The 218,640-nt window shown below is 66.4% G+C and carries 213 protein-coding genes, 1 tRNA gene, 2 rRNA genes, 29 pseudogenes and 1 riboswitch (1 of these 246 cut by a window edge); of the genes and pseudogenes, 78 read left to right on the top strand and 167 right to left on the bottom strand.

Annotated elements, in window-relative coordinates; translation table 11 throughout:
• From F1643_RS04560 to F1643_RS04540, 5 genes are all read right to left on the bottom strand, one after another.
• Positions 1 to 567 (bottom strand): SDR family NAD(P)-dependent oxidoreductase (locus F1643_RS04560; RefSeq protein WP_194911151.1); only part of this gene is annotated, 567 nt, incomplete at its 3' end.
• Between the two features lie 14 nt (positions 568 to 581).
• Entirely contained in the window at positions 582 to 1,562 is a 981-nt protein-coding gene (locus tag F1643_RS04555) for an ABC transporter substrate-binding protein (protein ID WP_194911148.1), read from the bottom strand.
• Positions 1,559 to 2,581, bottom strand: coding sequence for an amidohydrolase family protein (locus F1643_RS04550; protein ID WP_194911146.1), 1,023 nt, complete (start codon positions 2,579 to 2,581; stop codon positions 1,559 to 1,561). Before F1643_RS04550 ends, F1643_RS04555 begins: the two co-directional genes overlap by 4 nt.
• An 85-nt stretch (positions 2,582 to 2,666) precedes the next feature.
• Entirely contained in the window at positions 2,667 to 4,184 is a 1,518-nt protein-coding gene (locus tag F1643_RS22260) for an ABC transporter permease (RefSeq protein WP_255542396.1), read from the bottom strand.
• Positions 4,181 to 4,954, bottom strand: coding sequence for an ABC transporter ATP-binding protein (locus tag F1643_RS04540; RefSeq protein ID WP_194911143.1), 774 nt, complete (start codon positions 4,952 to 4,954; stop codon positions 4,181 to 4,183). Before F1643_RS04540 ends, F1643_RS22260 begins: the two co-directional genes overlap by 4 nt.
• Before the next feature lie 367 nt (positions 4,955 to 5,321).
• Between F1643_RS04540 and F1643_RS04535 the strand changes: the two genes are divergently transcribed.
• Positions 5,322 to 6,254, top strand: coding sequence for a LysR family transcriptional regulator (locus F1643_RS04535; protein ID WP_194911141.1), 933 nt, complete (start codon positions 5,322 to 5,324; stop codon positions 6,252 to 6,254).
• Positions 6,255 to 6,296: 42 nt separating this feature from the next.
• Here F1643_RS04535 and F1643_RS22255 read toward each other — a convergent pair whose 3' ends face one another.
• From F1643_RS22255 to F1643_RS24415, 3 genes are all read right to left on the bottom strand, one after another.
• A complete protein-coding gene (locus tag F1643_RS22255) occupies positions 6,297 to 6,431 on the bottom strand; it encodes a hypothetical protein (protein WP_255542395.1) in 135 nt (44 codons plus the stop codon).
• A gap of 3 nt (positions 6,432 to 6,434) precedes the next feature.
• Positions 6,435 to 7,955 (bottom strand): AMP-binding protein, encoded by a 1,521-nt coding sequence (locus F1643_RS22250; protein WP_194911139.1) that lies wholly within the window; start codon positions 7,953 to 7,955, stop codon positions 6,435 to 6,437.
• A 100-nt stretch (positions 7,956 to 8,055) separates the two neighbouring features.
• The gene (locus F1643_RS24415) at positions 8,056 to 8,364 is read right to left on the bottom strand and encodes a cupin domain-containing protein (RefSeq protein ID WP_206692329.1); all 309 of its coding nucleotides are present in this window, start codon (positions 8,362 to 8,364) and stop codon (positions 8,056 to 8,058) included.
• Positions 8,365 to 8,377: 13 nt separating this feature from the next.
• Here F1643_RS24415 and F1643_RS24410 point away from each other — a divergent pair, with 13 nt between their 5' ends.
• The gene (locus F1643_RS24410) at positions 8,378 to 8,695 is read left to right on the top strand and encodes a hypothetical protein (RefSeq protein WP_370540465.1); all 318 of its coding nucleotides are present in this window, start codon (positions 8,378 to 8,380) and stop codon (positions 8,693 to 8,695) included.
• 5 nt (positions 8,696 to 8,700) lie between these two features.
• On the opposite strand, the gene F1643_RS04515 is transcribed toward F1643_RS24410, so the two are convergent.
• The 7 genes from F1643_RS04515 to F1643_RS04490 form a co-directional block, all read right to left on the bottom strand.
• A complete protein-coding gene (locus F1643_RS04515; protein WP_255542414.1) occupies positions 8,701 to 9,537 on the bottom strand; it encodes an ATP-binding cassette domain-containing protein in 837 nt (278 codons plus the stop codon).
• Between the two features lie 11 nt (positions 9,538 to 9,548).
• On the bottom strand, positions 9,549 to 11,555 hold the full coding sequence (locus F1643_RS22240) for a hypothetical protein (RefSeq protein WP_255542393.1): 2,007 nt from the start codon (positions 11,553 to 11,555) through the stop codon (positions 9,549 to 9,551).
• 15 nt (positions 11,556 to 11,570) lie between these two features.
• A complete protein-coding gene (locus tag F1643_RS04510) occupies positions 11,571 to 13,712 on the bottom strand; it encodes a cysteine peptidase family C39 domain-containing protein (RefSeq protein WP_194911125.1) in 2,142 nt (713 codons plus the stop codon).
• A gap of 1 nt (position 13,713) precedes the next feature.
• Positions 13,714 to 15,048 (bottom strand): NHLP bacteriocin system secretion protein, encoded by a 1,335-nt coding sequence (locus F1643_RS04505; protein WP_194911115.1) that lies wholly within the window; start codon positions 15,046 to 15,048, stop codon positions 13,714 to 13,716.
• A gap of 103 nt (positions 15,049 to 15,151) precedes the next feature.
• Complete coding sequence (locus F1643_RS04500) at positions 15,152 to 16,249, bottom strand: hypothetical protein (protein WP_194911113.1); 1,098 nt, start codon at positions 16,247 to 16,249, stop codon at positions 15,152 to 15,154.
• Between the two features lie 191 nt (positions 16,250 to 16,440).
• Positions 16,441 to 18,471 carry an ATP-binding protein gene (locus F1643_RS24405; RefSeq protein ID WP_194911112.1) on the bottom strand — a complete coding sequence of 677 codons (2,031 nt, stop codon included), beginning with the start codon at positions 18,469 to 18,471 and terminating at the stop codon, positions 16,441 to 16,443.
• Positions 18,472 to 18,476: 5 nt separating this feature from the next.
• Positions 18,477 to 19,163, bottom strand: coding sequence for a LuxR C-terminal-related transcriptional regulator (locus F1643_RS04490; RefSeq protein WP_370540464.1), 687 nt, complete (start codon positions 19,161 to 19,163; stop codon positions 18,477 to 18,479).
• Between the two features lie 189 nt (positions 19,164 to 19,352).
• On the opposite strand from F1643_RS04490, the pseudogene F1643_RS22230 reads away from it, so the two are divergent.
• Positions 19,353 to 19,916 (top strand): annotated as a pseudogene (locus F1643_RS22230) (FAD-binding oxidoreductase); the annotation flags it as partial.
• A 1,391-nt stretch (positions 19,917 to 21,307) separates the two neighbouring features.
• Here F1643_RS22230 and F1643_RS22225 read toward each other — a convergent pair.
• Positions 21,308 to 21,673, bottom strand: coding sequence for an SDR family NAD(P)-dependent oxidoreductase (locus F1643_RS22225; RefSeq protein WP_194911110.1), 366 nt, complete (start codon positions 21,671 to 21,673; stop codon positions 21,308 to 21,310).
• 287 nt (positions 21,674 to 21,960) lie between these two features.
• Between F1643_RS22225 and F1643_RS04480 the strand changes: the two genes are divergently transcribed.
• Both F1643_RS04480 and F1643_RS04475 read left to right on the top strand, forming a co-directional pair.
• Positions 21,961 to 22,335 carry a hypothetical protein gene (locus tag F1643_RS04480; RefSeq protein ID WP_194911108.1) on the top strand — a complete coding sequence of 125 codons (375 nt, stop codon included), beginning with the start codon at positions 21,961 to 21,963 and terminating at the stop codon, positions 22,333 to 22,335.
• 21 nt (positions 22,336 to 22,356) lie between these two features.
• Positions 22,357 to 23,175 carry a Crp/Fnr family transcriptional regulator gene (locus tag F1643_RS04475; RefSeq protein ID WP_194911106.1) on the top strand — a complete coding sequence of 273 codons (819 nt, stop codon included), beginning with the start codon at positions 22,357 to 22,359 and terminating at the stop codon, positions 23,173 to 23,175.
• Between the two features lie 208 nt (positions 23,176 to 23,383).
• Here F1643_RS04475 and F1643_RS04470 read toward each other — a convergent pair whose 3' ends face one another.
• Entirely contained in the window at positions 23,384 to 23,995 is a 612-nt protein-coding gene (locus F1643_RS04470; RefSeq protein ID WP_206692327.1) for a BCAM0308 family protein, read from the bottom strand.
• A 55-nt stretch (positions 23,996 to 24,050) separates the two neighbouring features.
• Between F1643_RS04470 and F1643_RS04465 the strand changes: the two genes are divergently transcribed.
• Positions 24,051 to 24,971: a universal stress protein gene (locus tag F1643_RS04465; RefSeq protein WP_370540463.1), complete on the top strand. Its 921-nt coding sequence runs from the start codon at positions 24,051 to 24,053 to the stop codon at positions 24,969 to 24,971.
• A gap of 218 nt (positions 24,972 to 25,189) precedes the next feature.
• On the opposite strand, the gene F1643_RS04460 is transcribed toward F1643_RS04465, so the two are convergent.
• The gene (locus F1643_RS04460; RefSeq protein WP_194911102.1) at positions 25,190 to 26,062 is read right to left on the bottom strand and encodes a universal stress protein; all 873 of its coding nucleotides are present in this window, start codon (positions 26,060 to 26,062) and stop codon (positions 25,190 to 25,192) included.
• A 141-nt stretch (positions 26,063 to 26,203) separates the two neighbouring features.
• On the opposite strand from F1643_RS04460, the gene F1643_RS04455 reads away from it, so the two are divergent.
• Positions 26,204 to 26,551 (top strand): c-type cytochrome, encoded by a 348-nt coding sequence (locus F1643_RS04455; protein WP_194911100.1) that lies wholly within the window; start codon positions 26,204 to 26,206, stop codon positions 26,549 to 26,551.
• A 156-nt stretch (positions 26,552 to 26,707) separates the two neighbouring features.
• Here the strand turns inward: F1643_RS04455 and F1643_RS04450 are convergent, their stop codons facing one another.
• Positions 26,708 to 27,031, bottom strand: a complete 324-nt coding sequence (locus F1643_RS04450) for a GYD domain-containing protein (RefSeq protein WP_194911098.1) — start codon at positions 27,029 to 27,031, stop codon at positions 26,708 to 26,710.
• 396 nt (positions 27,032 to 27,427) lie between these two features.
• Positions 27,428 to 27,829, bottom strand: coding sequence for a hypothetical protein (locus F1643_RS04445; RefSeq protein ID WP_194911096.1), 402 nt, complete (start codon positions 27,827 to 27,829; stop codon positions 27,428 to 27,430).
• Between the two features lie 174 nt (positions 27,830 to 28,003).
• On the opposite strand from F1643_RS04445, the gene F1643_RS04440 reads away from it, so the two are divergent.
• Both F1643_RS04440 and F1643_RS04435 read left to right on the top strand, forming a co-directional pair.
• Positions 28,004 to 28,861, top strand: a complete 858-nt coding sequence (locus F1643_RS04440; protein ID WP_194911094.1) for a trypsin-like peptidase domain-containing protein — start codon at positions 28,004 to 28,006, stop codon at positions 28,859 to 28,861.
• A 173-nt stretch (positions 28,862 to 29,034) separates the two neighbouring features.
• Complete coding sequence (locus F1643_RS04435; protein WP_194911092.1) at positions 29,035 to 29,595, top strand: Hsp20/alpha crystallin family protein; 561 nt, start codon at positions 29,035 to 29,037, stop codon at positions 29,593 to 29,595.
• Positions 29,596 to 29,658: 63 nt separating this feature from the next.
• Here the strand turns inward: F1643_RS04435 and F1643_RS04430 are convergent, their stop codons facing one another.
• Positions 29,659 to 29,802, bottom strand: a complete 144-nt coding sequence (locus F1643_RS04430; protein WP_194911091.1) for a hypothetical protein — start codon at positions 29,800 to 29,802, stop codon at positions 29,659 to 29,661.
• A 95-nt stretch (positions 29,803 to 29,897) separates the two neighbouring features.
• On the opposite strand from F1643_RS04430, the gene F1643_RS04425 reads away from it, so the two are divergent.
• Positions 29,898 to 30,149, top strand: a complete 252-nt coding sequence (locus F1643_RS04425) for a hypothetical protein (protein WP_194911090.1) — start codon at positions 29,898 to 29,900, stop codon at positions 30,147 to 30,149.
• A gap of 413 nt (positions 30,150 to 30,562) precedes the next feature.
• Here the strand turns inward: F1643_RS04425 and F1643_RS04420 are convergent, their stop codons facing one another.
• Together F1643_RS04420 and F1643_RS04415 are read right to left on the bottom strand one after the other, a co-directional pair.
• Positions 30,563 to 30,841: a hypothetical protein gene (locus F1643_RS04420; protein ID WP_255542391.1), complete on the bottom strand. Its 279-nt coding sequence runs from the start codon at positions 30,839 to 30,841 to the stop codon at positions 30,563 to 30,565.
• 48 nt (positions 30,842 to 30,889) lie between these two features.
• On the bottom strand, positions 30,890 to 31,360 hold the full coding sequence (locus F1643_RS04415; protein ID WP_194911089.1) for a DUF3775 domain-containing protein: 471 nt from the start codon (positions 31,358 to 31,360) through the stop codon (positions 30,890 to 30,892).
• A 334-nt stretch (positions 31,361 to 31,694) separates the two neighbouring features.
• On the opposite strand from F1643_RS04415, the gene F1643_RS04410 reads away from it, so the two are divergent.
• Complete coding sequence (locus tag F1643_RS04410) at positions 31,695 to 32,201, top strand: hypothetical protein (protein ID WP_206692326.1); 507 nt, start codon at positions 31,695 to 31,697, stop codon at positions 32,199 to 32,201.
• 280 nt (positions 32,202 to 32,481) lie between these two features.
• Here the strand turns inward: F1643_RS04410 and istB are convergent, their stop codons facing one another.
• The 4 genes and pseudogenes from istB to F1643_RS04390 form a co-directional block, all read right to left on the bottom strand.
• Positions 32,482 to 33,210, bottom strand: coding sequence for an IS21-like element helper ATPase IstB (gene istB / locus F1643_RS04405; RefSeq protein WP_194911088.1), 729 nt, complete (start codon positions 33,208 to 33,210; stop codon positions 32,482 to 32,484).
• A gap of 8 nt (positions 33,211 to 33,218) precedes the next feature.
• Positions 33,219 to 34,709: pseudogene (gene istA / locus F1643_RS04400) on the bottom strand (IS21 family transposase); the annotation flags it as partial.
• Positions 34,710 to 34,943: 234 nt separating this feature from the next.
• Positions 34,944 to 35,330: a transposase gene (locus F1643_RS04395; RefSeq protein WP_194911085.1), complete on the bottom strand. Its 387-nt coding sequence runs from the start codon at positions 35,328 to 35,330 to the stop codon at positions 34,944 to 34,946.
• A gap of 11 nt (positions 35,331 to 35,341) precedes the next feature.
• On the bottom strand, positions 35,342 to 35,695 hold the full coding sequence (locus tag F1643_RS04390; RefSeq protein WP_194911083.1) for a helix-turn-helix domain-containing protein: 354 nt from the start codon (positions 35,693 to 35,695) through the stop codon (positions 35,342 to 35,344).
• A 123-nt stretch (positions 35,696 to 35,818) separates the two neighbouring features.
• Here F1643_RS04390 and F1643_RS04385 point away from each other — a divergent pair.
• A pseudogene (locus tag F1643_RS04385) lies at positions 35,819 to 36,897 on the top strand (IS5 family transposase).
• A gap of 422 nt (positions 36,898 to 37,319) precedes the next feature.
• Positions 37,320 to 37,658: a hypothetical protein gene (locus F1643_RS04380; RefSeq protein ID WP_194911082.1), complete on the top strand. Its 339-nt coding sequence runs from the start codon at positions 37,320 to 37,322 to the stop codon at positions 37,656 to 37,658.
• On the opposite strand, the gene F1643_RS24400 is transcribed toward F1643_RS04380, so the two are convergent.
• From F1643_RS24400 to F1643_RS24390, 9 genes and pseudogenes are all read right to left on the bottom strand, one after another.
• Positions 37,653 to 37,895 carry an NAD(P)-dependent oxidoreductase gene (locus tag F1643_RS24400; protein ID WP_194911080.1) on the bottom strand — a complete coding sequence of 81 codons (243 nt, stop codon included), beginning with the start codon at positions 37,893 to 37,895 and terminating at the stop codon, positions 37,653 to 37,655. The two genes, F1643_RS04380 and F1643_RS24400, sit on opposite strands and share 6 nt — an antisense overlap.
• On the bottom strand, positions 37,856 to 38,107 hold the full coding sequence (locus F1643_RS04370) for an NAD(P)-dependent oxidoreductase (RefSeq protein ID WP_255542390.1): 252 nt from the start codon (positions 38,105 to 38,107) through the stop codon (positions 37,856 to 37,858). Before F1643_RS04370 ends, F1643_RS24400 begins: the two co-directional genes overlap by 40 nt.
• Entirely contained in the window at positions 38,073 to 38,666 is a 594-nt protein-coding gene (locus F1643_RS04365; protein WP_194911075.1) for an NAD(P)-dependent oxidoreductase, read from the bottom strand. The genes F1643_RS04370 and F1643_RS04365 overlap by 35 nt, the downstream gene beginning before the upstream one ends.
• Positions 38,667 to 39,311: 645 nt before the next feature.
• Complete coding sequence (locus F1643_RS21615; RefSeq protein WP_206692325.1) at positions 39,312 to 39,848, bottom strand: tyrosine-type recombinase/integrase; 537 nt, start codon at positions 39,846 to 39,848, stop codon at positions 39,312 to 39,314.
• 23 nt (positions 39,849 to 39,871) lie between these two features.
• Complete coding sequence (locus tag F1643_RS21610; protein WP_206692324.1) at positions 39,872 to 40,198, bottom strand: hypothetical protein; 327 nt, start codon at positions 40,196 to 40,198, stop codon at positions 39,872 to 39,874.
• Positions 40,195 to 41,025 carry a site-specific integrase gene (locus tag F1643_RS04355; RefSeq protein ID WP_206692323.1) on the bottom strand — a complete coding sequence of 277 codons (831 nt, stop codon included), beginning with the start codon at positions 41,023 to 41,025 and terminating at the stop codon, positions 40,195 to 40,197. The genes F1643_RS21610 and F1643_RS04355 overlap by 4 nt, the downstream gene beginning before the upstream one ends.
• Before the next feature lie 467 nt (positions 41,026 to 41,492).
• The gene (gene tnpB, locus F1643_RS24395) at positions 41,493 to 41,690 is read right to left on the bottom strand and encodes an IS66 family insertion sequence element accessory protein TnpB (protein WP_194911073.1); all 198 of its coding nucleotides are present in this window, start codon (positions 41,688 to 41,690) and stop codon (positions 41,493 to 41,495) included.
• Positions 41,687 to 41,875 carry a hypothetical protein gene (locus F1643_RS22210; protein ID WP_255542389.1) on the bottom strand — a complete coding sequence of 63 codons (189 nt, stop codon included), beginning with the start codon at positions 41,873 to 41,875 and terminating at the stop codon, positions 41,687 to 41,689. Before F1643_RS22210 ends, tnpB (F1643_RS24395) begins: the two co-directional genes overlap by 4 nt.
• 71 nt (positions 41,876 to 41,946) lie before the next feature.
• Positions 41,947 to 42,078: pseudogene (locus F1643_RS24390) on the bottom strand (transposase); the annotation flags it as partial.
• A gap of 98 nt (positions 42,079 to 42,176) precedes the next feature.
• On the opposite strand from F1643_RS24390, the pseudogene F1643_RS22205 reads away from it, so the two are divergent.
• A pseudogene (locus F1643_RS22205) lies at positions 42,177 to 42,586 on the top strand (IS6 family transposase); the annotation flags it as partial.
• 265 nt (positions 42,587 to 42,851) lie between these two features.
• On the opposite strand, the gene F1643_RS24385 reads toward F1643_RS22205, so the two are convergent.
• Complete coding sequence (locus F1643_RS24385) at positions 42,852 to 43,235, bottom strand: hypothetical protein (RefSeq protein ID WP_194911061.1); 384 nt, start codon at positions 43,233 to 43,235, stop codon at positions 42,852 to 42,854.
• A gap of 138 nt (positions 43,236 to 43,373) precedes the next feature.
• On the opposite strand from F1643_RS24385, the gene F1643_RS24380 reads away from it, so the two are divergent.
• From F1643_RS24380 to F1643_RS22185, 7 genes and pseudogenes are all read left to right on the top strand, one after another.
• Positions 43,374 to 43,643, top strand: coding sequence for a transposase (locus tag F1643_RS24380; RefSeq protein ID WP_370540462.1), 270 nt, complete (start codon positions 43,374 to 43,376; stop codon positions 43,641 to 43,643).
• Entirely contained in the window at positions 43,618 to 43,806 is a 189-nt protein-coding gene (locus tag F1643_RS04325; protein ID WP_194911057.1) for a hypothetical protein, read from the top strand. Before F1643_RS24380 ends, F1643_RS04325 begins: the two co-directional genes overlap by 26 nt.
• A gap of 63 nt (positions 43,807 to 43,869) precedes the next feature.
• Entirely contained in the window at positions 43,870 to 44,361 is a 492-nt protein-coding gene (gene tnpB / locus F1643_RS24375; RefSeq protein WP_370540461.1) for an IS66 family insertion sequence element accessory protein TnpB, read from the top strand.
• A pseudogene (locus F1643_RS04315) lies at positions 44,337 to 45,865 on the top strand (IS66 family transposase). The gene tnpB (F1643_RS24375) and the pseudogene F1643_RS04315 overlap by 25 nt, the downstream one beginning before the upstream one ends.
• Positions 45,866 to 46,310: 445 nt before the next feature.
• The gene (locus F1643_RS22195; RefSeq protein WP_255542387.1) at positions 46,311 to 46,928 is read left to right on the top strand and encodes an integrase arm-type DNA-binding domain-containing protein; all 618 of its coding nucleotides are present in this window, start codon (positions 46,311 to 46,313) and stop codon (positions 46,926 to 46,928) included.
• A gap of 19 nt (positions 46,929 to 46,947) precedes the next feature.
• On the top strand, positions 46,948 to 47,112 hold the full coding sequence (locus tag F1643_RS22190; protein WP_370540460.1) for a tyrosine-type recombinase/integrase: 165 nt from the start codon (positions 46,948 to 46,950) through the stop codon (positions 47,110 to 47,112).
• Entirely contained in the window at positions 47,109 to 47,333 is a 225-nt protein-coding gene (locus tag F1643_RS22185; protein ID WP_255542386.1) for a hypothetical protein, read from the top strand. The genes F1643_RS22190 and F1643_RS22185 overlap by 4 nt, the downstream gene beginning before the upstream one ends.
• A gap of 201 nt (positions 47,334 to 47,534) precedes the next feature.
• On the opposite strand, the gene F1643_RS04305 is transcribed toward F1643_RS22185, so the two are convergent.
• The 7 genes and pseudogenes from F1643_RS04305 to F1643_RS04275 all read right to left on the bottom strand — a co-directional run bounded on the left by F1643_RS04305 (position 47,535) and on the right by F1643_RS04275 (position 51,703).
• Positions 47,535 to 48,380 (bottom strand): LysR substrate-binding domain-containing protein, encoded by an 846-nt coding sequence (locus F1643_RS04305; RefSeq protein ID WP_370540470.1) that lies wholly within the window; start codon positions 48,378 to 48,380, stop codon positions 47,535 to 47,537.
• 1 nt (position 48,381) lies between these two features.
• A pseudogene (locus F1643_RS24370) lies at positions 48,382 to 48,447 on the bottom strand (hypothetical protein); the annotation flags it as partial.
• A 131-nt stretch (positions 48,448 to 48,578) separates the two neighbouring features.
• Entirely contained in the window at positions 48,579 to 49,289 is a 711-nt protein-coding gene (locus F1643_RS04295; protein ID WP_255542409.1) for an EAL domain-containing protein, read from the bottom strand.
• Positions 49,190 to 49,855, bottom strand: a complete 666-nt coding sequence (locus F1643_RS04290; RefSeq protein WP_194911048.1) for an EAL domain-containing protein — start codon at positions 49,853 to 49,855, stop codon at positions 49,190 to 49,192. The genes F1643_RS04295 and F1643_RS04290 overlap by 100 nt, the downstream gene beginning before the upstream one ends.
• On the bottom strand, positions 49,848 to 50,630 hold the full coding sequence (locus F1643_RS04285) for a PAS domain-containing protein (protein WP_194911046.1): 783 nt from the start codon (positions 50,628 to 50,630) through the stop codon (positions 49,848 to 49,850). The genes F1643_RS04290 and F1643_RS04285 overlap by 8 nt, the downstream gene beginning before the upstream one ends.
• Positions 50,631 to 50,706: 76 nt before the next feature.
• Positions 50,707 to 51,246 carry a methyl-accepting chemotaxis protein gene (locus F1643_RS04280; protein WP_194911043.1) on the bottom strand — a complete coding sequence of 180 codons (540 nt, stop codon included), beginning with the start codon at positions 51,244 to 51,246 and terminating at the stop codon, positions 50,707 to 50,709.
• Between the two features lie 4 nt (positions 51,247 to 51,250).
• Positions 51,251 to 51,703, bottom strand: coding sequence for a hypothetical protein (locus F1643_RS04275; RefSeq protein WP_194911041.1), 453 nt, complete (start codon positions 51,701 to 51,703; stop codon positions 51,251 to 51,253).
• Positions 51,704 to 51,721: 18 nt separating this feature from the next.
• Here F1643_RS04275 and F1643_RS04270 point away from each other — a divergent pair, with 18 nt between their 5' ends.
• Entirely contained in the window at positions 51,722 to 51,994 is a 273-nt protein-coding gene (locus F1643_RS04270; protein ID WP_194911039.1) for a hypothetical protein, read from the top strand.
• Here F1643_RS04270 and F1643_RS04265 read toward each other — a convergent pair.
• The 4 genes from F1643_RS04265 to F1643_RS04250 form a co-directional block, all read right to left on the bottom strand.
• Positions 51,989 to 52,513: a PAS domain-containing protein gene (locus F1643_RS04265; RefSeq protein ID WP_194911037.1), complete on the bottom strand. Its 525-nt coding sequence runs from the start codon at positions 52,511 to 52,513 to the stop codon at positions 51,989 to 51,991. The genes F1643_RS04270 and F1643_RS04265 overlap by 6 nt on opposite strands.
• Positions 52,489 to 54,246 carry a methyl-accepting chemotaxis protein gene (locus F1643_RS04260; RefSeq protein ID WP_255542384.1) on the bottom strand — a complete coding sequence of 586 codons (1,758 nt, stop codon included), beginning with the start codon at positions 54,244 to 54,246 and terminating at the stop codon, positions 52,489 to 52,491. Before F1643_RS04260 ends, F1643_RS04265 begins: the two co-directional genes overlap by 25 nt.
• A gap of 30 nt (positions 54,247 to 54,276) precedes the next feature.
• Positions 54,277 to 55,668, bottom strand: coding sequence for a methyl-accepting chemotaxis protein (locus F1643_RS04255; RefSeq protein WP_194911029.1), 1,392 nt, complete (start codon positions 55,666 to 55,668; stop codon positions 54,277 to 54,279).
• Between the two features lie 1,059 nt (positions 55,669 to 56,727).
• The gene (locus tag F1643_RS04250; RefSeq protein WP_194911020.1) at positions 56,728 to 57,006 is read right to left on the bottom strand and encodes a hypothetical protein; all 279 of its coding nucleotides are present in this window, start codon (positions 57,004 to 57,006) and stop codon (positions 56,728 to 56,730) included.
• A gap of 312 nt (positions 57,007 to 57,318) precedes the next feature.
• On the opposite strand from F1643_RS04250, the gene F1643_RS04245 reads away from it, so the two are divergent.
• Positions 57,319 to 57,702 (top strand): response regulator, encoded by a 384-nt coding sequence (locus F1643_RS04245; protein ID WP_194911018.1) that lies wholly within the window; start codon positions 57,319 to 57,321, stop codon positions 57,700 to 57,702.
• Between the two features lie 147 nt (positions 57,703 to 57,849).
• Complete coding sequence (locus tag F1643_RS04240; protein WP_194911016.1) at positions 57,850 to 58,254, top strand: MucR family transcriptional regulator; 405 nt, start codon at positions 57,850 to 57,852, stop codon at positions 58,252 to 58,254.
• Positions 58,255 to 58,372: 118 nt separating this feature from the next.
• Here F1643_RS04240 and F1643_RS04235 read toward each other — a convergent pair whose 3' ends face one another.
• Both F1643_RS04235 and F1643_RS04230 read right to left on the bottom strand, forming a co-directional pair.
• Entirely contained in the window at positions 58,373 to 59,527 is a 1,155-nt protein-coding gene (locus tag F1643_RS04235; RefSeq protein WP_194911014.1) for a hypothetical protein, read from the bottom strand.
• Between the two features lie 561 nt (positions 59,528 to 60,088).
• The gene (locus tag F1643_RS04230) at positions 60,089 to 60,619 is read right to left on the bottom strand and encodes a hypothetical protein (RefSeq protein ID WP_247896609.1); all 531 of its coding nucleotides are present in this window, start codon (positions 60,617 to 60,619) and stop codon (positions 60,089 to 60,091) included.
• A 157-nt stretch (positions 60,620 to 60,776) separates the two neighbouring features.
• Between F1643_RS04230 and F1643_RS04225 the strand changes: the two genes are divergently transcribed.
• Positions 60,777 to 61,055, top strand: coding sequence for a transcriptional regulator (locus tag F1643_RS04225; protein ID WP_137106385.1), 279 nt, complete (start codon positions 60,777 to 60,779; stop codon positions 61,053 to 61,055).
• Here the strand turns inward: F1643_RS04225 and F1643_RS04220 are convergent.
• Positions 61,048 to 61,497: a helix-turn-helix domain-containing protein gene (locus F1643_RS04220; RefSeq protein WP_247896610.1), complete on the bottom strand. Its 450-nt coding sequence runs from the start codon at positions 61,495 to 61,497 to the stop codon at positions 61,048 to 61,050. The genes F1643_RS04225 and F1643_RS04220 overlap by 8 nt on opposite strands.
• A gap of 155 nt (positions 61,498 to 61,652) precedes the next feature.
• Between F1643_RS04220 and F1643_RS04215 the strand changes: the two genes are divergently transcribed.
• A complete protein-coding gene (locus tag F1643_RS04215) occupies positions 61,653 to 61,880 on the top strand; it encodes a helix-turn-helix domain-containing protein (RefSeq protein WP_137106387.1) in 228 nt (75 codons plus the stop codon).
• Positions 61,881 to 61,993: 113 nt separating this feature from the next.
• Here F1643_RS04215 and F1643_RS22180 read toward each other — a convergent pair whose 3' ends face one another.
• Both F1643_RS22180 and F1643_RS04205 read right to left on the bottom strand, forming a co-directional pair.
• Positions 61,994 to 64,339, bottom strand: a complete 2,346-nt coding sequence (locus tag F1643_RS22180) for a methyl-accepting chemotaxis protein (RefSeq protein ID WP_255542383.1) — start codon at positions 64,337 to 64,339, stop codon at positions 61,994 to 61,996.
• Between the two features lie 634 nt (positions 64,340 to 64,973).
• Positions 64,974 to 65,351, bottom strand: a complete 378-nt coding sequence (locus F1643_RS04205) for a hypothetical protein (RefSeq protein ID WP_137106388.1) — start codon at positions 65,349 to 65,351, stop codon at positions 64,974 to 64,976.
• A gap of 154 nt (positions 65,352 to 65,505) precedes the next feature.
• Here F1643_RS04205 and F1643_RS04200 point away from each other — a divergent pair, with 154 nt between their 5' ends.
• A complete protein-coding gene (locus tag F1643_RS04200; protein ID WP_194911012.1) occupies positions 65,506 to 65,733 on the top strand; it encodes a helix-turn-helix domain-containing protein in 228 nt (75 codons plus the stop codon).
• Between the two features lie 545 nt (positions 65,734 to 66,278).
• Here F1643_RS04200 and F1643_RS04190 read toward each other — a convergent pair.
• A complete protein-coding gene (locus tag F1643_RS04190) occupies positions 66,279 to 66,524 on the bottom strand; it encodes a transcriptional regulator (RefSeq protein WP_370540459.1) in 246 nt (81 codons plus the stop codon).
• 253 nt (positions 66,525 to 66,777) lie between these two features.
• Between F1643_RS04190 and F1643_RS04185 the strand changes: the two genes are divergently transcribed.
• A complete protein-coding gene (locus F1643_RS04185) occupies positions 66,778 to 67,530 on the top strand; it encodes an SDR family oxidoreductase (protein ID WP_137106389.1) in 753 nt (250 codons plus the stop codon).
• 82 nt (positions 67,531 to 67,612) lie between these two features.
• Positions 67,613 to 68,059 (top strand): carboxymuconolactone decarboxylase family protein, encoded by a 447-nt coding sequence (locus tag F1643_RS04180; protein ID WP_137106390.1) that lies wholly within the window; start codon positions 67,613 to 67,615, stop codon positions 68,057 to 68,059.
• Between the two features lie 194 nt (positions 68,060 to 68,253).
• Here the strand turns inward: F1643_RS04180 and metB are convergent, their stop codons facing one another.
• Positions 68,254 to 69,435, bottom strand: coding sequence for a cystathionine gamma-synthase (metB, locus tag F1643_RS04175; protein ID WP_194911010.1), 1,182 nt, complete (start codon positions 69,433 to 69,435; stop codon positions 68,254 to 68,256).
• Between the two features lie 71 nt (positions 69,436 to 69,506).
• A complete protein-coding gene (gene ccoN, locus F1643_RS04170; protein ID WP_247896693.1) occupies positions 69,507 to 70,916 on the bottom strand; it encodes a cytochrome-c oxidase, cbb3-type subunit I in 1,410 nt (469 codons plus the stop codon).
• Positions 70,917 to 71,281: 365 nt separating this feature from the next.
• Between ccoN and F1643_RS04165 the strand changes: the two genes are divergently transcribed.
• Positions 71,282 to 72,163 carry a LysR family transcriptional regulator gene (locus tag F1643_RS04165; RefSeq protein ID WP_194911008.1) on the top strand — a complete coding sequence of 294 codons (882 nt, stop codon included), beginning with the start codon at positions 71,282 to 71,284 and terminating at the stop codon, positions 72,161 to 72,163.
• A 355-nt stretch (positions 72,164 to 72,518) separates the two neighbouring features.
• On the opposite strand, the gene F1643_RS04160 is transcribed toward F1643_RS04165, so the two are convergent.
• The 3 genes from F1643_RS04160 to nirK form a co-directional block, all read right to left on the bottom strand.
• Entirely contained in the window at positions 72,519 to 73,064 is a 546-nt protein-coding gene (locus tag F1643_RS04160) for a hemerythrin domain-containing protein (RefSeq protein WP_137106393.1), read from the bottom strand.
• 23 nt (positions 73,065 to 73,087) lie between these two features.
• Positions 73,088 to 73,714, bottom strand: a complete 627-nt coding sequence (locus F1643_RS04155; protein ID WP_194911006.1) for a hypothetical protein — start codon at positions 73,712 to 73,714, stop codon at positions 73,088 to 73,090.
• Between the two features lie 146 nt (positions 73,715 to 73,860).
• Positions 73,861 to 74,925, bottom strand: coding sequence for a copper-containing nitrite reductase (gene nirK / locus F1643_RS04150; protein WP_109069057.1), 1,065 nt, complete (start codon positions 74,923 to 74,925; stop codon positions 73,861 to 73,863).
• Between the two features lie 496 nt (positions 74,926 to 75,421).
• Here nirK and F1643_RS04145 point away from each other — a divergent pair, with 496 nt between their 5' ends.
• The 7 genes from F1643_RS04145 (at position 75,422) to F1643_RS22175 (ending at position 81,227) form a co-directional block, all read left to right on the top strand.
• On the top strand, positions 75,422 to 75,874 hold the full coding sequence (locus F1643_RS04145) for a c-type cytochrome (protein ID WP_109069058.1): 453 nt from the start codon (positions 75,422 to 75,424) through the stop codon (positions 75,872 to 75,874).
• Positions 75,875 to 75,889: 15 nt separating this feature from the next.
• Positions 75,890 to 77,239: a cbb3-type cytochrome c oxidase subunit I gene (locus tag F1643_RS04140; protein ID WP_109069059.1), complete on the top strand. Its 1,350-nt coding sequence runs from the start codon at positions 75,890 to 75,892 to the stop codon at positions 77,237 to 77,239.
• A gap of 5 nt (positions 77,240 to 77,244) precedes the next feature.
• Positions 77,245 to 78,054, top strand: a complete 810-nt coding sequence (locus F1643_RS04135; RefSeq protein ID WP_109069060.1) for a CbbQ/NirQ/NorQ/GpvN family protein — start codon at positions 77,245 to 77,247, stop codon at positions 78,052 to 78,054.
• Between the two features lie 4 nt (positions 78,055 to 78,058).
• Complete coding sequence (locus tag F1643_RS04130) at positions 78,059 to 79,972, top strand: nitric oxide reductase activation protein NorD (RefSeq protein WP_194911003.1); 1,914 nt, start codon at positions 78,059 to 78,061, stop codon at positions 79,970 to 79,972.
• A 23-nt stretch (positions 79,973 to 79,995) separates the two neighbouring features.
• On the top strand, positions 79,996 to 80,670 hold the full coding sequence (locus F1643_RS04125) for a DUF4142 domain-containing protein (RefSeq protein WP_194910994.1): 675 nt from the start codon (positions 79,996 to 79,998) through the stop codon (positions 80,668 to 80,670).
• A 138-nt stretch (positions 80,671 to 80,808) separates the two neighbouring features.
• A complete protein-coding gene (locus F1643_RS04120; protein ID WP_194910992.1) occupies positions 80,809 to 81,087 on the top strand; it encodes a DUF6522 family protein in 279 nt (92 codons plus the stop codon).
• A gap of 11 nt (positions 81,088 to 81,098) precedes the next feature.
• Positions 81,099 to 81,227, top strand: a complete 129-nt coding sequence (locus tag F1643_RS22175) for a hypothetical protein (protein ID WP_255542382.1) — start codon at positions 81,099 to 81,101, stop codon at positions 81,225 to 81,227.
• Between the two features lie 16 nt (positions 81,228 to 81,243).
• On the opposite strand, the gene F1643_RS04115 is transcribed toward F1643_RS22175, so the two are convergent.
• Both F1643_RS04115 and hmpA read right to left on the bottom strand, forming a co-directional pair.
• Entirely contained in the window at positions 81,244 to 81,498 is a 255-nt protein-coding gene (locus F1643_RS04115) for a hypothetical protein (protein WP_035683801.1), read from the bottom strand.
• Positions 81,499 to 81,634: 136 nt separating this feature from the next.
• Positions 81,635 to 82,861 carry an NO-inducible flavohemoprotein gene (gene hmpA / locus F1643_RS04110; protein WP_194910989.1) on the bottom strand — a complete coding sequence of 409 codons (1,227 nt, stop codon included), beginning with the start codon at positions 82,859 to 82,861 and terminating at the stop codon, positions 81,635 to 81,637.
• 240 nt (positions 82,862 to 83,101) lie between these two features.
• On the opposite strand from hmpA, the gene F1643_RS04105 reads away from it, so the two are divergent.
• The 3 genes and pseudogenes from F1643_RS04105 (at position 83,102) to F1643_RS04100 (ending at position 84,779) form a co-directional block, all read left to right on the top strand.
• A complete protein-coding gene (locus F1643_RS04105) occupies positions 83,102 to 83,332 on the top strand; it encodes a hypothetical protein (protein WP_194910982.1) in 231 nt (76 codons plus the stop codon).
• Positions 83,308 to 83,538 (top strand): annotated as a pseudogene (locus tag F1643_RS22170) (transposase); the annotation flags it as partial. The gene F1643_RS04105 and the pseudogene F1643_RS22170, both read left to right, overlap by 25 nt.
• Entirely contained in the window at positions 83,493 to 84,779 is a 1,287-nt protein-coding gene (locus F1643_RS04100; protein WP_370540469.1) for an IS4 family transposase, read from the top strand. The pseudogene F1643_RS22170 and the gene F1643_RS04100, both read left to right, overlap by 46 nt.
• Before the next feature lie 190 nt (positions 84,780 to 84,969).
• Here F1643_RS04100 and F1643_RS04095 read toward each other — a convergent pair whose 3' ends face one another.
• Both F1643_RS04095 and F1643_RS22165 read right to left on the bottom strand, forming a co-directional pair.
• Positions 84,970 to 86,616, bottom strand: a complete 1,647-nt coding sequence (locus F1643_RS04095) for a hybrid sensor histidine kinase/response regulator (protein WP_194910980.1) — start codon at positions 86,614 to 86,616, stop codon at positions 84,970 to 84,972.
• A gap of 271 nt (positions 86,617 to 86,887) precedes the next feature.
• Positions 86,888 to 87,343 (bottom strand): annotated as a pseudogene (locus F1643_RS22165) (PAS domain-containing protein); the annotation flags it as partial.
• Between the two features lie 611 nt (positions 87,344 to 87,954).
• On the opposite strand from F1643_RS22165, the gene F1643_RS04090 reads away from it, so the two are divergent.
• The 3 genes from F1643_RS04090 to F1643_RS04080 all read left to right on the top strand — a co-directional run bounded on the left by F1643_RS04090 (position 87,955) and on the right by F1643_RS04080 (position 89,336).
• Positions 87,955 to 88,152: a hypothetical protein gene (locus F1643_RS04090; RefSeq protein ID WP_194910970.1), complete on the top strand. Its 198-nt coding sequence runs from the start codon at positions 87,955 to 87,957 to the stop codon at positions 88,150 to 88,152.
• Between the two features lie 698 nt (positions 88,153 to 88,850).
• Complete coding sequence (locus F1643_RS04085; protein ID WP_194910968.1) at positions 88,851 to 89,018, top strand: hypothetical protein; 168 nt, start codon at positions 88,851 to 88,853, stop codon at positions 89,016 to 89,018.
• Between the two features lie 162 nt (positions 89,019 to 89,180).
• Positions 89,181 to 89,336, top strand: coding sequence for a hypothetical protein (locus F1643_RS04080; protein WP_194910966.1), 156 nt, complete (start codon positions 89,181 to 89,183; stop codon positions 89,334 to 89,336).
• Between the two features lie 52 nt (positions 89,337 to 89,388).
• On the opposite strand, the gene F1643_RS04075 is transcribed toward F1643_RS04080, so the two are convergent.
• Positions 89,389 to 90,042 (bottom strand): SGNH/GDSL hydrolase family protein, encoded by a 654-nt coding sequence (locus F1643_RS04075; protein ID WP_206692318.1) that lies wholly within the window; start codon positions 90,040 to 90,042, stop codon positions 89,389 to 89,391.
• Between the two features lie 750 nt (positions 90,043 to 90,792).
• On the opposite strand from F1643_RS04075, the gene frc reads away from it, so the two are divergent.
• Together frc and F1643_RS04065 are read left to right on the top strand one after the other, a co-directional pair.
• A complete protein-coding gene (gene frc, locus F1643_RS04070) occupies positions 90,793 to 92,070 on the top strand; it encodes a formyl-CoA transferase (RefSeq protein WP_194910964.1) in 1,278 nt (425 codons plus the stop codon).
• Between the two features lie 123 nt (positions 92,071 to 92,193).
• Entirely contained in the window at positions 92,194 to 94,350 is a 2,157-nt protein-coding gene (locus tag F1643_RS04065; protein WP_194910956.1) for an acetate--CoA ligase family protein, read from the top strand.
• A 7-nt stretch (positions 94,351 to 94,357) separates the two neighbouring features.
• Here F1643_RS04065 and F1643_RS04060 read toward each other — a convergent pair.
• Positions 94,358 to 95,150, bottom strand: a pseudogene (locus F1643_RS04060) (IS5 family transposase).
• Between the two features lie 550 nt (positions 95,151 to 95,700).
• Between F1643_RS04060 and F1643_RS04055 the strand changes: the two are divergent.
• Positions 95,701 to 96,576, top strand: a complete 876-nt coding sequence (locus F1643_RS04055; protein ID WP_194910954.1) for an SDR family oxidoreductase — start codon at positions 95,701 to 95,703, stop codon at positions 96,574 to 96,576.
• Positions 96,577 to 96,705: 129 nt separating this feature from the next.
• Here the strand turns inward: F1643_RS04055 and F1643_RS22160 are convergent, their stop codons facing one another.
• Complete coding sequence (locus F1643_RS22160; RefSeq protein WP_255542381.1) at positions 96,706 to 97,029, bottom strand: helix-turn-helix transcriptional regulator; 324 nt, start codon at positions 97,027 to 97,029, stop codon at positions 96,706 to 96,708.
• 85 nt (positions 97,030 to 97,114) lie between these two features.
• Between F1643_RS22160 and F1643_RS22155 the strand changes: the two genes are divergently transcribed.
• Positions 97,115 to 97,462, top strand: a complete 348-nt coding sequence (locus tag F1643_RS22155; RefSeq protein WP_194911192.1) for a hypothetical protein — start codon at positions 97,115 to 97,117, stop codon at positions 97,460 to 97,462.
• 211 nt (positions 97,463 to 97,673) lie between these two features.
• Here F1643_RS22155 and F1643_RS04040 read toward each other — a convergent pair whose 3' ends face one another.
• The 9 genes and pseudogenes from F1643_RS04040 to F1643_RS24365 form a co-directional block, all read right to left on the bottom strand.
• Positions 97,674 to 99,218 carry an ABC transporter ATP-binding protein gene (locus F1643_RS04040; protein ID WP_194910950.1) on the bottom strand — a complete coding sequence of 515 codons (1,545 nt, stop codon included), beginning with the start codon at positions 99,216 to 99,218 and terminating at the stop codon, positions 97,674 to 97,676.
• An 84-nt stretch (positions 99,219 to 99,302) separates the two neighbouring features.
• Positions 99,303 to 99,967: pseudogene (locus F1643_RS04035) on the bottom strand (IS3 family transposase); the annotation flags it as partial.
• A gap of 32 nt (positions 99,968 to 99,999) precedes the next feature.
• Positions 100,000 to 101,478 carry a pyruvate kinase gene (gene pyk / locus F1643_RS04030; protein ID WP_194910948.1) on the bottom strand — a complete coding sequence of 493 codons (1,479 nt, stop codon included), beginning with the start codon at positions 101,476 to 101,478 and terminating at the stop codon, positions 100,000 to 100,002.
• A 3-nt stretch (positions 101,479 to 101,481) separates the two neighbouring features.
• A complete protein-coding gene (locus F1643_RS04025; protein WP_206692315.1) occupies positions 101,482 to 102,762 on the bottom strand; it encodes a glycerate kinase in 1,281 nt (426 codons plus the stop codon).
• 126 nt (positions 102,763 to 102,888) lie between these two features.
• Positions 102,889 to 103,788, bottom strand: a complete 900-nt coding sequence (glxR, locus tag F1643_RS04020) for a 2-hydroxy-3-oxopropionate reductase (RefSeq protein ID WP_211106789.1) — start codon at positions 103,786 to 103,788, stop codon at positions 102,889 to 102,891.
• A gap of 31 nt (positions 103,789 to 103,819) precedes the next feature.
• Positions 103,820 to 104,608 (bottom strand): hydroxypyruvate isomerase, encoded by a 789-nt coding sequence (hyi, locus tag F1643_RS04015; RefSeq protein ID WP_194910944.1) that lies wholly within the window; start codon positions 104,606 to 104,608, stop codon positions 103,820 to 103,822.
• A 47-nt stretch (positions 104,609 to 104,655) separates the two neighbouring features.
• Complete coding sequence (gene gcl / locus F1643_RS04010) at positions 104,656 to 106,425, bottom strand: glyoxylate carboligase (protein ID WP_137106414.1); 1,770 nt, start codon at positions 106,423 to 106,425, stop codon at positions 104,656 to 104,658.
• A 236-nt stretch (positions 106,426 to 106,661) separates the two neighbouring features.
• A pseudogene (locus F1643_RS22150) lies at positions 106,662 to 107,572 on the bottom strand (MFS transporter).
• Positions 107,573 to 107,681: 109 nt separating this feature from the next.
• Positions 107,682 to 107,954 (bottom strand): annotated as a pseudogene (locus F1643_RS24365) (MFS transporter); the annotation flags it as partial.
• Positions 107,955 to 108,327: 373 nt separating this feature from the next.
• Between F1643_RS24365 and F1643_RS21570 the strand changes: the two are divergent.
• From F1643_RS21570 to F1643_RS03990, 4 genes and pseudogenes are all read left to right on the top strand, one after another.
• On the top strand, positions 108,328 to 108,549 hold the full coding sequence (locus F1643_RS21570) for a RidA family protein (protein WP_206692313.1): 222 nt from the start codon (positions 108,328 to 108,330) through the stop codon (positions 108,547 to 108,549).
• On the top strand, positions 108,546 to 108,779 hold the full coding sequence (locus F1643_RS21565; protein WP_206692312.1) for a RidA family protein: 234 nt from the start codon (positions 108,546 to 108,548) through the stop codon (positions 108,777 to 108,779). Before F1643_RS21570 ends, F1643_RS21565 begins: the two co-directional genes overlap by 4 nt.
• A 15-nt stretch (positions 108,780 to 108,794) precedes the next feature.
• The gene (locus F1643_RS03995; RefSeq protein WP_206692311.1) at positions 108,795 to 109,424 is read left to right on the top strand and encodes a pyridoxamine 5'-phosphate oxidase family protein; all 630 of its coding nucleotides are present in this window, start codon (positions 108,795 to 108,797) and stop codon (positions 109,422 to 109,424) included.
• Positions 109,425 to 109,535: 111 nt separating this feature from the next.
• Positions 109,536 to 110,829, top strand: a pseudogene (locus F1643_RS03990) (adenylosuccinate synthase).
• An 83-nt stretch (positions 110,830 to 110,912) separates the two neighbouring features.
• Here F1643_RS03990 and F1643_RS03985 read toward each other — a convergent pair.
• A complete protein-coding gene (locus tag F1643_RS03985; RefSeq protein ID WP_137106417.1) occupies positions 110,913 to 111,779 on the bottom strand; it encodes an alpha/beta hydrolase in 867 nt (288 codons plus the stop codon).
• 124 nt (positions 111,780 to 111,903) lie between these two features.
• Between F1643_RS03985 and F1643_RS03980 the strand changes: the two genes are divergently transcribed.
• Positions 111,904 to 112,704 (top strand): helix-turn-helix domain-containing protein, encoded by an 801-nt coding sequence (locus F1643_RS03980; protein WP_137106418.1) that lies wholly within the window; start codon positions 111,904 to 111,906, stop codon positions 112,702 to 112,704.
• A gap of 148 nt (positions 112,705 to 112,852) precedes the next feature.
• On the opposite strand, the pseudogene F1643_RS03975 reads toward F1643_RS03980, so the two are convergent.
• From F1643_RS03975 to F1643_RS22140, 8 genes and pseudogenes are all read right to left on the bottom strand, one after another.
• Positions 112,853 to 113,047, bottom strand: a pseudogene (locus F1643_RS03975) (IS5/IS1182 family transposase); the annotation flags it as partial.
• A gap of 487 nt (positions 113,048 to 113,534) precedes the next feature.
• A protein-coding gene (locus F1643_RS03965) for an IS66 family transposase (RefSeq protein WP_194913870.1) occupies positions 113,535 to 115,182 on the bottom strand; the annotation gives its coding sequence in 2 pieces (ribosomal slippage) (positions 113,535 to 114,371 and positions 114,373 to 115,182; 1,647 coding nt in all).
• A gap of 84 nt (positions 115,183 to 115,266) precedes the next feature.
• Complete coding sequence (tnpB, locus tag F1643_RS03960) at positions 115,267 to 115,614, bottom strand: IS66 family insertion sequence element accessory protein TnpB (protein ID WP_012976048.1); 348 nt, start codon at positions 115,612 to 115,614, stop codon at positions 115,267 to 115,269.
• The gene (locus tag F1643_RS03955; RefSeq protein ID WP_194910917.1) at positions 115,611 to 116,009 is read right to left on the bottom strand and encodes a transposase; all 399 of its coding nucleotides are present in this window, start codon (positions 116,007 to 116,009) and stop codon (positions 115,611 to 115,613) included. Before F1643_RS03955 ends, tnpB (F1643_RS03960) begins: the two co-directional genes overlap by 4 nt.
• Positions 116,010 to 116,179: 170 nt before the next feature.
• Positions 116,180 to 116,758, bottom strand: a complete 579-nt coding sequence (locus F1643_RS03950; protein WP_137106419.1) for a peroxidase-related enzyme — start codon at positions 116,756 to 116,758, stop codon at positions 116,180 to 116,182.
• A 198-nt stretch (positions 116,759 to 116,956) separates the two neighbouring features.
• Positions 116,957 to 117,950 (bottom strand): annotated as a pseudogene (locus F1643_RS03945) (MDR family oxidoreductase).
• Between the two features lie 33 nt (positions 117,951 to 117,983).
• On the bottom strand, positions 117,984 to 118,349 hold the full coding sequence (locus tag F1643_RS22145; protein ID WP_255542380.1) for a TetR family transcriptional regulator C-terminal domain-containing protein: 366 nt from the start codon (positions 118,347 to 118,349) through the stop codon (positions 117,984 to 117,986).
• Positions 118,350 to 118,459: 110 nt separating this feature from the next.
• Positions 118,460 to 118,567: pseudogene (locus F1643_RS22140) on the bottom strand (hypothetical protein); the annotation flags it as partial.
• A 498-nt stretch (positions 118,568 to 119,065) separates the two neighbouring features.
• On the opposite strand from F1643_RS22140, the gene F1643_RS03935 reads away from it, so the two are divergent.
• The gene (locus F1643_RS03935; RefSeq protein WP_137106423.1) at positions 119,066 to 119,275 is read left to right on the top strand and encodes a hypothetical protein; all 210 of its coding nucleotides are present in this window, start codon (positions 119,066 to 119,068) and stop codon (positions 119,273 to 119,275) included.
• 69 nt (positions 119,276 to 119,344) lie between these two features.
• Here the strand turns inward: F1643_RS03935 and F1643_RS03930 are convergent, their stop codons facing one another.
• Together F1643_RS03930 and F1643_RS24360 are read right to left on the bottom strand one after the other, a co-directional pair.
• Entirely contained in the window at positions 119,345 to 119,716 is a 372-nt protein-coding gene (locus tag F1643_RS03930) for an Lrp/AsnC family transcriptional regulator (protein ID WP_370540458.1), read from the bottom strand.
• Entirely contained in the window at positions 119,613 to 119,885 is a 273-nt protein-coding gene (locus tag F1643_RS24360) for an Lrp/AsnC family transcriptional regulator (RefSeq protein ID WP_370540457.1), read from the bottom strand. Before F1643_RS24360 ends, F1643_RS03930 begins: the two co-directional genes overlap by 104 nt.
• Before the next feature lie 108 nt (positions 119,886 to 119,993).
• On the opposite strand from F1643_RS24360, the gene F1643_RS24355 reads away from it, so the two are divergent.
• Together F1643_RS24355 and F1643_RS22135 are read left to right on the top strand one after the other, a co-directional pair.
• Positions 119,994 to 120,590, top strand: a complete 597-nt coding sequence (locus F1643_RS24355) for a hypothetical protein (RefSeq protein WP_370540456.1) — start codon at positions 119,994 to 119,996, stop codon at positions 120,588 to 120,590.
• Positions 120,517 to 121,218 (top strand): pyridoxal-phosphate dependent enzyme, encoded by a 702-nt coding sequence (locus tag F1643_RS22135; RefSeq protein ID WP_370540455.1) that lies wholly within the window; start codon positions 120,517 to 120,519, stop codon positions 121,216 to 121,218. Before F1643_RS24355 ends, F1643_RS22135 begins: the two co-directional genes overlap by 74 nt.
• 55 nt (positions 121,219 to 121,273) lie before the next feature.
• Here the strand turns inward: F1643_RS22135 and F1643_RS22130 are convergent, their stop codons facing one another.
• The gene (locus F1643_RS22130; RefSeq protein WP_255542378.1) at positions 121,274 to 121,501 is read right to left on the bottom strand and encodes a hypothetical protein; all 228 of its coding nucleotides are present in this window, start codon (positions 121,499 to 121,501) and stop codon (positions 121,274 to 121,276) included.
• A 2-nt stretch (positions 121,502 to 121,503) separates the two neighbouring features.
• Here F1643_RS22130 and F1643_RS22125 point away from each other — a divergent pair.
• From F1643_RS22125 to F1643_RS03915, 3 pseudogenes are all read left to right on the top strand, one after another.
• Positions 121,504 to 122,265 (top strand): annotated as a pseudogene (locus tag F1643_RS22125) (M20/M25/M40 family metallo-hydrolase); the annotation flags it as partial.
• Between the two features lie 197 nt (positions 122,266 to 122,462).
• Positions 122,463 to 122,967 (top strand): annotated as a pseudogene (locus F1643_RS24350) (ISL3 family transposase); the annotation flags it as partial.
• A pseudogene (locus F1643_RS03915) lies at positions 122,928 to 123,120 on the top strand (transposase domain-containing protein); the annotation flags it as partial. The pseudogenes F1643_RS24350 and F1643_RS03915, both read left to right, overlap by 40 nt.
• Positions 123,121 to 123,146: 26 nt before the next feature.
• Here F1643_RS03915 and F1643_RS24345 read toward each other — a convergent pair.
• From F1643_RS24345 to F1643_RS22090, 11 genes and pseudogenes are all read right to left on the bottom strand, one after another.
• Positions 123,147 to 123,491: a hypothetical protein gene (locus F1643_RS24345; protein ID WP_370540454.1), complete on the bottom strand. Its 345-nt coding sequence runs from the start codon at positions 123,489 to 123,491 to the stop codon at positions 123,147 to 123,149.
• 71 nt (positions 123,492 to 123,562) lie between these two features.
• Positions 123,563 to 123,862 carry a hypothetical protein gene (locus F1643_RS22115; RefSeq protein ID WP_255542377.1) on the bottom strand — a complete coding sequence of 100 codons (300 nt, stop codon included), beginning with the start codon at positions 123,860 to 123,862 and terminating at the stop codon, positions 123,563 to 123,565.
• Entirely contained in the window at positions 123,832 to 124,674 is an 843-nt protein-coding gene (locus F1643_RS03905; RefSeq protein ID WP_370540453.1) for an MFS transporter, read from the bottom strand. The genes F1643_RS22115 and F1643_RS03905 overlap by 31 nt, the downstream gene beginning before the upstream one ends.
• A gap of 265 nt (positions 124,675 to 124,939) precedes the next feature.
• Positions 124,940 to 125,239, bottom strand: a complete 300-nt coding sequence (locus tag F1643_RS21560; RefSeq protein WP_206692310.1) for a hypothetical protein — start codon at positions 125,237 to 125,239, stop codon at positions 124,940 to 124,942.
• Positions 125,240 to 125,263: 24 nt separating this feature from the next.
• Positions 125,264 to 125,593 (bottom strand): annotated as a pseudogene (locus F1643_RS24340) (VOC family protein); the annotation flags it as partial.
• Positions 125,594 to 125,696: 103 nt separating this feature from the next.
• Positions 125,697 to 126,863, bottom strand: a pseudogene (locus F1643_RS21555) (flavin monoamine oxidase family protein); the annotation flags it as partial.
• A gap of 51 nt (positions 126,864 to 126,914) precedes the next feature.
• On the bottom strand, positions 126,915 to 127,040 hold the full coding sequence (locus F1643_RS22110) for a hypothetical protein (protein ID WP_255542376.1): 126 nt from the start codon (positions 127,038 to 127,040) through the stop codon (positions 126,915 to 126,917).
• Positions 127,041 to 127,333: 293 nt separating this feature from the next.
• Positions 127,334 to 127,506 (bottom strand): annotated as a pseudogene (locus tag F1643_RS24220) (cupin domain-containing protein); the annotation flags it as partial.
• A 79-nt stretch (positions 127,507 to 127,585) separates the two neighbouring features.
• Positions 127,586 to 127,849: a hypothetical protein gene (locus F1643_RS22100; RefSeq protein WP_255542374.1), complete on the bottom strand. Its 264-nt coding sequence runs from the start codon at positions 127,847 to 127,849 to the stop codon at positions 127,586 to 127,588.
• Positions 127,850 to 127,907: 58 nt separating this feature from the next.
• A pseudogene (locus tag F1643_RS22095) lies at positions 127,908 to 128,303 on the bottom strand (zinc-binding dehydrogenase); the annotation flags it as partial.
• A complete protein-coding gene (locus tag F1643_RS22090) occupies positions 128,243 to 128,623 on the bottom strand; it encodes an alcohol dehydrogenase catalytic domain-containing protein (protein WP_255542373.1) in 381 nt (126 codons plus the stop codon). The gene F1643_RS22090 and the pseudogene F1643_RS22095, both read right to left, overlap by 61 nt.
• Before the next feature lie 176 nt (positions 128,624 to 128,799).
• Between F1643_RS22090 and F1643_RS03880 the strand changes: the two genes are divergently transcribed.
• Entirely contained in the window at positions 128,800 to 129,690 is an 891-nt protein-coding gene (locus F1643_RS03880; protein WP_206692307.1) for a LysR family transcriptional regulator, read from the top strand.
• A 262-nt stretch (positions 129,691 to 129,952) separates the two neighbouring features.
• Here the strand turns inward: F1643_RS03880 and F1643_RS03875 are convergent.
• The 17 genes and pseudogenes from F1643_RS03875 to F1643_RS03800 all read right to left on the bottom strand — a co-directional run bounded on the left by F1643_RS03875 (position 129,953) and on the right by F1643_RS03800 (position 150,091).
• Positions 129,953 to 130,771 (bottom strand): annotated as a pseudogene (locus F1643_RS03875) (IS6 family transposase).
• A 119-nt stretch (positions 130,772 to 130,890) separates the two neighbouring features.
• Positions 130,891 to 132,996 carry a TonB-dependent siderophore receptor gene (locus F1643_RS03870; RefSeq protein WP_255542372.1) on the bottom strand — a complete coding sequence of 702 codons (2,106 nt, stop codon included), beginning with the start codon at positions 132,994 to 132,996 and terminating at the stop codon, positions 130,891 to 130,893.
• Between the two features lie 205 nt (positions 132,997 to 133,201).
• Positions 133,202 to 133,987, bottom strand: a complete 786-nt coding sequence (locus tag F1643_RS03865) for a ferredoxin (RefSeq protein ID WP_194910913.1) — start codon at positions 133,985 to 133,987, stop codon at positions 133,202 to 133,204.
• A 14-nt stretch (positions 133,988 to 134,001) separates the two neighbouring features.
• Positions 134,002 to 134,760, bottom strand: coding sequence for a FecCD family ABC transporter permease (locus F1643_RS03860; RefSeq protein WP_370540452.1), 759 nt, complete (start codon positions 134,758 to 134,760; stop codon positions 134,002 to 134,004).
• Entirely contained in the window at positions 134,757 to 135,029 is a 273-nt protein-coding gene (locus F1643_RS22085; protein ID WP_255542371.1) for an iron ABC transporter permease, read from the bottom strand. The genes F1643_RS03860 and F1643_RS22085 overlap by 4 nt, the downstream gene beginning before the upstream one ends.
• Positions 135,026 to 136,000, bottom strand: a complete 975-nt coding sequence (locus F1643_RS03855) for an ABC transporter substrate-binding protein (RefSeq protein WP_194910910.1) — start codon at positions 135,998 to 136,000, stop codon at positions 135,026 to 135,028. Before F1643_RS03855 ends, F1643_RS22085 begins: the two co-directional genes overlap by 4 nt.
• Positions 135,997 to 136,872, bottom strand: a complete 876-nt coding sequence (locus F1643_RS03850) for an ABC transporter ATP-binding protein (RefSeq protein ID WP_194910908.1) — start codon at positions 136,870 to 136,872, stop codon at positions 135,997 to 135,999. Before F1643_RS03850 ends, F1643_RS03855 begins: the two co-directional genes overlap by 4 nt.
• A 122-nt stretch (positions 136,873 to 136,994) precedes the next feature.
• Positions 136,995 to 137,213, bottom strand: a riboswitch (cobalamin riboswitch).
• 107 nt (positions 137,214 to 137,320) lie between these two features.
• Positions 137,321 to 137,647: a DUF2149 domain-containing protein gene (locus F1643_RS03845; protein ID WP_137106439.1), complete on the bottom strand. Its 327-nt coding sequence runs from the start codon at positions 137,645 to 137,647 to the stop codon at positions 137,321 to 137,323.
• Complete coding sequence (locus tag F1643_RS03840) at positions 137,647 to 138,135, bottom strand: MotA/TolQ/ExbB proton channel family protein (protein ID WP_137106440.1); 489 nt, start codon at positions 138,133 to 138,135, stop codon at positions 137,647 to 137,649. The genes F1643_RS03845 and F1643_RS03840 overlap by 1 nt, the downstream gene beginning before the upstream one ends.
• The gene (gene cobN / locus F1643_RS03835) at positions 138,132 to 141,956 is read right to left on the bottom strand and encodes a cobaltochelatase subunit CobN (RefSeq protein WP_206692304.1); all 3,825 of its coding nucleotides are present in this window, start codon (positions 141,954 to 141,956) and stop codon (positions 138,132 to 138,134) included. The genes F1643_RS03840 and cobN overlap by 4 nt, the downstream gene beginning before the upstream one ends.
• A 96-nt stretch (positions 141,957 to 142,052) precedes the next feature.
• Positions 142,053 to 144,023 (bottom strand): TonB-dependent receptor domain-containing protein, encoded by a 1,971-nt coding sequence (locus tag F1643_RS03830; RefSeq protein ID WP_194910906.1) that lies wholly within the window; start codon positions 144,021 to 144,023, stop codon positions 142,053 to 142,055.
• Positions 144,024 to 144,140: 117 nt separating this feature from the next.
• Positions 144,141 to 146,069: a threonine--tRNA ligase gene (gene thrS, locus F1643_RS03825; RefSeq protein WP_194910901.1), complete on the bottom strand. Its 1,929-nt coding sequence runs from the start codon at positions 146,067 to 146,069 to the stop codon at positions 144,141 to 144,143.
• Entirely contained in the window at positions 146,069 to 146,584 is a 516-nt protein-coding gene (locus F1643_RS03820; RefSeq protein ID WP_194910900.1) for an iron-sulfur cluster assembly scaffold protein, read from the bottom strand. The genes thrS and F1643_RS03820 overlap by 1 nt, the downstream gene beginning before the upstream one ends.
• Positions 146,581 to 147,024 (bottom strand): SufE family protein, encoded by a 444-nt coding sequence (locus tag F1643_RS03815; protein WP_137106444.1) that lies wholly within the window; start codon positions 147,022 to 147,024, stop codon positions 146,581 to 146,583. The genes F1643_RS03820 and F1643_RS03815 overlap by 4 nt, the downstream gene beginning before the upstream one ends.
• Positions 147,021 to 148,409 carry a cysteine--tRNA ligase gene (gene cysS, locus F1643_RS03810; protein ID WP_194910899.1) on the bottom strand — a complete coding sequence of 463 codons (1,389 nt, stop codon included), beginning with the start codon at positions 148,407 to 148,409 and terminating at the stop codon, positions 147,021 to 147,023. The genes F1643_RS03815 and cysS overlap by 4 nt, the downstream gene beginning before the upstream one ends.
• Positions 148,406 to 149,560, bottom strand: a complete 1,155-nt coding sequence (locus F1643_RS03805) for a GTP-binding protein (protein WP_370540451.1) — start codon at positions 149,558 to 149,560, stop codon at positions 148,406 to 148,408. The genes cysS and F1643_RS03805 overlap by 4 nt, the downstream gene beginning before the upstream one ends.
• A 36-nt stretch (positions 149,561 to 149,596) precedes the next feature.
• Positions 149,597 to 150,091, bottom strand: coding sequence for a Fur family transcriptional regulator (locus tag F1643_RS03800; protein ID WP_194910897.1), 495 nt, complete (start codon positions 150,089 to 150,091; stop codon positions 149,597 to 149,599).
• 107 nt (positions 150,092 to 150,198) lie between these two features.
• Between F1643_RS03800 and folE the strand changes: the two genes are divergently transcribed.
• The 8 genes from folE to F1643_RS03760 all read left to right on the top strand — a co-directional run bounded on the left by folE (position 150,199) and on the right by F1643_RS03760 (position 156,745).
• A complete protein-coding gene (gene folE / locus F1643_RS03795; RefSeq protein WP_194910896.1) occupies positions 150,199 to 150,837 on the top strand; it encodes a GTP cyclohydrolase I FolE in 639 nt (212 codons plus the stop codon).
• Positions 150,834 to 151,352, top strand: coding sequence for a phosphoribosyl-AMP cyclohydrolase (hisI, locus tag F1643_RS03790; RefSeq protein WP_194910895.1), 519 nt, complete (start codon positions 150,834 to 150,836; stop codon positions 151,350 to 151,352). Before folE ends, hisI begins: the two co-directional genes overlap by 4 nt.
• Positions 151,353 to 151,370: 18 nt before the next feature.
• On the top strand, positions 151,371 to 152,609 hold the full coding sequence (gene zigA / locus F1643_RS03785) for a zinc metallochaperone GTPase ZigA (protein WP_194910894.1): 1,239 nt from the start codon (positions 151,371 to 151,373) through the stop codon (positions 152,607 to 152,609).
• Complete coding sequence (locus F1643_RS03780; RefSeq protein ID WP_137106451.1) at positions 152,606 to 153,166, top strand: DapH/DapD/GlmU-related protein; 561 nt, start codon at positions 152,606 to 152,608, stop codon at positions 153,164 to 153,166. The genes zigA and F1643_RS03780 overlap by 4 nt, the downstream gene beginning before the upstream one ends.
• A 141-nt stretch (positions 153,167 to 153,307) precedes the next feature.
• Positions 153,308 to 154,003 (top strand): DUF1826 domain-containing protein, encoded by a 696-nt coding sequence (locus F1643_RS03775; RefSeq protein WP_255542370.1) that lies wholly within the window; start codon positions 153,308 to 153,310, stop codon positions 154,001 to 154,003.
• Positions 154,004 to 154,156: 153 nt separating this feature from the next.
• Positions 154,157 to 154,912 (top strand): ABC transporter ATP-binding protein, encoded by a 756-nt coding sequence (locus tag F1643_RS03770; protein ID WP_194911161.1) that lies wholly within the window; start codon positions 154,157 to 154,159, stop codon positions 154,910 to 154,912.
• Positions 154,909 to 155,793: a metal ABC transporter permease gene (locus F1643_RS03765; protein WP_194910893.1), complete on the top strand. Its 885-nt coding sequence runs from the start codon at positions 154,909 to 154,911 to the stop codon at positions 155,791 to 155,793. Before F1643_RS03770 ends, F1643_RS03765 begins: the two co-directional genes overlap by 4 nt.
• Before the next feature lie 31 nt (positions 155,794 to 155,824).
• Positions 155,825 to 156,745, top strand: a complete 921-nt coding sequence (locus tag F1643_RS03760) for a metal ABC transporter solute-binding protein, Zn/Mn family (protein WP_194910892.1) — start codon at positions 155,825 to 155,827, stop codon at positions 156,743 to 156,745.
• Positions 156,746 to 156,793: 48 nt separating this feature from the next.
• Here F1643_RS03760 and F1643_RS03755 read toward each other — a convergent pair whose 3' ends face one another.
• Positions 156,794 to 157,096 carry a hypothetical protein gene (locus F1643_RS03755; RefSeq protein WP_194910890.1) on the bottom strand — a complete coding sequence of 101 codons (303 nt, stop codon included), beginning with the start codon at positions 157,094 to 157,096 and terminating at the stop codon, positions 156,794 to 156,796.
• On the bottom strand, positions 157,093 to 157,317 hold the full coding sequence (locus F1643_RS03750) for a hypothetical protein (protein ID WP_194910888.1): 225 nt from the start codon (positions 157,315 to 157,317) through the stop codon (positions 157,093 to 157,095). Before F1643_RS03750 ends, F1643_RS03755 begins: the two co-directional genes overlap by 4 nt.
• Before the next feature lie 150 nt (positions 157,318 to 157,467).
• Here F1643_RS03750 and F1643_RS03745 point away from each other — a divergent pair, with 150 nt between their 5' ends.
• The 4 genes from F1643_RS03745 (at position 157,468) to F1643_RS21540 (ending at position 160,253) form a co-directional block, all read left to right on the top strand.
• Complete coding sequence (locus tag F1643_RS03745; RefSeq protein WP_194910879.1) at positions 157,468 to 157,764, top strand: hypothetical protein; 297 nt, start codon at positions 157,468 to 157,470, stop codon at positions 157,762 to 157,764.
• Positions 157,761 to 158,348 (top strand): DUF1007 family protein, encoded by a 588-nt coding sequence (locus F1643_RS03740; protein ID WP_194910877.1) that lies wholly within the window; start codon positions 157,761 to 157,763, stop codon positions 158,346 to 158,348. Before F1643_RS03745 ends, F1643_RS03740 begins: the two co-directional genes overlap by 4 nt.
• A gap of 197 nt (positions 158,349 to 158,545) precedes the next feature.
• Positions 158,546 to 159,307, top strand: a complete 762-nt coding sequence (locus F1643_RS03735; protein WP_194910875.1) for a nickel/cobalt transporter — start codon at positions 158,546 to 158,548, stop codon at positions 159,305 to 159,307.
• A 460-nt stretch (positions 159,308 to 159,767) separates the two neighbouring features.
• Positions 159,768 to 160,253, top strand: a complete 486-nt coding sequence (locus F1643_RS21540; protein WP_200474832.1) for a hypothetical protein — start codon at positions 159,768 to 159,770, stop codon at positions 160,251 to 160,253.
• Positions 160,254 to 160,318: 65 nt separating this feature from the next.
• Here the strand turns inward: F1643_RS21540 and F1643_RS03725 are convergent, their stop codons facing one another.
• The 22 genes and pseudogenes from F1643_RS03725 to F1643_RS03625 form a co-directional block, all read right to left on the bottom strand.
• The gene (locus tag F1643_RS03725) at positions 160,319 to 161,323 is read right to left on the bottom strand and encodes a TrbI/VirB10 family protein (protein WP_137106459.1); all 1,005 of its coding nucleotides are present in this window, start codon (positions 161,321 to 161,323) and stop codon (positions 160,319 to 160,321) included.
• Positions 161,320 to 162,279 (bottom strand): TrbG/VirB9 family P-type conjugative transfer protein, encoded by a 960-nt coding sequence (locus tag F1643_RS03720; RefSeq protein WP_194910872.1) that lies wholly within the window; start codon positions 162,277 to 162,279, stop codon positions 161,320 to 161,322. Before F1643_RS03720 ends, F1643_RS03725 begins: the two co-directional genes overlap by 4 nt.
• Complete coding sequence (locus F1643_RS03715) at positions 162,276 to 163,046, bottom strand: hypothetical protein (RefSeq protein WP_194910870.1); 771 nt, start codon at positions 163,044 to 163,046, stop codon at positions 162,276 to 162,278. The genes F1643_RS03720 and F1643_RS03715 overlap by 4 nt, the downstream gene beginning before the upstream one ends.
• A gap of 6 nt (positions 163,047 to 163,052) precedes the next feature.
• A complete protein-coding gene (locus tag F1643_RS03710) occupies positions 163,053 to 164,366 on the bottom strand; it encodes a type IV secretion system protein (RefSeq protein WP_255542369.1) in 1,314 nt (437 codons plus the stop codon).
• Between the two features lie 6 nt (positions 164,367 to 164,372).
• On the bottom strand, positions 164,373 to 164,561 hold the full coding sequence (locus tag F1643_RS03705; protein WP_255542368.1) for a hypothetical protein: 189 nt from the start codon (positions 164,559 to 164,561) through the stop codon (positions 164,373 to 164,375).
• Between the two features lie 9 nt (positions 164,562 to 164,570).
• Entirely contained in the window at positions 164,571 to 165,476 is a 906-nt protein-coding gene (locus tag F1643_RS03700; RefSeq protein WP_194910866.1) for a hypothetical protein, read from the bottom strand.
• Entirely contained in the window at positions 165,473 to 167,944 is a 2,472-nt protein-coding gene (locus tag F1643_RS03695) for a conjugal transfer protein TrbE (RefSeq protein ID WP_194910864.1), read from the bottom strand. Before F1643_RS03695 ends, F1643_RS03700 begins: the two co-directional genes overlap by 4 nt.
• 3 nt (positions 167,945 to 167,947) lie before the next feature.
• On the bottom strand, positions 167,948 to 168,280 hold the full coding sequence (locus F1643_RS03690) for a VirB3 family type IV secretion system protein (protein WP_194910862.1): 333 nt from the start codon (positions 168,278 to 168,280) through the stop codon (positions 167,948 to 167,950).
• 3 nt (positions 168,281 to 168,283) lie between these two features.
• Complete coding sequence (locus F1643_RS03680; protein WP_255542367.1) at positions 168,284 to 169,594, bottom strand: CpaF/VirB11 family protein; 1,311 nt, start codon at positions 169,592 to 169,594, stop codon at positions 168,284 to 168,286.
• Positions 169,591 to 169,935: a hypothetical protein gene (locus F1643_RS03675; protein ID WP_137106467.1), complete on the bottom strand. Its 345-nt coding sequence runs from the start codon at positions 169,933 to 169,935 to the stop codon at positions 169,591 to 169,593. Before F1643_RS03675 ends, F1643_RS03680 begins: the two co-directional genes overlap by 4 nt.
• Before the next feature lie 16 nt (positions 169,936 to 169,951).
• Positions 169,952 to 171,430, bottom strand: a complete 1,479-nt coding sequence (locus F1643_RS03670; protein WP_194910859.1) for a type IV secretory system conjugative DNA transfer family protein — start codon at positions 171,428 to 171,430, stop codon at positions 169,952 to 169,954.
• 11 nt (positions 171,431 to 171,441) lie between these two features.
• Complete coding sequence (locus tag F1643_RS03665) at positions 171,442 to 171,789, bottom strand: hypothetical protein (RefSeq protein WP_194910857.1); 348 nt, start codon at positions 171,787 to 171,789, stop codon at positions 171,442 to 171,444.
• Positions 171,786 to 172,526 carry a hypothetical protein gene (locus F1643_RS03660; protein WP_194910855.1) on the bottom strand — a complete coding sequence of 247 codons (741 nt, stop codon included), beginning with the start codon at positions 172,524 to 172,526 and terminating at the stop codon, positions 171,786 to 171,788. The genes F1643_RS03665 and F1643_RS03660 overlap by 4 nt, the downstream gene beginning before the upstream one ends.
• 357 nt (positions 172,527 to 172,883) lie before the next feature.
• Complete coding sequence (locus F1643_RS03655; protein WP_255542366.1) at positions 172,884 to 173,393, bottom strand: chromosome partitioning protein; 510 nt, start codon at positions 173,391 to 173,393, stop codon at positions 172,884 to 172,886.
• 61 nt (positions 173,394 to 173,454) lie between these two features.
• Positions 173,455 to 173,538, bottom strand: a pseudogene (locus F1643_RS22080) (chromosome partitioning protein); the annotation flags it as partial.
• Positions 173,535 to 173,768 (bottom strand): chromosome partitioning protein ParB, encoded by a 234-nt coding sequence (locus F1643_RS03650; protein ID WP_194911190.1) that lies wholly within the window; start codon positions 173,766 to 173,768, stop codon positions 173,535 to 173,537. The gene F1643_RS03650 and the pseudogene F1643_RS22080, both read right to left, overlap by 4 nt.
• Positions 173,765 to 174,403: a ParA family partition ATPase gene (gene parA, locus F1643_RS03645; RefSeq protein WP_194910853.1), complete on the bottom strand. Its 639-nt coding sequence runs from the start codon at positions 174,401 to 174,403 to the stop codon at positions 173,765 to 173,767. The genes F1643_RS03650 and parA overlap by 4 nt, the downstream gene beginning before the upstream one ends.
• A 364-nt stretch (positions 174,404 to 174,767) precedes the next feature.
• Positions 174,768 to 175,352, bottom strand: a pseudogene (locus F1643_RS03640) (replication initiator protein A); the annotation flags it as partial.
• A gap of 75 nt (positions 175,353 to 175,427) precedes the next feature.
• Positions 175,428 to 175,670 carry an AlpA family transcriptional regulator gene (locus F1643_RS03635; RefSeq protein WP_194910852.1) on the bottom strand — a complete coding sequence of 81 codons (243 nt, stop codon included), beginning with the start codon at positions 175,668 to 175,670 and terminating at the stop codon, positions 175,428 to 175,430.
• A gap of 136 nt (positions 175,671 to 175,806) precedes the next feature.
• Positions 175,807 to 176,292 (bottom strand): DUF2285 domain-containing protein, encoded by a 486-nt coding sequence (locus F1643_RS03630; protein WP_370540450.1) that lies wholly within the window; start codon positions 176,290 to 176,292, stop codon positions 175,807 to 175,809.
• Positions 176,276 to 176,578: a transcriptional regulator domain-containing protein gene (locus F1643_RS21850; protein WP_219729646.1), complete on the bottom strand. Its 303-nt coding sequence runs from the start codon at positions 176,576 to 176,578 to the stop codon at positions 176,276 to 176,278. The genes F1643_RS03630 and F1643_RS21850 overlap by 17 nt, the downstream gene beginning before the upstream one ends.
• A gap of 213 nt (positions 176,579 to 176,791) precedes the next feature.
• Entirely contained in the window at positions 176,792 to 177,061 is a 270-nt protein-coding gene (locus tag F1643_RS03625; protein WP_194910850.1) for a DNA -binding domain-containing protein, read from the bottom strand.
• A gap of 113 nt (positions 177,062 to 177,174) precedes the next feature.
• Between F1643_RS03625 and F1643_RS03620 the strand changes: the two genes are divergently transcribed.
• The gene (locus F1643_RS03620) at positions 177,175 to 177,447 is read left to right on the top strand and encodes a helix-turn-helix domain-containing protein (protein ID WP_194910848.1); all 273 of its coding nucleotides are present in this window, start codon (positions 177,175 to 177,177) and stop codon (positions 177,445 to 177,447) included.
• 351 nt (positions 177,448 to 177,798) lie between these two features.
• Here the strand turns inward: F1643_RS03620 and F1643_RS03615 are convergent, their stop codons facing one another.
• Both F1643_RS03615 and F1643_RS03610 read right to left on the bottom strand, forming a co-directional pair.
• Entirely contained in the window at positions 177,799 to 177,975 is a 177-nt protein-coding gene (locus F1643_RS03615; RefSeq protein WP_194910846.1) for a hypothetical protein, read from the bottom strand.
• 352 nt (positions 177,976 to 178,327) lie between these two features.
• Positions 178,328 to 178,624, bottom strand: a complete 297-nt coding sequence (locus F1643_RS03610) for a DUF736 domain-containing protein (protein WP_194910843.1) — start codon at positions 178,622 to 178,624, stop codon at positions 178,328 to 178,330.
• 455 nt (positions 178,625 to 179,079) lie between these two features.
• Here F1643_RS03610 and F1643_RS03605 point away from each other — a divergent pair, with 455 nt between their 5' ends.
• Positions 179,080 to 179,298, top strand: a complete 219-nt coding sequence (locus tag F1643_RS03605; RefSeq protein ID WP_194910841.1) for a helix-turn-helix domain-containing protein — start codon at positions 179,080 to 179,082, stop codon at positions 179,296 to 179,298.
• A 454-nt stretch (positions 179,299 to 179,752) separates the two neighbouring features.
• Here the strand turns inward: F1643_RS03605 and F1643_RS03600 are convergent, their stop codons facing one another.
• Positions 179,753 to 180,295, bottom strand: coding sequence for a flavin reductase family protein (locus F1643_RS03600; RefSeq protein WP_194910839.1), 543 nt, complete (start codon positions 180,293 to 180,295; stop codon positions 179,753 to 179,755).
• 380 nt (positions 180,296 to 180,675) lie between these two features.
• Between F1643_RS03600 and F1643_RS03595 the strand changes: the two genes are divergently transcribed.
• Positions 180,676 to 181,500, top strand: a complete 825-nt coding sequence (locus F1643_RS03595) for a hypothetical protein (protein WP_194910837.1) — start codon at positions 180,676 to 180,678, stop codon at positions 181,498 to 181,500.
• 152 nt (positions 181,501 to 181,652) lie between these two features.
• On the opposite strand, the gene F1643_RS03590 is transcribed toward F1643_RS03595, so the two are convergent.
• From F1643_RS03590 to F1643_RS03535, 11 genes and pseudogenes are all read right to left on the bottom strand, one after another.
• Positions 181,653 to 184,217, bottom strand: coding sequence for a DEAD/DEAH box helicase (locus tag F1643_RS03590; protein ID WP_194910836.1), 2,565 nt, complete (start codon positions 184,215 to 184,217; stop codon positions 181,653 to 181,655).
• A gap of 1 nt (position 184,218) precedes the next feature.
• Positions 184,219 to 185,193 (bottom strand): DUF1837 domain-containing protein, encoded by a 975-nt coding sequence (locus tag F1643_RS03585; RefSeq protein ID WP_194910833.1) that lies wholly within the window; start codon positions 185,191 to 185,193, stop codon positions 184,219 to 184,221.
• A gap of 688 nt (positions 185,194 to 185,881) precedes the next feature.
• Positions 185,882 to 187,471, bottom strand: coding sequence for a hypothetical protein (locus tag F1643_RS03575; protein WP_194910829.1), 1,590 nt, complete (start codon positions 187,469 to 187,471; stop codon positions 185,882 to 185,884).
• 111 nt (positions 187,472 to 187,582) lie between these two features.
• A complete protein-coding gene (locus F1643_RS03570) occupies positions 187,583 to 188,758 on the bottom strand; it encodes a HEPN domain-containing protein (protein ID WP_194910827.1) in 1,176 nt (391 codons plus the stop codon).
• A 250-nt stretch (positions 188,759 to 189,008) separates the two neighbouring features.
• Entirely contained in the window at positions 189,009 to 189,941 is a 933-nt protein-coding gene (locus F1643_RS03565) for a DUF2493 domain-containing protein (RefSeq protein ID WP_194910825.1), read from the bottom strand.
• Positions 189,942 to 190,240: 299 nt separating this feature from the next.
• Positions 190,241 to 191,266 (bottom strand): toprim domain-containing protein, encoded by a 1,026-nt coding sequence (locus F1643_RS03560; RefSeq protein ID WP_194910823.1) that lies wholly within the window; start codon positions 191,264 to 191,266, stop codon positions 190,241 to 190,243.
• A 12-nt stretch (positions 191,267 to 191,278) separates the two neighbouring features.
• Positions 191,279 to 195,645: pseudogene (locus F1643_RS03555) on the bottom strand (strawberry notch-like NTP hydrolase domain-containing protein).
• Between the two features lie 92 nt (positions 195,646 to 195,737).
• Positions 195,738 to 195,968, bottom strand: coding sequence for a DUF6117 family protein (locus F1643_RS03550; protein WP_194910821.1), 231 nt, complete (start codon positions 195,966 to 195,968; stop codon positions 195,738 to 195,740).
• 72 nt (positions 195,969 to 196,040) lie between these two features.
• Entirely contained in the window at positions 196,041 to 196,406 is a 366-nt protein-coding gene (locus tag F1643_RS03545; RefSeq protein WP_194910820.1) for a hypothetical protein, read from the bottom strand.
• 61 nt (positions 196,407 to 196,467) lie between these two features.
• Positions 196,468 to 198,591, bottom strand: a complete 2,124-nt coding sequence (locus tag F1643_RS03540; protein WP_194910818.1) for a ParB/RepB/Spo0J family partition protein — start codon at positions 198,589 to 198,591, stop codon at positions 196,468 to 196,470.
• 318 nt (positions 198,592 to 198,909) lie between these two features.
• The gene (locus F1643_RS03535; protein WP_194910816.1) at positions 198,910 to 199,860 is read right to left on the bottom strand and encodes a DUF6602 domain-containing protein; all 951 of its coding nucleotides are present in this window, start codon (positions 199,858 to 199,860) and stop codon (positions 198,910 to 198,912) included.
• 104 nt (positions 199,861 to 199,964) lie between these two features.
• Between F1643_RS03535 and F1643_RS03530 the strand changes: the two genes are divergently transcribed.
• Positions 199,965 to 201,041 (top strand): IS5 family transposase, encoded by a 1,077-nt coding sequence (locus tag F1643_RS03530; RefSeq protein ID WP_194910814.1) that lies wholly within the window; start codon positions 199,965 to 199,967, stop codon positions 201,039 to 201,041.
• A gap of 258 nt (positions 201,042 to 201,299) precedes the next feature.
• On the opposite strand, the gene F1643_RS21535 is transcribed toward F1643_RS03530, so the two are convergent.
• The 5 genes and pseudogenes from F1643_RS21535 to F1643_RS03510 form a co-directional block, all read right to left on the bottom strand.
• Complete coding sequence (locus F1643_RS21535; protein ID WP_206692302.1) at positions 201,300 to 201,698, bottom strand: hypothetical protein; 399 nt, start codon at positions 201,696 to 201,698, stop codon at positions 201,300 to 201,302.
• On the bottom strand, positions 201,638 to 202,243 hold the full coding sequence (locus F1643_RS21530; RefSeq protein ID WP_206692301.1) for a hypothetical protein: 606 nt from the start codon (positions 202,241 to 202,243) through the stop codon (positions 201,638 to 201,640). Before F1643_RS21530 ends, F1643_RS21535 begins: the two co-directional genes overlap by 61 nt.
• Positions 202,243 to 203,190 carry an ArdC family protein gene (locus F1643_RS03520; protein WP_194910812.1) on the bottom strand — a complete coding sequence of 316 codons (948 nt, stop codon included), beginning with the start codon at positions 203,188 to 203,190 and terminating at the stop codon, positions 202,243 to 202,245. The genes F1643_RS21530 and F1643_RS03520 overlap by 1 nt, the downstream gene beginning before the upstream one ends.
• Positions 203,191 to 203,369: 179 nt before the next feature.
• Positions 203,370 to 203,701: pseudogene (locus tag F1643_RS03515) on the bottom strand (hypothetical protein).
• 73 nt (positions 203,702 to 203,774) lie between these two features.
• A complete protein-coding gene (locus F1643_RS03510) occupies positions 203,775 to 204,698 on the bottom strand; it encodes a GIY-YIG nuclease family protein (RefSeq protein WP_194910810.1) in 924 nt (307 codons plus the stop codon).
• Positions 204,699 to 204,960: 262 nt separating this feature from the next.
• Between F1643_RS03510 and F1643_RS22075 the strand changes: the two genes are divergently transcribed.
• Together F1643_RS22075 and F1643_RS03500 are read left to right on the top strand one after the other, a co-directional pair.
• Positions 204,961 to 207,132 carry a hypothetical protein gene (locus F1643_RS22075; RefSeq protein ID WP_255542365.1) on the top strand — a complete coding sequence of 724 codons (2,172 nt, stop codon included), beginning with the start codon at positions 204,961 to 204,963 and terminating at the stop codon, positions 207,130 to 207,132.
• Between the two features lie 653 nt (positions 207,133 to 207,785).
• On the top strand, positions 207,786 to 208,649 hold the full coding sequence (locus tag F1643_RS03500) for a DUF123 domain-containing protein (RefSeq protein WP_255542364.1): 864 nt from the start codon (positions 207,786 to 207,788) through the stop codon (positions 208,647 to 208,649).
• A 240-nt stretch (positions 208,650 to 208,889) separates the two neighbouring features.
• Here the strand turns inward: F1643_RS03500 and F1643_RS03495 are convergent, their stop codons facing one another.
• From F1643_RS03495 to F1643_RS03470, 6 genes are all read right to left on the bottom strand, one after another.
• Positions 208,890 to 210,512 carry an IS66 family transposase gene (locus F1643_RS03495; protein WP_194910808.1) on the bottom strand — a complete coding sequence of 541 codons (1,623 nt, stop codon included), beginning with the start codon at positions 210,510 to 210,512 and terminating at the stop codon, positions 208,890 to 208,892.
• Positions 210,513 to 210,591: 79 nt separating this feature from the next.
• Positions 210,592 to 210,939, bottom strand: a complete 348-nt coding sequence (gene tnpB / locus F1643_RS03490) for an IS66 family insertion sequence element accessory protein TnpB (RefSeq protein ID WP_145690542.1) — start codon at positions 210,937 to 210,939, stop codon at positions 210,592 to 210,594.
• Positions 210,936 to 211,346 (bottom strand): transposase, encoded by a 411-nt coding sequence (locus tag F1643_RS03485; protein ID WP_194910806.1) that lies wholly within the window; start codon positions 211,344 to 211,346, stop codon positions 210,936 to 210,938. Before F1643_RS03485 ends, tnpB (F1643_RS03490) begins: the two co-directional genes overlap by 4 nt.
• 445 nt (positions 211,347 to 211,791) lie before the next feature.
• Positions 211,792 to 212,880 (bottom strand): hypothetical protein, encoded by a 1,089-nt coding sequence (locus tag F1643_RS03480; RefSeq protein ID WP_194910805.1) that lies wholly within the window; start codon positions 212,878 to 212,880, stop codon positions 211,792 to 211,794.
• Entirely contained in the window at positions 212,769 to 213,365 is a 597-nt protein-coding gene (locus tag F1643_RS03475; protein WP_194910804.1) for a hypothetical protein, read from the bottom strand. Before F1643_RS03475 ends, F1643_RS03480 begins: the two co-directional genes overlap by 112 nt.
• Entirely contained in the window at positions 213,313 to 215,718 is a 2,406-nt protein-coding gene (locus tag F1643_RS03470) for a hypothetical protein (protein WP_194910803.1), read from the bottom strand. Before F1643_RS03470 ends, F1643_RS03475 begins: the two co-directional genes overlap by 53 nt.
• A 73-nt stretch (positions 215,719 to 215,791) precedes the next feature.
• On the opposite strand from F1643_RS03470, the gene F1643_RS03465 reads away from it, so the two are divergent.
• Positions 215,792 to 216,286 (top strand): hypothetical protein, encoded by a 495-nt coding sequence (locus F1643_RS03465; protein ID WP_194910802.1) that lies wholly within the window; start codon positions 215,792 to 215,794, stop codon positions 216,284 to 216,286.
• A 130-nt stretch (positions 216,287 to 216,416) separates the two neighbouring features.
• Here F1643_RS03465 and F1643_RS03460 read toward each other — a convergent pair.
• From F1643_RS03460 to F1643_RS03450, 3 genes are all read right to left on the bottom strand, one after another.
• Positions 216,417 to 216,492 (bottom strand) — tRNA-Met (locus F1643_RS03460).
• Positions 216,493 to 216,574: 82 nt separating this feature from the next.
• Positions 216,575 to 216,690, bottom strand: a 5S ribosomal RNA gene (gene rrf, locus F1643_RS03455).
• A 144-nt stretch (positions 216,691 to 216,834) separates the two neighbouring features.
• A 23S ribosomal RNA gene (locus F1643_RS03450) occupies positions 216,835 to 218,640 on the bottom strand (it continues 1,386 nt past the right edge of the window).

Here is a 218,640-nt window from a genome sequence, read left to right as displayed (position 1 = left end):
GCACCAGCGTCGAGCCGGCGAGACGCAATTGACCCGGACCCCGGCGCGCCCCCACTCCCCGGCAAGGTTCAGCGTCAGGCTGACCACCCCCGCCTTGCTCGACGCATAGGCATGGACCGGCACCGAACCGATGGCGGCGATCGACGCGATGTTGACGATGCTGCCCCGCCCCTGCCGCGCCATGCGGGTGCCGAAGGCGCGGTTGGCGTAATAGGTGCCGGTCAGGTTGACGTGGACCGTGCGCTCCCACACCTCCAGCGGCAGCTCGGCCGGCGGCAGCACCGGCTGGAAGACCGCGGCGGCGACCACCAGGGCGCCGACCGGACCATGCGCCGCCTCGATGGCGGCGGCCGCCCGCTCGACCGCGTCGGCGTCGGCGATGTCGAGCGCCAGCGTGGCGCCGCCGATCTCGCCGGCCACCCGCTCCGCCGCCTCCGGGTCGAGGTCGGCGACCGCCAGCCGCCAGCCGCGCGACGCCATCAGGCGGGCGGTCTCCTCCCCGATGCCGTTGCCGCCGCCGATGACGACGGCCAGCGCGCCGCCCGCGGCCGGGATTTGCTGGGTCATGGCGGAATACCCCGTCACTTGCGCAGGTCGGCGGCGAGGAAGGAGTCGTCCAGCACCTTCGACCAGTCCACCGGGCCGGACCACTCGCCCATGCGCTCCATGCCCTTGACCCAGATGTTCAGGCCGTCCATGTCGAAATCGCCCTGGCTCCAGTACTTGATCGCCGCCATGCGCTTCATCGAGGTTGTGGCGACATCGACCGGCAGCGTGTCGCCGTAGCGCTTGGCGACCATCCTCGCTGCCTCCTCCGGGTTCTCGTAGATGAAGTTCACCGCCGAGCGCCAGGCGGCGAGCAGCCCGCGCAGCTGGTCCGGGCTCTTGCGCATGAAGTCGCCGGTGGCGACGCCGACGGTCGGCGTCATCGACGGCAGGTTCTCCAGAGAGAAGGCGACCTTGTAGCGGTCCTTGCGGGCGCTGTAGAGCGGCTCCAGGATCAGCGCCGCGTCCACCCCGCCCTGTTCCAGCGCCGACAGGCCGGAGCCGACGGAGCCCAGCGCCACAATGTCGGCCTTGCCGGGGAAGCCGGCCGCCTCGAAGGCCATGACGACCATCAGTTCGCTCGACGATTTCGGCGCGGTGATGCCGACCTTGCGGCCGACCAGATCCTTGACCGAGGAGACGCCGCTGTCCGGCCGCGTCACCCACAGCAGGTCGTCCACCCGGCGGATCGCGGTGTGGACGATGCGGATGTCCATGCCCTGCCTGATGCCGGCCAGCGCGGTGGAGGTGCTGACGATGCCGTAGCCCAGCCCGCCGCCCACCATGTTGCGGATGCCGGTGCCGCCGCCGACCGAGCTCATCACGTCGGTGACGTCGACGCCGTTCTTCTTGTAGTCGCCCCGCTCCAGCGCCACGGCGATCGGGGCGGTGTTCAGCAGGGCGCCGTAATGGGACGCCATGATCTCCAGCGCATGGGCCTGCGGCGCCGAGGCCAGCAGGCCGCCGATCAGCGGCACCGCGGCCAGCGCGCGGGTCAGGAATCGGGTGATGGTCATGGCGTCCCTCCGTTGAAGATCTTGTCTTTTCTGAGCAGGCGGCGGGCGTTGCCGGCCAGCGCCGGCGACACGGCGCCGTGGTGTCCGTCCTCCGGCTGGTCCCAGCCGGCGAAGTTGGTGCCGAAGACCAGCCGGTCCGGTCCAACCACCTGGGTCAGCAGTGCCAGCGCCCGGTCGTCGTTCAGGTGCGTGTCGAACCACAGCCGCGACAGCATCTCCTCGAAGGCGCCATCCTTCTTCATCGACTGGCTGGCCCACGGGCGCTTCATGCCGGCCTGCGCCAGCCGTCCGGCGGTGAAGGCGGCGGCACCGCCGCCATGGCTGATCCAGACGTCCAGCCTGGGGTGGCGTTCCAGCACGCCGCCGAAGATCAGGGTGGCGACGGCGATGGTCTCCTGCGCGGCGAAGCCGATGATGACGTCGAGGTCGAATCGCTTCAGCGAAGGATCGCCGGGCGGTCCGTCGATGCCGGCCGGGGCCGGATGCAGGAACAGCGGCACGTCCAGCCGGACGAATGCCTCGTAGAGCCTGTCGAACTCCGGGCTGTGCAGCGGCTCGCCCGCGAATTCGGTGCCGGTCGCCGCCCCCCACAGGCCCAGTTCGGTGACGGAGCGCTCCAGTTCGTCCGTCGCGGCGCGCGGATCCTGCATCGGCAGGGCGGCCAGTCCGCCCAGCCTGTCGGGATAGCGCGCGACCAGCTCCGCCAGCGCGTCGTTGTGCCGGCGGCAGAAGGAGACGGCCGAAGGGACGTCGATGTGGTGGAAGTAGTTCAGCGGGCTGGCCGACAGCACCTGGAAATCGATGCCGGCCTGGTCCATGCGGCGCAGCCGCAGCTCCGGGTCGGTGAAGGGGCTGTTCAGGTGGCGGACGCCGCTCAGCCGGTAATTGCCGACGCGGTACCAGGGCTGGCCATTCTCGTCGACGCCGTGCTCCGGCCCGTGGATTCCGGCGGCGCCGTTGGTGGCCTCCAGACGGACATGGGCATGGACGTCGATCAGCGTCGCGGTTTCGATGGGCATGACAGGGTCCTTTCCGCCGGACTGGCCGGCGGCCGGGAAGAAGGTGACGGGCGAAAGCGGGACGTGGGGCGGAGGCGGGCGCCGCTCAGGCGACCCGGTGCATCCGGTTGTCGAGCGCGAGCAGCGCGCTGTTGACCGCCAGGGCGAACAGGCCGATCAGCACGGTGACGCTCATCATCGTCGCGGTGTCGTTGACACTGATGCCGTTCATGATCATGAAGCCCAGCCCGCGCTTGGAGGCGAACATCTCGCCGACCATCACGCCCAGCAGGGTGATGGAGAAGCTGATGCGCAGGCCGGTCACGATCTCCGGGACCGTCGCCGGCACCAGGATCGCGGTCAGCGTCTGCATCCGCGTCAGCCGCATGGCGCGGGCCGAGCGCCGCAGCACCGGGTTCATGGCGCGGATGGCCCCCATCGTCACCAGCATCATCGGGATGAAGCCGTGCAGCGTGCCGAAGGCGACCTTTGCCGGCATGCCCAGCCCGAACAGCAGCAGGATCACCGGATAGAGCGTGACCTTGGGAATGGCGTAGAGGGTGACGAACAGCGGTTCCAGCACGTCCGACAGCGACCGGTTCGCGCCGATCAGCACGCCCGCCAGCCCGCCGCCGATGCAGGAGATCAGCAGCGACAGCCCCAGCGCCTTGGCTGTCTCCGCCACGTTTTCCCAGAAGGACGGGTTGCCGAACAGGACCATCAGCCGGTTCAGGGTGACGGCGGGCGAGGCCAGAGCCTCGTCCCCCGCTAGCCCGTGGAACAGCTGCCAGCCGCCCAGGATCAGCAGGGCGATGACGGCGGCGGCCACCAGCTTTTCCCCGCCCCCGGCGGTGTCGCGGGCGGCGCCGACGCGGCCGGCACCGGAGCGGTGGCGCACCCGCTGTTCCGCCCAGTGCAACAGGACGGTCAGACTCGATACGAACACCACCACGAACAGCAGCAGCGCGTACATCGTCCGGTCCTGGAGATTGTTGTACGCGAAGGCGATGGAGTAGCCGAGCCCGCTGCCGGCCAGGATGAACTCCGCCCCGATGACGCCTGTCACCGAATAGCTCAACGCCAGCTTCACCCCGGTGAAGATGTGCGGCCCGGCCGCCGGAAGCTGGATCAGCAGCGCGTCCTGGAAACGGTCGAGGCGATAGGTGCGGCCGACTTTGCGCAGCACCGGCGGGATGCGGTCCAGTCCCGACAGCGTCGCCGTCACCATCGCCATCACCGCGTAGAGGAAGCCCATGGCGATGATCGGCAGAGCGTTCATGCCGAGCAGAACGATGAACAGCGGATACAGCACGAAGAACGGCAGGGCGTAATAGCTGGCGATCAACGGCTCCACGGCCCGGCGCACCCGCGGCAGGGCGTGAAGCGCGACGCCGCCGGCGAATCCCGCCACCATCGCGGCGACGGCGGCGGCGAGGATGTTGCGCAGGGTGAAGCCGATCTGCGTCCAGAATCCGTCGGTTCCCATCAGCCGGACCAGCTCGGTCAGCATCTCCGACGGCGGGATCATGGTGCCGCGCCCGACATAGCCCAGGCGGCAGGACGCCTCCAGCGTCAGGACGGCCGAGGCGGTGATCAGCAGGCGCTGGATGCCGGCGCGCGTCATCCCGCGACCCTCCGCTGGCTTGCCATCGCCTTCAGCGATTCCTCGCGCAGCGTGTTCCACAGGCGGGTGGTGACGTCGCCGAAGGCCGGTTCGGCGGCGATGGCGCTGGTCCGGTCGCGCGGCCAGCCGGTCTCGACGATCTCGATGAAGCGGCCGGGACGCGACGACATCACGCCGATGCGGTCGGACAGCATCGCCGCCTCGTCCAGCGCGTGGGTGATGAGCAGGACGGTTGCCCCGCTGGCCCGCCACAGCCGCAGCAGCTCGTCGCCCATCAGCAGGCGCGTCTGCTGGTCGAGCGCGCCGAACGGTTCGTCGAGCAGCACCAGGCGCGGACGCATCACCAGCGTGCGGGCGATGCAGACGCGCTGGCGCATGCCGCCGGACAGCTGGTTGGGATAGGCGTCGGCGAAGTCGTTGAGACCCATGAAATCGATGGCATGGCGCACGCGGTCCTCCGCCTCCGGGCCGCGGAAGCCGGCGCGGCGCAGGCCGAAGGCGATGTTGTCGCGCACGCTCAGCCAGGGGAAGGACGCATCCTCCTGGAACACCACGCCGACCCCGTCGGGAACCGTGCCGCGCACGCGCTTGCCCTCGAAGGTGATGGTGCCGTCGGTGGGGCTGCTCAGCCCGGCCAGCACGTCGAGCAGGGTGGATTTGCCGCAGCCGGACGGCCCGACGATGGAGAAGAACTCTCCCCGGCGCAGCTCCAGATCGACCGGCCCCAACGCGTGGACGGCGGTTCCGAAGATGCGGGTGACGCCCGTCATCACCGCATGGCTTCCGGCCGCCGAGCCGCTGGCCCCCTGGGAGCGGCCGAAGGGTATGGGGTGCGACGGATAGGGCCCCCCTGCCGCTTCCTGGGGAACCGGCGCTCTTTCTGACGATAGGCCACGCATGGATTGCATCTCCCTCCCAGTGTCGGGCGTTCGACGTTTCGCCTGAATTCTGTTTGTTTTGTAAGCATACAAATGCAGCCCGCCGGCTCTGTCCAGGACAGCTTTGGACCACCCCCATACAAAAATTGTTTGCCCTCCCCCGCCTCCGGTGCGAGGCTTCGGGCCGTGTCCGTGGCGCACCGTTCTGCCATTGCTTCGAGGCAAGTGACGCGAACCGCCGCAACGATGGGTCCGACAGATGCGCAGCCGCCAGCTTGAAAGCTTCATCCTGGTCTGCGAATTGGGCAGCATCAGCAAGGCCGCGCTGGCGCTGAACATCGCGCAGCCGGCATTGGGGGTCCAGATCAAGGCGCTGGAAAGGGAGTTCGGCGTGCCGCTGTTGGTGCGCACCGTCACCGGGACCCACCCCACCCCGGCCGGCCTCCTCTTCCTGGAAGAGGCACGGCTGATGGTGCGGCGCCTGCAGGACTTGAAACGCTCGCTGCGCGAGGTTGCCGGGCAGGTTCCAAGAACACTGGCCGTGGGACTGACCCCCAGCCTGTCGGGGCTTCTGGCCGGCAGGCTGATGGAACGGCTACGCGGCGCCCTGCCTGGGGTCGAACTGAAGCTGTTCGAGGAACTGAGCCACGCCCTGATCGGTCATGTCTCCTCAGGCAAGCTGGATCTTGCGCTGGCCTATACGGTGCCGCGCAGCCGCATGCTGCATCGGGAACCGCGGCTGAACGAGGCGCTGTGCCTGATCACCCATCCGGGCTCGCGCTTCGACCGGACCGGTTCCCTGTCGCTGGCGGCCATCGCCGACGCCGAACTGGCGATGCCCAACGAGGGCGATCTGGTCCGGCGCCTGGTCACCGACGCGATGACCGCGCGCGGGCTGGTGCCGAACGTCGCCTTCTCGCTCGAATCGATGCAGGCGATCAAGGACATGGTCCGGCGTGGACTGGCCTGCGCGATCCTGCCGCACAGCGCCGTGGCGGAGGACATCCAGGCGGGCGCCCTGGTGATCCGGCCGATCAGCGACCCGGCGCTGATGCGAACGCTGTTCCTCATTCATCCCGCCGGAAGCGAAATGAATGCCGCCACCGTACAGGCGCTGCGCATCATCGACGGGCTGCTCGACGAATTGAGGAGCGAGGATCGGAACTTCACCGTCGCGACGGAACAGGATTGATGTCCTCCGCCGGAAGTGACGTCCCGACGGAGGAGGCCGCTGTCAGCGAATGCGTTCCAGAACACCGGCGCAATTGGCGACCGAGGTCCCGCCCATGTTGAAGACGCCACCCAGCGCGGCGTCCTTCACCCGGATCGGCTCCGGCATCTTGCCGCACAGTTGCATGGCCGGCAGCACATCTTATGCACCGGCAACCAGACGCTCGCGCAGTTCGCGCTTCAGCACCTTGCCGTAATTGTTCTTCGGCAGGCCGTCGACGAACAGGTAGCGCTTGGGCCGCTTGAAGCGGGCGATGCTGGCGTTGCAGTGGGCGTCGAGGCTGTCGGGAGAAATCTCGCGACCGGGTTCGGCGACGATGAAGGCGACGACGATCTCGCCCCATTCCGGATCGGGCTGGCCGGTGACGCAGACCTCGGCGACGTCCGCATGGCGCAGCAGCACCTCCTCCACCTCGCGCGGATAGATGTTGGTGCCGCCGCTGATGATGACGTCCTTCGACCGGTCGCGCAGCGTCAGGTACCCGCGCCGGTCGAAGGATCCCATGTCGCCGGTGTAGAGCCAGCCGTCGCGTAGCGCCTCGGCCGTCGCCCTGTCGTTGTTCCAGTAGCCGGCCATCACCACGTCGCCGCGGCAGACGATCTCGCCCACCTCGCCGGGGTGCAGCGGCCGGCCTTCGGCATCCACCACGGCCACCTCGACGCCGCTGCGGGCGAAGCCGACGGAGCCCAGCACCGCGTCGTCATCGGTGGCATGGTCGCGGCGGCGCAAGGACGTGATGGTCATCGGCGCCTCGCCCTGGCCGTAGATCTGGGCAAAGACCGGACCGAAGGTCGCGAGCGACCGCCGCAGTTCCTCCACATACATCGGCCCGCCGCCATAGACGATAGAGCGCAGATTCGCCGGCCGCCGCCCGCTGCGCTCCGCCTCCAGCCGCAGCCGCTGCACCATGGTCGGGGCCAGGAAGGCGCCGCAGCCGGGATGATGGTCGCAAAGGTCGAGGAATTCCGCCGGTTCGAAGGCCGAGGAGGCCGGAACCACCTGCCGGGCACCGCGGGCGACATAGGCCGCCATGTACAGGCCGGAGCCGTGCGACATCGGTGCGGCATGCAGCAGGCTGCACTCCTCGTCCACCGCCTCGACATCGGCAAGATGGGCGACGGTCATGGCCAGCAGGTTGCGGTGGGACAGCATCGCCCCCTTCGACCGGCCGGTGGTGCCGCTGGTGTAGAACAGCCAGCCCAGCGCCTCCGGGTCTGGGTTCACCGGTCCGGCCCATTCCTCCCCTGCCGCCAGCGCCGCATGGTCCGCCCCGCCGATGACGATGCGGCGGCAGGACGCCGCCGGCGACCCGGTCAGCGCCTGTTCCAGCCCGCCGGCCAGCTTGGGCGAAACCAAGACGGTGGACGCCGCGGAATCCTCCAGGATCTGCACCAGCTCGCGCGGGTGCAGCTTGGCGTTGACCGGCGTCGCCGCCATCCCGGCCGCCCAGATGGCGAAGAGCAGCTCGACATAGTCCGGCACATTCTCGCTGGCGATGGCGATCCGGTCGCCCGGTTGTCCCGATGCGCGCAGCCCGCCGGCGATCCGCAACGCGCGCGAGCGCAGCTCGGCAAAGCTGTGGACCGGCTCGGTCCCGCGGAACACCGCCCCGCGGTCGGGATGGCGGGCCGCCGCCTGATCGAGGAGGGAGAAGAGATTCACCGGCGCTGTTCCCTTGTTGGACTGGTCCACTGCGTCGAACGGCGGATCGTCCGTTCGTGTTACAAATATTCTGGCCTCTTCGGCGTGAAGATGTCCAGGTTCAGAACCGGCTCGACGCCGACGACCTCCCCGAATGCTCGACATTGGACGGAATGGCGAGCAGGCCGTTCGGGCCGACCGGATGCTGCTCGCCATTGACGTGGAAGCGGATGGTGCCGGCCAGGATGAGGACGATCTGCTGATGCACATGGCTGTGCGGACGCGGCTCGTGGCCGGGCATCAGGCGATGCTGCGCCAGAATGGCGACTGCCTGTATCACGCCCGGCATCAGCCCGCCGAGGAACGCGCCGAAAGGCCGGCCGAAGCCGCCGATGATGGCGGCGACGGCGCCCAGCGGGGAATGGAACATCGACCACGACCCCATGCCGTCCATGGGCGCCGAGGATTTCGCCTTCATGCTGAAGGAGCGGCCGGGCTGCTACAGCTGGCTCGGCAACGGTCCGGCCGAGGGCGGCTGCCTGCTGCACAATCCGGCCTACGACTTCAACGATGCCAATCTCGCCATCGTCGGCGCGGGCGTGACCGGCCTCTCCACCGCGATCGACCAACGCCTACACCGACGACCTATGGCGGGGCCTGCGGCGCTCCATCGTGCCGGTGCTGAATTTCCAGATGGTGACGGAACCGTTGCCGGCCTGGCTGGGCGACAGCGTGCTTCCCTCGGACATGGCCTGCGCTGAGGGCACTACGCCCCCAGCAATCCACGGGCCTGCAGGTCGGCGAACCGGCCGGCATGGGCGACGCGGCCGCCGTCCAGGATCAGGATCCGGTCGGCGCCGCGGATGGTCTCCAGCCGGTGGGCGATGACGATCCGGGTGCAGTCCAGCGAAGTCAGGGTGCGGATGGTCGCCGCCTGGGTGGCGTTGTCGAGCGCGCTGGTCGCTTCGTCGAGGATCAGGACGTCGGGCTTGGTCACCAGCGCGCGGGCAAGCAGCAGCCGCTGCACCTGTCCGCCCGACAGCGTGCGCGACGCATCGGCGATGGGCGTGCGCACGCCGAGCGGCATCGCCCGGATTTCGTCGGCGATGGCCGACGCCGCCAGCGCGTCCCAGATTTCCGCCGCGGTCGCGCCGCTCAGGCCGCGCACCACGTCGATCAGCGCGCCCGGCGGAAGCTGCGCCCCCTGGAGCACGGTGCCGACCCGCCGCCGCAACAGCCCCAGATCGAGCGAGGACAGGTCGTTGCCGTCATAGGTGATGCTGCCCACCCGCGGCCGTTCCAGCCCCAGCAACAGCCGCACGAGCGTGGATTTGCCGCAACCGGACCGGCCGAGGATCGCCACATACTCGCCGGCGGCGATGGTGAGATTGAGATTGGCGAAGACCGGGGTCTCCGCCTGGGCGTAGTTGAAATACAGCCCGCTGACCACGATCTGGCCGGACAACCGGCCGGGATCGATGCGCCCCAGCGCCGGTTCCGGCGCGCAATTCAACACCGGATCGGCGTAGCCACGGGCGGCATAGACCTGATAGAAGGCGCCGAACCCGTCACCCAGCGCCGCCGCCGCCCCGTTGGCGATCATGTAGGCGGTCATCATCGCGACGATGCTGGCGCTGTCGGTCCCGGCGGCATGGAAGACCAGGAACAGCGCCGCCATCGCCAGCACCGGCAAGGCCGCGTTGACCGACGCCATGCAGCCCTCGATCTTCTGCACCTCCATGCGCTTTTCGCGCATGCCGATGAAGCGCTCCGCCCAATGGGAGAGCGCCCAATGCTCGCGGCGGCCAGACGCAGCTTGGCGATGCCGGTCAGGAACTGCATCGCCAGGGAATCGGCCTGCCCGTTCAGCGCCTCCCCCACTTTGTAGACACGTGCCCGCAGCACCGCCGACAAGGCCGCCAGCCCGAGCTGGACCGCCAACGCCAGCATGGCCACCACCGCGCCGCCGCCATGGAAGGACGCCATGGCGAAGATGCTGGCCACCAGCACGGCGCCGGTCCCGATGCCGGCGACCATGAATCCCAGGGCGGCCAGCGGCAACGCCATCGCCATGCCCACCCGCGCCGCCATGTCGCCGGCCGAATGCTGGCGCAGCACCGGCATGGGCAGCCGCAGCACCCGGTCCCACAGGCCGGCATGCAGCCCGGCCTCGCGCATGGTCTGCATGCTCTGGCGCGTCACCTCGCCGACCAGCTGGATCACCAGCGTGACCGCGGCGACGCAGCCCAGCAGGATGCCCAGCTCCAGCAGGCCGGCATGGTCGCGCGCCGGCACCAGCGACGAGAAGGCGAACTTCATCCCGAACGGCATGGCGAGGCCGAGCAGCGCGCCCAGCGCCGCCACCGCCAGAGTCAGCAGCCAGAAGGCCGGCGGCGTTCGGACGAAGCGCATCAGCGAGCCGACCGTCTGCGGCCGGTCCGGCAGCGGCTCCACCATGGTCCAGGCCGAGGGGGACAGGCCGGCGGCGACCGCTGCCGTGACCGGGACCGGCTTGGCGCCTTCGCCGGCCAGCATTTCGTAACCGCGCCGGTTCGGCAGCAGCGCCACCGGCATACCGTCCAGCCTCGTCCCGACCAGCGGACCGAGCGGGCGACGCCACCAGCCCTCCGTCAGCGTCACCGGCCGGATGTGCAGCCCGGAGGCACGGGCGATCTCCTCCATCGTCGGCTGGACGTCGAGGTCGCGTTCGCGCAGCAGCGTCGGCCGGCGCAGCCGCAGGCGCGGGTTGGTGCGGGCGGCGACCGCGCTCATTGCCGCGAACAGCGGATCGTGATGACCGCCGTCCGCCCGCGCCGGCGGCTTGCGGGCATGGTCCAGCAGGCGGCCGGCCAGATGGACGAAGCGTTCGCCCTCCTCCGCCTCGCGCACGCCGCGCAGCGACAGCCGCCCGGCCTCGTCCGCCTCGGCCAGACCGCGGGCGCCCATCAGCATCTCACCGCAGGCGGCGGTCAGCGCATGGATGCCGGTCAGCGCCGCGGGCAGGTCGCGGTGCAGGGGACGGCGGCCGAAGACGATGCGCATCGGCCCCGCGGCCTTCAGCCACGCGCGCGGCGGCAGCGGCATGATGCCCTGGACCATCTCCTGTTCCAGCAGCAGGGCGCCGGGCGCGGGGACGGCGCACCACAATCCGGCTTCCTGGACCATCACCAGCTGGGATTCGGCCAGATCGACCGCCGTGCCGCACCGTCCCTGCCGGTCGATGCGCTCGGGGTGCCAGAGGATGGCGGCGATGCCGGAAATCAGCGTGGACGACCAGGATTCCATCCCGGCCAGCAGGGCGTCCGGTTCGATCTCCTCCAGCGGATCGGCGACGGGCTCCAGCCGCGACCCGGCGGCCGGCACCGCGATCAGCCCCTGCATGAAGGCGTCGATGCCGACGAGAAGGCTGCCGGCCGGCAACCGCCCGAGGAACAGGCGGGAACCGGCGTTGGCCCCCATGGCGGCGACGGCGAAGATGTCGGCTTCGCCCTCCTCCAGGAACCACACCGATCCGGCGGGTTCCAGCGCCACGGCCGGCTGCTGGAAGTCGATGACGGGAAGGCCGGCCGCCCCCGAGGTGTCGGCTGCTGCGATTGCGGTCGCGTCTGCTGCGGTCGTCATCGGCGGTTCATCCGGTCAGGCCATGCTCAGCATCAGCGTGGAAAAGGCACCCGCGCGGCGCGCCAGTTCGGCCGGCGGACCGGACTCGACGATCTCGCCGCTCTGCATCACCAGAACGCGGTCGCAATCGCGGATCGCCGTCAGCCGGTGCGCGATCACCAGCATGGTGGCCCCCCGGCGGCGCAGGTTGGACAGCAGCTGCGCCTGGGTGTGATCGTCCAGGGCGGCGGTCGCCTCGTCCATCACCAGGATGCGCGGGTTCTGCACCAGGGCGCGCGCCATCTCGATGCGGGCGCGCTGGCCGCCGGACAGGTTGGCGCCGCCTTCGCTGACCATGGAGGCGTAGCCGTCGCGGCGGTCGATGATGATGTCGTGGATCACCGCGTCGCGGGCGGCGGCGAACAGCCGCTCGTCCGACACCGTCGGGTCCCACAGCGCGATGTTCTCGCGCACGCTGCCTTCGAACAGCGTCACGTTCTGGTCGACGACCTGCACGCTCTGCCGCAGCACCCGGCGCGGGATCTCGCGCAGCGGCTTGCCGTCGAGCAGCACTTCGCCCGACCAGGGCTCGTAGAGGCCGGCGGTCAGCAGAGCCAGCGTCGATTTGCCGGAGCCGGAGCCGCCGACCACCCCGACCCGCTCGCCCGGTTCGATGGTCAGCGACAGACCGCGGATCAGCGGTGGTGCCCGGCGCGAATGGCCGAAGGTCACGTCGCGCAGCTCGATCCGGCCGGTCAGCCGCCGCAGCACGGCGGGCGCCTGTTGCGGTTCGAGCTGCCGGAACTCCTCGGCGATGGGATGCTGCATGGTGTCGTCGAGCAGGCGCAGATAGGAGCGCGCCTCCTGCATGCGGACGCCGAGCTGGACGAGGCGCGACACCGGCGCCAGGAAGGCCGACAGCAGGACCAGGAAGCCCATCATGGCGCCGATGGTCATGCCGCCCTCGGCGACGATGCCGCCGCCGATGGTGACCACCGCGGCCGACGCCGCCCCGCCGACGAATGCCGGCAGCAGCCGCAGCACGGCGCGGCGCAGCATCAGCGACTGTCGGATGTTCAGCACGCGGGCATGGCGGGCGACCAGCCGCTCGAACAGCAGCCGCTCCGCCCCTGCGGCGCGGTAGGTCTCGATCATGCGCAGCCCCTGCTTGGCATCGGCGCCTTCCTGCGCCGACTCGTTCAGCAGACGCTGCTGCCCCTCCTCCAGCTGGCGCGACAACAGGGCCAGCGCCAGGGCCAAGCCGGCGGCGGCGACGACGGCGACGAGCGCCAGCGCCGGCTGGTAGAAGGCCATCGCCGCCAGATAGGTCAGCGCGGTCAGGATGGCGAACAGGCAGCCGCCGATCTCGCCCGCCAGCAGTTCGGCCAGCCGGTCGCTCTGCATGATGCGGTCGGCGACCGCCGCGGGCCCGCGCTGGCCGAAGAATCCCATCGGCAGCCGCAGCACCCGTTCCATGAAGCCGATGCCGCCCAGCAGGGCCAGACGGGTTTCCAGCCGGTGCAGCACGCTTTTCTGCAGCCATGTGAAGGTGAGGGTGACGACGCTGACCACCAGCATCGCGCCGATCAGCGGCGACATCCAGTCGGCCAGCCCGCCGACCAGGACGCTGTCCATGAAGATCTGGCGGAAGGCGGGGAACAGCATGCCGGGGATCGCCAGCAGCAGGCTGAGCGCCGCGGCGAACCACACCGCTCCCCAGGATTTGCGCAGCCGCCGGGCGAGGCCGCGCAGCGCGCTGGGCGCGGAACCGCCCTTGCGGAACTCCGGTCCCGGCGACATCAGCAGGGCAATACCGGTGAACTGGCGGCGGAACTCCGCATCGTCTACGCGGCGGCGGCCACGCGCCGGGTCGTTCAGATACCACCAGCGCCCGCGCCGTCCCTCCAGCACCAGGAAATGGTCCATTCCCCAATGCAGGATCATCGGCCCCGACTGCCCGTGCAGCCCCTCCGGCTCGGTGCGCACGCCGCGGGCCTGCAGGCCCAGCTCACGCGCGGCCTGAACCAGATTGGCGGCGCGGCTGCCGTCGCGGGAGATGCCGCAGCGCTCGCGCAGATCCTCCAGCGTCAGCCAGCGGCCGTAATGGGCGGCGACGATGCCGAGCGCCGCGGCGCCGCATTCCGCCGCCTCGATCTGCAGGATCGACGGGGTGCGCATCTCAGGCCCCGGAGGGGGCCGGCTGAGGGGCCGGCTCCGTCGCCACGTTGCTCAGATCCAGCCGAAGCCATTGCTGAAGGATCGGCAGGGCCAGCGCGATCAGCCGCACCTTCTGCACGGTGATCTCCACCGACACCAGCGTGCCGCCGTCCATCGAGAATTTCGGCGGATTGCCGGTCGACCAGCGCAGCGCCCCGGCCGCGTCGCGGTCCAGCCGGATCATGATCTCGAAGGGGGTGCGCAGCGTCTTCTGGAACTCGTTGACCAGCGCGTCGTTCTGCAGGGTGCGGAGCATGCCGACGCTGCTGGCGGGGGTGTCGGCCACCCGGTCGACACGTCCGACCAGATGGCCGTGCTCCTCCTTGCGGACCGATGCCGGCGACACGTCGGCCTCCATGCCGTGGCGCAGCTTCTTGCCGTCCTGCGCCCCGACATAGACCAGCGCCACCAGATCGCTGCCCTGCCCCGGCAAGGCGCCGTCGCGCTCGACGCTGACGATGGGTGCGCCGCTCGACACCACCTGCCCGATATTCGCCTTGGCCTCGACAACACGCCCGCCATAGGGAGACAGAACAGCGGCATAGCGCGTCAGCCGGTCGCGGGCGGATTCGACCGCGCGCGAGGCGGTCGCCACCCGCTGCTCGGCGGCCAGCATGTCCTTTTCGCGCTGGGTCTGGCGGCGGGCGGCGTCGAGCGTCATGGTCTGAAGCTCGTTGCGCTGCGCCTCCAGGTCGGAGCGGATGGTGAACAGCTCGATCTTGGCGGAGATGGCGCGGTCGCGGGTGGTCAGTCCGCGGTCGGCGAGCTGGCGGACCAGTTCCTCGCGCTCGGTCATCATCCGCTGGCGTTCCTGCAGCGAGGCGATGTTGCCGTTGACCGCCTGCTCGCGCGCCTGCCGCCAGACCTCGTCGGCATGCAGGTCGCGCTCCTGGAAACGCCGCATGTCGTCGCGGGCGGCAAGCGCATCCTGCAACTCGCCTTCCGCCTCGGCCAGCCGCAGCTTCTGCTCGCTCTGGTCGACCAGCGCCACGACGTCGCCCTGGCGGATCATGTCGCCCGGCTTGAAGCGGATGTCGTTGATCCGGCCGCTCGACTCCGACACCACGTCGATGACGCCGGCAGGGCTGACCAGGATGCCCTGACCGGTGACCTTGATCGAAACGTCGGTGAGGGACGCCCAGACGACGACGCCGACGACCAGCAACGCCAGCGTGACGCAGAAGGCCAGCACCGGCGGCCGCACCACCTCCAGGGCATCGTCCACCTGGGAAACGGAGGTGGCGGCCGCGGCAGCTTCGGCACGGAAGCTCGCCTTGCCGCCTTTGTCCCCCGACACCGTTGGATTTCCGCCACCAGCCGGTGACGACGCCGTCGCTGGCCTTTCCGTCGTCGCGCTCTCGCTCATGCCGCTCTGCCGTCCGCCGCCGAGCCGCCCGGCATCACCACTTCTTCATCTTCTTCTTGATGGTGTTCGTGACGCTCTTCGCCGTGTTGGAGACACTGTTGACCGCACTCTGCGCCGTGTTCGACACGTCGTGCGTCACCGACTGCGCGGTGTTGCTGACCGTGTTCGCGGTGCTCTGGGCAGTGTTGGACACCGTATGCGCCGCGTCGGTCACCGCCGGAGCCGCCGTGGTGGCCACGGACTGCGCGGTGTTGGCAACGGTGTGGGCGGCATCGGTGACGGCGGGAGTGGCCGCGGTGACGGCCTGGGCGCCGGCATGTTCGAGCGGGGCGGTGTTGACGGTGACTTCGCTGCTCAGCGTGACGCCGCCGATGCCGACCGCGACGCTGACGCCGGTTCCGATGGTGACATGGCCGTCGGAATAGCCGGCCGTGACCTCGGTGCCGCCACCGACCGACCCGCCGCTGATGTAGCCGACCTGCCCGGTGCCGCTGACATTGTTGTCGCCCACGGTGACGGAGGCCGAGACCTCCTGATAGATGCCGGCATAGCCGCTGGCCCCGGCATCGACGCCGCCCGCGCCGATGGAGGCGGTGACCTCGCCGCCGGCGCCGATCGCGATGGTTTGGCTGGCCGTCCCCTCGACCGTGACGCCGTTGCCGACATTTCCGCCGGCCGAAACCTCGGTGGTCATCGACACGCCGACAGAACCGGACGCGGATGCCTCCACCCCCGTGACCGAAACCGAAACGCTGGCGCTGCCGCCGACGCCGGCTTCGTAGCTGACGGTACTCGTGACCGGCCCGCTGGAGATCGAAACGCTGCCCTGGCTGCCGGCAAAGCCCTCGGCCGTGGCGGTCACGCCGCCGGACCCGATGGTCACGCCGGCCGAACCGCTCGCGCCGGCTCCCACTTCGGCCGTCACGGTGGCGCCGCCGAGATTGTGGCTGGTGGAAGTGGAAACGCCGACACTGCCCGAAGCGCTGGCGACCTCGACACCGACGCTGACGCTGACCCCGTTCTCATCCTCTTGCGCATGACCCGACTGGGCATTGGTCGTGCCGGTCCCCCCGACCACCACCAGAAGCTCGTCATCGGGAAGTTCGACCATCGCCGCCTGCATCTTGCTCATGCTTGCAATCCCTGGTTATTGGATGATCGGAAGTCTTTCGACCCGACATTCGTCGCGGCCGGGAAACGCGCAAAGTTCGCGTCAAATCATTTGTATGGGCGCTAACCGCTCGAGGTAATCCCATGTTTATGGGAGACCTTGAGAATCCAAATGTCCCGCAAGCCCCGGTGGTGATGCAGCCTCGGGTTTCTCTATTGGATGTCTTGCAAACCAGGGAGGCGGAACGGCAGATCGATGATGACCCGCGTTCCGTCGGGTCCGCTGAGCAGGGTCAGTTCGGCACCCAGCGACGCCGCGCGCGTGCGCATGTTGTTCAGCCCCTTGCCGGGGCGTGCGGCAGCGATCCCGCCCCTAATCCGATCTGGAATCCCACCTGGAATTCCCCTGCCTTCATCCCGCACGACGATGCGAACCGCGAACCGCCCCTCCCTGTCGGGACCGCCCTCCAGATGGCCGGCCGGTGCCGGCGCCATGACGATGGCGACCCGGTGGCAGCCGGAATGGCGCACCGCATTGGTGACGGCCTCCTGCAGGATGCGGAACAGGGTCAGGGCATGTTCCGACCTGAGCCCCTCGATGTCGGGCAGCGGCGCCATCTGCCAGTCGAGTTCAATCCCCTGGGCCTGGAGTTGCGGACCGATGCGGTCATAGAACTGGGCCAGCATCATGCCAAGGTCGTTGCCGACATCGTCGAGCGACGCCACCACCAGCCGCAGATCGTCCAGAGCCTGCCGGGCCGCCGCACCGATGCGGCGGTAGTCGTGCTGCGGCAGCTCGCATTGGGCGACGATCGACACCAGCTGCCCCGCCAAGCCGTCATGCAGATCGCGGGTCAGGCGCAGCCGCTCGCTTTCGAGGGCGGCGGTACGGGTCTGCGCCTGTTCGCGGGCGAAGCTGGCCCGCAATTCGGCCTCCGCCGTCGCCACCTCGCGCCGCAGAACGTCGTTGAAGCGGCTGACCTCGCCCAGCGCCTTGGCGAATCGCCACATCAGCGTCGCGCTGATCACCGTCATCAGCAGCGGCGCCATGTAGCGGGTCATCGACGGCACGCGCAGGTCCAGAACGCCGGTCATCGACAGGATGTCATGGGCGGCCATCAGGATGATGACGATCAAGCCGCCAAGCACGATCTGGGCGGGAGCATGATTCCGCCGGACCGCCGCCGAAATCAGGATCCCGGCCGACCAGCCCAGCATCGCGATCGCCCAGGGGATGACGGCGACCAGCCAAAGCAGGGCGAACCATGGCTGCAGCCGCGGCGGGTCGAGGGCGGTGATCAGGAACGCAATGGCGATCACCGCCGGAACCACCAGCAGCAGCCGGATCGGAACGGCCAGTTCACGCCCGACCAGACGGCACATCACGAAGGGCAGCAGCGCTCCCTGCCACTGGCCGGCGAAATTCACGACGCGGAACAGCCATTCCAGCCCGCTCGGTCCGGTGCTGAACATCGGCAGGCCCTGAAGCACGCCCAGCCCGAGAATCAGGCTCATCACCAAATGGATCGGCTCGTCCCGGTGACCTATCCACACGATCAGCAGGGACAGGCACAAGGCCGCCTGCCACGCGACCAGCAGGCGCGGCAGCGTGACCATCATCCACTCACGCTCACTGTAAGCCGCACGCAGCAGACGGTCCGGGCCGACCAGCACCGTTTCGAGAAATCCGCCGGACTGGCTCCAGGCGTCCATGCGGATGTCGATCCGGTTCTCTCCATTTATCAGCAACTGGGTGGGGACCCGCTGGATCAGCGGCATCGCCTGATTGACGACCATGTCCGACTGGGTGGTCTGGCTGTCGGCCAGCAGCGCTCCGTTCACCCACAGCGTAATGCGCCCGGACAGGATCGGCACATAGACGGACCAGTGCCCGTCCTCATTCGGAGCGTAGCGGAAGGTCAGTCGGAACAGGCCGGAGCAGCCGACCGGATCGGGAACCGCCTTGCAACGGTAAGGAAGCGGGACGGTGGCGACGCCGGGCGGCATCGCTTCGGGCGGCGGACTGTCCACGGAGTGGTCGCCGGCCACCGCGGTGAAGCGCGCCTCCACGATTGGCAGAGCGCCATCGGGTGTGGGCGGCGTCGCCATCACCAATCCGAGGCCGAGAAGGACAGCCAGTCCGTAATAGAGAAGCAGCAGCGGACCGCGGCCTTTCAGCCATGCCCGCAGGCGCATCGGCAAATGCGGACCGGAGGCCGGCAATCCGGCGATGTGTTGGCTCACTGGAGTCAGTCCGACAGCTTGATGATTCTCCGCTCCACTGCAGTGTAGACCGCTTCGCTTCGGGAGTTAACCTCAAGCTTACGGTAGATGTTCTTGATATGGCTGGGAACCGTCTGCCGGCTGATTCCCAGGCGCGCTGCGATGTCGTTGTAGGTGAAGCCTTTGGCGATGCCCCACAGGATGTCCATTTCACGCGGGGTCAGAGGGGGCGGCGCTTCCTCCGTCTTGGCGGGCGGGCCTGCTTGGGTCTGGCGGATGATGTGGCGGGCGATGGACGCGGAGATCGGAGACCGGCCGTTGGTCAGGTCATGCACCGCCGCGATCAGGTCGATCGGCCGCGCATCCTTCAGGATGTAGCCGGAGGCGCCGGCCCGCACCGCCTGCATCACCGACAGCTCGTCCCCCAGGACGGAGATGACCATGATCTCCGTCTCGGGCAGGCTTTGCCGCACCTCCCGGATCAGGTCGCTGCCGTGACCGTCGGGCAGCTTCAGATCGGTCACCAGCACGCTCGGGCGGCAGCGCTCCAATGCGGTGCGCGCCTCCATCAGCGTTCCGACGGACGCCTGCAGGGCAATCCCGTCGCCCGCGGCCAGCGATGCGGCCAGGAAGTCCCGGGTCGGGGCATCGTCCTCCACCAGGATCACCGAGATGACGTGGTCGGCTCTGGCGGCTGACCCTGCCTGATCCACTGTGACGCCCCCTGCAGACTGCCGGTTCGATGGTTCGAATCAAACGTCATCATACCGGGCAACGGCGGGAAGTCACATACCATGAATGCGGGATGCCGCCGCCGGTACACGATCTGCGACGATGCACCGGCTGACATGCACCAGCCGCCATGAACCCGCCGCCATGAACCCGACAACGGGACTGCCGCAATGCCCTTGCCGACCACCTCCCCTGCCGCCTCCCCTTCCGGCATCGATCTGCCCGCCGGCGCGCTGGAGGAGTGGCGCCGCATCGTCGGGCCGGAGCATGTCCGGACCGGGGAAGCCGACCGGCTGGACTGGGGCCGCCGCACCTTCGCACCGGATGTGCGGGTATCGGCCGTCGTCAGTCCGGGCGATGCCGACCAGACCGCCGCCTGCCTGTCGACCGCCACCCGTTACCGCCTGCCGGTCCATCCGGTCAGCCGCGGCGCCAACTGGGGAATGGGATCGCGGGCGCCGACGCGGGACGGGGCCGTTGTCCTCGATCTCCGCCGGCTGGACCGCATCTCCGGCTTCGACGGGCGGCGCGGGCTGGTGCGGGTCGAGGCCGGGGTCACCTTTCAGGCCCTGGCGGACTTCCTGGCGGAAAGGACCGACCGCTTCTTCGTGCCGGTCATCGGCGGCCCGGCACAGGCCAGCGCGCTCGCCAACGCTCTCGACCGCGGCGACGGCAGCATGGGCGAGCGCTGGACTTCGCTCTGCGAATTGGACGTCGCCCTTCCGGACGGACGGCGGCTGCGGACCGGCTGCGGGCCGCTCGGAGCGGACAGGACGGTCGGGCTCGACCCGGCGCCGGCCGGCCCGCTGATCGACGGGCTGTTCAGCCAGTCGAACCTGGGGGTGGTGACCGGCGCCGTCATCCGGCTGGAAGCCATGCCCGGCGATCTCGCCATCCTGTCGGTGGACATCGGAGGCCTCGATGCCCTGCCCGCCTTCATGGAGGTTTGGCGCGACTGCCAGTGTGAGCAATCCCTGCCCGACCGATCGCTGACCCTGTGGAACGGCATCAAGTGGCTGGCGCTGGACGAGGTGCGCGCGGCGATACCGGCCGACCGGCTCGCATCGGCGGCATTGGACGAGTGGCATGCCTCCGCCGTGATCCGGGCGGAGGCGCCGGAGATACTGGAGGCCCGCGCCGCCCGTCTGTCCCGACGTTTCGCTGCGGTGTCCCGGACGGTGGAAGTTGACATCGCGAGGCGCGAAGGCACCTGGATCGAGGGATTCGAGGATTGGCTGGGGGTGCCGGATGGGCGCAACCTGCGCACGGTCTACTGGCGCAAAGAGCGGCATCCCGATCTCACGACCGCCGATCCCGACCGCGACGGCTGCGGGTTGATCTGGCTCTGCCTCGCCTTTCCCTTCGAATGCCAAGCCTTGATCAGTTATCTGACCTGGGCGCGCGGTCGGCTGGAAGAGGCCGGGATCGACCTGAATGTCGGGATCGAGTCCAACGGCTTCCGCTGCCTGCTGTGCTATTTCACGCTGGGGTTCGACCGTTCTGCGCCGGGGGCGGACGAGGCGGCTCTCGCCGCCTATCGGGATCTGATCGGAACGGCATTGGAACGGGGCTTCGTCCTTATCGGCTGGCAAACGGCCTGCCGGTGCCTGAGACGATGCGCCAGACACCCGCGGCCGCATTGCTGGCGGAACTGCGTGCGGTGGGCGATCCGGCCGGCGTCCTGTCGCCCGGTCGCAACGGTATCGGTCGGTTGCCGTGATGGGCGTTGTTGCAGCGAACCGGGTGATGTGAGGTTGCCGGGGGCGGATCGCCCACGACAAGTTCGTCGGCATGAGCACGACGCCCGACGCCGTCACATCCCGAAGATGAAGCTCCAGGTGACGAACTGGGCGGGCTATGAGGCCGGTCTGCGGCATCGTGGCAGCCTGACATCCCTCCACGCGCCACAGCGGTGCCCGGCCCGACCGCCGCGACCGAGCCGTCGCAGCGGGACCGCCACATCCAGAGCATCGGGAATGGGGCCAGACGTATCGCCACATCGGCGAGGATCAATTCCGGGAGGAGCACGGCGACCAGCACGAAGCCATCGCGGACACCGTCGTGCGCCGAGATGCGGAGCAAGCGCGCGAGGCGACGAGCGGTCATCTGCCGACCATGCAAGCCGTCAGGTGATCGTCAGCCCGCCATCGATCGCGAAGATCGCCCCGGTGGTCCAGGCGGCCTCCGACGAAGCGAGAAGGACGGCGATGCCGCCGAGGTCGCTGGCTTGGCCGATCCGGCCCAAGGGGTAAAGCCGCTTGACCAACTCTTCCATGGCGCACTGGGTGTCCTTCGGCATCGCGGCGATGGTGCGGCGGCGCAGATCCGTGTCCACCGTACCCGGCGCGATGGCGTTGACGCGGATGCCGCGCGGCGCCAGTTCGTAAGCCATGGCCTTGGACAGGGAATAGAGGCTGGACGGTCGCCCCGGCAGCATCTTTCCTGCGAAGCACGAGAAGATGTTGATGACCGAGCCCCTCGCGGCGGGCATCAGCGGCGTAATTCGCCGATCTCTGCTTCGTCATGATGACTCCATCTTCTCAGGAATTGGAGCCTCCGGGAATCCCGGCGCGGTTCAATGTCCTTCCGGCAACATCTCCGGACCCGGAGTTTCATCCCCATTTATTTGGAGTGGCCTATTGGTCCATTGGTATATGTGCACATGAAATTGATCCAGATCAGATCGCTATCCACTATGATGGGACAAATCTAAGCGCTGAACGAGCCTCCCGAAATCGAAATTGCCGCTAGGCTCACCTCAGCTCCGCGGAGATGACCATGTCGTCATCGCATGGCTTTTCAAGAAATGAAGCGCTGTACGCAGAACTCCTCAGTTCAACTATTGACGCACTCGCCAGTGGGACGCACAGCGACCATACTCTGCTGCTGCTGCACAAGCGCTATCGGGAAGCAGAAAGCGGCGAAGCGGTTCAAAGGAAATGGTTGTTGCGATCGCTCATCAGCACTCCTGCACGAACCCCTCTCGGTGTCGCTGTAAAGCTCTCGGTCGCCTGTCGTCTCGGCGGATATCTTGATGCAGCCCAGGAGGCGTCCGATGGACCGGTCGGCAGCCACATCATCGTTTCAGCCCTGATCGACTCCCTCGCACAGGCTCAACTGCTCCCCACGAATCGGAGTGATCCAAGGCATTGAGATTTGTGAGAAAGGCTCCCCATGCGGCCAGAATGCCAATCCTGCCCGGTTCGACGCGACGGCTTGTGCGCCAGCGCTTCCGATGCGCAACTCATTGCGCTGGGCAACATCAAACACCCGCTTTGGCATGTGCAGGCGGGAGGCTGCGTCTTCGCCGAAGGGGATGCGAGCGACATGGTGTTCATCATCCGCCGCGGTTGGGCGGTCGCTTCCGCCTTTCATGAGAATGGGCGTCGCCAAGTGCTCCGCTTTGCCATGCCGGGGAGCATGGTCGGATTCGAGACGACCGCCGATGACTGCATGCCCTGCACGATGGAAGCGGTGACGGACCTCACAGTTTGTCCAATCCCGCGCCCGTCGCTGATGCGCTTCTGCCAGTTCGCACCAGAACTGGCTTTGCGGATGGCATCGCTTCTTGCGGCTGAAACCATCGTGGACTGGCGCCTGTTGGGGGGGCTTGGCACCTGCAACGCAACCGAGCGGATCGCCCGACTTCTCCTTGCGCTGTGTCAGCGCCAAAGTCATGCCTTCGACACCTGTGAGGAAGAATTCGCACTTCCCATCACCCAGACATTGATCGCCGATGCCACCGGCCTCACACCGGTGCATGTGTGCCGGACCTTGAAGGAGATGCGCGCGGCCGGGTTGCTGAGTTTCCTGAAGGGGCGTCTGCGCGTTATGGATTGGTCGCGGTTGGCAAAACTCGCGGAGTTGACCGAAACTTGGGCTCCCGATCCACCTTTTCTGCTTCCGCGCCCTCCTCCGGCACATGAGGCATGTAGCGAAGGGACTTGGCGCAAAATGACAGACTGGGGTACAAGGTCAGCCCACAACAGGTAGACGTAACCCTGTTGGACTGTCATCTGCCCGGCCCCTGCTCCGTTTATCGCCGATGGAGCCGGCCACCCGTCATCGCCATGCCGACGACCCGATACACCTCTTCGTCGACCAGTCGAACCGATAAGGATCGGCAGCGATGACTGGCGTTTGCAGTGCCCGATCAGGACGTTCAGTCGGCCTGCCAATTTGCCCTCAAAAAGCACTCGCCCTAATCGTAATGCCATGTGACCACACCCTGGTGATGATTCCGAAGAGCTTCGGCGATGCGCCGCGGCAAATGCAGATCGGTGGTGGTTACCGTCATCCCATCAGCGGTGTTGCTGATGTCCATGATCCTGTTCAGCGGATGCTCGGCCTTCTCAAGCGTCTCCTGACGACGGACCTGCGCCAGGATTTCCGTCCGATGAGCCTGCACGAAGTCGCCGCTCATCGTCAGGATGCCGGCCGGGATGCCATCGTGAATGCGCTGACAGGCTTGGCATACCATTTCGGACGCCTCTGCCGGCCTTGCGCCCCACCGCCAGCGCCCATCCTCGTAGATCGCGTGGCAACGCGGACAGACGCTCGGATCGGCGGGCTTGAGTGCCGACTTGTAGGGATCATGTTCATGCTCCTGCATCAGCCGGTCGCGGCGCTCGGGTTGCGGGCGGTGATCGCGGACGGGACCATTGTCCTGATGCCGTTGTTTCATGACGCGTTCCTCCACGATGGGCGAATAGCCGGTATACTCACCCACTATGCTCGCATGTCGATCGCCCACCGCCTTAACCTGGATAAACCCGGCTGCGATCGGCCGAGTTGCGCTGACGATCAGCCGCATGAGTCAGCGAGGTTAATCTGGATCAAGGTCGGATGCCGGCCTTCGCGCAACTGTCATGGAACCTCCCCTCCGCACCAGGAGACGGTTCATGATCAAGCATATTCTGGTTCCGCTCGATGGCGCCGCTACGGATGAGCGGGCGCTGAACGCCGCCTTTACCATCGCCAAGCTGTTCAATGGGCATGTGGATGCCGTACATATGCGGTCCGACCCGCGGATTTCGCAACCGCTGGTTGCCGAAGGCTTCTCATCCGACATGCTGGAGCGCCTGATCCGCGAGGCAGAGCAGGCCGATCAGGAGCGGGCGTCGCAAGCCCGGCGCAGCTTCAACTCGGCCATCGCCGCCGCCGGCGTTCACAGCGTCGGTTATCCGGATCCGGATATCGCCGTTACGTCCGGTTCGATCACCGCGACATGGCGGGAGGTGATGGGGCTGTCAGAGGATATTCTCCTCCAGCGGGGACGATGTGCCGACCTGATCCTGTTCGCCCAGTCCTTCGACGCTTCCCCCAACGTCATGCGGCTGGAGACGGCTTTGTTCGAAACCGGCCAGCCGATCCTGCTGGCGGCACCGGGCATGGACGCCGAAGCGCTGTCGTCGGTTGCGATCGCCTGGAACGGCAGCCGACAGGCGGCCAGGGCGATTGCCGCGGCCATGCCGCTCCTGTGGCGTGCGCGAACCGCCACACTGCTGACGATCGCCGGCAGCAATGACGTCACCGGGCCCACGGCACCGATGGTCACGCGCCTTTCCGACCATCTCGCGTGGCATGGCATCTCGGCCGCGGTCGACGTGCTTCACGAGGACGGCCGCCCGACCGGGAAATTGCTGGCAGACCGGGCGAAGGAAATCGGTGCAGGCCTGCTGGTCATGGGTGGGTATGGACACAGCCGGTTCCGGGAAATGGCTCTCGGCGGCGCAACCCGCTACGTGCTGGAAACCGCACTCGGCTGTTCGGTCCTGATGGCGCACTGATGCTGTCACCCTGGTCGTTCGGCATGGGAATTCGATCGCAATCTCCGGCTGCTCGACCCGGTCGATGAACTCTCATATCTTGCTCTTGAATGCGATCGTCCGGCGCGCGGGCTGGATCGGCGACCGCATCCTGAAAAGCTACATGCTGCGCAGCGGCGACCGTCATTGCATTGAGAAACGCTGATCATGCCCGATGGGGCGGTCGCGCTGCCTTAAGGTCAGTGCACCAGGAATACCGGCATGGTGGTAAGGTCCACCACATGGGATGTCGTGCTTCCCAGCGTCCATTCCCGCAGGCGGTTACGGCCATGCCCGCCGATGACGAGGAGGTCGGCTTCGAACTGCGACGCCATGCCGAGCAAAACGCTCCCGGTTTCACGCAGACTTTTCGGCAAATGCTCCACCTGGGCATCCACCTCGTGTACCAGAAGGTATTCCTTCAAGCGTTCAGCATCTCTTTGCAGCTCTTCATCCAGTCCGGCTGTTCCAATGAAGACATTTTGCGCTCGCCGCAGCAGGGGAAGCGCCGCGGCAACCGCTCTGGTTGCTTGTGGGGTTCCGTTCCAGGCGATCATGATTCTGGAAGCTGAGAGCGGCGCAGGGAGCGATGGCATCAAGATCACCGGACGTGCGGATGCGAACAATGCCGCGTCGAACATCGATCTCCAGACGCTGTCCGTTACATCGCCGGTTTCGGGTTTGGCGAACACGATGAGGTCGGCAAAGCGCGCGGCAATACCGGTCATTCTGTCGGCCGGTCCCTCCACTTCCCGCCACAGAACCTGCGGGCATGGGCGGGATGCTGCATCGTCATCCGCGGAACTGCCGGCTTGGCCGCAAATCCGTTGCATCCGCTCGTGTGCCGCTTCGCAGTCCTTTCCAATCTTCGCCTGCACCTCGCGGAGGGCGTCTTCCAGCATTGTTCCGGCAAAGCCCTTGCCAAGCACCAGGATCAGTGCTTCCGGAGCGGGACGCGCATAGAGCACCTCGACCTGCGAACCGAAGATGCGCCCGACGTGAATGGCGGCGTCGAGGGCCGCCGCCATGCCGAAAGCCGCATTGGACAGAGGAACAAGGATCTTGCGGTACATGGTCCATCCCTCCGAGGGCCGGGAGCCGAGCGTTCCCGAACGCAAGATCCGATGTCGCGGACGACCCGGCATTAATCCCGGTTAAGGCCTGCGGGGCGCATTCCCGCCATCTTGAAGGTCAAACCGACGATGGAGGGTTCCATGGGGTCTATCCTGACGGGGGGGCGGTTCTTCGCTCACGGCGTCGTCGCAATCGGGATCATTATGATGTGCTCGCCGGGCTTTGCACAATCGCGCACCGGAAAGTCCGAAGAACCGATCGGCCAATCGTCCTTTCTGGCCAACTGCGCCGTGTGTCATGGTGTCGGCGGGCAAGGCGACGGCCCCTATGCCGGCTATCTCACCAGGAAGCCGGCGACGCTGACCACGATCCGGGAACGCAACCACGGCATCTTCCCGCTCGAATACCTGTACAAGGTTATCGACGGTCGCGAAATGATCTCGGCACACGGAACGCGCGACATGCCGGTTTGGGACAGGTTTTCATGACGGAGTCGGTTCAGGACTTCTGGCCCTGGGGATCGGAGCAGGTGGTACGTGGGAAGATACTGGAGCTGGTCTATTTCATTCAGACGATACAGGAAAAATAGCCGCCATTGTCCGGGCCGGTGCGGATCGCCGAATCGGCCCGGACCTGGAATTCGCTCAAGACTCCTCATCCCGCCAGCGGATGAATCGCTCTGATGTTGTCCTTGTTGCGATTTCAGTTCGGCCCGCCCCCCAGATTTCGGTGTGGGCATGGCCGGTTCCACGGACGGTTGCCGCCACCCGCATCGCCGCGTCGATGTCCGGAGCGGAAAAGATGTCGAGGAAATCATAAGGTCCAAGCACCGCGAAGCTGCCTCGCCACTCGATATCGGGACAGGCCTGGCCAATCCTCTCGCCAAGCTGCTTTTGAAACGCCTCCGTCGACAGCGGTGGCCCCTTTTGACTTTGGATGAGCCGCGTCAACATGATGAATGTGGCCATGTTTGCTCCTCCCAGTCGCCGTTGCGGTCGGACCGTCCAACCGCAATACAGAACGAAAATCAGGAAATCCGGTGACGCGATTCCTGCGCCTCGGGCGCGGGGATCGTGTTGCCTGCGCGATCGAGCAGGCGGATGACGTCCGTATCATCGAGTTGGTGAAAGTCGCGGTAGCAGGGTCCGATCGCCTGAAACTCGACGGGATCTTGCGATCTCTGCCGCCACCGCGATACCACCCCGTGGCAGCGCCAGAAAGACCGGATCCTGGTCCCGCAGAGGCAGAAGCCTGTCGACCAGCCGCCTGCCGGCATCGGCCCGGTCCTTGAACAGGGCCGGACGGATATCCGTTCCTCTAATTTCCAGCCGATGAACCATCTTCCCTCCCGGCATCTCCGGGCTTCAGCTGTGTGTTTCCTCGCCCTTGCGGTCCCGACGCGCCCCTGCGTCCCCGGCGCGCCGTTCATTCACTTGGAAAGACCGCTCGACGGTTGCGGACGCCTGATCGGACCAACGCTTCATGCGGTCTGCCATCCAGTCGTTCCACAGCGAGGATCGTTCCGCTGCATCCTCGATCGTTCCCATCCGCTCCACGGTGGACAGTGCCGATCGGATATCGTCCTGCCGGTGCTCAAACCAGTTCCGGCTCAGGTTCTCGAAGCCACCAAACAGGTTGGACTGCATTCGCAGGATCGCTTCCGTCCGTTGCAGAAAGGTGTTTTGGACGAGGTTGCCGGAGGTCCAGACCGAAAACTCGTTCACCAATCGGGGGGCTGCATATGTGCGTGATGCTTGGCTCTTCATCGATAGTCCTCCTCATTCAACCAAATTCTCCCGCCGCCTCACCGGGTTTTCCGAGAGGTATACAAGGGAGGAACTTCGTCTCCACTTAATCCAAGTTAATGAGGATATGGCGCATTGGGACGGGTATACTTCCTTTGAAAGGCTCAGCCGCCCGGACGCGGGGACGCGGCAGGATTGCGGCGTCACCTGACTGGAGCAGAGCGCATGCTTCGACAAACCGGAATCAGGATTGTCAATCTGGTCCGACACTCGGCAATCGCTCTGGCGATGGTCATGAGCATCAGCGCCTGCGCGCTCGATAGGGTCGGGAACCCGAAGGATGACACGGCCACGGCAGCCATGCCCACATTGGCCCCCATGCTGGAACGGGTTCTACCGGGCGTGGTCAGCATTGCAGTAAGCGGCCAGTTGTCGGCAGAGGAGATGCGGTTGCTCCGCGATCCCGAATTCCGCCGCATGTTCGGCCTGCCCAAACGCGTGCAACCGGAGGAGCGCCGCTTTCTCGTGCAAGGCTCCGGCATCGTCATCGATGCGGCCAACGGCACCATCGTCACCACCCATCATCTCGTCGATGGAGCCCAGGACATAACCGTCACGCTGGCAGACGCGCGGCAGCTGTCCGGCCGCATGGTCGGTTCCGACGCGGTCAGCGACATCGCGGTGATACAGGTGGAGGCACGCGATCTCGTCGCGGTGCCGCTGGGAGATTCCGATGCCCTGCGCGTTGGCGACTATGTGGTGGCGATCGGAAATCCGTTCGGCCTCGCCCAGACCGCGACGCTGGGGATCGTCAGCGGCATCGGGGCGAGGAACCCTGCCGAACCCGAGGGTCCCTTCATCCAGACCGACGCCGCGATCAATCCAGGCAACTCGGGTGGAGCCCTGGTGAATTTCAGGGGAGAGTTGGTCGGGATCAACGACAGTCTGATTGGGTCAGCCGTCAGCAACAGCGGCATCGGCTTCGCCATTCCGGTCAGCCGGGCAAAGCAGTCCGTCGACCACCTCCTCGGCCATGGCCCATCCCGGCCCTGAGAAAGCAGGTATTCCCTCGCCTGCCTACTTTTGTTTCCACCAATTGCAGTCAGTTTCAGCATCTCATGCGGCGTTCCCCCGGTGAAGCGCCTCCCAGGTTAATCCAGATAAAGTCGGTCGGTTCCGCCGGATGCTAAAGCCATGGGGTCACCAGGGTAATCCAGGAGGATGCCATGACCATGACCGATACAAACGCCAGCGAAAAGCCGAAGCAGGAACTCGCGGGCACCGGTTTGGCCGCAAAGCAAGTCGCTGAACACAATCGCCACCCGCTGTTCGCCTTGCGCGACGAGTTCGACCGCCTGTTCGACGAGGCGTCGTCCATGCTGCGCTTTCCGTGGAGCCGACGTCCCATGTTCAGTTTGGAGCCGTTGCTGCGCAGTGAAGCCGATCTGGAGGCAATCGTCCCGCCGGCCGAGGTGGACGAGCGCGAGACCGAGTACCGGGTCACGCTGGAAATTCCCGGTATGGACGAGAAGGACGCCGAGGTCAGCCTCCAGGACGACGTCCTGACGATCAAGGCCGAGAAGAAGGAGGAGAAGGAAGAGAAGGGCAAGAACCGCCACTTCTCCGAACGCCGCTATGGCATGTGCGCGCGGTCCTTCCGGCTGCCGGCCAATGTGAATGCGGACGGCATTACAGCCACCGTCAAGAACGGCGTGCTCACCATCGTGCTGCCGAAGACAGAGCCGAGCAAGCCCAGCAAGCGCAACATCGAGATCGCCAAGCTTTAGGCGGCCGCGACCATTGGAAGACCGGCATCGCCGACGGACGATCGCGCCGCCGGCGATGCCATGTCATGCCCCCTTCTTCATCGGGTTGGACCGTCCGAACCGACGGTAATGCAGGCGCTTGATCCCTTCCGCCAGAAACAGATAGGCAATGACGGCCACTGCCAGGAACGCAAAATAGGCGGGCGGCAATGGCACGAAGCCGAACAACGGTCCGAGCGGACTCGGCGGCAGGGCTGCCCCGGAACCAGGACGGGCTTGACGACAACCGCACCTGGAGCTGCGGCCGGGAGGGCGACGACGGCGTGCCGGAGGCGGTGGTGCGGCTTCGGCGCCGGCAGGCGAAGAACCTGTTCTGCCTGCCGATTCTGGCGAACGGCACACCGATGTTCGTGGCCGGCGACGAGTTTCTGAACACGCAGCGCGGCAACAACGATCCATTAGACACGGCGCGCGACAGCCCCGATGACGTTGTTTGCCTGGACGACGCGGAACCGGTAACCGAGCCGCCCTGCAGGGTGGAGGCGCGATCCGTGGTCGTGCTCGTTCGGTGCTGAAGCGCGCGCCGAAATCCCGCCCCCTATCCCCAACGCCCAAGCCGACTGCGCATTGGCCTTAACCTTGATAAAGGCCCCAAACGGGTTCCTTCGGGATACTGCCCGCATGGACGAGACCCGAGCCCTGGGAGGTCAGCCATGGCACCGATACCGCACCTCAGCTACATCGTTTCCCGAAACGAAAATCACTGGACCGTCGGCTTCGCACCGGGAGATGATTGCGGAAAATACCCGTCGCGGCGAGCGGCCCTGGAATCCGCGCTGTATGATGCGGTGCGGGTTCGAGAGTTGGGATACGATGTCGATGTCTGGGTCCGCCGGAAAGACGGGTCGCTGCGGCTGGTCCGGGCTGGGAACACTCCCGGCGAGTCTCCTTCCGCACCGACCTGACTCTCCTGACGGGGACCGCGCCGTCAGGGCTTGACGGTCCGGGCGGCCTCATGCTCTTGCAGGAAATGACAAAGCGCAAGCTTGAGCACCGCGGTCCGTTCATGCCGACCGTGCGCCTTCGCCTCGGCAATGTCATCTTCGATCATGCGGCGTATCTCCCCCTGCCCAGCCTCGGTCGCGACCAGATAACCGCCAAGTTCGGCGGCGACGATCTCCGGCAAATGCTCGTGCGTGGCGATCGCGTCGATCTCTTCCGTCGTCAGCCCGCTCATGCCGACGCAGTCTTCGAAGGTGATCATCATGGCTGGTCTCCCCTTTTTCCGCATTCTTGAAGGTCGTCGGCCCCGCCGTCACAGGCGACCGATTTCGAATTCCTCGCAGGAATAGCCGAGCTGGGCGGCCCCTTCCTCCAGACAGTCTCCCAGGTTGGGAATACCGATCAGATACTCGGCCGACCGGGCCGTATGGCGCTCCTGGGCCAGCGCCTGAGCGTCCGCCCATTCATTTGCCGAGAAGTCGCCGCGCCCGAGCCAGACAAGGGCGATGACATCGATCACCTCGTCGTCGTCCAGTCCGTCGATGGCGTCCTTCAGTTCCGCCCGGGTGGGATCGTCCGCATAATCCTCCAGCACCGCCCGCATGCCGTCGTCACTGGGATTGGAGCCGTCGTCGAGATCGGACGGCGCCACCTTGGCGTCGAATTCGCGAGCTTTGACGATCAGGTAGCACAGCTTCTGCAATCCGATGTTCAATTCTGGCACCTGTTCGGAGGAGGGCGGTTCGGGGGAAGGGGTCGGCACAGGTGGAGCAGCTTTGGCCATGGCGGTCCGGTCTCCTTTGGCGGACTCCCGAAACGGTATCCGTGCGACCGCAGCGGGAGAATGCCGCCATTGAGCCATGACTTCCCGAGGGTGACCTTAACCTGAATAAAGGACGGGACGCCGACTGACCCGCAGTCTCACCGTGATGAAGGCGTGCGGACGGCTTCGACCGCAGCGGGAGGCGTCATGGACGACAGGAAGGACAGCGACCGCGGCACCGACCTGCTGCTGTGGCTTTCCTTGGCCCTGTCGATCGGGGTCGGGCTGTTCCTGCACTTGGGCGCTCCCCGGCGTTCGGCAGGCCGAGGCCGCCATCGAACGGGTCATCGCCGGATTGGAGAAGAAGTCGCGCATTCTCATCCTGCATGAACGCTCCATCGTCGCGCATCACGAAATGGGGCATGCTTTGGTCGCCATGGCGATTCCCGGCAGCGATCCCATCCAGAAGGGGTCGATCATCCCGCGCGGCATCGGGGCGGTCTGCTACGATACCGAACCGGGCCATCTCCCAGGCCAACCGCAGGGCGCCTTCTGGCAACCCCGGCATTGCCGGGAGGCGTCGGCGAGCCGCATCGATGCGGCGGTCCGCGCTTTGGTCGAAACCGCCGCATCACGGGCATCGGATATCCTGCGCAGAAACCATGCCGTGCTGGAGCAAGGGGCAAAACGCCTGCTGGAACGCGAAACCCTGACTGCGGACGAACTGCCGCTGCCGGAGTCTGCCGGCGCGGAAGGACATCCTGAAGCATCTGAATCAAGTCCCGCAGCCATACCGGTCGAGTCGAAGGTTGCTGCGAAAGCCCGGTCCTTAACCGACGTTAAGGCCCAACTCGTCGCATGATGCTGGGATGGCGGGACGCGTCACCCTTTGGTACCAGCCAACCCTGGCCAATCGGTTCGGGTCACGCGGTCGAAGGGAAGGAGAAGAGCCATGCTGTCAATCGGCTTGAGATAGGGACCCTGGATCGGCACGGAAAAGGGACCCCGTGATCTGGCGAGGACTTGTCGTCCAGGTAGTCCATGGAGGGGACCCGCGCGTGCCGCGCAGTGCCCTCATCTGCGACGGAGCGGCACGCGTGGGGAGGCGCTGTGGACCCACCTGGGCGACATCGGGGGGGAAGTCAGGCGCGGTTCTTGAAGCGCCAGCTTTCGTTGCCGGTCTCGAGGATCTCGCAGTGGTGGGTGAGGCGATCGAGCAAGGCGGTGGTCATCTTGGCGTCGCCGAAGACCGACGGCCATTCCCCGAACGCCAGGTTGGTGGTGACGATCACGGAACTGCGCTCGTAAAGCCTGCTGATCAGGTGGAACAGCAGCTGGCCGCCGGATTGGGCGAACGGGAGGTAGCCGAGTTCGTCGAGAACGATGAAATCCATGCGTGCGAGGTGGTCGGCCAAACGGCCCTGCCGGCCAGCCCGGGTTTCGGCTTCCAGGCGGTTGACGAGGTCGACCACGTTGAAGAAGCGCCCCCGGGAGCCGGCCCGGATGCAGGCCCGGGCGATCGCTACGGCGAGATGGGTCTTGCCGGTCCCGGTGCCGCCGACCAGGACGACGTTACGCTGCTGGGCGAGAAAAGCGCCGCCGGCGAGATCGCGCACCAGGGTTTCGTTGACCGGCGTGTCGTCGAAGACGAAATCGTCGATGTCCCTGGCGAGCGGCAGCTTGGCGATGGTGATCTGGTACTTGATCGAGCGCGCCTGTTTTTCGGAGATTTCGGCGGCAAGCAGGTCGCCGACCACCCGTTGCGGCTCGTGCTGGCGCTTGACGGCGGTGGCGATGAGTTCGTCGTAGGCGGCCTTCATGCCGTAGAGCTTGAGTTCGCTCATGGTGGCCAGGATCTCGGAACGCTCCATCACAGGGGTCTCCTCAGGCTGTCGTAGCGGGCGCAATCGGCGGCCGGCTCGTGCCGGAGCCGCAGTGCGTCGGAGGTCATGATCGTGATCGGCGCCGCCGGTTCCCGGCGCCGGGCCAGGATGTTGAGAATGACGGCAGCGGAATGGACGCCCTCGCGCAAGGCCTCGGCGCAGGCCGCCTCGACGGCCGGCAGCCCGTCGCTCAGCACGGCGCCGAGAATGTCCACCATCTGCCGGTCGCCGTCCTCGACGGCGGCGAGCTTGCGCCGAACGCGCTCCAGACCGGCCGGCAGGACCCAATCCTTGAACGGTGCCCCATTGCGCAAGGCCCCCGGTTTGCGCGCCAGGACCGGAACATAGTGCCAGGGATCGAACACCGTTCTGTCGCGCCCGAAGCACCGGGCGTGTTCACCGACAATTCGTCCATCCTGGCGCAGTTCGATCCGCTCGGCATAGGCGCGGATTTCCACCGGACGCCCCACCGCGCCGGCCGCGACCGAATACTTGTTGTTGTCGAAGCGCACCAGACAGGTCTTGGAAACCGAGGCTGGCACGGCATGGAAGCCGTCGAACCGCCCGGCATAGGGAACAAGGCTCGGCCGTTCTGCCTCGAACATCTCCCAGACCGTCCGCTCCCGTATTTCGGGATGGCGATGCGCCTTGGCGTGGGCGACGCAGCGGTCCAGGAGCAAGCCGTTGAGTTCGTCGTAGCTCTTCACCCGCAGCCGGGGAGTGAAGAAGCGCTCGCGGACCAAGCCGACCTGGTTCTCGACCTGTCCCTTTTCCCAGCCCGACGCCGGGGTGCAGGCGACCGGATCGACCAGATAGTGGCTGCACATCTGCAGGAAGCGCCGGTTGTAGACACGCTCCTTGCCGGCGAAGATCGTGTCGACCGCCGTCTTCATGTTGTCGTAGATGCCCCGCGTACAGGCTCCCTTGAAGAAGGCAAAGGCCCTGTCGTGGGCGTCGAACACCATCTCCTGGCTTTCGCGCGGGTAGGCCCGCACGAACAGCATCCGGCTGTGGCACAGGCGGACATGGGCCACCTTCACCGTGACCGTCGTTCCGTTGATCAGGACGACCTCATGGCTCCAATCGAACTGGTAGGCCTCGCCTGGCGCAAAGCTCAACGGCACGTAGGCTTGGGCGACGGAGGGCCCCTGCTCCTGCCGCCAAACCCGGGCATAGCGACGGACAGCGTCGTAGCCGCCTTCATAGCCGCGGGACCGTAACGTTTCGAACAGCCGGACCAGCGTCAGGCGCTCCCGTGATGCTTTCCCCTCGTTGGCCAGCAACAGAGCATCCAGTTCTTCACGCCAGGGGCCGATCTTCGGCAAAGGCTGGTTCGTGCGCGTGTAGCGGAACTCCGTGGCCTCCGAACGGATCACCTTCCGCACGACCTTCCGGGACAGCCCGAACTCCCGGCAGATTACCTTGATCGGCTTCTGCTGCACGAAGTAGGCACGACGGATCTTCGCGATCGTTTCCACAATCAGCATCCCTCGACAGGCCTCCATGTCCTCCATGGCGGCCAGTGTGGACCCAAAGCTTCGGGGGTCCCGTTTGGATGCCGATCACCCCCTATACGGGGTCCTTATTCCATGCCGATTCACAGGCCAGGACTGCAAGCCAGCCAACCAGCACGCGGTGCAGCCCGACCATGCCTGTCAGGCGACGTGAGAAACTGGTCCTTCCGCGTTTTCGGTGCAACAGCGTGACTGGAGCGCTGCCGTTCAAGCAGCCTCCAGGACGTGGTGACGCAGCAGGTCGAACTTGGCGCGGCCGCACATGGTTCGCTTGATCGTCTTCAATCGGCTGATTTGCCCCTCCACCGGCCCGGTGCTCCACGGCAGCGACAGCGCCGTGCGGATCGCCGCGAGATCACGCGCGAGCCCATCGGCGAACCCAGCCAGGGCGGTTTCCCTCGCCGCGGCCAGCCATTCATCCAACCGGCCCGCCTGCTGACGGCGCACCATGGTGCTGAACGCGCGGGCCAACTCGATGACCCTGGTGAGTCCCTCGGAACGGATGAGCAGGGCATCGACGAACCGTTGCTCGGCGGCCTCAATCGTCTCCGGATCGGCCACCACCAGCCACGCCGCCCGGCGTTTCGAGGGCAACTTCCATGGCCTCATCGTGCCAGCCGCGCCGGCTTTGGGCGGGTTTGCGTCCCGAAGGCGCTCGACCCAGCGCTGCAAGGTGCGGAGTTGCCCGCGAAACCCACGCTCCTGGATCTCTTGCACAGCCGGACGGCGTTGTGGCAGCCCTCGCCCCAGCGTTGCCGCAGGTACGTGGCGTGGCGATCGACCGCGCTGCCGCGATCCCGTTGAGACCAGACCGGAAGCTCACCCGCCCGCACCCATGTGCGAACCGTCTTGCGATTAATGCCGAGCGTCCGGGCGATCCGCTTCATCGGCCAGCCTTGGCCGTGCAACGCCATCACCTCGTCAAACCGGACCTGTCGAACACCGTGGCGATCCGTCATCGGCAGCTCGGCCGCCGGTGCCGAGAGCGATGGCGGCATTAGCAGGATGCGGAAAAAAGGCTGTGCTGCGGCGGGCTCTCGTGATTCTCTCTGCTGGCACAGGGTGCGGTCGGAGAGGGGATGATGCGCGGATCGGACGAACGCAGCGAGGGTCTTTTCAGCTACGTGAGCTGTGAGGCGCGGGTTCCGGCCAATCACCCGCTGCGGCCGATCCGGGCCATCGTGGATGAAGCGCTGGAGGTGATGTCGCCCGCCTTCGAAGGCCTGTACTCGAAGATCGGGCGGCCGTCGATCCCGCCGGAGAAGCTGCTGCGGGCTCTGCTGCTCCAGGCCTTCTACTCGGTGCGCTCGGAACGCCAGCTGATGGAACAGCTCGATTACAACCTGCTGTTCCGCTGGTTCGTCGGCCTGTCGATGGACGCCCCGGTTATGGGACGTTACGGTGTTCACCAAGAACCGTGGAGCGTCTGCTGGCCGGGGATGTGGCGGCCACGTTCCTGGCCACCGTGCTGGGTCAGCCGAAGGTCAAGGCGCTGCTGTCGGACGAGCACTTCTCGGTGGACGGCACGCTGATCGAAGCCTGGGCCAGCGTGAAGAGCTTTCGGCCCAAGGACGGCAGCGGCGAGCCGCCGGGGCCGGGGCGCAACGGCGACCGCGACTTTCATGGCGAGAAGCGGTCCAACGAGACCCATGCCTCGACCAGCGATCCCGAGGCGCGGTTGTACCGCAAGGGCAACGGGCAGCCGGCGAAGCTGGCCTTCATGGGCCATGCGTTGATGGAGAACCGTCACGCCCTGGTGGTGAATGTCCGGCTCACCGCGGCCACCGGTCTGGCTGAACGCGAAGCGGCGGTGTCCATGATTGAGGCCATCCCCGGCCGCCACCGCATCACAGTCGGCGCCGACAAGGCTTACGACACCAAGGATTTCGTGGCGAACATGCGCAGCTTGGGCGCCGCTGCGCATGTTGCGCAGAACACGAGCAACCGCCGCTCGGCGATCGACGGCCGGACCACCCGCCCACCCCGGCTACGCCGTCAGCCTGAGAGTCCGCAAACGGATCGAGGAGGTGTTCGGCTGATCAAGGGAGCCGGCTTGCGCAAGACGCGTCATCGCGGCACGGCCCGCGTCGGTTGGATGTTCACCCTGACCGCTACCGCCTACAACCTGATCCGATTGCCCAAGCTGCTGGCGGCGGCATAATCACGCCCGGAATCCGCCTGAATGGCGGTTCCGGGAGCCGCAGAGCGCGAAAAGGCGCTCTATTCTGATGAAAACGGGCGTCAGAACTCCCATTCTCAAGCCGCAGCGGGGGAAAAAGGCCCGAATATGTTCGTTTTTCCGCGCCCTGCTAGCTTGCCGTGATGCGCGCGCCGCCAGTATCTCCTCGACCATCCGAAGGCTCAGAGGGTAGCGATGGTACAGCCACACTGCGGTCATGATGACCTCGGCGGGGTAGCGGTAGCCGGAAAAAGCAGGGATAGGAACGCGTCGTCATGCTCCTACCGTACCCAGCCCGACCGCCCCCGGCAATCCCGCCGCCGCCAACTTGACGGTGCCCACGGAATAATGTCCGCCTCGAGGATCGGTTCAAGCTCCTGGTCCGGGACCACCTGTCGGAAACGATGGCGCAATTTCCCTATCTCTACCAGCCGCAACTGCCGCCCCACCATGCCGGAGGCTTGGACCCGATCTTCTGGTCCTTCGGCTTCCTCACGGCAACCTGGCTGGCACCGCGCGCCTGGAAGAGCATGACCAACCCGGACAAGCCTGAGCACACCACGTTCCAGGCCTTGCACCCTCTTCTGATCGGCACAACGCCTATCATCGAGGCCGACTACCAGCCCTGGCCAAGGCAACCCCCGACCTTCGCGAACACTTCAAGGCCCGCCGCAACAGCTCCATGCGGTGATCCCGGGGAACCGGTGAAGGGTGCGCTCACACCGCTTACGTCGCAACTATAGCTGTGCGCTGTGCTGTTTTCTCAGCCACGTTTCGATCACAGACGGATTGACAACGTATTCAGGCACCCGCCACTCTGCCACCGCTAGAAGGTTCTCGCAGAATGCCTCCGGCAGGCGCATCTGAGACTCTACCGTATGTCCTACCATGTGTGGGGTAAGGATGGCGTTTGGAAGGTCGCGCAGCGGACTATTCTCTTTCAGCGGCTCTGGGTCGAACACATCGAGGGCGATGCGCATAGCAGGTCGCTCTGCGCGAGCGCGGCGAGTGTATCGTCGGGGACGATGCCGCCCCGCGTGATGTTGACAAACACCACGTCCGGTTTCATCCGGCGCAACGCGTCAAGATCCAGCATTCCTCGTGATTCAGGATTGAGCGAAGCCGCCATGATAACGACATCGCTTGTCGCGAGCACCTCATCGAGGCTCTGCGCGGCGACATATGCGGGCATCGGTCGCGTCGTGCGCACCGAGGCGACGAGCCTCACACCCCATGCAGACAGCCCGTTCCGCGATAGCCTGTCCAATTTTCCCAAAGCCTATCAGGCCAACTTTCTTTCCCATGAGCATCCGCGCACGGACCTGCGAGGGACGCGGCAGGTTTTCGCGAAGGTAGCGCTCAGTGCCATGAAGGTCATAGAGCGAAGCCAGCGTGAAGAGAACTGCGGCCTCGGCCATGCTGACGGAGTTTTCCGTAATTTGGCCATTTGCCACGAGTATGCCGTTTGCTGTCGCGGCCGAAACATCGAACCCTTCGACCCCTGTGAACGGGGAAACCAATGCGCGCAAACGCGGCATCTTGGCAAACAACTCCCGGTCGGCTGTAAAGCTTGAGCACGCGCCAAGGATTTCCAAACACTGCAGCGCGTCAACTGCGGCAAGCAGATCCTTTCGCGTTAAGAACCGCGCCACACTATGGCCGCGCCGTTGCAACTCGTCATGGGCTAGATTGAAGAATCGATCAAAGGAGGACGATCCCACTAAAGCAACAACCACGATTTTAACCTCCACATGAGTTACCTGGACAATCCTAGTTGGCGGGTCCTACCATTCAAGACCGATCGTACGTTGTAGTCGTAGACTGCAACCAGATCTGGCTAAATTGCATATCTTCGTTTAGTGTGTATGAATACAGAAATCCATTGGACCTAACGGCCGATCACCCCGTTGTCCATGAAACCTATTTCGCTACGTCGCCAAGCCACTTATCAGCGGCAACCTCAATGTGATCCACCACCGTTCCGAAAAAGAACTGTCAACGAGCCATATTTTGTCGACACCGCCTTGATTGTCCCGCGGGACAAGCTCGATTTGCCTGCCGCCGTTTCCGGCGACTGGCTTTTCTGCCCTGCTAACCTTTGCAATCGGCACGAGAAGATGACAATCCCAAAAAATCCAGCTTCTAAGCCAATTCATTTAATCTAGTACCGGCGACCTCGCGCCTCACCTTCGGGCCATGATTGGCTGGAGAACCCAAAGCATCTGCTGACCTATAGAAACGGATAGCTCGGCTCCTGATCAAAAGACTTAATCTACCACAACTGCACCGGCTATCGATACCTGTCCTGGTGGCTTATCCCGAGTGTCCGGTGGCACAACGAGGCTCTCGCCTTCATCGCCGACGAGGCCACCTTCTGGATCGGCACCTAATAGGAATTATAACCTACAACGCGCAAAGTCGAGGATCACTTTCGTGTAGTGACCCGTATAGCGGGAATGGCCGAGGTACGTCGCCAACAGCGGCAAGCATGCCTGAACGTCAGCCCGGTCCCGATGCCAGGCGGCAAGCCGGGTGACGGCGAAGCGATGGCGCAGATCATGAGGCCTGACGCCATCGAGGCCAGCAAGCTTGCAGGCGGCCCCGAAGGCCGAGGAGAGCCCCGCCGACGACAACCGACTGCCGCGGGACGTCAGAAAGAATGCACAATCCTTTGGCACTGGGAATACGGTATCGCGATGCCGGACGTATCGGCGTAAGGCGGCCAACGTCGTCGTGTGGATCGGAACCAGACGATCTTTCCGGAACTTGGTCTTGCGGATGTGCAGAACGCCTTCGCCGAGATCGACATCGGCCCGGTCGAGGCGGCGTGCTTCACCGGAACGCAAGCCGGTACTGGCCAGCAATCCGACGAAGACCGTCAACATCGCGCTTCGCTCGGGGTATCCTGGTGAAACGTGGCGGCACGCCGACATGAGCGAGCCGAGTTCCTCGTCGGTCAGGATGCGTGGCGGCGGGATGGCGCGGGACCTGGGAAAGGTGCGGGGATCGAGCGCTTCGGTGCGCCCGTCGTAGATTGCCAGATAATCGCAAAAGCGACGGACAACCCCGTGACGAATGGCTCGACCGTCGCTGTTCCATCCCAGGAAAGGACGAAACCAACCGCCATATCCTGCGTGAGCGGGCCGTCGAGGTCTTCATCCGCGCCGTATCGGGCCAATGCCCGCAAGATCGCGGACGACTTCCTGAACGCGTACCCGAGCGAGCGGCTCAGCGCGATGTAACTCTCCACCCTGTCGGCCAGGAATGTCGCAAAGCTGCTCATGACGCGCCCCCCGGAAATGGAAGCGCGACATCGGCGAGTTGCGGCAGCGCAACCTTTACATAGATGGCGGTGGTGTCCATGCTCCGATGGCCGAGCAGGTCCGCGACTTCATTGATGGGACGTCGTTGGCTGACCAGTTCCGTCGCCAGGCTATGGCGCACCAGATGAGCGCCGGCCCCGCGGGGAAGCTTGTTTCCTCCGATCTCCAGTCGCGATCGCACGATCTTCGAGACGGGGGTGCTGGCCCTGAATGGCCCAACGGGCGGCACAGTGCAGAGGAAAACCCGCCGGCTGTCGATCCCGGGCCTGGCATGGAGAATGTAATCGGCAAGCGCGTCGCCCGTCTCCTGCACGAGCGGCACAACCCGCTCGCGCCTCGCCTTGCCTTGTCGCACGAGGATCTCGGCCGCGCGCCACCGGGTATCCTCGAGTTCGAGCGATCGCAGTTCCTTGTTGCGAATGCCGGTGGTCGCCAGCAGGAGCAGAATCGCGCGGTCGCGTCGGCCCTTGGCCGTCGTCTGGTCGATGGCATCGATTGCCCGCCTGACGTCTTCCCACGGGAGCCGTGGCGGCAGATGGGCCAGCCGCCAACACGGCGTTCGTGGAACAAACCGCGCAAGGTCCTGATCATTGATATCCGACCAGCGCAGAAATCGAAGGAATGATCGAGCATGCGAGGTGGCTGCGGATCGCGTCGCATCCTTGGTCGACATCGACAGGAGGTGTTCGATGACGGCAAGCACATGCTCGCCGGTCATTGCGGCAAGGGGGTGTCCCGGATGTCGGTCACCGAACCATGCGAGAATGCGACGCGCGTTCACCAGCATCCCTCGCGAGTCTTGGACTGCAAGCCTCGTATTTGGCGCAAGTGGTCCAGATAGGCCGCCAGCAATGGGCTGTTGGGGTCCACCACCGACGGGCATGGGATCGAAAAACGCTCGGGCGCGGACCCGGCGGGCGTGCCCAATCACCGTTCGCGCGCCGATGCGGGAGCTTGCCGTCGGCAAACTGTTCAGGAACCGATCGATGACAGTCCGGTCGATCGATGCCGTTCGAGGCATGGCGAGCCGCAAAATCGCTGAAGCGGCCGAGGCGACCGAGATAGAGCTTGGCTGCGTCATGCTTGTAGCCGATCTCCGCGAAATGCGCGGCAATTCGGTCCATGTCGCCACCCAGTGCTCCACTCCGAAGTCGCCGGAGCACTCTTGGATACTTGAAGTACTGCTCCAACATGGAACTCCCCCTTTCACAAGAGGGCCAGGGACACCCTGGCCCCGAGGGGAGCTATGAAATATTATGTGGCGGCGAAACTCACCGACGCCGCGGAATTGCTGCATCGCGACGGCGCCGCCACATTTCTTCGCCCGACACATAAATAGGGGTCGCGGCCAAGCCCCTCCTGGACCTTCAGCGCCAGCGAGTTCATCCCGCAGCGCATGTCGGTGACCCCGCCGGCCAGCCAGACCCGCACGCCTGAAGGCACCGGGATCATGCCGACCGTCCCGACAGCGCGGCGATCACCGTGCCGACCAGGGCCGGATCGACCGGGCCGGTGATGCGCAAGCGCGCCGCCGCGAACTCGACCTTGATGAGACCGGCTGGTGGGGCCGCTGGCGCCGCCGTCGGCTCCGCCACCTCCTCCGGTGCCGGAGCGTCGGTGGCGACCGTGATCGGCATGAAGGCGGGCAGCCGGAGCTGCTGACCGAAGAACTGGCGGCGCCAGCGGTACAGCAGGCTGACTCCACGCCCAAGCGCCGGGCGACTTCGGTCGCCTTGACGCCCGGCTGGAACGCCTCTTCGACCAGCCGCAGCTTCTTCTCGTCGCTGAACTGCCGCCGCCGCTCCAGGCCCGTGATCACCTCGACACGTTGGATAGTCATAGGGACTGCTATAGGGACAGGCCCCATGATTCAGCTTCCCCGCTCGGTCACAAGGCGGCCCTCGGCGGAGGGGTACTCTGCGCATGACGACCGGCTCCTGGCGGGTCGATGAGACGTACGTCAAGGTGAAGGGTCGGTGGATGTACTTGTACCGCGCCGTCGATGCACGTGGGCAGGCCATCGATTTCCTGCTCAGCGCCAAGCGCGACGCCGCAGCCGCCCGGCGCTTCTTCCGCAAGGCGCTGAAGCAAGCGCACACCGTGAACCCGCGCACTCTCACTGTGGACAAGAACGCTGCTTACCCGAGTGCGACCAAGACGATGAAGAAGGCCGGCGAGCTGTGGTGCTTCGCCAAGCTGCGCCAAGTGAATACCTGAATAATATCGTTGAACAGGACCACCGGCGGATGAAACGGCTGGTGCGGCTGGTGCTCGGGTTCAAAAGCTTCCACACCGCACGCCGGACGATCGCCGGCTACGAGGTCCTGGCCATGGTGCGCAAAGGGCAGGTCGCCGCCATTCCCGCCAACGACATGCCGGCCCAAGCGACCTTCATTGTCGGCCTGTTCGGGATCGCCACCTGACAGTGTTGATGCCCCGGTTCTCCGCGACCAACTTCAGACTTTGCAACAAGAACCCGCGCTAACCGCCCTTTCGAGGTGTCCACGTGTTTGCAACAGAGCAAGCCCCCACACGAAGAATTTATTTGACGTGCAGGGTCTGCGCATTAACAACCGGTTTCGCGATGCGGTCATTTCGACTGCACTCAATAGTTCATGCAACAAGCTTCGGCGCGTTGCTCAGTATCGTGTTGAACGTGGCGCCGTAACCGTTGATCTGGGCGTCGGTGGCTGACATCCAGGCGTCCGTCGATCCGAAGCCTGCGGAAGCCTGGATCAATTGGTTGACGTTGGACGCGTCAGGGATGCGTTCTGGATGTTCTTCTTGTCGTCGGACAGTTAGAACCGCCAGATCGTCGGACTGGTTGCTTCCAAATCCATCACATCGATGGAGGTTCCGACCGAGCCGGCGTAGACTTCGACGTTGTCGAGCTTTACCGCTTCTCCCCAATTGTCGAAAAGACAGCCGGTCGTCGCCGCCGGTGGCGGTCACCGTGAAACGGGCGGTCTTCCAGACGCCGGCCTGGCTCAGGTCCAACTGTCCGACGACCTGATCGTTCCAATACACTTTCAGCTTTTCAGTGCTCGACGCGGTGCTGAGATAATCGACGTAGACACTGGTCTTCTGTACCCCTCCGCCGAGTGCCGCCTTGTGACGGCCTTGGGAAGCTGAATCATGGCGCCTGTCCCTATGGCTATCCCTATGGCAGTCCCTATGACTATCCAACGCGTCGAGGTGATTACGGGTCTGGAGAAACGGCGGCAGTTCACTGACGATGAGAAGCTGCGGCTGGTCGAAGAGGCTTTCCAGCCCGGCGCCAAAGCGACTGAGGTTGCCCGACGTCAAGGCGTGGACGTCAGCCTGCTCTATCGCTGGCGCCGCCAGTTCTTCGGTCCGCAACCCCCGGCTGCCGGCCTTCATGCCGATCACCGTCGCCACCGATGAGCCGTCGCCGGAGGACGCGCCGGAACCGCCCCCAGCCTCCTGCACTCTGCCCGCCGGCATCATCGAGGTTGAGTTCGCGGTCGCCCGCCTGCGGATCACCGGCTCGGCCGATCCGGCTCTGGTCGGAACGGTGATCGCCGCGCTGTCGGGGCGGTCAGCATGATCCCGGTGCCGTCAGGCGTGCGGGTCTGGCTGGCCGGCGGGGTCACCGACATGCGTTGCGGGAATGAACTCACTGGCGCTGAAGGTCCAGGAAGGGCTTGGCCGCGACCCTCATGCCGGCGATCTATACGTCTTCCGTGGGCGTCGCGGCGACATGGTGAAGTGCCTGTGGCACGATGGGCTTGGCATGTCGCTGTACGCCAAGAGGCTTGAGCGAGGCCGTTTCATCTGGCCCAGCCCGGTTGACGGAGCCGTGGCCATTTCCGCTTCCCAACTCGCGTATCTTGCTCGACGCGATCGACTGGCGCAATCCCCAGCAAACCTGGAGGCCGCGCTCGGCCGGATAGGCTGCGGCACAATGAATCAGCCCGCCGTCATCCGGCAGGAAGAGCAAGGATCGATGCGGGTTTCAGGGTATAATCCGGCCCTATGGACGCCTTGCCCGACGACATTGCCAGCTTGCGCGCCGCCTTGGCGCAGGCCGAGGCGCGGGCGGACGCGGCCGAAGCGGAAGCGGCACGGGCCAAGGCGATGGCGTCGAATACCGAGGCGCTGATCGCCAACCTGAAGCTGGAAATCGAGAAGCTCCGGCGCGAACTCTACGGTACGCGCTCCGAGCGCAAGGCGCGCCTGCTGGATCAGTTGGAGTTCCAGCTCGAAGAGCTGGAAGCGACGGCCAGTGAGGACGAGTTGGCGGCCGAGCAGGCCGCTACCCGAACGACCGCGGTGGCGGCCTTCACCCGCAAGCGGCCGTCGCGCCAGCCCTTTCCCGACCATCTGCCGCGCGAACGCGTCGTTGTGCCGGCCCCGGCGAGTTGCCCGTGCTGCGGCTCGGACAAGCTGTGCCGGCTGGGCGAGACGATCACCGAAACACTGGAGGTGATCCCGCGCCAATGGAAGGTGATCCAAACGGTGCGCGAGCGGTTCTCCTGCCGGGCCTGCGAGACGATCAGCCAGCCGCCGGCGCCGTTCCACGCCACCCCACGCGGCTGGGCCGGCCCCAACCCTGCTGGCCACCCTGCTGTTCGAGAAGTTCGGCCAGCATCAGCCGCTGAACCGGCAGGCCGAACGCTTCGCACGGGAGGGTGTGCCGCTCAGCCTGTCCACCCTGGCCGACCAGGTGGGCACCGCCGCCGCGGTGCTGAAGCCGCTGCACGACCTGATCGCCGCGCATGTGATGGCAGCCGGGCGACTGCATGGAGACGATACACCAGTGCCCGTGCTGGCCCAAAGGCAAGACCGACACCGGGCGGCTGTGGGTGTATGTGCGTGATGACCGGGCCGTTCGCCGGCCAAGCCCCACCGGCAGCGCTGTTCCACTATTCGCGCGACCGCAAGGGCGAGCATCCCGAACGGCACCTGTCCGGCTTCACGGGCTGGCTGCAGGCCGATGCGTTCGCCGGCTACAATCGGCTGTACGAACCCGACCGCAAGCCGGGGCCGATCCGCGACGTGCTGTGCTGGGCGCATGCAAGGCGCGGCTTCTTCAAGCTGGCCGACATCGCCGCGAACACCAGGCGCGGCAAGGACGCCCCGCCGATCTCGCCGTTGGCGCTGGAGGCCGTGAGGCGCATCGATGCCCTCTTCGATCTCGAGCGCGCCTTGAACGGCAAGCCGGCGGCCGAGCGGCTGGCGGCCCGCCAGGAGCACGGCGTTGCTCTGGTAGCCGCGCTGGAGGATTGGATGCGGACGGAGCGCGCCCGGCTCTCCCGCCATGCCCCCGTGGCCAAGGCGATGGACTACATGTTGACCCGATGGGACGGCTTCACCCGGTTTCCTCGGCGACGGCAGGCTATGCCTGACGAACAACGCCGCCGAACGCGGCCTGCGTGGGATCGCTTTGGGCCGGAAAGCGTGGCTGTTCTGCGGCTTCCGATCGCGGCGGGCAGCGGGCGGCGATCATGTATGGCCTGATCACCACGGCCAAGCTCAACGACGTTGACCCGCAGGTGTGGCTCGCCGACGTGCTGGCCCGCATCAACGACATCCCCCAAACCCGCCTGCACGAACTGCTGCCCTGGAACTGGAAGGCAATCCGCGAGCAGACGAAAGCGGCCTGACCGCGGCGCTCAGCGGATGCTTACTGACCGCGGCGCTCAGCGGATGCTTACGGACGGCATCGCGTTCCTTGTCCTGAACCGGGCAAACGAAACGTGCCCTTCGTTCATAGACAAGCGGAGCGGCCGGATGTCACGCCCCGCGCCCATCGGACAAAATGTGCACAGCAAAAAGCCCGCCGAGCGCAAGCTCGGCGGGCCTTTTTTGTAGGTTTTGGTTGCGGGGGCAGGATTTGAACCTGCGGCCTTCAGGTTATGAGTTCGTTTTCAGCCCCCTGCGCATACGTTTCCGGCACCACGCCAAAGTATCCGATCGCACTATAATACCTTGTATCTATTGATGTTTTCTCGTAGATAAACTACGCTTTTGTTTCGTCGGAAGCGCTCTCTTTTCCTCCCAAGTGATTCCGATTTGATTCCGGAGATTCCGGCGCTCGTGGGGTGCTCCATGACCAAGATCACGAAACGGTCCGTCGATGCCGCCGTCCCCGGCGAGCAGGAATTCTTCCTTTGGGACGAAGAGCTGAAGGGCTTCGGACTGCGCATCTATCCCTCCGGCCGGAAGATGTATCTGGCCCAGTTCCGGGCCGGCGGCCGCCTGCGCCGCGTCAACATCGGCCCCCATGGTGTCCTGGCACCCGACGTCGCCCGGACCGAGGCCATGAAGCATCTGTCCGATGTCCGGCGCGGCAGCGACCCGGCATCCGAACGTGACCGGCGTAAGGCCTCCCCTACCATGAAGGAGTTCGGCAAGCGCTTCCTGGAGGATTACGTCGCCTCCCACTGCAAACCAACCACCCGGGCAGAATACAATCGGTCCATTGAACTGTTCATCAACCCCAAGCTCGGCAGCCACCGCATCATCGATGTGAGCCGCGCCGAGGTGGTCGAGCTTCACCAATCCCTGAAAGCTACCCCTTATCAGGCCAACCGCACCCTGGGCGTTCTCTCCGTCATGTTCACCGTTGCCCACACCTGGGGCGTCCGGACCGATGGCGTCAATCCGTGCTGGAAGGTGAAGCGCTACAAGGAGGTCAAGCGCGAACGCTTACCTCACACCGGATGAACTCGCCCGCCTTGGCAAGGTGCTGCGCGAATCCACTTCCGAACCGGAAGCGGTCAACTGCATCCACCTTCTCCTTCTGACAGGCTGCCGCCTCAGCGAGATCCAGACGCTCAAATGGGACTACGTCGATCTCAACGCCGGTGTGCTCCGGTTGCCTGACTCCAAGACGGGGCAAAACTGGTGACGATCGGGAAAGCCGCCGTTGAGGTGCTCAAGGACATCCCCAAGGTGACAGACAACCCCTATGTCATCACCGGCCGAATAGAAGGCCAGCATCTGACCGATATGCAGCGTCCCTGGCGCCGGCTGCGCAAGCGCGCCAAGCTGGAGGATGTGCGCATCCACGACCTGCGGCATTCCTTCGCCTCCGAACGCGCTACAACTCGGCGAGGACCTGCCCGATGATCGGCCGCCTGCTGGGACATACCCAGGTTCAGACGACCGCCCGGTATGCTCACCTGAAGACCGATCCGATCAAAGCTGCAGCCGACAAAGTAGCGGATGCTATCGCAAGCGCCCTCGCCCACCCTCTCAGAAAGGCCCACACATCAAAGCTGATTGAATCAGTCAATCCTGAGCACCATCATGAGAATAAAGCGCCCTCATTCACAACCCTGCACCCCCATCAATCCTAGGACCTGTTTCGAACGAACGTGCGACCTTGATAAAATGTTGAGCAGATGGAACCAGACCAGTTGCCGGCCAAACAGCGGCGATAGTCATAACCAGCGGTGGCGTCAACGGACGACTGGTGATTCCGATCGCAGTTACAAGGGATTGGTTGGAAGCAGGCAGCACAGCGATGCCAAAGCCAGCCGCCACCAACGCCAGCCGAACTTCCTGGTGGGGAAGAGCTGTGGTGATGCGCGGCTTGACACCTACTGAATAGCAAGCATCAAGCAGCAATCTGGCTGCCATACTATCGTACTCCACGGATCCGACGAGTAGAAGTTCGTCAGCCAGGCGACGAACATCGACGGAAGGCTCCGCCGCCAATGGATGAGTAGCCGGCAATGCAAGATGAACATCTTCTCGCCATAACGGCTCAGTCGTTGCATTGCCAATAGGATCTATAAACGGGAGTAGACATAAATCTAAATGCCCGTTATCGAGCATGGCCAGAAGATTTTGGAGGGAGCCACCATAGACAACCACACCATATTCCGGATTTCCATGTAGGAATGCTTGAAGCGTCTTTGCCATCCATCCTGTTGCAGCGTCAGCGGCTATACCAAGACGCATCGGTGCGCTTCCTCTGCTTGCCGTGGTCCGAGCAATGACGGCCGCCGCATCCAAAGCAGCAAGAATGCGTTGTGCTTCGCTCAAGAAGGCACTGCCGGCGGCCGTCAAGCGGCTGCCTGAACTGGTACGTGTCACCAGTTGCACACCAATATCCATTTCCCAATGCTCGGATCGACTGGCTGAGCGCTGGTTGGCGTAGGCCGAGCCAATGCGCAGCACGATGAAAGCTGCCAGCTTCAGCCAGAATATTCAAATAACGCAATTGCCGCAATTCCATTGCCCACCCCACATTTAGACAGAACAAATAAAATAATATTTGACAATATCAATATAGACTTTCCATGTATGGCAAAACAGTCCATGAATAGAAGAAATATTCAATATTCACCATAATACATGATTGACCCATCAGCCGCGGCAACTCATGCCGAAATCCGTGTGCCTCCAGAGAATGCGCAAGACAGCCTTCCCTGAGGGATTGTCAAAGAAAGCCCTACGCTCCGCCTCCCGCATGGACCGGAGTTCCGCAGCAAACGTTGGGGCCACCTTCTTCAGTTCGCCAAAAAAATGTTCCCATGTTTCAAAGCTGAACCGAGCGACGGCATGGGAGAGGCCGCCTTGGTGTCCCAGCGGTTCCTTCATGTCCAAAAACGGCATTTCCCCCATGGCGTAAAAACAATCCTCCGAAAACGACCCGATATGAAGCTCGATCCTGACCATGGGCTCCCCTCCCACGTACGCTGAAGGACATGCCGCATCCGAACGACAGGCGCTCATTCCCTCACTCCCAGGACACGCGCTCTCCGGTTCTCCGCGACGGCCGACTGGGGGCTGCGAGGTCGAAGCCGGGCAGGACGGGCGACGGCCTCCCGAACAAGTAGCCCTGCCGTAGCGGACCCCGAGCTTGCGCAGGTATCGAAGCTGCTCCTCGGTTTCGATCTGCTCCGCAACGAGATCGGTGCCGAGATGGCGGGCAATCTCGACGATGGAGCGCAGAATGGTCAGATCACGGCTGTTGGTCAGCGCCCCTTGCACGATCCGACCGTCCAGCTTGGCATAATCCACGCGCAGTTCGTTGAGCGACATGAACGACGTCGTGCCGCTGCCGACGTCGTCCAGGCAGATCCGCAGGCCGAGCTTGCGCAGGTGCCCAGAACCCGGTTCAAACCTTGGAAGTCGTTGACCGTGGCCGTCTCGGTCACCTCGACCAGCAGCTTGCGGGTAAGCCCCTGGTGTGGCCGGAGCAGCGCCTGCAGTTGCTCGATGATCAGCGGGCTGGCCAGGGACACGGCCGAAAGGTTGATGGCGATGTCCGGCACGGCACGCCCCTGGTCTTCCGCCTGCTTCAGCACGTCGAGGGCAGCTTGGCAGACCAGAAGATCCAGATCGCAAATCAGCCCGATCCGCTCAGCGAAAGCGATGAATTCGGCGGGGGAGCCGCAATCGCCGACCCGGATCAGGGCTTCGACATGGTGCAGCTTCCCCGTCGCCAGGCTCACGATGGGCTGGAACGCCAGATGGAAGTCACGCTGTTCCAGGATGCGCCGGACCTGGGCAACCCGGCCGACCGTGTTGTGGAGCATGTCCACCACCGCCTCGTTGATGTCGGCGATGCCGAAAGCCCCGGGTTCCTCGGCGGCGAACTTATGCAGGGTGTAGGACAGCGCCCGCGCGACATCAGACATCGGCATTTCGCCACCCTGCACGGGGATTTGCCAGACATGCAGGGCGTCGCGCAGCTCGTCCGCACCGTGTCCGGGCCAGCAGGCGGCCGATGTCGAGAATGATCTCCTCCCGCGTCAGGTCGTCGCGGTGGAGAACGGCGTAGCGCTCGTCGTTGAGGCGGACCGCCGCGTCCCCGTCCGTCGAAACGGAAAGCAGATAAGCCTCCAGGGAGTTGCGCATTTCAGGAGCGTTGTCCCGATCGGCAAGCCCGACGATGTCCAGCAGGGACAGCCGCTGGCCCCGCTCGGTCGCGCCCGCCGCACACAGGCGGCTTTCCAGGCTTTCGGCGAAGGATTTCAGATCGGACAGGCAGCGGCCGACGGTCCGTCCCGACACCCGCGCGGCAATCGAGAAACCAAGAAAGCAGCGGTCCGCGTAATTCGGCAGGCGGCATCCGCCCATCAGCATCGCAAAGGGTTGCCCCGCGACGGTCTTCAGGAAGACATGGGTGGGGTCGAGCTTTCCGGAGTCGATCAGCCGCGTCAGCAGCATGCGGAAGAAGGTGTGCTCCCCAGGCGGCAAAAGGTCGAACAGCGAACAGCCGACCAAGTCCTCGGCGCGCCGGTCCGTCAGTCCGCATCGCGCGCCCGCCGCAAAGACGATGCGGCCGTCATTATCGGTCTCCAATAGGAGATGGGCCGACGCGAAGGCAAAGGCCACGAAACGGTCGCGGCCGAGCACGGTCTGAGAGTCGGATGGTTTCTGAGTTTGGTCTGCCATGGTCATGCCCTTCAACCGCTGAAGCGGACACCCGCCGCGGGATCGCAGGCGGCGCCACGGGCGCCACCGGTTGTCGTCGCCGTCCTCGAAATCATGTGGAGCGCACCGCGGTCAGGAAAGCGTCGACTTCCCGTCGCAAGGCGCAGGCTTCGGTGCGCATGCGATCCGCCGCATCAAGCACCGCGCCGGCTTTGCGTTCCGTGTCGCTGGCGGCCATCGCGATCCCGGACACCTGCGACACGGCCGTGTCCGCCGTGGAGACCGCGTCCACCAGCATTGTGGACACATGGCTCAAGCCTTCCTTCTGGGTCCGCATCTCGGTCGCTGTGGACTTGGCCAGCCCGTCCAGGCTCCCGACCATCGCGATGATGTCCTGGATGGCTGCAACAACGGCGGCCGTGGCTTGCTGCATGTGCGCGATCTCTCTGGTGATCTCACCGGTCGCCTCGGCCGTCCGGTTGGCGAGGTGCTTGACCTCGCCGGCAACGACCGCGAAACCTTTTCCGGCCTCGCCGGCGCGGGCCGCCTCGATGGTGGCGTTCAGCGCCAGCAGGTTGGTCTGCTTGGCCACCGTCTCGATGACGACGATGACGTCGTCGATGCGGTGGGCCGCCGTCGCCAGCGTGTTCATGCGCTCAATCCGTTTCGCGAGCCTGCGCAACCGTCCGCGCGAGCTGCGCCGCGGACACGGCGGAATGGCGCTCGACCTCCGTCACTCGTTCGGCAAAGGCGGACAAGGTTTCCAGCGCCCGGCGAACCACATCGGACGTGGCCCGGCCGGCAGCGCCGACGTCCGACACGATCGCCACGGTCCCTTCGGAGCTTTCCGCCAGATTGGCCGCGTCCGCGCGCAGCGACGCCGCCGCGTCGGCCATCGTCGTAGCGATGGCGAGCGTGCGGTTCTCGAAATCGGCGGTCCTGCGCTCCAGATCGGCCATCCGGGCGGCCATGTGCGCGGAGGAGCGGTTGATCGCCCCGGCCGCCCGCGCGAAGGCGCCGTGCAGGCCGGTTTCGACCAGACAACGGCTGAACTCGCCCCTGGCGACGGCGTCCAGGGAGGCGGTCGCCTCACGGACGAACGCGTCCACCGGTCGAGGAGGTCGTTGATGGCATCGAACAGAGCCCCGACCTCTCCGCTCTCGCGCATGCGGACGAGGCGGGCCTCGAACCGTCCGGAGGCCCCCTGGCGGCACACCTCGGTCGCCCTCTTGATCGCCTCGCCCACCCGCCATTGGAAGAAGAAGGCGGCGAGCGTGGCCGCCCCCGCCGGCAGCGTGACCACGGCCATCGGCGGCGCCGCTCCGCCCGTCGCGGCTTCCCACAGGGCCGACCCCAACAGCAGGGCGGCCGAGCCGGCGGTGAGGATGCCCGACCTATAAAGCGAAGATAAATTTTTCATAGGTTGTGCCATTCCGCTTGAGGAGGTCGCTCAACAGAGCAGTGGAGGCGACCATGGCGGCCTTGGGGTTTGCGTGGCATCGCTCCTCGGCCAGGAGTTGCGCGTACAGCGGCCGGATCGTTTCGACGGCGTCACGGCGAGGAACGCGCCGGTTCGAGTGATAGCCGATGGCCGTGCCGTTTTCGTCGAAGCTTGGCGTCACGTGGGCGAACACCCAGTAATGGTCGCCGCTCTTGGCGCGGTTGTTGACATAGGCGAAGATTTCCCGGCCGGCACCGATGGTGTCCCACAAAAGCTTGAACACGCAGGCCGGCATGTCCGGGTGGCGCAGGATGTTGTGCGGCGCCCCAATCACTTCATGTTCGTCATACCCGGAGATGCGCAGGAAAACCCGGTTTGCATAATTGATCCGGCCCTTCAGATCGGTTTTCGTGACGATCAACTCTCCGGGATCGAAGGTGCGCTCAAACCCGGTCAGCGGGTGATGCCTGTTTGCCATCGGGCCATATCCTCGCTTGCTGCGCCCTTGCTCACGCTGCCTCGCTCAGGCGATTCGACTGGCGAACCTCGCTCAGGAAGTCCTCGACCTGCTGTTCCAGGGCTTCGGACTGCCGGACCAGCTCGTCCGCCGCCAGGGTGACGATGTGGGCGGCTTGCAACGTTCCCTGTGCGCCCGCGGAGACGTCGGCGATGTGCCTGTTGATGTCCGCGGTTCCGGCCGCGGTCTGCTGGACGTTTGCGGCTGATCTCCGCAATGGCGGCGTGCTGCTCATGGATGGCCGCGGCGATGGACGAGGAGGTCTCATGAACCTCCTGGATGGTGCCGACGATGTTCTCGATGGCCGCCACGGCCTTTTCGGTCGCGTCCTGCACCACCGCGATCTGCTGGGCGATCTCGTCGGTGGAACGGGCGGTCTGGCTGGACAGGTTCTTCACCTCGTGCGCCACCACGGCGAAGCCCTTGCCGGCCTCACCGGCGCGGGCCGCTTCGATGGTGGCGTTCAGCGCGAGCAGATTCGTCTGGCTGGCGATCTGACGGATGATGTCCACCACCTCGCCGATCCGCCCGGCGGCGTGCGCCAGCCCCTGGACGATCTGATCGGTGCGGCGGGACCGGTCCGCCGCCAAGCGGGCGACATCGGTCGACCGCTCGATCTGCTGGCTGATTTCCTGGCTGGCCGCATTCAGCTCTTCGGTGGCCGAGGCAACGGTCTGCACATTGGCCGAGGCCTGCTGCGAGGCGCTGGAAACGGCCGCGCTCTGGGCGCTGGTCTGCTGCGCCTCGGCGGACATGGCACCGGACGCCGTGTGCAGGCTTTCGATCTGCCGGCCGATGGCGGCGATCATGCCCTTGACCCGCTGTTCCATGGTGTCGGCCATCGCGAGCATCGAGCGCTTCCGCTCGATGACGACCTGCTGCTCATGCTCCTCATGCTCGGCCCGCAGTCGCTCCACCCGAAGAAGGTTCTCGCGGAAGCCCTCCAAGGTGCGCGCCATGTCGCCAAGCTCGTCCCCACGGCCGAGTCCGGGAATGGACGCCACCTTGCGGCCTTCCGAAAGGTCGAGCATGACCCGGCGGAGCGCGTCGAAGGGGCGGAAGGTGACCCGCATCGCAACGAACACGGCGACCGCGACGATGGCCGTCACCAGCAAGGCGGCCAGCGTCACCCGCCGGATCAGCGCGTCAATGGCCGCATAGAACTGGCTCTTTTCCACGCCGACGAACAGGATGCCGATGACGCGGCCGGAATCGTCGCGGATCGGATCGTAGGCCGTCATGTAGTGCCTGCCGAGAATCGTGTTCTCGCCACGATACGACCGACCGTGCGTGAACACCGCCTCGTAGGCCGGTCCCGGCGCCAGTCGCGTGCCGGTCGCACGCTTGCCGTCCGTCACGATGGTCGTCGCCACCCGGACATCCCCATGAAAGATCGTCGCGACGCCACCGACAGCACCGGCAAATCGGTCCAGCAGCGCGTTCTGCCCGTCGAGCTTGCGGGCACCGACCCAGAGGGTCCCTTCCTCGGATCGAAACGCGCCTCCATGCGACAGCACCAGTTCCCGCATCGCAGAGACGTTTTCGTCCAGGCGCTGGTTCGCCTGCTTGGACAGGTGGGCGTTCAGATCGTTGCCCACCAGCAGAATGAGCGTCCCCGACATGAGCAGAAGACCAAATATGGTGGTTGCCGTGATCCGGCTGGCGAGGCGGGTTTTTCGAATGACGTTCAGCATGGGTTGGGTCCCGAAACGAGAAGAAGGGCCTTATGCGGTGCGAATACCGAAAAGGAAGAGATCGACCTCCTCGCGGAGGACTTTTGCCTGCCGGTCGAGATCATCGACAACGGCCTGAAGGGTATGGCCGACCTCTTCGACCTTATGGATGCTTGAGCCGACGATGCGGATGTTGTCCGTCACGGTCTCGGTGCCTTCCGCAGCTTGCCGGCTGTTGGCTGCAATCTCGCGCGTGGCGGCGTCCTGCTGCTCCACGGACTCCGCGATCGTCACCAGAGCGCCGTCGATGGAATCGATGGTGGCCGCAACCGTCCGCACCGCCTGAACGGCTTCGGCGGTGCTTTCGGTGATGGCGCCGACGCGCTCCATGATCTCGCGCGTCGCCCCCATGGTCTGCGCGGCGAGCGCCTTGACCTCGGAGGCCACCACGGCGAACCCGCGCCCGGCTGTCCCGGCCCGCGACGCCTCGATGGTCGCGTTGAGGGCGAGAAGGTTGGTCTGCCCGGCGATGCTGGAGATGAGATCGACGATGCCGGCGACCTGCCGCGCCGTTTCCTCCAACGCGCGGACCCGTTCCGTCGAACGCACCACTGAAGCAACGGCGTCCTTCGACACTCGGGTGGAGCGCGACACCTCGTCGCCGATGGCGTGGATGGAACTTGCCAGCTGATCAGCGGCCGCGAACACCGATTGCACGCTGCCGCACGCCGTCCCAGCCGCCTCCGCGGTCCGCTCGGACGTGTGCATGGCGGCGTCGGCCGTCTCGGTCATGCTGCGCGCCGTGCCGACCAATCGTTCGGTGGACGAGGAGAGGTTGCCGAGTACCTGGGCGATCGTGCCTTCGAAATGGTGGACCAACTCTTCGATGTGACGCATGCGCTGCTCCCGTTCCGCTGCCTGGGCCGATTGGCCGGCTTCGAGTTCGGCCCGCTTCTCCGCATTGCCGCGGAACACCGCCAGGGCGCGGGCCATGGCGCCGACCTCGTCGCAGCGCTCCGCGCCCGCGATATCGACCGCCCAGTCCCCGGCGGCCATGCGCTCCATCGAGCGGGTGATGGTGGCGACCGGGCCGGTGACGCGCTTCACCAAGGTCCAGCGAACCACCAGCATGCTGGTCACGGTCAGCAGCACGCCGCAGCCGAGCAATTTCAGCAGAATGTCGCGCAGGCGGCTTTGCTCCGCGCCGACATCGAGCTGGCTGGACAGCACGGCGATGACGTCGCCCTTCCGCAGTCCCATCGCACTGTGGCACGTGAAGCAGACGTCCTGGTCGGCGCCCGGCGTCTCGCCCAGAACAATGGGCAGCGTCATCCGGTAGGTGTCGCCGACATACCGGCCGACCGGCTTGCCCGAACGGAGCGCTTCCCGATCTATGTCGTCGCGCGGTTCCTTGGGCGGGGTGCTCGGGGAGCCCCCGGCCATGTGGCTGGCGACCGACGGCGACCAGGCGCTCCAGATCTGACCGGGATAGTCGGTGTTGCGCTGGCGGAACCAGTCGTTGAACACCCGATCCCGACATCCTCGGCGTCGGTCGGGCGTTTGGCCATCACGCTCACAATGAGCGCGTGCAGCGAGTCCAGTTCATTGCGGCTGAACTCTTCCATGTTGTGCTCCATTTGGTCCGTCTGGAGCCAGGCGACGCCAAACAGGCAGACTGCCGACAACAACGACAGGCCGATCCCGATCAGGGCCATAAACTGCCGTTGCAAGGACATTGAGGCAAATGGCGCTTTCCGAATCATTCTGATGGGCTCAAACAACAATCTTTACAGGTGACGGAGAATGGGTTGAAAACCCCAAACTCCATGCAAACATACCCCATATACACCACGAGTCAACAATGCGAATCACGCGATCAAAGATTCACTGCGGAGGTGATGAATATTTGTTAACTATGAAGTTATGCTTCGTTGGTTAAGAGATTTAAACTCATCTTCACTGTTGCTTCCGCACCACCAAGGTAATTTACTCTATCCCTTTCGAATGACGGTTCGTCCTTGGCGACACACATCGGAAGTTGAGCGGCGGCTTTGGCTTTGATGATGGTGCGCTAACTGGAGTTGATGGGTGGAAGCGGGCGCTCCGGTCTGGCGCCCTGTGAAGTTGAAAAGGAGCCCGGTTTCCATGAGCGTAAGATTGTGTTGCGGCGTTTGCAGGACTGGCCGGATTGGACAAACTCAACCGCGCCGGCTTTCCGAAAGCCTCTTGGCTTGGATCAAGCCACCAAGGCAACGTCCTCTGCTTGAGCGTGGCAGCGCGCTTTCGGCTTCGACGAGCGGAATGCTGTCGACTGGTTTGAGCAGATGCCGGGGATTGAACCAGCACCCCCACTCCAGGGCGGCGGGCGGCGGGGTCCAAGGAGCCTTCTGCCCAGCCCGGAGCCGGCGCCCCGATCCGCCGTGCAGCGGCAGAGGCGCCCGCACGGAGGAAGCCTTAAGGGGTCAACGGAGACAGGAAATGGAAAGGCCGGGCGACGGGCGGTCAGCCGCGCTTCTGCCCGGACGTTTCCAGCGGCGCAGCGGGCGTGTCTTCCGGCTGATCGACCAGCATGACGCCGAGGCCGCGGGCCGACGACAGAAAGATGACGCCATGCTCCTCCAACGCCTTGCGCACGGCGTCGCGCGTCGTGTCCCGAACTTCAAGGCGGTCCGATTCAAGCCGCTTTAGGGCGGTCAAAGCGACCAGAGCCGTGTCCGCCAGCGTTTCCTGCGTCCAGCCGAGGAGTGCCCGCGCCGCCCGTATTTGCCTGGGTGTGATCATCGATGATCACATTCCCGAAGCGCGCGTCCGGCGCCACAAAGACGACTATTATAGTCGCATTGCAATGCCGATGGGGATACACTCCCGAGCCGCAATGGTCCACCGCCTTTTCCCGACCACAGAGCGGTGATGGACGGACCACATGCCCGCCCCGCCACCGGCATCGCCCAGCCTCACGTGGCGGCAAACGCCTGGGAAGGAGCCGACAACGGTATGGAAGACACGGTCGGCCTGGATCGAAGAGAAGCGGTGATCGTCGGCGCGCGGCCGGTACGAACCGGCACATCCCGAGGGGCAATGAGGACATCAGCCATGACCAAGGACACGCCCATCCACGTCCTCATCGCAGAGGACGACGTTCTGGTCGCCTGGGCGCTGCGCGCCATCCTGGAGGAAGCTGGCTACCACGTCACGCTCGCCCACGACGGCGTGCAGGCGCTCGCACTCCAGGCCCAGGGCCCCGTCGACGTGCTGATGACCGATTTCCAGATGCCCCGCCTCGACGGACGGGAACTGATCCGGCGGTTACGGGCAGCGCGCCCCGCGCTGCCGGTGGTCATGATGACCGGCGCTCCGGACGACACTGCCCTCGACGAACTGCGCGACGCAACGGAAGCCGGCATCGTCATCCTGGCCAAACCGGTGAGTCCCCCGCCAGTCATCGCGGCCATCCAGACCGTGCTTGGCTTTTCGTGACAGCGCTCAAGCACGTGTGTGGAAGCGGTCCTTGTGCCCGGCCACGTAACGAAAGGATCAAAAAGCCATTCTTGAAATATGGATTTTGACCGGCCAACAACAGCCGCATACAATAGTATGCAACGTCAACGCCGAGTGCTCTGTGTCATGACCGATGTTCTCAAGCAGGCTACCAGGATTGTGGCCGCCTATGTCCGAAACCACCGTGTCGGTGTCGAGCAGGTGCCGCCGCTGATCGCGGCCGTGCGCCGGGCCCTGACGACCCTTGGCACGCCCGCGGAACCGCCTAACCCCGTACGGGAGCCAGCGGTGCCGATCCGCCGCTCGGTGACTCCCGACCACATCGTCTGTCTCGAAGACGGCCGGAGGCTGAAGATGCTGAAGCGCTATCTGCGAACCGTCTATGGCCTGTCGCCGGAGGAGTACCGGGCGCGCTGGAAACTGCCGGACAACTACCCGATGACTGCTCCAAACCACGCGGCGTCCTGCTCCGCGCTCGCCAAGGCGCGGGGACTCGGTCGAACCGGACGGAGATTACGGAACGCACCATAGAGGGCGGCGCCCGCTTGTCGGATCTCCGTCTCCGGCTTGGGCTGCACAGCCCTATCGGGCACTCCCTGTCTCAGAAGCGTTGTCGGCGATCGCTCGACGTCGTCATGGTGCCGGACAATCAAAACGCTGACTTCTGCTCCCGTCGCCGGTCCAGAGCGACATCGAACTGGCGTAGCAGGCGGCTCAACGTCTCGAAATCGACGTGGCGGGACGGCAAGTTCTTCATGCAACGATTGTCAAGATGCACCACGCTGATCAGCGCCGACACGCAATAGCCCAGAAGCCAGTAATGCGCATGGATTGTGCGCAAAAACTCGCGGAACAGTGACGGGGACCCATTCATCAGCGCCTTGAAGCTCTTCTCGTACTCGCCCAAAATGTGGCGGATATCCAGCAGAGTGGCGTTGAGCATATGCCCCACCCGGTCAATGTGCATCAGCAAATGCTCATCGTAGGGACGGTGCATTTTCAAGTCAGCCGGCACGCATTCCCGGGATCTCAACCATGTGATGATGGTGCGGACCCGCGGAGCGATGCGGCGGAGTTGGTATTCATAGAAAGTGATCCCCTTCCAGGCGCTGAAGATTGCGTCGGCTTCGGAGTGATCGATGCCGAAGGCCGATACGAAATGCCCGGCCTCTTCCATGTCGGGATTCCAGATGGCGTCGAGAAACCGACCAACGATCGCCTCGCTGCCGATACCATCGTTGACGGCCTTGCGCACGATTGGCTCCACTCGCCGGCTGATCAGCCGACGCAACTGGGCTTCCTCCTCTGCGGCAATCTGCCAATAACGTTGATCGAGCCGAATTTTCTTCGCTTCGAAGTAAGTCTTCAGCAGAAAGGCATCCAGAGATGGAATGTTGTCGATCAGGGACAGAAGGCTAAGGTCGTTATGGACACTTTCCTGTTCCACCGCTTCGGGACCGAAGTGCTCCTCCAATAGAACGGTGCTGTTGCGGGACCTCAGATAGATGGCGACCCCACCGGTCTCCCATTGACGGCCGTCATGGGGGATGTAAATGCCGGTTTCGACCGGACGCTTGCTGAGCGCGTTCCCAGCGTCGCAATTCAGGAAATCGTGCCCGTCGCCCTGGCTTTCGTCGAAATTCGGGTACTTGAACAGGATGACATGGTTCAGAGCATGCGTCCGGAAGAGATGGGCCTCTTCCGGCAGGCTTTGGGTAATGGACAGCAGGTTCAGCGATACGCTGGAACCTCCGTATAAGATTTGCTCCAGGATCGGTGAGATTGCTTCAAAGTGACGTCGCATACGCACAAGGCTCCTCTTTCGCACTCGCCAGAGGGCACAGGCTTTCGCTCGGGATGGGCAAGTTGCTCATCCGTTTGTTTCCGTCAAAGCGGACAGCACCCGCCTTTGACAGAAAGAAAAATGATGTTCACTTTCTATCCGAACAGAAACCATCAAGAGCGCTGACGATTTCATTGGGAATTTAATTTTCTCTATAAAGATCTTTATGCCCTCCCTCGTCGCGAGTTGCCAGATCCATTTGCAAACATTGAACATCAACAACCGTTAATATACATTTTACTGCCAAGCGGTAGCGGGTGGTCATTTTGACGCAGTGGCATCGCACACGAAAAATGTTCTTTGCGTTCCGTGCGTTATCTTGATTGCACAGTTCGGGCTGCGCCTTTGGGCGATCATGGTGACGGCAACCGCCGATCCGACCAGCGCGGCAACGAGGCTTCCTCTGTTCACCGTCAAATGATCCCGACTTGTGCGCTCGGACATGATTCCTGTGTTTGCGGAGCTTGGCGGTGCTCTCTTGGCAGTCACCCACCCAAAGCATGGAAAGAGGCACGAGCCACGCTAGGCTTCCTTTACGGTCAGCGCGGTCAGGTCGGCGAGAACGCCGCGGATGAAGTCCCAGGGATAGCCGTCGGCGTCCGGCTCCAACTCGCTCCATTCGGTCGCGATGGCGAGCTTGGCGATGACGCCGAGGAGCGAGTGTGCCGGCGTGCGGGACGCGGTCTTGAGCAACTCGTCCACCCGCCGGTCCGCGGCGGCCTCCCGCTCCACGGCGCTGGTGAGGCCGACCGCCGCCGCCTCGGCGTCCCAGCGCGCCTGTGCGGCGGCGAGGTCACGCTTCAGTCGCCGGCGCAGGGAGCGGGTGGCCGGCGCCGTCCCCAGCACCCGGTCGATCTGGCGGGCTTCCGTGGCGACAACCGAGGGGCACCCTGGGTCGTCGAGGGGGATTTCGACACGGGGAAAGCCGATCGTCTCGGCTAATTCCCGTTCCAGGCGCTGGGCCTCGCGGCACAGCCGCTGCGAGGAGGCGAAGGTCTCCCGCCAATCCTGCCAGAGCAGGATGAGCGGGTCGGCGTCCTGACTCTCTCTCAAAGTGGAGGTCAGTAGACGAGCAGCGGCAACGATGCTCCCTTTCCGGGATGCGTGGCTTATCTTTGGCGTTCGCGTCCTTGGAGACACGTCACCTCCTTTGCGGCTTTCGCCGCAACTGATATAATGCAAAATGACATTGATAATGACACCATAAAAAATGACTGATGCCAAGAATAATGTCATTTCTCCGGCACAATGTCGTGCGGGACGGGCCCTGGTGCGGATGAACCAGCAGAACCTCGCGAAGGCGGCGGAGGTTTCGACGAAGACCGTGGCCGACTTCGAGCGGGAAATTGAGCGCCAACTCAACGTCCGGACCCTTCGTGCTCTTCGCGCGGCGTTGGAGGCTGCCGGTGTGGAATTCATCCCAGAGAACGGCGGCGGCGAAGGGGTTCGGTTCAAGAAGGATCGGCCGCAGGAGACGGACGTCATTTGATCATGCCCTCGACCGCGCCCACGGTCGCCTTGACCAAATCGAAGATCCCCCGGCGTACGTGTGGGTCCTTGATCCGGTAGTAGCACTTGGCCAATTCCAGCGTCTCCCGCCGCCCCATCGGTGGTGATTCAGTATCAGGCGGTTCGGAGGCACGGAGCGCCGTGTCCGGCATGTCATCGAAGAAGAAACTGACCGGCACGTCGAGCACCTCCGCCAACTGCCAGAGCCGAGACGCTGCGATGCCGTTGGTGCCGTGCTCGTATTTCTGGATCTGCTGAAACGTCAGGCCGAGCCTTCGCCCCAGTTCGGTCTGCGACAGGCCAAGCAGCGTGCGGCGCAGCCGCAGCCGGCTGCCCACGTGCGTGTCCACCATGTCCAGCCCGCTCCCGGCCTTGGGCCGGCGACCACGCCCCTGGTGCTTCGCCCCCGATACGACGTCCACGAAGTCTCCTCCTGCCTCAGGCCTTTCCCTGCGGGGTGAGCGTTCGGCATTTCTCGCGCTCCGGATGTGCAGCATGGACCGTAGCGCACCTGCTCCTAACGAAATGTTACTCATAGTCTGTAGACCGATAGGCTGCACGCCGGCTAGCTGCCCGGATGGATATCCGCCAGCAGGTCGGGCTCAACGTTCAGCGGATCAGGCGCACGCGCGGCTGGTCGCAGGAGGAGCTTGCCTTCGAGTCGGGCCTGCACCGCACCTACATCAGCGGCATCGAGCGCGGCGCCCGCAACCCGACCGTCACGGTGCTGAAGGAACTCGCCGACGCGCTGGGCGTGTCGCCGGGAGTGCTTCTGGACAGCCAGCACCTCCCGCCATCCGGCTGAATGGGTGGACCAGGAAGGCCCTGGCGCCCGATTCGGCCCGGCGTTGGCCGACCGTTCCGATCGGCGATGAGTGGGGCCGGTTCTGCAAGCGCCGCACCGGCCCCACTCCAAGTTCAAGCCACTGCGCCGAGGGACAGGGTGTCGAGCGGCTGAAGCCCATGGGTCAGGCGCTCGATCACACCCGTGAAGGCGGGAGCCGACGAATCGGCCTCGGCGAACTCGACGTGAACGGCGTCACCATAAAGGCTGCGAACCTCAAACCCGATCTGCACGCCATGCCGGTCCAGGCGCAAGGACCCGCGATCCGCTGCGCCGAGGCCGGTCAACCCGGTGATCATGGCGCCACCAACCGACAGGTTCACAATCCGCCCGGACTGCGTCTGACTGCCGACCGTCACGGTGCAGGGCTCGTCCACCCGATAGCGCGGCTGCCGACGCCGGTCCGCTTCGCTGGTTGACGTGCGAACGACGCGGACGAGGACGTGCCGAAGCTCCTCGATGCTGCTGGCGACCGCGCCCGATCCGTCACGCAGGTGCTGCGCCTGCCCGCCCGTGTGCTCAGCCTCCTGGGACACCACGGCGATGCGGGCCGACACCTCCTGCGCCGCGTTCGAGGTTTCGACGACGTTGCGGCTGATCTCCTGGGTTGCTGCCGCCTGCTCCTCCATGGCCGCCGCGATGGCGCTGGAGATCCGATCGATCTCGCCGATGGTGGCGCCGATCTCATCCACCGCCGTCACCGCCGTCGCCGTCGCTCCCTGAATCTCCGCGATCTGGCGAGTGATCTCCCCGGTCGAGCGCGCCGTCTGATTGGCAAGATTTTTCACCTCCTGCGCCACGACGGCGAAACCCTTGCCGGCCTCCCCGGCGCGCGCCGCCTCGATGGTGGCGTTCAACGCCAGCAAATTGGTCTGCGCGGCGATATCGCTGATCAATTTCACCACTTCGTCGATGCGCCCCACCGTGTCGGACAGCGACCGGATCGTCCCCTGGGTCTGCTGTCCAGTCTCCACCGCCCGCCGGGTGACGGCACCGGCCTGGGCGATCTGCCCGGAGATCTCGTGGATCGACGCCGCCAGCTGCTCCGTTGCCGCGGCCACGGTCTGGGCGTTCGCCAGCGCTTGCCCGGCGGCCCCGGCGACGCTCTGTGCGTTGATGCTCACCCGGTCGGCCGAGTCGGCCATGCCGTCGGCGTCCCGGGCCATCGCACCGGTGTACCGCGCCACCTGCTCCACGGCTCGGCCCGCCTCGCGTTCGATCGTCTCGGCCATGCGCCGCATCGCCTCCGCCTTGCGCGCCTCGGCTTCGGCACGGGCGTGCTCCTGCGCCGCGCGGAGCCGCTGTGCTTCGACCATGCTGTCGCGAAAGACAACCACGGCGCGCGCCATGGCGCCGATCTCGTCCCGCTGCTCCAGCGCCGGGATCGCGGTGTCAGTGTTGCCACCCGCCAGACTCCGCATGACGCCGGTGAGCCGGATGACCGGCGTCGCGATGATGCGATACAGCGCCACGTTGATCCCGGCGACCAGGGCGATCAGCGCGGCGATGGCGATCAAGGTGCGCCGGACGGCGTCGTCGGTGGTCACGACCGCATGCTCGGCCAGTTCGGCGGAACGAGCTTGAGCGGCGTCGGCGATGGCAGTCAGGCGATCCTGCATGGCCAAGCGCAACGGACGAGCCTCGCCGAACCAGATGCGGTCGTTCACCTGCCGTGAACGGATCATTTCGGCCAGCGCCCCGGTGAACACGGCGTGCGCGGCGACGGCGTCACGAAACTTCGGACCGGTCGCGGCCAGCCGTTCAAGTTCGGCAACCGGAGCGCGCAACGCCTCCTCCGCCCGCGCGATATTCGCGGCGTCACCATCCGCACCGGTCACCAGGAAAGCCGCTGCCGCATCGAAGGCAGCCTTCATCCCCCGTTCATAGACACGAATGGCGCTGCCCTGCGGGCTGTTGGCCTCCGTCGTGCCAACCGCGGCTGCGACCTCCCGGTCAAGAACCGCCCGCGCTGTCCGATAGTCCTGTTCGGAGGCCTGGAGGGAACGCCGCCGAGCGGCAATACCCCGCTCCGCCAGCTCACCGTAGCGCTGCATCATCTCCCGCGCCTCGTGCAGCGTCGCCTTCCGATCGGGGTGTACGGACGCCTCGATGACCCGGTCGAGGAGCATCCGGCTCTGCTCCCGGCCCTGCACGCTCACCGTTTCGAGCCGCTTCACCTCCTCCTCGCTGCCTGCCGCCGTGATGGCGAGGTTCGTGTAGGCGACGCCCATGAAACGGGCCTGAATCTCCTGCGTGATCGACGCCACCTGCGCCGCGCGCTGCGACAGGGTCATGTCGGTGCGAACCTGGTCGAAAACCTCGTGCGTCCAATAGGCGATGCCGGCGACCAGCATCACCACCAGAATGCCGCTGCCGGAGAGCTTCGCGGCGATCGAAATGTTCCGGAAAGACGTCAGCATTGTGTTCTGTTTCCTCCTATTGTTCTGAACGCATTCATGGAGACGACTGCGCTTCGTTCTTTAGTCAGGTATCCTTTCTCGGGAGCGTCCGGCCCGGTCAGCGTTGCTTGGAGTCCCGGGAACCACCGTGCCCGTGCGCCGGGCGGAGACGTCCGGGTTGGGCAGGCGGCGAACCCCGGCTCACGCCCGATCTCAGGTCCGTTTGGGACACCGGGTCATGGCGGCCTCGTCAATGCGGAGGGATGAGGACCCCCATCGCCGGCATCGAAACGTCGGCCAGAACGTCGGCCCCGAGGATCTCAGGCGCTTGACGACCGTTTGACGCGGTCTGGATGCGACATCCCGCGTAACGGAATTCCGTCGCGATAGTCGAAACTGCATCTTAGTGGCTATTGCCATAGAAAAAGAAAATCAATGCCAAACGACATAGCGATCTTACAAAATCAAAATGCAACAAGACTTCAGCAAGTACGCCGAATTGACAATTTATTACATGGAATCGCAACGCATTAATTTGCTTGCAAAGCGAAGACTGAACCGAATTCGCTCACAAACTCCTCTGAAAACATTTTGCGCTAAGCAATTTTATTTTCAAGTCGCCTTGTCTGCGACATAAGTGCGCAACGATGGCGCCCTATTGACCTCCCATGGTTGCTTGGCTCGCCTGAGCTTTGACAGGCGTGACGAGGCGCCTCTGAAGAGAGTGCTGGCCGGAAGGCGGCACCAGCGTTTCGGAATCGAACGGCTCAGGGTTACGGGGCAGCGTGTCCTGCATGTCGTCGTCGAAGAAACTGACCGGCACGTGGAACTCCTCCGTCAACGGCCAGAGCCGGGACGCGGCGATGCCGTTGGTGCTGTGCTCATATTTTTGGATCTGCTGAAACGTCAGGCCGAGCAGCGTGCGGCGCGACCGCAGCCGGCTGTCCACGTGCGTGTCCACCATGCCCAGCCCGCTCCCGGCCTTGGACCGACGGCCGCGCCCCTGGCGCTTCGCCCCCGATACGACGTCCACGAAGTCTCCTCCTGCCTCAGGCCTTCCTGCGCGGTGAATGTTAGCCGTTTCTCGCGTTCCGGCTGTGCCGTCCCGGACCGTAGCGCGCCTGCTCCTAACAAAATGTTACTCATAGTCTGTAGACCGATAGGCTGCACGCCGGCTAGCTGCCCGGATGGATATCCGTCAGCAGGTCGGGCTCAACGTTCAGCGGATCAGGCGCACGCGCGGCTGGTCGCAAGAGGAGCTTGCCTTCGAGTCGGGTCTGCACCGCACCTACATCAGCGGCATCGAGCGCGGCGCACGCAACCCGACCGTCACGGTGCTGAAGGAACTCGCCGACGCGCTGGGCGTGCCGCCGGGAGTGCTTCTGGACACCCATCACCTCCTGCCATCCGGCTGAATGGGTGGAACAGGAAGGCCCTGGCGCCCGATTCGGCCCGACGTTGGCCGACCGTTCCGATCGGCGATGAGGGGGGCCGGTTCTGCAAGCGCCGCACCGGCCCCACTCCAAGTTCAAGCCACTGCGCCGAGGGACAGGGTGTCGAGCGGCTGAAGCCATGGGTCAGGCGCTCGATCACACCCGTGAAGGCGGGAGCCGACGAATCGGCCTCAGCGAACTCGACGTGAACGGCGTCACCATAAAGGCTGCGAACCTCAAACCCGATCTGCACGCCATGCCGGTCCAGGCGCAAGGAACCGTGATCAGCGGCGCCGAGGCCGGTCAGCCCGGTGATCATGGCACCGCCAACCGACAGGCTCACGACCTGCCCGGACTGCGTCTGACCGCCGACCGTCACGGTGCAGGGCTCGTCCACCGCCGTCACCGCCGTCACCGTCGCTCCCTGAATCTCGGCGATCTGGCGGGTGATCTCCCCGGTCGAGCGCGCCGTCTGATTGGCAAGATTTTTTCACCTCCTGCGCCACGACGGCGAAACCCTTTCCGGCCTACCCGCCGCTGTCGCCGATGGCCTTGCGAACCGCGTTGATGTGGCTGGTGATGGTCGATTCCGAGACGATCCGTCCGTTCCACACCGCCTCCAGCGAATCGTCCTTGCTGACGACGCGGTCGTGGTGGCGGACGAGATGCAGCAGCAGGTCGAAGACCTGCGGGCCAACGCCCACGACCTGTCCGCGCAGGGTCAGTTCCCGGCGCTCCTGATCGAGCACACACTCTCCGAAACGGAACGGCAAGGCCCCCACCTCCCTGGACCGAGCGCCATCGCCTCCCTGTCCGGGGCAACGGGCGAACGATGCGCCCTTGATAGCACGGCGGCGCGTGGACGGCTGCACCGTTCGCGTCGAGGCGCGCCGTACGGCTTCTTGGACGGAAGTTCAAGCATTCTTGGAGGGCCATTCAAGCCCGCCGCAAGGACTTCCCCGGCGTGCGCAGGCACTCTCCCTTCCATCGACGGCGCTGGTATGCGTCGAGAAGCGGAGAGCCCCCATGAAGATCGTCGTTATCGGAGGCACCGGCCTCATCGGATCGAAGCTGGTGCAGACCCTCCGCGAGCGCGGCCACGATGCGCTCGCAGCCTCGCCAAAAACGGGCGTGAACACCATCACCCGCGAGGGCTTGGCCCAGGCGATCGACGGAGCCGCCGTTGTCGTCGACGTGGCGAACGCGCCGGTCTGGGAGGACAAGGCCGTCCTCGACTTCTTCGAGACCTCGGGCCGCAACCTGCTCGACGCCGAAGCGGCCGCCGGTGTCCGCCACCACCTCGCCCTCTCGATCGTCGGCAGCGAACGGCTTCCCGACAACGGGTACTTCCGAGCAAAAGTCGCCCAGGAAAGCCTCATCAAGGCGTCGGGCATTCCCCACACCATCCTGCGTGCCACGCAGTTTTTCGAATTCGTCGGCGGGATCGCGCAGTCGGCCACCGTCGGCGGGGAGATCCGCCTGTCGCCGGCGCTGATCCAGCCGGTCGCCTCCGACGACGTGGTGGCGGCCCTCGCGGAGGTCGCGCTCGCGTCGCCGGTCAACGGCACGCTCGAAGTCGCCGGTCCGGAGGCGATCCCGCTCGACGAACTGGTCCGGCGCTTCCTGCAGGCGACAAAGGACACGCGCAAGGTCGTGCCGGACATCCACGCGCGCTACTTCGGCGACGTTCTCAACGATCAATCGCTGACCCCCGGCCGGAACCCCTGCCTCGGCACCACCCGGTTCGAGGACTGGCTCGGCCGGCAAACCGCGCGCTGAGGGGCGTCGAAGACGCCCGGCTGCGGCCATGGGCCGGCGCTGTGGGAACCGCAATCAATTGTTGATAGGAAAGGCAAAGGACATGGCACGCTTGGCTTGGTACGAGGTTGCGCCCGACGGCGCGAAGGCTCTCTTCGGCGTCCACCATTACGTCACGAAGCGCACCAACCTGCCCGAGGAACTCATCCACCTCGTGTTCCTCAGGGTCTCGCAGATCAACGGCTGCGCTCACTGCATCGATCTGCACAGCCGCGACCTCCGGAAGACCATGTCGATCGACAAGGTCACGCTGGCGCCGGTGTGGGAGGAGGTCCCGCACCTGTTCTCCGACACGGAGCGCGCGGCCTTGGCCTGGGCCGAAGAGGTGACCCGCGTCAGCGAAACCCACGCGTCCGACGCCGCCTACGCGGCGGCATCGGCGGCGTTCGAGCCGAAGGATCTGGTCGATCTCACCATCGCCATCGCGGCGATGAATGCCTTCAACCGGCTGGGTGCCCCCTTCCGTCTCCCGGTGGCCGCCAAGGCCTGAGCCGATGCGGATGGGAGTGGTGGCGACGCCGGAACCCGCCGCAACCAGCACGTCTCTGTGGCGCAGCGACGGGTGATCCATGTTCAGAGGGTCGCCGCGCTGCGCGATATGATCGGCCTCGCGTAGTTCATGGCGCCTCCCGCCAGCCCTTCGGCATCGTCGACTCATGTATGGCGCGACACCTGACGGAACCCTTACACGGAATTGCGACCAAGCAGCGGAGCGACCGTTCTCAGGGCATGGTCCAAATCCATGAGCAAGTCTCGTTCCCCTTCCAATCCGATGGACAAGCGCAACAGGCTGTCGTCAATGCCCGCTGCGCGCCGCGCCTCGATCCCCATGCTCGCGTGCGTCATCGTCGCCGGATGAGCGACGAGGCTTTCGATGCCGCCAAGGGACTCGGCGAGCGTGAACACTTTCACCGCCTCCACGAAACGGCGTGCGCCGTCCGCTCCGCCTTTGATGTTGAAGCTCAGCATGGCGCCGTAGCCACGCTGCTGGCGCTCCGCGATGGCGTGGCCGGGGTGAGACGGCAGGCCTGGATAATGCACGGTCTCCACGCACGGATGACGATCGAGAAAATCGGCCATCGCAAAAGCAGTGCGCTGCTGGTGCTCCAGCCGTGGGAACAGCGTTCTCAAGCCACGCAACGTCAGGTACGCGTCGAAGGGCGACCCTGTGAGGCCCATCGCGTTCGCCCAATCCTTGAGGTGGTTCAGATCCCGCGTGTCCGCGGCGATGACGGCTCCCCCCACGACGTCGGAATGGCCGTTGAGGTACTTGGTCGTTGAATGGATGACGAAGTCGGCCCCGAGCGCCAGCGGCTGCTGGAGCGCGGGCGAAAGGAAGGTGTTGTCGACGGCGATCTTTGCTCCCGCCGCTTTGCCTTGCTCGGCCAGCTTCGCGATGTCGGTGATGCGCATCAGCGGATTGCTTGGGGTTTCGATCAGGATGAGGGCCGGGCCGTGTCGAAGAGCCTCGGCGAAACCTGCCGCCTCGTTCAGATTGACGAACGCCACGTCGAAATGCCCCTTCGCCGCTCGCATCGAAAGCAGGCGATGGGTTCCGCCGTAGCAATCGTGAGGAGCGACTACCAGGTCGCCAGGGTCAAGCGTCGCCAGCAGCAGGCTGACAGCGGCCATGCCGGTGGCCGTGACCACCGCACCGGCGCCACCCTCCAATTGGGCTAGGGTATCGGCGAGCAGATCGCGCGTCGGGTTGGCCGTTCGCGAATAGTCGTATGGTCCGGGCTTCTCAAAGCCGGGAAACCGGTAGGTGGTCGACAGGTGGATCGGCGGCGTCACCGCGCCGTACTGCGCGTCGCTCCCAATGCCGTTGGCGGCGGCGATCGTCTGCGGGGATTTTCCATTGTCCATGCTCGGCATCCTTTGCTGCGTGCTGCGGTCCGGCTGTTCGACCGCTCCCGGCCCGCCCCGATGGCGCCGCGTCAGCGCGCCGCCGCCCGAAGGTTCGCGGCGCGGCTTGTCCGTCCGGGCTCGCTCGCCACATCGCCCCGCATGGTGCGCGCCAGGTTGTAGACCATCATGAGCGCGCCCGCGAGAAACAGGGCGCCGCCGGCTGCGCGGATGACGTGGAAGGGGTGCGTGGCCGTGACCGTCTCGACGAACGAATATTGGAGAAAGCCAAGGGTGTCGTAGGCGCGCCACATCAGACCCTGCATGATGCCCGACACCCACATGGCGGCGATGTAGAGCAGAATGCCCACGCTCGCCGTCCAGAAATGCAGGCTGACCAGCCCCACGGAGTAAAGGCGCTTCCGCCCCCAGAGCCGCGGGACGAGGTGGTAGAGGGAGCCGAACACCATGAAGGCCACCCAGCCGAGCGCGCCGGAATGCACATGGCCGACTGTCCAGTCGGTGTAGTGCGACAGGGCGTTCACCGGCTTGATGGCCATCAGCGGACCCTCGAAGGTCGACATGCCGTAGAAGGCCACCGACGTCACGAGGAAGCGCAGGACCGGGTCGGTGCGCAGCTTGTCCCAGGCACCCGACAGGGTCATGATGCCGTTGATCATGCCGCCCCAGGACGGCATCCAAAGCATGATCGAAAAGGTCATGCCCAGCGTCTGCGCCCAGTCCGGCAGGGCCGTGTAGTGCAGATGATGCGGACCGGCCCAGATGTAGATGAACACCAGCGACCAGAAATGCACGATCGACAGGCGGTACGAATAGACCGGCCGCTCCGCCTGTTTCGGCACGAAATAATACATCATGCCGACGACACCGGCGGTCAGGAAGAAGCCGACGATGTTGTGCCCGAACCACCACTGCACCATCGCGTCCTGCACACCGGACAGCAACGGGTAGCTCTTCGCTCCGGTGAAGGAGACGGGCACGGCCAGATTGTTCAGCGTGTGCACCATGCCGACGACGATGACGAAGGACAGGTAGAACCACAGGGCCACATAGATGTGCCTCTCCCGCCGCTGCAGGATCGTCCGGACCAGGATCGTCGCGTAGAGCAGCCACACACCGAGCAGAAACAGGTCGGTGTACCACTCGAACTCCGCGTACTCCTTGCTCTGGGTGGCGCCCATCACGTAGCCGGACACCGCCAGGAGGACGAATATCTGATAGCACCCGAACAGCAGCTGGTGCAGGTCCCGGCTTCCCCACAGGGCGGTTCGGCAGGTCCGTTGCGCCACGAAGAAGGACGAGCCGATCAGCGCGTTCCCGGTGAAGGCATAGACGATCAGAGTGGTGTGGATCGGCCGGACGCGGCCGAAGCTCGTCCATTCCAGCCCGAGGTTGAACGTCGGAGCGACCAGCAGAAGGGCAACCCACAGGCCCATTGCCAGTCCGGCCACACACCAGAACAGGGATGCCCGGATGAACATCCGCACCGCGGCGTCTCCGGCGTCGTACGAGGCCGCGTCGCCGTCCGTCCGTCCGGCCGCGGGTATGGATAGCGTGGTGCTGATCGCGAGATCGGTCATGCGCAAGACCCTGTCGACGTCGCAAGGCGGGAACGGCCGGACGGCCGACGTCATGGCGGCCCGGTTGGCGATGGCCGGTCGGGGCCGCCCGGCGCAGGGCACGCGGACTCCAGTCCCGTTTTGAAACGGGAGGATCACAGGCGCCTTGCCCGACGGCTCGTAACACGGTTGCGCAGAGCCTAGGTCGCGCCTACACATAGCAAAAGCGAATTTATTCGATGGATTGCATCGATTTACCCGATACAATTTCCGGTGGGGGACGTCGCATGGACATGGAAACGGCCCGCACCTTCCTCGAAGCGGCCACGGCTGGAAGCTTCGTTGCGGCGGCGGAGCGGCTGCACGTCACGCAATCGACGGTCAGCACGCGCATCCGGCAATTGGAGGATCAGCTGGGTTGCCAATTGTTCGTGCGCAACAAGAACGGCGCGATGCTCACCGCGGCCGGGGTCCGGTTCCAGCGTCACGCCATCGCCATGCTCCGCCTCTGGGAGCAGGCCCGGCAGGAGGCCGCGCTTCCCATCGGGCATCGCGCCCTGCTGCGCATCGGCAGCGAGGCCGGTCTGTGGAACCGGATGCTGAACCGTTGGATTCCCTGGATGCGGCGAAATGCCGAAGACATCGCCCTGCGGTGCGAGGTCGGGTTGGCGGACGATCTGCTCCAGCGCCTTCGCGACGGGACGCTCGATCTCGCGGTCCTCTATTCGCCGCGCGCCGTGCCGGGCCTCGCGGTGCGCCTGCTGCTGGAAGAGGATTTGGTCCTTGTCAGGGTTCGCCCCGCTCCAAACGCCGGTGGCGACCACTACGTCCTCATCGACTGGAGCGACGAGTTCCAGCGCAGCATCCGTTTGCGAAATCCGGAGCTTCTGTCCACACCCGTGTCGATCGGCGTCGGCACGCTCGGGCTGGACTATGTCAGGCAATGCGGGGGAACCGGGCATTTTCCACGGAGTCTGGTCCAGCCCATGCTCGACCAGGGGGTGGGGGAAGTCGTTCCCGAAGCGCACCCGTTCAGTTTGCCCATTTACGCTGTTCACCCGGCGGAGTCTGATGCCAGCGTTCTCGAAGCCGCGTTTCAAGGCCTGCGGGCCATCCTCGGCTCTGACGAGGCGACAGGGAATTCTCACCAAGGCGCCGTCGTCCAATAGAATCCCGTTCCGACCGGCGTCGGTGCGCGGGGCTCATGGCCGCAATTGGATGCCGCTTCACCGGCAGGATTTCACGCCGTCGCGATGATGCGGCGTGAACGGTGTTCTGACAGGAAAGGAGGAATCACCGTGAAGCCCCAGCGGTCCGCACCCCGGCCCTCGTCACCCTTCGCACGCCCCGACGGGTCCTGCCTCGGTCGTCTTTCGGACGAGCAGGAGGACAAGCCCGTGCCCGCCGCGCCGGCGGAACCTGAGGACAACCCCGCCCCGCCCACCGAGCCGATGAATCCGGCCTGATGCGGTTCGGAACACCGGCGCACGTTGGCCGCGACAGAACTGCCGCTGAATGCCCGCCCTAAACCTGCGGAGATGATGCGCGTTCATCCGTGCCGCCAAGCACCTCGTCCCCATGGCGGTAAGCCCGTGCCAGGGCAACGTCCTGCGCCGGCGTGAGGACGGCATCGACGGCGCTGAGCAGCGCGGTCTCTTCCTTTTGAATGTGCAGAACAAGGCCGTCGATCAGTTGCTGCCCGAAATGGCGGAAGACCGGCCAGCTTTCCTCATCGAACCCCTCACGCAGAGCCAGGGCACACAGCCGGGCGATCCGGCGGACGAGCGGGCGCAGGGCTTCATGGTCGGTCGAGAGGTCGGCCGTCATCTCGTAAGCGCCGGCAGCGGCGATGGGCGGGAAGAGCCACTGCTCTTCCAGGAGGAAATGCCGTTCAAGGTCCTGGCCCAGCTCCTTGCCAAGGGTGGCGAGCAGACCGCGACCGTCCGCGTCGAGATGCGGGATGTCGTCCTCCCCGGTGCGTTCGAGATAGGCTTCGAACGCGTTCAGAAGGTCGATGGTCCGGTGATGATCGTCGTGCAGGAGTTGGCCGGTCTGGCTGTCGGTGTGCATGTTCGACGTCTTTTGAAAGGAGGTCACGCGTCGGGCCGGTCATTCCAGGTGGCAAGCCTGACCAGCCGAGGATCGCTGGCGTGGTCCACCAGCATGCGTCGGACCCGCTCCTGCCACAGGATGCGGAACTGTGCCGCTTCGTCCGGGGATGCCGCTTGGGACAACAGGCGCTGCAGAAGGCCGGGCATCGCCGGATCGACCGGCACGACGTCGCTGTCGAGCGTCGCCTGCACGCCCGCTCCCGTGTCCATGCGGACGAAGGCCATTGTCCCTTGAATGCCGACACCGAAGGACAGGAGGTTCCGGCGGTCGAAGCGCCCAGCGATGCCCTTGAAGCCGGTGTTTTCCGTCGCTCCGGTCAGCAGCGTGGCGACGCTTGCCATCACGCCGGCCACACCGTCGTCGGCGGCCTCGCAAACAGACACCGCGACGGCCCCACGCTCGGGCACCTGATCGGGATACAGACGCTCCAGTGACCGTACGGTCATCAGGTAAGCGCCCGCGACGGTCGGGCAGGAATGGCCGGCCAGCCGCACCGCATCGGCATAGCCATACTCAAGCAGGCCGTCCTCGGCCGCGCCGAGGAACGCGCTGAGCGGATCGAACACGACGAGCCGCGGCGCCGCATCATAGAAGGATGGAAAGGTCATGACCGGATCATCCCACGATGATGAAAGGGCCTCTTTGTCCTCGCGCAAACGGAACGGCCAAGCACCGGCGGCAAACGGGAAATGCCCAACGGAGGAAGGCAGGGTCTCACCCCCACCCTCCCCGTGCGCATCCCACCGGGGTGGGATCAGTGCTTCATCTCGCCGAGCTGCTTGCGGGAGTCGCCGCTCTTGTCGAGGATGATGCTGTCGTCCGCCTTGCCATCGACCTCCAGAATGCCGATGAGCCCCTTGGTGGCGCGGCTCAGAGCGTGGTCGACCAACGCGTACTTGCCCGGATAGTCGACCTTGAACTCCACCATCGTCGCCCCGCCCGGCGCCACCGAGACCGTCTGCACGTTTTTCAGCGGCGGCGTGTCCAGGGCACCGAGGTTGTGGACGCGATCGAAGATCTCGCCGATGACATGGAACGACGAGGTGAAGTTCGGCCCGCCGACACCGAACCAGATGCGCACGGTTTCGCCCACACTGGCCTTCAGCGGCTTGTCCTTCACCAGCCCACCCACGGCGCCGTTGAACACCAGATAGCCGGGCTTCTCGTTGACCAAGCCGTCATAGTCGTCCTCCGCAGCCGGCAGGTTCTTCGCCTTGGTGGCGTAGATTTCCTGCTGCATGACATAGAACTCCTTGTCGACCTTCGGCAGGCCGCCTTCGGGCTCCACCACAATCAGGCCGAACATGCCCTTGGCGATGTGCTGGGCGACCATCGGCGTGGCGCAATGATAGACGTACACACCCGGCGCCATCGCCTTGAACGAGAATTCCTTGGTCTGGCCCGGCTCCGCCTGGGTGATCTGTCCGCCGCCGAGGAAACCGGTGGCCGCGTGGAAATCAATGGAATGGTTCATGACCGACCCGGGCGCGTTCGTCATGGACACGTTCACCGTGTCGCCGACACGGACGCGGACCATCGGGCCGGGGACCTTGTTGTTGAACGTCCAGTAAGTGTAGGTCGTGCCGTCATCCAGCCTGGCTTCGACCTCGGTCGTGGTCAACACGACGTTGTGGGTCTTTGGCGCGCGTTTGCCCGCCGCTTCCGGCGCCGGGACCGCCGCGGGGTCCTGGACAATGTCGACCGCCGGCTCCTTGACCTTCGGCTCGGCGTACAGCGTGGTGGCCGATGCGGCGCCGATCCCCGACAGGGCGATGAGGGCGGCGGCGCTGACGGTGGCGAGGAAGGTCTTGGTTTTCATGATGCAATCCAGGGCGAGTGTTGCTTGTGAAGCCAACGTCCCAGATTTCCCGGCCCCGTTACTTGACGGTCGTCAAGAATTTTAGGTAAGGGCAACGCTCCGATCACTTCCGTTTTTATTCTGATTTTTTCGCAATTGCGAGAAGTTGCTTTCTGGAGCGAGGGGGTTGAAGGGGTGTATCGCCTGCAAAGGACTGAGAAAAACCACGAATCACAAGGCGGATGCTGATGAGGTCACCGAGCAGCTCATCGTCCGTCCCGCTGGGAGCATGGAATCGGCCCGGCACCCCTGCGACATCCCGCCGCGGCTCACGGCGTGAACAATGCCGCCGCACAGGGTTGCCGCGCCATGCAGCACCCTTCGGCTTCGAGAACCGCGTTCGAGGACACTCGGTCGTTCCATCCTATCCTTTTCCGCACTGGCCCAACGGTCCTGTTTGCGCTTCCACTGGTCCTGGACACGTAACCTAACCGTGTAACGATAACAGGGGGAGGTGATGGCCGAGCGATTCACGAAATCAGCGGCGCGCAACATCTTCTACGGCGGGTCGCTCTTCTTCTTCGTCACCTTCGTCGCCCTGACGATTCACAGCCACTACTACATCCGAACGACCAGCACGGACGAGGCCACGCTGTCCGAGAGCGTCGCACGCGGCAAGCACGTGTGGGAAAGGAACGCCTGCATCAACTGCCACTCGCTGCTTGGTGAGGGTGCCTACTTCGCCCCGGAGCTCGGCAACGTCTGGGTCCGCTACGGCGGGCGGGAGGACGCCGAAGGCGCGCGGACGGCGCTGATCGCCTGGATGCAGTCGCAGCCCAGCGGCGTCGAGGGGCGCCGCCAGATGCCGCAGTTCAACCTGACCGACGCGGAACTCAACGACCTCGTCGACTTCCTCGAATGGACCAGCCGCATCGACACGCAAGGCTGGCCACCGAACCAAGCGGGCTGAAGGGGGAGGCATGGCATGAAATACGCGACCCAACGCATCGCCTATTGGTACTTCGCCTGCGCGATGGCCCTGTTCGTCATCCAGGTGCTGGTCGGCTCGCTCGCCGGGACCGTCTATGTCCTGCCGAACTTCCTGTCCGAGATCCTGCCCTTCAACATCCTGCGCATGATCCACACCAACGCGCTGATCGTGTGGCTCCTGCTCGGCTTTTTCGGCTCGGCCTATTACCTGATCCCGGAGGAGGCGGAGCGCGACATCGAGAGCCCGGTGCTCGCCTACGCCCAATTGGCCATCCTGATGGTCGGCGCCCTGGGCGCGGTGGTCGGCTACACGCTGGGCATCCACGAGGGGCGCGAGTTCCTCGAACAGCCGCTGTGGGTGAAGATCGGCATCGTCGTCGCGGCGTTGATCTTCCTCTACAACGTTTCGCTGACCGTGATCAGAGGACGCAGGACGGCGATCACCAACGTCCTCCTGCTCGGGTTGTGGGGCATCGCGGTCTTCTTCCTGTTCGCCTTCTACAACCCGACCAACCTCGCGCTGGACAAGCTGTACTGGTGGTACGTCGTCCATCTGTGGGTCGAGGGCGTGTGGGAACTGGTGATGGCCTCGGTCCTCGCCTTCCTGGTCATCAAGATGACCGGCGTCGACCGCGAGGTCGTGGAGAAGTGGCTCTACGCCATCGTCGGGCTGGCCCTGTTCTCCGGCCTGCTGGGCACCGGGCACCATTACTACTGGATCGGCGCTCCGGGTTATTGGCAGTGGATCGGCTCGCTGTTCTCCACGCTGGAGGTCGCTCCCTTCTTCGCCATGGTCGTTTTCGCCTTCACCATGGCCTGGAAGGGGCGGCGCGACCACCCGAACAAGGCCGCCTTCCTGTGGACGCTCGGCACCCCGGTGATGGCCTTCTTCGGTGCTGGCGTGTGGGGCTTCATGCACACCCTGTCCTGGGTCAACTACTACAGCCACGGCACCCAGGTCACCGCGGCGCATGGGCATCTGGCCTTCTTCGGGGCCTACGTGATGCTGAACCTCGCGATCATCAGCTACGCCCTGCCGAGCCTGCGCGGCCGCGCGCCTTACAACCAGGTGCTCAACATGTGGAGCTTCTGGATCATGACCTCGGCCATGGCCTTCATGACCTTCACGCTGACCTTCGCGGGCGTCGTGCAGGTCCACCTGCAGCGCGTGCTGGGCATGACCTACATGGAGGTCCAGGAACAATTGGCCTTGTTCTACTGGATGCGCCTGGGGTCCGGCATCTTCGTGGTCGTCTCAGTGCTCATGTTCGTCTACGCGATGTTCGGACCGGCGCGCGGGCGGGTGCCCGCCCGCACCCAGCCCTCCGTCGCTCCGGCCGAGTGACGGCGGTGGAGGACTCCTCCCGGCAGGGGACGGCGGGCGGCGCCGTCCCCTTCTACGCCCCCACCGGCAACGAGGTGGCGTTGTTCGAGCACGCCCACCGCAACCGGCTGCCGCTGCTGCTCAAGGGCCCGACCGGCTGCGGCAAGACCCGCTTCGTCGCGCACATGGCGGCGAGGCTGGGGCGTCCGCTCCACACGGTGTCCTGCCACGACGACCTGACCGCCGCCGACCTGACCGGCCGCTACCTCCTCAAGGGCGGCGACACGGTTTGGACCGACGGCCCGCTGACCCGCTCAGTGCGCGAGGGCGCGATCTGCTACCTCGACGAGGTGGTCGAGGCGCGCAAGGACGTCACCGTGGTGCTTCACCCGCTGACCGACGACCGCCGCCTGCTGCCCCTGGAGCGCACCGGCGAACTGCTGGAGGCGCCGCCGGCGTTCATGCTGGTCGTCTCCTACAACCCCGGCTACCAGAACATCCTGAAATCGTTGAAGCCCAGCACGCGCCAGCGCTTCGTCGCCATCGAGTTCGGCTTCCCGAAGCCCGATGCCGAAACCGGGATCGTCGTCCAGGAAAGCGGGCTGCCCGCAGACCGGGTCGCTCCGCTGGTGCGGCTTGGCAATGCCCTGCGCGCTCTCAAGGGGCAGGATCTTGAGGAAGGAGTGTCGACCCGGCTGTTGGTGTATTGCGCCTCCTTGATCCGCGACGGCATGCCTCGCGACGAGGCGATCCTGGCGTCGATGATCGAGCCGCTCACCGACGACCCGGAGGTCAAGAAGGCGCTGCTTCGGGTCGCCGAACTCACGCTGGGATGATCGCATGGCCTCCATCTGGGAACCCGAGGAGTTCGTCGGAGCCCTGTGGCACCGTCTGGTCGGTGACGCCGCGTCCTACCCGCGTCATCCCGACGCCGCGGTTCGCCTGGACGCGATGCGCGCGCGCCTCGGCGTGCTGTTTCGGGCGCTCGGCGGCCCCGGTGCCGTTCGCATCGCCGGGACCTCCGCCGAAACCTCCGGGCATCGCCTCGGTCTGAAGCAGCGTCTCGGTCTCGGGACGGAAAAGCTGGAGCGCGCCCGCTACGACGGCGTCACCCTCCAGCTTCCCGACCGCGTCGATGTCTTCCCCTCCCGCGAGGACAACGCGGCGCTCTACGAATGGCTCGCCATTTTTTTCGTCCAGGCCGAACCGCCTCCGGCGATGCCCGACGACCCGCTGCAGGCCGACCTCGTCCGCCTGCGTTCGGCCCGTCGGGCCACGCAACGGGCGCTCGATGAATGGCCGGGCCTGCGCCCGCTGCACGTCCGGCTCTGCCAAGCCATGCGCGCGGCCCGACCCAAATGGCGGCGCCCCGGACAGGAGGCCGCCGTCGAGGCGCTCGTCGGAACGCTCATCGGAAGCGGCGGCCCATCCGATCCGGACCTGCTGGCAGCGGTCACCGACGCGGCGGTCCCACTCGACCGCTTCCGCGCCGCCTCCGGCTATCGGCCCTTCCTGCCGGTGCCGCTGTGGGGAGAAGTCTCCGCGCCACCGGAGGGCGCCGCTTCGCCCGAGAGTGATGAGGAGGGTGGCGCCGGGGCCGAAGGGGACGGCAAGCGCCGCAGGGCCAAGCGCCGCGAGAACGACCAGACCCGGCGCGACGACCCGCTGATGCTGAACCGCTTCGAGAAGATTCTCGGGCTGGCGGAGATGGTCAATCTCAATCGCAAGGTCGAGGACGACAACGAGGAAGGCGCGCGCAAGGCCGCGGAGGACCTGGACGAAATCTCCGTAGGCCAGCACGAGCGCAAGGCGTCGACCAAGCTCAAGCTCGACCTCGATCTGGCCTCCGAGGAAGCCGACGTCGCGCCATTGCGGGCGGAAATCACCTATCCCGAGTGGGACTGGAAACGCCGCCTCTATCATCCCGACCATTGCCGCGTGATCGCCGAGCCGGCCGCGCTGGAGGGCGAGGAGTGGCGGCCCGACAACGACGCGCTGCGCCGCATCCGCCTGGTCCGCCGCCAGTTCGAGGCGATGCGGCCACGCCGCCAGGTGATGACCGGGCAGCCCGACGGTGACGAACTCGACCTGTCGGCTCTGGTCCGCTCGGTCGCCGACCGGCGCGCGGGCGGCATCGGCTCGGATCGGGTCTACACGGCGATGCGCAACGTCGCCCGCGACCTGTCGGTGGGCGTGCTGGTCGACGTCTCGCTGTCCACCGACAGCTACATCGAGGACCGGCGCGTGCTCGATGTCGAGAAGGAGGCTCTGCTGGCGTTGACGCACGGGCTGACCGCCTGCGGCGACGAGCACGCCATCTTCACCTTCACCTCGCACCGGCGCCACCGGGTGGACATGCGCACCGTGAAGGACTTCGAGGAGCGGTTGGACGCCCGCGTCGTGCGCCGCATCCAGTCGCTCAAGCCGGGCAGCTACACGCGCATGGGAGCGGCGCTACGCCACGCGACGGCCCTTCTCAAGGACCGCCCGCACACACACCGGCTGCTTCTGGTGCTGACGGACGGCAAACCGAACGACACGGACCATTACGAGGGCCGCTACGCCATCGAGGACACGCGCGTGGCGGTGCAGGAGGCGCGCCGCGCCGGACTGCGGCTGTTCGGCGTCACGGTGGACGAGATGGGGCGCGATTACCTGCCCTACATCTTCGGCCCCGGCGCCTACGCCATCTTCCCGCACGCCGCCCGCCTGCCCGCGGCGCTGCCCGCCATCTACCGCCAGCTGACCGGCTGAACGCTCAAGAAACAGGAGGCATCATGCTCAGGATCATCCTTGCCGCCATCCTCGGAGCCGTCCTGGTGTCCGGCTCACCGTGGGCGCAGGTCAACATCCGGCCGGACACCACGCCCCGCCTGCCGCCGCAGCCGGGACAGTCCCTGCCCGTCGAGGATGCGCTTTTCCTCAAGGAGGCGGCCGCGGCCAGCCAGGGGCAGGCGGAACTCGGGCGTCTCGCGGCGGAGAAGGGGGCGGACGACGCGTTCAAGAACCTGGCCAAAGGAATCACGGAAACCCACGCCACCTTGGGTGAGTCTTTGAAGCGGCTCTCGTCGGCCCGCCCCCTGCCGCCGGCCGACCAGTTGAAGCCGGAGCGCGCCGACGCCTTCGGCGCCGCCGGGGCGGTGACCAACCCGGCAAACGCCCAGGAGGGCATGACGCAGGACGCCGTCAAGGCGCTGTCCGGGGCGTCGGGCGATGCGTTCGCCAAGGGCTACATCGAGGCTCAGCTTCGCATTCACGACCGCATCGTTGATCTCTACCAGACCGAGGCGTCGAACACGCCGGACCGCGAGCTTGCCACTTTCGCGATCACCAGTCTGGTGTCCATCCAGAAGGACCGCGACGCCCTGCGGCAGATGGCCGACCGCTTCGGGATCAGCGCTCCGGCCACGGGCCAGCCGGTTCAGTATGGCGATCCGACCAAAGCCCGTTGAGGCCGGCGGCCGCCATGGCGAACAGTACGCCGCCGGTGACCGGGCAGTTTTCGTGCGATTGCCCCCGGGCAAAGACGGCGACAACGCCCCACGTCATGATCCCCTCCGGTCATCATTCCAAAGACAAGCGAGGCGGACATGAAGGAGACGCAACCACAGCCGGCGGCGCTGCTCGGAATCAAGATTGCCGAGGAGGACGGTGCCGGAGATCTCGTGTTTGACGCTGCGATCGTGGGGCCGCTCCTCGGCCTCGAACCGGGCGCTTTCATGGAAGAACTGAAGAAGGGCATGATCCATCAGGTTCATGAACAGGGAACCGGTGTGGACCATGGTCGGAGGCGGGTGACCTTCCGCTACCGGGCACGGCAATCAGTGCTGGTTCTGGACGCGCAGGGCCATGCACTTCATGTTGCATGAGGTCGAGGTGGATGGAAGGGCGCGAGAAGCGCAGCCATGAGAGCGGCGTGAGCCCGGACGGCGGGTCCGTCGATCGAGGATCTCTGTTCACCCGACCCGGCAACCCGATCGTCGCCGGCTTCACGGCGGTCGTCCCCTGACGATGCCAGGGGTGGGTCAGTAATCCCGATCCGGGTGATCGGACCAGTCGCCCAGATTCATCACGGCGACAGCCATCGCCACACCGCCGAACGTTCCGCAAACCGAGCCGAAGAGCAGAATGAAACCGATCAGCCAGTAGTCGGAGCCAAGGAGCAGTGTACGGAGACTGGCGACATCCAGCGCGAGAAGGCCGAGGCAAACGACAACGCCGGCCACGACCCCAATCGCCAGATGGGTCAATAGGAATGACACCAGATTATGCTTCTGCAAGAAAGCGGAGCGCCGTGGATTTCGAGGCATTACAGTGACTCCCTGCAGAGCAAAGGCGCATGGTAGCCATTGGAAGGCAGCATGCGCCGCGCCCTTGACGGTCCCCCTGAACTGAATCGGCGCACGCCCTGAAACCTCATACGGCAAGCAGTTCGTCCGCTGGGCCAAAGAACTCATAATGGATGCTGCCCAATGGCACGCCCCGGCCGGCGAGGCCGCCGACCATAGCGCGCAGGAACGGTCGAGGGCCACACAGATAGTAGGCCGCCTCCTGCGTCGGGGTGTTGGCCACGATCCAATCCATGCTGATGAAACCTCGCTCATCGTAGTCGCGCCCCTGAACGTCGGCCGGGTCAGGGGCGTTGTAATAGGTACGCAGCGTGATGTTGCGAGCCTGAGCGGCCAGTGCCCGGGAATGATCGCGCATCGCGTGAACGCGGCCGTTTTCGGCGCCGTGGATGTACCAGGTCGGCCGGCCATCGCCGGAACCGGCAATGGTCTCCAGCATGCTCATCATCGGGGTCAGCCCGACGCCGCCGCTCAGCAGAACGACCGGCCCGGCGGAAGCCTCGTCGAGGAAGAATTCGCCGGCCGGAGGCGCCACCTTCAGCACCGTGCCCGGCTTGACGTGATCGTGCAGCCAGTTGGAGGCCAGCCCCGCCGGCCTGCCCGAGCCCTCCTCCCGCTTGACGCTGATGCGGTAGGACCGGGAATCCGGAGCGGAGGAGATGGAATAGTTGCGCTTCAGCACACCGGCTCCCGGCATATCCAGCGCAAAGGTCAGATACTGACCGGGGCGGTGGCGGATCACACCGCGCCCGTCCGCTGGAACCAGGATGAAGGAGCGGATGATGTCGCTCTCCGGCGTCACGCTCTCCACCGTGAAGTCGCGCCAGCCGTTCCATCCGCCCGGCGCCGTGGCGAGCCCGGCGTAGACGCTGGCCTCCCGCGCTTTGAGCACGTCCGCCAGAAACCAATAGGCCTCGCCCCAGGCGTCGAGGACCTCGTCGGTCGCGGCGTCGCCCAGCACGTCCTTGATTGCGCCCAGCAGGGCATCGGCGACATAGGGGTAATGTTCGGGCAGGATGTTCAGCCCGACATGCTTCTGCGTGATCCGCTCCACCCGCGAGGCCAGCACACCCAGGTTGTCGATGTTGCGGCCATAGGCGATGATCGCCGCCGTCAGCGCCTTGGACTGCGACCCGGTCTCGCCATGATGGGATTGATTGAACAGGTCACGGATTTCCGGGGTGCGGAACAATCGCTGATACATGCGGTCGGTGACCGCGGTGCCGCCTTTCTCCAGAGCGGGAACCGTGGCCTTGACGATGTCGATGGTTCGGTTGCTGAGAGCCTCCGCCATGGATTGCCTCCGTGCTGCAATGGCGATTCAACCCTCCGCTAATTCAACCGGTTCCGGCAATTTTCCCAGGACCGGACCAACCTCGAAAGGTTGCGATTGCCCTGGCATTGGCCGTCAACGGCGCTGGGGTTCCTGCTGCGGAAGCGGCTTCCATACGCTATATTTCGGGCTAGGAAGCGTTCGTACGCTCCCTCACGCCAAGGACTGTTGGCGTGGCGAACCGCCTGGGAACCGTGGCTGATGCCCGCCGCCGACACCGATGCCCTGCAACCGTCCGCCCTGCGCGACGCCGACCATCTGACCGCGATCGTCGATCTCAACGAAACGCCTGTTCTTTGCCCGGGACCTGCCGGCCGTGGTTTCCATCCTCCGGACGGTACGCCTCCGGCGACCTTTCAATTACCCACATCCGGCAGCACAGCTGATGACGGCGGTCTCCATCTCGAATGCCGGCCATCCGTGGCCTGTTGACATCGAACGATGCTCGGGAGGTGCTGATGGCCACGGGAACCAACGCCTGGATCGAGGATGAACTCGCCGGCTGCCACTTTGCCGACGAGCGGCTGGGGCGACGCTTGAGCACGTTGCTCGATCAGATGTCCGGGGGGATGGGCAACAGCATTCCGCTGGCCTGCCAGGACTGGGCCAACACCAAGGCGGCCTACCGGTTCTTCGCCAACGAGCGGGTGAGCGACGCGGATATTCTCTCCGGCCACTTCGATTCGACACGCGCGCGGGTCGCCGCAGCCTCCGGCCCATCCTGGTCATTCAGGACACCACGGAGTTTTCCTTCCAGCGTGAGCATCCTGAGAAGATTGGCCAGACCGTCCGGGTCAACAGCGGTCAGGACGAGGAGGGCCGGTTCCGCATGCACATCGTGTGTGGGTTGCTGATGCACGCCAGTCTGGCGGTCACGACCGAGGGTCTTCCCCTGGGGCTCGGCGCGGTCAAGTTCTGGACCCGGACCAAGTTCAAGGGAACCGCCGCCCTCAAGAGAAAGATCAACCCGACGCGGGTTCCCATCGAGCAGAAGGAAAGTGTCCGCTGGCTGGAGAACCTGCGCCGGACCACGGAACTGTTCGGCGATCCGGGACGCTGCATCCACGTCGGCGATCGCGAGAGCGACATCTACGAGCTGTTCTGCTTGGCTCAGAAGATGGGCACGCATTTCCTGGTGCGGACCTGCGTCGATCGGCTCGCCCTTGGTGGCGATACGACCGTCGACGCCGTGATGGATGAGGTCGCCGTCCAAGGCGTGCATGCCGTTGCTGTCCGAAATGGCAAAGGTCACCTCGACACGGCGAAAGTCGAACTGACCTACCGCAGCCTGCGGATCCTGCCGCCGGTCGGAAAGCAGAAACGCTATCCGGCCCTCTCCCTGACGGTCCTGCATGCCCGGGAATGTGACGCACCCGCCGACCGGCCGCGCATTGATTGGAAGCTCCTCACCGATCTGCCTGTCCTCTCGAACGAGGACGCCATTGAGAAGCTCCGTTGGTATTCGGTGAGGTGGAAAATCGAGTTGTTTCACAAGATCCTGAAATCAGGCTGCAAGGCCGAGGAGGCTCGCCTCCGAAGCGCCGACCGCCTGGTGAAGTTGATCGCCGTCTACTGCTTGGTGAGTTGGCGGGTCTTTTGGCTGACGATGATCAACCGATCGGCGCCGGACATCGACGCAGGAATCGTTTTCACCGAACGCGAGCAGAAGATCCTCGATTTCCTGATCCCGAACAAGGCTCCAACCGCGCCCGGCAGCAACACCCTGGGCATCTATCTCACCAAAGTCGCCAAGCTCGGCGGCTATCTCGCTCGCGGCTGTGATCCACCACCGGGAAACACCGTCATGTGGCGGGGCATGTCCCGCCTGATCGACATTGCCTTGGGCTCGGAGACCGCGCCGCAGCTTGTGGGTAATTGAAAGACTCACCGGATGCGTACTCCGGACGGCCACGCGCCGCCTGACCGGTGCCGACCGCGCTTGGCGGCATGATCGATGAGCATGCCCTTGCCGTGCTCAAAGCGAAGGCGTTTCCACAACGGCGTGATACGAGCAGGACGGCCTTTGCCGAACCCGGTGCGGATCGAACCAACTCGGCGATGAGGGCGGGTCAGCTGCCGAGAAGCTCCTGCACGGCGGCAAGGAGTTGATTGGAGGCGACGGGTTTGCGGAGGAATGTCACGCCAAGGTCCGTGGCGTCACGTTCGCTGTCCGGCCCCATATCCCCGGTCAGAATGATGCCGGGTATCGGATGGCCAGCCTGTTTGCGGATGGAGGCAACGGCGTCCGTTCCGACGTCGCCTCCTCGCAGGCGGTAATCCGCGACGACGAGGTCCGGCGCACGCGCCATGTCTTGCAGACCTTCGAGAGCCTGCGCCGCGGACGCGGCGATGACGACCTCGTAACCCCACTCGATGAACAGTGTCCGGAGACCGGTGAGCACGGTCACGTCGTCATCGATCAGAACAGCCAAACGCCTTTGCCCGTCGGCCATTGCGGCCCGCTTCGGCTGGGATGGACTCGTCCCCGCGGCGCCCGCAAGGGGAACGTCGACCGCAAAGGTCGACCCACGCCCCGGTTCGGAGCGCACGGTCACCGGGTGATCGAGCAGCTGGGAGAGCCGCTGCACGATGGCCAGCCCCAGACCCAACCCTTGGCTCCGGTCGCGCTCCGGGTTGTTGACCTGATGGAACTCTTCGAACACGCGGCCCAGCTGCTCGGCGGATATGCCGATTCCACTGTCGTGAACCTGAATGCTCACGCGGTCGGAAAGGATGTCGCAGACAACCCGCACATAGCCTTCAGGGGTGTAGCGCAAAGCATTCTCGACCAGATTGCGCACTATGCGACCGAGCAGCACCGGATCGCTTCGCACCGCCAGAGTTGGTCCGGGGTCTGTGACATAGAGTTCCAGACCCTTGCTCGCCGCGATCGGTGAATAAGCGGCTCGCATCTCATCCAGCAGCGACGCAAGCGGTATGTCACGGACCTGAGGCACAATCGTTCCGACATCCAAGCGAGAAACGTCGAGCAGGCTGTCGAGCAGGGCCTTCAACGTGTCCAAGGCACGCTCCAGGGCCATCAGCGACCGGCGGCTCCGGTCCTCGAGGACATGAGATTGCAAAACGCCGGCGAACAGCAAAGCCGACTGGAGCGGTTGCCGCAAATCGTGGCTGGCGGCGGCCAGGAATCTGGACTTGGACTGGTTGGCTTCATCGGCCAGGGTCTTGGCATCGCGCAGGGCCTGCTCCATCGCCCGACGTACGGTGACGTCCATGTTCATGCCGCTCAGGCGGACTGGGCGACCGCTGCCATCATGTTCCGCCCGCCCCACCCCCAGCAACCAGCAGACCCCCTTTCCCGGATGCGCGATGCGAAACTCCGCCTGGTAATTCGGCCGCCGGCCTTCGAGCACGTCCTGCACGGCCTGCCGCAACGCCGGGTGATCGTCCGCAACAACCAAATTGTAGAACGCGGGTTCACTGGGGTGGAACGTCGTCGGATCGACACCCAACAGACGGTACATGCCGTCCGACCAAGTCACGACGCCAGTGCGGAGATCGAGATCCCACAGACCGGCGTTTGCGGCGTTCAAGGCAATGGCGAGATTCCTCTCGCTCCGCTGCAAGGCCGTTGCCACGGACTTGCGCTCGGTGATGTCGATGTTCAGGCCGCTCATGCGCAACGGCGTGCCGTCCGTGTCGTAATGGACGCGCCCGGTGGATAACACCCATCGGACCGTCCCATCCGGGAGCATGATGCGGTATTCCAGTGCGAGATAGGGGCTTCCGCTCACCGAAGAGCTGCGCCTGAGCCGCGGCCGTGATGGTTTCGACATCGTCCGGTTTCACTGTACGGAGCCAGGAATCCAAGCAGGGGGTATCGCTCTCCGGGTCCAAGCCGAACAGGCGATAACTGCCCTCCGACCAATGCCCGCGCCCGGTGCGCAAATCCCAGTCGAAACTGCCGGCCTGAGCCGACTGTAGGGCCAAGCTGAGGCGTTCGTTGCTTGCCCGAAGTTCCTCTTCGGCCATCGTCCGTCGGGAAATGTCCAACAGATGGACGGTCAGCCCCATCGGGGTGGGAAACGCTCGGAGCCAGAACCAGCGGCCAGTCTGCGGACCGCGGAATTCGACGTCCACCGGAACCCGTTCGGTCATGGACCTGTGCAACTCATCCGCCAACTGGCCTTCGGCGAGTTCGGGAAAGGCATCCCACAGCCGCATGCCGAGCAGGTCGCGGCCTTGAGCGACCAGGGTCCTGGCCATGTCGTTGAGTTCGAGGAATCGCCAGTCCCGATCGAACTCAATGACGCCATCCACGGTGTTGGCCAGCAATACGTTGACTTTGCGGGCGGAGTGTTGGGCCTCTTCGCGCACTCTCAGGAAACGGCGTATACCCCACAGGGCGCCGAGGCCTGTGGTCAGGAGCAGCCCAAGAAAGATGGCCACGGTCCAGAAGGTTGCGGTGTGGATGGGACGCATCGCCGTCGCTTTGTCGAGCCCGACGTGCAGATACAGGCCCTGGGCACCCGACGTTGCCGGTGAATAGGCAAACACCCGTGGCCGACCGTCCATCCCCGCCAATTCAACCACACCTTTGGTCGCCTCGCGCAACAAAGGACCGAACGGTTCCGGCAACAAGCGGCCGGCCAGTTCCGGTGCGTCAGGGATGGTTGCGAGAACCGTTCCGTCACGGTCGGCGACAAGGAGACAGGTGTTGTCCGGCAAAGAGTCCTGCGTGAGGGACTCCCGCAGCCAAGCGGTGTCGAGAAGTGCCGCAATCACTCCATGATAATCTCCATCCTCCCGGCGGTGGGCACGGGCGAAGGGAATGGCGGGTTGTCCCGTGATCGGCGATCGCATGGACTGGCCTGTGACGATGCCATCGGTGCTCGCCGCATCCTGGAGGAGCCGGTCTGCAATCACCCGCCCCACCGTCATGGAGTCTGTCGAGCACCATACGGCACCGTTCGCGTCGGAGATTTCCACTGCCATGTAGCTCGGATACTTGCCCCTGATCCGGGACATGACTTCTTGGCAGGCCGTGGCGTCCATACGCCCCACCCCGCTTCGGTAAGAGCGAACAGAATGTGATGGATGTCCTGTATGATCCGTCTTTGTTCCGCGTCCACAAGGTCGAGAAAGTGGCTGGCATCCTGTCGAAGCTCGGCCTCACGGGCCGTATGAAGCTGCATGATCGGAAAGAGCTCGAACGCCAGCAACGGAGCAGCAATGAGCAGGAGGAAAGGCAGCAGGCGGTTGGTTTCTCTACGAGGCGCTCGCTTCCGTAAGGACTTCAGCAATTCCTGTCTCCGAGGGCAGACCTTTTCTTCCTTGGAGCATTATACAAAAATACGCCAGTATGTAATCAGATAAAAATGCCGCCGCCCAAAGGATAGGTGTCGGCATATGCCTTGAGGCGGAGCCATCAGTCCTGATCAAAACCGTTCCAACCGCTCTCCTGAACTTCCTCTGGAGGAGCGTCCCCAATTTAGTTCAGTATTCACCACGGCAAGCTCGTAGAACCTTTTTGAGAAATCTTTTTGCTTTCCAGCGTTGGATTATATTACCGCGGCGCAGCACCATCTCAGCGTAATTCTTCGCCATGGAGGAAAAACACAGAATGCCTTCTTTTTGGGCAGCCTCGTCGGTGCATGCATACTGAGCTTGGCGGAGGCATAAGTAAGCGGTCCGGCACCCATCGAGCGCTATGCTTGGCGGAAAATCGACCATCGCGCCGAACTCCATGAATGCAATATTGAACAAATTTTGCGCAAGATAACCAGGACGGTGGCGAGCGATTCAGCGTGGTTCGCGTTTTCAGATGAATGACCCCATGATTGCTACCTCTTGAGCTGCAACGCTGACCATCGCCCCGCCGCGAACCGCTCGTCATGAGCAGCCGCCTGTGGAGGCGCCCATTCAACTCCGGCGCATCGTGTGGCTCCAGCGAAAGAGCGTCGTATGATCAGGCGATAGGCACCAAGCGGTGGTCCGGCCAGGACTCGGACTCAAGAGCTACCACACCGCTCGGCAGACCATCGCCGGCGAACAGATCGTCGCCATAGTCCGTTACGGGCAGGTCGCCGCCGTTCCCATCAACAACATTCCGGCCCCGTCGGCCTTCATTGAGGACCTGTTCGGCGCGATCACCTGACGGCGCTGATACCGCGGTCCCGCGTGCCCACTATCCGATGTGCGACCGAATCCGATGAAGTCCAGCTGCTTTTGACGACGATCAAGGCTGCCCGTTCTCCACGCTCGCAGCATCCATATCGCACCCGAACCACCAACTGATCCGACGGAAGCGACAGTGCCAATGAATGAAGCCCAAGTCGGACTGCTGATCGTCTCGCCGCTGCTGATCGGCATGGTTGTGCTGCTGTATCGCCAGGGTGTCATGACGCGAAGCGGCGCAGCGCTCGCCGCTCTGGCTTCAATCGGCACGGTAGCGTGGCTATTCTTCACTCAGTAAATTGTGTCCGTTTTCGAGGTGGCGACATCAGGAGGGATGGTGGTTGCCCGCGTCAGAACGCAAACACCGCCGATCGTCGTTGTGACCAGTTGTGGGAGGTGGTCAAAGCGGCGATGGCAGCGGCGATCTTCGCACCACCCTGGACAGACGGCTCGATGGGATTTGCGTAGTCCTCTGCCTTGTCGCAGACCAGGCGCAAGTCGATGAGCGGCAAGCCCCGTATGAATGCCTCACGGGTGATGACATCGTTGAAGATGGTCAGGCCGGTAATGGCCAATCGTTGCCGAAGCGGGTCGGGGTAGTGCGCGTCGTAGATCGTACAGACTGCCGTCGGCAAGCGCGAGGCCAAGACGGCGTCGAGCATTGTCCGATAGTCGCCCTGGAACCGCTCCCGTATCTCGCCCAGCCTGTTGACCACCGCGGCAACAGATCGCGCTCCTTCATCCAGCAGACTGGAGTGGCGCAACGCATCGTTGCCGCCCACACTCACGATGAGATGAGTCGCGTCAGGAGGACATTGCTGGACTTGCCGACCGACGTTGCTGGTCACGGCACCGTCTTCTGCTCCTAACGTCGCACGCCAACCCGACGGTAGACGCAAACGAAGCTGTGCCGTCACGTCCGGTCCGCCTCCGACATAGGCGGAGTTATCGAAGATCGAATCGCCCAGTAGGACGATATACGGCATCGATGCGGATGAAACCATGCAGCTTCTCCCTCAGTGCCATTGCCGCAACAGCGAACAACGGCCTTCCCTCCCAATTCAAAGCGGAGATCTCTCCATCTTCCTGCGCCCTCTGGTCGCTTGACCCACGCTGGCGCTGAAGGCGCTTACCGTCGCGCCAGGGTGCCTGAGTACGGCTCGAGCCCAAATGCACATCAACGCCGAAACGGGGGCTTTGGGGGACGGGGGTGCACCTCAGGCCCAATCGGACCAATTCACTGCCCCAAAATTCTTCTTGACCTCAAGCGAGCTTGAGGTTTTAGCCTGGGTGTATTGGATCTGGCATGCCAGAGCCGATTGCAACATGGACTGCGAAAGGCAGCGATCCCCAGCGCACCAAGGGAGGCGTGTGTGATCTCTCCGACATCCGTCAATTGGACCATGCTCAACACGCTGCGTGCCATGCCGGGTCCCGAGGCCACGACACCTCCGGTCTCGCTGCTGGCCATCACGAAGGCGGCAAGCTTGAAGCCGGCCGCTGTGAGGCCGGCACTCTGCGAATTGGTCAGGCAGGGCTTTGTCCGGGAGTACGCAACACAGTGCGGCAAACAATATGCGAGAACGGAAAAAGGTGATCAGCGAATATTGGAAATAAAGGGCTGGCTTCGGTAGCCGTTCAGAGGCCCGCGGGGATCAACGGCCCGCACCCTCCACTCCTGCTCCTTTCAATGGCGAACGGTTTGGTCACGCCGCCGGGCTCCGTGTGCCTGCGGCTCAACAGGGAGAGACGGCATGGGCAAGGCACTCGAAGGCGTGCGGGTTCTGGACTTTACCCACGTTCAGTCGGGTCCGACCTGCACGCAGCTTCTGGCGTGGTTCGGCGCCGACGTCATCAAGGTCGAGCGTCCGGGCGAGGGCGACATCACGCGCGGCCAGCTGCGCGACGTGCCCGAGGCCGACAGCCTCTACTTCACCATGCTGAACCACAACAAGCGGTCCATCACGCTGGACACCAAGAACCCGGACGGCAAGCGCGTCCTGGAGGATCTGGTGCGCATCTGCGACGTGATGGTCGAGAATTTCGCCCCCGGCGTGCTCGACCGCATGGGCCTGACCTGGGAGCGCATCCAGGAGCTGAACCCCCGCATCATCGTCGCCTCGGTCAAGGGCTTCGGCCCCGGTCCCTACGAGGACTGCAAGGTCTATGAGAACGTCGCGCAGTGCGCCGGCGGCTCGGCCTCGACGACCGGCTTCGACGACGGCCCGCCGATGGTCACCGGCGCCCAGATCGGCGACAGCGGCACCGGCCTGCATCTGGCGCTGGGCATCGTGACCGCGCTCTACCAGCGCACCCAGACCGGGCGCGGCCAGAAGGTGCTGGCGGCCATGCAGGACGCCGTGCTGAACCTCTGCCGTGTCAAGCTGCGCGACCAGCAGCGGCTGGAGCGCGGCCCGCTGAAAGAGTACCCGCAGTACCCCAACGGCGAGTTCGGCGACACCGTGCCGCGCGCCGGCAACGCCTCGGGCGGCGGCCAGCCGGGCTGGATCCTGAAGTGCAAGGGCTGGGAGAGCGATCCCAACGCCTACATCTACTTCATCACCCAGGCGCCGGTGTGGGCGAAGATCTGCGACGTCATCGGCAAGCCGGAATGGGTCACCGATCCGGACTACGCGACGCCCGCCGCTCGCCTGCCGCGCCTGAAGGACATCTTCGCGACCGTCGAAGAATGGACCATGACCAAGACGAAGTTCGAGGTCATGGAGATTCTGAACAAGTACGACATCCCCTGCGGCCCCATCCTGTCGATGAAGGAGCTGGCGGAGGATCAGTCGCTGCGCGAGACCGGCACCATCGTCGAGGTCGATCACCCGACGCGCGGCAAGTACCTGACGGTCGGCAACCCGATCAAGCTGTCGGACAGCCCGACCGAGGTCACGCGGTCGCCGCTTCTGGGCGAACACACCGACGAGATCCTGCGCGAGGTGCTCGGCTTTGACGAACGCCGCATCGGCGAGGTTCGCGACAGCGGCGCACTCGGTGCCGCGCGCAGGCCGCTGACCACCGAGTAGGACAGGCGGCAGCCTCCTGCAGCGCATCACCGGCGACGCGTTGCAGGAGGCCGCCGCCCCCGAAAATCCATCCAAGCTCACCTCCAAGACGTGAGCCGACCAGTTTGCAAAGGAGGAAAGGCCATGACCGCAGTCATCGATCCGCTCCACACCGAGCGCCCAACGGATGTCGTCCGCCGCCTTCTCGACACCGCCAAGGCCGAGGGCCGCAACGCGCTGACCGCTCCAGAAGCCAAGCAACTCTGCGATCTGTACGGCATTCCAGTGCCGAAGGAAGGCTTGGCGAAGAGTGCCGACGAAGCCGTCACCCTCGCCGAGGGTATGGGTTTCCCGGTGGTCATGAAAATCGTGTCGCCGCAGATCCTGCACAAGACGGAAGCCGGCGGCGTTCTGGTTGGTCTCTGGAACGCCGACGCCGTCCGCCAAGGCTTCAGGACCATCATGGAGAACGCCCGCGCCCATGACCCCGGCGCGGAGTTGATCGGTGTGCAGGTCCAGCAGATGCTGAAAGGAGGCGTGGAGGTCATCGTCGGTTCCATCACGGACCCGAGTTTCGGCAAGCTGGTGGCCTTCGGCCTCGGAGGCGTGCTGGTCGAGGTGCTGAAGGACATCACCTTCCGCCTCGCCCCGGTCACCCGCGAGGAAGCCCTCTCGATGCTCGACGGCATCCAGGCCGCGGAGATGCTGAAGGGCGTGCGCGGCGGCAAGGCGGTCGACCACGAGGCGCTCGCCGATGTGATCGTCAACGTCTCGCGCCTGGTCGATGAAGTGCCGGAGATCGTCGAACTCGACCTCAACCCGGTCTTCGCGCGCGAGAACGGAGCCACCGCCGCCGACGTGCGCGTGGTCCTGGACTTTACGGTCAGGACGCCGCGCTACCGCCCATCGCAGGAACAGATCGTCCGGCAGATGAACCGGATCATGAAGCCCGAGGCGGTGGCCGTCATCGGCGCCTCGGCCGAGGACGGGAAGATCGGCAACTCGGTGATGAAGAACCTCATCAATGGTGGCTACAAGGGCCAGATCTATCCGATCCACCCGAAGGCCGACGACATCCTGGGCTACAAGGCCTACAGAAGCGTCAAGGACGTGCCGGGCGACATCGATGTGGCGGTGTTCGCCATCCCGGCCAAGTTCGTCGCCCAGGCGTTGGGCGAGGTCGGCGAGAAGAAGATCCCCGGCGCCGTGCTGATTCCTTCGGGCTTCGCCGAGACCGGCAACGTCGAAGGGCAGGAGGAGATCGTCGCCATCGCGCGCAAGCACGACGTGCGGCTGATGGGGCCGAACATCTACGGTTTCTACTACACGCCGGCAAACCTGTGTGCCACCTTCTGCACGCCCTACGACGTGAAGGGCAAGGCGGCGCTGTCGTCGCAGTCCGGCGGTATCGGCATGGCGATCATCGGCTTCAGCCGCTCCGCCAAGATGGGCGTTTCGGCGATCGTCGGACTCGGCAACAAGTCGGACATCGACGAGGACGACCTGCTGTACTTCTTCGAACAGGACGACAACACCCAGGTCGTCGCCATGCACTGCGAGGATCTGAAGGACGGCCGTGCCTTCGCGGAGGCCGCCAAGCAGGTTTCGAAGAAGAAGCCGGTGGTCGTGCTGAAGGCCGGACGCACAGCCCTTGGCGCGCGGGCGGCCAGTTCCCACACCGGCGCGCTCGCCGGCAACGACAGGATTTACGAAGACGTGCTGCGGCAGTCGGGCGTGGTCCGGGCGCGCAGTCTGCAGGAGCTGCTGCAATTCGCCCGTGGAATCCCGGTGCTGCCGACGCCGAAGGGCGAGAACGTCGTGATCATCACCGGCGCCGGCGGATCGGGTGTGCTGTTGTCGGACGCCTGCGTGGACAATGGCTTGTCGCTGATGGCGATGCCATCGGACCTCGACGCCGCCTTCCGCAAATTCATCCCGCCTTTCGGCGCCGCCGGCAACCCGGTGGACATCACGGGTGGTGAACCGCCATCGACCTACCAGAACACCATTCGGCTGGGCCTGGAGGATGACCGCATCCACGCGTTGATCCTGGGCTACTGGCACACGATCATCACGCCGCCAATGGTGTTTGCCAAGCTCGTCATCGAGGTGAAGGAGGAGATGAAGGCGAAGGGCATCGAGAAGCCCATCGTTGCTTCGCTGGCCGGCGACGTCCAGGTGGAGGAGGCCGCGAGCCACCTGTATGACCATGGCATCGTGGCCTACCCCTACACGACCGAGACGCCGGTCGCGGTGCTGGGCGCCAAGTACAAGTGGGCTCGCGCGGCCGGGCTGGTTTAGGGCGCTGTTAGCGCTTGATCCAATCGAGGGCGGCGGCGAGGCAAAGGACGCCCGTGAAGGAGTTGGCAGTTTTCTCGTAGCGGGTGGCAATTGCCCGCCACTCCTTGATCCTTGCCCAAAAGCGCTCGACGAGGTTGCGGTTGTTGTAGATCCATGCCGGACAGACGACCGGCGCATCGGTCTTTTTGTGCGGGATCGCCGGTCGTGCGCCGAGCTCTCAGACCCGCTGACGGAAGGCGTCCGAAGCGTAGCCACGGTCCCCCACCACACAGCCGGGAACCTCCGGCAGGATCGCCAGCAGAACGGGGGCGAGCGGCAGTTCGTGGGCTTGGCCGGGCGCCAGGGCGAAGCCGAGCGCCCGCCCACCGCCATCCACGATCACGCAGGCTTTTGTGCCATAGCCGCCACGAGAGCGCCCAAGCGCTTCACGCACGTCCCGCTGTGCTCCAGATCCCCTTTTTCGACGCGCCCACCGCCTTCGCGTGCGCTCGGATATTCGTGCCGTCCAGGAAGGTCATGCCGAGCGCGACGCCGCGCTGCTGGGCCAGATCGAGCAAGCGCTCCCACACGCCCAGCCGCGCCCAGCGGATGAAGGTCTTCGCCGCCATCCACCACGGCCCCAACTCCGACGGGATTGTGCGCCACTTGGCTCCGTTCGTATGCCGCCAGAGGATTGCCGTAACGGTGCGGCGCAGATGCTGGGGTGGTGTCTTGCCGCGCGGGCGGCAGGCTTCGATCAGCGGATGCAGAAGCGCCCATTCCGCGTCCGTCAGGACCTCGTTTCCGTACACAACTGCCATCCCGAACAGATGGGTACAGACATCAAGCGCTGACAGCGCCCTACTCCGGGAGGCGGTCGCCAATGACCAAATCGATGACGTCGCCAGCCTCGACCACGTCTTGGGCAACCGATGCAACACCCTTACCGATGACCCAGACACCATCCACGGCCGCACCCTGTTCCACTGGTGGCCGGCGTTCGCCTGATAACTTCGGAAAATCCCGTCAGAAGAAGCATTCTCATGCCGTCGGTATCATACTGCCGAGCTTAAGGGGTCACTACACGAAAGTGCGCAAATTGTCCGGGTTGGGGGAACGCGTCATGAACGTGAGCTCCGCCGCGCTCCAGCGCTCCTTTCTGCGCCTTTCGAAGACGCAACCAATCCCGCCAGCTTCTGTTCTCCCGGCACGACGCCATCAGAATGGCTCACAGACACGGTCTGGAGCAACGCAAGGTCCCGCCGACGGATGGTTGGTGGAATCGGCAGTGGCATGGCTGCAACAATGGTCGAACCGGCCTTTGCGCAGCAGAATCAGCAGCACACTCCCAGCTAACGCAGCGAGCCAACGATGCAGGATCCGCGCTCCAAATACCCGAAGCCCCCCTTCCGAGCCCAGACCCAGCCATGGCCCGGCCTGGCGCGGGACATGGACCCAAAGCCGGACCATGGCGAGACCAGCTACCGCGGCTCGGGCCGGCTCGCCGGACGCAAGGCGTTGATCACGGGCGGCGATTCCGGCATCGGCCGGGCGGCGGCGATCGCCTACGCGCGCGAAGGGGCGGATGTCGCGATCAACTATTTCCCCTCAGAGGAGCCGGATGCCCGCGAGGTCATCCAACTGATCACGGAAGCCGGCCGGAAGGGCATCGCCATCCCCGGCGACCTGCGCGACGAAGCCTTCTGCCAGCGGTTGGTGGCCGAAGCAGTGCAGGGGCTCGGCGGGCTCGACATCGTCGTCTGCAACGCCGCGCGGCAACAGGCCAAGCCTTCGATCCTCGACATCACGACCGAGGACTTCGATGCGACGATGAAGACCAACATTTACGCGCCCTTCTGGATCATCAAGGCCGCCCTGCCCCATCTCCAGACGGGATCCTGCATCATCGGCACGACCTCCGAACAGGCGTATGATCCGTCCCCGGATCTCTACGACTACGCCCAGACCAAGGCGGCGACCATGAACTACGTCAAGTCGCTGGCCAAGCAGCTCGGCCCGAAGGGGATCCGGGTCAACGGCGTGGCGCCGGGGCCGGTTTGGACCCCGCTGCAGATCAGCGGCGGCGCTTCGGAACCGAAATACGAGAAATTCGGCAGTACCACCGTCTTCGGCAGGCCCGGGCAGCCGGTCGAGCTTGCCTCCATCTACGTCCAACTCGCCGATGCCGACGCGAGCTTCGCCACTGGAAACGTGTACGGTTCGAGCGGCGGCCAGGGTCAGCCCTGATACGCCGTCTCGCAAACCGGCTCCGCAGCCGCCTCCTTGCCGGTCTTGCCGTTGGTCTCCGGCGGGAGTGCGGCACGGCGACAGGCTCACGAACGGACAGGCCCGCCAGAGGTGCGGTGCGCGGTGTGCTCAGGCGCGGGGCGACAGCGCCGCCGCCCAACGGACCGGTGTCAGCCCGTAGGTTCGCTTGAACAGCCGCGACATATGGCTCTGGTCGGCGCATCCGGCCTCCACCGCTGCTTCGGCAAATGGCATGCCGTCCCGGATCATCCGGCGCACCCAATCCAGCCGCCGCATGGTTCGGAACGCGCTGGGGCTGGTGCCGAACGCCGCTCGGAATTGGCGCGCCAACGTCCACCGGTCCAGGCACGACACGCGCTCCAGTGACTCGGCGCTGTGCGGTGTTGAGGGGGCGGCGGCGATCAGGTCGCGCACGCGCAGCAGAGACGGCAATCGGAGGGTTCCGGCAGGTTTCGCGCCAGCTTGATCGTCGTGCTGGCGCTGCCGTAGAGGATCACCTCCCTTCAGGAGGTGCCGTATGCACTGCCCGCACTGCTCTTCGACCGCGACCATCGAGCATTCAGACCGCACGGTCCACGGGTACCGGCGCTTCCGCTGCCGCGGGTGCGGACGCCAGTTCAACGAGCGCACGGGCTCGCTGCTGAACCGGCTGCAGGTCCCCACCGATGTGGCCATTCTTGTTGTGCTGTGGTGCCTCCGGATGAAGCTCAGCCTGCGCGACTTGGCAGAAGTCCTGCTGCCGCGCGGACTGGTCTTCTCGCACGAGGCGGTGCGCGACTGGGAAGCCAAGCTGGCGCAGCGCGCTCACCGAGGCCTTGCGCAAAGGGCGCAAGGGCAAAATCAGTCGGAGCTGGTACGTGGATGAGACATACCTGAAGATCGCCGGGCAGTGGCAAATACCTGTATCGGCAAAAACGCCGGCAATCTAAAGGCGCCTGATTGCGTTTCGTTTGAGGTCGTGTGGAGATTTGATGGAGGATAAAAAATTGTTGCGAGCCGCCGTGATGCCCATGGCGCCTGCGCCCGAACCCAACCAATGGCTGCATGATCCAGGCCTCAACAATCCATGAGGCCGGTTAGAGAACGGAGCGGACCATTTCGGCATAGACGCCGCCGAGTGCAAGCAACTCATCATGTCTGCCTTGCTCGACGAGTTGCCCATGATCCATCACAAAGATCCGGTTGGCATGCCGGACTGTGGAGAGACGGTGGGCGATGGTGATCGTGGTGCACTCCCTGCCCATCGTTTCAAGCGCCTGCGACATCGCCCGCTCTGTGACGGGGTCGAGCGCGCTGGTCGCTTCATCCATCAGCAACACACGGGGACGCCGGAGGATTGTACGCGCCAGTGCGATGCGCTGCTTCTCGCCACCGGAAAAACGATAGCCGCGTTCCCCAACCAGCGTGTCGTAGCCGTTGGGAAGCGCCGAGATCATATCGTGGACCTGAGCGACTTTGGCGGCTGCAATCAGATCCTCATCCGAGGCATCCGGTCTGGCGAAACGCAAATTGTCGGCGATGCTCGCGTTGAGCAGGTACGGTTCCTGGGTGACCACCCCGAGCATGTCCGTCATCGACTGGAAACTCAGATCGCGAACGTCGACGCCGTCGTAACAGATCGAGCCCGCATCCACATCGTAGAGCCGGGCAAGAAGGTAGCCGAGCGTCGTCTTCCCCGATCCGGTCGCGCCCACGATCGCCACATGAGATCCGGCAGGAATGTCGATCGAGACATCGTCGATTGTCGGCCGCTGAGACCCGTCGTAGGCGAAGCTAACCTTATGGAGGCGGATCGCGCCACGGATGCTCTTACGATCAAGAACGGTTGGATCGGGCCGTTCACGGATCTCGACCGGCCGGTCGAGATAATCGAAGATGCGCGCAAACAAGGCACGCGTCGTTCTGATCTCAACGCCGGACCTCAGAACCTCCTCCAACGGCCAGAGCAATTGCTCCTGCAAGGCGACCATGGCGACCATCGTGCCGATGGTCACTACCGCTGTCCCCTGGCTCATCAGAATGCCGCCGAGCAGCAAGGTCGACGCCGGCAAAGCCTGCAGCACCAAGTCGATCACCGCCCATTGCCACTGCCCAGCGGTGTGGGATCGCACCTCAAGCACCGCCACACCCTCGGAGGTGCGGACGAACCGCCGTGTCAGATGGTCGGTGCGACCCATCGTACGTGCGAGGATGATGCCGGAGATCGACAGGGATTCCTGCACCATCGACGACATATCGGCGATCCGAAGCTGCTGCTCGCAGGTGATCTCCTCCCGCACCTTCCCGACACGATGGCTGATCCAGATCGCGGCCGGCAGAACCAGAAATGAGAACAGCGCCAGTCGCCATTCCAGCGCCAGCATAGCGATCATCGTCATCACCACCGTGCTGACGTTGCGCGTCAACTCGCTTGCGGTGTGGGTGACGAGCGCCTGCAGACCGCCGATGTCGCTGGCGATGCGGGACTGCACCTCGCCCGTCCGCGTCGTCATGAAGAACCCGAGGGACAGGGATTGCAGATGCGCGTAAACGCGCACCCGCAAGTCATGCATGATCGCCTGCCCGACCCTTGACGTGATCGCCACCTGAAGGACACCGATCGCCTCCTCCGCCAACAGCATGGGCCCTCCGGTAAAGGGCCCAGACTACGACGGTGGGTCAGATTTCACCTGATGACCCGGATCAGCTTTCCACTGATGGCGACAGCACCACACTTGGTCGGGGCGGTCGATGGTCAGGTCGCGCAGCAGGTATGGCCAGATCTTGTGTTCCGGATGCCGCACCGTTGTCTTCGGACGCTGGTAGACGGCCCGCAGGCCCATCCGTGCCATTAGGCGGCGAACCCGCTTGCGGTTGACCTCATGACCGTGTCGGCGCAGGTGCCGGGTCATCTGCCGACTGCCGTACCAGGGCGTGTCCAGGAACTGCTCGTCGATCAGCCGCATCAACTCAGGTTCGCAGCCGGTTCGCCCTTGGCCGGCCCGTAGTAGCTGGAGCGGCTGATGGGAACCAGCTCGCATTGCCGCACGATCGTCAGGCGTGAATGCTCCGGCTCGATCAGCTCTCACCTCCGGCCGATGCTCATCGACCGGAGGCCTTGCGCAAAAAATCCCGCTCCACGACCATCTGGCCGATCATGGCGTGCAGCTTCTCCACCTCGCCTTGATGACTGGTCTCGGCCGCCTCCGCCTTGCCGGAGAACAAACACCCCGGCCATGCCCTCGATCGCCTGCTTCTTCCAAGCGTTGATCAGCGTCTGATGGACGCCGTGCTTGGCGACCAACTGCGACACCGTAAGCTCGCCCCGGATCGCCTCCAGCGCCACCTTTGCCTTGAGCTCCGCCGAATACCGCTTCCGTTTCCCCGTCATCGGGTCCGTCCTTCATTATGGGCGAACCAAGCTTATCCGACTGTCCGGGAAACGGGGACCAGCTCAGCGGATGCCTCGTCGGACAGGCCATGGCTGGCTTTGACGCTTGCCACCCGAAGAACATTCGTGGCGCCCGGCGTGCCAAAAGGCACACCGGCGGTGATGACCAGACGCTGGCCTGGACCGGCCAGTTCTTCGTGCACCGCAGTCCAACAGGCCCGGCGAACCATTTCCGAAAAATCGCCCACGTCAGCGGTGTGCACCGCATGGACCCCCCAGGCCAGCGACAGGCGGCGTGCGGTGGAGAGGGCCGGCGTCAGGCCCAGCACCGGAACGCCCGGCCGCTGGCGGGCGGCGCGCAACGCCGTCGACCCCGACGTGGTGTAGGCCGCGATCGCCACAGCCCCAACCGTGGCGGCAACTTGCCGCGCGGCGGTCGTGATAGCGTCGGCGGTCGTCGCCTCGGGTTCGGGCCGGGCGGCGCCGGTGATCCGGCGGTGCAGCGGGTCCTGTTCCACACGGCGGACGATGCGGTCCATCATCGTCACGGCCTCCACCGGATAAGCGCCGGAAGCGGATTCCGCTGAGAGCATCACGGCGTCGGCGCCGTCATAGACGGCGGTTGCCACATCGGAGGCTTCCGCCCGCGTCGGCGCCGGCGCGGCCGTCATGGATTCCAGCATCTGCGTCGCAACGATCACCGGACGGCCGAGCGTTCGGCATTGGGCGACGATGCGCTTCTGGGCGCTGGGAACGTCCTCCGGTGGCATCTCCACGCCCAGATCGCCGCGCGCCACCATCACGGCATCCGACATCTCGATGATCGCGCCCAGCGCCGCCATCGCCGCCGGCTTTTCGATCTTGGCGACGATCCCGGCCCGCCCGGCAATCAGGTCCCGCGCCTCGGCCACATCCTCTGGGCGCTGCACGAAAGACAGGGCAATCCAGTCGACGCCCAGGCGAAGGCCGAATTCCAGATCGCCTCTGTCCTTATCGGACAGGGCCGACAACGGCAGGATGACGCCGGGCAGGTTCACCCCCTTCCGGTCCGACAGGACGCCGGAGGTGACCGCGACCGTCTCGGCAAAATCGCCACCACACCGCTCGACCTGCAACCGCATCTTGCCGTCGTCCAGAAGGATGTCAACGCCGGGCACCAGCACGTCGTAGACTTCCCTGTGCGGAAGCGTCACGCGCGAGGCATCGCCGGGTACATTGGCGGTGTCGAGCCGGAAACGCTGCCCCGCCTCCAGCTGCACCCGCTCTTTGGCGAAACGGCCAATGCGCAGCTTCGGCCCCTGAAGGTCGAGAAGGATGCCGATCGGGCGCTTCACCTCCCGTTCCAGGGCACGGATGATGGTGTGGCGGAGCGCATGATCGTCATGGCTGCCATGGCTAAAATTGAGCCGAAAGACATCGACACCCGCATCATGGATCGCACGAATGGTCTCGGGTGTCGAACTCGCGGGGCCGAGGGTGGCCACGATCTTGGTGCTTCGCTGACGGCGCATCGCTCACCCCTTCCCTTTGGACGGCGGCGCACGGCCGTCGATCAGAATGGCTCGGAAATCATTCACGTTGGTCAGCGTCGGACCCGTCACGACAAGGTCGCCAAGCGCCTGAAAGAATCCATACCCGTCGTTGTCCGCCAGACGCGCCTTGGCATCGATGCCCAGCGCGGCCGCGCGCTTCAGAGTGTCGGGGGCGAGCAGTGCGCCCGCATTGTCCTCCGTGCCGTCGATACCGTCAGTGTCGGCGGCCAGCGCGTGCGCACCCGGCATGCCGTCGAGCGCAACGGCGAGCGCAAGCAGGAATTCGGCATTGCGTCCGCCACGGCCTCGGCCCCGCACGGTCACGGTGGTCTCGCCACCGGACAGCAGCACACAGGGCCCTGACGCTGGCTGACCGTGCTCGACCACTTGGCGGGCGATTCCGGCATGGACCAGCGCGGTCTGGCTCGCCTCGCCTTCGATGGCGTTGCCCAGGATCAGCGACTTATAGCCGGCGCCCCAAGCCACCCCAGAGGCACGCTCCAGCGCCATCTGTGGCGTGGCAATCATGATGGTTCTCACATCCCCGCGCATCTCGCTCGACGCTTCGCCGCCGACGCGGACCGCCGACAGGTGTCGAACCACCGCCGGTGGCGGTTCGATGGCGTATTTCCGCAGGATCGCCAGCGCGTCGGTGGCGGTGGTCCAATCGGGCACCGTGGGGCCGGAAGCGATCACCGCGGGATCGTCCCCCGGCACGTCGGAAATCACCAGGGCTACGACCTGCGCACGCGTGGCGGCAGCCAAGCGGCCGCCCTTGATGGCCGACAACTGTTTGCGTACGCAGTTCATCTCCCCGATCGATGCGCCGGACCGCAGCAGCGCCTTACCCACGGCCTGCTTGTCGGCGATGGAAATTCCCGGCGCCGGAAGGGCAAGCAGGGCGGAGCCCCCGCCGGAGATCAGGCAAAGCAGGAGATCGTCAGGCCCCAACTCACCGGCAAGCGCCAGGATGCGGCGGGCTGCCGCCTCGCCGGCCGCATCGGGCACGGGATGGCCAGCCTCAACCGTCTCGATGACACGGGTCGGCACTCCGTGGCCATAGCGGGTGATTACCAAGCCGGACAAGGGGCCTGACCAATGGCCTTCCACCGCCCGCGCCATCGCGGCGGCCGCCTTTCCCGCACCGACCACGACGGTGCGCCCCCTGGGCGGATCGGGCAGATGTGGCGGAACGCATTGATCGGGCGATGCCGCCGCGACCGCGGCCCGGAACATCGCCTGCAAAAGCTCTTTTGGCTGCATTCTCAAGTGACCGTTCATTGGGAATGTTGGCTAGGGGAATGTTGGCCGGCGCCTTATCGGCCCTCCGCACACGGGCGACGCCGCCGGGTTCCCGAGGGTTTGCCGCCCCCATGCAGACCACCGTGATTAGAAAGCCGCGCGGTGGTTCTGGCCGACCTCGTGGCCGGCGAGCAGTTCCAGGGCGCGGACAATGCCGGAATGGTCCCAGGCCTTGCCGCCGTTGGCGGCGCAGGCGTTGAACAACTCCTGGCACGTCGCCGTGTTCGGCAGCGATAGGCCGAGCGCGCGGGCGCCGCTCAGTGCGAGGTTCAGGTCCTTCTGGTGCAGTTCGATGCGAAAACCCGGATCGAAGGTGCGCTTCACCATGCGCTCGCCGTGCACCTCCAGCACGCGGGAGGAGGCGAAGCCGCCCATCAGTGCCTGCTGCACCTTTGCCGGGTCGGCGCCGGCCTTGGAGGCGAACAGCAGGGCCTCGGCCACCGCCTCGATGGACAGCGCGACGATGATCTGGTTGGCGACCTTGGTGGTCTGGCCGTCGCCGTTGCCGCCGACCAGCGTGATGTTCTTGCCCATCTTCTCGAACAGCGGCTTCACCGTCTCGAAGGCCTTGTCCGGCCCGCCGACCATGATGGTCAGCGAGGCGGCCTTTGCGCCAACCTCGCCGCCCGACACCGGCGCGTCGAGATAGTCGCAGCCCAGGTCGTTGATCCGCTTGGCGAAGGACTTGGTCTCGATCGGGGAGATGGACGACATGTCCACCACGATCTTGCCCGGCATCAGCCCTGCCGCGACGCCGTTGGCGCCGAACAGGGCGGCTTCGACGTGCGGGGTGTCGGGGACCATCGTGAAGACGATGTCAGCCTTCTCCGCGACCTCGCGGCTGGAGCCGCAGGCGGTCGCGCCCTTGCCGGTCAGGTCTTCCGGAACCGGATTGATGTCGTAGACGTGCAGGGTGTGGCCGGCGTCGAGCAGGTGCCCAACCATCGGGGCGCCCATGATACCGAGACCAATGAATCCGACTTTCATGTTGTTTTCCTCCTGTCGAATTGTCCGCTGTTTATTGACCCGTCCGGTCCGGCGCGGGGCGCCAGGACAGGCCGGCGCTGGTGCCGGCGGTCGGCTTGTATTCGCAGCCGATCCATCCCTCGTAGCCGAGGCGATCGATTGCATCGAAGACGAAGGGATAATTGATCTCTCCGGTGCCCGGCTCGTTGCGGCCGGGGTTGTCGGCAATCTGCACATGCGCGATCTTCGGCAGCAGGCGCTGGATCGTCGGGACGAGGTCACCTTCCATGATCTGCATATGGTAGACATCGTACTGCAAGTAGAGGTTGTCGGACCCGGCAGCGTCCATCACGCGCTCCGCCTGGGCGGTGGTGCGAAGATGGAAGCCTGGGATGTCGCGGGTGTTGACCGGCTCGATGAGCAGGCGGAGTCCTGCCGCCTTCAGGGCACGGGCCGCGAAGGAAAGATTGTCCAGCAGTGTGCGCTCGACGACATCAGCGGGGATGTCCGCAGGAGTCTTGCCGACGAGGCAGTTGACCTGGGCACAGCCGAGTGCGGTCGCATAGTCGATCGCCCGTCCGACGCCATCCTGAAATTCACCGACGCGGTCCGGCAGCACGGCGATGCCGCGCTCACCGGCCTCCCAATCGCCGGCCGGCAGGTTGTGGAGGACTTGCGTCAGTCCGTATCGGCGCAGGCGCTCGGCCAGTTCCTCCGTGGGGTAGGCGTAAGGGAACAGGTACTCCACGCCGCTGAAGCCATCCCGTGCGGCGGCAGCAAATCGGTCGAGAAACGCATGTTCGCCATAGAGCATCGTCAGATTGGCGGCAAATCTGGGCATGATTCGTCTTCTCGCGGACAAGTGGCGGACATTCGACTTCCAGCCGGTTAGACCAGAACGGTCGCGGTTTCTTCCGTAGGGAGATCGAGGGTTTCCTCGAACTCGGTGATGGTGTTGATCTCCGTGCCCATGGCGATGTTGGTCACGCGCTCCAGGATGATCTCGACGACCACCGGGACCTGGAACTCGCCCATCCATTTCTGCGCCTGAGTGAAAGCCTCCTGGATGCGGTCCGGGTCAGTGACGCGGATGGCCTTGCAGCCCAGCCCTTCGGCCACCGCGACGTGGTCCACGCCGTAGACGCCGATTTCCGGGGCGTTGATGTTCTCGAAGGAGAGTTGGACTTGGAAGTCCATCTGGAAGGCGCGCTGCGCCTGCCGGATCAGCCCGAGATAGCTGTTGTTCACCAGGACGTGGATGTAGGGCAGCTTGAACTGCGCGCCCACCGCCAGCTCCTCGATCAGGAACTGGAAGTCGTAGTCGCCGGACAGCGCGACAATCTTGCGCTTCGGATCGGCCACGCAGACGCCCAGCGCTGTCGGCAGCGTCCAGCCCAGCGGGCCGGCCTGGCCGCAGTTGATCCAGTGCCGCGGCTTGTAGACGTGCAGGAACTGCGCGCCGGCGATCTGCGACAGGCCGATGGTCGAGACGTAGCAGACGTCCTGCCCGAAGGCGGTGTTCATCTCCTGGTAGACGCGCTGCGGCTTGATCGGCACGTTGTCGAAGTCCGACTTGCGCAGCATGGAGCGCTTGCGGGCTTGGCAGGTGGCCACCCACTCCGACCGGTCCTTCAGCTTGCCGGCCGCCTTCCACTCCTTGGCGACCTCGACGAACAGGGCCAGCGCCGCGCCGGCGTCGGACACGATGCCGAGGTCGGGCGCGAAGACACGGCCGATCTGGGTCGGCTCGATGTCCACATGCACGAACTTGCGGCCCTTGGTATAGACGTCGACGGAGCCGGTGTGGCGGTTGGCCCAGCGGTTGCCGATGCCCAGCACGAAGTCCGACGCCAGCATGGCGGCGTTGCCGTAGCGGTGGGCGGTCTGCAGGCCGACCATGCCGGCCATCAGCGGGTGGTCGTCGGGGATGGTGCCCCAGCCCATCAGGGTCGGGATCACCGGCACGCCGATGGTCTCGGCGAACTCCACCAGCGCCGGGCTTGCGTCGGCGTTGATGATGCCGCCGCCGGCCACCAGCAGCGGCCGCTTCGCCTCGTTCAACATCGCCAGCGCCTTTTCCACCTGCGAACGGGTCGCCGCCGGCTTGTAGACGGGCAGGGGCTGGTAGGTGTCGGGGTCGAACTCGATCTCGGCCATCTGGACGTCGATCGGCAGATCGATCAGCACCGGGCCGGGGCGGCCGGAGCGCATGAGGTGGAACGCCTGCTGGAAGGCGTAGGGGACCTGCCCCGGCTCCAGCACGGTGACCGCCCACTTGGCGACCGGCTTGGCGATGGACGAGATGTCCACGGCCTGGAAGTCCTCCTTGTGCAGGCGGGCGCGTGGCGCCTGGCCGGTGATGCACAGGATCGGAATGGAGTCGGCGGAGGCCGAGTAGAGACCGGTGATCATGTCGGTGCCGGCGGGGCCGGAGGTGCCGACGCACACGCCGATGTTGCCCGCGGTGGCCCGGGTGTAGCCCTCGGCCATGTGGGAAGCGCCCTCGACATGGCGGGCCAGCACATGGCCGATGCGGCCGTTGCGTTGCAGCGCCGCGTAGAACGGATTGATGGCCGCTCCGGGGACGCCAAAGCAGACGGACACGCCTTCCTTTTCCAGGACATGCACCGCCGCTTCAATCGCCATCATTCTCGTCATGTTGAAAACTCGTCCATGGGGTTGATTTTCCACATTGAAGATCTTGAGATCTTTCCAGGTCGATCTGGGTATTTGGGATCTTTAACGTGGAGCTGATGCAATACGCCGCCGGCCATCGCGCCAAACTGTGACAGGTCCGCCTTGTGGCCGCGCGCGGGAGAGCGCCAGGTTCGTACGCTCTCCCGCCAACCCTGTTGCCTTTTCCAACTCCGGCCGGGAGCGGCCGGGGCCGGCTGTCAGGTAGACTGCTGCCGGGAACCAGCGAGGGCCGGCTCGGTCGTCACGTCATCCGTTTGGGTCGCGATCTCTTCCAGCGACCTGCCGCGGGTTTCGATGCCGAATTTGTAGACGACCAGGGCGGCCATCACGAAGCAGGCAGCGCCCAACCCGAACACTCCAGTCTGGCCGGCGACGGGCAGGATGATGCCGACGGTGGTTGGGCCGATGAGGGAACCCAGACGGCCGGCCGTGGAGGACAAGCCGCAACCGGACGCACGCGCTCCCGTTGGGAAGAGTTCCGGCGTGTAAGTGTAGAGGACGGCCCACATACCGAACAGAAAGAACTGCATCAAGAAGCCGGATGCGAAGAGAGCCGGAACGCTCAAGCTGGCCATGGCGACGTAGCCATACGCCATGACGGCGAGGGCTCCGCCGATCAGCGTGATGATGCAGGTCGGCTTGCGCCCCAGCGCTCAACGGCCCAGGCCGCCCACAGGAAACCGGGGATACCGCCGGTGGAGATGTAGACCGTGTAGAGAACCGACTTCGTCACGTCGAGGCCGGTTTGCTGAAGAAGGGCGCCGAGCCAGGTGCTGAGCCCGTAGAAGCCGAGAAGCGCAAAGAACCACAATGCGCATGCCGTCAGGATGCGGGGGCGGTAGACGCCGGTCCACAGGTCACGCAGGCCAATCGATGCCGGTTCACTCCCCACTGTTCTGGCGAGCACCGGAGGCAGTTGGGTGAGCTTCAGCCTCTTCTTCACGTTCTCTTCGATGCGATCCACGATGGCCGACGCTTCGTCGGCCCGTCCCTGCGATTCCAGCCAGCGGGGGGACTCCGGCACGAAACGCCGGACGACGAATAGGAAGAGCGCCGGAACCGCGCCGATTTCGAACATCGTGCGCCAGCCATAGCTCGGCAACACCATGTAGGAAAGCAATCCGGCGCAAATGAACGCGATGGGCCAGTTTTCCATCCATGAGCGCCAAATACTTGCCGCGCTTCTTCGTCGGAATGAATTCGGAGAGCAACGTCTGTGCCAGCGGCAATTCCATCCCCATGCCGATCCCAAGGATGAATCGGTACACCCCAAGCATCAGAGGATCCGTCGCCGTGGAGCACAGATAGCTGCCCACACCCCACACGATCATGCTGATTTGAAAGAGCGGTTTCCGCCCGAACCGGTCCGCGAACAGTCCCGAGCACACCGCGCCGATCGCCATTCCGACAAAGCTGGCGCTTCCCAACATGCCGGCTTCGGCTGTCGTCAGTCCGAATTCCGTTTTTATCGATCCCAAAAGGTACGTCATCATGGCCAGATCGAGATTATCGAAGAAGAACGCCAAGCCAATGATCAGAAGAAGGAACCGGTGATAACCACAAAGCGGCAGCCTTTCCAGCCGATCGCTCGCGTGGATTTTCATTGTGGCCTCCCATAATTGTTCGCACAGGAGACTATCCGCCTTCTGTCGATCCTGCCCGCGAGCAGGCGCCAACCTCTGTCGCAAGAGTGCCAAAATGGCCGCCCCAGCTGACGCGGACCCCGTGGCTGTCGAGGGCCTTCGCCGCGATTGGCGGGAGAACGCGCAAACATGGCGCCCTTGCGCGCGCGGCGGCACGGCGAGACTGCCATAGTCCCGCGTCTCCGACATCCCTTCCTCATTGTTGCAAGGTGGGTTTCACATGGTTTTGAACCGCGATTTTCTTCAGAACGTGCCGGATCTCCAAATGCCTGCGGCGGCCTTCAAACCTTATGTCGTGCATGGCGGGATCGTTCATGTGTCCGGCCAATTGCCGGTCAGGGACGGCAAGCCCGTCTGGGTGGGCCGCGTACCGGGCGCCGTCTCCGTCGATCAGGCTCGGGAAGCCGCTGAACTGTGCGCCTCAACGTCCTGGCTTGGTTGAAGCACGCCTGCCAGGGCGATTTCGCCCGCGTCGAGCGCTGCGTCCGGCTGGGTGGTTTCGTCGCCGCTGACGAAGGCTTTGCCGACGCACCGGCCATCATCAACGCGGCCTCACAGGTCATGACCACGGCCTTCGGCGAGCGAGGGGAGCACGCCCGCATCGCCATCGGTATCATGAGCCTTCCCTTCGATGCCCCCGTCGAGGTTGAGGCCGTCTTCGCCATCCGCTGATCGGGACGAAGCAGAATGAACAACGCCACCTCCCTACCCGGCTATTTCGACAATGGCATGAGGCGTTCCGACCTTGCGTGGAACGACTGGGAAGCCATTTCGAGATTTCTCGCCGACCAAGTCGTCTGCCGCATCGCGATCCATGACGATCCTTTCCCTTATGTTCTGGCCCAGAGCTATCGGTTCATCGACGGGGTTTTCCTTCTTCACTGTTCCCGTTTCGGGCGAATGGCCGGGCTGATCCGCCGCAACCCGCACGTGACCATCGAAATCGATCATCTGGTCGCCCTGCTGAAGGCACCGAAAGGACAGAACACCAGCTTCGAATATTACAGCGTGCTCGCGCGATGCTGCGTCGATCTGTCGGAGGATCTTGAAGCCGTGCGGCGCCAGCAATATGAGGTTCTGGAGAAATACCGCCCGGAACGCGACTACGCGCCGATCGATGATTTCGCGCCGGCACAGATCATGACGTTCCGCTGCAACGTCATGCAGATGTCCGCGAAGAAGCGCATCCTCGCCGATGGCCAGTATTCGCCTCCCGGCCAACCGCAGGCTCCCTATCTGCGGTACCCGTTTCCACCGCCGGCAGCCCTGTCATCGCTGCCGCCGGGCGCCTTCGACCCCAACCGATTCAAGGCTTAACGTTCCGCTTGTGCCGAATGGGCGAGGAACGCCGCCGCTCCCCCCGTCGTGGCCCGAGACCACGGCCGGGGGGCTTTTCAGACACGGTTTGACATCATAACGGAGAATCCCATGGCCAACGTCGTGGTGGTCGGCGCCCAGTGGGGCGACGAGGGCAAGGGCAAGATCGTCGACTGGCTGTCCAACCGGGCCGATGTGGTGGTGCGCTTCCAGGGCGGCCACAACGCCGGCCACACGCTGGTGATCAACGGCGTGACGTTCAAGCTCAACCTGCTGCCCTCGGGCGTGGTTCGGCCGAACAAGCTATCGGTCATCGGCAACGGCGTCGTCTTCGACCCCTGGGCCTTCATCCGCGAAGTCACGGCGATCAAGAGCCAGGGCGTCGAGGTGTCGCCCGAGACGCTGTTGGTCGCGGAGAACGTGCCGCTGATCCTGCCCGTGCACAGCGCCCTGGACAAAGCGCGCGAGGAGGCCCGCGGCCCCGGCAAGATCGGCACCACCGGCCGCGGCATCGGCCCGGCCTATGAGGACAAGGTGGCCCGCCGCGCCATTCGTCTGTGCGACCTCTCCGACGAGGCGGTGCTGGAGGAGAAGGTCGACGCGCTGCTCGCCCACCACAACCTGCTGCTCCGCGGCCTGGGCGCCCAGGAGATGAAGCCGGCCGACCTGCTCGACCCGCTGCGCGAGATCACGCCGCAGGTGCTGCCGTACGCGTCGGTGGTCTGGAAGACGCTGGACGAGCTGCGCCGTGCCGGAAAGCGCATCCTGTTCGAAGGCGCGCAGGGCCAGATGCTCGACATCGACCATGGCACGTATCCGTACGTCACCTCCTCCAACACGGTGGCCGGCAACGCCGCCGCCGGCAGCGGCATGGGCCCGCGCGCCGTGGGGTACGTGCTGGGCATCTGCAAGGCCTACACGACGCGCGTCGGCTCCGGCCCGTTCCCGACCGAGTTGACTGATGACGTGGGCGAACTGCTCGGCCAGCGCGGCAGAGAGTTCGGGGTGAACACGGGGCGCAAGCGCCGCTGCGGCTGGTTCGACGCCGTCATGGTCCGCCAGGCCGTGAAGACCGGCGGCATCGACGGCATCGCGATGACGAAGCTGGACATTCTGGACGGCTTCGACGAGATCAAGGTGTGCGTCGGCTACCGCCTGGACGGGGCAGGAACTGGACTATTTCCCGGCCAACGCCGGCGCCCAGGCCCGCGTCGAGCCGATTTACGAGACCTTCGAGGGCTGGAAGGACAGCACCCGCGGCGCCCGCTCCTGGGCGGAGCTGCCGGCGCAGGCGGTCAAATATGTCCGCCGCGTGGAGGAACTGATCCAGGCCCCGGTCGCCCTGCTCTCCACCAGCCCGGAACGCGACGACACCGTCCTGATGAACGACCCGTTCGCCAGCTGACGGACGAACCCGCGCTCCGGGTGGGGAAAGCCCGGAGCGCGTGCTATCTCCCGGCCATTGGCCGGAGATGAGGAGGGGCGACCTCAGGCCGCGCCGTGCGAGCGGATCAGTCCGACGACCGCCTGGTACAGCGGCTCACGGCGATCGCCCAGCCGATCGCACATGTCGAAATGATGGCCGTCCGTCTGCTCGATCTCCTGGACGGTGAGGCCGGCTTCCCGCCATGCCTGGACATAGACGGCCTGCTGGCGATGGAATTCGCTGGATTCACCACCTCCGACGGAAATCAGCAGCGGCGCCGCCGCGGCCGGAACGCGGAGGATCGGGCTGAACTCCCGCGCGCTGTTCTGATCCAGACGAACCTTTTCGTTGAGATAGCACAGCCGGATCGGCTCCAAGTCGTAAAGGCCGCTCAGGGCGCAGCCGCCCTTCACAAGGTCGGATGGCGCGGACAGACTCCGCCAGTCGGTCGACATCATCATCGCCGTCAGATGCCCGCCGGCCGAGCTTCCGGTGACGTAAATCCGGCCGGGATCGCAGCGGTAGGTTTGAGCGTTCCGATAAAGCCAGAGCAAGGCGTTCTGCACGTCGGAGACGATGTTGGCCATACTCACCGACGGAGCCAGCCGGTAATTGACCGCAGCGAAATTGAAACCGTCTTCGATGTAGGACTTCGCGATGTAGCTGAAGTCCGACTTGTCGAGCGATTGCCAGTAGCCGCCGTGGATGAACACCACGATTGGAGCGTTTTCCCCAGCCGAACAGAACAGGTCGATGGATTGGGCCGCATCGGCGCCATATCGGAGATTCTCGTGGAGATTTGCAGATTGACGGAACTTCTCGCTATCATTCTTCCAACGATCGAAAATGTCGAGATGGTCAGGAATTCCGGCGCGAACATTGTATTCCAAGTCTAGCTGGTCTTGCGTGAAGCTGCGGTAGATGTTCATTGGGCTCTTCCCAAAGTTTGATGTTTAATCTATAACGATACAGTACATTCGTTGCGCGACATTCGCCCTCGCGCTCTCGCCAATTTATGCCTTAAACACGCCAACTCTTGCGGCAGGAGGGGTTATGTTCGGCAAAAGCGAAGACCGGAACGATTACCAGAACACCCCCCGTGCGGTTGCAGCCATGGCCAGGGATCTCCCCGATCAGTTTGTGATTCCCATGCACAGCCATCACCGTTCTCAACTGATCTTCGGCTGCAGCGGCGTCATCACCGTGACGACCGTGGCGGGATCCTGGGTAGTTCCTTCACTCCGGGCCGTCTGGGTGCCCGGCGGCGTCGAACACGAGATGAAGACGTCCGGGCGCGTTGAGATGCGAACGGTCTATGTTGATCCCAGCGCGTGCGGGAATTTGCCGAAAGGCTGCTGCGTCGTGGCAGTCAGCCCGCTCTTGCGGGAATTGATCGTTGCAGCCGTCAGGTTCGACAACGACTATCCGGACGGTGGACGGGAGGACAGGATCATGAGTCTGATTCTGGACGAGATCCGTCCGGCGCCGGTCCTGCCGCTTGATCTGCCCCTGCCCGGCGATCGGAGGCTGTTGAGGATTTGCCAAGCCATTCTGGAGGAGCCCAGTTGCACCACCACCTTGTCGGAATTCGGCAAACAGACGGGCGCCAGCCAACGCACGCTGGAGCGGATGTTCCCTCTGGAAACGGGCATGACATTCTCGAAATGGCGCCAGCAGGCGAGATTGCTGTGTGGCATCCGCATGCTGGCTGAAGGTATGGCGATCTCGACAGTGGCCATCGACTTGGGCTATGAGAGTCCCAGTGCCTTCAGTGCCATGTTCCGGCGGGCGCTTGGCATCGCGCCTTCCGAATATTTCCAGATGATCGACGCCAGAAAAATAGAAGCACTTTAGAGCATGTTTGTAGACGTCACGCAGTAACTGCGGGGCGCGTCAGGCGCGTCAGGCGCCGTGCGAGGATTGAGGCAAAGGCGATTTCGACGAAAGCGACTTTGGCGCACAAATCAACGTCAAGGCGGAGTCGGCCGGCTGGCGGCGGTGATCAGGCGACCTTGCGGGTGGTCGGCATGCCCAAGCGGGTCATGATGTTCATGACCTTGCAGCCGACAGTGGCCTCGACCTTCTGGGCAGGCAGAGTCCGAGCACGGAGGTTGCGCCCGATCAGTTGCTTGTAGCGCATCATGGCCACCTCGCCCAAGGAGCGGCGGCCATAGTGGACCGCCCGCTGCCAGCCCAACGTAAGCGTTGTCTGTGGGCTGCCTTGCGGGAGCAGTGGGCCGCGTGCTGAAAGCTGGGCGTCGGCGACGCCGGAGGGTGTGGCCGGCTTGGCATCGTGGCAAGCAGCGTGGTTTGCACTGTGGCAGTCCAGCGTATCGAGGTCATCACTGGCGCCGGCGGGCGGCGGACCTATTCGCCCGAGGAGAAGATCCGCTTGGTGGGCGAAGCCCACGCTGGACGTGGCGCCGTCGCCGCGGTGGCACGCCGCCACGGGGCACCGTCAACTTGGCGGCCGACGGGTTGCCAGCGGCGGGCGAAGCGGGTTATGGAGCGTCATGGCAACGCGCTCCGATCCGATGTACGCCGGCTACCGGCAACCCGTCGGCCGCCAAGTTGACGGTGCCTAACTGAAGCCAAGGCAAACCTGCCCTCGCGATTTCGCTGAGGGAGGGGCGTGAGGCGCAACAAAACGGAAGCGGAAGCCTCAGTTGTAAGCGTCCGCCGAGCTACGCGGCGTCAGCGTTTCCGGTGACGTCGGCGGCCTTGGTCCAGTTCCAGGGCAGCAGTTCGTCGATGCGGCTGATCTTGTGATCGGCGATGCGGGCGATCACGTCGCGCAGGTATGCCTCGGGGTCGAGCCCGTTGAGCTTGGCCGTTTCGATGAGCGTGTACATCGCCGCGGCCCGTTCACCCCCGACGTCGGCTCCGGCGAACAGCCAGTTCTTCCGCCCCAGCACGGCAGCGCGCAGCGCCCGTTCGGCGGCGTTGTTGTCGATCTCCAGGCGGCCATCGTCCAGGTAACGGGTCAGCGCCGTCCAGCGGTTGAGCATGTAGCGCACCGCCTTGGCGGTGTCCGACTTGCCGTCGAGCCGGCCCAGCGTCTCCTCCAGCCACGCCTTCAACGCGGCCATTTTCGGGGCGGCCTCGGCCTGGCGCACGCGCCGGCGCTCATCGGCATCCTGGCCGGCGATCCTGGCCTCCACCGCATACAGCTCGCCGATCCGCCGCAAAGCCTCCGCCGCGATCGGCGCCTTGCCTTTGGCCGAAACCGCCACGTCGTGGAACTTGCGACGGCCATGGGCCATGCAGCCAATTTCGATGATCCGGGCCTGTCCGTCGGGACCCGGTTCGTACAGGCCGTTGAACCCGGCATAGCCGTCGGCTTGCAGCGCCCCTTGGAAATCCTTCAGGTGGCCGCGCGGATGCTCGCCGCTGCGCCCGGGGCTGTAGCGGTACAGCGCCGCCGGAGGCGACGGGCCGTTCCAGGGGCGATCATCGCGCAGGTAGACCCACAGGTAGCCGGTCTTGGTCCGCCCGGCCCCCGGGCTCAGCACCGGGACCGGGGGTGTCGTCGGCGTGCAGCTTGGCGGAACCGATGACGCTGGTCTCGATGGCCTGGATCAGCGGGCGCAGCAGCCGAACCGCGTGGCCGACCTGATCGGCCAGGGTGGAGCGGTTCAGCTCCAGGCCCAGGCGGGCGAAGATCTCCGCCTGACGGTACAGCGGCAGATGATCGTCGAACTTGCTTACCAGCAGGTGGGCCAGCAGCCCCGGCCCGAACAGGCCCCGCTCGATCGGCAGCGACGCCGGCGCCTGGGTGATCGCTTCGCAGCGCCGGCACGAGAACTTCGGGCGGACGTGCTCGACCACCTTGAAGCGCGCCGGCACGTATTCCAGCTGCCGGGCGCGGTCCTCGCCCAGCCGGCGCAGCGTTCCGCCGCACTGCGCACAGGTGCAGGTCCCGCTGTCGGGCTCGTGCACCCGTTCCTCGCGCGGCAGATGATCGGGCGGCAGCGTGCGCCTGGGCCGGCGCTTGGTGTCGGCGTTCACCGGCGGCGCGTCGGCCTCCGCGACGATGGCGGCCTGCTCGCCTTCGGCGGCTTCCAGGTCTTCCAGCGCCAGTTCCAGCTGGGCGATGGTTCGGCCCAGCTTTTCCGAGGACTGGCCGAAGTGCATGCGGCGTAGCCGGGCGAGCTGAAGCTTCAGCTTCTCGATCTCCAGCGCCTTGCTCTTGATGCCCTCCAGCGCCGCGCCGAGCGCCGCGTCCTTGGCGCGCAACGCCGCCTCCTGGGCATGCAGCCGGGCCGCCTGCTCGGCAACGAGCTGCCGCAACGCCGCGTTGTCGGCCAGAAGCTGGGCGGGATCGGAAACCATGGCGCGATTTTACCAGGACACCGGGATCCCGACGACCGGTCCGAGGGCGGCTGAGTCACCGTGTCGCGCCCGGCCCGCTCCGGGTCATCCGGCCAAGTCGGGTTTCCAGGTCCGTTCCGCCGCGCGCCAGTCCAGCCCTTCCACGAGCATCGCCAGCTCCGCCGGGGTTAGCGTCACCACGCCCTCGCGCGACACCGGCCAGACGAACCGGCCGCGCTGAAGGCGCTTGGCGAACAGGCACAGGCCGTTGGTGTCGTAGTAGAGAATCTTGATCTTGTCGGCTCGGCGGCCCCGGAACAGGAAGAGATGGCCGGAGTAGGGATCCTTCTTGAGAACCTCCTGGACCAACAGGGCGAGGCCGTCGAAGCCCTTGCGCATGTCGGTGGCGCCCATCGCCAGGTAGATCCGCACGCCGGCGGGGACCGGGATCATCGGCGCTCCAGAACGGCGAGGACCCGACGCAGGGCGCCCGCATCGACATGCCGGTCGACGCGCAGGCAATGGCCGCTGGGCAGCACGATCTCGATGATGCTGGTTCCGGCGGGCGGAAGGGGCGCCATCTTGTCGTCCGGGATGGACGGCGGGGCGTCGGCGATCCGCACGGGCATGAAACTCACCGGTGGTTCGGGTGACCGGCCCGGTTGCTGCTCTTCGATTTGCCGACGCCAGCGATACAGCAGGCTGACGTTGAGGCCGTGCCGGCGGGCCACCTCGGAGGCCACCACGCCGGGCCGGAACGCTTCCGCAACCAGCCGCGCCTTGTCCGCGGCGCTATAGAAGCGGCGCTTCTCCGATCCCGTGATCACCTCGACGCGCTGGTAAGTCATAAGCATAGCCATGGGGCTGGACATAGGACCAAGCCGCGGCCATCCGCAGCGCCCTCACTCAGCCCGCTTCGTTTGCTCCTCGCAAGGCGGCCATCGTCGGACGGTTACCCTCAGTTTCGCGGCCACTCCTGTTGGCCTCAGCCCGCGATACAGGGTCGTCGTGGGGGCCTTCAGCGGCCCAGCGTGTAGAATTCGTCGTTCGGTCGCATGCTCGTGACATTCGCCAAACGATTCGACATTCCAAAGAATGCGGCAATTGCGGCGATATCCCACACATCCTCTTGGTCAAAGCCATGGCCGGCCAAGGTGGCAATATCGTCATCTCCGATTGCGTAGGCTTCGAAGGCAACTCTCATAGCGAAATCCAGCATCGCCTTTTGGCGCTCCGTGATGTCGGCCTTGCGGTAGTTGATGGCGACCTGATCGGCGATCAGGGGGTTCTTCGCCCGGATACGCAGGATGGCGCCGTGGGCGACAACACAATACTGGCACTGGTTCGCGTTGCTGGTCGCGACAACGATCATCTCACGCTCGGCCTTGCTCAGATTGCCCGGCTTATCCATCAGGGCATCATGGTAGGCGAAGAAGGCGCGGAATTCCTCGGGTCTGTGAGCAAGAACGAGGAAGACGTTGGGTATGAAGCCGGACTTCTCTTGAACGGCGAGCAGCCGATCGCGGATGTCCGCCGGCATCTCCGACAGGGTGGGAACGGGGAAGCGGCTGATCGGCATTTGGGCTGAGCTGGTCATGGGACATCTCTCCAACTGAGGCGCGGCAACGGCCGGCGGATTGAAACGATGACGAGGTCCTTGTCACGCGGAGCGACGCGCTGCGTGGGCGATTTGACTTGAGAGTCCTAAAGCTGCTTCGCGCCGGTAATATTCAGGCAGATACCAGCCTGTTCGAGAGCGGGCGATATGGAGGAGCGGAAGACGCCTGGAAATGCTTTACGCCATCTCCGTCCCAATCGGGACGATGATTCGGCCACGAATTTGGCCGTCGAGCAGACGAGCCGCCGCGGAGATAACATCGGGCAAGCCGACCTCCTCCGTCAGCGCGTCCAGCTTGTCCAAATCAAGGTCCTCGGACAGCCGTCGCCAAGCCTCGATGCGCAACTCCTTGGGGCACATGACGCTGTCAACCCCGGCCAGGGTTACACCGCGCAAAATGAATGGCGCCACGGTCGTGGGCAGCGACATTCCGCCAGCGAGTCCGCAGGCGGCCACCGTGCCGCGATACTTCATGGCCGCGCAGACATTCGCGAGGACCTGGCCGCCCACGACATCCACGGCGCCGGCCCAACGCTCCTTGGCCAGCGGTTTGCCGGGCTCCGTGAATTGCGCGCGATCGAGCACGTCCTTCGCCCCCAGCGCCCTGAGGTAGACCGCTTCTTCCGGGCGGCCGGTCACGGCCACGACATCGTAACCGAGCTTTGACAGCAACGCCACGGCGACGCTGCCAACCCCGCCGGCCGCACCCGTGACGAGGACTTCCCCCTTGTCCGGCGTGACGTCATGCCACTCAAGCGCCATCACGCAGAGCATGGCCGTATAGCCGGCCGTTCCAATCGCCATCGCCTGGCGCAACGTGAACGGGCTTTGCAGCGGGACGAGCCAGTCGCCGTTGACCCGTGCCTGTTGCGCAAGGCCGCCCCAGTGCTGCTCACCGACCCCCCAGCCGTTGAGAACGACCTTGTCTCCGGTTTTGTAGGCGGGGTGGGTCCGAATGTTCGACAACGCCGGCAAAGTCGATGCCTGGGATCATCGGAAAGCTGCGGACGACCGGGGCCTTCCCCGTGATGGCCAGGGCATCCTTGTAGTTCAGCGTCGAGTACGCAACGCGGACGGTCACGTCGCCTGGCGGCAGGCGCTGGTCGTCCAGGTCAGACAGGCTGCTACGGACGTCTCCACCGTCCTTCTCGATCAAGATGGCCTGAAACATCGAATTCTCCAGAGAGTTGGTTTTGTTTGATTTTCAAGGCCGCAACGCGGCGAAGAACCCACGGGCGAACGCGTCGAGCGGTGCCGGGCTCCGCTCCAGCCTCGCCCGCAACACGGCGCCTTCCCACCCGATCCAGAAGAAGGCGGCGAGATGGTCGCAATCCTCATGAGCCGCTAGTTGCCCAGCCTCCTTCGCCGCCTGAAGACAGCGGGCTGTGCGCTCTTGCCAATCCAGGAAGACGTGATGCAGCTTCTCGCGGAAGGGTTCCGGAAGCGTACCCATCTCCTGGCCAAGGTTGCCCACGAGGCATCCTCGGCGAAACCCATGCCGCGCCATGCCCGCCTTGGCGTCCTCGATAAAATCAAGGAGACGCTGCAGCGGAAGGCGTGTCTCGTCCATGAACCAATGATCAATCTTTCTGGCAAAATAGCTTGCATAGGCCGCAATGAGGGCGCCGCCAAACTCCTCTTGCTTGCAAAATAATAATAAAAAGATCCCTTTGGTACACCGGCAGCAGTGAGAATTTCATCAATGCCCACTGCGGAAAATCCTTTTTCCGTAAGTATGGCGACCCCGGTTGTTGATAAGTCGTTCTTTCGTGCCTTGGTAAGACCCATCCTGTTTTGGAGGGCGCCCTCGGCGGCGGTGCGTGGGAGGAGGATCGGCTATGGTCATGGCGGCGAATTTAGACCGGTCGTCTATAAAATAGGAACAGGAATATATGCCGATCGCGGCCGGTCGGCTGTGGCTGGAGTGCGGCACTGCTCCAGCACCCCGACACCGCCGTCCACCGCTCCGCGCCAACCGGCTACCGTGCCTCGCTCATCGCTGGCAAGGCGGGGCTCTGCAGCTGCTTACGAGCGTTGGGGAGCTTCTGATGGCCCCCTTCCCGGCCGTGCACCCGGCCCCGCTCTTCGGCAGCGAAGCGGTCGAAGCCCACCGCGCCGCGCTCACCACCGGATCGGTCGATCTCGGGATGGCCCCGGAAAGCGTCTCCGGTCTGGCCAAGCCATCGCGCGTGCCATCGCCGGGACGCTGCCGATTCCCAGCTTTCCGATCGTCTGATCCCGCTGGTTTTGCGCCTTCTGCCCGGGGACGGAGGAGGTGCCGTGTAGGTGGTGTACGCAACCGAGGGGTTTGAGCGGGTGACGCTCTTCGCCGCAGACGACGACCGCTTCGCGGTGACCGCTCCGGTGGCGGTGGTTTTGAACGGCGTGTCGGTGGTGTACTGGCGCCAGGGGCAGCACCTCTACGCGCTCTGCGCCGAACTGCCACCGGACACGCTTCTCGCTTTGGCCGAGGCGGCACGCGCCTCCTGGTTCTGACCAGCCTCTCCCTGGTGTCCTGAGAACGGCCATCCTGCCTGGGCGGCGGCGTCGCCGACGCGGCTTGATTCAGGAAAGCCGCGCCGGGTGGTGGCCGGGACCTGAGCTTGGGTCGGCATCAGGTGGAGACCAAGACGAGAGCCCCACCTTGACGCGGTCCATCGCGACGAAGGTGCGGAACCTCTTCACGTTCGGGTTCCCGAAGAACAGCCGGCGGGTGACGGCCTCGTACTCACCCATGCTGCCGACCGTCAGCACGAGGAGGAAATCCGTGTCGCCGGCGACGTAGTAGCATTGCTGCACCTCCGGTGCCGCGACGAAGCTGGCCTTCGCGGCGTCAAGCAGGTCGACCCGCTCGCTTTCCACGTCGACCGCCACCAGAACCGTGAGCGGGCGCCCGACGCAGGCCGGGTCGACAATGGCCACATTGGCTTGGATCACCCCCATCCTCCTCCATGCGCCGGATTCGGCGTTGGACGGCGGCCGCCGACAGGTTGACCGCCTCGCCGATCGTGCGCTGCGGCGTGGTGTTGTCGCGCTCCAGGATGTACAGGATGGCAAGATCGAACCCGTCCAGTCCGGCCGCCGGCGATCCTGTGCGGCGCCCCATGAAACCCTCCCTCAAACGATACAAACTTGCATTTCCCGCCTCCAGTTAGCGCGCCTGTCTCGCTGGCAATGCAATAACTTTGCAGCACCTCAGCCATGACAAACGGCCATGCTCCTCCTCAACCGCCACCCTGCTCACCGCAAGCCCCTAATTCCTGCCCACGCCGCTCTGCTCGGCGCCCCTGCGGCCAATGAGGTCGAGCGCTTCCTGGCGCATCGCCCGAACCATGCGCCGACCCCTTTGCACGGGCTTCCGGCGCTCGCGGACGAGCTGCGCGTCGGCTCGATCCACATCAAGGATGAAGGGCAGCGCCTGGGCCTTGGCAGCTTCAAGGCGCTGGGCGGCTCCTACGCGGTCATCCGCCTCGTGCTCGAACAGGCCACCCGCCGTCTCGGCCGGCCGGTGGACATCGGCGACCTGCACGCGCCCGAGGTGCGGGCGGTTGCCGGCGGGGATGACCGTCGCCTGTGCCACCGACGGCAACCACGGCCGTCAGTCGCCCAGGGCGCCCAGCTCGTCGGCGCCCGCGCGGTGATCTTCGCCCATTCCGGTGTCAGCGATGGACGGGTGGCGGCGATCGCCCGGTACGGGCGCCGAGATCGTTCGGGTTCGGGGCACCTACGACGACAGCGTGGCGGAAGCTTCGCGCGTCTGTGCGGAGACGGGCTGGATCACCGTATCGGACACCTCCTGGCCGGGCTATGAGCGCATTCCCGGCCTCGTCATGCAGGGTTACACCGCGCTGATCCGCGAGGCCCTGCGCAGCATGCCCGCGCCGCCCACCCATGTGTTCCTGCAGGCCGGCGTCGGAGGCTTCGCCGCGGCGGTCGCCGGACATCTGGCCGTCCTGTTCGGCGAGGAGCGCCCGGCCGTCGTCGTTGTCGAGCCGGCCCGGGCTGCCTGCCTGTTCGACAGTGCGAAGGCGGGCCGGCCGCTGCGCATCGACCATGGCGAACCGACGGTCATGGCGATGCTCGAATGCTACGAGCCGTCGCTGGTCGCATGGCGTATCCTGTCCAGGGCCGCCGATGCCTTCATGACGGTGGACGAGGAGGACGCGGTCGGGATCATGAACCGCCTCGCGCGTCCAAACGGGAACGACCCGGCGATCGTCGCCGGCGAGAGCGGCGGGGTCGGATTGGCCGGGCTCCTGGCCGTCGCCCGGGACGCCGGTGCCCGCGAGACACTCGGCCTCGATCACCGGTCCGCGTGCTGGCGATCAACACCGAGGGGGCCGACCGATCCGGGGCGCTACCGCCAGTTGGTCGGCCTCGACCCAGCCGACGGACCGTTGCCGCACACCCTGCCCGCAAGCGAAGGAGACCACCGGTGAACACACGGTCCGTGAACACGCTGTCGATCGATGCCGGACGGCTGCTTGGTCGCCTTCAGGAGTTGGGCCGGATCGGCCACGACGAACAGGGCCGCCTTGCCCGGGTGGCCGCGACCGACGCCGACAAGGCGGGACGCGACCGGCTGGTCGGCTGGATGAAGGAGGCCGGGCTGGAGATCGCCGTCGACCGGATCGGCAACGTCTTCGGCATCTGGGCGGGGGCGGCCGATCCCCGTCCCGTCATGGTCGGCTCCCACATCGACACGGTCGTCAACGCCGGCATCTATGACGGCACCTATGGCGTCCCTGGCCGGGCTTGCGGTGATCGAGACGCTTCAAGCCGCAGGATTCGTGCCGCGGCGGCCGATCGTCGTCGTCGCCTTCACCAACGAGGAAGGGGCCCGCTACGCACCCGACATGATGGGGTCGCTCGTCTATGCTGGCGGCCTGGGCGTCGAGGAGGCTCTGGCGACCGTCGGCACCGATGGCAGCGTTCTCGGCGAGGAGTTGGCGCGCATCGGCTATGCCGGCGACCGGGAGCCCGGGTTCCTCAAGCCTCACGCCTATGTGGAACTGCACATCGAACAGGGCCCCATCCTGGAGCAGGTGGGTCTTCCAATCGGCGCGGTGGAGACCCTGCAGGGCATCTCCTGGCAGCGCGTGAACGATCAAAGGCACGGCCAACCACGCGGGCACCACACCGATGTCGATGCGCCGGGACGCCGGACAGGCGGCCGCCCGCGTCATGACCTTCCTACGCGACCATGTGACCACTCACACGCGCAATCCGTGGCGACGGTCGGCTGCCTGCGTCTGGAGCCCGACGTCATCAACGTGATCCCGTCGCGTGCGACCTTCACCGTCGACTTGCGCGATCCCGACGAGAGCCGGCTGCGGGACGCGGAAGCCGCGCTCGCCCGCTTCCTCGACGAGCTGTCCGTCGAGGAGCAGGTGCGGATCTCGGTCGAACGGCTGGCGCGCTTCGAGCCGGTCCTCTTCGACGAGGCTCTGGTCGAACAGATCGAGGAGGCCGCGAGCCGACGGGGCCTGCCCTCGCGGCGGATGACCTCGGGGGCTGGCCACGATGCGCAGATGATCGCCCGCATCGCGGCCCTCGGCGATGATCTTCGTGCCGAGCCATCAGGGGATCAGCCACAACCCCCGCGAACATACCGAACCGCAGGATCTGGCTGCCGGAGCGGATGTGCTGCTGGACGTCGTCATGCAACTCTGCGCTGCGCCCTGATTGGCTGCGTGAGATTCTCACTGGTCATCATCGGGATCTGCGGGCGGCGGCCAAGCTGGCCATCGCTCCCGTCGACGAAACCGGACAAGAGGCGCCCGCACCGCAGCCCAATGAGGGTGGCAAAACCACCGACCCGTCGTGAACAGCGGAGCGCCGGCATCCAAGCCGCCCGCCAACCCCGTTTCGAGGAGGTCGTCGCGCTGGACGCTCGCGGCTGGTCGCAAACCCGCATCGGCCAGACGCTCGGCCTCGACCGCAAGACGGTGCGGGTATGGCTGCGGTCCGGGCAGCCACCTCCCTGGCGCCAACCGGCCAAGGGCAGCCAGGTCGATCCGTTCCTCGGCCATCTGCGTCGGCGCTGGGACGAAGGGTGCCACAACGCCGCCCGACCCTGGCGGGAGATCAAGGCCCTCGGCTTCACCGGTCAGCGGACCACGGTCCGGGACTGGGCACGACCTCTGCGACAGACCATTCCGGGCAGCGGGCGGCGATCCTCTACGGCTTGATTGCCACGGCCAAGATGAACGACGTCGATCCCCAGGCATGGCTCGCCAACGTCCTCGCCCGCATCGCCGACATCCCACAGACCCGGCTCCACGAATTGCTCCCCTGGAAACTGGCCGCGGGCGGCGGAGATGAAGGAGGCTGCCGCATGACGTCCCCGCGTCGCTCCGCCGGACCATCAGAAGCCGAAAAGGCCGCCATCATCGCGGCCTGCCAGAACTTCATCGACAAGGTGCTGAAGCCCCGCTTCCTGCCGATCATCCGCCCGACCGCGTTCAACTATCCGATCGACATCTCGGGCAAATGGCGCGGGAACCGCTATCGCTTCCTGCAACGCTATCGATCCGGCTTTCCCGAGAACCTCGGCGAAGAGTTCGACAGCCCATCCACCCGCCTCGACTGGAGGGGCCGCGACCGCTTCGACATCCAATGGTTCCGCCATACCGGAACGTGGCACTGCCTCTATCGTGACGTGTCGCTGGCCGAAGCCCTGAAAATCCTGGAAACCGACGGGATCTTGCATCCCCTATAGCACAATCTCCGCGGCGCTCACCGGAGCGATACGCTGAGGCCCGCGTCGGTAGGGCGCCAGCTTCAGCCAACTTGGCGTGCGGGGCGAAGGACCGCTGTGGCGGCGAGAGCGGCCAACGCCACCGCGAGGGGAAGGAACGACACCCAGAGGACGGTGTTCCAACCGTATGCCGTCAGCAGGCCGCCGGAGGCGAAGGAGCCGACAGCCATCGTCCCGAACACGATGAAGTCGTTGAGCGACTGGACCCGCGTCTTCTCCTCGGGGCGGTGGCACTCCAGCACGAGGGCCGACGCACCCAGGAAACCGAAGTTCCAGCCGACGCCCAGCAGGATCAGGCTGACCCAGAAATGCGCCACATCCATCCCGGCCAACCCGACCGCCGAGGCGCGGCGATCAGCGCCAACCCGGCGGTCGCCATGCGGGGAGCGCCGAAGCGGGTGATCAGCCGCCCGGTGAAGAAGCTGGGGGCGTACATTGCGATCACGTGCCACTGCAGGCCGAGATTCGCGGTCTCCTGCGGCAGGCCGCACAGCCGCATCGCCAGGGGGGCGGCCGTCATGAGGAAGTTCATCAGCAGATAAGACACCAGCCCGCAGATGACGGCAGTGATGAAGCAGGGCTGCGGCGCGATGGCGCCGAGCGGACGGCCGCCAGCGACCTCCGCTGCGCTCGACATCGGAAGCTGGACCCCAACCAGGACGAGGGCGGACACGGCAGCCACGGCGGCCTGCGCCAGATAGGTGGCCGCGAACAGGTGCGGTGGCCACAGGGTCATCGTGTGGATGACGAGCTGCGGACCGATGACCCCGGCGAACACCCCGCCCGCCATCACGGCGGACATGGCGCGTGGCCGGCGCTCCGGCGGGGCGCAATCGGCGGCGGCGAAGCGGAAGGAGAGCACCACGGCAGCGTAGGCCCCACCGAAGATCATCGCTGCGCAGAACAGCCAGAAGGAGCCCAGCACGACGCCGAGGGCGGACAGCAGGCCGACGAGCACACCGCATCCCGTTCCCGCCATAAAGGCGGCGCGGCGGCCGTGGCGCCGGGCGATGGCGCCGGCCGGCAGCGTGCACAGCGCCATCCCCACGACGAAGATGGAGATCGGCAGCGTCGCCAAAGCCGGGTCGGGCGCCAGTGTGTTGCCGACGATGGCGCCCGTCGCGTAGATGACCACCGCGTTCGCGCCGGCGAGCGCCTGCGCGACGGCAAGGCGCAGGACGTTGCCGCGCTCGTGGGCATGCGGGCGCGCGGGCGCAGTGGCCGTGTCGGGGGCCGGCTTCGAGTGATGACATTGCGGTTCTCTGATTTCGCCTGGAGGTCGGCCTCCGACGGAGGCCGACGAGCCGAAGGCTGTCTTGTTGGTGAAGGATCACGAGCGGAAATGGCGGCGGTTCACGACGGCCTGACGGCCGCGCCTGAGCTTTGTCCTCAGGCCCCTGCTACCGCGTCCCGGCTGTGCCGAACTGGATCGCCACGCCAAACGCCTCGGCCGTCCAACCGTCACGGCATCGCCGTCGGTCCGGAACGGCATGTTCCCGGCGCCGGAGACGCTCCGCCACGGCGGCCGGATCGGCGGTGGCAACCCGGTAGCTCGTGCCGCCGGACGCGCCCGCCCCCGAGGCGACGATCAGCCGGCCGCCGCCGCGGAGCGGAAAGACGAGGCCCCGCTCACCGCCGGGCCTGCCGACGCTGCCGGTGAAGCCGGCGAGGAAATCCGCGTGCTCCGACGGGTCGGGCACCTCCAGGGTCACCGATCCGACATCGAGGGCGCCGTTCGGGTGCTGCTGGAAGGCGGGGTTCCAGAAGTTTTCGGGATGATGCTGCTGACAGACGAAGAAGGCGGTGTCGGGCAGGCGCGGGTCGAGCGCGAAGGCCAAGGAGAAGGCGACCACGGTTTCGCGGCCGTCGGGCCGGCGGCCCTTGCGCTCGAAGTGGAAGGGCTCGAACCGGCCGATCCCCGTCCGCAAGAACGCCGCCGCATCGGCCGGCGCGTCGGTGCTGTCGAGCACGACCATGGCCAGCCCCTCGCGCCTCTCCAGGCGGTCGCGCACGAAGGCGCCGAAGCTGAAGCGGCCGGGCGCGTGCGGCGGGATCCGCGCGCCGTCGCCGATGGTGATCAGTTCCAGGAAGGACGATCGGGAACTGGATCAGCCGGTTCTCGGTGCCCCAGGGATGGCGGTTGCGGGCGCCCACCTGGAAGCCGAGCCCTTCGTAGACGGCGGCGGCCCGGTCGAGGTCGTGGACGGCCAGCACGAGATGGTCGATCCGTCGGTGCGAAAACGTCATGCCCCTGCTCCCGTCTGGTCCTGCAAGCGCCGGCTCACCACCGCCACGGCCCGTTCGGACGCCTCCACGGCGCCCGCGAGATAGCCGGCTTCGCGCGGGCTTGACCTCGCTGCCCGCCAGCGTCAGCCGATCCCGCCACGGGCCCTGTACCCAGGTCTCGGCCGGCGTGGGGTGGCCGGCGGACAGCGGATCGGCCTCCGTCGCGGTCAGGGGATCTGCGGCCCAGTCCTTCCACAGTGTAGCGCGCGGGCCGGCCGCCTCCGGTCCGAAGATGCGGGCGAACTGCGCGAGGCACGCCTTGGTCAGCGCCGTCTCCCCCATGCGGGCGCGCTCGGCCGCAGCGACGCCGAGGAAGCCGAAGAGCGCCGCCTGCCCCGAGGCGGTGGTGGCGTCATGGATCTCCGGCATCGGCCCGACCATGCTCTGCGCCGTGCCGGAAAAGCCGGCCGCGCGCCAGAACGGACGATCGTAGAGGGCGAAGAATTTGGCGTGGGGCGCCATCCAGGTCGGCGTCTCCCGCCAGAGTCCCCGCGTCTCCGGCGGCAGGTCGGGAGAAAACCGCAGGGTGCGTTCCAGCAGGCGCGGCGGCAGGGCGGCGACAACCTGTCCGGCGCGCATGGTCTCGTCACGGCCGTCGGCGAGGCGCAGCGACAGCTCGACGCCATCCTCGCGGAGCCGCAGGGCCGTGACCCGGGCGCCGGTCCGGAGCCGGTCGGGCGGGATCGCCGCCGCCAGAGCCCGGATCAGCGCGGCGGAACCGCCGGCGAGGCGCAGCGACCGCGGCTCCTGGTCGAGGCCGGGGAGGCGATGGGGCGGTTCGCGCGACATCCGCTCGAACACCACGTCGCCCTCGCCATGCTGGGCGAAGCTCGGCAGACCCAGCTCGGCGACCAGCGCCCCGATGGCGGGCTGCATCTCCGGCCAGAACCAGGAGGGGCCGAGATCGAAGCCGTCCGTGTCCGGCTCGCCCGCCGCGTTCACAGTCAGGATGCGGCCGCCGAGCCGGTCCCGCGCCTCGTAGAGCCAAACATCGACACCGGCCCGGTGCAGCAGACGCGCCGCGTTGAGCCCGGCCAAAACCGCCCGCCGAGGATGGCGACCTCTGTCTCCGTCATGTCGGCTGTCTCCTCAGCGGCGTTCGGGCATCGGCAGGATGTCGGGGTGCTGCAGCGGCGCGTCTTTGATCCACAGGCGGGCGCCCTCCGGTCCGATGCTGGCGGTGAAATCCTGCCCGCCGGGAGCCGGCACCAGCATTGCGGCGCGAGCGTTTCGCCGCCATGGACGAGGCGGCCGGACACCACAAGCAGTTCAAGACCGCGCCGGTTCGGGACCGTCACCGCCGCGCCGGGCCTCCAATCCTCGATCACGACCCGCTCGGCGCTGTCGCTGAAGAGCAGCCGCGACGCCATCACCCCGTCGTGCAGCGGCGCCGCTTCGCCCTCGCCGGGCTGTTGGACGATTGGCGTGCGGTCGCCCTCGCGGAACTGCCAGAGCCGCACGAAGATCGTGCAGCCGTCCGCCGCGGCGGGGCGGTGGCTCGTGCCGGGCGGGTTGCGGACATAGGTCCCGACGGGATAATCGCCGTGCTCGTCCTGAAAAATGCCGCCGAGCACGAGGAACTCCTCGCCCCCGGAATGGACATGGCGGGAAAGGCGCTGCCCTTGGCATAGCGGACGATCGAAGTGGCGCGGGCCACCTCCCCGCCCTCGCGGTAGAGCATCCGGCGCTCGACGCCGACGACCGGGCTCGGCACCCAGTCGTGGGTCCCGGCCTGAACGGTGACGGGCCGGCTCAGATCGTCATTGAGGCGCAACGGATCCTCCCATGGTCAGCACCATCCGGAACGTCACCGCGCCGGACAGCATCCGGTGGACGGCCTCGTTGGCCCGTTCCAGCGGCAGGGTCTCGATCCGCGGGCGGGCGCCGGTCAGCACGCTGAAATCGAGCGTCCGCTCGCTGTCGTAGGGCGAGCCGGTGATCGAGCCGACGACGGACCGTTCGCCGCTCACCAGCGGCGCCGTCGCCACGGCCAGCGGGTCCTTGCCGATGCCGAGCAGCACCAAGCCGCCCCTCCGGCGCCAGCCCCGGCATCACCGACGCGACCACGCCCGTGTCGCCGATGGTCGAAAGCAGCGCCTTGGCACCCCCGAGTGCGGTCAGCACCGCGGCGGCGTCCTCGCGCTCCGTGTCGACATAGCGGTGCGCGCCGAGATCCAGCGCGTCGGCCGCGATATCCGCGCCGCGGCCGATGGCGATCACGCGGAAGCCCATCCGGCGCGCGTACTGCAGCGCCATGTGGCCGAGGCCGCCGATGCCGAGCACGGCGACCGTATCGCCCGGTCCGGCGCCCGAGGCCTTCAGCCCGTTGAAGGTGGCGAGTCCCGCGCAGAGGATCGGCGCGGCCTCCGCCAAAGAGAGGTCGTCGGGGATGGAGACGAGGCCGGTGGCGCGCGCGGTCATCCTCTCGGCATAGCCGCCGTCGCGGGTCGAGCCCATGACCGGCTGCTGCCGGCACAGGTGGAACTTGCCCTGGCGACACTCCCGGCAGTTGCCGCAGTGCCCGCCGAAGCGGCCGACGCGACACGCTGGCCGACGCTCCAGATCGCCGGCACTTGTGGCCCGAGGGCCATGATCCGCCCGACCACTTCGTGACCGGGAACCCGGCGCAGCGCCGGATCGGCCCTCTCGATGTCGCCACGGTCGGCGCCGCAGACGCCGCAGGCCTCGACCGCAATCAGCACCTCGCCCGTTTCCGGAACCGGGACGGGCCGCTCGACAAGCGCGAGTGGCCCGGAGCGGTGATCGCCATCGCGCGATGGGTTGCCGTCATCGTCCATGCCCTCCGAGAGCGTTCAGGCCCGCCGTCAGCCGCGCGATTGCTTCGTCGAGACGGAAATTGGAGGCGGTGCTCATTCTGATCTCCGGTCTGGTCACGGGGCGCGTTGACCTCGTCCTATCAGACGGTCATCATAAACAAAAATGCGATGATCTTATCGAACCATGAATGATTTGCATGATGCTTGATCGCCATCACCTCGTCATCCTGCGCGAAGTCAGCCGCGCCGGCAGCGTCACGGCGGCGGCGGAGCGGATGAACCTGAGCCAGCCGGCCATAAGCCACGCCATCGCCAAGCTCGAGGCGCAGCATGGGGTCGGCGTCTGGCGCAAGACGGGGCGCACCCTGCAACTGACCCAGGCGGGAGCGTACCTGCTGGCACTCGCCGAACGGCTGGTGCCCGAGTTCGAGCATGCCGAGCGCGTGCTGGCGGACATGGCGCGCGGCCGCCGGGGGGCGCTCCGGATCGGGATGGAGTGCCATCCTTGCGAGACGTGGCTGATGCGGGTCACCGGCCCGTTCCTCGTCGAGTGGCCGGACGTCGACCTGGAGGTCCGCACCGCCTTCCGTTTCGACGGCATCGCCGCGCTTCAGGCGCACGAGATCGACCTGTTGGTCACGCCCGATCCAGTGCACGCGCCCGACCTGCGCTTCCAACCTGTGTTCGACTATGAGTTGGTGCTGGCCGTTCCCCGCGCGCACCGGTTGGCCGGGCGCGCCTTCATCGAGCCCGCCGACCTCATCGACGAGAGCCTGCTGAGCGTGCCGGTCACACCGGACCGGCTGGACATCTACACGCGTTTCCTGATCCCCGCCGGCTGCCGGCCGCGCCGCCACGTCGGCATCGAGACGACCGAACTGATGCTCCAGCTCGTGGCGGCGGGGCGCGGGGTGAGCGTGCTGCCCGACTGGCTGCTGCAGGAGGAGGGCGCGGGCATGCCGATCGCTGCGTTGCGGATCGGGCCGGCGGGACTTCCCAAGAGCATCAACCTCGGCCTGCGCGCCACCGACGTGGAAACTGATTACCTCAGGGGCTTCATCGAGCTTGCGGGTCGAATCAGGCACTGACTCCAGACAAGCCTTCCAGGCCGCCGGGTGCTTCCCGCCCCGCTGCTTCGGTTAGGTGCCTGGCGGCTGCGGCGGACAGCTTGCGAAGCAGAGCCCGGCGTTCACGGGCACGGAGTTTTTCCGGCAACGGTCCATGAGCCTCCAGAACCTGCCGGACCGTATCCAGGATGTGTGGACTGATTGTCAGGAAAGGGGGGTTCCGTCAGGTGTCGCGCCACGCCTGAGCTGACGATGCAGGGGCCCCGGAGGCGGACAGCGTGAATTACGCGACAGCAAGCATGTCGCGCAGGGCAGCGACCCTCTGGACATGGATCGCCCGTCGGCGCGCTGCTGGGACGTGCTGCTTGCGCCGGGTCGACGGGCGCAGGAAGTTGCGCACCTCGTCGTAAGCCCGGCAGAACCGAGCAGCACTGCCTGAGGACTTGAAGCCGCGCATCGGCCGGGTGCGGCCTTTCACTCCGCGGTGATCTTGCTCCAAATGGTTGTTTTTGTATTTCGAAGTGCGGTGCTCGACATCCTCACCGAACACTTCCTAAACGGCCGGCGGGTAGCCGGAGTGCTTGTCGGAGGTGATGGTCTCGGGGAGGATCCCGGTCACCTTGATCGCTGAGCGGAAGAATGCTCTGGCCGCGACTTGGTCGCGCGTTGGGCTGAGAAAAACGTCCACCAAGTTGCCATCACTGTCGATGGCCCGGTACAAGTCCTGCCACTGGCCGGCGACCTTGAGGTAGGTCTCGTCCACGTACCAGCTCCGGCCGATCTTGCCCTTCCGGCGCTGACGCAGAGCCTCCGTGAGCAACGGCGCCAGCTTGGCTTCCCAGTCCCGCACCGCCTCATGGGAGAAGACCAGTCCGCGCAACAGCAGGATCTCGGCGAGATCGCGCAAGCTCAGCTTCAGGCGCAGCCGCCACAGCACGATCAGGAACACCACGTCGGAGGGCAGCTGCAGGCGGTTCAGCACCGAGCCGGTGCGTTCATTGAACCCGCGCCGGCACTCCCGGCAGCGGAAGCGGCGATACCCGTGCGCCGTCCGATCCGAACGCTCGGTCGTGCTTGCCGACTGGCAGTGTGGGCAACGCATCCGTCTCCTCCTCGCTGAGAGGGGAGATCTGGGGAATGGCCAAGCTCCCGGCAACGTGGCGCGACACCTGACGGAAACCGCTCTCCGCGCCTACCGTCAAACTTTGCAACGGAACCCTGTCAGAAGATCATGGAGAAGGCCAGTTCGGCCGAGCGCGGACGGCCCAATACCCAGCTTGTCGTTCCACCGGCCACCGCGTAGACCTCGTCGAACAGGTTGACGGCGCGCAGGCTGAGCTTGGTGTTGTCGGTGGGCCGGTAATCCAGGCCGGCGTTGACCACCGTATAGGCGGACCGCGTGACGGTGTTGGCGGCGTCGGCGTAGGTCTTGCCGACATATTGCACGCCGATCCGCGCCTCCCAACCCGGCAGGAAGGCCCAACTCGCCCAGGCATTGGCGGTGCGCTCCGGCACGCCGGTCGGCACGTTGCCGGCGTAGGACACCGCGCGACCCGACACCGTCTGGGAAAAGTCGTCGTACTTCGCCCGCAGCAGCGCGCCGTTCACGTCCACCCGCACCCCCTCCCACAGGCCGAGCGACAGCGACGCCTCCAATCCCCGCGACGACTGCTGGCCGACCTGGATGGTGACCCCCGGCTGATTGGGATCGGTGGTGAGCAGCTTATCCTTGACGATGTGGTAGGCGGCGAGTGTCCATTCGCCGCGTCCCTCCAGGAAGGACTGCTTGACGCCGACCTCGATCTGGCGACCGGTGGACATCTCGAAGTCCTTCTGGGCCGGTGACAGCGAGATCAGGTTGCCGACCGGATCGACCGCCGTGGCGTACTGTCCATAAAGGGCGAGGCCGGGAACCACATCGTAGACCGCGCCGGCCCGCCAGCTGGTGGCGTGGAAATCCTTGTCGAAGCTGGTGCCGGCGACGGGGTCCTCGCGGTGGATCGACGGCGCGTCGTAACGCAACCCGCCGACCAATGCCAGCTGGTCGGTCACCGACAGGCGATCCTCAAGGAACAGCGCGTACTGGTCGGTCTTCGACCGCAGCCGCGGCCTCGTGCCGGCGAGGTTGACGAACAGGCCGGGCGACGGGTCGAAGGGATCGACGCTGCTGGTCCCGCCATAGGGCGAGTTGCTGCTGTTCTGAAAGTTGATGCGGTTGACGTCGAAGCCGCCGACCAGTTCGTTCTTCATGCCGAACAGGCGGCTGCGCCACGTCGCGTCGAAGCGGTCGCCGACCTGCCGCTGGTCATGGTAGATCTCGATGTAGCTGCTGCGGTTGACCCGCCGCGTTGTGGCGTTCCAGGCGTAGCTCTCCACGTTCTTCCAATGCCGGTGGCTGGTCAGGTGATAGGCGGTGTTGCGCAGGGTGAGCGCGTCGGACACCGTCCATTCGGCCTTGAGCTGGGTCCAGTTGTCGCGGTAGCGGATCGCGCTGTCGTCCACGTTGAAATTGCGGTGCCGCAGCGCCCGATCGAGGTTGCCGTTGAGCAGGGGGGTCCCGAAATACTCCTGCGGCTGCTGGTCGCCGTAATCGTTGGAGAGGGTGACGGAGACGTCCGGCGTGGCCCGGAACGCCACCGCCCCGGACAGCGCGAGGTTCTTCGTCTCACCCCGGTCGACCCAGCCGTTGGACCGGTTGCCGCTCACGTCCAGGCGGTAGGACAGCGTCTCGCTCAACGGCCCGCCGCTGCCGAAGGCGGCCCGGCGCTGGGCGTCGGTGCCGATGGCGACCATGGCTTCGTTGCGGAAATCGGCGGTCGGACGCTTGGGCACCACGTTGACGACGCCGCCGATCGCACCCTCGCCGTAGAGGACGGAGGACGGACCGCGCAGCACCTCGATGCGCTCCGCCGACCAGGTATCGAAGGGGAAGGTGACGGTGCCCGATCCGACGTAGAGCCGCGTGCCGTCGTAGAGCTGCATCACCGAGCCGTGGCCGGAGAAACCGCGCGTCGCGAGCGACGAGCCGCCGTTGCCGGGTGCTGCCAGCGAAGTGAAGCCGGTGGCGTTCTGGGTGACGGCCTCGGTCACGCTGGTCTGCCCACGGTCGCGGATGGTCTGGCCGGAGATCACCTCGACGCTGGCCGGCGTTTCCAGGGGGGTGAGGCCCAGGCGGCTGCCCCCGGTGCTCGGAACGTCGAGCGCAAGCCCGGCGGGGGCGGAGGCCGGACGCTCGCCGGTGACGGTGACGGGAGGCAGCGTCACCGGCGCTTCAGCGTCCTCCGCGAGGGCCGCGCCCGGACCGAAGGAGGCCGACAGCAGGAGCAATGGCGCCAAAGACCTTGGGCGGAGGCGTTCGAGACGGACGGGAAACGCGGGCATGGATACTCTCCGACAGGATTGTTTCAGGACGAGCGGCAGCGTTCCGCGAAACGGGCGCGTTCCGCGGTGGCCGGGTGAAAGGGGATTCAGGCGATCGGGTCGGGCCGGCGCGGTTTCAGAGACCGGAGGCGGGCCGGACGGTCAGGCGGTGTCAGCCCATGGCCGGCTCCTCCGGCGGCGGGTTGCGGTGCAGAACATCCTCCATGGATGGGCGCCCGGCCAGAAGATGGCCGAGGACGATGCGGTCGATCCGCTCCGGCGTCAGGTCGCCGTACCAGACCCCGTCGGGCTGGACGACCAGCAACGGCCCGCGGTTGCACGGGTAGAGGCAACTCGTCCGTGCGCACAGTACCCGGCGCGGTCCGGCGTTCAGGGCGCGCTGCCCTTTCATCGCGTCGCGCAGACGCTGGTACAGCGCGTCGGCGCCGCGGTGCAGGCAACGCGCGCCGACGCAGACGAAGACCTGCCGGCCATGCTCGGGGATGGCCGACCAGCCGGGCTTGCCCAGGCTGGGCTCCGTCTCACGCACGTCAGCCAGCGTGTCCACCGGTCCGGCGGCGATGCGGTCGAGGGCGGCGGGCAAGTCCAGCGCGCTTTCCACCGGTGGCGCCAGACGGACTGTCATCCGGGCGCCCGACGCGCCGGCCCAATGGCTGAGCGCGCCCGGCAGCCACGCCGACAGGCTGGGGTCGGCGGGCACCATGCTGGGGATCACCAGCGCCTCCGTCGCACCGCCCTGCTCCAGATCCGCCAGCACCGCCGGGAGAGCGGGACCGGACAGGTCGGCGTGAGCGGTCCTCACCGTCACCGCCGCGCCGCGGGCAGCGTGGAGATCGGCGAGGGCCGCGGCGAGGGCCTTCAACGCCTGTCCATGGTCGAAGGATGCGCGTCCGTAGAGGACGATGGCGCGTGGGGGAACAGGATGGGATGACGTCATGGCGTGGTCCTCCGTCAGGCCGCCGGGCGGCGGCGCATGAGCCACAGGAAGAAGGCGCCGCCGACGAGCGCGGTAACGACGCCGACGGGAATCTCGCGGGGGGCGAACAAGGTACGGGCGGCGACATCCACCCAGAGCAGGAGCAGCGCGCCGCCCAGCGCGGCCACCGGCAGCAGCGCCCGCAGATGGCCGCCCACCAGCATCCGGGCGATGTGGGGCAGCACCAGCCCGACGAAGCCGATGCCGCCGCAGGCCGACACCAGCGCCCCGGTCATCAGCGCGGTGACCACGAACAGCTCCAGCCGTAGGCGGCCCGGATCGTTGCCGAGCGAGCGGGCCGCGTCGTCTCCCAGCGCCAGGGTGTTGACGGTCTCGGCGCGCAGCCACAGCCAGAGCAGCCCGGCGACGGTCAGCCCGGCGGGAATGGGCAGGACGCTCCAGCGCGCGGTGCCGAAGCCGCCCATCATCCAGAACAGCGCGGAATCGGCGCCGCGATCCGTTCCCGTGACGATCAGGGCGTTGGTGACGGCGCTCAGGATGAAGGCGACCGCGACGCCGGTCAGGACCAGCCGCTCGCTGGTCACCACCCCGTCGCGCCCGCGCGCCGCCGCGAAGACGGCCAGCATGGCGGCCAGCGCACCCAGGAAGGCGGCAACCGGCAGTCCGACCGCCCCCGCGACCGTCCCGGCGTAGAGGATCACCACCACCGCCCCCACCGAGGCGCCTGCCGAGACGCCGAACAGATAGGGGTCGGCCAGCGGATTGCGCGTCACCACCTGAAGCACGGCGCCGACGGCCGCCAGTCCCGCCCGGCCAGGGCGCCCAGCAGCACGCGCGGCAGCCGCAGCTCCCAGACGATGTTGCGCTCGGCCCGGCTGGCGTCGGGAGGCGGGGCCAGCGACGGCCACAGCTCGTGCGCGATCACCGCCCAGACCTTGGGGATCGGAATGCCGGCGGCACCGAAACCGACGGCGGCGACCGTGGACAGGGCCAGGACGGCGGCCAGGAGCACGGACAGGCGCAGCAGGTGCGATCGGCTCATGGAGCGAACCGTTCCGGGTGAAGGGTCCGCGCCATCCGTTCCAGCGCATCGACGTTGCGGGTGGAGGGCGTCTGCTCGGCGTAGGTCAGCACGATGAACTGGCGCTTGCGCACCGCTTCGACATCGGCCAATTGCGGGGCCTCGGTCAGGTGGCGGATGGCCGCCTCGGCGGGGACGCGATGGTCGCTGACGATGATCCATTGCGGGTCGCGCCGCACCATCTCCTCCCAACTCACCCGGACGTAGCTGTTGGGAATGTCGTCGAAGATGTTGCGTCCGCCGGCCAGTTCCATCAGCAGGCTGGTCATCCCCTCGCGCCCCACCGACAACGGCGCGCCGTCGGTGTGGCACTGGTCGCAGTACATCACGCGGGGGCGTTCCGCGACCGTGCCGGTGCGGTCGGTCACGGCGGCGACGCGGCGGCGGAAATCCACGACCATGGCCCCGGCGCGGTCCGCGATGCCGAAGATGTCTCCGAGCGCCGACAGGTCGGCGTAGAGCGTGTCCATGCTGATCGGTTCGCGGGGACCGACGCGGATGCAGCTTTCGCGCAGCGTGTAGGTGGCGACCCCTATCTCCGCCAGCCGGGCCGGGGTGAGGCCGCGCGCCTCGCTGAAGCCGTAGCTCCAGCCGGCGAACAGGAAGTCGGGGTCGGCGGACAGCACCGCCTCCAGGGTCGGGGACCGGTCGGGCAGCCGGGGCAGCGCGGCCACCACGCCGGGCGGAGCGATCAGGCGGTGCTCGGCCCCCTCGATTCCGGAGACGGCGACCAGCCGGTCGGCCAAGCCAAGGTCCAGCATGGTCTGCGTCATGTTGGTGTCGTGGACCATCGGCCGTTTGGGAGGTGCGGCGAAGCGGGCCGTCTCGAAGCAGTTGGCGACCTCGACCGGATGGTCCTGGGCATGGGCGCCGCCGATCCCGGTCGCCAGGGCGAGAATCGGGGCGAGGCCGCGGAGGCAAAACGGGATCATGGGCGGTCCGATCCGCGGTCGGTAAGGGGTGACAGGTCGATGCGCAGACGGCCGTCGCCGGGGCGGCGGTCCACCGTGGCGGCGACGCGGTAGACGGCGGTCAATCGCTCCGGAGTCAGGGCCTTCTCCGGCACGGCGTCGGCCTGGAGGCACCCGTCCTTCATCAGCAGGACCCGGTCGCACCAGCGCGCCGCCAGTTCGATGTCGTGCAGAGTCGCCACCACCGTGATGCCGAGCGCGCGCACGAGGTCGAGCACGGCGAAGCGGTGGTGGACGTCCAGATGGTTGGTCGGTTCGTCGAGCAGCAGGATGCGCGGGCGCTGCGCCAGGGCGCGGGCGATCATGACCCGCTGGCGCTCGCCACCCGACAGGTGCTCGACCGGCCGCTCCGCCAAGGCGTGCAGATCCAGCCGGGACAACGCATCCTCGACGATGTCCCGGTCGTCGGCCCCGGCCCCGGCGAACGCGGAGCGGCGATGGACCAGCCGCCCCATGGCGACCACGTGGCGCACGGTGAAGCCCAGCGCAGCGGCGGCATCCTGCGCCTGAAGCGCCAGCCGGCGGGCAAGCTCCGCCGGACGCAAGGTTTGCGGATCGTCGCCCTCGACGCGGATGCGTCCCGCCGAAGGGGCCTGCAACCCGGCGAGGCAGCGCAGCAGCGTGGTCTTGCCGGACCCGTTCGGCCCAAGGATGCCGACAAAGGAACCGTCCGGAACGGCAAAGGCGATGTCCGACAGCACGGTGCGGTTGCCCAGACGGCAGTGCAGGCCCTCGACCTCGATGGCCGGATGGGACTGCGCGCGGACGGGCCGTGATTCCGCCAAGGCGGGCGCGCTCGGAAGGAGCGTCGTCTGAACAGTCGGTTGCGCCATCCTTGCTTCCTGCGATTGCGGGCAGGGAAAGCAGGCGGACGTCTTGCGGAACACACGCCGCATCCGGAACGGACTTCGGCCACGCGCACGGCAAGCGCTCCACCGGGACACCCCGCCCGAGGACGTTTCGTTGTGGTGCTGGCAGGTCTCCTGGCTTGCGGGTCGCCGCCGTTCCGTCCGGCCTTCCCGGCGCCGGAGGCGCCAGTGGCGGATAACGACGGAACGGCTCACCGCTCACAGTTGCGGGGGCAGCCCCGGCCTCGCCGCGGGACGCGGCTCACCGGGTTCCCTCTTAGCTTCCGGCGAAGATCGCCGGAAGAACCAGAACCGGGACCATTCATGGGCGACCGCAGCACGTCGGTCAAGCTTCGTGAACGAAAGACTTTGGGAGAAAGCCGGTTCGCCGATGACGGAAGCCTGAGTGCACCGGCCCGATGACGGGGTCCGGTCACGGCGTGCCCGGAGCGGCCGTTTCGGGCACGTAGATCAAGCGACCGTCCGGCAGACGGTAGGTCGTTCCCGCCCGGATTCCCTTGCCCTCCCCGATGGCGCCGGTCGATTCATAACGGGTCAGTTCCTGTCCATCCTTCACCGTGATGCGCATGTCGGCTTCGCCGGGATTCTCCACCACGACGGCCTTGGTGGATGAGAACGGGTTCAGCGGGTTGCGCACGATGACGATCATCAGGATGCCGATGACCACCAGGAACAGGTCGATCAGGTTGACCACCGACAGGATCGGATCGTCGGCGTCGTCATGGTCGAGAAAGCGCATCAGCCGGCTCCTCCGGCTTCGGCCAGGGACCGCTCGACCGCCCGCAGATCCTCCAGCAGCCAGCGGCGGCGGAAGGTCAGGATGAAGAAGGCGATGCTGGCCGCGACCAGCGCCAGGATCACCGCGGAGAAGGCCACCGTCAGGTTCTCGCCGATGCCCTGGGCGTCGTTGCGGGTCAGGGCCAGCAGGGCCGGCCCCATGGGGATCATCGTCGCCACCAGCCCCAGCATCGGCGCGCTGCGGGCCACCACCCGCAGCCACTCCAGCCGCTTCATGATCCACAGCTCCAGATCGTCGCTTCCGCTTCCCGTGCGGTGGCGGTACGCGATCAGCGGCGAGCGGTGGTCCCCGCGGCGGCGCTGCCACGCCTCCACCGCGAAGGCCCCCAGCGCCCACAAGCTGTAGGCCAGCGACGCCAGGATCAGCAGCAGGACGGGCAGCAGGAACAGGCGGGCGATGTCGTAGAGCCCGCTTTCCAAGATGGTCATGTCAAAGTCCTCGAAGAAGAGAGGCGGCGGTTGACGCCGGCCTGCCGGGCGGCTCCGCCCAGCACGAAAAGGAAGAGAAAGGCCAGCCCGGCCCACACGCGCCACGCCGCCGGATCGTCCCCGCCGTCCGCCGGGACCGGCGTCATCACCGGCCCCTGGACGGTTTCGGAAACCGCTTCAGACGCCGCGGCTTCGGCGGGAGGGGTGGGAACGGACGGCTCGGGTGCCGGGGCATAGCCGGCAGCCATGGCCTCCATGAACACCGTCGTTGCCGGTGCCCCGGTGCTCACCCCGTGGTCGCGCACCAGGGCCTGCCAGCGTTCGGCCAGGTCGCGGCGGGTCTGCTCGTCGGCGTCCCAATAGCCCTTGCGGATCGCCTCGGCCATCCGCTCGATCACCTGCGCCTGGGCCGTAGGGTTGTACTTCTCGAACCAGCCGTCGAGGCCGAGATTGCGGCGGTCGCGGATGTAGGTGTCGTGGACCGCCTGCCACTGGTCGGCCCGCACCGTCTCCGGCGCGGTCACCTGCCAGCCCCACAGGTTGTTGACCGTCTTCACGATCTCGGTGGTGCCGGCGTAGCCCTCCGCCTGCATGGCGCCGATCCAGTGCGGGTTGAGGTACCGCACGCGCAGTTCGTCGGCCAGGAAGCGGGCGGCCCCGGTGACGCGCGCCTGCGCCTCGCGCAGGTCGGCGATATAGAGTGACGGGCTTTCACCGTCGAGGCGCCGCACCGCCAGCGCCAGCCCGCCCAGATACTCGAAGGGATGGTCGGTGGACAGCACCCCGTGCAGCCGCGAGGAGCGGGCGAGCACCGCCGCCTGGACGCCGCGCAGATTCTCGGCGAGGAGGTTCCCGGCGTCCGGGGGCAGCCGCGAGCCCCACTCCCGCGCACCGTAGGCGTATTGCAGCCGGTTGAGGAAGGCGTCGGCCAGCGCGGTGTCGTGATTCCAATGGGTGGAATCGAGCACCGCATCCGGCAGGCCGCTGCCGTAATCGCCCGGCTCGTTGCCGAACAGCCGCAGCCCGGCCAGTTCCTGTGCCCGTTCAGGCGCCACGCCCAGTCCGATCAGGCTCCGCGCCGTCTCCGCGCTGTGGCGCGCCACGGCGTTGCCCGGCTCGTCCAGCCGGGCCAGACGGTCGATGGTCCCGGCCAGCAGGCGCATGAAGCCGTCGAACTGGTCGCGGTAGACGCTGGTTACCTGAAGCACGACGTCGATGCGCGGACGTCCCAGTTCGGTGGCAGGAACGATCTCCAGCGCCGTGACCCGGCCCCCGCCGTCCCACACCGGGCGCAGGCCCAGCGCATGGAGCACTTGGCTTTCCAGAACGCCGAGATGGCGCATCGCCTCCGACGACCACAGCGAAACGGCAATCTTTTCCGGCGCCGCTCCGTCGTGCTCGGCCCGGTAGCTGTCGATCAGCTTGGCCAAGGCGTCGGCGCCGGCCTCGTAGGCCGCGCGGGTCGGGATCTTGTCCGACTCGAAGGCGGCGATGTTGCGCCCGCTCGGCACATCGGGGTTGCGCACCGGATCGCCGCCCGGTCCGGCACGCACGAAGCCGCCGGACAGCCCGGCCAGCAGCGCTTCCAACTCCTGAGGGTCGGCCAGATGGCGGTCGAGCGCCGCGGCCCGCTCCAGCAGGGCGCGCAATTCCGGCTCGGCGATGCCGTCCAGCGGAACGCCGTCCCGCAGATGGCGGTGCAGCAGGCGGTAGGGTTCCGTTTCCTTGAGGACGGTGAAGTCCTCGGCGAAAACCTCCTGCGGGTCGAGGCCGAGGCGGCGGTAGAAGGGTTCGCCAAGCTGCTGCATCACTGTGGCAAGGCGGTGCTCGGGGGCCGCCGGATCGCCGAACCCGTGCAGCCCGAGCGGCATGGCGTGGCGGGCCAGCTCGTGCAAATGATCGTGGAGCACGGCGAGGAAGCCGGGGAAATCGGCATCCATGCGCCCTTCGTCCCAGTCCAGATCACCGGCGATTCCCGCAGCGGTGGCGGCGGCACGGATGCGCCTGGCGGTGCGGTCGCGGGTGGCGCCGTCGTCGAGCGGGCCGTACTCGTGGACCAGCGCGTGAAGATCGCGCAGTTCGTCGTACAGCCCCGCGGGCGCGAAGGCCGGGGTCTGGTGGCTGACGGTGACGGCGCGGCCCCGCCGCCGGGCCTGGATCGCCTCGCCGATGTTGTCCTGAATGTAGGGGTAGAAGACCGGCAAAGCCCCCACCGCCAATAGCGGGAAATCCTGCGCCCACAGGCCGCGATCCTTGCCCGGCGTCCATTCCTGGGTGCCGTGGGTCCCGAAATGGATCAGCGCGTGGGCCGCCACCGCGTCCCGCAGGAAGAGGTAGGTGGCGAGGTAGTAATGGTCCGGCGGCACCTTGACGTCGTGGTGGGCGTGGCCCGGTTTCCCGGCGCGCGGCGGCTGAGGCAGCAGCGTCAGCTTGCCCAGAGAAAGGCGCGGAATGACGAAGCGCGCCTCGCCGTCGATGGTGCGGACCGCCCAATGATCCTCCGGCTGCCCCCATCGCCCGGTCACGCCGTCGCGGACCGCTTCGGGCAAGCCCGCGAACCACGCAGCGTAGCGGGCGACCGGAAAGCCCTCGGCCAGCCCATCGGCCAGCAGCCGGTCGAGCGTCTCCGGCCGGTAGAGGCCGCCAAGCATCGCCTGCCCCGCCTCGATCAGCCGGGCCTCGGCGGTCGGCGGCACGTCGTAGCCGGCGGTGGCGAGCGCGCCGGTCAGCCGCTCCAGGCTGCGCGGAACGTTGAGGTTGGAGGCCGACAAGTTCTTTTCACCGGGCGGATAGTTCCACACCATGACCGCCAGCCGTTTGTCGGCGTTGGCGGTGTGGCGCAACGCGGCCAGCGCCGCCGCCTTGTCGAGCAGGGCCGTCACCTGTTCCGGAATGGGCACCGCCTCGCCGTTCTCCACCGCCTCGATCACCAGCGGGTCGCTCATCCCCCAGCCTTCCGGCGCCGCCAGGAAGGGCGCCACCAGATGGGCGGCGATGCCTCCGGGATTGCTTCGCCACGCCTCCGGCCCGCCGTCGCGATAGCCGAGGGTTTGCAGGACCGGAATGCCGAGCGCCTCGAACTCGGCACGGCGGGCGGGACCGTTCTGCATGTGGTGCAGGTTGACCAGCACCGCCGCCCCGGCGGGCTCCGATGAGGCGGGCTCCAGCAGGCTGCGCAGAGCCTGCGGGTCGGCGGCGTCGAACCAGACGACCATCGGCACCAGCCCGCGCGCCTCGGTTCCCGCCACCAGCGCGTCGATCACCTGCGTCTGCATGGACGACAGGCTGCTCGCGTGGATGGCGAAGGCGACGCGCGGCGCATCGGCGGGCCAGCGGGCGGCGCCCCAGGCCAGATAATCCCCGGTCCGCGCGAATGGGGCGGGAGCGGCCGGATGGTAGACGCCGCTCTTCGGCAGCGTCTCCGCCGGAGCCACGGCGCCGACCTCCCCGCCCGTGCGCCACGCCCGGATGTAGGCGGCCATCCGGCGCAGGTTCGCCTCTCCGCCGTTGGCGTAGTAGGCGATCAGCCGCCGCGCGTGTTCCGGCGCCATGCGGTCGAAGGCGGGCGGGCCGCCGCCGACCTGAACCCAGGGCACGCCCGTGTCGGACAGCGCGGTGCCCAGCCGCTGCCGCACCATGGCGAGATCGCCCGGACGCGGCGTGTCGAGGATGACCAGATCGGCCCCGGCGAGCCACGCCGCCGGTTCGCCGGGCGCGGTGTCGGCGCGGACGCTGTCCAGCGTCACCCCGGCCTCGTCGGCAAACCGGGCGATCCGGTCGAGCTTGCCGGGCAGGACGAAGCCGTTGGTGACGATCCGCACCTGCGGGCGCGGCTGGCCGTTTTCGGCCGCTCCGCCGACGCCGTTCCGGCGGCGAGCAGGCAGAGCGCCAGCAGCAGATGGATGAGGCGTGTCATGTCAGAAGCTGTAGTTCAGGCCGACCCAGTAGAGCCGTCCCTCTTCCGCGTAGGTGAAGAGCGACGATTCCTCGGCGAGGCGCTCGTTGGTCAGGTTCTGCACGCCGCCGCGCAAGATCACGCTGTCGGTCAGGTCGTGGCTGAGGTCGAGCGACAGCAGCGTGTAGGCCGGCAGGCGCGTCGCCGCCCCCGAGGACGGATAAAGCGCCTGTTTGCCGACATATTCCGTGCGCAGCCGCGCGGTGAACCGTTCGACCGGGTTCCAGGCCAGCGCGACGTTGGCGCGGTGCCGGGGCCGTTCGCTCAGTTCCAGACCGGTGCCGCGGTCTTCGCTGTCGAGGAAGGTGTAGTTGGCGTCGAGACGCAGGTTTCCGGGCAGATCGACCCCGCCCTCCAGTTCGACTCCGCGGATGCGGGCCTCGTTGATGTTCTGATAGGTGCGGATCTCCCGACCGCGGATGCCGCAGAAGCGGGTGCAGGCGGTCTCGATCAGGTTTTCCAGATCGTTCTGGAACAGGGTGGCGCGCGCCGACCAGCCTTCGGCCCGGTATTCCGCCCCCAGCTCGTAGGTGGTGCTGGTTTCCGGCTCCAGGTCCGGGTTGCCGACCACGGTGAAGCGGCCCGCCGCCGCCGCCGCCTGATACTGCGGCGAGAGCTGCTTCAGGGTCGGCGCCTTGAAGCCCTTGCCGACGCCGCCCTTCACGGTCAGTGCGTCGGTCAGATGGTGGACCAGATAGGCGCGCGGGCTGTGCTGCCAGCCGAACGTCTCGTGATGATCGGCGCGGTCGCCCAGCACCAGCGACCAGTCGGCGCCCAGACTGATCTCATCCTGAAGGAACAGGGCGTGGTGGATCGCCTCCGCCGAACCGGCGCGGTTGACGGTGCTGTCGGTCAGGCGCTCGCGGTGCCATTCGCCGCCCAGAGTCACGCGGTTCCACGAGAGCACCGGCACGCTGACGTGACCATCGACGATGTCGTCGGTGAGCGTCTGGGGATCGGTCGGCGTGCCGCTCGACCGCCGGCTGGTGCGGTCGAGGGTGGAACGGTAGGCGCGCAAACTGCTGTTGCCCCAGCTCCAGTCGCCCGTGTGCGCGAGCGACAGGTGACGGCGGTCGATCGTGTCGGTCGTGGTGTAGATCGACGCGGCGGTGGTGCCGGACTGGATGGTGTAGGCTCTGGTCTCGTGGCCCTGCCCATAGGACAGATCGATGCGCTGGGCCTCGTCGGGCGTCCAGGTCAGGGTGGCGTTGCCGGTGGACGCGCGCCGCCGCTCCAGCTCGGTCAGGCGCGGATTGGCCAGGGCGCGGGTCGGCTCGCGGCCCTGGCTCTGGCCGGTGACGCTGAGACCGAGGACGCCCGGCACCAGCGGCCCGCCGGCGTAGGCGCCGATCTGGCCGCTGTCGCCGCCCGCCCCTTCCATCAGCCCTCCCTGGGTGGACAGGCTGCCGTGCCACGCATCGGTGGCGCGGCGGGTGATGACGTTGACGACACCACCCAGCGCCTCCGACCCGTAGAGCGACGACATCGGCCCGCGCACCACCTCAATGCGCTCGATGGCTTCCGGCGGCACCCAGTTCAGGTCGAAATCGGCGTGCGCGATGGCGTTGCCGGCGGTGTTGACGCGCTTGCCATCCATCAGGATCAGCGTGTGTTCCGCCGGCATGCCGCGGATGGAGATACCGCGGCGGTTCAGCCCGACGCCGCCGACCATGATCCCCGGCGTGTCGCGGAGCGCGTCCGCCAGATCCTGCACCGGGCGCTGCTGAAGCTCGCCGCCCGTGATGACCGTGACGGTCGCCGGCGCGTCGGCCAGCGGTCGCTCGGTGGCGGTGGCGCTGACCACCACCGGTTCCAGCACGACCGGCGCATCGGCCAGCGCTCCGGCCGCGCACAGCAGTACCGGTGGTGCTACGACAAGGCACGAGAGAACCGTTCCCGCCCGGTGGCGGGCGCGGTTGGCACGGCGATCCATGATATCCCCCAAATCCCTGATCCCCCGACGTGGGAAAGCTCACCACACCGGTATATGTAATGATATAACATTACATATCGATTTCGCGTCAACTCCCCTCTGTCCCGCGAACGGCACTCAATGCCCCCAGGCGACCGAAGCCGGCTTCAGAAGTGAGCGCCGGTTCTCCGCGTCGAGACGCAGCAGCGCCTCCCGCGCCCACATTGTTTCGCTGTCCGGCGAACCGAGCCGACGGAAGGAGACGGTCCCGTCCGCGGCCTCCCGCTTGCCGACAACCAGCATCACCGGAACTTTGGCCAAGCTGTGCTCGCGGATCTTGTAGCCGATCTTCTCGTTGCGCAGGTCAGCCTCGGCCCGCAAGCCCTCCTCGTGCAGCAGGCCGACAAGTTCACGGGCATAGTCATCAGCCTCTCCGGTAATCGTAGCGACCACCGCCTGCACCGGCGCCAGCCATAGCGGCAGCCGCCCGGCATGGTGTTCGAGCAGAATCCCGGTGAAGCGCTCCAGCGAACCGAACAGCGCCCGATGCAGCATCACCGGCGGGTGCTTGGCGCCGTCCGGCCCGATGTAGCCGGCCCCCAACCGCTCCGGCAGAGTGAGATCGACCTGCAAGGTGCCGCACTGCCAGTCCCGGCCAATGGCGTCGCGCAGCACGAACTCCAGCTTCGGCCCATAGAACGCCCCTTCGCCGGGGTTCAGGCCGTAAGGCAGTCCTGTGGCTTCCACCGCGTCGCGCAGGGCAGCCTCGGCCTTGTCCCAGACGGCATCGGAGCCGACCCGCTTGGCCGGCCGGTCGGAGAACTTCACCCGCACGTCCTCGAAGCCGAAGTCGCGGTAGATGCTCAGCACCAGCTGGCAGACGGAGCGGGACTCGCCGACGATCTGGTCCTCGGTGCAGAAGATGTGCGCGTCGTCCTGGGTGAAGGCGCGCACCCGCATCAGGCCGTGGAGCGCACCCGACGGTTCGAAGCGATGGACCTTGCCGATCTCGGCCAGCCGCAGCGGCAGGTCGCGGTAGCTGCGGATGCCCTGCTTGAACACCTGCACGCCGCCGGGGCAGTTCATCGGCTTCAAGGCAAAGACGCGGTCTTCCTTGGCCTCGGTGGTGAACATGTTCTCGCCGAACTTTTCCCAATGTCCGGAGGCTTCCCACAGCGACCGGTCCATAATGTCCGGCGTGTTGATCTCCAGATAACCGGCCCTGGTCTGGCGCTTGCGGATGTAGTCGATCAGGGTCTGGAACAGCGTCCAACCCTTGGGGTGCCAGAACACCGCGCCCGGCGCCTCCTCTTGGAAATGGAACAGGTCCATCTCGCGCCCCAGCCGGCGATGGTCGCGCTTTTCCGCTTCGGCAAGACGGTGCAGATGGGCGGCCAGTTCGCCGGCGTCGCGCCACGCGGTGCCGTAGATCCGGTGCAGCATCGGGTTGCGGTGATCGCCCCGCCAGTAGGCCCCCGCCACCGTCAGCAGCGCGAAGGCGGTGCCGAGACAGCCCGTGGAGGGCAGGTGCGGGCCACGGCACAGGTCGCGGAAGTCGCCCTGGCGATAGAGTGTCAGGGGTTCGCCGGCCGCGATGCCACGGATGATCTCCGCCTTGTAGTCCTCTCCCAGGTCGGTGAAGTAGCGAACGGCGTCGTCGCGTGCCCAGACTTCGCGCTCGATGGACTCGTCGCGGGCGACGATGGCCCGCATGCGCTCCTCGATGGTCTCCAGATCGTCGATGGTGAAGGGGACCGCACGCGCGAAGTCGTAGTAGAAGCCGTTCTCGATGGCCGGCCCGATGGTCACCTGCGTATCGGGATACAGCTCCTTGACCGCCTGGGCCATCACGTGGGCGGCGCTGTGCCGCAGCAGATCCAGCGCGTCCGGGTGGGCGCGCGTGACGATCTCCACCCGGCAGTCATGATCGAACACGGTATCGAGATCGCACAGGACGCCGTCGCGTTTGAGGGCGAGCGCGTCGGCGGGAAGCCCGGGAAGCTGTGCGCCACGGACCGGCGTCCTGGTCTCATGGGCGGTCCCGTCCGGGAAAAGGATGCGGATCATCACGAACAACCTTCTGATGAGCGGAAGAGAGAGGGGGGATCGTTGCACCCGTCGAGGCCGGCGACCCGCGCCAGAGCGGCCTCCACCGCGTCGAACGGCAAAAGCGCGGACCGGTGCCGAACCGGCACGTCGGCCACCGGCGCCAGGGCCTCCAGCGGGTGCCACAGCCCGGCGGGCGGCGGGGTGCGGTCCCTCAGCATGGTGCGGAAGAGAGCATGCCCCCGGCGGAACTCGGCGACGGTCAGGCCGACGATGAGGCTCCCGAGGACCGAGGCCGCCGCCTGTCCGACCAGACAGGCGCGCACCTCCTGCCCATATCCCGTCACCCGGTCGCCGTTCAGCACGATCTCCACCGTGATCCGGTTGCCGCACAGCGGACTGTGGAGGGTCGCGGTGGCGTCGGGCGCGTCCAGCCTCATGGTGCAGGGTATCGATGCCGCCAGCCGAAGCAGCCGCGTGTTGTACAGCTCGGCCATCCGACCGGAGCCATGTCCGGCCCTGTTGCTCCCGTTCATGGGGTTTCCCTCTCCGGCGTGCGGTCCAGACGGGTCCGGGCCAGATTCCGAATGCGCTGGATCATGCCCGCCAGACCGTTGCGGCGGCTGGCCGAGAGATGCTCGCTGAGGCCGACTACCGCGGCGATGTCGGGCGGCGCATCCAGGATCTCCCGCGCCGTCCGGCCCTGGAAGACATCCAGCAGGATCGCCACCAGCCCGGCGACGATGACGGAATCGCTGGCTGCAACGGCATGCAGACGGCCGTCCCGCCAGCCCGCGACCAGCCACACCGCCGCTTGGCACCCGTCCATCCGGTTCGCCTCGGTGCGCCATTCCTCCGGAAAGGCGGGCAAGGCACGCCCGAGATCGATCAGGTACTGGAAGCGGTCCGCCCAGTCGTCGAAGAACCGGAGGTTCCCGGCGATCCGGTCCAGCGCCTCGGCCACGCTTTCCGTCATGGCGCCCCGCTCCGCCAGACGGTGCGGTCGGGACGGTCCTCAACCGTCACCCCGCGCCGGGCCAGTAGGGCGCGGATATGATCGGCGCGGGCGAAATCGCCGGCGGCGCGGGCGGCACCGCGGGCCGCGAGGAGGGCCTGGATGTCGTCCGCCCCGGCAAAGGTTTCACTTACGGCCGGTTGAACCACCGGGGACGCGGCATCGCTCCCAAGCAATCCCAGGCGCGCGCCTCCCTCCAGGAGTGCGGCCTTGAGGGCCGCCCGCTCCTGCGGGTTATCGGATCTCCGCGCGGCCTGGGCGAGACGGAACAGCTCGGCGAGCGCCAGGGGCGTGTTGAGATCGTCGTCCAGAGCGGCGTCGAAAGCGGCCAGCCGCTCTCCGGCACCCTCCGCCTCGACACCGTCGAGAGCGTCGAGCGCTCCGCGCAGGCGGTCGAACGAGCGGCGCGCGCGCCGCAACGCTTCGGCGGTCCAGTCGAGCGGCCGGCGGTAGTGCGTTGCCAGCAGGGCCAGCCGGATCGCCGGTCCCGGCGCCTCGGCCAGCAGGTCGCGCACCAGCCGGACGTTGCCCAGGGACTTCGACATCTTCCGTCCCTCGACGGTGACAAAGCCGTTGTGGACCCAGAAGCGGCAATAGAGGCGGCCGCCATGGGCGCAGGTCCCCTGGGCGATCTCGTTCTCATGGTGGGGGAAGATCAGATCCTGCCCGCCGCCATGCAGGTCGATGGTCCCGCCCAGGTGGCGCCCGATCATGGAGGAACATTCGATGTGCCAGCCCGGCCGGCCACGCCCCCACGGGCTGTCCCAGCCCGGCAGGTCGGGCGTCGAGGGCTTCCACAGGACGAAATCGGCGGGGTGGCGCTTGAAGGGCGCCACCTCGACCCGCGCACCGGCGATCATCGCGTTCAGGCTGCGGCGCGACAGGCGCCCGTAATCCGGGAAGGACGGCACATGGAACAGCACGTGCCCCTCGGCGTCGTAGGCGTTGCCGACCGCCAGCAGCCGCCCGATCATGGCGACGATGTCGGGGATGTGGTCGGTGACCCGCGGCTCCACCGTCGGCCGGCCGACGCCGAGCGCCGCCATATCGGCGTGGTAGGCGTCGAGGAAGCGGCCGGTGACGGCTCCGATCGGCACCCCGGCCGCCTGTGCCGCCGCGTTGATCTTGTCGTCCACATCGGTGACGTTGCGGGCGTAGACGACGTGGGCGAACCGCCGCTTCAGCACCCGGTGCAGCACGTCGAACACAACGGCCGAGCGTGCGTTGCCGACGTGGGCGTAGTCGTAAACGGTCGGCCCGCAGACGTACATCGTCACCCGGTCCGGGTCCGCCGGAACGAAGCGCTCCTTCGTCCGGGTCAGCGTGTTGGTGAGGTGCAGGCTCATGCCCGTCCCCCCGAGGAGGCTCCCTCGGCCGTGCGGTCGTCCGGCGCGTCCAGGAACATCGTCAGGACATCGCGCATCATCTCCTCGTCCAGGTCGCGGACGATGAACACGATGCGGGTCCGGCGATCCGCGCCCGGCCAGGCCGGCAGCAGCACCGGCGGGTGGAAGATGTGCTGGACGCCGTGAATGACCAGGGGCGTGTCGCGTCCCTGGACATTGAGGATGCCCTTGACGCGGAGGACGTCCGGCCCCTTGAGCAGCAGCAGCGCCTCCAGCCACTGGTCCAGGGCTTCCGCCGGAATGGGGTCTTCCACCGTCAGGCAGAAGGCCCGGATGCGTTCGTCATGCCGGTTCACGTCATGATGGTGGTGCCCGCCGCCGTGAGGCTCCCCGTCGTGATGGTGATGATCATGGCCGTGATCATGGTGATGGTGATCGTGACCCTGCTCCCGCCCGGCCTCATAGGCTTCGGCGTTGAGCCAGCGCTGCACGTCGAGGCTCTTGGTCCTGGGGTTGTACAGACCGGCGTCGAACAGGAGACCGGGATCGACCGCACCGTCACGGACAGGAATCAGGGGCGCTGCCGGGTTGAGCGCCCGCAGGCGCCGCTCCAGCGCGGCGGCCGCGTCGTCTCCGGCCAGATCCGCCTTGGTCAGCAGCAGCCGGTCGGCCACGGCCGCCTGCTTGACCGCCTCGACCTGCCGGTCCAGGGTGTCCCAGCCGGTCGCGGCGTCCACCGTGGTGATCACGCCGTCCAGGCGGAAGCGGGCGGCCAGCAGCGGGTCGGTCATCAGCGTGTGCAGGATGGGAGCCGGATCGGCCAGCCCGGTGGTCTCGATCACGACCCGCTCGAAGGCCGCCACCTCGCCACGCACGCGCTTCAGGAACAGGGTCCGCAGCGTGTCGATTAGGTCGCCGCGCACCGTGCAGCACAGGCAGCCGCTGTTCAGCAGCACCAGATCCTCGGACGCCTGCGCGACCAGATCATGGTCGAGGCCGATCGCGCCGAACTCGTTGATGATCACCACGGTCTTTGCCATGTCCGGATGGCGCAGCAGGTGATTCAGCACGGTCGTCTTGCCGCTGCCGAGGAAGCCGGTCAGCAGCGAGACCGGAAGCGGTTGGCTGCCGGAGGTCCAGGGATCGGTCACGGGTGTGCCCTCCAAAAACGGGTCAGGAACGAAAACTCAGAATGAGGGTGCGGCCGACGGCTCCGGCGCGCGGCAGAGACCGCAAACCCCCTGGAGCTCGACGATCCGCCGCTCGCCGCGAAAGCCGTTCATGACCGCGAGCGCGTCCAGGACCCCCGGCAGCGCGTCGCTGTCGACGACACGGGCGTCGCCGCACCGCCCGCACAGCAGGAACAGGGCGGCGTGGTCCGGCCCGGCGGCCGGCCGGGCGATGTAGGCGTTCCAGCTTTCGATCCGCAGCACCAGCCCCTCCTTCATCAGGAAATCCAGGGTCCGGTAGATGGTCTGCGGCTGGAACCGCCGCCCGCACGCTGTCTCCAGGCGGGGGATCAGGTCGTAGGCGCGCAGGGGCCGGTGCTCCCGTCCGAAGATGTCCAGCATCGCCTGCCGGATCGGCGTCATCCGCCGATCCAGGTGAGGATCGCAAGCCGCCGCCACGGCCGTGGCGGGAACCGGTGCCTGAGGGGTGGTCGGTGCATGGAAGCCGTCCATGGCGATCTTCTCCTTGCCGGCCGCCCGGTCGTTGATATATGTAACGTTATAACATTACATTGCATGGCGCAACCCAACCGAACGCCCCTTGACCGGCACAAAGAACGATGTCCGACTCCTTGCCCAACACACGGACGACGCTCCCGCCGCTTCCTTCCCTCCACCGCCCCAGCCGGATGGAAGCGGAGGCGGCCGTCCGCACCCTCATCGCCTGGAGCGGCGACGATCCCGACCGCGAAGGTCTGGCCGACACGCCCGGCCGCGTCGTCCGTGCCTACGAGGAGTTCTTCGCCGGCTACCGGGAGGACCCGGTCGCCACGCTGGCCGCCACGCTGGAACCCGCCGGCTCTTACGACGGCCTGCTGGTCCTGCGCGACATCCGTCTGGAATCGCATTGTGAACACCACATCGTCCCGATCCTGGGTGTCGCCCATGTCGGCTACCTGCCGGCGGGCCGGGTGGTCGGTCTCAGCAAGCTGGCCCGGGTCGTGGACATCTTCGCCCGTCGCCTGCAAAGCCAGGAGGCCCTGACGGTCCAGATCGCCGACACGCTGGATCGGGTGCTCCAACCGCTGGGCGTGGCGGTGGTGATCGAGGCCGCGCACCAGTGCATGACCACGCGCGGCGTCCACAAGCCGGGCACCGCCACCGTCACCACCCGCCTTCTCGGCGCCTTCCGCCATGACGCGGCGTTGAAGGCCGCCTTCACCGCCGCCATCGGTAGCCACAGGGAGACGACACCATGACCGATGCCCCCGCGAACGACCCGCCCGCCCTGGACCGGCGGTACCGCCACCGCTTCACCGATCGCCTGTCGGTGGAACAGGTCGAGGAGGGCACCACGCTGGCGCCCCGGTTCGATGCCGACGGCCTGATCCCGGTCGTCACCACCGACGCCGCGTCGGGCGATGTTTTGATGATGGGGGTGATGAACGCCGAGGCGCTGGCCCGCAGCATCGAAACCGGCAAAGCCCATTACTGGAGCCGGAGCCGCGGAGCCTTGTGGCGCAAGGGCGCCACAAGCGGCCTGGTCCAGACCATCGTGGAGATGAGGATCGACGACGACCAGGACGCGGTCTGGCTGCGGGTGACGGTCAGCGGCGGCGCCAGTTGCCATGTCGGCTACCGGTCCTGCTTCTACCGATCCGTTGCCATCGGCGCAGGCGCGGATGGTCCGGTCGCGCTGCGCTTCACCGAACGCGAAAAGATCTTCGACCCGCGTGCCGTCTACGGCGACGCACCGAATCCCACCCGTCTCTAGACGTGCGAGGCTCCCATCATGCCCCCGACCCGGAGTTCCTCGGCGGACCGCCGCCTTCCCGTGACCGTGCTGTCCGGCTTTCTCGGCGCCGGCAAGACCACGCTGCTCAACCATGTCCTGAACAACCGGGCCGGCAAGCGGGTGGCGGTGATCGTCAACGACATGAGCGAGGTCAACATCGACGCCGACCTCGTCCGCGAGGGTGGCGGCAACCTGTCGCGCACGGAGGAGCGGTTGGTCGAAATGACCAACGGCTGCATCTGCTGCACCCTGCGTGACGACCTGCTGGCCGAGGTCCGCCGCCTGGCCGGGGAGAACCGTTTCGATTACCTGCTGATCGAATCCACCGGCATCGCCGAACCGCTGCCCATCGCGGCGACCTTCGACTTCCGCGACGAGGCCGGCGACAGCCTGGGCGATCTGGCCCGCATCGACACCATGGTGACGGTGGTGGACGCGGTGAACCTGCTGCGCGATTACGGCTCCGGCGACTTCCTGCGCGACCGCGGCGAAACCGCGGGCGACGGCGACGAGCGGACGCTCGTGGACCTTCTGGTCGATCAGATCGAGTTCGCCGACGTGATCGTGCTGAACAAGATCGATACCGCCACGCCGGAACAGGTCGCGGCGGCGCGCACCATCATCCGCGCGCTGAACCCCGCCGCCGATCTGGTCGAGACGGCGCAAGGCCGCATCTCCCTCGACCGCGTTCTGGACACCGGCCGCTTCGACTATGAGAAGGCCCAGGAGCATCCGCTCTGGTACAAGGAGCTGTACGGCCATGCCGAGCATGTGCCGGAAACCGAGGAGTACGGGATCGGCAGCTTCGTCTACCGCGCCCGCCGGCCCTTCCATCCCGCCAAGTTTCACCAGTTCCTTGACCGCTCCTGGCCGGGGGTGATCCGCGCCAAGGGGCATTTCTGGATCGCCACCCGGCCCGACTGGGTGGGCGAATTGAGTCACGCCGGCGCGCTGGTACGCCATCAGGCCATGGGCTTCTGGTGGGCGGGCGTCCCGCGCGAACGCTGGCCCGACCATCCGGAATGGCGCGAGGCCATCGTCCGGAACTGGGACCCGGTCTATGGCGACCGCCGGCAGGAACTGGTCTTCATCGGCTCGGGTATGGACGAGGCGGGGATAAGGACGATGCTGGACGCCTGCCTCGTCGGCTCCGCCGAAACGCCGGCCTTCGAACCGCGTCGCTGGGCGCGCCTGTCCGATCCCTTCCCGGTCTGGCAGCGGGGAGACGCCGGATGATCCGGCGAAACCCCCGGGGCGACCTCCCCGTCGTGGCGGAATCCGCTTTCGTCGATCCGACCGCCATCCTGTGCGGGCTCGTGATCGTCGAGGACGACGTCTTCATCGGTCCCTACGCCGTCATCCGCGCCGACGAGACCGATGCGGACGGCGGCATGGAACCGATCCGCATCGGCCGCGGGTCGAACATCCAGGACGGTGTCGTCATCCACTCCAAATCGGGGGCCGCGGTGACCATCGGGTCGCGGAGCTCGATCGCCCACCGCTCGATCGTGCACGGCCCCTGCACCGTCGGCGACGAGGTGTTCATCGGGTTCAACTCGGTCCTGTTCAACTGCACCATCGGCGACCGGGCGGCGGTCCGGCACAATTCGGTGGTCGAGGGTTGCCGGCTGCCGCCCGGCTTTCACGTCCCCTCTACCACGACGGTGCATTCGGATGCGGACCTGGCCCGCATACCACAGGTGACGGTGGACGTGACCACCTTTTCGGAGGATGTGGCGTCCACGAATGTCGGGCTGGCCGCCGCCTATCGCCGCATCCGCAACGAGTTCTGATCGTCAGCGGCGAACCGGCACGTCCAAGCTCCGCACGCATCGGGGATCACCCGGCTTTCCGCTCCGGTGGAACGCAGCCAAGCTTGCAAAACACGTTATGATATAACATTACTTTTTGGCTTCACCCTCCCGGACAAGGCCATGCCGATCACCGCCAATGCCATGGACGCCGACACCCCGGGCCATGCTCCCGGCCGACGATCCGACGACCGGAGTACCGCCCCCCATGTCGTGCTGTGTCGGACCGCCACCGAATTGTCGGCCATCCGTCAGCCCGGAGTGACTCTGGCCCTGTGGCGCCGCACGCTGCCGACGGGCCTTGCTACCCAACTCGCGCGTTTCACCAACACGGACCAGCCATCCTTCCGGCTCGCCACGACACCGGACGAGGCCGAAGAGGATATCGCCGCCGCCTTTCCGGCGGCCGGCCGCAACTCAGGCCCGCTGCTGGACGACATCGTACGGCTGGTGAGGCTCTACGCGGATCTTGTCGGATGCCCCGGCGTGATGCTGCGGCTGGACAGCGTGGCCGACGACGGCTGCCGCTTCTTCCACGCCGACCATGTCGGATTGCGCCTGCTCTGTACCTACCAGGGGGCCGGCACGCAGTGGCTGCCCGACGAGGCTGCGAACCGTCCGGCGCTGGGGCGCGGCGACAACGACGCCGTGATCGCCGATCCTGACCGGCTCCAAGTGTTCGGCGCCGGCCATGTCGGTCTGCTGAAAGGGGAATCCTGGCCCGGCAACCGGGGCCGCGGCCTCGTCCACCGTTCGCCACCCGCCGACCACTCCGGCCTACCCCGTCTCCTGCTCTGCCTCGACCATGATGACCACTGATCGCCCCCGCTCGCCGCTGGCTGCCTCCGCCCTGGAGCGGATCGTTGCGGCCTTCCTCCTGTGCTTCCTTCTCTGGGCGACGGTCGCCTGGGCATTGGACTGGGGAGCGTTGGATTGACCCTCGCATCGTACAACGGGCCGCCGGACGCCCCGGTGAACGCCCCGGTAGACGCCATCGTCCGGCTGACCGACCTGACGCTGGGCTACCGGCGGCATCCGGCGGTCCACCATCTGTCGGGCGGGTTCCGGGAGGGGTCGCTCACCGCCGTGGTCGGCCCGAACGGAGCCGGCAAGAGCACGCTGCTGAAGGCCGTCGTCGGCGCCCTGAAGCCGTTTGACGGAAAAGTCACTCTGCACGGCCTGACCGCCAGGGATATCGGCTATCTCCCCCAGCAGGCCGAGGTGGAGCGCGACTTCCCCATCGACGTGCTCGACACCGTGCTGCTCGGCCACTGGCGGCGGGTCGGCATCTTCCGGGCCATCGGGCGCACCCTGACGCGGCAGGCCGAGGAGGCCCTGGCCGCGGTCGGGCTCGCAGGATTCGAGCGGCGGCCGATCGGCGCCCTGTCCGCCGGCCAGTTCCAGCGCGTGCTGTTCGCCCGCCTGCTGGTGCAGGACGCCCGGCTGATCCTGCTCGACGAGCCCTTCACCGCCATTGACGCCCGGACGACCGCCGATCTGCTCGATGTCGTGCGGCGCTGGCATGGCGAGCGGCGCACGGTGGTCGCCGTTCTGCACGACATGGAGCAGGTCCGCGCCCATTTTCCCGACACGCTGCTGCTGGCGCGCGAGCCGGTCGCCTGGGGCCGCACCGACGAAGCCCTGAATCCCGCCAACCTCGCCCGCGCCCGCATGATGGCGGAGGCCTGGGACGACAAGGCCGAGGTTTGCCGGAGGTCCTCGTCATGACGCTCTTCGACCTCACCGCCGGTCCCTTCCTGGAATTCGCCTTCATGCGCCGGGCGCTCGCCGCCTGTCTGGCGCTGTCGCTGGGCTGCGGACCGGTGGGGGTTCTGCTGGTGCTGCGGCGGATGAGCCTGATGGGCGACGCCATGTCCCACGCCGTGCTGCCGGGTGCGGCCATCGGCTTCCTCGCCGCCGGCCTGTCCCTGTGGGCGATGGGAATCGGCGGCTTTCTCGCCGGGCTGGCGGTCGCGCTGCTCGCCGGGCTGGTCTCGCGGGTCACGGCCCTGCGCGAGGACGCCAGCTTCGCCGCCTTCTACCTGATCTCGCTGGCCGGCGGGGTGCTGATCGTCTCGCTGCGCGGCAGCAACGTCGATCTGATGCATGTGCTGTTCGGCACCATCCTGGCGGTGGACGACGCCGGCCTGCTGCTGGTCGCCGGAATCGCGACCGTCACCCTGCTGACGCTGGCGCTGCTCTACCGCCCCATGGTGCTGGAGTGCTTCGATTCCGGCTTCCTGCGCGCGGTCGGCGGTGCGGGCGGACGGTTGGGGGCGGCCTGCCACCTCGTCTTCCTGGTGCTGGTGGTCCTCAACCTCGTCGGTGGCTTCCAGGCGCTCGGCACGCTGATGGCGGTGGGGCTGATGATGCTGCCGGCCGCATCCGCGCGCTTCTGGGCCGAAGGGGTCGTCGCGCTGGCGCTGATCGCCATGGGTCTGGCCTTCGCCTCGGGCATCGGCGGGCTGCTGCTGTCCTTCCATTTCAACCTGCCCTCCGGACCGGCCATCGTGCTGGCCGCCGGGGGCGGGTATCTGCTGTCCCTCACCCTTGGCCCGGTCGGCAGCCTGCGGACGCGCTGGTTTCCCGGCCGGCATCGGGAGGCTTGATTCCCGTGATTCCTCCCAAGGAGAAGCACCCATGAAACGCACGTTCGCCGCCTCGCTGGCCACAGCGCTGGCGCTCTTCGCGCTGCCCGCCCTGGCCGAACCGGTGAAGGTGGTGGCCACCTTCACGATCCTCGGCGATATGGTCCGCCAGATCGGCGGCGACGAGGTCGCGGTGACGACCCTGGTCGGCCCCGACGGCGACGCCCACGTCTACGAGCCGACCCCCGCCGACGCCCGCGCGCTCGGCTCCGCCAACCTCGTCGTCGCCAACGGTCTGGGGATGGAGGGCTGGATCGACCGGCTGGTCAAGGCGTCCGGCTACAAGGGGCCGGTCACCGTCACCAGCACGGGCGTCAAGCCGATCGCCGGCGAGGAGGAGGAGCACGATCATGATCATGGTCACGGCCACGATCACGGTGCCCATGACCCGCACGCCTGGCAGTCGGTCGCCAACGCGAAAATCTATGCCGACAACATCCTGAAGGGGCTGGTCGCCGCCGCTCCCGACAAGGCCGCCGCCCTGCGCGCCAACCACGCCGCCTACAAGGCCAAGCTCGACGCAGTGGACGCCGAGATCAAGACCGCGCTGAAGCCGATTCCGCGCAAAGACCGCAAGATCGTCACCTCGCACGACGCTTTCGGCTATTACGCCAAGGCCTATGGCGTCACCTTCCTCGCCCCCGTCGGCGTATCGACCGAGGCGGAAGCCTCGGCGGGCGACATCGCCAAGCTGATCCGTCAGATCAAGAAGGAGAAGATCAAGGCGGTCTTCGTCGAGAGCATCGCCGACCCGCGCCTGCTAGAGCAGATCACGCGGGAGACCGGCGCGCGCATCGGCGGGCGGGTCTATTCCGACGCCCTCTCCGCGGCGGACGGTCCGGCCGCGACCTACATCGACATGATGCGCTACAATCTGGGCCAGTTCACCAAGGCGCTGGCACCCGCCTCCTGACGACGGATACGGCGGAGCGGGAAATGTCCCGCTCCGCTCAGCCCTCGCTCAGTTGGTGGAGCGGCGCGCCAACGCGTGCTCCACCACCACGCTTTTCAAGGAGCGAGGCACACGGGTGCGCTCGATCCACATCACCGAATAGCCGGCCAAGCGGCATTCGGCTGCCAACTCGCGACCATTCTCGTAGCGGTGCTGGTCGAGCGTCGGCCATTCGTCCAGCATCCGATAGTCGAAAGGCCGCCTCAGCCGGAAGTCGTTAAATCCCTGGAAGAATTTGGGATGCAGCAGCACCGGCTTGGCCTGACGCCAGGAGCGTGCGCCAAAGAAGCGGTTGTTGGTCACCCCGCTCATTGCAGCGCCCGCGACATCGGCAAGCCCCTCACCTCCTGGACGAGCCCCTCCAACATGCGTCCCGTGCGCGCCGGTCCGTGCAGGGCGACAAGACGATCCACCGCCTCGATCATCATCGCCCAGGCCACGGTGCGTTCGGACACGTCCTGTTGACTCCACAAGCCCCGCACCAGCGCCAGCGCATCCTCCAGTTCCGCAAGCCCGTCATCGGCCTCGCTCATTCCTCATCTCCATCGGATGGCCCTAGATATGTTATGATATAACATATCTTTTCATCGATGCGACTCGTCTTGCAGCTCCCTGGCGCCCTGTCGTAGCATCCGGTGACGGTCCGAAACATCGCGGGCGGAGAGCGGAATATGGATGCCGGAATGCATTCCCCCATGCGGCGCCGGAGCGTGCTGTGCGGCTTGGCGGCAGCCGGGACTTGGCTTCTGCCGGGCACGGCGGCGCAGGCGATCACGGCCCGGCCCTGGTCGGATTACGGTGCCGTGCTGGACACCGCCTGCGGCGCGTCCCTTGACCACAAGCGCCAGATCGCGGCGGTGGAACAGGCGCTCGGCATGAGCTTACCCGATGCCCGCCTGATCGGCGTCCTGCAACGGACGGCCTGCCCGACCTGTGGATGCCTGCTAGTGCCGCCGGGGACCGGACCCACCTCCTTTTGAGCGCAGCGCGTCGGTTCGGCATTGCCTTGACGCTGGCCGCCGGCTTGACGGCGGCGTCCGGCGGTGTGCAGGCGCACCCCCACGTTTTCGTGGAGGTCGGCTTCGGCCTGCAGTTCATCGACCGTGCGCTCGAAGCGATCGACGTCACGTGGCGGTTCGACGAATTCTACAGCCAGGCCATGCTGCCCGATTACATGAAGAAGGGTGAAAAGCAGTTGTCGCCCCAAGGAGTGAAGGGGCTGTATGACGATGTTTTCCGCTTTCTGGCGGACTATCGCTTTTTCACCGACGTCAGTGTTGACGGCGTCCTGATGAATCCGGTGAAGGCGACGGGTTTCATGGCGCGGGTCGACCGGGGAGCGCTGGTCTTCACCTTCCTGGTTCCGCTGCCCAAGCCGATGACGGCCGGCACGCTCGACCTGATCGGCTTCGATCCCGAATACTTCATCGAATACACCTTGGCCGGACCGCCCGAGATCCGGGGCAAGCCGCCGCGCCACACTTGCAAGACCCGGCGCTTCCAGCGCGACACCGAAATCACCGGCCCCGTCGGCGTCGCCGGACTGTCCTGCACCATCGGATGACACGTATAAGGCTTCTCTTCCTTGCCGCAGCGCTCGCCATATGGCTGGCCGCCGGCACAACCGCCGGCGCGAATCCTCTGGCCGGGAGACTTGCCCCTCCATCCGAGGGGACCACCCTACCCGTCGGAGCTTTGCCGGAACCGTTGCGCGGGGCGTTACAGACCCTCAACGCCGCTCAGGCCGATCTGAATCGGCAAATGACGGGGGTGCTCAGCGACATCCGCGACCAGGGATCGGTGGCTGCCGGAGCTTGGCTGTGCCTGATCGCCTTCGGTTACGGTGTTCTGCACGCGCTTGGCCCGGGACATGGAAAGCTGGTTGTCACCTCCTATTTCCTGACCCGGCGGGCCCGGCTGATGCGGGGTATCCAGATGGCGTCGATGGCGGCGCTGGCTCAGGCACTGGCGGCCATTCTGCTGGTCGGCGTTCCGGTTGTGCTGCTCGGCATGACCCGCGCCAGCGCCATGGCGGGGGCCTGGTATCTGGAGTTGGGCAGCTATGCCCTGATGACCGGAATCGGATTTCTTCTGCTGGTCCGCGCGGCGCGCGGTAAGATCGGCTGCACCCACGATCACGCCGTGACGCCCTGCCGCCGCCATGGAAGCAGCCCTGGAAACGGCCTCGTCGGGTTGCGACGGGAAAACACCGGCTTCACGCTGACGAGCCTTGCGGTCGGCGCGCGACCCTGTTCGGGTGCGGTGCTGGTCCTGCTGTTCACGCTTGCCAACGACATCGTGCCGGCCGGCCTTCTGGCGGTCCTGGCAATGGGGGTGGGCGTCGCGCTCACCACATCGGCCTCCAGCCTGATCGGCATCGGGGCGCGGCATGGGCTGGAAAGTCTGCTGATGGAGAGGCCGCGCGCTCTGGCCGTGGCGCAGCGCGGACTGGCGCTGGTCGGTGCCGCTCTGATCACGCTGGTCGGAGCGACGCTCTCACTGCTGACTTTGGGCATCGGGTAGGGAGTTGACCAAGGCGTGCCCGCCATCGTTGCCGCTGCGGTCGCAGGGATAAACCCATGCAGAGGCGTTGCCACGGCGGCGGTGGCGGCCCCCAGTGGTGGCGGTATCCACCCTGGATGCCGCCGCCCTCGTACAGACCCTCGGCGACGGAAGTGCGGACGGCGCGGGTCACCGCCACCCAGGAGCGCGCCGGCCGGAGGCGCCGCACGGCGGGCAGCCATTCCTCCGCCGTGCGGGTCAGCTCCAGCAGGTAGAGCTGGCGCTGCCGATCGGTGAGGCGCTGCCCCTACGAAGCGTTGCCGCCCTGGTTCAAGCTCCGCCGCATGCGGGCTGCGGCGGTTGTGCTGGAACGGGCCCGATCGGTTCTGACCGACTGGATGGACGGGAACGTGCTGCCCTGGCTCAACTCCGAAGCCGATGCCATGCGCCGGATTCTCGCCGCGCAAGGGACCGGATCGTTGTGGCCGATGTGACCGCACTACGGCACCGCGGGACCGTCCTCCTGATCGAGCAGACCTTGCTCGCGGGCGCGGTCGAGCAGCGCCTTGACGCTCGACCGCGCCCAGGTCCGCGCCCCGGTTTTGGTGAGAACGCCCTGGCGTTCCAACTGCCGGCCGATGCGGGTGAGGGTCACCGCGACGCGGACGGCTCGTCATGGATCGTGGTCAAAGGTGCCCCCGAAAGCATCCTTGACATGTGCTCGCTGGAACTGACCCATAGCGGCGGGCGTCCGCTCGACATCGACCACTGGCGCCGCATGGCCACGGACACTGGTGCCCAGGGATTGCGCTTGTTCGCGCTCGCCTATCGGCGAGCCCGCCCCGCGGCGGATCGCCTGAACTTTGCGGACGTCGAAAGTGGCTACACCATGCTGGCTCTCGTCGGTATCGTCGATCCTCCGCGCGAGGAAGCGATCCCTGTCGCCTACCCAAAGCGATGGTGGTAGTCGAAGCCGCCAAGGAGGTGTCGCATCCAGACATGAGCCACCGTTGCCAGTGGTAGTACGGTCGCTCAGCGAGCCCGGTCGAAGTCGTCGGCCTTCAGGCCGCCCCGCAACAGCAACAGCACCGGCTCTCCGGCGTCGAGCGTGATGACAGGCGCCCGGCCGAGCAGATCCTTGGCCGCTTTGTCGAGCGGGCGGTCGATGCTGTGTCCGAGGATGCCGCCGATCAGGCTGCCGCCCCCGGTCAGCGCCGCCGCCGCAACATCCACCGCCGTGCTGGCGGCAATCAGCAGTCCGGTCTGGAGCCACGGCACCTCCACCGACCCAGCCAGCCCCGCCGCACCGGTGACGTCTGCTCCGACCGCCGCTACGCGCACCGTGTCGTTGCGCGGCCAGGGCCGGGTGATCACCGGGTTGGCCACCTCGATGCGCGTCTGCCCCCTGGTGACCCCGCTGCCCACATCCAGCGTCACCACGGAGCCGCCGGGCACCGCTAGGCAAGAGAAGCCGGCATCCCAGACGTCCTGCGTCACGTGCGCGGTGACGATTCCGCCACGCTCGGTCACCACCCGGTTCACCGTGAGCAAGGGGATCGGCGTGCCCGGCGGCACGAGGCAGTCGGAGCCGGCGGCGACGAAGTCAGACGTCCCGGCCTGGGCGGCGGCAACGGTCGTGCCCTCCTCCTTGCGGCTCCAGCCGCCGACGCCGGCCTCCATCGCCTTCTTGCGCAGCTCGTCCTCCTTCGGCGGGGCCTTGGCCTGCGGCCGTGCTGGCGGAGGCGGTTCCTTCTTCTCGATGCGGGGTGCCGGTGGCGGGGCTGGCGCCGGTTTGGGCGCCATGTCCTCGTAGCTGGGCAGCCGCAGCTCCGGCTGGGTCGGGCCGAGCGCGACCGACAGCTTCGGCAAGCTTCCCCCTCCCTGGCTGCGGCCCAGCATGTAGGCGGCCAGCCCCAGCCCGATCACGGCAGCCGCCACCAGCAGGATGCGGACGACGTGCGGACCGGAGGTGATCACCCGGTGACGGGTCAGCGGATCGGGCGGCAGCGGCGGCGGGGTGTCGTTGACCGATGTCACGGGCGGGTCCTCCGGATGTGCACCTCCTGCATGCCAATCGCCAGCAGCAGGTGGTCGTGGATGCCAGCGACGCGGTAGGTGGCGTTCATCCGGCCATACTGGACGGGGATACGGGTGCCGTCGGCGCCGATGCGCCAGAGGATCGGCGCCCCGTAGGCGCCGAGCGCGCCGGGGGTGAAGTTGATCACTGTCACCTCGCCGTCGTCGCACACCGGCGGTTGGCCGTCCGCGGTGGGTACCGGCCGCCACTCCGGCGTGTCGCCGTCGAGCGTGTAGGTGCAGCGCCGATCCCGGTAGGCCAGCTCGGTGGTGCGGTCCCACCGGTCGCCTCCCGTTGCGACCGAAACAGCCCTGGCCTGACCGTTCAGGGTGGCGAGATAGTCCTCGGGGTAGCGCCAGCGCACCTCGACGTGGTGGGTGCGCCTGTGGGTCTCGACGTTTAGGTCGTACTTGCGCTCGCTGGTGAAGAGGGAGATCTGCTGGTTGAGGCCGGCGCGGCGCGGCATGAAGGCGATGCACTCGATGCGCTGCGGCCCTTTGCCAAAGCTGTAGGGTTGGTGCGGGATCCACACCTGGGCACCCGGCGCCACGATGTCGCGCACCACTTCGCCCGGCTTCAGACAGACCAGCGTCTGGTTCCCCTCGGCCATGTAGACGAGGTATTGCAGGTCGGGCTGGTACCAATATTCGCAGCTCTTGCCCTTGAAGCAGGTCAGACTCGGCAGGTCGAGGGCGGCCTCGTTGGCCTGCCCGACCCAGCTGCGGGTCTGCGCCCGCGACGGCCGCGGTCCGGCCTTCTCCTTCGGCTCCCGCTCCATCGCCGTCGGCGGGATGTGCAGGTCGGCCAGGGTGTAGGGGCGTTGCGGGGGGACGGGGCCGGCGATTGGTGCCGAGGGCGGCTCGATGGCGCAGGCGGCGAGCAGCGGCAGCACCAGCAGGGAAACGGGGAGTCTCATGGCTGGGGCTCCATCGTTTCGGACGGGGGAATGGGGTGGGCCTTGGCCGGTTCCTTGGCCTCGGCCTTCAGCGGGGTGCCGCTGGGCTCGGAGAAGCCGGAGATCGAGACGCCGTCGAGCGCACCGTCGCGCGAGGGGCCGTCCACGGTGACCACGGCGGCGCTCATCAGCATCTTCGAGCGCGGCTTGAAGTCCCGGTACACCGTCTCGGTCCACACCACGTAGAAGGTCGAGGTGCCGGTCTTGGAGTCGGCCTCGCGCTCCTGGACGCGGATGTCGGCGACGTCGCGGGTCCAGCCCTCGGCCGGAGCGAGGTCGGCCGCCAGCAGGGCGTCCCATTTGCGCTCGGCGTCGCCGATCAATCGGGCACGGGCGGCGGCGCGGTCCTTGGCAAGCATCACCGGGTCGGTACCGATCTGCCGCTGCCAGCGGACGAACCACTGGACGGCGTTGATCCGGGCGCCCTTGGTCACGGTGATGGTGTTGTCCAGCAGCACGAGGCGCTGGTGGCCGTCCATCGCCTGCTCGACGCGGTAGACCGGCTTGTACTTGGCAATCTCCACCAGCAGGCCCGCGATGCGCAGGTTGTCCCAGGTCATCAGGGAGCCCCAGGACAGGCCGAGCACGGCCAGGGCGAAGGTCCAGCGCTTCAGCCGCAGCGCCTTGGCCTCGCGGCTGGCGCGGTAGGTCATGGCGGCGAGGTACTTCGCGCTGTCCGGCACGGCGGCCGGCGGCGGGTCGTAGACGTTGACGACGCGCTCCTTCATGACGGATCAGTCTCCCTTGTCGCCGGCCGGACGGTCCAGGCCGGATGGTTTGCCCGGCGGGTCCTGCGGCCGTTCGGTGGCGTTGGAGGCGGAGCGGCGCAGCCACGACTCTTCTCCGCCCCAGCGTTCGATGAGCCGGCTGGCCTGCCCGCGGGTGAGATTGGGATCGACAGTGCGGCCGGCGGCGAGCCGGTCGAGCTCGCCGCGCTGGGCGTCGGTCATCGGCTTGTCCCAGCCGCTGCCGCGCGAAGCCGAGGACTGGGCACCACCGAAGCGGCCGCTCGGGTAGCGGCGCCCGGTCGAAGCACCGGCGGCCCCACCGCCAGTTCCGCCACCCGCACCGCCCACACCACCGGTGCTGCCGATGGACGCTGTCGCGCCGCCCGCGATGTGGCGCAGACCGCCCCATGCCGCCAAGGCGCCACCGGTCAGGCTGCCGGGTGCCCCGGAGGTGGCGGCCGCCGCGCCGGCCATGCTGCGCATGCCGAGCCAGCCGGCGGTCCAGAGTGCGGCCAGCGCCGTCATGCCGTCCATCACCGGGCCGCCGTTGACCAGGCCGGCGGCGGCGCGCGGCGCCTTGATCGCCAGCACGAAGATCGCCGCTGCCAGCACCGCCACCCCGAACGCCTGGGCCAGCGTCGGCGTGCCGGTGAAGGTGAGCGCCAGCAGCGTCGCGCTGCACATGGCGATGATGCAGCCGAGCACCAGCAGCTTGAGCGCGGTGGCTGCGATGTAGCCGATAGCGCGCTCGGCCACGAAGCTGGTCGGCCCGAGCACGGCGAAGGGGATGGCGAGATAAGCGGCCAGCGACAGCAGGCGGTATTCCAGGAAGGCGAGGAAGACCTGGATGGCCAGGATGCAGAAACTGACGATCACCACCAGGGCGGCGAGCAGGAAGATGACGATCTCGACGAAGTTCAGGAAGAAATCGACCGGCCCGAGCATCTCCTTGACGCGCTGCATCAGCGGGATCACCGCCTGGATGCCGAGGTGAGCGATGTAGCCGGGATCGTCGAGGGCGAAGCCGCCGCCGGGCACGAGGTTGAGCCCCTGCTGCGCCGCCGCCTGCATCAGCGCCGCCGAGCCGGCGGGGAACCACTCGACCAGCGCGCCGATGGCGGCGAACTTCAGCAGCATGCGCAGGAAGGGTCCGTGCACCGCCGCCTTGCCCTCGAACAGCCAGAGCAGCAGCGCCAGTGTGTAGGACAGCATCATCAGCAGGCGCAGGGCGGTCTGCACGTCCGGCCCGAGCAGGCCAAGGCCGGTGACCACGGCGGCGGTGAGCTGGTGCAGGACGACCGAGAGGGCGCTGACGTCCATGGCCGGTCACTCCCGCACGGGGCGGGCCGGCACCGGCCGCTCATACCGGCCGATGCCCTCCCAGGCCGGGTTGCTGCGCTCCAGCCGCTCCAGGGCCGACGCCCCCGTGTCTGAGCGGACGGTGAGCACCAGGGCCACGGCGCCGATGATGCTGACGAACAGCATGGCGCTGAGGGCGAGGAGAATGCCGCGCATCGTCATGGCTCAGCTCCCCGGAGCGCCGTAGGTGTCGAGGCCCTGCCAGTTGATGCGCGTGTGCTGGCGGGCGCGCTCGACGGCGGCCTGCTCGTAGTCGAGCTGGGCCTCCGCCGCCCGGTGGTGGACGGCCTGCATCATCAGGAGCTGGCCGGCGACCTCGGCGTTGAGCAGCGTCGCCTGGGTGCCGGCGTCGATGGCACAGGTCTGGCCGTCGCAGGCCTTCAGCGCCGCCATCAGCGCCCGGGCGCGGGCCGGGTAGTCCTCGATGCCGGTCATGACGTCGGCCGAGACCAGCTTGCTGGCCCGGCTGGAGTCCCGGGCGAGGCGCGCCTGCTCGGCCTGATGCTCCGCCAGGGCCGCGGCGCTCATCCCCTCAGGCAAGTTGTCGGGGTAGAGGTCGGCGAACTGCTGCCCGACGCCATCCAGGCTCCACAGCACCCGGTCCACCAAGCCGGCCGCCCAGCGGGCGTCGCCGAGCCGGACGGCCACTTCGACGCGGGTGTCGAGGTCGGCCAGGGCACGCATGCGGATCATGTTGTCGATCTGGGTCAGCATGTGCGCGGTCTGGGCGATGATCTCGACCTCCTGGCGCTGCACCATCTCCTCGACGATGCGCGGCCGGCTCTCCACGATCGGGCAGCCGGGCGCCTGGGTGCCGCCGTTCCCCGTCAGGCTGGAGCCGGCTCCCACGGCGGCGCCGACCGGGCCGCCGGTGACGTAGCCGGCGACGGCGGACAGCGCGGTGCCGAACAGCCCGTCGCCCTCCTCGGAGAAGCAGCCGCCTCCGCCACCACCGCCGAAGAAGCTGTTGAGCAGCCCGCCCAGGAAGGCGTGGGCCGGAGGCGGGCCGGCGGTCAGGCCGACCGTGAGGGCGAGCGCCGCGGTCGCGGCGCGCAGGGTGCTGGTCCTCATGGGGTTTCTCCTTCATGAAGCGTCTCCAGGGTGTCGGCGGCCTCGGCCAAGCCGTGACGGCGCAGCCACTCGGCGGCGAAACGCTGCGGCCCAACCTCGGTCCTCAGTTCGAAGGCGCGGCGCTTGTGGGCGGCCCCGCCGCAGCCGCAGACCGCCAGGGCGGCGGGATCGAGGGTGAGCTGGCCGAGCCGGCTGCCCTCGGGGGTCTTGAAGAAGACGTCGCGGCGCGGCATGGCGCGGGCGACTTGGCCGGCCTGGGTGGCGTTCAGCCCCCAGTCGCGCAGGATGCTCCGCTTGGCGGCGTTGGGGTCGGCCAGCAGCACCAGGACCTGGATGGTCTTCAGCATCGCCGCGATGGCCGAGCCCTCGATGTCGTCGAGCTGGTGGGTGGCCAGCACCAGGGCGACGTTCTTCTTCGGCCCGCGCCGGCGCAGCTCGTCCAGATCGGCCGGCTGGTGCTTCAGCGCCTTGAACGCCTCGTCCACCAGGAACAGGGTCGGCCGGCCGTCCTCGAACAGCCGGTAGAAGCGGCGGAACAGCGCCTTGATCACCGGGGCGGCGCCGGGGCCGCGGTCGATCAGCGCGCCGATGTCCACCGTGGTCCAGGCGGAACCGAGGAAGCGGTCCTCGGCCGCATCGACGAGGTCGCCGTAGGGACCGCCGCGGCAATAGGGCTCCAGCGCGATGCGGATGATGTTGTCCTGCACCAGATGGGCGAGGTGCGACAGCGTGCGCTCGCTTGGTGGCGAGACCGCCAGCAGGTGCAGCGCCGCGTCCACCGCGTCGCCGGCTTGCGCCGCCGACAGGTTGCCTGGCGCCAGCACGCCCTGAAGGCGCAGCAGGTCCATGACGAAGCCGTGGCCCCAGGCGAAGCCGTTCGGGGTGGCGACGTCGGCCAGCGGCTGCAAGGCAAGGTCGCCGAGCGCGCCGTCGCCGGAACCCATGGACAGGAACTCGCCGCCGGCCGTCCAGGTCGCCACCAGCGACGTGCTCTCGGTGGCATCGACGTCGATCCACACCACGCGCCCATTCGGCACCCGAGCGAGGAACTGGTGGCCCATGAAGGCCAGCACGGTGGACTTGCCGGTGCGCGGCGGGCCGATCACCAGCGCCGCCCCGTCCTGGCCCTGGTGGATGTCGAGCATCAGCGGCGTGCCGCCCTCGGCCTCCAACTGCATCAACGGATCGCATTTGAGATGCGGGTTCCGCTCGGGTCCGCCCCAGGCCGACGACAGGATGAGGAAGTCGGCGAGCTGGACCTGGGTCAGCGGCACCTTGCGCGGGTTCGGGCGCACGTGGCCGGGCAGCGTGCCGTACCACGCCCGCTCGGCCCCCCAGGTCTCCTCGATGACGGTAAAGCCCAGCGTGCGCAGCGCCTTGACGACCTCGCCCCGGCGCTCCTCCACCTCCTCGACACTGCGGCCCCACAGCACGGCGGTGGGCGTCATCCAGCCGGAGCTGGTGCCGGCCTGCTCGGCCTCCAGGCGGGCGGCCTCGGCCTCCAGCGCCTCCATGACGCCGACCGGGTCGTGGCGCAGGGCGGCGTAGCCGCCGACCGCGCGCAGCAGAACGGAGCGCCAGTCGTAGGAGGTGTCGTCGTGCTTGCGCCACAGGGCGGCGAAGACGCCGCGCGCCTGGACGTGGTCCATCGCCTCGAAGCGCACCGACCAGCGGAACTCGAACGGCAGCGTGTCCAGCACGTTGAGCAGGCCGGGGTGGCTGGTCTTGGGATAGCCGCCGATGCCGATCAGGCGGACCGGCCACTCGGCCCCGCCGTTGCTCCAGGCCGGGAACGAGCCGGGCTTGAAGCCGACATCCACGAGGTTGGCCTTGATCGGGAAGCCGGGAATGTCGGGGGCGATGACGTGGCCCTGGTACAGCGGCGAGACGCAGTTGTGCAGCAGGGTCTGCACGCCGTCGTCGTCCAGCATGCGCGCCCAGCCGACGGCGCGGCCGAGCAGGGAGGCGAACTGGAGCACGAGCTGGCGAAACGGCTCGACGTGGTCGCGCATGACGTCCGGCTTGGCGCGCTCCGGCGGGTTGCGGGTGAACCAGGACGCCACGGTGCGGGTGGTGGGCCGGGACGGCGTGTAGGTGATCGCCACGAAGGTGCGGGTGCGGAGCTGCCGGCCGGCGTCGTCGAGGCGGTCACGCCGCTCCCGGTCGATCAGTTCGGAGACCGGGTGTGTGCCCGTGCTGCGGGGATAGCCGGCAACGGTCCGGCGCTGCATCTCGAAATGGAAGGTCCAGCCGCCGGTGAAGGGGAAGAGGACGTTGCCGGCGGCGAGCGCCGTCTGCATCCGCTCGGCCGGGTCCTGGCCGTCCTGGTCGCGCCCGCCGTACTCGACCACGGCCATCAGCGCGCCGTCCTCCTCCAACAGCACCACGCCGGGCCAGACGAAGCAGTCCCACGGCAGGTGCCGCGACAGGGAATCGAAGCCGTCATCGAAGGCGGTCAGGTCGAGCATGCCTCACCTCGGGGCGCGGTAGGACGAGAGGGACAGCGAGCGGCCGCGGGTACGCAGCGCCCGCAGCAGCCAGGCCGAGGCGTTCTGGCGGACGATCTCCAGCCACCAGGGATCGCGACGGGTCAGATAGCGCGCCGTCAGGAAGACGAGCAGGAACCCCGCCACCGCCTGGGGGATGGCGCCCAGCGCCAGCCACAGCTCCGCTGCCAGCCAGACGGCGATGGCCAGCAGCTCCATGGGCACGCCGAGCGGCATCTTGGTCGGCCGCACCGAGGTGCGGCGGACCGGCTTCTCCCAGCCGTCGGGAACGGACGGCGGCGGCAGCGGGGTCTCCACGGCTCAGCCCCCCGCCAGCGCGATGATGGCGTCGCGCGCCCCATAGGCGGCGGCACCGGCCACGGTGAAGACGAACACCACCACCCCGGCGATGCGGGAGAACATCGCCGCGACCAGCGCCAGCAGCAGTCCGGCGGTCACCGCAATCGGCACGAAGTTGGTGTCGAACACCGCCTGCCAGGACAGCAGCTCCGCCCCGAGGTTGGCGATCACCTGGGCGTGCGCCGGCATCGCCGTCCACGCCAGCACCAGCGCCAGGGCCAGTCCCCGGCGCGCGTTACCGTTGCTCTGCATGCTCACCTCCACCGTCAAGTTCCCCACCCCCAGCGGGCGGAGGACGAATCCCCGGTCCGGGTCGAAGCGTTCGACCTGGACGATCTCGTTGACGAAGCGCCGACCTGTGTGGTCGCGGGCGAGGTGCACCACCGCGTGCACCGCCTTGGCGATCCAGCGCATCTGCAAGGCGTCCATGGCGACGCCACCGAGGCCGACCATCTGGGCGATGCGGTCGAGCGCGTCCCAGGCCGAACCGGCGTGCACGGTGCACAGCCCCGGGTGCCCGGTGGTCCAGCCGACCACCATCTGCCGCGCCTCGGCCCGGCGCACCTCACCCAGCACCAGATGCGTCATCGGCACGCGCAGCGCGTTGGCGACCAGCGTCTCCAGGGTGACCGGCGGGTCGGCCCAGGGGTCGGCGACCATGGCGTAGGCGTGCGGGCACGGCGGCTCGAACTCGTAGGGGTCCTGCAACACCGCCGGCAGCCCGGTGAGGAAGGCGGTTTCCTCCAGGCAGGCGCGCAGCAGCGTGGTCTTGCCGGTGTCCACGTCGCCGGCGATCACCACGGTGCGGCGCCCGTCGATCAGGCGGCGGATCAGACGCGCCTGGAGTGTTGTCGCGGCGCCGGACAGCACCCAGTCGTCGAGGGTGATGCGCCCGCGGTAGGGCTTGCGGATCGAGCAGGCCGGGCCGGTGGTGACCGGCTCGATGTCGGCGTGGATCCGCTCGCCGGTCTCCGGCAGCGTGACGTCGAGGGTCGGCCGGTCGCGGCGCAGCTCCTTGCGCTGGAAGCCGGCGACGTAGGCGAGGAAACGACGGACCTGATCGGGATCGGCGTCGCGCACGAACTCCGGCGACGGGCCGTTCTTGACCAGCACCCGGCAGGTGCCCCGCCCGCGCAACGGCGGCAGCACCAGGACGTTGGCGACGTCCTCGCGGGACAGCAGGTCGCCGAACAGCCCATCCATCAGCCGGCGCAGGGCCAGCAGCAGCATCTCGCGCCGTGCCGGCTCGTCGATGACCACCAGTTCGGTCATGGCGTCCCTCCCGGCCGGCGGCCGCGGCGCTTCCACTCCTCCAGGATCGCCGCCCGGGTCTCGGCCACCGCCTCGTCGTCCACCTCCAGGCCGACGTTGAGCAGGGCAAGCTGCGTCACCATCATGTCCTCGATGCGCAGGATGGTGGCCTCGATCTGGTCCTCCTCGACGCGGGCGCGGGCCAGCGCCGACAGGCCGCGGTCGACCACCAGGGCGACGGCCTCGGCGAAGTGGCGCAGCCGGTGGCGCTCCTGGACGATCTCGATCTGCCGGGCCAGGGCCTCGGGGATGCGGGCGGAGATGTGGCGCAGCTTGCCCGGGGTGTCGGCGTCGTGGCTCATGGTGGAGCGGCTCCCTTCACATGATGGTCTTGCGGCGGGACGGGCGGACGGAGCGCGGCGGCTTCGCGGGGACGTCCGGTCCAGCCCCCTGCCCGCCCGGGACGCCGAACCAGCGGTTGGCCTCGGGCCGGGGTGTCCAGCCACGGGCCGGCGGGCCGTAGAAGGGTTTCCAGGCCGGATCGGCGTACGGGTGCAGGCGGGTGGCGCGGATCGGCTTGCCGTAGCCGAAGACGATCAGGTCGTTGCCGTCCATCTCCAGCGCCGCGTGCATCGGCAGCACCGGGCGGCGGTCCACCCGCACCCCGCGGCTGACGGTGGGGAACAGGTCGAGCAGGCCCTTGGAGGTCGAGCGTGTCGGCACCTCCTCGATGGCCTCGCCGACCATTCGGCTGATCCGCTCGGCCTCGTCCGAGGAGTTCGGGCGGAAGACGACGAGGCGGGTGTTGGCGGTCAGTCCCTTGCCGTAGCGCTCCTCGACCTCGCCCAGGCTCTGGGCGAGCAGCAGCAGGCGGATGCCGTACTCGCGGACGTAGCGGATCCATTCCGCGGCCTCGGGCATGCGGAACTGGAGGAACTCGTCGAGCGCCACCAGCAGCTTCCAGCGCCGCGCCCGCCCGTCGTCGGCGAGAGATCGGTCGACGGTGAGGAAGTCGATCATCTGGGTGAGGATCAGGGTGAAGACCCGGCGCAGGCGCCGCGCGTCCATCGGCCGGGCGACGATGTAGAGCGTCACCGGCCGCTCTCCGGCCACGAGGTCGGCAATCGAGAAGTCGCTGGCGGCGGTCTGCGCCTCCAGCACGCTGTCCTCGAACTCGGCGAGCAGCACCGAGGCGGTGACGTAGACGGACTTGCGGTAATGCAGGCTCTTGTCGACCGCCCCGCCCCGGCCGCCCTTGCGGGCCGGCGGGTCCTTCTTGCCGTCCTCGTCCGGCTCGGCATCGGCGGCGACGCTCTTGTCCCACAGCTCCTGGGCGGCGCGCTGCGCGGTCGGGTGAACGCCCTCGGCCAGCATCAGCGTCAGCCCGTCGTCGCCGAGCAGGATGTGCCGGCGCGCCCCGGCCAGCGACTTCTCCCCGTCGGCCGCCGCGGTGAGGAGATAGACGAAGACGCCGGTGAGGTAGGAGAAGGCGGCGTTGCGCCAGTGCCCCTCCTTCTCGCCCTCGGTGAGGATGCGGGCGGCGTGCTGGCAGTCCGGCACCAGATGCGGGCCGGGGCGCACCGCCATCAGCGGGTTGTAGCGGGGACCGCCGGGCCGGGCGAGGTCGAGCACGATGACGTCGCCGAAGCGCTCGCGCGCCGCCCCGCTGTCGCCGGCCATGGCGCCCTTGAAGTCCCAGACGACAGCGCTCTCACGCCAGCCGGCGAACAGGGTGGGCAGCACCGTGGTGGTGGTCTTGCCCGAGCCGGTGGGGCCGATTGCCAGCACCGGCTGCAGGGTGCGCTCGCGCAAGGGGCGGCCGTTCCAGGCGCCGAGGACGATGCAGGAGTCCGTCATCGCCGTCTCCTTCACAACAGGCCGCTGCGGCGGACGTCGGCGCCGTCGGCCCAGCGGCCGGCGCCGAAGCGGGGACCGCGGTCGCCGCGCAGGGCGAGGCCGGCGCGCACCACCAGCGCCAGGGCGGCAGCGGTGCAGACCAGAACGGCGACGGTGACGATCCAGCGGTGACCGGGGGCCAGCAGGCTCCGCCAAGCCAGGAACTCGCCGGGCCAATAAAGCACCATGTCGCCGATGGGCAGCCCGCCGAAGACGGCCGGCCAGCCGAACAGCCAGCCAACCAGCTCGGTGACGACCGCCACCGTCAGCAGCCACACGGCACCGCCACCGAGCAGGGTGAGGAGCAGGGAGCGCGTCACAGCTCGCGCCCTCCGAGGTCGTCCAGGCCGTCGCGCCCGATCTCACGGCCGCGTTCCTCGCGCAGGCGCTGCATGTCGATGAGCTGGCGCTCGTAGGCCTGCCGCTCGCGCTCGTCCATCCACCCCAGCGTCCGGGTGGTGACCTCCACCGCGTCGTGACGGAACCAGTGGGTGACGACATCGCGCTCGAAGTAGAGGTCGCGGTCGTCCTGGACGCCGCGGATCATCACGTGCAGGTGCTGGTTGCCGTCCGGGTGGGCCATGTCGGGCTTGCGCTCGACTGCGGCGACCCACTCGAGTTCCCCCACCCGCCGCTCCCAGGCGGTCATGACCTCGCGGCCGTAGGCCACCATGTCGTCGATGCGGTGGCCGTCGTTGGGGCTGACGATGACGTGGAAGACGCGGCGGTCGTCCGACCAGGATGCTGCGACCTCCCCCTTGTCGATGCCGAGGCGGTCGCGGTCGAACAGCGGGCCGTCCTTGGCGAGGTAGTTGGCCAGCACGGCGACCGAGTTCGGGAAGGCACCGCGGGCGCGGTCATGGTAGAGCAGCTTGACGTTGACCGGACGGGCGTAGGCGTTCGGACTGGCCGGCGCGGCCCGCATCCTGACCCGGCGCTCGGGGCGGCGGACATAGCCGCGGGCGAGCGCCCGGCCACGGTCGGCCAGCGCCTTCATGCGGGCCTTGAAGCCGTTGTCGGCCGAGAGGCCGTCGAAGATCGACCCACGCCACCGCATGCCGGTACTCCTCCGCAAACCGGGACCGGCCCTAGGCCGGCCGGAAGACAAAACCGGGCCGACGATGCGTCGAAAACCACTATCTGACCAGAATTCAAAGGGATTATCGGGACTTCGATGGACATGTTCGCCAATGTTCGCCTCAGAGAGCGCGTACACAGGAAAATCTTATGGAAAACAACGACCACGAACAACGGCGAACCGCCCCTTTATCTTGCTGACCGTTGATTTCTCTTCTTCCGTATGCCCTCACGAAGGCCCGCCGAAGCTTGGGCAACCTGTCCTATTTCCTGTATTTGTGCGCCGTGGTGCGATCGGCGTTCCTTCGTGGGCGACGCGGGCCGCCGCCCTCCCCGATCAGCCCGTCACCGGGACCGATCCCAGGCCGAAGACCTCGGAGACGAGGCCGCGGACGTCGGCCTCGGCCCGCCCGGCCATCTCCAGCTCCGGCACCAGCAGCCCGGTGCTCCGGCTCGTCGCGAAGGCCAGCCGCTGCCGCACCACCGCCGCCGCCGCCGGCAGCCGCAGACCCAGCGCCCCCGCCTCGGTACCCGGTTCCACCAGCATCCCCTCCGGCGCCCGGGTCAGCACCAGCGCCGCCGCCAGCATCGGCTCGGCCGCCAGCGCCTCGACGACCAGCTGCATCGTGGCGGCACAGCGCCCCACCGCCTCCCGGTCCGGCAGGGTCGGCACCAGCACCGTCTCCGCCGCCAGCAGGGCCGCCCGCACCGCTGCCGGCGAACGGGCCGGGGTGTCGATGACCACGTGATCGAAGCTGGTGCCCAGCCCCCACAACCCGCAGCGCAGCTGGGCGCTGGTGATCGTGACGGTGTCGAACAGGGCCGGCAGGTCGTTGCGCCGGCGCATCCCCGCCCCACTCCCGCACGCCCGAGGCGCCATCGACGTCGAGCAGCGCCACCCGCTTGCCTTGCAGGGCCAGCTCGCCGGCCAGGTTGACCGCCAGAGTGGTGCGGCCCACCCCCGGCGCCAGGTTGACCAGGGCGGCGATCATGCCTCCTCCTCCCCGGCGAAGCGGGCTTCCAGCACCTCGCGCAGCAGCGCCGCCATGGTGACGCCGCGCCGGAAGGCGGCGATCCTGATTCGCCCGCGCAGCTCCGGCGTGATGTCCACCGTCAGCCGCGCGGTGTAGACCTCCGCCTTGGCCGGCCTGCCCTCGCCCCGGCGCACCCAGGCGTCGGGCGCACCGGGACGGGCGCCGAAGCCGATCCGCTCCCCGCTCATGGCCCGGTCCCCAGCAGTTCGGCCGCCAGCGCCGCGATCTCGCGGGCCGCGGTGGAGGCCGGCTCGCTCTCGAAGGCCAGCCGGCCGGAGCGCACGCAGCGGGCGAAGACGACGCGCTGGCCGACCGACGCCGCCATCGCCGGCGGCACCACCCCGGCCAGCTCGCGCCGCGCATCGGCCAGCAGCCGGGTGCGGGCGATGCAGCGGTTGAGCAGGAAGCGGGCGGTCAAGCCGGGCCGCCAGCCGCGCGCCTCGTCGAGCAGGCGCAGCAGCTCGGCCGAGGCCCAGGCGTCGAACGGGCTGGGCTGCACCGGGATCAGCACCCGCTCGGCGGTCAGGATCGCCGAGCGCGCCAGCGCCGTCACCCGCGGCGGCCCGTCGATGACCACATGCTCGACCCCGGAGGCCAGGTCGGGCACCTCGCGGTGCAGCGTCTCGCGCGCCAGCCCGACCATGGCGAACAGCCGGGGCAGCCCCTCGCGGTTGCGCTGCTCGGCCCAGTCGAGCGCCGAGCCCTGGGGATCGGCGTCGACCAGCAGCACCCGGTGGCCAAGCCGGGTCAGCTCGCCGGCGAGGTGGAGGGCGAGGGTCGTCTTGCCGACACCCCCCTTCTGGTTGAGGAAGGCCACGATCATCGCGGCGCCCTCCCCGCTCCGGGGACTTATCCACAGGGAGAGGATTCGTGGAGTCAGCCGCCAAGAGTCTGTTATTGTTTAAGTTATATAAGTTATAGGAGCGAATCGGTGAGGCGGGGCAAGGGTTTGACTCCGAGTCGGGGTGGCGTTCTCCCGCGAGTCGGTATAGTGATATCCCGTTTTTAGATAGTTTCGATGTCCCAACATCATTCACAGGTTGCTCACAGGGGGCTGTGGACAGGTTCGCCAAGGGTCGCGCTCGGGAGAACAGCAGGCGCTCCTCACCACCGCCCCGCTCGATGGACAGCCGGTAGCCCGGCAGGCCGGACGCGGCGATCCGCCGGATGTGGCGGGCGAACTCGGCCGGGCGCACCGGACTGCCGCTGCGGGCGTGCAGGCGGTGCAACCCGATGGCGCCGCCGCCGCGCTGCCGGCCGCCCATCTTGCGCACCAGCCGGTACAGCCAGCGCGCCACCCCGCCGGTCAGGGCGAAGTAGCCGGGGTCGAGCGTCAGCACCTGCCGGTCGTGCACCGCCGTGAACAGCCAGTCCGGCAGCGTCAGGCGGACCCCGGCCGCGGTCGGTTCCCACCCCTCCAGCCAGCAAAAACGAGCCGGTCCCTGCGGCCCGGCGCGCAGCGTGGTCTCGACGCGGGTGGCCGCCAGCCGGTCGAAGGCGGCGCGCAGCAGCGCGTAATCGTGCCGGCCAATGCCGCGGCCGAGGAAGCGCAGAAGCGGGTACGCCGGGGTTTCCAGATGCCGGCCGGGCGTCCGGCCGGCGTCGAGGGCCTCGGTCAGCTGGCTGACCGCCCAGACCAGCACGTCGGCGTCCCAGAGGGTGGCGATGCCGAGGTCGCCGGCCGGCTCGACCCGGATGCGCACCGCCCCCTGCTCGAAGACGATGGGCGCCCGGCGCGGGGATTTGGCGAGGCTGAACCACGGCCAGACCATCAGGTCGGCGACGTCGCGCACCGCGATGTCGGCGCGGCGGGCGGAAAAGCGAGGGTCGTCCATGCTCGCCTCCCCTCAGCGGCGGGCCGGCCGCACGGTGGCGGCGCCGGGGTCGGAGGTGGAGGTGCGCAGGCCCCGGTCGGCCCAGGCCTTCAGGTCGTCGAGCGCGTAGACCACGCGCCCTCCGATCTTGCGGTAGCGCGGGCCGGTGCCGTAGACGCGGTGCTTCTCCAGCGTCCGGCCGGACAGGCCGAGAAAGTGCGCGGCCTCGGCCGTGCGCAGGAAGCGTTGCGGCAGGTCGGCGGCGGTGTCGTGCATGGTCGAGCCTCCGTGTTCCGGAGCGCGCCGCCGGGAGTGGCGGTGCGCGATGGCGGAAGGCTCGCGGAAACACGAAAGCGCCGGGGAGGGGAAAGACCGGAGGGGCCGGAGTCCCCCGGCCCCTCCCCGCGGCGGTCTACCGCTGGCCGCGCCCGAGGCGGCCGGCCAGCAGGTCGCGGTAGCCGCCGGCCATCAGCCGCCGCCCGCGGCGGACTAGGTAGCGGACCTGGTCGCGCAGGGGGCTGGAGCGGAACCAGTCGGCCGCCACCCGCTGCGGACCGAACACCGCCTCGGCGGTGTCGCGCAGGCTGGCGCCGGCCAGGGCGGCGTCGAGCGCCTGCAGGGCGTGGCGCAGCAGACCGGTCTGGATGGGCGTCAGCTCGGGCGGCGGCCGGCCCGCCATCAGCGCCGCCAGCCGCTCGATCCCGGCGACCTGCGGCGCCCGCGGCCGGTCGAACGCCACGGTGGCCCACAACGGCGTCCCCGGTGCCGGCAGGTCGGCCGCCAGGATCAGGAAGCGCCGCTCGCGGGCGCCGTCGGCGATCACCACGTGGAGGCCGTCCGGCGTCGCCAGCACCGCCCGCCGTCCCGGCCCGGCCAGCGGATCAGCGTCCGGAGCCACAAGGGTTCGTCCCACAGGAACCAGGACCAGCTGCACCAGGTCCGGCAGCAGATCCGGCGTCCAGAAGATCGCCGTGTCGTGGGCGCTCCGGTCCGGGTCCTCGGCGAAAGGACAACCCCCAGCGCCGGCCGACGGCGGCGTGCTCGGCCGAGCGCGGCGCGGCGGCCCGCGTCCCGGCCCTGTACTCGGGATTGCGGCGCAGGAACTCCCACGCCCAGCCCGCCACCGGCAGCGCTGCCGTGTCGGCGTAGGCGGCGGCGGACCGCCAGTCTCTCGTGCCTGTCATGAAACCGTCCTCGTCATGGATGAAGGGACGGATGCGCATCCAAACGCTCAGGTTGCGAAGCGCCGACCGCACCGGTAGGCCGGCGCGGCGTATCGGGGGATCGATGCAACCGGCACACCCCGATCGAAAGGGGAGGAAGCGCTTGATCGGACAGGAAAAGAGCCGCCCAGCCGGCGTTCGGCACTGCCGGACGCGCCGGACGGCAATGGCGGCTTAATTCGAAGCGAGCAGATGCCGGTAGCCGCTTTCGGTCATCCAGCGGGCGCGGGCGAGATGGCTGGCGTGGGCACGCCGGGCGCGCTCGGGCTCCTCGTCCGGGTCGATGCGCAGCACGATCCGGGCGACCTCGTCGGGGTCAGCGCCATCCGCCGCGGCGTCGAGCAGGCGCAGGTAGGTGACCAGATGCAGCCGGTCGTAGTCGGTGAGCGTCTCGCCGGTGGGCGCCACGTCGAACACCGGCGCGTCGATGCGCGGCTTCCTCATGGGCAGGCTCCTTTCCGTTCGACGCTGAAGACCACCCGGCAGCCGGGGGCCGGCGTCGGAATGGTATATGTATCCCGTGGAGACTTTTCCCGCAATGGGGCTCCATCCTGGCGATGGAGGACCTGCCCGACATACTGGCCGCGAACATCCGGCGCCTGCGGCGTGAGCGCGACATCACGCAGGAGGAACTCGCGCATATCTCGGGCATCGACCGCAGCTACGTCGGCCAGATCGAGCGGGCCGAGCACAAGGCGAGCGTGGTGACGCTCGGCCGGCTGGCGCGGGCGCTGAAGGTGCTCCCCGGCGATTTGCTGGCGCTGCCCCCCGATCACCCCTTCCTCTCCGAACTGGCCGGCCCCACCCAAGACGGTGACGGCGGTGCGTGACGACATACGTGGGTAGGACGCCACGTTTCCGCCATCATTGCTTTTGGGGCGAAAGGGTTGGCAATACCAACGGTTTCCGGGAGAGGTGCGTGACTTTTTAGGCATATGCCGGCCAATCGGGGCGGTGGCCGGGGGCATTGCCGTGTTCACGGCGATCCGGAGTCCCGGATCGGCGGATGTCCGGATCGCCGGTTCTCCGTAAATCCGGGTGTGGAAGGGGCCGTGCTCCTGAGCAGCGACCAAGGGTGATCACCGGCACGCCGCCGGACAGCCGGATGGCGAAACGGAGCGCGCCGGCAGGCGTCCTCCGGCCGCACGGCGAGGCTCCCGGCCGCGACGCACGGCGCTGCCTCAGGCGGGCGGCGCATCCGCAATGGACACCGCCGCATCGGCGGCGCGGTCCATCCTCGCCTGCCGGGCGAGGAGCCGATCCAGTTCGGCACGGGCCTGGGCGCGTTCGCGGCGTGTCAGGGCACAGGACGCCAGCTCGGCCCGCAGTTCCCTGACCTGGTCGTGGATGGTGAGCATCGGTCCCTCCTCTGGTTTTGAAGACGAGGGAGCGTCACGATGCCGGGGCGGTCCGGGTCGAGGATCGCCGCAGGCGACCGGCCTGCCGGCGAGCGGGGGAGCCAAAAGGCGCAGCCTTTTGGGGGGACCACTCGTTCTCGAGGCGGGCCGCCCCGGCATGGTAGGCTGGGACATCCGAAGAGACAGACGGACCTTCGGGAGCACAGGGGCCACCCCGTCTTGGCCCGCGATCGGTCGCACGGCGATCACGGCCATCATGAGCTGCTGCGGTCGCGTGTCGCGTTCCAGCACGTCCGCATGCCCCGGAGCCGGGTGCGGCGCCCCAGAGGAGCGCCGCACCCGGCGGCCGGCCTCAGCGGGACCAGATCAGGGCGTAGCCGCCGTCGACCTCGACCAGACTGGCATAGATCGGGGCGGGGAAGCTCGGGTCGTCCAGCTTGACCGAGTGGTAGTCGCGGCCGGTCTCCTTGGCGGTCTTGCGCCACCCCGCGCCGATCTCGATCCCATTGCTCTGGGCGCGCAGGTCAGGAGCCTTGTCGCTGTCCTTCGTGGCCGGGACGAAGCGGGCCTTGATGTTGAGGGTGAGCGTCTTGATGGTCCCGGTGAAGGAGCCGTCGTCGTTGCGGGTGAAGGTGCCGATCTGAGCCATGGTCGTCTCCGTCGCTGGGTTCGGCCGCGACCACCGCGGCCTTGATGGCGATCACAAGGGCGCCGGGCGACCGGCCCGCACGCGCAAGGGCCGCAGCGCAGCGGAGGACCGGCGGGAGCCGAGCTTCTTGTCGCGCGAGGAAGCCGCGCGCAGGCATCAGCCGAGCACGGCGGGGAAGAAGGTCGGCTCCCGCCGGTTGCGGGATCGAGGTGGGGCTGCCCCGCAGCCGCACCCGGCGTCAGGGTCGTCAGCAGGAAAGGCCGCCTTGGTCGAGCCGCGAGCCGTTCAGTCGGAGACGACCCCGCTCACGGCGCCGTAGCGTAACGCTCGATGCAGCCTTGCCGGAAGCGGCGCGGTTCCCCGGCCACATGTCCTCGGTCCGGGAGAAGGACCGTGAACGGCTCCCGCCCGCCGTGGTAGCGTCGCCCGATGAGCGATTCGGCGGAGATGGATGCATGACCCCGGAGCGGTGCCGGTTCTTCCGGCGTCAACTGGGATGGTCGCAGGAAGCCCTCGCCGAGAAGGCGACGCTGTCGGTGTCGGCGGTGCGCGCCTTCGAGCTCGGCAGGGGCTCATCGCGGGGCTACGTGCCGGGCAGCATCCGGCGGGCCTTCGAAGCCGTGGGGATCCGCATGGACAGCGACGAAGCACCGCGAATAGCCACGGCGGATTGAAACCTCCAGGCACAGGGAATGGCTGGTAGTGGACGATCGTCACGGGAAGGCGCCAGAGGTTGACGATGACAGAATGTCTTGGGGAACACCTGATAGCCCCATCACTGTTGGGATCGCCCTGCGCCCGGAACCGGGTCCTGCCGTTGCCGCCCTTACAGGAGGAAGGCACGTCGCGGGAGATGCGCCAGGGATCGAAGACCGTCAGGTTCGAGACTCCGCAGGAGGCTCGATTTACGAGAGCCCGGCGCGCGGGCTTGCCTGCGCGGGCGCCACATCGCCTCGGTCACGAAGGACCCCGGTTACCCTATGCCGGATAACGGGAGCGGCGGCCTTTGCACCGTCGGAACGTCCGCAGGGCGCGCATTCCTGGGGATGCCCCCTGCCCATGGCACAGCTTCGGCCGACGAACGCCACCATCCGCGGTATAGGATTAGCCCGGGGCGGTCAGTGTGACCTACACGCCGCCCGGGAGCTTGGACCGCATCGCCTCTCTCCGGTCGAAACGCCGGCCATCCGCCACGAACGTGCCGTCGCCAACGGCATGGATCAGCCTCTTCTCCTTACGGCTGCCGTCGACATGGGCGGCCACGCCCTGGAGCACCACGGTGTGGTGGCGCCCGACGATGTCGGCGACACGGCATTCGATGTTGGCGAGGCACTCGGCGATGAGCGGCGCCCGGACGTGCTGCGCCTTCACACGAGTGAGCCCGAACCTCTCAAACTTGTCCATGTCCGTCCCCGAGCAGGTTCCCACCCCGACGACGGTGTCGAGGAGATCCACCGTGGGGATGGCGATCACGCACTCCTTCGTCTTGGTGAGCGCAGCGTAGGAGTGGTTCCAGGCTCCGGTGGTGATGGCGAACTTCGCCGTGAAGTCCAGCACCATCGTCCAGGAGATCGTCATCACGTTGTCGGTGTGGCCGTCGCTCGTCGTCACCAGGACGACCGGTCCCGGCTCGAGCAGCGTGAACGCCTTGCCGATCGGCAGCTCTTCCAACCCTGCCTCCCTCCCGCAGACGATGCGTTCCGGCAAAAACTGTAACACGGAGAAGGCGGCGGACTCCGTGGACACGGGAGGCCCGCTGCACACGACGTCTTGACTACGCCGGCAATGCATGCCGGTCAACGCCCGCTCAGCGCCCACAGCCTCTCCACCGCGGAGGCAATCGCGTATCCGCGCGGGCGCCATGTCGACCGGCAACGAAGCGCCAGGAACAGACATGTGGTGGCCAATCAGGCTCGGCCGTTTTCGACAAAGAATCGACCTTCGTGCCTATAATCAGTATGTTTAGTGTTAGTGGGCGGATGTGCCTAGCTAGGCCAATATCGACGACTTGACGGCGGCTGCAAACGGCTAGTGACAGATCGGAATGGTCAATGGGAAATTCTAACATCACGACAGAGCGGGTCAAAGAATATAGGCGCCAGCGCGAATTGGCTCGAAAATATCAGGATAAATTTGTTATCTTTATCGATATACTTGGCTTTGCTGATTTTATCGGCCGCTCCGATACCGACCCTGCACTTACAGAACGAATCTACGATGCGCTTACCGAGGCCCCCTTCTCGAGTCCAATACATGGACCACCAGCATACCCTAAAGGACTCAGCTACTCGCCTCACACTGTCACCAACTTTTCTGATTCCCTCGTTATATCGGCGACTCGAAGCGCCGAGGGCCTCATGACTGTTTTGGAAATGGGACGCGCGTTTGCATGCGTGTTGCTTCAGTGTGGTTTGTTAACCAGAGGAGGAGTGGCAGGTGGGCATCTAATCCATGAGAAAGGATTGATTTTTGGGCCCGCACTGGTCAGTGCATATCATCTTGAGAGCAAGAGTGCCCGGTTCGCGCGCATCATCCTTGATACAGAGTGCGTGAAGCTATGTGAGGCTGAGAAAAGCTGCGGCACACCGACTTCCGAATATTTTGAAAAGACCGTTAGACGAGATAACGATGGCGTATACTATCTCCATGTTTTGCGCGAATTGGAGGAGGATACGCTGAGCGGAAAAATACACGATATGCAAGAATCGTGGTGGGCAGAAGCAAAAAAGACAATCCAAATTTATCTTCAGAATTCCGTAGGCAAGCCTTACAGGGAGAAATCAGAATGGTTCGCCAAATACTATAATCGCTGCATTGGCGAATATGACAAGCAGGAAACACTCCCTGGTTGGCGTCAGTTTATAGATATTTCTTAGTATATGTATTGCTTGAACTTTGAAGTATGAGTGTCCGCTTTGGGTTATAAACCGCCCTTCAAGCAGCGCGGCTTTGCGCCGCTTGTGAGATTTCGGCCTAGTCTACATCAGCATGCGTACTTCCGGTTCTAATTGGAACTCCAACCTCCATATCAGTGGGCATCATCGTCGGATGTCTCCACAGGCTTGTCGCCTCGAACCCCGAGAATCTCCTCCAGCAAAAGAGCTGGAAGGCCGTAGGTTTCTACAGGAGCTCGGCGAAGCCACTCCAGCGCCTCTTCCGCGCCTAGGTCGCGGGATGGGGCATGAGGGGTCAAGCGGGTTGCGGTGGCGCGGGACAGATTGTGGGACATGAGGCTGAGCGTCGTCTTGTCGGATGCCCCGAGTTCCAGGAACAGCGGGATGGATGGAAGTGATTTGGCGACGTCAGGAAGCCCGACGTTTTGTAGCACCTCGGCAAGTACGGCACCGTAGCAGCTGAACAATCGGACGCATTGGTAGCGCACACGCTTCTCGACAAGTTCGAGCGTGTCACGAACGACCTCACGGCGGTCGCGATCAGGATTCCGACGCAGCTGGTTCTGGACGATCTGAGGAAGCGGTCTTCCCCGCATCCAGAATAAGGCGATGAGGGCGAGGAAGCGATGTAGGAGCGAGGTGTCCGGTCGCCCCTGCATGACCTTGTGGCAGATTTCGAGGATGTCGGCGTAGGACTGGTATGCCTCGCGGTCGTTTGGATGTTTCGGAACCAGGGCCATGGCGGCCTCAGGAGACCTCTCCGCGCGGGAATGCAGACTGCGGTAAAGAGCCTGTTGCCTGTGCGGCGAGATGTTTGGGCTTATGCGCAGGACGCTGGCAGGCAGGGTGATATCAACGGCTGCTTCGGCAATTGCCTTTTGCAGAGCCAGCGAGTCCGGTGTCGCATCGCCAAAGGCAGGGATGCGGTTCAGCATCTTCGGCAGGCCGCCGGAGAAATATTCATGCAGCAGCCGGCCGAAGACGGCATCGACGTGGTCGATCTCAGTTCGCTGACTTTCGGGCTGTTCGACGACGCGCAACAGGTCGGCTCCTTTCTGGAGAACGCCTGCCTCTATCGCAGGTACGATTGTGGCGTCGCGGGCTTGTTCAAGCGGCTTCTTGTGCCAGTTGTCGTAGTCAATGAGGAAGATGTTGCCCTGAAACTCCTTCATCAGCCGCCCTGCCCGTCCGACTAGGTTCCAGAAGTCGACCGCCTCCAGCGGCACCCTGTCCCCCTTCTGCGGGCGGCAAAGGAAGAGGTTCTTGGCTGGTAGATTGACACCCTGCAGGAGGGTCGTGGTGCATACAAGATAATCGATGTCGCCCCGTGCGACCGCCTCTTCGACGGCCGTCCGAATCTGCGTCGGCATGTTAGAGTAGTGGAAGGCGACGCCCTTCTTCACGCACGTCACGAGCGCGTAAGACCAATGGACCGTCTCCGCCGCAAGCTGGGCGAGCGCCTGCCTCCGTGGCGTCGGCGGCCCATTAAGCTGGTCGGCGATCTCGAGCGCGATGGTTTCGGCGTCGCCTGCGCCGTTAGCGTAGACGATGTTAGACGCGCCTCTGCCAAGGTGGATCGCGAGATTCACCAATTTTTCGACGCGGGTCACGGAGCGGCGGCCCAAGGCTAGACGACCGACCTCGGTCAGCGCACGCGCCGCCTCGACGTAGTGGAGGGTCAAGTCGCCGGCCTCAGCGTTATCGAATGCCGCGACCAGAAAGTTTTGGGCGACTGTGGGGTCGCCGCTGGGAAGGGTGTCTATATCGGTCAAATCGAACATCCGCCCGAAGACGTCGAGGTTCCGAATGCTGGGGCTGGCGAAGAGGAGCTGGGCCGTGGGTAGGCGTTGCAGCAGATCGTCGACAGTCCATTGTAAAAGTACGCCCCGGGCACCGTCGCCGACCGAATGCGCCTCATCGACGATGATAACCTGCGCGCGGAAGGCAGGGTGGGCGCTCAGCATCATTCTGAGTCGCTCCTGGGTCAGGACATAGACGGCACGCCCAGACAGAGGCTGTCCCGACTCGATCGGAACAGTGATCACATCTACTTCGCCCAGAGTTCCGCCGTCGCCGGCGAGAAGTTTGCGTATGTCAGCAGAAACCTGCGCAATAAGAGCACGAGTCGGAACGATATAGACAACGGCAAGAGAACCAGCTTCCTCCAGGCGCGATACGATAAAGTTCTGAAGGACGAAGGATTTGCCTGCCGAGGTTGGCGCCGCAATTGCCACGCGTTTCCCTTGGTTGAGACGCCGCCAAAGACCGAACTGGTAGTGAGTAAGCAAGATCGGTCGACCGCGATGGGTCACGGTGCGGCGATCCGAAACGACTAATTCTTCGGTGATGAGGCTGGCTGGCAAATTAGGCATGGCGTCGCGGATCGAGGGGCGCGTAGCCATGGCAGGAAAGTTGCTTAGGCGTGCCAGGACGACGCGCGCCGCCTGATCGAGTGGAAGTTCCGATGCGCCGTAAAGATCGAAGGCAGACGTTATCGAGCGATAGGCTTGCTCACGATGATCGGAGATGGCCGAGCACGCCAGAATGGCCGAGGCCTGTACAAGGCGAACCACCTCTTCGAGGTCGGGGCGGCCATCCCGCGTGACACCAATGTCGTGTGCGAGCCATGCCCGTTGTAGTCGCCCCGCCGCGGCGTGGAACGCGGGATTGGCCCAGACCTTGTCTGCGAGCGCCTGCATCCTAGTCACGGGTCCAGCCGATCTGGTTCTGGAAAAGGTCGCGCAACACGGACACCGAAGGGACGGGGAATAGGAAGAGTTCCACTCTCTGTCGGGGCAGGCCGGCGTCTGTCAGCGCCTTGGCGAAGGCCGGGCCTACGTCGCGAAGCTTGGCGACCGCCAGAGACTTGAAGCTCGCGTCCGGGTCTTCCATCCCGTCTGCCGTCAGGCCGGCATAGGCGGCAAAATCGAAGCCGATCAGGCAGGTTACCACCTCGAGGCGCTCGTTGTATGTATTGTCAAAAGGGTCGAGGTAGCGGAGCAGCGCCGTCTGCGCAGCCACGCCGAGGCCAGTGAAGTCGATGTGCCTTTGGACGAGTTCAATCTCATGCTGCATCTTCTCGCGGCTGGATCCGGCTTTGATTGATGCGACCGCAGACTTGATCGCTTGACCGAGATCACTGTGAAGCTTGGCCTCTCCCGAGTAAAAGATCAGACGCCCGGCCTCTGCGTCGAAGCGAACATGTATGCCGTCAGAGCCATGGACAGGCATCTGGGTGCTGGTCTTGAGTGACATCTTGGCGATAATCTGAGGGGCGTCCAACATCCACTCTGTGAGCAGGTACAGCAGCAGCTCGCCGGCCTCCCCCGTCCGCTGGGACGATTTCCTCGCCCGGATGAACAGCGAACGCGCTTCCTGCTCAAGGCGGGAGATCGCCTGATGGCGCTCGAACGCCGACGCCATTTTCTCCTGGGCTGCATAGACGGCTTCGACCCGTTTTCGCGGCAGGCTGAAGTGAGTCAGGTAGAGCGCGATCGTCTGGATGAGCTCCTCGACCGTCGCTTGAGCGTCGCGCAGTGCGGGATAATGCAAACGCAGGTTAAGGTGTCCGTGGTCGGTGATCACATCGTGCTCGGCAGTGCGGATGCGCGACGACAGGATCGACCAATCCTTTTTGATCACCGCGAGCGCGGTTTCTAGAGTGTTTTCGTTCACGATCTCATCTCCGCTACCGGAATCCGAGACAGCCAAAGCTCGAATAGAGATACCATTACCGCGCCGCCTTCGCCAATCGAGCGACGCGTGAAAGATCGCACTCAATCTGCGAGCATCGAGCAGGGAATATTCTCTTGGAGAAATTTGCGCACCGATTTCGGTGGGCGCGCCCTTGGGGGCGCTGTGTGGCCGCCGCGAACTGAGCAGAGAGACCAAGGTGTCGACTGGGTCCTGTTAGCTATTGATCCAATCGAGGGTAGCGGCGGGGCAAAGAACTCCCGCGAGGGAGCTGACAGGTTTTTCTCATAGCGGGTTGCGAAGGCCCGCGACTCCTTAATCCCGACCCAAAAGCGCTCGATAGGGTTACGGTTGTTGTAGATCCACGCCGGACAGGCGACCGGCGCATCCGTCTTTTTTGCGGGATCTCCGGCGTGCGCCGAGGTCCAAACCCGCTGGCGAAAGTCGTCTAAAGCGTAGCCGCGGTCGCCCCCACCCAGCCGAGGAAATCGGGCAGGATCGCCAGAAGATCGAAGGCGAGCGGTAGTTCGTGGCGCGAAGCAGACGGTCTCCCCGTCCGGGAAGGGGCGATATCCGCTGGCAGGAGTGTGGTGAAAGGGGATGGATTCGAAGCGGATGCGAACCGCCGGGCAGCTCAGTGCTCGCAATGGGGCTCGCGTGTCGGCGCGCGTCACGCGGTCTCGCTCGCAAGCGCTGGGATGCCACAGGTCTCATAGAAGGTCTCCGAGAAGGTGACCGCGAGCCGCTTGCCCTTGACCTGCAAGGCAAAGGTGACGAGCGTGACGCCGCATGCGCGCACCGCCTCCGCCAGCGCAGGGGAAGGCAGCCGCGGCAACAGTAGCACTGGCTCATGGTGTTCGAGACGGGGCAGCAGCTTGCGATAAAGCTGAAGCTGCCCGAGCCCGCCATAGACTTCGGCCGCGCTCGCGCCAGACTTGATCTCGATGAGCAACCGGCGCTCGGCCTTCACCACCTCGGCGTCGACCTCATAGCCCTTTGCATGACGCGGTTTATCGACGCTCGCGCCGTGTGCGCGTAGCAACGCTGCCATGTGTTGCCACACTTCGCCTTGGAATCTTTGAACCTCGCGCGGATCGCTCGCCGGCCTGCCGGGAACGACATAGGTACCGCCGGTCTCGTCCCCCGACCACAACGTCTCCAGGACGGCGAGATCCTCCGGATCGCCCGCGCCCTTGCCCTGTAATCGCGCAACCATGCACAGATCAACAAACCGCGCAGTGTTACGCCGGATCTCTTCGGACGAAATGTCGAGCGCCGTCACGATATACCAGTCACGCTTGATCCGCGTATCGCCATTGGCAACTGCAGCCGGCATCGCGCCGGTAAGCCGACGGAAAGTCTCGAACGAGACCGGCTGCTCGTCCTTGCGCCGCGCACTGAGCCGTCCCTGCCGCAGTAGATACGGCCGTCCGCTCCGATCGAGCGCGATCGCGGACGTGACATTCGCATCGCCCGGTGTTTCTGCCTCGTTGATCTGCACCGCCCAGTAATGGCCGAGCGGGTCGACTCCGAGCGTAGTGCGCGGGCCCAGCCGTGTGCTGGCGCGTTCGTCCTGGTTCGAGAAGACGAACCGCTCGCCCGGCAGCCGCCAAAGGCCCTCCTCGCGGACCGCGTCCTCCAGCAGGGCGCGGCGCCACCTGTCGAAGTACCGGCGAATCTCGGCGCGGCTAGTGCTGAGCAGAAAGGTGGGCGACGGCGCGACGATTGTATCAAGGCCGAACAGCGCCAGAAAAGCGGCCGGCAGCTTGAACGCATAGCCCTGCATTGGTCGCACCGGCCGGTCGGATAGCTCGAACGGAAAGTAGAGTGGCGCTTTGCCAGCCGCTTGCTGGAGTGACTGCGTCAACGTAATCAGGCGATCCTTCTGCTTGCGGATCGCGGCCAGCGTGATCGGTGTCGCCAGCCGCGTCAGATCCCGAAGCGGCACCGAATAGCCCGGCAGTTCCACTGCTTGGGCGCCGCGCTTGCGCGCATAGGAGCCGCGCGCCGCCCAAGTGATCGGCTGAGACGCCGCCGGTCCCGCGACCGTCGACCATCCCGTGATCGCCGCAACCTTGCCGTCATAGTGCAGCACGATGTCCCCAGGGCGGGCCTCGCGAAAGAGCGTATAGCGCCAATTGTCGCGGCCTTTGGCATCGGCGAGCGGCGCCCGCAAATCCATGCCTATATCGTCGCGGTCAGTCGCTTCAAGCCAGAAGCACTCGTGCGGGTCTCCCATCCACCAGCGTTTTGCTGCCATCTTCCCTTCCCTGCTGTTGCGTGTCCCCGTTTACTGGCCGACGCAACTCATTTGCCTTGCGATGTTTACTAATTTGCCCAATAGCGCCGCTACAGCAGCTATACCTTTTGGCTATCGCCCATTGCCGCCCATGGTCAGGTTATTCCAGTTTGGAAAGCTGCCACGTTCGAGAATGGCGGATAGCACGCGCGTGACCAGCTGGTCAGCCGCGTCGAGATCGACAGTTGACTTGGAAGAGAGAGCGCCCGAGTGCACTGCCTGCGAACGTGCTTGGTAGAGCTTCTTCAGGTCGACGAAGACGGCTTCGCGCTCTGCAGGATCGCGCCCAAGCAGCCAGGCCGCACGGCCGCCGATCTTATGCGTGATCTCGGTATTGGCTGGACTGTGATCGTGCATGAGCGCGATCTCGGCGGCGATCCCCAATTCCAACGCGCGATCGACCGGCGAGGCGGCGAGACGTGCACGGCCAAGCCGATCGATTGCACGCGTAAGGCTTTCGACCTCACGGAACCTGCCGAGTAGTTCGAAGGCGCGAGTCACCGCCGCCGCCTCGACCGGATAGGAAACTAGTGGGCGTGCGGCGAATGGCTGCGCCTCCCAATTGCCTTTGCCCCCAACGAACAGCGCGCGACGGTCCGGGCGCAGCACGGTCAGGGGTAACTCGACGGGACCGGCGCTCGCCAACAGGCAGGCGAGGCGGACACGCTTGCGCGCCGCGTCCCGATGACTCGCATCTGGAGCTGTGATGCTCGGGCCGCCTTGCTTGAACTCGTCGCTCCCGCCCCGCTCAAAAGCCGGCGTTACCGTGCACGACTGGCAGAGCAGCGATGTGCCAGTCGGGAGCAGCATCGGCTGAAATGTCGAACGATGCATTAGCGACGCCAGCACGTCCCCCGGTTCAGGGACCAGAGTGACCCCGTCCCCTAGGTCACAGCGCACATTGATTTGGACGCCGAGGACGGGGGACATATCGCTATAGTTGGCTGCATTACGTTCTACTTCGGTCAAAAATGCGGCAAGGATGGCTTCCGGTGTCTTTTTTTCGACGAGTAGATCGATTGCCCATTCGCCGAACTGGGCCCCAGCGAAAATACCGCTACTGTCGCCGGTGTAGATCCAGACATTGCAAAAATTGCTGAAAGGTTCGACCTGCGCGAGCGTATTGCTGAGGCGCTGCGCGGCTTCTTGGCGCCAGGGACCATAATGCTTGCCGCGATGGATCTCCGCGAGCTCGGTCGCAGCGCCTTCGAGAAGTTCGATCGCGGATTTGCGTGGCCGGTCATTCATACCGCAGCTTAGCCATGCAGCGCGTATCTGCAATACCCGTAATTCACACCGTGGTGCCGATGCAGCCTTCCTGTCGCGTTAGCAACTCCATGCAGATCGCCGTGTATCACCTGGATGGATAGCTGGGATAGGGTTCCGCCATCAAATGCTTCAATGCCTTCCTTTGGCGCCTAGCCGCCGATCCAGCCCAGGGTAACGGATTTACGGAAAGCCGGCGATCCGCCGCTGCGAATCGCCGGAATGGCGGTGTTCAGGCGCCGCCATCGCCGAAGCGCCAGACCGGGATGCCGAGGCACCGGGCCTTGTCGGCAAGGTTGGCGGCGATACCCGAGCCGGGAAAGGCGACAATGCCGATGGGCAGCGCCTCCAGCAGCCGGTCGTTGCGCTTGAAGGGAGCGGCTTTGGCGTGGCGGGCCCAATCGGGGCGGAACAGCACCTGCGTCACCTTGCGGTGCTCGGCCCAGCAGCCGGCGATGCGCTCCGCCCCCTTCGGGCTGCCGCCGTGCAGCAGCACCATGTCGGGGTGCTTGGCCCGCACCTTGTCGAGCACCGCCCAGATGCGGTGATGGTCGTTGCACTCCACCCCGCCGGTAAAGGCGATGCGGGGGCCGGCCGGCAGCAACGGCTCGGTCTCGGCCCGCCGTTTGGCGGCGAGGAAATCGCGGCTGTCGATCAGCGATGCCGTCAGGGTGCGGTGGCTGACCAGCGAGCCGGCGCGCGGCCGCCAGCTGGAGCCGGTGTGCCGCTCGAATAGCTCGGCGGCGTGGTCGCGGAAGGCCTCCATGGCGGTGCGGCGCTCGATCAGCGTCAGCCCTTCGGCCAGCAGGCGCTCCAGCTCGACCGAACGGATCTCCGAGCCGTCCTGCTCACGCTGGCTGCGCTTCTGGGCATCCTCGTTGTCGTCGAGTTCGCGCCGCACGCGATCGGCGGCGCGGTGGAACAGGTTGACGGTGGACCACAGCAGGTCGGCGAGGTCGGGTTCCAGGCGGGTGTCCTTCAGCGTGACCACGAGGGCGTCGAAGACGTCGGCCAGGGCGGCGCGGATGGCGGTCTCGTCGGGCAGCGGCCGGGGGTCGGGATCGTCCTCGAAGGGCCGGTGGCCGTAGAGCTGGAGCTCGGTCAGGGCGTGGTCGGTGGGGGAGGAGGCGTGACGGAGCTCGGCGGCGTCGCGGTCGGTAAACATGGCGGAGGACCTTCGGCTGGAGGATCGGCCGCGCCCACCGCGGCCTTCGTGGCGATCCCCCAGCGGCGGGCGGGGCGGGTCCGCACCTTCCTGGGCCGCAGCGTCAGCGGAGGACGGCGGGGGGCGGCTTTCTTGTCCCGCGAGGAAGGCCGGCTTGGCCGGCCGGGGAAGAAAGTTGCGCCCCGCCGTTGCGGAACCGGCCCGGCTGCCGCCCGATCGCCCGCTGGAAGGCCGTGGCCGCGGCCTCCCGCCGGCCGGACCGGCTCCGCCCGTTCCGACCGGCGCCCGTCCGCCGAGACTCAGGCTCCCCCCCGCCAGCCGCCGCCCATCCAGAAGCGCGCCACATCCTCCGGGGCGAGCTGGGCCCGCAGATGCGCCCGCAGCGCCGCCTGCCCGAACGCCAGCACGTCGTCGTTGAGGTCGCCCAGCACCGGTGCCAGGACCAGCGCCTCGATGCCGAGGGCCTCGGCGCGGCGCCCCAGGCGCTCGGCCGCCCGGCGTCCAGCGTCGTCGTTGTCGCGGGCGACGTAGAGGCGGCGCAGCGTCGGCGGCAGACGCAGGGCGGCGAGGTGGCCGGCCGAGAGCGCGGCGACCATGGGCAAGGCCGGCAGGATGGTGCGCAGCGCCAGCACGGTCTCGACGCCCTCCCCCGCCGCCAGGACGTCGCGGGCCACGCCGAAGCGGACGCCGTTGCCGAGCAGGTGGCCCAGGGCCCGGCGCGGTGACGGCATCGCCGCCTTGCCGCCGCCGGACGGGTCGAGCCAGGTGCGCTGCACGCCGGTGAGGCCCCCGTTCAGACCGGTGACGGCGGCGATCAGCGCCGGCCCCCGGGCGAGCCGGTCATCGGCGTCGCGGTACCAGCAGCGCGGCTGGAAGCGCAGGGAGCCGTATTTCCGGACATCCGGAATGCCGCGGTTGCGCAGATACGTTTCGGCCAGCGAGCCGGCGAGCGGCCGGGAGCGGGCGAACAGGCGGCGGGCGGCTTCCGGCGATCCCACCGGGGCCGCGGGTTCCCGGTGCCACTCCGGCAGCGCCCGCGGCGAACCGAGGAAGGCACGGGCCTCGTCGAGCACTTCGGCCAGCCGGTCGAGGCCGCGGTTGAGCCCGATGAGGTCGAGCAGGTCGCCGTGCTCGCCGGTGGCAGCGTCGGCCCACTTGCCGGTGGCAGCACCATGCAGCCGGATGTAGAGGCTCTCCCCCGGCGTGTCGTGGACGTCACCGACCCGCCAGTAACGCCCCTCCCGCCGCCCGTGCGGCAGGTAGTGGCGGCACACCGCCTCGACTTCCCGCGCGAGGCGCTGCGCCATCTCCGAGGCTGTGGACATGACGCCGCCCCCTCACAGCCCCGTCCGGTCGACAACACGGAGCAGCGGGTGGCGGGCCAGCAGGGCGGCGAACACCGCCGGCCCGCGCTCGCCCACCGGCACGAACAGCCGCAGCGTCCAGGCGATGATCTCGGACATCAGCCCCAGCGCCTTCAGCCGCTCCACCATGCCCTCGGTGAAGCCGGACAGCTCGATCCGGTGGGCGCCCATCACCGTGACCCGGCGCAGCCGCAGCCCGTCGGCCAAGTGCAGCACCGTCCGTCCCTCCAGCACCAGAGTCCAGGCCTGCTCTGCCGACGGCACCGCTGCGTCACCACTGCCGAAGTTGCGCTCCACCTCGGCCAGGGCGTCCGGCGCCACCACGCGGCCGATGATCCGCTCGCCGTCGTCGGTCTGCAGCCGCACCACCCGCAGGTTCGTGTCCGGCAGGCGCTGCCACACCGGCAGCAGCAGCCCGGTCACCAGATGCAGGGTGCTGGTGGCGAACTCCGGCACTACGGCGACCTCCGCTTCCCAGGCGGCGGTGAAGGCCTCCGGCTCAGCCGGGCGCCAGTGGCTCTGCGCCAGCTCGGCCACCGTCACGGTCAGGCGCTCCATCGGCCGCAGCAGCCGCACCCGGCGCTCCACCGTGCCGTCGTCCAGCATCAGCCCGGCGGCCGGCACCGCCACCGCCGCCCGGCCCGAGCGGGCGTTGACCAGCAGCCGTGCCTGCGGCCCGGCCCGCGTTCCAGCGCCTCCTCCAGGCCCAGCGGCCGGTTGCGGTCGCGCCGCGCCAGAGTGAACAGCCGGGTCTCCGCTCCGGTCGCCGCGTGGGTGTAAAGCGTTCGCCGGTTCGTCACCGTGAAACTGTCGGCCACCAGCGTCTCGACGCCGCGGTCGTAGGTGCCCGAGGCGATGGCCCCCTCGATCTTCGCGGCAAGCAACTGCTCGAACGCGGTGAACAGCGTGTTCTGCAAGCCGATGGTCAGGGCCAGCAGCCGGTTGAGGAAGGTGGTGATCGGCGGCAACTCCTCGCGCAGGCCGCCGTCGCGATCACAGAGCGCCAAGCCGGTCGCCGCCTCGAAGTCCCCCAGCGAACAGCCCTCGACCTTGCCGGCGTGCAGCAGACCGTAGAGCTGACGGAGCGCCGCGCGGGCGTAGACGGATTCCAGGTTGTCGTCGGCGCGGAACAGCCCCTGCCCGCCGGTCTGGCGCTGGCCGCGGGTGATGGCGCCCAGCGTGTCAAGCCGGCGGGCGATGGTCGAGAGGAAGCGCTTCTCCGCCCGCACGTCGGTGGCGACCGGGCGGAACAGCGGCGGCTGCGCCTGGTTGGTGCGGTTGGAGCGGCCCAGCCCCTGGATGGCGGCGTCGGCCTTCCAGCCGGCCTCCAGCAGGTAGTGCACCCGCAGTCGGCGGTTCTTCGCCCCGAGATCGGCGTGGTAGCTGCGGCCGGTACCCCCGGCGTCGGAGAAGACCAGGATGCGCTTCTCGTCGTCGAGGAAGGCCTGGGTCTCGGCGAGGTTGGCCGAACCGGGGCGGCTCTCCACCGCCAGCCGCTCGTCCCCGCCGGGATCGGCCTTGCGCACGATGCGCCGGCTCCGGCCGGTGACCTCGGCGACCATGGCGGCGCCGAAGCGCTGGACGATCTGGTCGAGCGCCCCCGGCACCGGCTCCAGCGCCGCCAGCCGCTCGATCATGCGGTCGCGCCGCTCGACCGCTTCCCGGCAGGGTACCGGCTGACCGTCCCGCCACACCGGCCGGGAGGACAGATTGCCGTCGGCGTCGGTGAAGGGTTCGTGCAGCTGGGTCGGGAACGAGTGGGCAAGGTACTCGAGGACAAGCTCACGCGGCGTGACGTCGATCGCCAAATCGTCCCACTCCTCGCTGGGGATGTCGGACAGGCGGCGTTCCATCAATGCTTCGCCGGTGGAGACGAGCTGCACCACCACGGCGTGGCCAGAGGCAAGGTCGCGCTCGATCGACTTGAGCACGGTCGGCGTTTTCATCGCCGAAATCAGATGGTTGAAAAATCTTTGCTTGGCGCTCTCGAAGGCCGAGCGGGCGGCGGCCTTGGCCGCGCGGTTCAAGGTGCCGCCAGCACCGGTGACGTTGGCCGCCTCCAGCGCCGCGGTCAAGTTAGTATGAATCACTTGAAAAGCAGCGGCGTAGGCGTCGTAGATGGCGACCTGCCCCGGCGTCAGCCGGTGCTCGACCATCTCGTAACGGACCCCTTCGAAGGACAGCGAGCGGGCGGCGTAGAGACCAAGCGCCTTGAGGTCGCGGGCCAGCACCTCCATGGCGGCCACCCCGCCGGCCTCGATGGCCTGGACGAACTCGGCGCGGGTGGCGAAGGGGAAGTCCGCCCCGCCCCACAGGCCGAGGCGCTGGGCGTAGGCGAGGTTGTGCACGGTGGTGGCGCCGGTGGCGGAGACATAGAGCACGCGGGCGTCCGGCAGGGCGTGCTGGAGGCGCAGGCCGGCGCGGCCCTGCTGGGAGGGAGTGACGGGACCGCCGTCGCGGCCGAAGCCGGCGGTGCCGCCGGCGTTGCGCAGGGCGTGGGACTCGTCGAAGACGATCACGCCGTCAAACTCGCGGCCGAGCCAGTCGACGATCTGCTGGACGCGCGGCACGGCGCCCTCGCCGCCGTCGCCGCGCAGGGTGGCGTAGGTGGTGAAGACGATGCCGCGCTCCAGGGTGATCGGCACGCCGGGACGGAAGCGCGACAGTGGGGTGACCAGCAGACGCTCCTGGCCGAGCGCCGACCAGTCGCGCCGGGCGTCCTCGATCAGGGTGTCGGACTTGCTGATCCACAGCGCGCGCTGGCGGCCCTTGAACCAGTTGTCGAGCAGGATGCCGGCGACCTGCCGGCCCTTGCCGGCGCCGGTGCCGTCGCCGAGGAACCAGCCGCGGCGGAAGCGCACCGCGTCCTCGGCATCGTCCGGCGCCGCCGAGACGCTGTCGAAGGTCTCGTCCACGGTCCAGGCGCCGGCGAGATGACCGGCGTGCGCCTCGCCGGCCAGGATGACGCTTTCCAGCTGGGCGTCGGAGAGGATGCCGCCGGTGACCAGGGTGGCGGGGAGGTGCGGGCGGTAGCGGGGCTTGGGCGGGGCGACCGCGGCCATGGCGGCGGACTGGACCAGCGGCGTCGGGTGCGATTGGGCGCCGGGGATCATGATGGACTGGAGCGCATAGGGCTCGTAGAGCGCGGCGGTGAGGCGGGCGCCCGCCTCCGGTGTCCAGTCGCGCGGCTCGTATTCCAACTCGGCGACCGCTGGGCCGGACGCTGGCGTGCACACCATCGGCACAGCCGCCGCCCGGCGCACGGGCCGTGCCACCGTGGCGCGGGCCAGCACCGGCAACGGAGCCGCTGCCGACGCGGAAACGGAAGCGCGCGGCGGCACGCCGCGCCGGACCCAGTCCAGCAGCGTGGCGGCATCCGGGGCCATGCCTGGCGAGGCCGGGAAAGCCGCCGGGTCCTCCGCCGGCACGCGGTCGATGACGGTCAGCCGGGTGTCCACCGTGGTGCCGTGGCGGGCGTAGACCCGGCCGTCGATGGCGGCGGAGAAGACGACGCGGCCCCGCTCCTGCAAGCGCACGAAGGTGTCGCGCCACGCCGGCTGCCCGGGAGCCAGCCCGGCGCCGGTGACGGCGACGAGGCGTCCGCCCTCGGCCAGGCGGGCCAGGGCCGAGGCGACGTGGCGGACGGCGGCGTCGGCCACCCGGCCGTCCACCGCCGCCAGCGCCGAGAAGGGCGGGTTCATCAGCACGACCGTCGGCCGGACCGCAGGGTCGAGATGGTCGTGGATGTTGGCCGCATCGAAGCGGGACACCGGCCCGCCGGGGAACAGGCGCTCCAGCAGGCCGGCGCGGGTGTCCGCCAACTCGTTCAGGGCGAGGCTTGCCCCCGCCTGTTCGGCAAAGACGGCGAGCAGGCCGGTGCCGGCGGAGGGCTCCAGCACGCGGTCGGCCGGGGTGAGCGCGGCGGCGGCGGCCACCACGCCGGCCAGGGGCAGCGGGGTGGAGAACTGCTGCCGGGCTTGGCTCTCCTCGGAGCGGCGGGTCTGGCTGGGCAGCAGCCCCGCCAGCCGCTCCAGCATGGCCAGGAACGCCGCCGGGCTGGCGGCACGGGCCAGCATGGCCGGGCCGAAGCGGCGCAGGAACAGCACCTGCACCGCTTCGCCGGCGTCGTAGGCCAGCTTCCAGCTCCAGGCGCCTTCGGCGTCGGAGCCGCCGAACGCCGCGGTCATCGCGGCACGCAGCGTGCCGGCGTCGATGGCCCGGCCGCGTTCGAGGCCGGGCAGCAGCCGCTCCGCGGCGGCGAGCAGGGCCGCCGCGGTGTCCACCGGGGTCGGAGGACAGGGGGCGGCGGCATCGGTTCGGAGATCGGCGGTCAGGGTCATGGCGGAGGATCCGGGAGAGCGGGGAGACCAGCGGCCGGCGGATGCTCTCTCGATCCGCTCCGGCTCACCTCGGCCCCCGCCCTCCTCGCCCTCTACCCGCCGCCGGGATCGAACGGCGGGTGGTAAAGCTCATAGGGGTCAGCGTCGGCGAGGTGCCCGAAGGGGGTGAGCACCACCCCGCCACCGCGTTGCGCGACAGCGCACAGAATGAAGCGGGTCTCGCCGGTGTGGGCGTCGGTGCCCTGCACCAACGCTAGGTCGCCGGCCGCCGCGGCGCGCAGCAGCGTCGCGAAATTCGCCTTCACGAAATCGGGAATCGACATGGGGAGGCTCCTATAAGACAGGAGCCCGGCGCGGTGGCCGGGCTCGACGAAGGATGGGATGGCGGGCACGGATCACGCGGAGGAGCCGAGGCGGCGTTCCGCCGCGCGGATGGCGGCCAGCGCCGCCCGGAACCGCGCGGTGCCACGCTCCTCGCCGAGGTCGGTGCTCAAAGCCACGACCCGGCAGGCGGCGTGGATGTCGGCATCGCCGACCATCTCCGGCGCCAGCCGGGTCAGTGTGCCGTCGGTCTCGATCACGGTGCGGATCTCCTCCCGGACCTCCTCTTCGGCCAGGCGGAGCAGGACGTGTTCCCGCGGAACGTCCGGGTCGAGGAGAACGGCTCCCTGGCCGGCCGGCATCACGATGACGACGGCCTCGGCGGTGATCACGAGGACCGGGACATCGGCGGCCAGGGCTGTAACGAAGGGCTCGGTCATGACGAACCTCCAGCAACGGGGACGGAGGCGGAGCGGCCGGAGCCGCTCCGCGGCGTGTGCGTCAGGCGGCGGCCGCCTCGGTGCGGTCCGCGTCGTCCCCACCCTCCGGGCTCTCCCCCGCGCCGGTCAGGAAGGCCGGCAGGGAAGCGTCGCCGCCCTCCGCATCGCCCTCGGCGCCGGCATCGCCGCTGGCCGCCGGCTCCAACGGCCGGCGCAGCGGCTCGGGCAGCCAGCCGCTGCCGGCCAGCAGCCGCTCGGCCTCCTTGGCCATGTCGGGCTTGCGCAGGTGGTCGATCAGCTGCGCCGCCTCAGGCCCACGCGCCTCGCGCACCGCCTCCAGGATGCGCGCCTTCGGCACCCGGCCGAGGTAGCTGTCCACCGTTGCCGTCCAGCCGGCCGCCGCCATGTCGAGGCCGACCGCCGCGGCCAGCAGGTCGGCGTGGGCGGCGCGCTGCGGCGCCCGGTTCCACGGCTCGTGCACCGCGTTGACGCCGAAGGAGACGCAGTGGGCGAACAGGGCGGCCCGGCTGTCGCCGTCGAACCCCACCAGCGTCTCCCAAAGGGCGGCCGGTTCGCCCGGCAACTGGGTGCTCCAGGCGCGCTGGCGGGCGTCGATCGCCCGGGCTGCGGCGCTGGCGGCGAGGTCGGGCGGCTGCACCCCGAAGCCGGCGCTCTTCAGCTCCAGCTCCAGGCAGGAGGCGCCGGGGCGCTGGGTGAAGGTGCGCAGGCACAGCGCGTGCAGCGCCACCAGGAAGGCGGTGTCGGGGTCGTTGGCCAACGCGTCGCGCAGCGCCAGGGTGCGGTGCACGCTCAGCTCGATCAGCAGCCGCTCCGGCAGCGGCCGCAACCCCTCGTCGTCGTCCGACGCCGCAGTCCCGGCGACCGGCACCGGGGCCGACACGCTGGCACCGCCGGCAATGGCGGCCGGCTGGGCGGCCACCGCCCCGCCCGCCGGGGTAGTGACAGGGCCCTCACCGTCCGGCGGGAGAGCCGGAGCCACCGGTTCGACCGGTGCCTCGTCCTCCGGCCGCACGTAGCCGCGGTCGACCTGGAGCCCGCCCTCGACGTCGACGCTGATGAACACCCCGGCCCGCGCCACTTCGGCCGTCTCGTAGACCAGCGGCCGCTCCTCCAGCGCCCGCAACTCCACATCGATCTCGGCGAGGCGGCGCGCCACCCGATCCAGCTCCTCCGCTTCCGCCGGCTCGCTCGCCTCCAGCCGCTCGTACTCGGCGTGCAGCGCGTCGTAGGTGGCCTGCTCCGCCTCGCTCAGCGGCACCGGCTCGCCGGCCAGACGGCGCAGGCCCCGGCTGTGCCCGTAGGGGAAGGCCAGCGCCACCTCCACCCACTTCCAGCCCTCCGCCCGCACCGTGGCGGCCTCGGCCTCCAGCTTCTCCGCCACCAGCCGGTCGAGCAGCGCCGGGTCCTGCAGCCAGCCGCCGCCGTCGTGCTGGAACAGGTCGCGCATCACCGCCCCGCCGGCCGCCTCGTAGGCCTCCACGCCGACGAACAGCGCCCGCTTGTCCGACGCCCGCACCGCCCCCTCGGTGAGCAGGCGGCGGATCTGGTAGGGCTCGCGGCTGTAGGCGCGCGACAGCGCCTCCCACACCTGCTCCTGGCGGGCGTGGTCGCCGCTGACGGTGAAGGCCATCAGCTGGTCCAACGTCATGCGGTCCTCGGCGTAGGCGTCGAGCAGCACAGGCGCAACGGCGGCGAGCTTGAGGCGCTGCTTCACCACGCCGGGGGCGACGAAGAAGCGGGCGGCGATCTCCTCCTCGCCCAGCCCCGCCTCGCGCAGGGTCTGGAAGGCACGGAACTGGTCAAGCGGGTGCAGCGGGGCGCGCTGGACGTTCTCGGCCAGCGAGTCCTCCTCGGCCAACCCGGCGGTGCGCACGACGCAGGGCACCGGCTGGGTCTTGCTCATGCGCTTCTGCTTGACCAGCAGCTCCAGCGCCCGGAAGCGGCGGCCGCCGACCGGCACCTCGAAGACGCCGGTCTCGGCGCCCTCGGCGTCGAGCACCGGGCGGACGGCGAGGCTGTGCAGCAGGGTGCGCCGCGCGATGTCCTCGGCGAGGTCCTCGATGGAGACGCCGGCCTTGACTTTGCGGACGTTGGCCTGGGACAGCACCAGCTTGTTGAAGGGGATGTCGCGCGAGGTGTTGAGGACGATCTTGGGCGTGGCCATATCGAACTTCTCCGCGACGGACAGCCGGGAGCCTCTCTCCCGACCTCCTCATCCGTCGCCCCAATCCCCCGCCCTCCTCTCCCTCTTCTTGCGGCACGGTTCCGCAAGCGCCCAGCGCTCCCCCGTCCTCCCCGAACGGCCGCTTGCCGGAGAGCGCCGCCACGCGCATCATCCCGTCCGGGTTCGGCCGAAGCGTTTGGGGAGAAACAGCGGTCCATCCGCATTCTTGGTGCAGCGGAAGGCTGGATCACCCCCGTTGGAGTCGCTTTGAGGACGCGATGGCCCAATAGGTCAATGCCACCGCGGCCAAGCTGCCTTTTACCAACCGATGTTCGTCGCTTCGACGTTGATATAAGAGCTGACATTGAATGGGAAAATCATCGCATTTCCAAGGGCAGAAGCGATGTCCCCCAAGAATGCGATAATGTGGTCATTGCGGTCATTCGCATCCACGATGCGCACTCCAGTTGCCGCAGACATTCCAAGGTTTTCATTGAGAACGCGCGGATAGGTGGTAGGTATTCCATGACCATGGAAATAACTTTGATAGCCGTCCTCAATACTGAGAATCATGTTGTGCCTCATAGCGAACTGCTCATCACCTCCAGGCGAAGTTGAAACAACCCGCTTCATCAGGCTGCTAAGGTTATCGCCGCCACTAAATTCAATCCGCTCACACACTAGGAACGTCACGATATTTTGAGCTGGATGCTCAAACACGTCATAGGCCATGCGCGCCGCCGCCCTTCGCTCAAAGCCCTCATCCACGAAAGCCTGATGCAGCTGAAAGAACTGCATAACCATGTGAGTGGGTTTTGTCGGATAGACGACAGGCGGGGGATCGACCCTCATGCGCTTAACTTTACTTAATTTGTCCAGAATTTCCTCAAACCGCTTGGCCTCCACAACGGATTTTATCTCTCCGACACCGTAGACAGTTTCCACAGGGAAAAACCGCCGCAGATCGCCAGTTTCGAGCTTTGGCGTTTCGTTCTCATCGTAGACAATGACATCGCATTGAGTGCTGCGGCTCGCGGGGTCAACTTTCGACGTGTGGCCGATCACGAACCCCTCAGAGCATGCGAAGTGAGACGGCAGGAACGATAGAAGCATGCGCTTAAGAAGGCGCTCCCTATATCCGCCAAATTCTCCCGGATGATATAATTTACCTGTGGTAGCATTCTCGAACAAATCCCGAGATAGTTCGAGAAAGTTGCGCCGAAAGCTCGCGGCGTGTTCGCGCGCTAGTTTTTCAATGATCGGATTCATGAGTGCAACCTCTCAGCCTTCTAGCAGGCCGCGGAAAAAGGCTATGCCGGGCCTGCGGGTCGTGATTCTCTCAAGTTGCAGAGAAAGCGGCCGGAGAGGGGACGATGCGGGGATCGGACGAACACAGCGAGGGGCTGTTCAGCTATGTGAGCTGTGAGGCTCGTGTTCCGGCGAGCCATCCTCTACGACCGATCCGTGCCATCGTTGATGAAGCGCTGGAGGTGATGTCGCCGACGTTCGAGGGGCTGTACTCGACGATCGGTCGACCATCGATCCCGCCAGAGAAGCTGCTGCGGGCGCTACTGCTCCAGGCCTTCTACTCGGTGCGCTCGGAACGCCAGCTGATGGAACAGCTCGACTACAACCTGCTGTTCCGCTGGTTCGTCGGCTTGTCGATGGACGCCCCGGTGTGGGACGTGACCGTGTTCACCAAGAACCGGGAGCGCCTGCTAGCCGGCGATGTGGCGGCCAAGTTCCTGGCCACCGTGCTGGGTCAACCCCGGGTCAAGGCGCTGCTGTCGGACGAGCATTTCTCAGTGGACGGCACGCTGATCGAAGCCTGGGCCAGCGTTAAGAGCTTCCGGCTCAAGGATGGCAGCGGCGAGCCGCCGGGGCCAGGGCGCAACGGCGACCGCGACTTCCATGGTGAGAAGCGGTCCAACGAGACCCATGCCTCGACCAGCGATCCCGAAGCGCGGCTGTACCGCAAGGGCAACGGGCAGCCGGCGAAGCTGGCCTTCATGGGCCACGCCCTGATGGAGAACCGGAACGCCCTGGTGGTGAATGTCCGGCTGACGGCAGCCACCGGCTTGGCTGAACGCGAGGCGGCGGTGTCCATGGTCGAGGCGATCCCCGGCCGTCACCGCATCACGGTGGGCGCCGACAAGGCTTACGACACCAAGGATTTCGTGGCGAACATGCGCGAGTTGGGCGCCGCTGCGCACGTCGCGCAGAACACGAGCAATCGCCGCTCGGCGATCGACGGCCGGACCACCCGCCACCCTGGCTATGCCGTGTCCTTGCGCATCCGCAAACGGATTGAGGAGCTGTTCGGCTGGATCAAGGGAGCTGGCTTGCGCAAAACGCGTCATCGCGGCACGGCCCGCGTCGGTTGGATGTTCACCCTGACCGCTACCGCCTACAACCTGATCCGCCTACCCAAGCTGCTGGCGGCGGCATAATCATGCCCGGAGTCCGCCTCAACGGCGGCTCCGGGCGTCTCGGAGCGCGAAAACGCGCTCCATTCTGACAAAACGGACGCCGGAAACGCCATTTCTAAGCCTCAGCGGAGGCAAAGAGCCGAAATATGTTCGTTTTTTCCGCGACCTGCTAGCCGTCGCTGGTATAGCCAAACCGCAACACACGGCAAACCCCCTACGGCCACCGCCTCCTCTCATCGACACGCTGAATGGGCAGTTGGGGCGCTACGCCGGCGCAGCTTACACACCACACAGGCCCTCGCATTCGTTGGGCCAGAGATCGAGCTGGCCACGGTCGGCTTCGGTCATCAGGTCCGCCTCGTCGAACGGCACGGCGGAGCGGTGGATATAGACCTCGCCACGGATGACGCGAAAACCGGTGCGGATAGCGCGGTCCACCGCCACGGCGTCGGCCCAGGCGTCCGGATCGCCGTTGCGCAGCCGCCGCCATTGGGCGTCGGAGTGGAAGGGGCAGCCGATGCGGGCACTGCGGCGCGGCTCCGGAAGCCGTGCCGGGCCAGCCAGAGCAGGCAGCCGCGCCGGGTCATCCGCCGCTCGACCAGCGGCTAGCGGTTGACCTACCAGTCCTCGGCCGACGGCTTCATGCGCGCCGCCTCGTCCAGCGAGATGCCTATCCACTGCTCCACCGCCGGAACCGTGGGCGAGCGCCGGCCGGCGATCCCGGCCAGTTCGCGCACCTTGCGGCGGACCGGCACCACCTTGAAGTCGCCGGTGCACTGTCTGGGGATCATGCCGATGGTGACGCGGCCGGCCGGCAGGATGCGCGTGCCGACGACGACCGTCCCGCCCCGCCCGTCCTCGCCGATGAGCGGGACCACGGTCCCGGGCGGGGTGACGGTGCGGGTGTAGGCGGGGATCGAGGCTCGGCGTTGCCCCCGCGCTCCGACCAGGAGGTCGGCCCGGAGGTTGTCGGCCGGGACGACGTGGACCGGAAAGGGCAGCACGCCCGGGGCCATCAGCCAAGCGAGATGGCGGCAGACCGCCTGCGACTCCCAGCCGGTGTCGGCGAAGACGGCGCAGTCGGGCATCGGGCCGATGATGCCGTGCGCCGCCATCAGGGCCAGGGTGGTGGACTGGACGCCGGCGCCGAGGCTGAGGACGCGCAGCCGGATCGTTCCCGCTGCCGGCTCGGCCGGCGGGCACCGTAAGGAGAGCGCGCCCATCACACGAACTCCCGCCCGTCACCGGCCGCGGGGACGGTTTCGGGTAGGAAGCCGAGGAGGTAGTCGGCCGCCTTGCTGGCCTGGCTGGCGGCGCGGACGATGGCATGATTGTCCCCGCGCAGCACCTCGACCCATGCGCCGACATAGTCGGCGTGGCGGACGGTGGGGACGATGCCGAGCGCCGCGCAGAGAAAGGCGGCTGAAATTTCGGCGACGAGCTCCTCGAAGGCGTACTTGCGAGAGCCAAAGGACCCGGACAGGTCACGGTTCAGCCTTGAGGCGTGTCCGGTTGCGTGCGCTCCCTCGTGGAGGGCGGTTCTGTGCCAGTTGATAGGCTCGAAGAAGGCCTGCGGAGGTGGCACCTGCACGTAGTCGTGCTGGGGGCTGTAGAAGGCGCGGGTACCGCCGATGCGGAACTCGATGCCGCTGGCGCGGATCAGCGCCTCGGCCCGCGGCAGGATTAGCCCCTCCGGGATCGGCCGCGGCGCCACGGCGATGCCCTCGGGCAGGCCCTCGCATTGGTCGCAGTTGAAGACCGTGAAGCGCTTCAGGAAGGGGATCGCCTGGGGCTCGTCCCCGGTGTCCCGTGCGCGCCGGCGCTCGTCGTCGGGGATGAAGCGGTCGGCGTAGACGACGGTGGTGCCGCGCTCGCCCTTGCGGACGTGGCCGCCCAGAGCCAGAGACTGACGGAACGTAAGCCAGCCCTGGCCGGAGAAGCCGCGGGCGACGACGGCGCCCCACAGGATGAGCACGTTCACGCCGCTGTAGGCGCGGCCGGTGGCGGCGTTGCGCGGCAGGCCGAGCGGGGCGGAAGTGGCCGGGGTTCCCCAGGGCTGCACCCAGGGCAGCCGGCCGGCCTCCAGCTCGGTGATGATCCGGGCGGTGATCTCGGCGTAGAGGCTGGTCCGGTCGGAACCGGCGCGGGCGGTTGGCGCGGTGTCGGACATGGCGGGTCTCCGCGACGGGCTGGCCGGAAGCCTGTCCTCCAGCCCTCAAGCCCGTCGCGAACACCGCCTCGGCCCTCTCCCTCTTGGTGCGCCCGCCTCCTGCCGGCCGACAGGATGGCCAAACAAAAAATGGCCCGGCGTTGATGCCGGGCCGGTCGAGATGGAAAGGGGACGGGCCGTCAGCCGCCGTCGCCGGGATCGACGCCGGGGTGCAGGGGCTGGGCCCGGCCCATCCAGGGTTCCGGCCGGATGCAGCGCACCCAGTCGGCGAAGCCGGGGATGAAGCCGAGATCCTCGCGGACGTGTTGCTCCCCGATCAGCCGCACTGGCACGACGCGGCCGGTGGACAGCGTCAGCGTGACGCCGTACAGCGTCTCCAGCAGGAAAATGCCCTCCGCGTGATGGCGCAAGGCCCGGTGCCGGAAATCAGCGGTTATGGCTTTTGAGCCATCCACTGGTGCAAGGCCATGTACTCGTTCGCCGTCCCTCCCCAGATGCGCGCCGACGACAGGGCGTGATGTCATCCGCGAGCTTGCCCGCTCCTTTTTCGGATCTTCAACTGCGGTAACCAGTAGTTCGGCGGCCTACGCGTAGACCCCCAATTTCAGCCATTCATCACTTCGATTTGAATGTGGTGCCCAATGCCGTGGAACCGGCAGTTTGAGCGCCGCTTGCACCGCGACTACCGACTCAGGGGGCGCCTGATCAACCGTGAGGATATCAAAGTTAAGCGGGAAAATATTGTCGATAAACTGCGGACTCCAGGTCCTGCTCACGAGCTGGCAATAATCCACCGCTTCAAATATCACAGCGAATTGGCTTGCAGCTTGGTCAGTCTCAGGCAGCCATACAAGTCTTTCTCCGGGCGTCAATATTTCCTGACCGTTGATAATACCATTCACTACCTTGCCGTCTCGATCAAGAAAGGGCACCGGATCAGTCACACCCCAGTAATGACCTTCCGAATAGCTTGAAACGCTCTCAGGGGAGTCGGTCACCAGAATCTCAAGCAGGTCACCGTTGGAATGGGCCTGATAGACGTTAGCAACGTCCATTTTTCCGGCCAGCAGACTCATCGGATCGGGGTAAGTCAGGTGAAAGAACGTTTGGCCTGCTTCTAGGCTGAGTGCAAGGCGGTCTCCGGCTCGCAGGTAGTGTGGGGACGGCGATTTCCAGCTCGCGATCCCACCCGCCTCGACTGCAGACAAGCGGATTGTCTCGACCGCCTCATCGACAGTGACGAAGAAAAACTCTCGGCTGGAGTTCACCCGTTGGGTTGCAAGGATCGTATGTGCTCTTTCTTCGACGTCGACTGGTCGGGATGTCGCCGTCCGATATTCCACCGTAAAGGGCGCAGGAACGCCTGTCGTGAACAGCTTCTTGGCGCGGTCCTCGGCCAGTAACCCGGTCTGGCCAATCTTCACCAAGCCGGACACGTAGTAGGGGTTCGTCAGCACGTACACAAACCCGACTTCATGCATTTTGCAACCCTTCGCCGAAAGCGTCATTGATTGTCAGTACCTTACCGTCAGCAACAGGTACGGGATCACCTTCCGCGCCCACAGCCGACCGAACCGCTCCTTAAACATGCAGACCGACCGTGAAGCACCCTTATACGGCATTATTGATGAAGATTACGTCATTCGTGAGCATACATACCGCGCAGGCTCAAACCTCTCTCCTGCCGTCCAGATTTCGATGATAATCTCGTTATAGTAGCGATAATGTTTCTCGCGCGTTAGCTTCGTGGGTGGTTCATAAGGGAACGCAATGACAATTGACAAACTTATCGGGTGGTTACTCGCAAAGAAGACCAAGGCGGCGATTGTGGCCGCTGCGCAGGCGCTGACGGCGGACAAGCGGCCGATACGCCCCCAAGGCTCTCAGAAGGAATTCGACAGAGAGCTGAAGCGGCACCTCAAGGATCTTGGCAACTATCTCGTGAAGAACCAGCGGCGCGAGGCCATGGCCACCGCGCTGGCTCTCGTTATCACCGACGCAGAGTTCACCATCGCGGAGATTCGTCGCGTCGGGCTGTTCCGCGCTTCGCGCTATGCGTACCAAGGCTCCCTCGTCGGCCACATCGCCACGGCGATCCTTCAGATTCGGCCCCTGCTGACCCTTCATCCGGATCGCTTCGCCTATCTCGAGTCGGTCCAGGCACTGACCCGGCTGGCGCCAAATGTTCGCAAGTTGCATGATGACCTTGCTGATTTCCTGCGGCTCCGCAAGGACGAGGTGATCAAGACGATCCTCGTTCTGGTGAACAACGTCTTCTATTTCGGCTGGGTTCATCACCCCCAAATAGACTCGGAGGAGCCGCAGCACTACTCCGCCGAGGATTTTAGCGAGGCGGCATCCCTGGTGTTGTCAATGTATCGGGAGATGTTCAAGCTTACAGCGGAGACCTGCAATCTTGTCGACGAAAAATTAATCAAGACGACCGATCTCCCCTATTATCGACTGCTGGTCGTAGCAGCCAAGATCAACAAATTTCGGGAGGCCGAGGCCACCATCGACAATCTTCCGTACCAGGCCGTCTTGAGCGGAACTTCTGTCACTGTGTCATCCATTGACCCGGACATCGAGAAATCGGTACGCCTCGGCTACATCCAGTCCCAGTTCCAGCTCCTCAAGCGCTTGAAAATGCTGGAGGAGCTTGATGCACCGGTTTCCATCAAAGAATTTGTCAATCAAGGGTGTCGCACGGGGACACTCGAACAGGTTGTCACAATTGTCGACAAGCCGATCAAGAGATTGACACTCCGCCTTCCGACCGCCCCCCAAATCTTCGGCCTGTTCTCCACCCACCAGCGCTTCAGAGATGAGATCGAAAACCTCCTAGTGCTGGACGTCGACAATTTCGACAATAAGGAAACGACGCCAACCTATAAAATATCCGACCGGATCTCCTCCGAGGATATTTTCAAAATGCAGCGGTATTTTCGCTTTCTTAGCTGCATCTATCAGAAGAGACTTGAGGGTTTTACCGATCCCGATAGATTATTGCTGACCTATCGTTCGACGGTGCTCATCATGCCGCGCGATGAAATCGTCAACCAGCTCAACTTGATCTTCCACGATTATGAGAAGACCAAGGAGTTGATCGACTATCTGACCTTGGGCGAAAACCGCACCTTCGTGGATCTGCAATACACACCCATCATCGTTATAGGCGATCATGTCGTCATTGCACCGCACCTCGTGGCCGCTTCGAATCTAGTCCGTAACATCGTCACCGCCAACAAGCTGCGGACCGATCTGGTCGCGGGAACCATCGACCCGATGCAGAAAGCGGTGGCCGACGCTCTCGCGGAGGCGGGGTTCAAGGTCGAAGTTGAGGCCAAAATCAGAATCAGCGGCAAAGAGGTGGAGACCGATATCGTCGCTTGGCGGGATGACACCTTGTTCCTGTTCGAATGCAAGAACGCCTACCTCCCCTGTAACGCTCACGAAATGCGGAACAGTTTCGAGCATATTGAGAAGGCGGGCCACCAACTGACGCTCCGCAATACGACATTCCAGGCGATCGCCAACCAGAAAGCCCTGTTCAAAAAGCTTGGCTGGAACGTGCAACCCACCACCGCGATCCATACCGGCATCGTCATCGCCAACCGCGTTTTCCACGGTGCCAAGATGAGCGGCCATCCAGTGCGGCACGCCCATGAGTTCATCAATGTTGTTCTCCGCGGCTACATCGGCATCGGAGACGAGCAGATCAGCTTCTGGAAGGGACCGACGTTCCAGACATCTGACTTGGTGTCATATCTGAATGGTCAGACGGTAATCGTGGATCAAATATCCTCCCTAGAACCCGTCACCCAAAAATACCTATTCGGCCCGCGCTCCCTCGAAATCCTAACTTATGTGCTGCGTCCGGAAAAACTGGACGAGAAGATCAGGGCAAGTCGGACCGACATAGGTGGCGACGCTCTAATCTGATGCGAATGATCAAGTGGATCAGGCCGGATTTTATGGGGAGCCGCGCTCGATATCCTCGCGAAGTGGGTCTCTCTCGACCGCGAAACACGTCGTCTCCCGTGTGGAAGCGTGGATTGAAACCTCGTGCAGTTCTCGCTGCTGGCGCGACAGGGGCGAAGGTGCACATCTACGATGTCCTCCCTACGCCTACCGACGATCGGCCGGCTCTGGCCGGGCTTCACAGAACGGGTCGGCCCAGGCCTGGCACAATGCCGGCTCGGCCTCGGCCGGTGGTGTGGCGGCCCCCCCGCCGATGATCTCGTTGTGGTTGGAAGCGCACATGTCCGGTCTCCGCGACCTCCTTCGTCTTTGGCTTCACCTACCGGGTGTGCTGCATTCAGCCGGTACTCTGGACGGGGTGGGCCTGCCCCTTCACCGCGGTGTCGATCCTGTCATCGACGGCTGACGGTTCTTCCACTCCATGCCAAGAACGTCCCGGCGCCTGAGCCGGGCCTTTGTCTGGCCCTCCGTCCTGCCGGAAGGTGTGAGACGGGGAGGGAGAGGGCCGAGACGGTGTTTGCGACGGGTTTGAAAGGCGGGAAGAGAGGCTTCCGGCCGGTCCGTCATCGCGGACGCGGCCCTCCCCGATCAAGGGCGAAACCGACGGCTTCCCGTTGACGCCTCACGCCAGCCACGCTGAAGTGGCGGTGATGATGTCCATGCAGGCGTCCCAGTTCCACCGCACAGCGGAAACGGTCCCTCCCGTCGCCGGCGCCTACGTTCTGCTCGTCAGGCTGGCGGAAGCGGTGGACGTCGCCCTGCCCGGCCGGGCCAAGGCCATTCTGCCGCCGGGGCGGTACCTGTACTGCGGCAGCGCCCGCGGCCCAGGTGGACTGCGCGCCCGCGTCGGCCGTCACATGCGCCGGGATAAGAGCGTTCGCTGGCACATCGACCGCCTGACCACGGCGGGTACCGTGACCGGCTGCTGGGTTTTTCCCGTCGGCGAGGAATGCGCGCTGGTCGCACGCCTCGCCGCCCTGCCGGTCCCGATTCCGGGGTTCGGCAGCAGCGACTGCACCATCTGCAGGAGTCATCTCCTGGCATGGCATGGTGGCATCGCGCTGCCCTTCGGTGCACCGGATGTTTCCCCGGCCGCCGCTGGACCGGATGTCGCCCGGGTGCTATCGGTCGCGGCCATGACCGATACCGTCGACTTCACCCCCGCCGAACGCGATCTGATCCGCCGCGAGTTCATGAGCCGCTGGTCGGAACCGCCGCGGCTGGCGGACGGCATCCTTCTGAAGCGATGGGCGACTGGCTCGCGGAAAGGCGAACCGAAACTCCCGGCCATCGTCCAGAGCCTGCTGGAGCGCGGGCTGGTAACGATCGCCGAAACGGATCGGGGGTTTCCCCGCGCCCATTTCACCCCGGCGGGCTACGCCGCGTTGCGGGCCATGGCGGCCAGCCCGCGGCATCTCCCACCGGAGCGCTACGGTCATCTCATCGACGAACTCGCGCATCGGTCGGAGGAGCGCTGATGTTCGGGCGTCCGGCAAACGTCTCGGTCGGCGACCGCTTCACCAAGGCCGGCTAGCCGTCGCGGGTGTTTCATCGTGATGGCTGTGGACGACCGCCCCGGTCGGCCGCCGCACGCGTTCGTGTCCGCGGCGCCGAATGGTGGAGACCGCCGGCTGATCGCGGTCTCCGCACTCACCGATCCGACCCTGTTCAGACGACTGTAAGAGGGGCGAGCAGTAAGCATCCGGTGAGCGCCGCGGTCAGTCCGGCTTCCAGTTCCAGGGCAGCAGTTCGTGCAGGCGGGTTTGAGGGATGTCGTTGATGCGTGCCAGCACGTCGGCGAGCCACGCCTGGGGATCGATGTCGTTGAGCTTGGCCGTGGTGATCAGGCCGTACATGATCGCCGCCCGCTGGCCGCCGCGATCGGAGCCGCAGAACAGCCACGCTTTCCTCCCGAGGGCGATCCCGCGCAGGCCGCGTTCGGCAGCGTTGTTTGTCAGGCACAGCCGGCCATCGCCGAGAAACCGGGTGAAGGCGTCCCAGCGGGTCAGCATGTAGTCCATCGCCTTGGCTACGGGGGCATGGCGGGAGAGCCGGGCGCGCTCCGTCCGCAACCAGTTCTCCAGCGCGGCTACCAGGGTGACGCCGTGTTCCTGGCGTGCCGCCAGCCGCTCGGCCGCCGGCTTGCCGTTCAAGGCGCGCTCGAGATCAAAGATGGCGTCGATGCGCGTCACGGCCTCCAGCGCCAGCGGCGAGATCGGCGGGGCATCCTTGCCGCGTTTCGTGTTCGCAGCGATGTCGGCCAGCTTGAAGAAGCCGCGCCGGGCATGCGCCCAGCACAGCGCGGCCCTGATCGGCCCCGGCCGGCGGTCGGGTTCGTACAGCCGGTTGTAGCCGGCGAACGCATCGGCCTGCAGCCAGCCCGTAAAGCCGGCCAGATGCCGTTCGGGGTGTTCGCCCTTGCGGTCGCGCGAGTAGTGGAACAGCGCCGCCGGTGGGGCTTGGCCGGCAAACGGCCGGTCATCGCGCACATACACCCACAGCCGCCCGGTGTCGGTCTTGCCCTTGGCCAGCACGGGCACCGGCGTATCGTCGCCATGCAGCCGCCCGGCCGCCATCACATGCGCCGCGATCAGGTCGTGCAGCGGCCTCAGCACCGCGGCGGCGGTGCCCACCTGGTCGGCCAGGGTGGACAGGCTGAGCGGCACGCCTTCCCGCGCGTAGCGCTCGGCCTGCCGGTTCAACGGCTGATGCTGGCCGAACTTCTCGAACAGGAGGGTGGCCAGCAGGTTGGGGCCGGCCCAGCCCCGCGGGGTGGTGTGGAACGGCGCCGGCGGCTGGCTGATCGTCTCGCAGGCCCGGCAGGAGAACCGCTCGCGCACCGTCTGGATCACCTTCCACCGGCGCGGGATCATCTCCAGCGTCTCGGTGATCGTCTCGCCCAGCTTGCACAGCTTGTCCGAGCCGCAGCACGGGCAGTTCGCCGGTGCCGGCACAACGACGCGCTCGCGCGGCAGGTGGTCGGGAAAGGGCTGGCGTGATGGCCGTTTGCGGGTGAAGGCCGCCACCGCGGTGATGCGGGCAGCGGCCTGTTCGGCCGCCAACTCGTCCTCGCTGGCCGTCGCTTCCAACTCCTCGAGCTGGAACTCCAACTGGTCCAACAGGCGTGCCTTGCGCTCGGAGCGTGTGCCGTAAAGCTCGCGCCGGAGCTTCTCGATTTCCAGCTTCAGGCTGGCGATCAGCGCCTCGGTGTTGGACGCCATCGCCCTGGCCCGGGCCGCTTCGGCTTCCGCGGCGTCCGCCCGCGCCTCGGCCTGCGCCAAGGCGGCGCGCAGGCTGGCGATGTCGTCGGCCAAGGCGGCAGGGGGCGGAGCGGCGGTCATGGCGCCAGTTTACCCGGGATCGCGCCGTCGAGCCGCCGCAATCTCCCCTGAACCAGCCCGTCGATTCACCGTGTCGCAGTCACCCCGCGGCCTCGGGGCGCCAAGTCTTCTGCGGGTTGCGCCAGTCGATGCCTTCGAGCAGATAGCCCATCTGCCCCACCGAGATCGACACCGCGCCGTCCGCCGGCGTTGGCCAGATGAACCGGCCCCGCTCCAGCCTCTTCATGAACAGGCAACTGCCCTGGCCGTCATGCCAGATGATCTTCACCAGATCACCCCGGCGCCCGCGGAAGATGAAGAGATGGCCGCTGTGCGGGTCTTGGGCGAAGCGTTCCTGAACCAGCAACGCCAAGCTCGCCCAGCCCTTGCGCATGTCGGTGTGCCCGGTGGCCAGCCACACCCGCACCCCGCTCGGCACCGGGATCATGCCAGGGCACTGACGACGGCCGCCGCTAGGGCCGGGTCGACCGGCCCTTCCAGACGCAGGCGTGTCCCGCTGGGCAAGATGACCTCGAGGATCGCCGGGCTCGTGGCCGGCGGCGCCGGAGGCGGCAATGACCCAGGGGGCTCCACGACCGGCGGTTCCGTTACGGTCGGCTCCGGCGCGATGGTCACCGCGACGAAGCTGGACGGTTCGGCCACGGCACTCCCTGTGGCCTTCATCAGCCCCCGCCAGCGATACAGCAGGCTTTCGTGCACGCCCAGCCGGCGGGCCGCGTCCGTCACCACCACGCCGGGGCGGAACGCCTCCTCGACCATCCGCACTTTCTCCGCCGGCGTGTAATTCCGCCGCCGCTCCGTTCCCGTCAGAACCTCGACCCGCTGATAAGCCATGACGTTTGCAACTCGTTTGCGTCCGCGCGATGACGCGCCACACAAACCTCAGACGCCAACCCCTACTTTGCCAAGGCGGCGCTCACCGGAGGCGTACGGCGAGCACGGCGCTGATCACACCGCAAGCGATGGAGCCGATCAAAGCACCTGGACAGCCGGCACCTCGCTGGAGAAGCGCAGCTTGCGCCGGATCATCTCCCCCATCTCGGAGGAAACCTTGGTGAGGCTCTGCGCGCCTCGCAGTCGGGAACGGGAACAGCACACCGCCCCTGCTCCATCCTCGAGGACCATACCGAAGCCGTCGCCTACCGATCCGACCCGTCCTGCCGCCGAGGACCGCGAACCGCTGTCCGGGCTGGTGGAGCGCATCGCCTATCACAACACCGAGAACGGCTACTGCGTGCTGCGGGCCAAGCTCCTACTCTTCCAAGTCGGCGTAGTCGCGTCAGTGCCACGCTGCCTCGTGCTCCAGCCATGAGTCGATATCCGACAGCATGCGCCCTGACCAGTTGCCGAGCTGCGGATGCTTGGCCCATGAGTCTAGCGGCACTCGGAAGCTGCGCAGATGTTTTTCTAGCGACCCGCCATAGGAACTTGGCAGCATGCGCGAGCGTAGCGCATTGCGGAACTCGGCAAGCCTGCCATAAAGATCGGCGAGTTCCTGCAGGGCCGGATGCCATGTCCACGCGTCGTCCACCTGCTCGAGGATTGGATAGAAGCTGAGAAGGAACGCGATCCGGCCCTCAGGATCCTGCTGGACCCATTCGAGCATCGCCGCTTGGGGTGTTTCGAAGAGCACACCCGAACCAGTCCGGATCACGTCGAAAGCGAAGGGCTTGGTAGCCGCGATGATCATTTCCAACCGGTCGCGCTCGGAGCGCGTCGCAACCTCATAGAAGCCCGCCAGCACCGCCCAGGCCCCCAATGGCGCGTGCTTGACGATGATCGTGAGGCCGGCGCGAAGCGCATCGGCCGGGCGGTTGTAATGTCCGCCGACCGAGCGGCACGCCCGCTCGATCTGCTGGGCGAAGCCACGTGCGAAGGCGTCGTCGATTGCATCGGAGGCAGCGAGGCGGCGGATCAAGCGCTCGAGCGCATGTTCCGCATGCCCGGTGTTGCCCTTGCCCCCATCCGCGATCACTGGCGCCAATATGGCGAGCTTGATCAGTGCCGGGATCTCGGGTGGAAGATCCTTGTCGCCATGAGTAACCATGGAAAGGATTTCGATGGCCGCCCAAGCGCCGCCATCGCTTCGGTCGAGCAGAGCTTCGATCAGGGCGGTGAGGGTTGGCATGGAGACGGCGTCCAGGGCCCTGCCGTAGGAGATCGGAACGACCCGGAACGGATCAAGCGTCTTCGCGCGGACCTCGTCCACGATGGATTTGACGCGCTCGTCCGTCATGCGCAACGCGCTATAGATGTTCATCGGGCTTTCGGAGAGGACCCGCGACGATTTTGCGATGTCGACCAGCTTATTGAGCTGCTCGATGTCTCCAGCCAGCTGGCGGTCCAGCGAGGAGAGGAGTGCGCGCACGAAGCCGACACCAGCACGGCTATCACTCGCCTCGAGCACATCGACTGCCTTTTTGAAGGCGCCGAGCGGATCGGGCAGATGCTCGCAAGCGCCTGCGCGAAGGGGAAGGGTGCGTTCAACTCCTCGCTGGCCATCACCTCAATGACCCGGGCGAGTTGTACCGGGTCGCCGGCGATCGCCGGTGCCAGCCCCTGCGCACGCCGCGTAGCATAGTCAAAATCCAGGTCGTTAACATTGTCGATGTAGCGCTGGTCGGGATCTTGGATGTCGGTCCCCCAGAACCGGCTGTAGAAAAGCGCCTGCTCCACCGGTTGGGATGGAAGTGCCGTATCGTAGAGCGCGCGCACCGACTTGGTGAAATCGTCGGGCCGGCTGGGGCTGTCGAAATAAAGCCAGTCGCCGATGTGCCTGGTTCCCTCAGACCAATGCCCCCTAACGGCGACCACTTCGTTCACGAAGGTGGTAATAATGGGGAGCAGTTTCAAAGCCGAGCAGCGTGCGCAGGTCCGCGGCGATTATTTCCTCGATGCGTGAACGGAGTGAGAGGACAGTGCGCCAGACATCGAGCAGGCGCTCCAAGGCCCAAGAGAAGTAGCTGACCACCACCTCGTGGTCTTGCGGCAACCATTCCGACCGGTACGGCTCGGTACCGACCTGCTCAAAGTCCCCGAAGCGCGTCATATGGGTTGTGAGCATCGCACCCAGCGCCTCGACACAGGCGCGCTTCATCCGCGGATCGTTGTCCTCAAGGGTTTCGTCGAGCGTTTCGCGCCTGCAGCGATCATCAGCTTCGGTGCCGGCAAGCGCCACCTGGAACAGACGGCGCAGCAACTGAAGGACAGGAGTATCGGCATCGAGATCCGATGCGGCGGCGAGGCGAAGGACGAGACCGGTGGTCGGTCTGAAGGTTTGCTTGCGCGAGGCGAGGAGCCGCAGCGAATCGAGTAGAGCGTCACTGATGTCGAGCAACGCGAGTTCATCGATCGACTTGCGGATAATGGCGGAGTGGAGCACCCCCATCATAGTGTTGGGGTCGGCATGGACAAACGCGGCGAGATATGGCGCACCCTTCTCGCCCAGCAACGCCTCGACCTCCTGTAGGGGGCCGCCGAGGATATGCGATCGGACCACTTCCACCAAGGTCGGTGACCGTTCACCCAGGGAGCGCCAGCGCGCGAGCATGGAGTCACGGCACGCCGAGCTGGTGTTTGTCAGGAACGCACTGACGGTGGATGGCCGCAGATACCTCAGACGCCGCAATGCAAGATAGTTGGCGATCGGCAGCGGCTGTGCGGCCATGCTATCGTGATTACGGTCGACCAGATGCTGCTCCGCAGCGATGACGAGTTGCTCGTACATCAGCTCGCCCTTCATATGGACGAGCGTCTCGGAGAGCGTATCAAAATCGCTTGGCTCCCGGTCGGGGGCCAGATATTCGAACAGGGATAGGCATTCGAGCGCCCGGATGGTGTTGTGCTCGATGCCAGCGGCCTTGAGGATTTTCTCTGCAACGTCATGGGCCGAACTTCGAACACCGAAGCCCTTGTCGCCTGCGGAGGCGGCCAGCACCGCAAGGCGCGGAAAGCCATCGCACAGTGCGGCGATCTGGTCGAGCACATCCGGCGGTGTCGTCTTCAAACCACTGCCAAGGATGCCCTTGATGGTCGCCCTGTCCGACGGGTGGACTCTGATCATCAGGCAGCCGTCGACCTGATCCCGCCCCTCCGCACCGAGCGTAATGACGCGCAGTTGGCTGTCCGCGGCGCTAGCCAGTTCGAAAAGCCGGCGCGAGTCCTCCCAGGGACAGGCGTCCACCACCAGGACGGCTGCGTAAGGAGCATTTTTGAGGTGGTTGGCGACATCCCAGATGTGTCCGGTGACTTCCCGGTGGTCGCAGAAGATGAATTGGGCGGCCACCTGATCCCGTAGCGTGTTGGAACTGAGGGCTTGGTGGAGCGCCCGGGTCTTGCCGATGCCCGAGGCACCCCAAATGCGCACGCACGCGCCCGGGTCCGACAGATGGTCCACGATCCGTCCAGCGAGCTGGTCGAAGTCGAGGAGATCGTTGGCGCTTGATCCGAGCGAGAATTTTCGTTCCGGGCTGGGCACGAACGGCGGCGTCGCGATATCAGCGCGCTTGCCCCATCGATCGAGGGTCGAGAACGCAGCCAGCGGAATGCCGGCCTTGCGCTCCTTGACCCACAGGGCGACGGCGGGATGATCAGTGGCCCAGGCGCTGAGCTTGTTGCCATCGTAGACTTGGACCGAGGCGAGCTTGGTCGGATCGCCGCCGGCCTCGGCGATGCCGTCCCGGATTGCTGTCGCGCGGTCCTCGGCCTTGGTTCCGACCAGCGGCGTGGCTGTTACCCCTATATAGGTGCCGCCGCGCGCGAGCACGTCACTGATTGCTTGGTTGAGTACCTTGGCCTTGACCTTCTTGGACTGCGACTGCTTGGTCCAGACCTCCTTTTTCCACTGAGAGTCGCCATGGTCAGTCGCCTTGCACTGGAAGACGATGTCGCGCCCTGGAAAATATGCGGTCGAGGCTTCTCCGTTCTCCCAGTGAACGGACGCGTCCTGCCCGCCATCGGCGATCGTGATCTGCAGTGGCACATCGACATTGCGCAGCGGCACGCCGGCCTTGCGCGCTTCGGCATAGAGAAGAGCACGCAGCAGCTCGACCAGCTCGGCGCCGTCAAAATGTTCTATTTCCGATGGTCTGACGGTAAACATCAACCCTTTTAGCCCGGCGGCATTGCCGGGGAAAGGCTGAATTAAAGCATGGGAACGCGCTTCTTCAGTTCCACCACCGACATGCTTCGCTCTCCCGCCCGCCATCGTCGGTCAGCTTTTTCGTCGTTTGGTATCGAGAACACGCCACGAGTTTTCTGCCTAAGCACAGGCTTGACTCATGCTGATCGGCTACGCACGGGTATTGATCGACGGCCAAAACCTGCACCTTCAGCGCGGCGTGCACAGGAACGCTGGATGCGAGAGGATTTTCGAGGACCATTGCAGTGGTGAAGGCGGACGGACCTGCTATGATTGGCGCCGACCGAACGGGGCGGCGCGCTGGCGGTGCAAGGCGTGCCGCCGGAATTTCTCGCTGACCAGCGGTATCCTGTTCGCCTTCAACAAGCCGCCGCTGCAGCTCTCCATCACCGCCATCCTGATCCTAGTGAACAGGGTGAAAGGGAAGGCAGCACTGGTGCTGTCGCGCGACCTTGACGTCCAGTACAAGACCGCCTTCGTGCTGGCCCACAAGGTCCACGAGGTCATGGCCGCGGAGGTGAGGAACGGCGCTGGTCGAAGCTGCGCGACTGGCTGGCGAGTCGCTGATCCAGACCCGCTACCCTCCCCTCTCCGAAGCGGATTTCCCCGTCCACACCCCGGCACCCTACGCTAGAACGCTACGCCAAAACGCGCGGGAATTTCCGCCCAAATGATTCCGATGTGATTCCGGAGGTGGTCTGGAGAAGGGTGATTCCGGATATGAAAAGCCCCTGAAAAACTGTTTGTTTTCAGGGGCTTTGATTTGGTTGCGGGGCAGGATTTGAACCTGCGACCTTCAGGTTATGAGCCTGACGAGCTACCGGGCTGCTCCACCCCGCGGATGTCTCTCATATAGGGTGATGGATGTCGTGACGATGCCGGCGATTTGAGCTTCGGTTTGAGCGTCTCTTGAGTCTGAGTGACCTGGCGGCGACCTACTCTCCCACGTCTTAAGACGCAGTACCATTGGCGCGGAGGCTTTTCACGGCCGAGTTCGGGATGGGATCGGGTGTTTGACACCTCGCCATGACCACCAGGTCACCAAGGCTCAAGACCGACGCTGTTCCGAAGCGTATCGCTGTTCAGTGCAAGTGATTGAGGATGTATCGAACCGGCGGCGTTGCGTCAAGCAGGGCCTTTCCAAGCAGGCTTGCTGCTGCGCATGGCGCGGTTTGTGGTGTCGAGATCAAGCCGATCGAGCGATTAGTAAGGCTTAGCTTCAGGCATTGCTGCCCGTCCACATGCCTCCTATCGACGTGATGGTCTGTCACGGCTCTCAAGGGAGCTCTGGTTTAGAGGTGGGTTTCCCGCTTAGATGCTTTCAGCGGTTATCCCGTCCATACTTAGCTACCCGGCCATGCCACTGGCGTGACAACCGGTGCACCAGAGGTATGTCCATCCCGGTCCTCTCGTACTAGGGACAGATCCTCGCAAAACTCCGACACCCACGGCAGATAGGGACCGAACTGTCTCACGACGTTCTAAACCCAGCTCACGTACCACTTTAATCGGCGAACAGCCGAACCCTTGGGACCTGCTCCAGCCCCAGGATGTGATGAGCCGACATCGAGGTGCCAAACGACTCCGTCGATATGGACTCTTGGGAGTCATCAGCCTGTTATCCCCGGCGTACCTTTTATCCGTTGAGCGATGGCCCGTCCACGTGGAGCCACCGGATCACTATGGCCGACTTTCGTCTCTGCTCGACTTGTCAGTCTTGCAGTCAGGCGGGCTTATGCCATTGCACTCGACGAGCGATTTCCGACCGCTCTGAGCCCACCATCGCGCGCCTCCGTTACACTTTGGGAGGCGACCGCCCCAGTCAAACTACCCGCCATGCAGGGTCCCGGACCCGGATCACGGGCCACGGTTAGATGCCAGAGACTTCAAGGGTGGTATTTCAAGGTTGGCTCCACCCGGGCTGGCGCCCGGGCTTCCAAGCCTCCCACCTATCCTACACATGAAGTCCCTAGCACCACTGCAAAGCTGTAGTAAAGGTGCACGGGGTCTTTCCGTCTGACCGCGGGAACTCCGCATCTTCACGGAGAGTTCAATTTCGCTGAGTTGGTGTTGGAGACAGCGGGGAAGTCGTTACGCCATTCGTGCAGGTCGGAACTTACCCGACAAGGAATTTCGCTACCTTAGGACCGTTATAGTTACGGCCGCCGTTTACCGGGGCTTCAATTCAAGGCTTGCACCTCTCCTCTTAACCTTCCGGCACCGGGCAGGCGTCAGACCCTATACGTCGCCTTGTGTGGGCTTCGCAGAGCCCTGTGTTTTTAGTAAACAGTCGCTACCCCCTGGTCTGTGCCCCCCACAGGTGGTTGCCCACCCATAGGGCCCTCTTCTTCCGAAGTTACGAGGGCAATTTGCCGAGTTCCTTCAACACCATTCTCTCAAGCGCCTGGGTATACTCTACCAGTCCACCTGTGTCGGTTTGGGGTACGGTCTATACGGCGGGGCTGTTTCCTGGAACCGGTCCACAGCATGTCCAATCCGATAAGGACATACACGCTTTCCGATCCGTCACCTCCGCCAGGCCCACGACTATTAACGTGGTTCCCATCGACTACGCCTTTCGGCCTCGCCTTAGGGGCCGGCTCACCCTGCGTGGATTAACCTTGCGCAGGAACCCTTGGACTTTCGGCGACAGTGTTTCTCACACTGTTTGTCGCTACTCATGTCAGCATTCTCACTTCCGATACCTCCAGGCGGCCTCACGGACACCCTTCGCAGGCTTACGGAACGCTCCGCTACCACTCAGAGGACAGATGCCAGACGGCAGACGTCAGTGGCGTTCAGCTTTGCCCAGACCCTGGAGCATGCGGGCGACTTCCTGGAAGCCGTCACGCCATGCCTGCCAAGTTTCCTGGTCCACATAGCCGAGGTCCAGGCAATAGCGGCACCACAGCCTCATCTCGTCGGCTGACGAGATCGCCATGTGCAGGTATCGCCGGAACTCTGTTTTCGACCACTGTTGTCTTGAAA

It is taken from the genome of Azospirillum sp. INR13 (genome assembly GCF_015390205.1).
Taxonomy (GTDB): domain Bacteria; phylum Pseudomonadota; class Alphaproteobacteria; order Azospirillales; family Azospirillaceae; genus Azospirillum.
This window is presented reverse-complemented; position numbering and strand designations above follow the sequence as displayed.

Bases quoted from the DNA above. Each gene is read 5' to 3' on its own strand.
- F1643_RS04225 (WP_137106385.1), top strand. From the start codon at position 60,777: ATGACTGATGCCAAGAATAATGTCATTTCTCCGGCACAATGTCGTGCG.
- F1643_RS04480 (WP_194911108.1), top strand. From the start codon at position 21,961: ATGTCGTCATCGCATGGCTTTTCAAGAAATGAAGCGCTGTACGCAGAA.
- F1643_RS22115 (WP_255542377.1), bottom strand. From the start codon at position 123,862: ATGGATGTGGCGCATTTCTGGGTCAGCCTGATCCTGCTGGGCGTCGGC.
- parA (WP_194910853.1), bottom strand. From the start codon at position 174,403: ATGATCGTGGCCTTCCTCAACCAGAAGGGGGGTGTCGGCAAGACGACC.
- F1643_RS03750 (WP_194910888.1), bottom strand. From the start codon at position 157,317: ATGAGCGAGGCCGATGACGGGCTTGCGGAACTGGAGGATGCGCTGGCG.
- F1643_RS04420 (WP_255542391.1), bottom strand. From the start codon at position 30,841: ATGATGATCACCTTCGAAGACTGCGTCGGCATGAGCGGGCTGACGACG.
- F1643_RS04470 (WP_206692327.1), bottom strand. From the start codon at position 23,995: ATGCGGCTGATCGTCAGCGCAACTCGGCCGATCGCAGCCGGGTTTATC.
- F1643_RS03780 (WP_137106451.1), top strand. From the start codon at position 152,606: ATGATCCGGCGAAACCCCCGGGGCGACCTCCCCGTCGTGGCGGAATCC.
- F1643_RS03815 (WP_137106444.1), bottom strand. From the start codon at position 147,024: ATGACGGAAAGCGTGGCCGAGGCGCTGGACCGGATCGCCGGGAACCTC.
- thrS (WP_194910901.1), bottom strand. From the start codon at position 146,069: ATGATCCGCATCCTTTTCCCGGACGGGACCGCCCATGAGACCAGGACG.
- F1643_RS03550 (WP_194910821.1), bottom strand. From the start codon at position 195,968: ATGTCGATTCCCGATTTCGTGAAGGCGAATTTCGCGACGCTGCTGCGC.
- F1643_RS21850 (WP_219729646.1), bottom strand. From the start codon at position 176,578: ATGACAGGCACGAGAGACTGGCGGTCCGCCGCCGCCTACGCCGACACG.
- F1643_RS04265 (WP_194911037.1), bottom strand. From the start codon at position 52,513: ATGGCAAACAGGCATCACCCGCTGACCGGGTTTGAGCGCACCTTCGAT.
- F1643_RS04180 (WP_137106390.1), top strand. From the start codon at position 67,613: ATGGCACGCTTGGCTTGGTACGAGGTTGCGCCCGACGGCGCGAAGGCT.
- F1643_RS04095 (WP_194910980.1), bottom strand. From the start codon at position 86,616: ATGCTCCCGGATGGGACGGTCCGATGGGTGTTATCCACCGGGCGCGTC.
- F1643_RS03840 (WP_137106440.1), bottom strand. From the start codon at position 138,135: ATGACCATCTTGGAAAGCGGGCTCTACGACATCGCCCGCCTGTTCCTG.
- F1643_RS03695 (WP_194910864.1), bottom strand. From the start codon at position 167,944: ATGCTCGACCTGACCGCCTTCGATGACGGCTTCGATTCCCTGTCGCGG.
- F1643_RS03575 (WP_194910829.1), bottom strand. From the start codon at position 187,471: ATGGCAGCAAAACGCTGGTGGATGGGAGACCCGCACGAGTGCTTCTGG.
- F1643_RS03720 (WP_194910872.1), bottom strand. From the start codon at position 162,279: ATGAGACTCCCCGTTTCCCTGCTGGTGCTGCCGCTGCTCGCCGCCTGC.
- F1643_RS22130 (WP_255542378.1), bottom strand. From the start codon at position 121,501: ATGCCGGCGTTGACGACCGTGTCGATGTGGGAGCCGACCATGACGGGA.
- F1643_RS03765 (WP_194910893.1), top strand. From the start codon at position 154,909: ATGACGCTCTTCGACCTCACCGCCGGTCCCTTCCTGGAATTCGCCTTC.
- F1643_RS22240 (WP_255542393.1), bottom strand. From the start codon at position 11,555: ATGACGACCGCAGCAGACGCGACCGCAATCGCAGCAGCCGACACCTCG.
- F1643_RS03985 (WP_137106417.1), bottom strand. From the start codon at position 111,779: ATGAACATCTACCGCAGCTTCACGCAAGACCAGCTAGACTTGGAATAC.
- F1643_RS04130 (WP_194911003.1), top strand. From the start codon at position 78,059: ATGGCCTCCATCTGGGAACCCGAGGAGTTCGTCGGAGCCCTGTGGCAC.
- F1643_RS04215 (WP_137106387.1), top strand. From the start codon at position 61,653: ATGGATATCCGCCAGCAGGTCGGGCTCAACGTTCAGCGGATCAGGCGC.
- F1643_RS04075 (WP_206692318.1), bottom strand. From the start codon at position 90,042: ATGGTTTCATCCGCATCGATGCCGTATATCGTCCTACTGGGCGATTCG.
- folE (WP_194910896.1), top strand. From the start codon at position 150,199: ATGTCCGACTCCTTGCCCAACACACGGACGACGCTCCCGCCGCTTCCT.
- F1643_RS04140 (WP_109069059.1), top strand. From the start codon at position 75,890: ATGAAATACGCGACCCAACGCATCGCCTATTGGTACTTCGCCTGCGCG.
- F1643_RS22085 (WP_255542371.1), bottom strand. From the start codon at position 135,029: ATGAGCCGATCGCACCTGCTGCGCCTGTCCGTGCTCCTGGCCGCCGTC.
- nirK (WP_109069057.1), bottom strand. From the start codon at position 74,925: ATGAAAACCAAGACCTTCCTCGCCACCGTCAGCGCCGCCGCCCTCATC.
- F1643_RS04380 (WP_194911082.1), top strand. From the start codon at position 37,320: ATGGCGCAATTTCCCTATCTCTACCAGCCGCAACTGCCGCCCCACCAT.
- F1643_RS21610 (WP_206692324.1), bottom strand. From the start codon at position 40,198: ATGAGCAGCTTTGCGACATTCCTGGCCGACAGGGTGGAGAGTTACATC.
- F1643_RS04080 (WP_194910966.1), top strand. From the start codon at position 89,181: ATGAATGAAGCCCAAGTCGGACTGCTGATCGTCTCGCCGCTGCTGATC.
- F1643_RS03760 (WP_194910892.1), top strand. From the start codon at position 155,825: ATGAAACGCACGTTCGCCGCCTCGCTGGCCACAGCGCTGGCGCTCTTC.
- F1643_RS04280 (WP_194911043.1), bottom strand. From the start codon at position 51,246: ATGAACACGCTGGCGACGGCGGCCCACCGCATCGACGACGTCATCGTC.
- F1643_RS03955 (WP_194910917.1), bottom strand. From the start codon at position 116,009: ATGACTTACCAGCGCGTCGAGGTGATCACGGGATCGGAGAAGCGCCGC.
- F1643_RS03865 (WP_194910913.1), bottom strand. From the start codon at position 133,987: ATGACGTCATCCCATCCTGTTCCCCCACGCGCCATCGTCCTCTACGGA.
- F1643_RS03880 (WP_206692307.1), top strand. From the start codon at position 128,800: ATGATGCTTGATCGCCATCACCTCGTCATCCTGCGCGAAGTCAGCCGC.
- F1643_RS04510 (WP_194911125.1), bottom strand. From the start codon at position 13,712: ATGCGCACCCCGTCGATCCTGCAGATCGAGGCGGCGGAATGCGGCGCC.
- F1643_RS04535 (WP_194911141.1), top strand. From the start codon at position 5,322: ATGCGCAGCCGCCAGCTTGAAAGCTTCATCCTGGTCTGCGAATTGGGC.
- F1643_RS03560 (WP_194910823.1), bottom strand. From the start codon at position 191,266: ATGTCCACAGCCTCGGAGATGGCGCAGCGCCTCGCGCGGGAAGTCGAG.
- F1643_RS03565 (WP_194910825.1), bottom strand. From the start codon at position 189,941: ATGTTTACCGACCGCGACGCCGCCGAGCTCCGTCACGCCTCCTCCCCC.
- F1643_RS04455 (WP_194911100.1), top strand. From the start codon at position 26,204: ATGGGGTCTATCCTGACGGGGGGGCGGTTCTTCGCTCACGGCGTCGTC.
- F1643_RS03950 (WP_137106419.1), bottom strand. From the start codon at position 116,758: ATGACCAGCTCAGCCCAAATGCCGATCAGCCGCTTCCCCGTTCCCACC.
- F1643_RS04435 (WP_194911092.1), top strand. From the start codon at position 29,035: ATGACCATGACCGATACAAACGCCAGCGAAAAGCCGAAGCAGGAACTC.
- F1643_RS03850 (WP_194910908.1), bottom strand. From the start codon at position 136,872: ATGGCGCAACCGACTGTTCAGACGACGCTCCTTCCGAGCGCGCCCGCC.
- gcl (WP_137106414.1), bottom strand. From the start codon at position 106,425: ATGACGAGAATGATGGCGATTGAAGCGGCGGTGCATGTCCTGGAAAAG.
- F1643_RS03655 (WP_255542366.1), bottom strand. From the start codon at position 173,393: ATGCGCCGGCGCAACGACCTGCCGGCCCTGTTCGACACCGTCACGATC.
- F1643_RS03820 (WP_194910900.1), bottom strand. From the start codon at position 146,584: ATGAACGGGAGCAACAGGGCCGGACATGGCTCCGGTCGGATGGCCGAG.
- F1643_RS04235 (WP_194911014.1), bottom strand. From the start codon at position 59,527: ATGCGACGTCACTTTGAAGCAATCTCACCGATCCTGGAGCAAATCTTA.
- F1643_RS04125 (WP_194910994.1), top strand. From the start codon at position 79,996: ATGCTCAGGATCATCCTTGCCGCCATCCTCGGAGCCGTCCTGGTGTCC.
- F1643_RS22260 (WP_255542396.1), bottom strand. From the start codon at position 4,184: ATGACGCGCGCCGGCATCCAGCGCCTGCTGATCACCGCCTCGGCCGTC.
- F1643_RS04540 (WP_194911143.1), bottom strand. From the start codon at position 4,954: ATGACGGGCGTCACCCGCATCTTCGGAACCGCCGTCCACGCGTTGGGG.
- F1643_RS04250 (WP_194911020.1), bottom strand. From the start codon at position 57,006: ATGATCACACCCAGGCAAATACGGGCGGCGCGGGCACTCCTCGGCTGG.
- tnpB (WP_145690542.1), bottom strand. From the start codon at position 210,939: ATGATCCCGGTGCCGAGCGGGGTGCGGGTGTGGCTGGCCACCGGGCAC.
- F1643_RS03800 (WP_194910897.1), bottom strand. From the start codon at position 150,091: ATGGACGGCTTCCATGCACCGACCACCCCTCAGGCACCGGTTCCCGCC.
- F1643_RS03775 (WP_255542370.1), top strand. From the start codon at position 153,308: ATGCCGATCACCGCCAATGCCATGGACGCCGACACCCCGGGCCATGCT.
- F1643_RS22155 (WP_194911192.1), top strand. From the start codon at position 97,115: ATGCACTGCCCGCACTGCTCTTCGACCGCGACCATCGAGCATTCAGAC.
- F1643_RS04120 (WP_194910992.1), top strand. From the start codon at position 80,809: ATGAAGGAGACGCAACCACAGCCGGCGGCGCTGCTCGGAATCAAGATT.
- F1643_RS24410 (WP_370540465.1), top strand. From the start codon at position 8,378: ATGCCGTCCATGGGCGCCGAGGATTTCGCCTTCATGCTGAAGGAGCGG.
- F1643_RS04500 (WP_194911113.1), bottom strand. From the start codon at position 16,249: ATGAGCAAGATGCAGGCGGCGATGGTCGAACTTCCCGATGACGAGCTT.
- F1643_RS24415 (WP_206692329.1), bottom strand. From the start codon at position 8,364: ATGTTCCATTCCCCGCTGGGCGCCGTCGCCGCCATCATCGGCGGCTTC.
- F1643_RS24345 (WP_370540454.1), bottom strand. From the start codon at position 123,491: ATGCAAGATCCCGTCGGTTTCCAGGATTTTCAGGGCTTCGGCCAGCGA.
- F1643_RS04370 (WP_255542390.1), bottom strand. From the start codon at position 38,107: ATGCCCGCATATGTCGCCGCGCAGAGCCTCGATGAGGTGCTCGCGACA.
- F1643_RS04260 (WP_255542384.1), bottom strand. From the start codon at position 54,246: ATGCTGAACGTCATTCGAAAAACCCGCCTCGCCAGCCGGATCACGGCA.
- F1643_RS04270 (WP_194911039.1), top strand. From the start codon at position 51,722: ATGGCATCGAACAGAGCCCCGACCTCTCCGCTCTCGCGCATGCGGACG.
- F1643_RS04415 (WP_194911089.1), bottom strand. From the start codon at position 31,360: ATGGCCAAAGCTGCTCCACCTGTGCCGACCCCTTCCCCCGAACCGCCC.
- F1643_RS03620 (WP_194910848.1), top strand. From the start codon at position 177,175: ATGGAGGACCTGCCCGACATACTGGCCGCGAACATCCGGCGCCTGCGG.
- F1643_RS03485 (WP_194910806.1), bottom strand. From the start codon at position 211,346: ATGGCTTATCAGCGGGTCGAGGTTCTGACGGGAACGGAGCGGCGGCGG.
- F1643_RS03635 (WP_194910852.1), bottom strand. From the start codon at position 175,670: ATGCACGACACCGCCGCCGACCTGCCGCAACGCTTCCTGCGCACGGCC.
- F1643_RS22090 (WP_255542373.1), bottom strand. From the start codon at position 128,623: ATGGACGATGACGGCAACCCATCGCGCGATGGCGATCACCGCTCCGGG.
- F1643_RS03615 (WP_194910846.1), bottom strand. From the start codon at position 177,975: ATGCTCACCATCCACGACCAGGTCAGGGAACTGCGGGCCGAGCTGGCG.
- F1643_RS04185 (WP_137106389.1), top strand. From the start codon at position 66,778: ATGAAGATCGTCGTTATCGGAGGCACCGGCCTCATCGGATCGAAGCTG.
- F1643_RS03735 (WP_194910875.1), top strand. From the start codon at position 158,546: ATGACGGGGGTGCTCAGCGACATCCGCGACCAGGGATCGGTGGCTGCC.
- F1643_RS03660 (WP_194910855.1), bottom strand. From the start codon at position 172,526: ATGCGGTGGCGTGGGTCGATCTTCGACGGCCTCTCGGCCGACAACGGC.
- F1643_RS03830 (WP_194910906.1), bottom strand. From the start codon at position 144,023: ATGGATCGCCGTGCCAACCGCGCCCGCCACCGGGCGGGAACGGTTCTC.
- F1643_RS03595 (WP_194910837.1), top strand. From the start codon at position 180,676: ATGGGAAATTCTAACATCACGACAGAGCGGGTCAAAGAATATAGGCGC.
- F1643_RS04145 (WP_109069058.1), top strand. From the start codon at position 75,422: ATGGCCGAGCGATTCACGAAATCAGCGGCGCGCAACATCTTCTACGGC.
- F1643_RS03650 (WP_194911190.1), bottom strand. From the start codon at position 173,768: ATGAGCGGGGAGCGGATCGGCTTCGGCGCCCGTCCCGGTGCGCCCGAC.
- F1643_RS03625 (WP_194910850.1), bottom strand. From the start codon at position 177,061: ATGAGGAAGCCGCGCATCGACGCGCCGGTGTTCGACGTGGCGCCCACC.
- hyi (WP_194910944.1), bottom strand. From the start codon at position 104,608: ATGCCCAGATTTGCCGCCAATCTGACGATGCTCTATGGCGAACATGCG.
- F1643_RS04445 (WP_194911096.1), bottom strand. From the start codon at position 27,829: ATGAAGAGCCAAGCATCACGCACATATGCAGCCCCCCGATTGGTGAAC.
- F1643_RS03755 (WP_194910890.1), bottom strand. From the start codon at position 157,096: ATGAGCGGGGTGACCAACAACCGCTTCTTTGGCGCACGCTCCTGGCGT.
- F1643_RS03995 (WP_206692311.1), top strand. From the start codon at position 108,795: ATGAACAACGCCACCTCCCTACCCGGCTATTTCGACAATGGCATGAGG.
- tnpB (WP_194911073.1), bottom strand. From the start codon at position 41,690: ATGATCCCGGTGCCTTCAGGCGTGCGGGTCTGGCTGGCCGGCGGGGTC.
- F1643_RS22180 (WP_255542383.1), bottom strand. From the start codon at position 64,339: ATGCTGACGTCTTTCCGGAACATTTCGATCGCCGCGAAGCTCTCCGGC.
- F1643_RS03590 (WP_194910836.1), bottom strand. From the start codon at position 184,217: ATGCAGGCGCTCGCAGACAAGGTCTGGGCCAATCCCGCGTTCCACGCC.
- F1643_RS24355 (WP_370540456.1), top strand. From the start codon at position 119,994: ATGCTCCTCCTCAACCGCCACCCTGCTCACCGCAAGCCCCTAATTCCT.
- hisI (WP_194910895.1), top strand. From the start codon at position 150,834: ATGACCGATGCCCCCGCGAACGACCCGCCCGCCCTGGACCGGCGGTAC.
- F1643_RS04515 (WP_255542414.1), bottom strand. From the start codon at position 9,537: ATGATCGCCAACGGGGCGGCGGCGGCGCTGGGTGACGGGTTCGGCGCC.
- cysS (WP_194910899.1), bottom strand. From the start codon at position 148,409: ATGAGCCTGCACCTCACCAACACGCTGACCCGGACGAAGGAGCGCTTC.
- F1643_RS03605 (WP_194910841.1), top strand. From the start codon at position 179,080: ATGACCCCGGAGCGGTGCCGGTTCTTCCGGCGTCAACTGGGATGGTCG.
- F1643_RS04450 (WP_194911098.1), bottom strand. From the start codon at position 27,031: ATGGCCACATTCATCATGTTGACGCGGCTCATCCAAAGTCAAAAGGGG.
- F1643_RS04550 (WP_194911146.1), bottom strand. From the start codon at position 2,581: ATGCCCATCGAAACCGCGACGCTGATCGACGTCCATGCCCATGTCCGT.
- F1643_RS24360 (WP_370540457.1), bottom strand. From the start codon at position 119,885: ATGGGGCGCCGCACAGGATCGCCGGCGGCCGGACTGGACGGGTTCGAT.
- F1643_RS03510 (WP_194910810.1), bottom strand. From the start codon at position 204,698: ATGACGCTTTCGGCGAAGGGTTGCAAAATGCATGAAGTCGGGTTTGTG.
- F1643_RS04325 (WP_194911057.1), top strand. From the start codon at position 43,618: ATGCCGATCACCGTCGCCACCGATGAGCCGTCGCCGGAGGACGCGCCG.
- F1643_RS03855 (WP_194910910.1), bottom strand. From the start codon at position 136,000: ATGATCCCGTTTTGCCTCCGCGGCCTCGCCCCGATTCTCGCCCTGGCG.
- F1643_RS04290 (WP_194911048.1), bottom strand. From the start codon at position 49,855: ATGTCTGATGTCGCGCGGGCGCTGTCCTACACCCTGCATAAGTTCGCC.
- tnpB (WP_012976048.1), bottom strand. From the start codon at position 115,614: ATGATCCCGGTCCCCGCCGGCGTGCGGATCTACCTGGCGATGGGCGCC.
- F1643_RS04555 (WP_194911148.1), bottom strand. From the start codon at position 1,562: ATGACCATCACCCGATTCCTGACCCGCGCGCTGGCCGCGGTGCCGCTG.
- metB (WP_194911010.1), bottom strand. From the start codon at position 69,435: ATGGACAATGGAAAATCCCCGCAGACGATCGCCGCCGCCAACGGCATT.
- istB (WP_194911088.1), bottom strand. From the start codon at position 33,210: ATGGAGCGTTCCGAGATCCTGGCCACCATGAGCGAACTCAAGCTCTAC.
- F1643_RS03530 (WP_194910814.1), top strand. From the start codon at position 199,965: ATGCGGGGATCGGACGAACACAGCGAGGGGCTGTTCAGCTATGTGAGC.
- F1643_RS03680 (WP_255542367.1), bottom strand. From the start codon at position 169,594: ATGACCGAACTGGTGGTCATCGACGAGCCGGCACGGCGCGAGATGCTG.
- F1643_RS03610 (WP_194910843.1), bottom strand. From the start codon at position 178,624: ATGGCTCAGATCGGCACCTTCACCCGCAACGACGACGGCTCCTTCACC.
- F1643_RS04160 (WP_137106393.1), bottom strand. From the start codon at position 73,064: ATGCACACCGACAGCCAGACCGGCCAACTCCTGCACGACGATCATCAC.
- F1643_RS04200 (WP_194911012.1), top strand. From the start codon at position 65,506: ATGGATATCCGTCAGCAGGTCGGGCTCAACGTTCAGCGGATCAGGCGC.
- F1643_RS04105 (WP_194910982.1), top strand. From the start codon at position 83,102: ATGCCCGCCGCCGACACCGATGCCCTGCAACCGTCCGCCCTGCGCGAC.
- glxR (WP_211106789.1), bottom strand. From the start codon at position 103,788: ATGAAAGTCGGATTCATTGGTCTCGGTATCATGGGCGCCCCGATGGTT.
- F1643_RS03980 (WP_137106418.1), top strand. From the start codon at position 111,904: ATGTTCGGCAAAAGCGAAGACCGGAACGATTACCAGAACACCCCCCGT.
- F1643_RS22225 (WP_194911110.1), bottom strand. From the start codon at position 21,673: ATGCCCGCCGCGAGGGGCTCGGTCATCAACATCTTCTCGTGCTTCGCA.
- F1643_RS04040 (WP_194910950.1), bottom strand. From the start codon at position 99,218: ATGCTGTTGGCGGAGGAGGCGATCGGTGTCCTTCAGGTGGCGATCACG.
- F1643_RS04165 (WP_194911008.1), top strand. From the start codon at position 71,282: ATGGACATGGAAACGGCCCGCACCTTCCTCGAAGCGGCCACGGCTGGA.
- F1643_RS04460 (WP_194911102.1), bottom strand. From the start codon at position 26,062: ATGTACCGCAAGATCCTTGTTCCTCTGTCCAATGCGGCTTTCGGCATG.
- F1643_RS03745 (WP_194910879.1), top strand. From the start codon at position 157,468: ATGCATTCCCCCATGCGGCGCCGGAGCGTGCTGTGCGGCTTGGCGGCA.
- F1643_RS21615 (WP_206692325.1), bottom strand. From the start codon at position 39,848: ATGTCGGCGTGCCGCCACGTTTCACCAGGATACCCCGAGCGAAGCGCG.
- F1643_RS04245 (WP_194911018.1), top strand. From the start codon at position 57,319: ATGACCAAGGACACGCCCATCCACGTCCTCATCGCAGAGGACGACGTT.
- F1643_RS03715 (WP_194910870.1), bottom strand. From the start codon at position 163,046: ATGAAGGAGCGCGTCGTCAACGTCTACGACCCGCCGCCGGCCGCCGTG.
- F1643_RS04475 (WP_194911106.1), top strand. From the start codon at position 22,357: ATGCGGCCAGAATGCCAATCCTGCCCGGTTCGACGCGACGGCTTGTGC.
- F1643_RS04390 (WP_194911083.1), bottom strand. From the start codon at position 35,695: ATGACGGATCGCCACGGTGTTCGACAGGTCCGGTTTGACGAGGTGATG.
- F1643_RS21570 (WP_206692313.1), top strand. From the start codon at position 108,328: ATGGTTTTGAACCGCGATTTTCTTCAGAACGTGCCGGATCTCCAAATG.
- F1643_RS03700 (WP_194910866.1), bottom strand. From the start codon at position 165,476: ATGAGGACCAGCACCCTGCGCGCCGCGACCGCGGCGCTCGCCCTCACG.
- F1643_RS24380 (WP_370540462.1), top strand. From the start codon at position 43,374: ATGGCGCCTGTCCCTATGGCTATCCCTATGGCAGTCCCTATGACTATC.
- F1643_RS03710 (WP_255542369.1), bottom strand. From the start codon at position 164,366: ATGGACGTCAGCGCCCTCTCGGTCGTCCTGCACCAGCTCACCGCCGCC.
- F1643_RS04065 (WP_194910956.1), top strand. From the start codon at position 92,194: ATGACCGCAGTCATCGATCCGCTCCACACCGAGCGCCCAACGGATGTC.
- F1643_RS22145 (WP_255542380.1), bottom strand. From the start codon at position 118,349: ATGGACGAGACACGCCTTCCGCTGCAGCGTCTCCTTGATTTTATCGAG.
- F1643_RS04055 (WP_194910954.1), top strand. From the start codon at position 95,701: ATGCAGGATCCGCGCTCCAAATACCCGAAGCCCCCCTTCCGAGCCCAG.
- F1643_RS24400 (WP_194911080.1), bottom strand. From the start codon at position 37,895: ATGCGCATCGCCCTCGATGTGTTCGACCCAGAGCCGCTGAAAGAGAAT.
- F1643_RS22195 (WP_255542387.1), top strand. From the start codon at position 46,311: ATGACCAAGATCACGAAACGGTCCGTCGATGCCGCCGTCCCCGGCGAG.
- pyk (WP_194910948.1), bottom strand. From the start codon at position 101,478: ATGCGCCGTCAGCGAAGCACCAAGATCGTGGCCACCCTCGGCCCCGCG.
- F1643_RS03535 (WP_194910816.1), bottom strand. From the start codon at position 199,860: ATGAATCCGATCATTGAAAAACTAGCGCGCGAACACGCCGCGAGCTTT.
- F1643_RS21530 (WP_206692301.1), bottom strand. From the start codon at position 202,243: ATGGGCGCGCTCTCCTTACGGTGCCCGCCGGCCGAGCCGGCAGCGGGA.
- F1643_RS03670 (WP_194910859.1), bottom strand. From the start codon at position 171,430: ATGACGGACTCCTGCATCGTCCTCGGCGCCTGGAACGGCCGCCCCTTG.
- F1643_RS03675 (WP_137106467.1), bottom strand. From the start codon at position 169,935: ATGAGCCACGACGCCGACACCCCGGGCAAGCTGCGCCACATCTCCGCC.
- F1643_RS03540 (WP_194910818.1), bottom strand. From the start codon at position 198,591: ATGGCCACGCCCAAGATCGTCCTCAACACCTCGCGCGACATCCCCTTC.
- zigA (WP_194910894.1), top strand. From the start codon at position 151,371: ATGCCCCCGACCCGGAGTTCCTCGGCGGACCGCCGCCTTCCCGTGACC.
- ccoN (WP_247896693.1), bottom strand. From the start codon at position 70,916: ATGTTCATCCGGGCATCCCTGTTCTGGTGTGTGGCCGGACTGGCAATG.
- F1643_RS22210 (WP_255542389.1), bottom strand. From the start codon at position 41,875: ATGCCGATCACGGTCGCCACCGACGCTCCGGCACCGGAGGAGGTGGCG.
- F1643_RS03845 (WP_137106439.1), bottom strand. From the start codon at position 137,647: ATGCGCTTTCTCGACCATGACGACGCCGACGATCCGATCCTGTCGGTG.
- F1643_RS03470 (WP_194910803.1), bottom strand. From the start codon at position 215,718: ATGGCGGGCGGGAGAGCGAAGCATGTCGGTGGTGGAACTGAAGAAGCG.
- frc (WP_194910964.1), top strand. From the start codon at position 90,793: ATGGGCAAGGCACTCGAAGGCGTGCGGGTTCTGGACTTTACCCACGTT.
- F1643_RS04465 (WP_370540463.1), top strand. From the start codon at position 24,051: ATGGAACCTCCCCTCCGCACCAGGAGACGGTTCATGATCAAGCATATT.
- F1643_RS04355 (WP_206692323.1), bottom strand. From the start codon at position 41,025: ATGCTGGTGAACGCGCGTCGCATTCTCGCATGGTTCGGTGACCGACAT.
- F1643_RS03705 (WP_255542368.1), bottom strand. From the start codon at position 164,561: ATGCGCGGCATTCTCCTCGCCCTCAGCGCCATGCTGTTCGTCAGCATC.
- F1643_RS03520 (WP_194910812.1), bottom strand. From the start codon at position 203,190: ATGTCCGACACCGCGCCAACCGCCCGCGCCGGTTCCGACCGGACCAGC.
- F1643_RS04155 (WP_194911006.1), bottom strand. From the start codon at position 73,714: ATGACCTTTCCATCCTTCTATGATGCGGCGCCGCGGCTCGTCGTGTTC.
- F1643_RS04240 (WP_194911016.1), top strand. From the start codon at position 57,850: ATGACCGATGTTCTCAAGCAGGCTACCAGGATTGTGGCCGCCTATGTC.
- tnpB (WP_370540461.1), top strand. From the start codon at position 43,870: ATGAACTCACTGGCGCTGAAGGTCCAGGAAGGGCTTGGCCGCGACCCT.
- F1643_RS03545 (WP_194910820.1), bottom strand. From the start codon at position 196,406: ATGACCGAGCCCTTCGTTACAGCCCTGGCCGCCGATGTCCCGGTCCTC.
- F1643_RS04025 (WP_206692315.1), bottom strand. From the start codon at position 102,762: ATGCAGCCAAAAGAGCTTTTGCAGGCGATGTTCCGGGCCGCGGTCGCG.
- hmpA (WP_194910989.1), bottom strand. From the start codon at position 82,861: ATGGCGGAGGCTCTCAGCAACCGAACCATCGACATCGTCAAGGCCACG.
- F1643_RS22110 (WP_255542376.1), bottom strand. From the start codon at position 127,040: ATGCTGGTGCCGGCTCCCGGCGGGCAGGATTTCACCGCCAGCATCGGA.
- F1643_RS03495 (WP_194910808.1), bottom strand. From the start codon at position 210,512: ATGACCGCCGCTCCGCCCCCTGCCGCCTTGGCCGACGACATCGCCAGC.
- F1643_RS03570 (WP_194910827.1), bottom strand. From the start codon at position 188,758: ATGAATGACCGGCCACGCAAATCCGCGATCGAACTTCTCGAAGGCGCT.
- F1643_RS03465 (WP_194910802.1), top strand. From the start codon at position 215,792: ATGCTGATCGGCTACGCACGGGTATTGATCGACGGCCAAAACCTGCAC.
- F1643_RS04090 (WP_194910970.1), top strand. From the start codon at position 87,955: ATGGATGTCCTGTATGATCCGTCTTTGTTCCGCGTCCACAAGGTCGAG.
- F1643_RS22075 (WP_255542365.1), top strand. From the start codon at position 204,961: ATGACAATTGACAAACTTATCGGGTGGTTACTCGCAAAGAAGACCAAG.
- F1643_RS04255 (WP_194911029.1), bottom strand. From the start codon at position 55,668: ATGGCCGGGGGCTCCCCGAGCACCCCGCCCAAGGAACCGCGCGACGAC.
- F1643_RS22175 (WP_255542382.1), top strand. From the start codon at position 81,099: ATGGAAGGGCGCGAGAAGCGCAGCCATGAGAGCGGCGTGAGCCCGGAC.